General features: G+C 60.1%; 203 protein-coding genes, 13 tRNA genes, 3 other RNA genes, 2 pseudogenes, 1 riboswitch and 1 other annotated feature (2 of these 223 running past the window's edge). Of the genes and pseudogenes, 108 read left to right on the forward strand and 113 right to left on the reverse strand.

Annotation, left to right across the window (positions count from 1 at the left end; translation table 11 throughout):
• A protein-coding gene (locus tag J0F90_RS05055) for a lipoprotein (protein WP_004940363.1) crosses the window boundary here: on the reverse strand, positions 1–300 show its 5' portion. It extends 279 nt beyond the left edge of the window; 300 of the gene's 579 nt are visible here — the first part of the coding sequence; the start codon lies at positions 298–300; its stop codon lies off the left edge, out of view.
• 314 nt (positions 301–614) lie between these two features.
• Here J0F90_RS05055 and bolA point away from each other — a divergent pair, with 314 nt between their 5' ends.
• The 9 genes from bolA to J0F90_RS05100 all read left to right on the forward strand — a co-directional run bounded on the left by bolA (position 615) and on the right by J0F90_RS05100 (position 11,259).
• Positions 615–929 carry a transcriptional regulator BolA gene (gene bolA / locus J0F90_RS05060; RefSeq protein ID WP_004940361.1) on the forward strand — a complete coding sequence of 105 codons (315 nt, stop codon included), beginning with the start codon at positions 615–617 and terminating at the stop codon, positions 927–929.
• Positions 930–1,296: 367 nt separating this feature from the next.
• The gene (gene tig, locus J0F90_RS05065) at positions 1,297–2,601 is read left to right on the forward strand and encodes a trigger factor (RefSeq protein ID WP_033641145.1); all 1,305 of its coding nucleotides are present in this window, start codon (positions 1,297–1,299) and stop codon (positions 2,599–2,601) included.
• A 438-nt stretch (positions 2,602–3,039) separates the two neighbouring features.
• On the forward strand, positions 3,040–3,663 hold the full coding sequence (clpP, locus tag J0F90_RS05070) for an ATP-dependent Clp endopeptidase proteolytic subunit ClpP (protein ID WP_016928858.1): 624 nt from the start codon (positions 3,040–3,042) through the stop codon (positions 3,661–3,663).
• A 143-nt stretch (positions 3,664–3,806) separates the two neighbouring features.
• The gene (gene clpX, locus J0F90_RS05075; protein ID WP_004940354.1) at positions 3,807–5,078 is read left to right on the forward strand and encodes an ATP-dependent protease ATP-binding subunit ClpX; all 1,272 of its coding nucleotides are present in this window, start codon (positions 3,807–3,809) and stop codon (positions 5,076–5,078) included.
• A 194-nt stretch (positions 5,079–5,272) separates the two neighbouring features.
• Positions 5,273–7,627 carry an endopeptidase La gene (gene lon / locus J0F90_RS05080; protein ID WP_004940352.1) on the forward strand — a complete coding sequence of 785 codons (2,355 nt, stop codon included), beginning with the start codon at positions 5,273–5,275 and terminating at the stop codon, positions 7,625–7,627.
• A gap of 216 nt (positions 7,628–7,843) precedes the next feature.
• Positions 7,844–8,116, forward strand: coding sequence for a nucleoid-associated protein HU-beta (gene hupB, locus J0F90_RS05085; protein WP_004940351.1), 273 nt, complete (start codon positions 7,844–7,846; stop codon positions 8,114–8,116).
• A gap of 178 nt (positions 8,117–8,294) precedes the next feature.
• Positions 8,295–10,178, forward strand: coding sequence for a peptidylprolyl isomerase (gene ppiD, locus J0F90_RS05090; protein ID WP_033641143.1), 1,884 nt, complete (start codon positions 8,295–8,297; stop codon positions 10,176–10,178).
• Positions 10,179–10,316: 138 nt separating this feature from the next.
• A complete protein-coding gene (locus J0F90_RS05095; RefSeq protein ID WP_033641142.1) occupies positions 10,317–10,691 on the forward strand; it encodes a ComEA family DNA-binding protein in 375 nt (124 codons plus the stop codon).
• A 154-nt stretch (positions 10,692–10,845) separates the two neighbouring features.
• Positions 10,846–11,259, forward strand: a complete 414-nt coding sequence (locus J0F90_RS05100; protein ID WP_004940344.1) for an acyl-CoA thioesterase — start codon at positions 10,846–10,848, stop codon at positions 11,257–11,259.
• A 36-nt stretch (positions 11,260–11,295) separates the two neighbouring features.
• On the opposite strand, the gene queC is transcribed toward J0F90_RS05100, so the two are convergent.
• Together queC and J0F90_RS05110 are read right to left on the reverse strand one after the other, a co-directional pair.
• A complete protein-coding gene (gene queC / locus J0F90_RS05105; RefSeq protein WP_004940343.1) occupies positions 11,296–11,994 on the reverse strand; it encodes a 7-cyano-7-deazaguanine synthase QueC in 699 nt (232 codons plus the stop codon).
• Positions 11,995–12,109: 115 nt separating this feature from the next.
• Positions 12,110–13,825, reverse strand: a complete 1,716-nt coding sequence (locus J0F90_RS05110) for an SgrR family transcriptional regulator (RefSeq protein ID WP_033641141.1) — start codon at positions 13,823–13,825, stop codon at positions 12,110–12,112.
• 104 nt (positions 13,826–13,929) lie between these two features.
• On the opposite strand from J0F90_RS05110, the gene cof reads away from it, so the two are divergent.
• The gene (gene cof / locus J0F90_RS05115; protein WP_033641140.1) at positions 13,930–14,754 is read left to right on the forward strand and encodes an HMP-PP phosphatase; all 825 of its coding nucleotides are present in this window, start codon (positions 13,930–13,932) and stop codon (positions 14,752–14,754) included.
• 60 nt (positions 14,755–14,814) lie between these two features.
• Here cof and J0F90_RS05120 read toward each other — a convergent pair whose 3' ends face one another.
• Positions 14,815–15,855: a PLP-dependent cysteine synthase family protein gene (locus J0F90_RS05120; RefSeq protein ID WP_015376851.1), complete on the reverse strand. Its 1,041-nt coding sequence runs from the start codon at positions 15,853–15,855 to the stop codon at positions 14,815–14,817.
• 122 nt (positions 15,856–15,977) lie between these two features.
• On the opposite strand from J0F90_RS05120, the gene J0F90_RS05125 reads away from it, so the two are divergent.
• The 5 genes from J0F90_RS05125 to amtB all read left to right on the forward strand — a co-directional run bounded on the left by J0F90_RS05125 (position 15,978) and on the right by amtB (position 22,017).
• A complete protein-coding gene (locus J0F90_RS05125; RefSeq protein WP_004940330.1) occupies positions 15,978–16,439 on the forward strand; it encodes an Lrp/AsnC family transcriptional regulator in 462 nt (153 codons plus the stop codon).
• A 92-nt stretch (positions 16,440–16,531) separates the two neighbouring features.
• Positions 16,532–18,307 (forward strand): multidrug efflux ABC transporter permease/ATP-binding subunit SmdA, encoded by a 1,776-nt coding sequence (gene smdA, locus J0F90_RS05130; RefSeq protein ID WP_033641139.1) that lies wholly within the window; start codon positions 16,532–16,534, stop codon positions 18,305–18,307.
• Positions 18,300–20,078, forward strand: coding sequence for a multidrug efflux ABC transporter permease/ATP-binding subunit SmdB (gene smdB / locus J0F90_RS05135; protein WP_016928850.1), 1,779 nt, complete (start codon positions 18,300–18,302; stop codon positions 20,076–20,078). Before smdA ends, smdB begins: the two co-directional genes overlap by 8 nt.
• A 278-nt stretch (positions 20,079–20,356) precedes the next feature.
• Positions 20,357–20,695, forward strand: a complete 339-nt coding sequence (gene glnK, locus J0F90_RS05140; protein ID WP_004940327.1) for a P-II family nitrogen regulator — start codon at positions 20,357–20,359, stop codon at positions 20,693–20,695.
• A 35-nt stretch (positions 20,696–20,730) separates the two neighbouring features.
• The gene (gene amtB / locus J0F90_RS05145) at positions 20,731–22,017 is read left to right on the forward strand and encodes an ammonium transporter AmtB (protein WP_004940322.1); all 1,287 of its coding nucleotides are present in this window, start codon (positions 20,731–20,733) and stop codon (positions 22,015–22,017) included.
• A gap of 90 nt (positions 22,018–22,107) precedes the next feature.
• On the opposite strand, the gene tesB is transcribed toward amtB, so the two are convergent.
• On the reverse strand, positions 22,108–22,971 hold the full coding sequence (gene tesB, locus J0F90_RS05150) for an acyl-CoA thioesterase II (protein WP_016928847.1): 864 nt from the start codon (positions 22,969–22,971) through the stop codon (positions 22,108–22,110).
• A gap of 230 nt (positions 22,972–23,201) precedes the next feature.
• Here tesB and J0F90_RS05155 point away from each other — a divergent pair, with 230 nt between their 5' ends.
• On the forward strand, positions 23,202–23,693 hold the full coding sequence (locus tag J0F90_RS05155; protein ID WP_016928846.1) for a YbaY family lipoprotein: 492 nt from the start codon (positions 23,202–23,204) through the stop codon (positions 23,691–23,693).
• 64 nt (positions 23,694–23,757) lie between these two features.
• Here J0F90_RS05155 and J0F90_RS05160 read toward each other — a convergent pair whose 3' ends face one another.
• Positions 23,758–24,072: an MGMT family protein gene (locus tag J0F90_RS05160; RefSeq protein WP_004940317.1), complete on the reverse strand. Its 315-nt coding sequence runs from the start codon at positions 24,070–24,072 to the stop codon at positions 23,758–23,760.
• Between the two features lie 156 nt (positions 24,073–24,228).
• Between J0F90_RS05160 and ffs the strand changes: the two genes are divergently transcribed.
• Positions 24,229–24,325: signal recognition particle sRNA small type (ffs, locus tag J0F90_RS05165), an RNA gene on the forward strand.
• Between the two features lie 331 nt (positions 24,326–24,656).
• Here ffs and J0F90_RS05170 read toward each other — a convergent pair.
• The 3 genes from J0F90_RS05170 to J0F90_RS05180 form a co-directional block, all read right to left on the reverse strand.
• Positions 24,657–24,860: an HHA domain-containing protein gene (locus tag J0F90_RS05170; protein ID WP_004940313.1), complete on the reverse strand. Its 204-nt coding sequence runs from the start codon at positions 24,858–24,860 to the stop codon at positions 24,657–24,659.
• Between the two features lie 49 nt (positions 24,861–24,909).
• The gene (gene tomB, locus J0F90_RS05175; RefSeq protein WP_004940312.1) at positions 24,910–25,278 is read right to left on the reverse strand and encodes an Hha toxicity modulator TomB; all 369 of its coding nucleotides are present in this window, start codon (positions 25,276–25,278) and stop codon (positions 24,910–24,912) included.
• A gap of 158 nt (positions 25,279–25,436) precedes the next feature.
• Positions 25,437–25,790: a hypothetical protein gene (locus J0F90_RS05180; protein ID WP_016928845.1), complete on the reverse strand. Its 354-nt coding sequence runs from the start codon at positions 25,788–25,790 to the stop codon at positions 25,437–25,439.
• A gap of 404 nt (positions 25,791–26,194) precedes the next feature.
• Between J0F90_RS05180 and J0F90_RS05185 the strand changes: the two genes are divergently transcribed.
• From J0F90_RS05185 to J0F90_RS05195, 3 genes are read left to right on the forward strand one after another with little or no spacing between them, the layout of a single operon-like run.
• On the forward strand, positions 26,195–26,908 hold the full coding sequence (locus J0F90_RS05185) for a metal ABC transporter ATP-binding protein (protein WP_033641138.1): 714 nt from the start codon (positions 26,195–26,197) through the stop codon (positions 26,906–26,908).
• Positions 26,905–27,762, forward strand: a complete 858-nt coding sequence (locus J0F90_RS05190; protein WP_004940309.1) for a metal ABC transporter permease — start codon at positions 26,905–26,907, stop codon at positions 27,760–27,762. The genes J0F90_RS05185 and J0F90_RS05190 overlap by 4 nt, the downstream gene beginning before the upstream one ends.
• 25 nt (positions 27,763–27,787) lie before the next feature.
• Positions 27,788–28,666, forward strand: coding sequence for a metal ABC transporter substrate-binding protein (locus J0F90_RS05195; protein ID WP_016928843.1), 879 nt, complete (start codon positions 27,788–27,790; stop codon positions 28,664–28,666).
• A gap of 107 nt (positions 28,667–28,773) precedes the next feature.
• Here J0F90_RS05195 and ykgO read toward each other — a convergent pair whose 3' ends face one another.
• The 4 genes from ykgO to sdeX form a co-directional block, all read right to left on the reverse strand.
• Positions 28,774–28,914 (reverse strand): type B 50S ribosomal protein L36, encoded by a 141-nt coding sequence (gene ykgO / locus J0F90_RS05200; protein WP_004940304.1) that lies wholly within the window; start codon positions 28,912–28,914, stop codon positions 28,774–28,776.
• A 12-nt stretch (positions 28,915–28,926) separates the two neighbouring features.
• Positions 28,927–29,181, reverse strand: coding sequence for a type B 50S ribosomal protein L31 (locus J0F90_RS05205; protein ID WP_004940303.1), 255 nt, complete (start codon positions 29,179–29,181; stop codon positions 28,927–28,929).
• Positions 29,182–29,367: 186 nt separating this feature from the next.
• Positions 29,368–32,514, reverse strand: a complete 3,147-nt coding sequence (gene sdeY / locus J0F90_RS05210) for a multidrug efflux RND transporter permease subunit SdeY (protein ID WP_016928842.1) — start codon at positions 32,512–32,514, stop codon at positions 29,368–29,370.
• A gap of 17 nt (positions 32,515–32,531) precedes the next feature.
• Entirely contained in the window at positions 32,532–33,719 is a 1,188-nt protein-coding gene (gene sdeX, locus J0F90_RS05215; RefSeq protein ID WP_004940290.1) for a multidrug efflux RND transporter periplasmic adaptor subunit SdeX, read from the reverse strand.
• Between the two features lie 142 nt (positions 33,720–33,861).
• Here sdeX and acrR point away from each other — a divergent pair, with 142 nt between their 5' ends.
• The 3 genes from acrR (at position 33,862) to mscK (ending at position 38,403) form a co-directional block, all read left to right on the forward strand.
• Positions 33,862–34,545: a multidrug efflux transporter transcriptional repressor AcrR gene (gene acrR, locus J0F90_RS05220; RefSeq protein WP_042705619.1), complete on the forward strand. Its 684-nt coding sequence runs from the start codon at positions 33,862–33,864 to the stop codon at positions 34,543–34,545.
• An 11-nt stretch (positions 34,546–34,556) separates the two neighbouring features.
• Positions 34,557–34,910: a DsrE/DsrF/TusD sulfur relay family protein gene (locus J0F90_RS05225; protein ID WP_016928839.1), complete on the forward strand. Its 354-nt coding sequence runs from the start codon at positions 34,557–34,559 to the stop codon at positions 34,908–34,910.
• Positions 34,911–35,010: 100 nt separating this feature from the next.
• Positions 35,011–38,403, forward strand: coding sequence for a mechanosensitive channel MscK (mscK, locus tag J0F90_RS05230; protein ID WP_033641137.1), 3,393 nt, complete (start codon positions 35,011–35,013; stop codon positions 38,401–38,403).
• 31 nt (positions 38,404–38,434) lie between these two features.
• Here the strand turns inward: mscK and rsmS are convergent, their stop codons facing one another.
• Together rsmS and priC are read right to left on the reverse strand one after the other, a co-directional pair.
• Complete coding sequence (gene rsmS, locus J0F90_RS05235; protein WP_016928837.1) at positions 38,435–38,614, reverse strand: pleiotropic regulatory protein RsmS; 180 nt, start codon at positions 38,612–38,614, stop codon at positions 38,435–38,437.
• A 106-nt stretch (positions 38,615–38,720) separates the two neighbouring features.
• A complete protein-coding gene (priC, locus tag J0F90_RS05240) occupies positions 38,721–39,257 on the reverse strand; it encodes a primosomal replication protein PriC (RefSeq protein WP_033641136.1) in 537 nt (178 codons plus the stop codon).
• 134 nt (positions 39,258–39,391) lie between these two features.
• Between priC and J0F90_RS05245 the strand changes: the two genes are divergently transcribed.
• The 12 genes from J0F90_RS05245 to J0F90_RS05300 all read left to right on the forward strand — a co-directional run bounded on the left by J0F90_RS05245 (position 39,392) and on the right by J0F90_RS05300 (position 52,694).
• The gene (locus J0F90_RS05245; RefSeq protein ID WP_033641135.1) at positions 39,392–39,772 is read left to right on the forward strand and encodes a DUF454 family protein; all 381 of its coding nucleotides are present in this window, start codon (positions 39,392–39,394) and stop codon (positions 39,770–39,772) included.
• A gap of 152 nt (positions 39,773–39,924) precedes the next feature.
• Positions 39,925–40,476 (forward strand): adenine phosphoribosyltransferase, encoded by a 552-nt coding sequence (gene apt / locus J0F90_RS05250; protein ID WP_015376864.1) that lies wholly within the window; start codon positions 39,925–39,927, stop codon positions 40,474–40,476.
• Positions 40,477–40,568: 92 nt separating this feature from the next.
• The gene (gene dnaX, locus J0F90_RS05255; RefSeq protein WP_033641134.1) at positions 40,569–42,527 is read left to right on the forward strand and encodes a DNA polymerase III subunit gamma/tau; all 1,959 of its coding nucleotides are present in this window, start codon (positions 40,569–40,571) and stop codon (positions 42,525–42,527) included.
• Positions 41,860–41,924 (forward strand) — a sequence feature (DnaX frameshifting element). (Overlaps the previous gene by 65 nt.)
• A 41-nt stretch (positions 42,528–42,568) precedes the next feature.
• Positions 42,569–42,898 carry a YbaB/EbfC family nucleoid-associated protein gene (locus J0F90_RS05260; RefSeq protein WP_004940264.1) on the forward strand — a complete coding sequence of 110 codons (330 nt, stop codon included), beginning with the start codon at positions 42,569–42,571 and terminating at the stop codon, positions 42,896–42,898.
• Complete coding sequence (gene recR / locus J0F90_RS05265) at positions 42,898–43,503, forward strand: recombination mediator RecR (RefSeq protein WP_004940263.1); 606 nt, start codon at positions 42,898–42,900, stop codon at positions 43,501–43,503. The genes J0F90_RS05260 and recR overlap by 1 nt, the downstream gene beginning before the upstream one ends.
• Before the next feature lie 143 nt (positions 43,504–43,646).
• Complete coding sequence (gene htpG / locus J0F90_RS05270) at positions 43,647–45,512, forward strand: molecular chaperone HtpG (RefSeq protein ID WP_016928833.1); 1,866 nt, start codon at positions 43,647–43,649, stop codon at positions 45,510–45,512.
• Positions 45,513–45,714: 202 nt separating this feature from the next.
• A complete protein-coding gene (gene adk / locus J0F90_RS05275) occupies positions 45,715–46,359 on the forward strand; it encodes an adenylate kinase (protein ID WP_004940261.1) in 645 nt (214 codons plus the stop codon).
• A gap of 166 nt (positions 46,360–46,525) precedes the next feature.
• Positions 46,526–47,659 (forward strand): sugar diacid recognition domain-containing protein, encoded by a 1,134-nt coding sequence (locus J0F90_RS05280; protein ID WP_033641132.1) that lies wholly within the window; start codon positions 46,526–46,528, stop codon positions 47,657–47,659.
• A 119-nt stretch (positions 47,660–47,778) separates the two neighbouring features.
• The gene (locus tag J0F90_RS05285) at positions 47,779–49,044 is read left to right on the forward strand and encodes a GntP family permease (RefSeq protein ID WP_033641131.1); all 1,266 of its coding nucleotides are present in this window, start codon (positions 47,779–47,781) and stop codon (positions 49,042–49,044) included.
• Between the two features lie 9 nt (positions 49,045–49,053).
• Positions 49,054–50,217: a glycerate kinase gene (locus J0F90_RS05290; RefSeq protein ID WP_033641130.1), complete on the forward strand. Its 1,164-nt coding sequence runs from the start codon at positions 49,054–49,056 to the stop codon at positions 50,215–50,217.
• A gap of 119 nt (positions 50,218–50,336) precedes the next feature.
• Positions 50,337–51,299, forward strand: a complete 963-nt coding sequence (hemH, locus tag J0F90_RS05295; RefSeq protein WP_004940253.1) for a ferrochelatase — start codon at positions 50,337–50,339, stop codon at positions 51,297–51,299.
• A gap of 90 nt (positions 51,300–51,389) precedes the next feature.
• On the forward strand, positions 51,390–52,694 hold the full coding sequence (locus J0F90_RS05300; protein ID WP_004940249.1) for an inosine/guanosine kinase: 1,305 nt from the start codon (positions 51,390–51,392) through the stop codon (positions 52,692–52,694).
• Between the two features lie 59 nt (positions 52,695–52,753).
• Here J0F90_RS05300 and ybaL read toward each other — a convergent pair whose 3' ends face one another.
• A complete protein-coding gene (gene ybaL / locus J0F90_RS05305; RefSeq protein WP_004940247.1) occupies positions 52,754–54,445 on the reverse strand; it encodes a YbaL family putative K(+) efflux transporter in 1,692 nt (563 codons plus the stop codon).
• Positions 54,446–54,690: 245 nt separating this feature from the next.
• A complete protein-coding gene (locus J0F90_RS05310) occupies positions 54,691–55,911 on the reverse strand; it encodes an MFS transporter (protein ID WP_033641129.1) in 1,221 nt (406 codons plus the stop codon).
• Positions 55,912–56,089: 178 nt separating this feature from the next.
• Here J0F90_RS05310 and ushA point away from each other — a divergent pair, with 178 nt between their 5' ends.
• A complete protein-coding gene (gene ushA / locus J0F90_RS05315; protein ID WP_033641128.1) occupies positions 56,090–57,742 on the forward strand; it encodes a bifunctional UDP-sugar hydrolase/5'-nucleotidase UshA in 1,653 nt (550 codons plus the stop codon).
• A gap of 149 nt (positions 57,743–57,891) precedes the next feature.
• Positions 57,892–59,358 carry a D-alanyl-D-alanine carboxypeptidase/D-alanyl-D-alanine endopeptidase gene (gene dacB / locus J0F90_RS05320; RefSeq protein WP_033641126.1) on the forward strand — a complete coding sequence of 489 codons (1,467 nt, stop codon included), beginning with the start codon at positions 57,892–57,894 and terminating at the stop codon, positions 59,356–59,358.
• Positions 59,359–59,368: 10 nt separating this feature from the next.
• Here dacB and ybaK read toward each other — a convergent pair whose 3' ends face one another.
• From ybaK to pigA, 17 genes are all read right to left on the reverse strand, one after another.
• Positions 59,369–59,848 carry a Cys-tRNA(Pro)/Cys-tRNA(Cys) deacylase YbaK gene (gene ybaK, locus J0F90_RS05325; RefSeq protein WP_004940240.1) on the reverse strand — a complete coding sequence of 160 codons (480 nt, stop codon included), beginning with the start codon at positions 59,846–59,848 and terminating at the stop codon, positions 59,369–59,371.
• 228 nt (positions 59,849–60,076) lie between these two features.
• Complete coding sequence (locus J0F90_RS05330) at positions 60,077–60,883, reverse strand: TraB/GumN family protein (RefSeq protein WP_033641125.1); 807 nt, start codon at positions 60,881–60,883, stop codon at positions 60,077–60,079.
• Between the two features lie 133 nt (positions 60,884–61,016).
• A complete protein-coding gene (gene copA, locus J0F90_RS05335; protein WP_033641124.1) occupies positions 61,017–63,728 on the reverse strand; it encodes a copper-exporting P-type ATPase CopA in 2,712 nt (903 codons plus the stop codon).
• A 206-nt stretch (positions 63,729–63,934) separates the two neighbouring features.
• Positions 63,935–64,663 carry a DUF1295 domain-containing protein gene (locus J0F90_RS05340; protein ID WP_016928822.1) on the reverse strand — a complete coding sequence of 243 codons (729 nt, stop codon included), beginning with the start codon at positions 64,661–64,663 and terminating at the stop codon, positions 63,935–63,937.
• Positions 64,664–64,681: 18 nt separating this feature from the next.
• Positions 64,682–65,740 carry a nitroreductase family protein gene (locus J0F90_RS05345; RefSeq protein WP_033641123.1) on the reverse strand — a complete coding sequence of 353 codons (1,059 nt, stop codon included), beginning with the start codon at positions 65,738–65,740 and terminating at the stop codon, positions 64,682–64,684.
• Positions 65,737–66,384 (reverse strand): 4'-phosphopantetheinyl transferase family protein, encoded by a 648-nt coding sequence (locus tag J0F90_RS05350; RefSeq protein ID WP_033641122.1) that lies wholly within the window; start codon positions 66,382–66,384, stop codon positions 65,737–65,739. The genes J0F90_RS05345 and J0F90_RS05350 overlap by 4 nt, the downstream gene beginning before the upstream one ends.
• Entirely contained in the window at positions 66,368–66,682 is a 315-nt protein-coding gene (locus J0F90_RS05355; RefSeq protein ID WP_004940233.1) for a RedY-like protein, read from the reverse strand. The genes J0F90_RS05350 and J0F90_RS05355 overlap by 17 nt, the downstream gene beginning before the upstream one ends.
• A 13-nt stretch (positions 66,683–66,695) precedes the next feature.
• Complete coding sequence (gene pigJ, locus J0F90_RS05360) at positions 66,696–68,984, reverse strand: prodigiosin MBC biosynthesis protein PigJ (protein ID WP_033641121.1); 2,289 nt, start codon at positions 68,982–68,984, stop codon at positions 66,696–66,698.
• Entirely contained in the window at positions 68,981–70,456 is a 1,476-nt protein-coding gene (gene pigI, locus J0F90_RS05365) for an L-proline--[L-prolyl-carrier protein] ligase PigI (protein ID WP_227944628.1), read from the reverse strand. The genes pigJ and pigI overlap by 4 nt, the downstream gene beginning before the upstream one ends.
• Before the next feature lie 4 nt (positions 70,457–70,460).
• Positions 70,461–72,407, reverse strand: a complete 1,947-nt coding sequence (locus tag J0F90_RS05370; protein WP_033641119.1) for an aminotransferase class I/II-fold pyridoxal phosphate-dependent enzyme — start codon at positions 72,405–72,407, stop codon at positions 70,461–70,463.
• Positions 72,404–72,667 carry an acyl carrier protein gene (locus J0F90_RS05375; RefSeq protein ID WP_004940224.1) on the reverse strand — a complete coding sequence of 88 codons (264 nt, stop codon included), beginning with the start codon at positions 72,665–72,667 and terminating at the stop codon, positions 72,404–72,406. The genes J0F90_RS05370 and J0F90_RS05375 overlap by 4 nt, the downstream gene beginning before the upstream one ends.
• Positions 72,668–72,690: 23 nt before the next feature.
• Entirely contained in the window at positions 72,691–73,707 is a 1,017-nt protein-coding gene (locus J0F90_RS05380) for a methyltransferase (RefSeq protein ID WP_004940222.1), read from the reverse strand.
• Between the two features lie 10 nt (positions 73,708–73,717).
• Positions 73,718–76,279, reverse strand: a complete 2,562-nt coding sequence (gene pigE / locus J0F90_RS05385; protein ID WP_033641117.1) for a prodigiosin MAP biosynthesis aminotransferase PigE — start codon at positions 76,277–76,279, stop codon at positions 73,718–73,720.
• Complete coding sequence (gene pigD, locus J0F90_RS05390) at positions 76,276–78,879, reverse strand: prodigiosin MAP biosynthesis protein PigD (RefSeq protein WP_033641116.1); 2,604 nt, start codon at positions 78,877–78,879, stop codon at positions 76,276–76,278. Before pigD ends, pigE begins: the two co-directional genes overlap by 4 nt.
• A 170-nt stretch (positions 78,880–79,049) precedes the next feature.
• The gene (pigC, locus tag J0F90_RS05395) at positions 79,050–81,716 is read right to left on the reverse strand and encodes a prodigiosin ligase PigC (RefSeq protein ID WP_033641114.1); all 2,667 of its coding nucleotides are present in this window, start codon (positions 81,714–81,716) and stop codon (positions 79,050–79,052) included.
• Positions 81,713–83,728, reverse strand: coding sequence for a prodigiosin MAP biosynthesis oxidoreductase PigB (gene pigB / locus J0F90_RS05400; protein ID WP_227944627.1), 2,016 nt, complete (start codon positions 83,726–83,728; stop codon positions 81,713–81,715). Before pigB ends, pigC begins: the two co-directional genes overlap by 4 nt.
• Positions 83,725–84,897 carry a prodigiosin MBC biosynthesis dehydrogenase PigA gene (pigA, locus tag J0F90_RS05405; RefSeq protein WP_227944626.1) on the reverse strand — a complete coding sequence of 391 codons (1,173 nt, stop codon included), beginning with the start codon at positions 84,895–84,897 and terminating at the stop codon, positions 83,725–83,727. The genes pigB and pigA overlap by 4 nt, the downstream gene beginning before the upstream one ends.
• 391 nt (positions 84,898–85,288) lie before the next feature.
• Here pigA and cueR point away from each other — a divergent pair, with 391 nt between their 5' ends.
• Positions 85,289–85,690 (forward strand): Cu(I)-responsive transcriptional regulator, encoded by a 402-nt coding sequence (gene cueR / locus J0F90_RS05410; RefSeq protein WP_015376888.1) that lies wholly within the window; start codon positions 85,289–85,291, stop codon positions 85,688–85,690.
• Here cueR and J0F90_RS05415 read toward each other — a convergent pair.
• A complete protein-coding gene (locus tag J0F90_RS05415) occupies positions 85,687–86,148 on the reverse strand; it encodes an NfeD family protein (protein ID WP_016928811.1) in 462 nt (153 codons plus the stop codon). The genes cueR and J0F90_RS05415 overlap by 4 nt on opposite strands.
• 2 nt (positions 86,149–86,150) lie before the next feature.
• The gene (locus tag J0F90_RS05420; RefSeq protein WP_004940203.1) at positions 86,151–87,056 is read right to left on the reverse strand and encodes an SPFH domain-containing protein; all 906 of its coding nucleotides are present in this window, start codon (positions 87,054–87,056) and stop codon (positions 86,151–86,153) included.
• Between the two features lie 326 nt (positions 87,057–87,382).
• On the opposite strand from J0F90_RS05420, the gene cfa reads away from it, so the two are divergent.
• Positions 87,383–88,534: a cyclopropane fatty acyl phospholipid synthase gene (gene cfa / locus J0F90_RS05425; RefSeq protein ID WP_033641109.1), complete on the forward strand. Its 1,152-nt coding sequence runs from the start codon at positions 87,383–87,385 to the stop codon at positions 88,532–88,534.
• A gap of 114 nt (positions 88,535–88,648) precedes the next feature.
• On the opposite strand, the gene J0F90_RS05430 is transcribed toward cfa, so the two are convergent.
• From J0F90_RS05430 to tesA, 3 genes are all read right to left on the reverse strand, one after another.
• Positions 88,649–89,503 carry a co-chaperone YbbN gene (locus J0F90_RS05430; protein WP_033641108.1) on the reverse strand — a complete coding sequence of 285 codons (855 nt, stop codon included), beginning with the start codon at positions 89,501–89,503 and terminating at the stop codon, positions 88,649–88,651.
• A 77-nt stretch (positions 89,504–89,580) separates the two neighbouring features.
• Positions 89,581–90,357 carry an SDR family oxidoreductase gene (locus tag J0F90_RS05435; protein ID WP_016928808.1) on the reverse strand — a complete coding sequence of 259 codons (777 nt, stop codon included), beginning with the start codon at positions 90,355–90,357 and terminating at the stop codon, positions 89,581–89,583.
• 26 nt (positions 90,358–90,383) lie between these two features.
• A complete protein-coding gene (gene tesA / locus J0F90_RS05440; RefSeq protein WP_161545168.1) occupies positions 90,384–91,022 on the reverse strand; it encodes a multifunctional acyl-CoA thioesterase I/protease I/lysophospholipase L1 in 639 nt (212 codons plus the stop codon).
• Here tesA and ybbA point away from each other — a divergent pair.
• The 3 genes from ybbA (at position 90,993) to J0F90_RS05455 (ending at position 94,536) form a co-directional block, all read left to right on the forward strand.
• On the forward strand, positions 90,993–91,679 hold the full coding sequence (gene ybbA / locus J0F90_RS05445) for a putative ABC transporter ATP-binding protein YbbA (RefSeq protein ID WP_004940192.1): 687 nt from the start codon (positions 90,993–90,995) through the stop codon (positions 91,677–91,679). The two genes, tesA and ybbA, sit on opposite strands and share 30 nt — an antisense overlap.
• Positions 91,676–94,108, forward strand: a complete 2,433-nt coding sequence (gene ybbP, locus J0F90_RS05450; RefSeq protein ID WP_033641107.1) for a putative ABC transporter permease subunit YbbP — start codon at positions 91,676–91,678, stop codon at positions 94,106–94,108. The genes ybbA and ybbP overlap by 4 nt, the downstream gene beginning before the upstream one ends.
• Positions 94,109–94,236: 128 nt before the next feature.
• Entirely contained in the window at positions 94,237–94,536 is a 300-nt protein-coding gene (locus J0F90_RS05455; protein ID WP_016928804.1) for a hypothetical protein, read from the forward strand.
• Between the two features lie 77 nt (positions 94,537–94,613).
• Here the strand turns inward: J0F90_RS05455 and purK are convergent, their stop codons facing one another.
• The 4 genes from purK to ppiB form a co-directional block, all read right to left on the reverse strand.
• Positions 94,614–95,681, reverse strand: a complete 1,068-nt coding sequence (gene purK, locus J0F90_RS05460) for a 5-(carboxyamino)imidazole ribonucleotide synthase (RefSeq protein ID WP_033641106.1) — start codon at positions 95,679–95,681, stop codon at positions 94,614–94,616.
• Entirely contained in the window at positions 95,678–96,202 is a 525-nt protein-coding gene (gene purE, locus J0F90_RS05465; protein WP_033641105.1) for a 5-(carboxyamino)imidazole ribonucleotide mutase, read from the reverse strand. Before purE ends, purK begins: the two co-directional genes overlap by 4 nt.
• 149 nt (positions 96,203–96,351) lie before the next feature.
• Positions 96,352–97,074, reverse strand: coding sequence for a UDP-2,3-diacylglucosamine diphosphatase (locus tag J0F90_RS05470; RefSeq protein WP_016928801.1), 723 nt, complete (start codon positions 97,072–97,074; stop codon positions 96,352–96,354).
• A gap of 10 nt (positions 97,075–97,084) precedes the next feature.
• Positions 97,085–97,579, reverse strand: coding sequence for a peptidylprolyl isomerase B (ppiB, locus tag J0F90_RS05475; protein WP_016928800.1), 495 nt, complete (start codon positions 97,577–97,579; stop codon positions 97,085–97,087).
• Positions 97,580–97,888: 309 nt separating this feature from the next.
• Between ppiB and cysS the strand changes: the two genes are divergently transcribed.
• Positions 97,889–99,274: a cysteine--tRNA ligase gene (gene cysS / locus J0F90_RS05480; RefSeq protein ID WP_016928799.1), complete on the forward strand. Its 1,386-nt coding sequence runs from the start codon at positions 97,889–97,891 to the stop codon at positions 99,272–99,274.
• A gap of 60 nt (positions 99,275–99,334) precedes the next feature.
• Here cysS and ybcJ read toward each other — a convergent pair whose 3' ends face one another.
• Both ybcJ and folD read right to left on the reverse strand, forming a co-directional pair.
• Positions 99,335–99,547, reverse strand: coding sequence for a ribosome-associated protein YbcJ (gene ybcJ / locus J0F90_RS05485; protein ID WP_015376914.1), 213 nt, complete (start codon positions 99,545–99,547; stop codon positions 99,335–99,337).
• A gap of 10 nt (positions 99,548–99,557) precedes the next feature.
• Entirely contained in the window at positions 99,558–100,424 is an 867-nt protein-coding gene (folD, locus tag J0F90_RS05490) for a bifunctional methylenetetrahydrofolate dehydrogenase/methenyltetrahydrofolate cyclohydrolase FolD (RefSeq protein WP_016928798.1), read from the reverse strand.
• A 205-nt stretch (positions 100,425–100,629) separates the two neighbouring features.
• Between folD and J0F90_RS05495 the strand changes: the two genes are divergently transcribed.
• Both J0F90_RS05495 and J0F90_RS05500 read left to right on the forward strand, forming a co-directional pair.
• Positions 100,630–100,839 carry a hypothetical protein gene (locus J0F90_RS05495; protein WP_033641104.1) on the forward strand — a complete coding sequence of 70 codons (210 nt, stop codon included), beginning with the start codon at positions 100,630–100,632 and terminating at the stop codon, positions 100,837–100,839.
• A gap of 412 nt (positions 100,840–101,251) precedes the next feature.
• A tRNA-Arg gene (locus J0F90_RS05500) sits at positions 101,252–101,328 on the forward strand.
• A 15-nt stretch (positions 101,329–101,343) separates the two neighbouring features.
• Here the strand turns inward: J0F90_RS05500 and J0F90_RS05505 are convergent.
• Positions 101,344–101,585 (reverse strand): annotated as a pseudogene (locus tag J0F90_RS05505) (tyrosine-type recombinase/integrase); the annotation flags it as partial.
• Positions 101,586–101,773: 188 nt separating this feature from the next.
• Positions 101,774–102,085, reverse strand: coding sequence for a MoaF-related domain-containing protein (locus J0F90_RS05510; RefSeq protein WP_033641103.1), 312 nt, complete (start codon positions 102,083–102,085; stop codon positions 101,774–101,776).
• A gap of 357 nt (positions 102,086–102,442) precedes the next feature.
• Here J0F90_RS05510 and J0F90_RS05515 point away from each other — a divergent pair, with 357 nt between their 5' ends.
• The 4 genes from J0F90_RS05515 (at position 102,443) to J0F90_RS05530 (ending at position 107,199) form a co-directional block, all read left to right on the forward strand.
• Positions 102,443–102,586 (forward strand): hypothetical protein, encoded by a 144-nt coding sequence (locus tag J0F90_RS05515; protein ID WP_016928795.1) that lies wholly within the window; start codon positions 102,443–102,445, stop codon positions 102,584–102,586.
• A 125-nt stretch (positions 102,587–102,711) separates the two neighbouring features.
• The gene (locus J0F90_RS05520; protein WP_033641102.1) at positions 102,712–104,244 is read left to right on the forward strand and encodes a glycosyltransferase family 39 protein; all 1,533 of its coding nucleotides are present in this window, start codon (positions 102,712–102,714) and stop codon (positions 104,242–104,244) included.
• 324 nt (positions 104,245–104,568) lie between these two features.
• The gene (locus J0F90_RS05525; RefSeq protein ID WP_033641101.1) at positions 104,569–105,120 is read left to right on the forward strand and encodes a flavodoxin family protein; all 552 of its coding nucleotides are present in this window, start codon (positions 104,569–104,571) and stop codon (positions 105,118–105,120) included.
• A 630-nt stretch (positions 105,121–105,750) separates the two neighbouring features.
• The gene (locus J0F90_RS05530) at positions 105,751–107,199 is read left to right on the forward strand and encodes a sensor domain-containing diguanylate cyclase (protein ID WP_033641476.1); all 1,449 of its coding nucleotides are present in this window, start codon (positions 105,751–105,753) and stop codon (positions 107,197–107,199) included.
• Positions 107,200–107,223: 24 nt separating this feature from the next.
• On the opposite strand, the gene J0F90_RS05535 is transcribed toward J0F90_RS05530, so the two are convergent.
• Positions 107,224–107,703: a cold-shock protein gene (locus J0F90_RS05535; RefSeq protein WP_016928791.1), complete on the reverse strand. Its 480-nt coding sequence runs from the start codon at positions 107,701–107,703 to the stop codon at positions 107,224–107,226.
• A gap of 166 nt (positions 107,704–107,869) precedes the next feature.
• Here J0F90_RS05535 and J0F90_RS05540 point away from each other — a divergent pair, with 166 nt between their 5' ends.
• A complete protein-coding gene (locus J0F90_RS05540; protein ID WP_016928790.1) occupies positions 107,870–108,379 on the forward strand; it encodes a VOC family protein in 510 nt (169 codons plus the stop codon).
• A 36-nt stretch (positions 108,380–108,415) separates the two neighbouring features.
• Here the strand turns inward: J0F90_RS05540 and J0F90_RS05545 are convergent, their stop codons facing one another.
• The 6 genes and pseudogenes from J0F90_RS05545 to J0F90_RS05570 form a co-directional block, all read right to left on the reverse strand.
• Complete coding sequence (locus J0F90_RS05545) at positions 108,416–109,243, reverse strand: amino acid ABC transporter ATP-binding protein (RefSeq protein WP_015376924.1); 828 nt, start codon at positions 109,241–109,243, stop codon at positions 108,416–108,418.
• A 9-nt stretch (positions 109,244–109,252) separates the two neighbouring features.
• On the reverse strand, positions 109,253–110,140 hold the full coding sequence (locus J0F90_RS05550) for an amino acid ABC transporter permease (protein WP_004940038.1): 888 nt from the start codon (positions 110,138–110,140) through the stop codon (positions 109,253–109,255).
• 31 nt (positions 110,141–110,171) lie between these two features.
• Positions 110,172–110,699, reverse strand: coding sequence for a GNAT family N-acetyltransferase (locus J0F90_RS05555; protein ID WP_015376925.1), 528 nt, complete (start codon positions 110,697–110,699; stop codon positions 110,172–110,174).
• Between the two features lie 9 nt (positions 110,700–110,708).
• The gene (locus J0F90_RS05560; protein WP_033641100.1) at positions 110,709–111,629 is read right to left on the reverse strand and encodes an ABC transporter substrate-binding protein; all 921 of its coding nucleotides are present in this window, start codon (positions 111,627–111,629) and stop codon (positions 110,709–110,711) included.
• Positions 111,614–112,981 (reverse strand): annotated as a pseudogene (locus tag J0F90_RS05565) (LLM class flavin-dependent oxidoreductase); the annotation flags it as partial. The gene J0F90_RS05560 and the pseudogene J0F90_RS05565, both read right to left, overlap by 16 nt.
• A gap of 189 nt (positions 112,982–113,170) precedes the next feature.
• The gene (locus J0F90_RS05570) at positions 113,171–114,334 is read right to left on the reverse strand and encodes a M20 peptidase aminoacylase family protein (protein ID WP_033641098.1); all 1,164 of its coding nucleotides are present in this window, start codon (positions 114,332–114,334) and stop codon (positions 113,171–113,173) included.
• Between the two features lie 346 nt (positions 114,335–114,680).
• Here J0F90_RS05570 and cspE point away from each other — a divergent pair, with 346 nt between their 5' ends.
• On the forward strand, positions 114,681–114,890 hold the full coding sequence (gene cspE / locus J0F90_RS05575; protein ID WP_004940030.1) for a transcription antiterminator/RNA stability regulator CspE: 210 nt from the start codon (positions 114,681–114,683) through the stop codon (positions 114,888–114,890).
• Between the two features lie 57 nt (positions 114,891–114,947).
• Here cspE and J0F90_RS05580 read toward each other — a convergent pair whose 3' ends face one another.
• From J0F90_RS05580 to crcB, 3 genes are all read right to left on the reverse strand, one after another.
• On the reverse strand, positions 114,948–116,138 hold the full coding sequence (locus J0F90_RS05580) for a multidrug effflux MFS transporter (RefSeq protein WP_033641097.1): 1,191 nt from the start codon (positions 116,136–116,138) through the stop codon (positions 114,948–114,950).
• A 6-nt stretch (positions 116,139–116,144) separates the two neighbouring features.
• Entirely contained in the window at positions 116,145–116,741 is a 597-nt protein-coding gene (locus tag J0F90_RS05585) for a TetR/AcrR family transcriptional regulator (RefSeq protein ID WP_016928784.1), read from the reverse strand.
• 289 nt (positions 116,742–117,030) lie between these two features.
• Positions 117,031–117,414 carry a fluoride efflux transporter CrcB gene (crcB, locus tag J0F90_RS05590; protein WP_016928782.1) on the reverse strand — a complete coding sequence of 128 codons (384 nt, stop codon included), beginning with the start codon at positions 117,412–117,414 and terminating at the stop codon, positions 117,031–117,033.
• Positions 117,415–117,493: 79 nt separating this feature from the next.
• Positions 117,494–117,556, reverse strand: a riboswitch (Fluoride riboswitch).
• A gap of 83 nt (positions 117,557–117,639) precedes the next feature.
• Here crcB and J0F90_RS05595 point away from each other — a divergent pair.
• Positions 117,640–118,068, forward strand: a complete 429-nt coding sequence (locus J0F90_RS05595; RefSeq protein ID WP_033641096.1) for a GNAT family N-acetyltransferase — start codon at positions 117,640–117,642, stop codon at positions 118,066–118,068.
• Position 118,069: 1 nt separating this feature from the next.
• Here J0F90_RS05595 and J0F90_RS05600 read toward each other — a convergent pair whose 3' ends face one another.
• Entirely contained in the window at positions 118,070–119,137 is a 1,068-nt protein-coding gene (locus J0F90_RS05600; protein ID WP_033641095.1) for a diguanylate cyclase, read from the reverse strand.
• A gap of 218 nt (positions 119,138–119,355) precedes the next feature.
• Here J0F90_RS05600 and tatA point away from each other — a divergent pair, with 218 nt between their 5' ends.
• Entirely contained in the window at positions 119,356–119,571 is a 216-nt protein-coding gene (tatA, locus tag J0F90_RS05605) for a Sec-independent protein translocase subunit TatA (protein WP_004940019.1), read from the forward strand.
• A gap of 93 nt (positions 119,572–119,664) precedes the next feature.
• Here the strand turns inward: tatA and lipA are convergent, their stop codons facing one another.
• The 13 genes from lipA to leuS all read right to left on the reverse strand — a co-directional run bounded on the left by lipA (position 119,665) and on the right by leuS (position 133,166).
• On the reverse strand, positions 119,665–120,630 hold the full coding sequence (gene lipA / locus J0F90_RS05610; RefSeq protein ID WP_004940018.1) for a lipoyl synthase: 966 nt from the start codon (positions 120,628–120,630) through the stop codon (positions 119,665–119,667).
• Positions 120,623–121,291 (reverse strand): lipoyl(octanoyl) transferase LipB, encoded by a 669-nt coding sequence (gene lipB, locus J0F90_RS05615; RefSeq protein ID WP_015376934.1) that lies wholly within the window; start codon positions 121,289–121,291, stop codon positions 120,623–120,625. Before lipB ends, lipA begins: the two co-directional genes overlap by 8 nt.
• Positions 121,292–121,425: 134 nt before the next feature.
• The gene (gene ybeD, locus J0F90_RS05620) at positions 121,426–121,692 is read right to left on the reverse strand and encodes a DUF493 family protein YbeD (RefSeq protein ID WP_004940012.1); all 267 of its coding nucleotides are present in this window, start codon (positions 121,690–121,692) and stop codon (positions 121,426–121,428) included.
• A gap of 104 nt (positions 121,693–121,796) precedes the next feature.
• Complete coding sequence (gene dacA / locus J0F90_RS05625; RefSeq protein WP_004940010.1) at positions 121,797–123,008, reverse strand: D-alanyl-D-alanine carboxypeptidase DacA; 1,212 nt, start codon at positions 123,006–123,008, stop codon at positions 121,797–121,799.
• Positions 123,009–123,188: 180 nt separating this feature from the next.
• On the reverse strand, positions 123,189–124,274 hold the full coding sequence (gene rlpA, locus J0F90_RS05630; RefSeq protein ID WP_033641094.1) for an endolytic peptidoglycan transglycosylase RlpA: 1,086 nt from the start codon (positions 124,272–124,274) through the stop codon (positions 123,189–123,191).
• 10 nt (positions 124,275–124,284) lie between these two features.
• Complete coding sequence (gene mrdB / locus J0F90_RS05635; protein WP_004940006.1) at positions 124,285–125,397, reverse strand: peptidoglycan glycosyltransferase MrdB; 1,113 nt, start codon at positions 125,395–125,397, stop codon at positions 124,285–124,287.
• A gap of 8 nt (positions 125,398–125,405) precedes the next feature.
• Positions 125,406–127,301: a peptidoglycan DD-transpeptidase MrdA gene (gene mrdA / locus J0F90_RS05640; protein ID WP_016928775.1), complete on the reverse strand. Its 1,896-nt coding sequence runs from the start codon at positions 127,299–127,301 to the stop codon at positions 125,406–125,408.
• Between the two features lie 38 nt (positions 127,302–127,339).
• Positions 127,340–127,810, reverse strand: a complete 471-nt coding sequence (rlmH, locus tag J0F90_RS05645) for a 23S rRNA (pseudouridine(1915)-N(3))-methyltransferase RlmH (protein ID WP_004940002.1) — start codon at positions 127,808–127,810, stop codon at positions 127,340–127,342.
• Between the two features lie 3 nt (positions 127,811–127,813).
• Entirely contained in the window at positions 127,814–128,131 is a 318-nt protein-coding gene (rsfS, locus tag J0F90_RS05650) for a ribosome silencing factor (RefSeq protein ID WP_015376937.1), read from the reverse strand.
• A gap of 194 nt (positions 128,132–128,325) precedes the next feature.
• The gene (gene nadD / locus J0F90_RS05655) at positions 128,326–128,988 is read right to left on the reverse strand and encodes a nicotinate-nucleotide adenylyltransferase (RefSeq protein WP_015376938.1); all 663 of its coding nucleotides are present in this window, start codon (positions 128,986–128,988) and stop codon (positions 128,326–128,328) included.
• Positions 128,978–130,012, reverse strand: a complete 1,035-nt coding sequence (gene holA / locus J0F90_RS05660; protein WP_016928772.1) for a DNA polymerase III subunit delta — start codon at positions 130,010–130,012, stop codon at positions 128,978–128,980. The genes nadD and holA overlap by 11 nt, the downstream gene beginning before the upstream one ends.
• A complete protein-coding gene (gene lptE / locus J0F90_RS05665; protein WP_016928771.1) occupies positions 130,009–130,569 on the reverse strand; it encodes an LPS assembly lipoprotein LptE in 561 nt (186 codons plus the stop codon). The genes holA and lptE overlap by 4 nt, the downstream gene beginning before the upstream one ends.
• Before the next feature lie 14 nt (positions 130,570–130,583).
• Positions 130,584–133,166: a leucine--tRNA ligase gene (gene leuS / locus J0F90_RS05670; RefSeq protein WP_033641093.1), complete on the reverse strand. Its 2,583-nt coding sequence runs from the start codon at positions 133,164–133,166 to the stop codon at positions 130,584–130,586.
• Positions 133,167–133,452: 286 nt separating this feature from the next.
• Between leuS and J0F90_RS05675 the strand changes: the two genes are divergently transcribed.
• The gene (locus tag J0F90_RS05675) at positions 133,453–133,935 is read left to right on the forward strand and encodes a zinc ribbon-containing protein (RefSeq protein ID WP_004939988.1); all 483 of its coding nucleotides are present in this window, start codon (positions 133,453–133,455) and stop codon (positions 133,933–133,935) included.
• A gap of 40 nt (positions 133,936–133,975) precedes the next feature.
• Here J0F90_RS05675 and J0F90_RS05680 read toward each other — a convergent pair whose 3' ends face one another.
• The 12 genes from J0F90_RS05680 to miaB all read right to left on the reverse strand — a co-directional run bounded on the left by J0F90_RS05680 (position 133,976) and on the right by miaB (position 145,659).
• A complete protein-coding gene (locus J0F90_RS05680) occupies positions 133,976–134,680 on the reverse strand; it encodes an FMN-dependent NADH-azoreductase (RefSeq protein WP_033641092.1) in 705 nt (234 codons plus the stop codon).
• Positions 134,681–134,828: 148 nt separating this feature from the next.
• Entirely contained in the window at positions 134,829–135,761 is a 933-nt protein-coding gene (gene rihA / locus J0F90_RS05685) for a pyrimidine-specific ribonucleoside hydrolase RihA (RefSeq protein ID WP_016928768.1), read from the reverse strand.
• 113 nt (positions 135,762–135,874) lie between these two features.
• The gene (locus tag J0F90_RS05690; protein ID WP_004939983.1) at positions 135,875–136,600 is read right to left on the reverse strand and encodes an amino acid ABC transporter ATP-binding protein; all 726 of its coding nucleotides are present in this window, start codon (positions 136,598–136,600) and stop codon (positions 135,875–135,877) included.
• Complete coding sequence (gene gltK / locus J0F90_RS05695) at positions 136,600–137,274, reverse strand: glutamate/aspartate ABC transporter permease GltK (RefSeq protein ID WP_004939982.1); 675 nt, start codon at positions 137,272–137,274, stop codon at positions 136,600–136,602. The genes J0F90_RS05690 and gltK overlap by 1 nt, the downstream gene beginning before the upstream one ends.
• Positions 137,274–138,014, reverse strand: a complete 741-nt coding sequence (locus J0F90_RS05700) for an amino acid ABC transporter permease (RefSeq protein WP_004939979.1) — start codon at positions 138,012–138,014, stop codon at positions 137,274–137,276. The genes gltK and J0F90_RS05700 overlap by 1 nt, the downstream gene beginning before the upstream one ends.
• Positions 138,015–138,227: 213 nt before the next feature.
• On the reverse strand, positions 138,228–139,124 hold the full coding sequence (locus J0F90_RS05705; RefSeq protein WP_033641091.1) for an amino acid ABC transporter substrate-binding protein: 897 nt from the start codon (positions 139,122–139,124) through the stop codon (positions 138,228–138,230).
• A 394-nt stretch (positions 139,125–139,518) separates the two neighbouring features.
• The gene (gene lnt / locus J0F90_RS05710; RefSeq protein ID WP_033641090.1) at positions 139,519–141,048 is read right to left on the reverse strand and encodes an apolipoprotein N-acyltransferase; all 1,530 of its coding nucleotides are present in this window, start codon (positions 141,046–141,048) and stop codon (positions 139,519–139,521) included.
• Between the two features lie 7 nt (positions 141,049–141,055).
• Positions 141,056–141,934, reverse strand: a complete 879-nt coding sequence (gene corC, locus J0F90_RS05715; RefSeq protein WP_004939973.1) for a CNNM family magnesium/cobalt transport protein CorC — start codon at positions 141,932–141,934, stop codon at positions 141,056–141,058.
• An 85-nt stretch (positions 141,935–142,019) separates the two neighbouring features.
• Positions 142,020–142,493, reverse strand: a complete 474-nt coding sequence (gene ybeY / locus J0F90_RS05720) for an rRNA maturation RNase YbeY (RefSeq protein WP_016928766.1) — start codon at positions 142,491–142,493, stop codon at positions 142,020–142,022.
• A complete protein-coding gene (locus tag J0F90_RS05725; protein WP_025301852.1) occupies positions 142,490–143,545 on the reverse strand; it encodes a PhoH family protein in 1,056 nt (351 codons plus the stop codon). Before J0F90_RS05725 ends, ybeY begins: the two co-directional genes overlap by 4 nt.
• 234 nt (positions 143,546–143,779) lie before the next feature.
• Positions 143,780–144,115, reverse strand: coding sequence for a zinc ribbon domain-containing protein YjdM (locus tag J0F90_RS05730; protein WP_016928764.1), 336 nt, complete (start codon positions 144,113–144,115; stop codon positions 143,780–143,782).
• 119 nt (positions 144,116–144,234) lie between these two features.
• On the reverse strand, positions 144,235–145,659 hold the full coding sequence (miaB, locus tag J0F90_RS05735; RefSeq protein ID WP_033633929.1) for a tRNA (N6-isopentenyl adenosine(37)-C2)-methylthiotransferase MiaB: 1,425 nt from the start codon (positions 145,657–145,659) through the stop codon (positions 144,235–144,237).
• A 197-nt stretch (positions 145,660–145,856) separates the two neighbouring features.
• Here miaB and ubiF point away from each other — a divergent pair, with 197 nt between their 5' ends.
• On the forward strand, positions 145,857–147,038 hold the full coding sequence (ubiF, locus tag J0F90_RS05740) for a 3-demethoxyubiquinol 3-hydroxylase (RefSeq protein WP_033641089.1): 1,182 nt from the start codon (positions 145,857–145,859) through the stop codon (positions 147,036–147,038).
• Positions 147,039–147,125: 87 nt separating this feature from the next.
• On the opposite strand, the gene J0F90_RS05745 is transcribed toward ubiF, so the two are convergent.
• From J0F90_RS05745 to nagB, 12 genes are all read right to left on the reverse strand, one after another.
• Positions 147,126–147,200, reverse strand: a tRNA-Gln gene (locus J0F90_RS05745).
• Between the two features lie 4 nt (positions 147,201–147,204).
• A tRNA-Met gene (locus tag J0F90_RS05750) sits at positions 147,205–147,281 on the reverse strand.
• Positions 147,282–147,322: 41 nt separating this feature from the next.
• Positions 147,323–147,397, reverse strand: a tRNA-Gln gene (locus J0F90_RS05755).
• 44 nt (positions 147,398–147,441) lie between these two features.
• Positions 147,442–147,516: transfer RNA gene (locus J0F90_RS05760), tRNA-Gln, on the reverse strand.
• A gap of 30 nt (positions 147,517–147,546) precedes the next feature.
• A tRNA-Leu gene (locus J0F90_RS05765) sits at positions 147,547–147,631 on the reverse strand.
• Positions 147,632–147,647: 16 nt separating this feature from the next.
• Positions 147,648–147,724 (reverse strand) — tRNA-Met (locus J0F90_RS05770).
• A 219-nt stretch (positions 147,725–147,943) separates the two neighbouring features.
• Positions 147,944–149,608, reverse strand: coding sequence for an asparagine synthase B (asnB, locus tag J0F90_RS05775; protein WP_033641088.1), 1,665 nt, complete (start codon positions 149,606–149,608; stop codon positions 147,944–147,946).
• 284 nt (positions 149,609–149,892) lie between these two features.
• Positions 149,893–151,335 (reverse strand): chitinase ChiC, encoded by a 1,443-nt coding sequence (gene chiC, locus J0F90_RS05780; RefSeq protein WP_033641087.1) that lies wholly within the window; start codon positions 151,333–151,335, stop codon positions 149,893–149,895.
• 188 nt (positions 151,336–151,523) lie between these two features.
• Positions 151,524–152,276 (reverse strand): HAD-IIA family hydrolase, encoded by a 753-nt coding sequence (locus J0F90_RS05785; protein WP_004939957.1) that lies wholly within the window; start codon positions 152,274–152,276, stop codon positions 151,524–151,526.
• Positions 152,277–152,343: 67 nt separating this feature from the next.
• The gene (gene nagC, locus J0F90_RS05790) at positions 152,344–153,564 is read right to left on the reverse strand and encodes a DNA-binding transcriptional regulator NagC (RefSeq protein WP_004939956.1); all 1,221 of its coding nucleotides are present in this window, start codon (positions 153,562–153,564) and stop codon (positions 152,344–152,346) included.
• Between the two features lie 27 nt (positions 153,565–153,591).
• Positions 153,592–154,731 carry an N-acetylglucosamine-6-phosphate deacetylase gene (gene nagA / locus J0F90_RS05795; protein WP_033641086.1) on the reverse strand — a complete coding sequence of 380 codons (1,140 nt, stop codon included), beginning with the start codon at positions 154,729–154,731 and terminating at the stop codon, positions 153,592–153,594.
• An 18-nt stretch (positions 154,732–154,749) separates the two neighbouring features.
• Positions 154,750–155,550 (reverse strand): glucosamine-6-phosphate deaminase, encoded by an 801-nt coding sequence (nagB, locus tag J0F90_RS05800; protein ID WP_004939952.1) that lies wholly within the window; start codon positions 155,548–155,550, stop codon positions 154,750–154,752.
• A gap of 334 nt (positions 155,551–155,884) precedes the next feature.
• On the opposite strand from nagB, the gene nagE reads away from it, so the two are divergent.
• The 5 genes from nagE (at position 155,885) to J0F90_RS05825 (ending at position 164,847) form a co-directional block, all read left to right on the forward strand.
• Positions 155,885–157,915 carry an N-acetylglucosamine-specific PTS transporter subunit IIBC gene (gene nagE / locus J0F90_RS05805; protein ID WP_033641085.1) on the forward strand — a complete coding sequence of 677 codons (2,031 nt, stop codon included), beginning with the start codon at positions 155,885–155,887 and terminating at the stop codon, positions 157,913–157,915.
• Positions 157,916–158,155: 240 nt separating this feature from the next.
• On the forward strand, positions 158,156–159,820 hold the full coding sequence (gene glnS, locus J0F90_RS05810; RefSeq protein ID WP_033641083.1) for a glutamine--tRNA ligase: 1,665 nt from the start codon (positions 158,156–158,158) through the stop codon (positions 159,818–159,820).
• Positions 159,821–160,399: 579 nt separating this feature from the next.
• Positions 160,400–161,803 (forward strand): chitoporin ChiP, encoded by a 1,404-nt coding sequence (gene chiP / locus J0F90_RS05815; protein ID WP_033641082.1) that lies wholly within the window; start codon positions 160,400–160,402, stop codon positions 161,801–161,803.
• Between the two features lie 46 nt (positions 161,804–161,849).
• On the forward strand, positions 161,850–162,176 hold the full coding sequence (chiQ, locus tag J0F90_RS05820; RefSeq protein WP_016928754.1) for a ChiQ/YbfN family lipoprotein: 327 nt from the start codon (positions 161,850–161,852) through the stop codon (positions 162,174–162,176).
• A 13-nt stretch (positions 162,177–162,189) separates the two neighbouring features.
• Positions 162,190–164,847 (forward strand): beta-N-acetylhexosaminidase, encoded by a 2,658-nt coding sequence (locus tag J0F90_RS05825; RefSeq protein ID WP_033641081.1) that lies wholly within the window; start codon positions 162,190–162,192, stop codon positions 164,845–164,847.
• A gap of 251 nt (positions 164,848–165,098) precedes the next feature.
• On the opposite strand, the gene fur is transcribed toward J0F90_RS05825, so the two are convergent.
• From fur to ybfF, 4 genes are all read right to left on the reverse strand, one after another.
• Complete coding sequence (gene fur / locus J0F90_RS05830) at positions 165,099–165,545, reverse strand: ferric iron uptake transcriptional regulator (protein WP_004939939.1); 447 nt, start codon at positions 165,543–165,545, stop codon at positions 165,099–165,101.
• A gap of 329 nt (positions 165,546–165,874) precedes the next feature.
• A complete protein-coding gene (gene fldA / locus J0F90_RS05835) occupies positions 165,875–166,414 on the reverse strand; it encodes a flavodoxin FldA (RefSeq protein WP_004939938.1) in 540 nt (179 codons plus the stop codon).
• A gap of 255 nt (positions 166,415–166,669) precedes the next feature.
• The gene (gene ybfE / locus J0F90_RS05840; protein WP_004939936.1) at positions 166,670–166,957 is read right to left on the reverse strand and encodes a LexA regulated protein; all 288 of its coding nucleotides are present in this window, start codon (positions 166,955–166,957) and stop codon (positions 166,670–166,672) included.
• A 256-nt stretch (positions 166,958–167,213) separates the two neighbouring features.
• The gene (gene ybfF, locus J0F90_RS05845) at positions 167,214–167,987 is read right to left on the reverse strand and encodes an esterase (RefSeq protein WP_080286931.1); all 774 of its coding nucleotides are present in this window, start codon (positions 167,985–167,987) and stop codon (positions 167,214–167,216) included.
• A gap of 224 nt (positions 167,988–168,211) precedes the next feature.
• Between ybfF and seqA the strand changes: the two genes are divergently transcribed.
• The 4 genes from seqA (at position 168,212) to J0F90_RS05865 (ending at position 171,607) form a co-directional block, all read left to right on the forward strand.
• Entirely contained in the window at positions 168,212–168,754 is a 543-nt protein-coding gene (seqA, locus tag J0F90_RS05850) for a replication initiation negative regulator SeqA (RefSeq protein ID WP_033641080.1), read from the forward strand.
• A gap of 77 nt (positions 168,755–168,831) precedes the next feature.
• Entirely contained in the window at positions 168,832–170,475 is a 1,644-nt protein-coding gene (gene pgm / locus J0F90_RS05855; RefSeq protein ID WP_016928750.1) for a phosphoglucomutase (alpha-D-glucose-1,6-bisphosphate-dependent), read from the forward strand.
• 191 nt (positions 170,476–170,666) lie between these two features.
• Positions 170,667–171,308 (forward strand): PadR family transcriptional regulator, encoded by a 642-nt coding sequence (locus J0F90_RS05860; RefSeq protein WP_033641079.1) that lies wholly within the window; start codon positions 170,667–170,669, stop codon positions 171,306–171,308.
• Complete coding sequence (locus J0F90_RS05865) at positions 171,308–171,607, forward strand: DUF3861 domain-containing protein (protein WP_004939927.1); 300 nt, start codon at positions 171,308–171,310, stop codon at positions 171,605–171,607. The genes J0F90_RS05860 and J0F90_RS05865 overlap by 1 nt, the downstream gene beginning before the upstream one ends.
• A gap of 27 nt (positions 171,608–171,634) precedes the next feature.
• Here the strand turns inward: J0F90_RS05865 and kdpE are convergent, their stop codons facing one another.
• From kdpE to J0F90_RS05895, 6 genes are all read right to left on the reverse strand, one after another.
• Positions 171,635–172,324 carry a two-component system response regulator KdpE gene (gene kdpE, locus J0F90_RS05870; protein ID WP_016928747.1) on the reverse strand — a complete coding sequence of 230 codons (690 nt, stop codon included), beginning with the start codon at positions 172,322–172,324 and terminating at the stop codon, positions 171,635–171,637.
• A gap of 16 nt (positions 172,325–172,340) precedes the next feature.
• On the reverse strand, positions 172,341–175,037 hold the full coding sequence (kdpD, locus tag J0F90_RS05875; RefSeq protein ID WP_033641078.1) for a two-component system sensor histidine kinase KdpD: 2,697 nt from the start codon (positions 175,035–175,037) through the stop codon (positions 172,341–172,343).
• A gap of 73 nt (positions 175,038–175,110) precedes the next feature.
• On the reverse strand, positions 175,111–175,680 hold the full coding sequence (kdpC, locus tag J0F90_RS05880; RefSeq protein WP_033641474.1) for a potassium-transporting ATPase subunit KdpC: 570 nt from the start codon (positions 175,678–175,680) through the stop codon (positions 175,111–175,113).
• 18 nt (positions 175,681–175,698) lie between these two features.
• Positions 175,699–177,768: a potassium-transporting ATPase subunit KdpB gene (gene kdpB / locus J0F90_RS05885; protein ID WP_033641077.1), complete on the reverse strand. Its 2,070-nt coding sequence runs from the start codon at positions 177,766–177,768 to the stop codon at positions 175,699–175,701.
• 26 nt (positions 177,769–177,794) lie between these two features.
• Positions 177,795–179,483: a potassium-transporting ATPase subunit KdpA gene (gene kdpA / locus J0F90_RS05890; protein WP_033641076.1), complete on the reverse strand. Its 1,689-nt coding sequence runs from the start codon at positions 179,481–179,483 to the stop codon at positions 177,795–177,797.
• Positions 179,483–179,572: a K(+)-transporting ATPase subunit F gene (locus J0F90_RS05895; protein WP_016928742.1), complete on the reverse strand. Its 90-nt coding sequence runs from the start codon at positions 179,570–179,572 to the stop codon at positions 179,483–179,485. The genes kdpA and J0F90_RS05895 overlap by 1 nt, the downstream gene beginning before the upstream one ends.
• A gap of 441 nt (positions 179,573–180,013) precedes the next feature.
• Between J0F90_RS05895 and J0F90_RS05900 the strand changes: the two genes are divergently transcribed.
• The 12 genes from J0F90_RS05900 to nei all read left to right on the forward strand — a co-directional run bounded on the left by J0F90_RS05900 (position 180,014) and on the right by nei (position 190,306).
• Positions 180,014–180,223 carry a YbfA family protein gene (locus tag J0F90_RS05900; RefSeq protein WP_004939916.1) on the forward strand — a complete coding sequence of 70 codons (210 nt, stop codon included), beginning with the start codon at positions 180,014–180,016 and terminating at the stop codon, positions 180,221–180,223.
• Between the two features lie 142 nt (positions 180,224–180,365).
• Positions 180,366–181,322 (forward strand): YbgA family protein, encoded by a 957-nt coding sequence (locus J0F90_RS05905; RefSeq protein ID WP_016928741.1) that lies wholly within the window; start codon positions 180,366–180,368, stop codon positions 181,320–181,322.
• Positions 181,323–181,337: 15 nt separating this feature from the next.
• Positions 181,338–182,768, forward strand: a complete 1,431-nt coding sequence (gene phrB / locus J0F90_RS05910) for a deoxyribodipyrimidine photo-lyase (protein WP_033641075.1) — start codon at positions 181,338–181,340, stop codon at positions 182,766–182,768.
• A gap of 22 nt (positions 182,769–182,790) precedes the next feature.
• Entirely contained in the window at positions 182,791–183,771 is a 981-nt protein-coding gene (locus tag J0F90_RS05915; protein WP_033641074.1) for an MBL fold metallo-hydrolase, read from the forward strand.
• 18 nt (positions 183,772–183,789) lie between these two features.
• Positions 183,790–184,533: a type 2 GTP cyclohydrolase I gene (locus tag J0F90_RS05920; protein ID WP_033641073.1), complete on the forward strand. Its 744-nt coding sequence runs from the start codon at positions 183,790–183,792 to the stop codon at positions 184,531–184,533.
• Positions 184,534–184,692: 159 nt separating this feature from the next.
• Positions 184,693–185,349 carry a 5-oxoprolinase subunit PxpB gene (gene pxpB / locus J0F90_RS05925; RefSeq protein WP_016928737.1) on the forward strand — a complete coding sequence of 219 codons (657 nt, stop codon included), beginning with the start codon at positions 184,693–184,695 and terminating at the stop codon, positions 185,347–185,349.
• Positions 185,343–186,275 carry a 5-oxoprolinase subunit PxpC gene (gene pxpC / locus J0F90_RS05930; protein WP_033641072.1) on the forward strand — a complete coding sequence of 311 codons (933 nt, stop codon included), beginning with the start codon at positions 185,343–185,345 and terminating at the stop codon, positions 186,273–186,275. Before pxpB ends, pxpC begins: the two co-directional genes overlap by 7 nt.
• The gene (pxpA, locus tag J0F90_RS05935) at positions 186,265–187,005 is read left to right on the forward strand and encodes a 5-oxoprolinase subunit PxpA (RefSeq protein ID WP_025301876.1); all 741 of its coding nucleotides are present in this window, start codon (positions 186,265–186,267) and stop codon (positions 187,003–187,005) included. The genes pxpC and pxpA overlap by 11 nt, the downstream gene beginning before the upstream one ends.
• Positions 187,006–187,059: 54 nt before the next feature.
• The gene (locus tag J0F90_RS05940) at positions 187,060–187,791 is read left to right on the forward strand and encodes a DUF969 domain-containing protein (protein ID WP_016928734.1); all 732 of its coding nucleotides are present in this window, start codon (positions 187,060–187,062) and stop codon (positions 187,789–187,791) included.
• Positions 187,788–188,807 carry a DUF979 domain-containing protein gene (locus J0F90_RS05945; protein WP_033641071.1) on the forward strand — a complete coding sequence of 340 codons (1,020 nt, stop codon included), beginning with the start codon at positions 187,788–187,790 and terminating at the stop codon, positions 188,805–188,807. Before J0F90_RS05940 ends, J0F90_RS05945 begins: the two co-directional genes overlap by 4 nt.
• An 8-nt stretch (positions 188,808–188,815) precedes the next feature.
• On the forward strand, positions 188,816–189,460 hold the full coding sequence (gene pcp / locus J0F90_RS05950; RefSeq protein WP_016928732.1) for a pyroglutamyl-peptidase I: 645 nt from the start codon (positions 188,816–188,818) through the stop codon (positions 189,458–189,460).
• A 54-nt stretch (positions 189,461–189,514) separates the two neighbouring features.
• A complete protein-coding gene (nei, locus tag J0F90_RS05955) occupies positions 189,515–190,306 on the forward strand; it encodes an endonuclease VIII (RefSeq protein WP_033641070.1) in 792 nt (263 codons plus the stop codon).
• A 58-nt stretch (positions 190,307–190,364) separates the two neighbouring features.
• On the opposite strand, the gene J0F90_RS05960 is transcribed toward nei, so the two are convergent.
• Complete coding sequence (locus J0F90_RS05960; protein ID WP_016928730.1) at positions 190,365–191,657, reverse strand: citrate synthase; 1,293 nt, start codon at positions 191,655–191,657, stop codon at positions 190,365–190,367.
• 728 nt (positions 191,658–192,385) lie between these two features.
• Between J0F90_RS05960 and sdhC the strand changes: the two genes are divergently transcribed.
• The 8 genes from sdhC to sucD all read left to right on the forward strand — a co-directional run bounded on the left by sdhC (position 192,386) and on the right by sucD (position 202,142).
• Positions 192,386–192,775 carry a succinate dehydrogenase cytochrome b556 subunit gene (gene sdhC / locus J0F90_RS05965; RefSeq protein ID WP_004939893.1) on the forward strand — a complete coding sequence of 130 codons (390 nt, stop codon included), beginning with the start codon at positions 192,386–192,388 and terminating at the stop codon, positions 192,773–192,775.
• Entirely contained in the window at positions 192,769–193,116 is a 348-nt protein-coding gene (sdhD, locus tag J0F90_RS05970) for a succinate dehydrogenase membrane anchor subunit (protein ID WP_004939891.1), read from the forward strand. The genes sdhC and sdhD overlap by 7 nt, the downstream gene beginning before the upstream one ends.
• Entirely contained in the window at positions 193,117–194,883 is a 1,767-nt protein-coding gene (sdhA, locus tag J0F90_RS05975; protein WP_015376974.1) for a succinate dehydrogenase flavoprotein subunit, read from the forward strand. It abuts the gene before it with no gap.
• A 16-nt stretch (positions 194,884–194,899) separates the two neighbouring features.
• Positions 194,900–195,616 (forward strand): succinate dehydrogenase iron-sulfur subunit, encoded by a 717-nt coding sequence (locus J0F90_RS05980; protein WP_004939885.1) that lies wholly within the window; start codon positions 194,900–194,902, stop codon positions 195,614–195,616.
• A gap of 275 nt (positions 195,617–195,891) precedes the next feature.
• The gene (gene sucA / locus J0F90_RS05985) at positions 195,892–198,699 is read left to right on the forward strand and encodes a 2-oxoglutarate dehydrogenase E1 component (protein ID WP_025301881.1); all 2,808 of its coding nucleotides are present in this window, start codon (positions 195,892–195,894) and stop codon (positions 198,697–198,699) included.
• 64 nt (positions 198,700–198,763) lie between these two features.
• On the forward strand, positions 198,764–199,981 hold the full coding sequence (gene odhB / locus J0F90_RS05990) for a 2-oxoglutarate dehydrogenase complex dihydrolipoyllysine-residue succinyltransferase (RefSeq protein WP_015376977.1): 1,218 nt from the start codon (positions 198,764–198,766) through the stop codon (positions 199,979–199,981).
• A 122-nt stretch (positions 199,982–200,103) separates the two neighbouring features.
• Positions 200,104–201,270 carry an ADP-forming succinate--CoA ligase subunit beta gene (gene sucC, locus J0F90_RS05995; RefSeq protein WP_015376978.1) on the forward strand — a complete coding sequence of 389 codons (1,167 nt, stop codon included), beginning with the start codon at positions 200,104–200,106 and terminating at the stop codon, positions 201,268–201,270.
• Positions 201,270–202,142: a succinate--CoA ligase subunit alpha gene (gene sucD / locus J0F90_RS06000; RefSeq protein WP_004939878.1), complete on the forward strand. Its 873-nt coding sequence runs from the start codon at positions 201,270–201,272 to the stop codon at positions 202,140–202,142. The genes sucC and sucD overlap by 1 nt, the downstream gene beginning before the upstream one ends.
• A 72-nt stretch (positions 202,143–202,214) precedes the next feature.
• Here sucD and J0F90_RS06005 read toward each other — a convergent pair whose 3' ends face one another.
• The gene (locus J0F90_RS06005; protein WP_033641069.1) at positions 202,215–204,113 is read right to left on the reverse strand and encodes a bifunctional metallophosphatase/5'-nucleotidase; all 1,899 of its coding nucleotides are present in this window, start codon (positions 204,111–204,113) and stop codon (positions 202,215–202,217) included.
• A gap of 682 nt (positions 204,114–204,795) precedes the next feature.
• On the opposite strand from J0F90_RS06005, the gene cydA reads away from it, so the two are divergent.
• From cydA to pnuC, 21 genes are all read left to right on the forward strand, one after another.
• Complete coding sequence (gene cydA, locus J0F90_RS06010) at positions 204,796–206,364, forward strand: cytochrome ubiquinol oxidase subunit I (protein WP_033641068.1); 1,569 nt, start codon at positions 204,796–204,798, stop codon at positions 206,362–206,364.
• A 14-nt stretch (positions 206,365–206,378) separates the two neighbouring features.
• Entirely contained in the window at positions 206,379–207,518 is a 1,140-nt protein-coding gene (cydB, locus tag J0F90_RS06015; protein ID WP_016928727.1) for a cytochrome d ubiquinol oxidase subunit II, read from the forward strand.
• A 17-nt stretch (positions 207,519–207,535) separates the two neighbouring features.
• Positions 207,536–207,649, forward strand: a complete 114-nt coding sequence (gene cydX / locus J0F90_RS06020) for a cytochrome bd-I oxidase subunit CydX (protein ID WP_004939868.1) — start codon at positions 207,536–207,538, stop codon at positions 207,647–207,649.
• Positions 207,649–207,945 (forward strand): cyd operon protein YbgE, encoded by a 297-nt coding sequence (gene ybgE / locus J0F90_RS06025; protein ID WP_033641067.1) that lies wholly within the window; start codon positions 207,649–207,651, stop codon positions 207,943–207,945. Before cydX ends, ybgE begins: the two co-directional genes overlap by 1 nt.
• A 130-nt stretch (positions 207,946–208,075) precedes the next feature.
• Positions 208,076–208,480 (forward strand): tol-pal system-associated acyl-CoA thioesterase, encoded by a 405-nt coding sequence (gene ybgC, locus J0F90_RS06030; protein ID WP_004939863.1) that lies wholly within the window; start codon positions 208,076–208,078, stop codon positions 208,478–208,480.
• Complete coding sequence (gene tolQ, locus J0F90_RS06035) at positions 208,477–209,160, forward strand: Tol-Pal system protein TolQ (protein WP_004939862.1); 684 nt, start codon at positions 208,477–208,479, stop codon at positions 209,158–209,160. The genes ybgC and tolQ overlap by 4 nt, the downstream gene beginning before the upstream one ends.
• A 12-nt stretch (positions 209,161–209,172) precedes the next feature.
• Positions 209,173–209,601, forward strand: a complete 429-nt coding sequence (gene tolR, locus J0F90_RS06040) for a colicin uptake protein TolR (protein WP_004939859.1) — start codon at positions 209,173–209,175, stop codon at positions 209,599–209,601.
• A gap of 81 nt (positions 209,602–209,682) precedes the next feature.
• Positions 209,683–210,909, forward strand: a complete 1,227-nt coding sequence (gene tolA / locus J0F90_RS06045) for a cell envelope integrity protein TolA (RefSeq protein ID WP_033641066.1) — start codon at positions 209,683–209,685, stop codon at positions 210,907–210,909.
• A gap of 132 nt (positions 210,910–211,041) precedes the next feature.
• Positions 211,042–212,334 carry a Tol-Pal system beta propeller repeat protein TolB gene (gene tolB, locus J0F90_RS06050; RefSeq protein WP_004939856.1) on the forward strand — a complete coding sequence of 431 codons (1,293 nt, stop codon included), beginning with the start codon at positions 211,042–211,044 and terminating at the stop codon, positions 212,332–212,334.
• A gap of 44 nt (positions 212,335–212,378) precedes the next feature.
• Positions 212,379–212,894, forward strand: coding sequence for a peptidoglycan-associated lipoprotein Pal (gene pal, locus J0F90_RS06055; RefSeq protein WP_004939853.1), 516 nt, complete (start codon positions 212,379–212,381; stop codon positions 212,892–212,894).
• A gap of 9 nt (positions 212,895–212,903) precedes the next feature.
• Complete coding sequence (gene cpoB / locus J0F90_RS06060) at positions 212,904–213,698, forward strand: cell division protein CpoB (RefSeq protein ID WP_004939852.1); 795 nt, start codon at positions 212,904–212,906, stop codon at positions 213,696–213,698.
• 178 nt (positions 213,699–213,876) lie between these two features.
• A tRNA-Lys gene (locus J0F90_RS06065) sits at positions 213,877–213,952 on the forward strand.
• Between the two features lie 29 nt (positions 213,953–213,981).
• Positions 213,982–214,057: transfer RNA gene (locus tag J0F90_RS06070), tRNA-Val, on the forward strand.
• A 7-nt stretch (positions 214,058–214,064) separates the two neighbouring features.
• Positions 214,065–214,140, forward strand: a tRNA-Lys gene (locus J0F90_RS06075).
• Between the two features lie 152 nt (positions 214,141–214,292).
• Positions 214,293–214,368, forward strand: a tRNA-Lys gene (locus J0F90_RS06080).
• A 13-nt stretch (positions 214,369–214,381) separates the two neighbouring features.
• A non-coding RNA gene (locus tag J0F90_RS06085) (RtT sRNA) lies at positions 214,382–214,491 on the forward strand.
• Positions 214,492–214,536: 45 nt separating this feature from the next.
• Positions 214,537–214,612, forward strand: a tRNA-Val gene (locus tag J0F90_RS06090).
• A 6-nt stretch (positions 214,613–214,618) separates the two neighbouring features.
• A tRNA-Lys gene (locus J0F90_RS06095) sits at positions 214,619–214,694 on the forward strand.
• Positions 214,695–214,768: 74 nt separating this feature from the next.
• Positions 214,769–214,893: non-coding RNA, RtT sRNA (locus tag J0F90_RS06100), on the forward strand.
• 313 nt (positions 214,894–215,206) lie between these two features.
• Positions 215,207–216,268, forward strand: a complete 1,062-nt coding sequence (gene nadA, locus J0F90_RS06105; protein WP_015376982.1) for a quinolinate synthase NadA — start codon at positions 215,207–215,209, stop codon at positions 216,266–216,268.
• 20 nt (positions 216,269–216,288) lie between these two features.
• The gene (gene pnuC, locus J0F90_RS06110) at positions 216,289–217,014 is read left to right on the forward strand and encodes a nicotinamide riboside transporter PnuC (RefSeq protein ID WP_033641065.1); all 726 of its coding nucleotides are present in this window, start codon (positions 216,289–216,291) and stop codon (positions 217,012–217,014) included.
• Positions 217,015–217,049: 35 nt separating this feature from the next.
• Here the strand turns inward: pnuC and zitB are convergent, their stop codons facing one another.
• The 3 genes from zitB to J0F90_RS06125 are packed head-to-tail and all read right to left on the reverse strand — an operon-like array spanning position 217,050 to position 221,814.
• On the reverse strand, positions 217,050–218,012 hold the full coding sequence (zitB, locus tag J0F90_RS06115; RefSeq protein ID WP_028127667.1) for a CDF family zinc transporter ZitB: 963 nt from the start codon (positions 218,010–218,012) through the stop codon (positions 217,050–217,052).
• Positions 218,012–221,212, reverse strand: a complete 3,201-nt coding sequence (locus tag J0F90_RS06120; RefSeq protein ID WP_033641064.1) for an ATP-binding protein — start codon at positions 221,210–221,212, stop codon at positions 218,012–218,014. Before J0F90_RS06120 ends, zitB begins: the two co-directional genes overlap by 1 nt.
• Positions 221,209–221,814, reverse strand: a complete 606-nt coding sequence (locus tag J0F90_RS06125; protein WP_028127666.1) for a response regulator — start codon at positions 221,812–221,814, stop codon at positions 221,209–221,211. Before J0F90_RS06125 ends, J0F90_RS06120 begins: the two co-directional genes overlap by 4 nt.
• Positions 221,815–222,026: 212 nt before the next feature.
• Here J0F90_RS06125 and aroG point away from each other — a divergent pair, with 212 nt between their 5' ends.
• From aroG to J0F90_RS06140, 3 genes are all read left to right on the forward strand, one after another.
• Positions 222,027–223,079, forward strand: a complete 1,053-nt coding sequence (gene aroG, locus J0F90_RS06130; RefSeq protein WP_016928717.1) for a 3-deoxy-7-phosphoheptulonate synthase AroG — start codon at positions 222,027–222,029, stop codon at positions 223,077–223,079.
• Positions 223,080–223,346: 267 nt separating this feature from the next.
• On the forward strand, positions 223,347–224,537 hold the full coding sequence (locus J0F90_RS06135; RefSeq protein ID WP_033633900.1) for a YjgN family protein: 1,191 nt from the start codon (positions 223,347–223,349) through the stop codon (positions 224,535–224,537).
• Positions 224,538–224,544: 7 nt separating this feature from the next.
• Complete coding sequence (locus tag J0F90_RS06140; RefSeq protein WP_033641063.1) at positions 224,545–225,582, forward strand: M48 family metallopeptidase; 1,038 nt, start codon at positions 224,545–224,547, stop codon at positions 225,580–225,582.
• Positions 225,583–225,628: 46 nt separating this feature from the next.
• On the opposite strand, the gene gpmA is transcribed toward J0F90_RS06140, so the two are convergent.
• From gpmA to galM, 3 genes are all read right to left on the reverse strand, one after another.
• Positions 225,629–226,381: a 2,3-diphosphoglycerate-dependent phosphoglycerate mutase gene (gene gpmA, locus J0F90_RS06145; protein ID WP_016928714.1), complete on the reverse strand. Its 753-nt coding sequence runs from the start codon at positions 226,379–226,381 to the stop codon at positions 225,629–225,631.
• Positions 226,382–226,597: 216 nt separating this feature from the next.
• Positions 226,598–226,945: a PsiF family protein gene (locus J0F90_RS06150; protein ID WP_028127665.1), complete on the reverse strand. Its 348-nt coding sequence runs from the start codon at positions 226,943–226,945 to the stop codon at positions 226,598–226,600.
• 197 nt (positions 226,946–227,142) lie between these two features.
• On the reverse strand, positions 227,143–227,625 hold the end of the coding sequence (gene galM, locus J0F90_RS06155) for a galactose-1-epimerase (RefSeq protein WP_033641062.1). Its footprint extends 561 nt past the window's final position; 483 of the gene's 1,044 nt are visible here — the last part of the coding sequence; its start codon lies beyond the right edge, outside the window — the gene reads right to left on this strand; its stop codon occupies positions 227,143–227,145.

Here is a 227,625-nt window from a genome sequence, read left to right on the forward strand (position 1 = left end):
CGGGCCGTCGGCGCCGATCATGTAGCCACGTGCGCCCATCTGTTTCTCCAGCACTTCCTGCAGCAGGAAACGCAGATCGCGCGATGGCGTCAGCGTGACCAGCTGGCCGTCGCGGTTCACCTTGGCCAGCGCCTGGTCGGTGCGCTGATCCGCGCCGTTGATGCTGACAGTGATGCCCTGCAGGGTAGGATCCTGCTGCGGCAGAACGATTTTCGGCGTGACGTTCAGGGTGTTGCTGCTGGTCGCGCAGCCGGCCAGCAGCAGGGCGGCCAGCAAAGGAAGACAAAGTTTCTTTAACATGTTTTCTGTCTCATTCTCGATGGATTTAGCAATAATCAGAGCGGGATAGCCGACAACAAATTGCCGACATCATAGCATCGCCGCCGTGCGGTGGAAGCGCGGAAGGCGCCTGAGTGACAAATTTTTACCTGCCGTTGATAAAAACACGCTTTTTTGGCCCGCTCAATCGGATAATCCCCCAAGCGGCGGGGATGGCGCTCATCATTTGACCGCAGAAAAGAGAAATTTGTCCCGGCGATGGTCTAAACGGGGGAAAACCGGCTAATATTGAACTAGATGGGCACGGTCCTCTGCCGGTGTTGTAAGGAGATCCTATGATTCGCGAGCAAATAGAAGCAAAGTTAAGGGCGGCGTTTGAGCCCGCGTATCTGGAAGTCGTTGATGAAAGCTATCGTCATAACGTTCCGGCGGGTTCAGAAAGCCATTTCAAAGTGGTATTGGTCAGCGATCGCTTCGTCGGCGAACGTTTTTTGACGCGCCACCGCTCCATCTACGGCGTATTGTCGGAGGAGCTGGCGGACGGCGTACACGCGCTGGCGCTGCATACCTATACGCTCAAAGAGTGGGAAGGTCTGCAGGATACCGTGCCGGCCTCGCCGCCGTGCCGCGGCGCGGGCACGCTGGCCTGAGGGGGAAATTTTCAGGTATCAGTGGAACTTTGCCCTTGAATTAGGGTATTACTACTGACGAATTTTGAAACGGCCTGCGGGCCGTTTCTGTTTTTGACGACGACACGGCCGACGCGCAATGTGGCCAACGTTCGGTCTGTTTTGGCGGCCTTTTGGCGATCGAATCGGCAAAAGTGTGAGTTTTAGCGCGCCTGCGCCGCCTAGCTTTCCTCGACTCGCCACGCATGCGCCGCTATAATGTCGCGTCTTATTTTTCCGGAATGGTTTCGGGACGCTTCTGTCATCAGGGAACTCGGTTCTTATCTGTAGCCGTCCTGGTTCTTGGAACGGAGTTGACCGAGCACTGTGATTTTTTTGAGGTAACAAGATGCAAGTTTCAGTAGAAACCACTCAAGGCCTTGGGCGCCGTCTCTCTATTACTGTACCGGCTGATACTATCAAGCAGGCGGTGAAGAAAGAGCTGATCAACGCAGCGAAAAGCGTGCGTATCGACGGCTTCCGCAAAGGCAAAGTGCCGATGAACATCGTGGAACAGCGTTACGGCGCCTCTGTTCGTCAGGACGTGCTGGGCGAAGCGATGCAGCGCAGCTTCGTTGACGCGATCATCAAAGAAAAGATTAATCCGGCCGGCGCACCAAACTACGTGCCGGGCGAGTACAAAGAAGGTGAAGACTTCACTTTCGCCGTTGAGTTCGAAGTGTATCCAGAAGTTGAGCTGAAAGGCCTGGAAAACATCGAAGTTGAAAAACCCGTAGTTGAAGTGAACGACGAAGACGTCGACGCGATGCTGGATACCCTGCGCAAGCAGCAGGCAACCTGGAAAGAAACCGATCGCGCAGCGGAAGCTGAAGATCGCGTGACCGTTGACTTCACCGGTTCTATCGACGGTGAAGAGTTCGAAGGCGGCAAAGCGTCCGACTTCGTGCTGGCAATGGGCCAGGGCCGCATGATCCCAGGCTTCGAAGAAGGTCTGGTTGGTCACAAAGCGGGCGAAGAGTTCTCCATCGACGTGAACTTCCCGGAAGACTACCACGCGGAAAACCTGAAGGGCAAAGCGGCCAAATTCGCTATCGTGCTGAAGAAAGTTGAAGAGCGCGAGCTGCCGGAACTGACCGAAGAGTTCATCAAGCGTTTCGGCGTGGCGGACGGTTCCGTTGCCGGCCTGCGCACCGAAGTTCGCAAGAACATGGAGCGCGAGCTGAAAGGCGCGGTGCGTAACCGCATCAAGTCTCAGGCGATCGACGGCCTGGTGAGCGCGAACGAAATCGACGTGCCTGCTGCCCTGATCGACGGCGAAATCGACGTGCTGCGTCGTCAGGCTGCACAGCGTTTCGGCGGCAACGAGAAGCAAGCGCTGGAACTGCCACGCGAACTGTTCGAAGAGCAAGCGAAACGCCGCGTAGTGGTTGGCCTGCTGCTGGGCGAAGTGATCAGCACCAACGATCTGAAAGCTGACGAAGACCGCGTGAAGACGCTGATCGAAGAAATGGCTTCTGCCTACGAAGATCCAAGCGAAGTCATCGAGTTCTACAGCAAAAACAAAGAGCTGATGAACAACATGCGCAACGTGGCTCTGGAAGAGCAAGCGGTTGAAGCCCTGCTGGCAAAAGCGAAAGTGACTGAAAAATCCACTACCTTCAGCGAGCTGATGAACCAGACTCAACAGGCGTAATGCCGGCGTGCCGGGCGCGATGAACGGCGCCCCCGGTTTCGCCTGGCGAACCGGCGCACGATGAAAAAGCCCGCAACCTCAGGTTGCGGGCTTTTCTTTTTGCCACGTTGCTGATTAATCTCAGGTTAAGCGGGATAATATGCACTATATTTACCCTGTTGCCTGGGGAACTGGCTGGCATGATAACGGTCAGATTAACGGCATCGTTTTCGGCGCGCGGAGAAAATCGGCCCCTGGGCTTGAAATTGCGCCGGGATCCCCCAATCTGTAAAGAATGATTCTGGGGCTGTTTGCCAAAGTGCGCGGGATAAACTAACCGTCGGGTACGTGCGGCGCGGGTCGAATGCTTGAGCATAGTCATCATGGCCGTTCTCAAGTAGAATCGGCGTATTAGGGTGACACCCTGGCCGCCAAGGCAATTTCTATTAGGAGACGGTAATGTCATACAGTGGCGAACGAGATCAATTTGCACCGAACATGGCGCTGGTGCCGATGGTGGTAGAGCAGACTTCACGCGGGGAGCGTTCTTACGACATTTATTCCCGCCTGCTGAAAGAGCGCATCATTTTCCTGACCGGCCAGGTGGAAGATCACATGGCCAACCTGATCGTGGCGCAAATGCTGTTCCTCGAAGCGGAAAGCCCGGAAAAAGACATTTTCCTCTACATCAACTCGCCGGGCGGGGTGATCACCGCGGGCATGTCGATTTACGACACCATGAAGTTCATCAAGCCGGACGTCAGCACCATCTGTATGGGCCAGGCGTGCTCGATGGGCTCCTTCCTGCTGACCGCGGGCGCCAAAGGCAAACGTTTCTGCCTGCCGAACTCGCGCGTGATGATTCACCAGCCGCTGGGCGGCTACCAGGGCCAGGCGACGGACATCGAAATCCACGCGCGTGAAATCCTCAAGGTGAAAGCGCGCATGAACGAACTGATGGCCGAGCATACCGGCCAGCCGCTGGAGCAGATCGAGCGCGACACCGAGCGCGATCGCTTTATGACCGCGGAAGAAGCCGTGGAATACGGCCTGGTTGACGGCATTCTGACACACCGCAGCTAGAACCACGCGGCGCCGATGGACTATAGTAATCAGAGTGGGCAGGGGCTCGCTCTGTTGTAGCCCCTCGGCGTTCCCGATATGAGTTTGGGCGCACTGCCGCCGTGATTTTCCTGCGGGACAAGACTAAAGAAGAGGTTTGACTGATGACAGATAAGCGCAAAGACGGTTCAGGAAAGCTGCTGTACTGCTCTTTTTGCGGCAAAAGCCAGCATGAAGTGCGTAAGCTGATTGCCGGGCCGTCAGTGTATATCTGCGATGAATGTGTCGATCTGTGTAACGACATTATTCGCGAAGAGATTAAAGAAGTTGCCCCGCATCGTGAGCGCAGTGCGCTGCCGACGCCGCACGAGATCCGCCACCACCTGGATGACTACGTCATCGGCCAGGAGCAGGCGAAGAAAGTGCTGGCGGTTGCGGTGTACAACCACTACAAACGCCTGCGCAACGGCGATACCAGCAACGGTATCGAGTTGGGCAAGAGCAACATCTTGCTGATCGGCCCGACCGGCAGCGGCAAGACTCTGCTGGCGGAAACGCTGGCGCGCTTCCTGGACGTGCCGTTCACCATGGCCGACGCCACCACGCTGACCGAAGCCGGTTATGTGGGCGAGGACGTGGAAAATATTATCCAGAAGCTGTTGCAAAAATGCGACTATGACGTGCAGAAAGCGCAGCGCGGCATCGTTTATATCGATGAAATCGATAAGATTTCCCGTAAGTCCGACAACCCGTCGATCACGCGTGACGTTTCGGGTGAAGGCGTGCAGCAGGCGCTGCTGAAGCTGATTGAAGGCACCATCGCCGCGGTTCCGCCGCAGGGCGGGCGCAAGCATCCGCAACAGGAATTCCTGCAGGTCGATACTTCCAAGATCCTGTTTATCTGCGGCGGCGCATTCGCCGGCCTGGATAAGGTGATCGGTCAACGCGTCAACACCGGCTCCGGCATCGGCTTCGGCGCGACCGTCAAGGGCGAGTCCGAGAAGGCCACCGAAGGCGAACTGCTGCTGCAGGCCGAACCGGAAGATTTGATCAAGTTTGGTCTGATCCCTGAGTTCATCGGCCGTCTGCCGGTGGTGGCGACCCTGAGCGAGCTGAGCGAAGACGCGCTGATTCAGATCCTGAAAGAGCCGAAGAACGCCCTGACCAAGCAGTATCAGGCGCTGTTCAATCTGGAAGGCGTGGAGCTGGAGTTCCGCGACGAAGCGCTGAACGCCATCGCCAAGAAAGCCATGGCGCGCAAAACCGGCGCCCGCGGCCTGCGTTCCATCGTGGAAGGCGCGCTGCTCGACACCATGTACGATCTGCCGTCGATGGACAGCGTAGACAAAGTGGTGATCGACGAGTCGGTGATCGCCGGCCAATCCAAACCGCTGCTGATTTACGGCAAGCCTGAAGCCCAGGCGTCTGGCGAATAATTAGCCAGTTAAACCAGCGCGTTATCAGCAAAATGGGGGATTTCATCCCCCATTTCTTTTTCCTGCATTCTTGCCGTTGAATGTAAGAGATTCATCCCCATATACTCATTAACCAGATTTTATGAAACGTTAGATGCTTGCGTCTCATGAGATTCCCCCTCAACCTGGCGGAAATTAAACTAAGAGAGAGCTCTATGAACCCTGAGCGTTCCGAACGCATTGAAATCCCCGTTTTGCCATTGCGCGACGTGGTGGTTTATCCGCACATGGTGATCCCGTTATTTGTTGGCCGGGAAAAATCGATTCGGTGCCTCGAAGCCGCAATGGATCACGATAAGAAGATCATGCTGGTGGCACAGAAAGAGGCCTCAACGGATGAACCTGGCATTAACGACTTGTTCTCGGTCGGCACCGTAGCGTCGATCCTGCAGATGCTGAAGCTGCCGGACGGCACGGTAAAAGTGCTGGTCGAGGGGCTGCAGCGCGCACGCATCACTACGCTGTCCGACAGCGGTGAGCATTTCGCCGCGCAGGCGGAATACCTTGAGTCGCCGGCTATCGACGAGCGCGAGCAGGAAGTGCTGGTGCGCACCGCGATCAATCAGTTTGAAGGCTATATCAAACTGAACAAAAAAATCCCGCCGGAGGTGCTGACTTCACTCAACAGCATCGACGACGCCGCGCGCCTGGCGGACACCATCGCCGCCCATATGCCGCTGAAACTCAGCGATAAGCAGTCGGTGCTCGAGATGTCCGACATCACCGAGCGTCTGGAATACCTGATGGCGATGATGGAATCGGAGATCGACCTGCTGCAGGTTGAGAAACGCATCCGTAACCGCGTCAAGAAGCAGATGGAGAAGAGCCAGCGCGAGTACTATCTGAATGAGCAGATGAAGGCGATTCAGAAAGAACTGGGCGAGATGGACGACGCGCCGGACGAGCACGAAGCGCTGAAGCGCAAGATCGATGCGGCGAAAATGCCGAAAGAGGCGCGCGAAAAAACCGAAGCGGAACTGCAAAAGCTGAAGATGATGTCGCCGATGTCGGCGGAAGCGACCGTGGTGCGCGGCTACATCGACTGGATGCTGCAGGTGCCGTGGAATGCGCGCAGCAAGGTGAAAAAAGACCTGAACAAGGCGCAGGAAGTGCTCGATACCGATCACTACGGCCTGGAGCGCGTCAAGGATCGCATCCTCGAGTACCTCGCGGTGCAGAGTCGCGTCAGCAAAATCAAGGGGCCGATCCTGTGTCTGGTGGGGCCGCCGGGCGTGGGTAAAACCTCGCTGGGGCAGTCGATCGCCAAAGCGACCGGTCGCCAGTACGTGCGCATGGCGCTGGGCGGCGTGCGTGACGAAGCGGAAATCCGCGGTCACCGTCGTACCTACATCGGTTCGATGCCGGGCAAACTGATCCAGAAGATGGCCAAGGTTGGGGTGAAGAACCCGCTGTTCCTGCTGGATGAGATCGACAAGATGTCTTCCGACATGCGCGGCGATCCGGCTTCCGCTCTGCTGGAAGTGCTGGATCCGGAACAGAACGTGGCGTTCAACGACCACTATCTGGAAGTGGATTACGATCTGTCCGACGTGATGTTCGTCGCCACCTCGAACTCGATGAACATTCCTGCGCCGCTGCTGGACCGTATGGAAGTGATCCGCCTGTCGGGTTATACCGAGGACGAGAAGCTCAACATCGCCAAACAGCACCTGCTGCCGAAGCAGCTTGAGCGCAATGCGCTGAAAAAAGGCGAACTGACGGTCGACGACAGCGCCATCATCGGCATCATTCGCTTCTACACCCGCGAAGCCGGGGTGCGTAGCCTGGAGCGTGAAATCTCCAAGCTGTGCCGTAAAGCGGTGAAAACGTTGCTGATGGACAAGAAGCGCAAGCATATCGAGATCAACGGCGACAACCTGAAGGATTACCTGGGCGTGCAGCGCGTCGATTACGGCCGTGCGGATACCGAAAACCGCGTGGGCGAAGTCACCGGGCTGGCGTGGACGGAAGTGGGCGGCGATCTGCTGACCATCGAAACCGCCTGCGTGCCGGGCAAAGGCAAGCTGACCTACACCGGTTCTCTGGGTGAAGTGATGCAGGAATCGATTCAGGCGGCGCTGACCGTGGTGCGTGCGCGCGCGGAGAAATTGGGCATCAACGCCGATTTCTACGAGAAACGCGACATCCACGTGCACGTGCCGGAAGGGGCGACGCCGAAAGACGGCCCGAGCGCCGGTATCGCGATGTGCACCGCGCTGGTCTCCTGCCTGACCGGCAACCCGGTACGCGCCGATGTGGCGATGACCGGCGAGATCACGCTGCGCGGTCAGGTGTTGCCGATCGGCGGCCTGAAAGAGAAACTGTTGGCGGCGCACCGCGGCGGCATCAAAACCGTGCTGATCCCTTACGAGAACAAGCGCGATCTGGAAGAGATTCCGGACAATGTTATCGCCGATCTGGAGATTCATCCGGTGCAGCGAATCGATGAAGTTTTGAACATTGCGTTGCAAAACCCGGCCTTCGGCGCACTGCCGGTAGCGGCAAAATAGTGACGAATCGCAAAAACCATTGATAAAACTTATACTGGCAAGCCATTTCGGACTTGCCAGTATTTTTTTGTACCGCTAAGTTAGATCTCTGTCGGCCCGCGTTTTGTCACCCAGTCGGTGGCTTGCCAAGGTTCGATGGGATTGATATAACAGCTGCGCTGTCGCAACCGTAGGGATTTTTCGGTGCGACGATAGAATTCTAGAGGGGATGATAGAGTGAATAAGTCACAACTGATCGACAAGATTGCCGCAGGTGCTGATATTTCCAAAGCGGCAGCGGGACGTGCTTTAGACGCAGTAATCGCTTCCGTTACCGACTCCCTGAAAGCAGGGGATGACGTGGCTCTGGTAGGTTTCGGTTCCTTTACCGTGCGTGAACGTTCGGCCCGTACCGGCCGCAACCCGCAGACCGGTAAAGAGATCAAGATCGCGGCAGCCAAAGTACCTGCCTTCCGTGCAGGGAAAGCGCTGAAAGACGCTGTAAACTGATTTAGCGTCTAACCGTTTAGCGTAACAGGGTTTTGTAATAAACAATCACCTGACGCAGCGGTGCTGGTAAGGTAAGATACAAGGCGCATCGGACTGATGCGCTTTTTTTATTTTTGTCGCAGGGAACGCGCCTGCGCAAGGGTTGTTAATCCACATCACAGCGGAGTGTTGTCACACTATGATGGACAATTTACGCGCGGCTGCCAATCACGTCGTGCTCAAAATCATCCTGGCCCTGATCATCCTGTCATTCGTTCTGACCGGGGTGGGTAACTACCTGATCGGCGGCTCCGGCGATTATGCTGCGAAAGTAAATGGTCAGACGATCGAACGCGCTCAGCTGGAACAGGCTTTCCAAAGCGAGCGCAGCCGCATGCAGCAGCAGCTGGGTGACCAGTTCTCTGCGCTGGCCGGCAACGAAGGCTACATGCAGCAGATGCGCCGTCAGGTGTTGTCCCAGTTGATCGACAACATGCTGCTCGACCAGTACGCCAAAAAGCTGGGCCTGGCGGTCAGCGACGATCAGATCAAGGACGCCATCCGCAAGGCGCCTTACTTCCAGACCAACGGCCAGTTCGATAACGCCAAATATCTCGATCTGATCGGCCGCATGGGTTACACCGCCGACAACTTCGCGCAGTCGATGCGTCAGCAGTTGGTCAATCAGCAGGTGATCCAGGCCTTCGGCGAATCCGGTTTTGTGCTGCCGTCTGAATCGCAAGCGATGGCGGCGCTGGTGCTGCAGGATCGCGACGTGCGCCTGGCGACCATCGATTTGAAAGCGCTGCAGGCGAAACAACGCGCCGGCGACGACGAACTGAAGGCGTATTACGATCAGAACAAGAACAGCTTCATCGCCCCGGAGCAGGTGAAGGTGAGCTATATCCCGCTGGACGCCGCGTCCATGCAGGACAAGGTGAAAGTGAGCGAAGAGGACATCAGCGCTTACTACGACCAGCACAAGAGCAGCTACGGCCAGCCTGAGCGTAAAAACTACAGCGTGATCCAGTTGAAAACCGAGGCGGAAGCCAACGCGGCGCTGGACGAGCTGAAGAAGGGCGCCGATTTCGCCACCCTGGCGAAAGAGAAATCCACCGACATCATCTCGCGCCGCACCGGTGGCGAACTGGGGTGGCTGGAGCCGGAAACCACCGCCGATGAGCTGAAGCAGGCTAACCTGACCGAGAAAGGGCAGCTGTCCGGCGTGGTGAAATCCTCTGTCGGCTTCCTGATCGTGCGTTTGAACGACATCGAACCTGAGAAACTGAAACCGCTGAGCGAAGTACATGACGCTATCGCCAAGCAGGTGCAGCAGGAGAAAGCGGTAGACGCCTATTACGCGCTGCAGCAGAAGGTGAGCGAAGCGGCGACCAGCGACAACGAATCTCTGGCCTCGGCTGAAGAAGCGGCCGGCGTGAAAGCGGCGCAAAGCGACTGGTTCACCCGTGACAACATTCCTGCCGCGCTGAACTTCAAGCCGGTGGTGCAGGCGATCTTCGACGGCTCGCTGATCGGCGAGAACGGCGCGCCGGGCAGCAACTCTGACGTGATCACCGTAGACGGCGACCGCGCCTTCGTGGTGCGCGTGAGCGGCCACAAGCCGGAAGGCATCGAACCGTTCGACCAGGTAAAAGACCGCGTGGCGGAACTGGTGAAACGCAACAAGGCGCTGCAGGCAGCGAAGCTGCAGGGCGAGAAGCTGTTGGTTGAGCTGAAGCAGGGCAAGGGCGATGAAGCGATGAAAGCCGCCGGCCTGAGCTTTGGCGCCGTGCAGAAGATGGCGCGCGCGCCGGAAGACAGCCAACTGGTGGAGAGCGTGTTCGCGCTGCCGCACCCGCAGGACGGCAAACCGGTGTACGGCATGTCGCAGGATCGCCAGGACAACGTGGTGCTGATTGCGCTTGATGCGGTGAAGCCGGGCACGCTGCCGGAAGACGAAATGAAAACCTTCGTCGGCAAGATGGAAGAGGGCGCGACCGGCGTCTCCTTCGATTCGCTGCTGGCGAGCCTGCGTAAAGAAGCCAAGATCAAAATGGGCGCCGCTGAGCAACAGCCTCAGTAATCGCCGCATTTTTCTGCAACGCAGTGCAACAAACAAAGGCCGCTTTCGCGGCCTTTTCCATATCTGACATCCGTCGATTGCTGAATATCCGCCGCCGCGGCAAGGTAGCCGTGCTGTCACACACAAGGAGGATACAGCATGCAATATTCAGAGAAAAAAGCGTTTTTCGGTTACCGTCGTCACGTTAACGCCGCGCTGACCGCGCTGTTGTTATGCCTGGCCGGGCCGGCCGCCGCGGTGGAAAAAAACGAGGCGCCCATGCTCTCAACACCGGCGAGCAATGGCGGACAATCGGTGATGACCAAGGCAACCGAAGAGGCGGCGGTCAGCATCAATCAGGCCACCGCCGAACAGCTGGCTGCCGCCCTGAGCGGCGTCGGTCTGAAGAAGGCGGAAGGCATCGTGCGCTACCGCGAACAGAACGGGCCGTTCACCCAGGTTGAGCAGTTGCAGGAGGTGCCGGGCATCGGGCCGGCGCTGTTTGAGAAGAACCGCACCCGGCTGAAAATGTGATCCCGGTCGCGGCTGCGTGGCAAAATGCCGCTGAGGCCGTGACTCCTCTGCTACATTTTACAGGTCTTACCAGTTTGGCGAATTGACCAAACGGGCGAGGGAGCCAGCGTGGCTCCCTCTTTCTGTAATCACCAGGCAGGAGCGATCGTTCCCTATGCAAACCTTTATCAAAGTTCGCGGTTATCACCTTGATGTTTACCAGCACGTTAACAACGCCCGTTATCTGGAGTTTCTGGAAGAGGCGCGTTGGGAGTGGTTGGAGAACGAAGCCGGGTTCCGCTGGATGACGGAAAACAACATCGCTTTCATCGTGGTGAACATCAATATCAATTACCGCAGCCCGGCGGTATTGGGGGATAAACTGCGTATCGACAGCCAGATGGTGCAGCTCAACGGCAAGAGCGGGGTGCTGAGCCAAAAGGTGACGCAGGATCCGGCGGGGACGCCGGTGGCAGACGCGCTGCTGACTTTCGTGTGCGTCGATCTGAAAACGCAGCGGGCTCTGCCGATCGAAGGCGAATTGCGCGAGCACCTGGAGGCGCTCACGCTGAAGGATAATCCGCAGTAAGCTCACGGGCGGCAGAGGCTGCCGCCGTCACTGCCCTCAGGCCAGGCCGGCTTTCTGTTTCAACGCCGCCATCACTTCCGCCTGGTTGGCCCGGTATTGCGTCAGGCCATTGGCGCGCAGGTTGCAAGCGGCGCACTCGCCGCAGCCGTCACCCTTGATGCCGTTGTAGCAGGTCAGCGTATCCTGGCGTACGCGATCCAGCTGGTGGTAATAATCCGCCAGCGCCCAGGTCTCGGCCTTGTTCAGCCACATCAGCGGCGTTTCGAAGCGGATATCGCGGGCGATGCCCAGCGTCACCGCCTTGTTCAGCGCTTTAACGAACTCGTCGCGGCAATCCGGGTAGCCGGAGAAATCGGTTTCACACACGCCGGTGATCACCGCTTCCGCTTCGACCTGGTAGGCGTAGATCGCCGCCAGCGTCAGGAACAGGATGTTGCGGCCCGGCACGAAGGTGCTCGGCAGCGCGTTTTTCTGGTTGGGATCGTAGGCGGGAACCGGAATATTGTCGCGCGTCAGGCTGCTGACGGCCAGCTCATTGAGCAGCGTCACGTCCAGCACCTTGTGCGCTTTGGCGCCGAGGGCCACCGACAGCTCCTGAGCCACTTCAATCTCGGCGCGATGGCGCTGGCCGTAATCGAACGTGACGCAGTGAACTTCGTCATACTGTTGCAATGCCTGGATCAAGCAGGTCGTGGAGTCTTGTCCACCGCTGAAAACGACAACCGCGCGCTTCATAAAATCACCTTTTTGGGCTTTGGCCTCTCCCGATACACATTCGGGCGGCAGGATAAAAATTGCGTTGCGGCGACAATAGTAGCAGAAAGGGCCGCCAGGCGCAGGGCGGTTCGGCTCAGGCCGGTGCGTCATCCACCGGCGGCGGCAGCCACGCCTGACAAAAATCGAACCAGCCGTGGGCGGTCAGCGTCACGCCATGCATGTGCGGCGGCGCGCTGATCTGATACTGGTAGTGGAACAGCGGCGTGATAATGGCGGCGGCCATTAGCTGTTGATAATAGGCCTGCAGCCGTGCGAAGCGCGGTTGCTGCGCCTGCAGCTGCTGGATCTGCCGCAGCGTATCCTGTTGCTGCTGCCAGCGGCTTTCCGTGAGGATGCCGCGCCACAGCGTATCCTGCCGCAGCCAACTCTCCAGCGTCGCCTCCGGCGCTTCGCCGATCAGGTTGTCCGCCAGCAGCAGATCGGCCTGGGCGATCTGTTCCTCGCTTTGCCAGCGCTTGCCGGCGTAGTAGCGCACTTCCAGCTCGCAGCCGTGCTGCGCGAGCAACCGCTGTAGCGCGGCCGTCACCGTTTCCAGCTCGACCGGCGGCCGATACAGCAGCGTCAGCCGGGAGGGCAGGGCGACGTCCTCTTCGACCTGTTGGTGCGGGATGCGCCAGCCGGGCAGCATTTCATGGCTGGGGGTGATCACGCTGTTGGGGATCGGCAGATGGCTCAGCAGGCCGGACTGCTGGATCAGCATCAGCAGCTTTTGCCCTTGGGCTTCGCTCAGCACGCCGTGGCGCAGGTTCAGCGCCAAATAACACCAGCCCAGGCTCATGCTGCGCTGCACCGGCCGGGCCTGCGCTAAATCGTCTTGCTGACCGATGGTGATGCGCACCGGATGCTGGCAGCTGGCGTCGGCGCCGGCGGTGGGCAGATCGGGGGTGATCCAGTATTCGATGGTGTCCAGATACGGATGCTGCAGATGGTAACCGGCGTGCTGTTCCAGCCGCACCAGTTGCGGCTCATTCAGTGTCAGCTTGAACGGGCCGGCGCCGATGGCCGGCAGCTCCGGGTGCGTCATCAGGCAAGGCAGCTCCGCCAGCCGGTGGGCCAGCCAGTAGTCCGGCAGGTGCAGATCGAACTGAATGCACAGCGGATGCGGCAGGCTGATGCGCGCGACGTTAGCCAGGCTCGGTTGGCTGCGCGGATGGCGCTGCAGTTTTTCCAGCGTTTGCAGCAGCTGGTGGCCGGTCAACGGTTCGCCGTTGTGCCAGCGCAGCTGGCTGCGCAGAAAGAAGCGCCAGCGCAGGCCGCGATCGCTAATCTGCCAATGGTGCGCCAGATCGGGTTGCGGTTCCGGGTTACCGGTCATCAGGCGCGTCAGTCCGGCGTGCAGGGTCGACACCAGATGTTGTTCGGCGCGGCCGGTCAGCGTGAGCGGGTCGAGCGCTTCCAGCGTGCGGTAATAGGGAATGCGCAGCGTCGGGCTGCCGGCCTGCCATTGCCCGCCGAGGTGCGGGCTGAGCAGATCCTGCAGGTGCTGCGGATCGAGCTGCGCCATCTCCAGCGCCCCCTGATGATTGCCCTGTTGCAACAGCTGCTGCAACAGCTGCGCGCGCAGCTCATCCGGGGTTTTCAGGCAGTGCAGGCTGGCGCGTTTGCCGCGGCCGGGCTGCGAATGCCAGCTCAGCCAGCCCTGATCCTGCAACTGCTGCACCAGCGTGCGGGCATGGCGTTCGCTGCAGTAGAACATCGCCGCCAGCTCGCCGATGGTCACGGCGACCGGCGCGCTGCCGAGCTGATGGTACAGGCGTTGATATTGGCTGAGACGGTGAACCAGGCGCATGGGCAGAAATCCGGAACAGTTTTTTCAAATTGTTCACTATTACTTCCGCAAATGCCATCCCATACTGCAGTGATTGTAATCGCGTTCACATTCAAGAGGTCTTTATGTATCGCCTGGCGGCTTTCGATATGGACGGCACGCTGTTGATGCCGGATCACCGGGTTGGTCCGGAAACGCTGGCGGTGCTGAACCAGCTGGTGGAGCGGGAGATGGTGGTGACGTTCGCCACCGGGCGGCACTACCTCGATGCGCAACCGATCATGGCGCAACTGGGGCTGCAGGGTTACCTGATCACCGGCAACGGCACGCGGGTATATGACAACCGCGGCCAACAGCTGCACGCCACCGACCTGCCGGCGGAGATCGCCGAAGAGGTGCTGCATCATCATTGGCGCACCCGCGCCAGCATGCATGTATTCCGCGACGAAGGTTGGCTGACCGAGTTTCCCGTGCCGGAAGAGATGCTTCGGGCGCACCACCTGAGCGGCTTTCGTTTTCAACTGGCCGATGTGCGCCGTCTGCCGGCGTTCGGCAACAGCAAGGTGTGCTTTGTCGCGCCGCATGAAGAGTTGCTGGCGTTGCAGGTGCAGCTGCGGGCGCAGTTGGGCGACGAGGCAGACCTGTGCTTTTCCGCCTACGACTGTCTGGAGGTGCTGCCGCTCGGTTGCAACAAAGGCACGGCGCTGGAGCGGTTGAGCCGTCATCTGGGGCTGACGATGGCCGACTGCATGGCGTTCGGCGACGCGATGAACGACAAAGAGATGCTGGGAGCGGTGGGGCACGGCGTGGTGATGGGCAACGCCCTGCCGCAGCTGAAATCCCTGCTGCCGCAGCTACCGGTTATCGGCCATTGCCAACAACAGGCGGTGGCCCACTATTTACAACATTGGCTGCGTTCACCTTGCCTCACCTATTCCCCCGAAGAATGAGGTTCTCCTTACAGCCGGCCGGGTATGACTACCCGGCTTTTTTTTACCCGAAGCCTGGCGTTACAAATCCGCCAGCTGCGCGAGATACGGCTGCAGATCGCCGATGTTGTTGCTGACCCATTCCGGGTTGTAATAGGTATCCAGATAACGCTCGCCGCTGTCGCACAGCAGGGTGACGATCGATCCTTGCTCGCCGTTTTCCCGCATCTGCTTCGCCAACTGCAGCGCACCCCAAACGTTGGTGCCGGTAGAGGCGCCAACCTTGCGGCCCAGCACGCCTTCCAGCCAGTGAATGGTGGCGACGCTGGCGGCATCCGGCACACGCAGCATGTTGTCGACCACCGACGGGATGAACGACGGCTCGGCGCGCGGGCGGCCGATGCCTTCGATACGGCTGCCGCAGCTGCCGATCAGGGTGCGATCGCCATGGTGGAAGCAGTCATAGAACACCGAGTTTTCCGGATCGACCACCGTCAATTGGGTGTCGTGCCCCTGATAGCGGATATAGCGCCCCAGCGTGGCGGAGGTGCCGCCGGTGCCGGCGCTCATCACGATGTGTTTCGGCACCGGGAAGGGTTCGCGCGCCATCTGGCGGAAGATGCTGTCGGCGATGTTGTTGTTGCCGCGCCAGTCGGTGGCGCGCTCGGCGTAGGTGAACTGATCCATATAGTGGCCGTTCAGCTCTTTCGCCAGCTGTTCGGAGGCGGCGTAGATCTGGGCGGCGTGATCGACGAAGTGACAGCGGCCGCCATAGAAGGCGATCTGCTCCACCTTGCGGCGCGCGGTGCAGGACGGCATCACCGCGATGAACGGCAGGCCGATCAGACGGGCGAAGTAGGCTTCGGACACCGCGGTGCTACCCGAAGAGGCCTCGATGATGGTGGTGTTCTCGGTGATCCAGCCGTTGCAGAGGCCATAAAGGAACAGCGAGCGCGCCAGGCGGTGTTTCAGGCTGCCGGTCGGGTGGGTGCTCTCATCTTTCAGGTACAGGCAGATGCCGGGAAACGCCGGCAGGTTCAGGCGAATCAGATGCGTATCGGCGGAGCGCTGAAAATCCGCTTCTATTTCACCGATAGCATATTTTACCCAAGAGTTTGTCATGATTTGGCCTCAGAATAGGGGGCTGGTTTATGGCGTAGCATAGCCTGTCGGCGGGAAAAAAGGATTGCCATTTTCCCTGTTTAATCGCCTAATGAGAGAAAATTTTTCTCCTGGTGGCCGCTATGTTAGATAAAACAGACCGTAAGCTGCTGTGCATGCTGCAGCAAGATTGCACCCAGTCGCTGCAGGCGCTGGCCGATGCGGTCAATTTGACCTCGACGCCGTGCTGGAAGCGCCTGAAGCGCCTGGAGGACGAGGGCTATATTCGCGGCCGAGTGGCCTTGCTGGATAATGAAAAGCTCGGCCTGGGGTTGACGGCGTTCGTGCTGATCAAGACCCAGCAGCACAGCAGCGAGTGGTATCAGGCGTTTGTGCAGTTGACCAGCCAAATGCCCGAGGTGCTGGCGTTCTACCGGATGGCGGGGGAGTATGACTACCTGATGCAGGTCGAGGTGGCGGACATGAAAAGCTACGACGGCTTTTATAAGCGCCTGGTGAACGGCGTACCGGGCCTTATTGACGTCACCTCGAGCTTTGCCATGGAAAAAATCAAATACACCACCGCGCTGCCGGTGCCGGAGTGAAAAGTTCACCGGACGGGCGGCTCAACGATGGTATCCTGCTCTGCTGAAGCAGAAAAAGAGACAAATCCCATAAAATCCTGGAATCAAACTGCGTGAGATTATTTGCACAAATCGGCTGGTACTTCCGCCGGGAGTGGCGCCGCTACCTCGGTGCGGTGGTGCTGCTGATCGTCATCGCCATCCTGCAACTGTTGCCGCCTAAGCTGGTCGGCATCATCGTGGACGGCGTCACCGAAAAACAGATGTCCGCCGGCGTGCTGATGGCCTGGCTCGGGCTGATGATCGGCACCGCGATCGTCGTTTACCTGCTGCGCTATGTGTGGCGGGTATTGCTGTTCGGCGCCTCTTACCAGCTGGCGGTCGAACTGCGCGAAAACTTTTACCGCCAGCTCAGCCGACAAAACCCGGCGTTCTACCTGCGCCACCGCACCGGCGACCTGATGGCGCGCGCCACCAACGATGTGGATCGCGTGGTGTTCGCCGCCGGTGAAGGCGTGCTGACGTTGGTGGATTCGCTGGTGATGGGGGTGGTGGTGCTGGTGGTGATGAGCACCCAAATCAGCTGGCAGCTGACGGTGTTGGCGTTAATCCCGATGCCGCTGATGGCGATCGCCATCAAATATTACGGCGACCAGCTGCACCAGCGCTTTAAATCGGCGCAGGCGGCGTTTTCCAGCCTGAACGATCAGGCGCAGGAAAGCATGACCAGCATACGCATGATCAAGGCCTTTGGGCTGGAAGATCACCAATCAAACCGCTTCGCCGATGTCGCGGCGCAGACCGGGGCCAAGAACATGCACGTGGCGCGGGTGGATGCGCGCTTCGATCCGACCATTTATATCGCCATCGGCGCGTCTAACCTGTTGGCCATCGGTGGCGGCAGCTGGATGGTGGTGAACGGTTCACTGACGCTCGGGCAACTGACCAGCTTTGTGATGTACCTCGGCCTGATGATCTGGCCGATGCTGGCGCTGGCCTGGATGTTCAATATCGTCGAGCGCGGCAGCGCGGCCTACAGCCGCATCCGCAGCCTGCTCGATGAGGCGCCGGCGGTGCAGGATGGCCCGCAGGCGTTGCCGGCCGGGCGCGGCGTGCTGGACGTGGATATCCGCGCGTTCCACTACCCGGACAACCCACATCCGGCGCTGCATGACGTGGCGCTGACGTTGAAGCCGGGGCAGATGCTGGGGCTGTGCGGGCCGACCGGGGCCGGTAAGTCGACATTACTGTCGCTGATCCAGCGCCAGTTCGACGTCGACCAAGGGCAGATCCGCTATCACGGCCTGCCGTTGCCGCAGGTCAAACTCGACGACTGGCGTTCGCGGCTGTCGGTGGTGAGCCAAACGCCGTTCCTGTTCTCCGATACCGTGGCGAACAACATCGCACTGGGCCATCCGGGGGCGACGCAGGCGCAGATCGAACAGGCGGCGCGGTTGGCCAGCGTCCATGAGGACATTCGGCGGCTGCCGCAGGGCTATGACACCGAGGTGGGCGAACGCGGCGTGATGCTGTCGGGCGGGCAGAAACAGCGCATCTCCATTGCACGAGCGCTGCTGCTGGATGCGGAAATCCTGATCCTCGACGATGCGCTGTCGGCGGTGGATGGCCGTACCGAACACCAGATCCTGCACAACCTGCGCAGCTGGGGACAAGATCGCACGGTGATCATCAGCGCGCACCGGCTGTCGGCATTGACCGAAGCCAGCGAGATCCTGGTGATGCAGCACGGCGGCGTGGCGCAGCGCGGCGATCCGGCGGCGTTGGCGGCGCAGCCGGGCTGGTATCGCGATATGTACCGTTATCAGCAGCTGGAAGCGGCGCTGGACGAAGCGCCGGAAAACGGCGAGGAGGCGTTGGCCGATGAATAAAGTGCAAAAGCTGTGGCCGACGCTGAAGCGGCTGCTGGCCTACGGCTCGCCGTACCGCAAACCGCTGGGGCTGGCGGTGCTGATGCTGTGGATCGCGGCGGCGGCGGAAGTCGCCGGGCCGATCCTGGTGAGCTATTTTATCGATAATTACGTCGCCAAAGGGCAACTGCCGCTGATGATTGTCGGCGGGCTGGCGGCGGCTTACATTCTGCTGGAGCTGCTGGCGGCGGCGCTGCACTACTTCCAGGCGCTGCTGTTCAACCAGGCGGCGGTGGGGGTGGTGCAGCGGCTGCGCACCGACGTGATGGACGCCGCGCTGCGCCAGCCGCTCAGCGCCTTCGACACGCAACCGGTCGGGCAATTGATCTCGCGCGTTACCAACGACACCGAAGTGATCAAGGATCTGTACGTGATGGTGGTCTCCACGGTGCTGAAAAGCGCCGCGCTGATCGGCGCCATGCTGGTGGCGATGTTCAGCCTCGACTGGCGCATGGCGCTGGTGGCCATCTGCATCTTCCCGGCGGTGTTCGTGGTGATGGGCATTTATCAATATTACAGCACGCCGATCGTGCGCCGGGTGCGCAGTTATCTGGCGGACATCAACGACGGTTTCAACGAAGTGATCAACGGCATGGGCGTGATCCAGCAATTCCGCCAGCAGGTGCGCTTCGGCGAGCGCATGAGCGCCGCCAGCCAGTCGCACTATCTCGCGCGCATGCAGACCCTGCGGCTCGACGGTTTCCTGCTGCGGCCGCTGCTCAGCCTGTTTTCGGCGCTGGTGCTGTGCGGTTTGCTGATGTTGTTCGGCTTCAGCGGCGAAGGCGTGATTGGCGTCGGCGTGCTCTATGCCTTCATCAACTACCTGGGGCGTTTGAACGAACCGCTGATCGAGCTGACGTCACAACAGTCGATCCTGCAGCAGGCGGTGGTGGCCGGCGAACGTATTTTCGAACTGATGGATCGCAGCCAGCAGAGCTACGGCGCCGACGATAGTCCGTTGGCCGGCGGCCGTATCGATATCACCGATCTGAGCTTCGCTTACCGCGCGGACAAAAAGGTGCTGCAGCATATTTCGCTGTCGGTGCCGTCGCGCGGCTTCGTGGCGCTGGTCGGGCACACCGGCAGCGGCAAGAGCACCTTGGCTAACCTGCTGATGGGTTATTACCCGGTCAGCGAGGGGGAAGTGCGTCTCGATGGCCGCCCGATCTCCAGCTTGTCGCACCGCACGCTGCGCCAGGGCGTGGCGATGGTGCAGCAGGATCCGGTGGTGATCGCCGATTCGGTGCTGGCCAACGTCACGTTGGGGCGCAATATCGAGGAAGACGCCGTTTGGCGGGCGCTGGAAACGGTGCAGCTGGCGGATCTGGTGCGCGGCTTCCCGCAGGGTATCCACACCCGCCTGGGGGAGCAGGGCAATAACCTGTCGGTCGGGCAGAAACAGCTGCTGGCGATGGCGCGGGTCTTGGTGCAGGCGCCGCAGATCCTGATCCTCGACGAGGCGACCGCCAATATCGACTCGGGCACCGAACAGGCTATCCAGCGCGCGCTGCGTGCGATCCGCGAGCACACCACGCTGGTGGTGATCGCCCACCGGCTGTCGACCATCGTCGATGCCGATTCCATTTTGGTGCTGCATCGCGGCCAGGCGGTGGAGCAGGGCAACCATCAGCAGTTGCTGGCGCAGCAGGGGCGTTACTACCAGATGTACCAGCTGCAGTTGGCGGGCGAACAACTGGCGGAAGCGGTGCGCGAGGAGAGCCAACCCGCCTGAACATGGGCCGCGCTCGCGGCCCTTCTTTCTTTCCAACGCACCATAAGCAGGCAAACCATCTGGGCCACGCCCCCTTTCTGCACTTTTTCGACGCGATGCGCACCAAATCGGTGCGCATTATTTAACCTATCCAAGGTGTCGGTGCCGTGCCGCCTCGCGGCTGCGCCCGCGTGCCCGCTAATCCGCTGAATCGCCCTGCAAAATTAAATTTGGCACAGCCCTTGCTACATATGACGCGTACCAGGGGTGAGTTTGGGCTTAATTCGTGGAGGGGCAATATGAAGCTGGTGACCGTGGTAATCAAACCGTTCAAGCTGGAGGACGTGCGCGAGGCCTTGTCCTCCGTGGGCATTCAGGGGTTGACCGTAACCGAAGTGAAGGGCTTTGGCCGCCAGAAGGGGCACGCCGAGCTGTATCGCGGCGCCGAATATAACGTCAACTTCCTGCCCAAGGTCAAAATCGATATCGCCATCGCCGACGATCAGTTGGATGAAGTGGTTGATGTGATTAGCAAAGCCGCTTACACCGGCAAAATCGGCGACGGCAAAATTTTCGTTGCCGAATTGCAACGCGTGATCCGCATTCGCACCGGCGAAACCGACGAATCGGCACTGTAACCGCGAACTCAGTTAAGTGATGGGGATGATTGATAATGAAAAGACTGTTATCCATGTTGGGCCTGAGTTCGGTAACCCTGGTTCCTTCTTTGGCCCTGGCCGCCCCGGCGGTCGCCGATAAGGCCGACAACGCCTTTATGATGATCTGCACCGCGTTGGTGCTGTTCATGACGCTGCCGGGCATTGCGCTGTTTTACGGCGGTCTGCTGCGCGGCAAAAACGTGCTGTCGATGCTGACGCAGGTCACCGTCACCTTCGCGTTGGTCTGCGTGCTGTGGGTGCTGTATGGCTACAGCCTGGCGTTCAGCGAAGGCAATGCGGTGTTCGGCGGATTCGAGACGGCGATGCTGAAAGGCATCGGCATCGACAGCGTCACCGGCAGCATCAGCCAGATGATCCACGTCGCTTTCCAGGCCTCCTTCGCCTGTATCACCGTGGCGTTGGTGGTGGGCGGCTTCGCCGAACGCATTCGTTTCTCGGCGGTGCTGATCTTCGCGATCCTGTGGTTCACGCTGTCTTATCTGCCGATCGCGCACATGGTGTGGGGCGGCGGTTACCTGGCCGCCGACGGCGCATTGGACTTCGCCGGCGGCACCGTGGTGCACATCAACGCCGCCAGCGCCGGGTTGATCGGCGCCTACCTGATTGGCAAACGCGCCGGCTTCGGTAAAGAGGCCTTCAAACCGCACAACCTGCCGATGGTGTTTACCGGGGCGTCCATCCTGTATATCGGCTGGTTCGGCTTCAATGCCGGTTCCGCCAGTGCGGCCAACGGCATTGCGGCCTTGGCATTCCTCAATACCGTGGTTGCCACTGCGGGCGCCATTCTCTCCTGGACCTTTGCCGAGTGGGTGCTGCGCGGCAAGCCTTCATTGTTGGGCGCCTGCTCCGGCATGATCGCCGGGCTGGTTGCAGTGACGCCGGCGGCGGGCACCGTGGGGGTGGGCGGGGCGTTGATCATCGGCCTGGTGGGCGGCGTTGCCGGCCTGTGGGGCGTCGTGACGCTGAAAAAATGGCTGAAAGTGGACGACACCTGCGACGTGTTCGGTGTGCACGGGGTGTGCGGCATCGTCGGCTGCCTGTTGACCGGGGTGTTCACCGCCTCTTCACTGGGCGGCACCGGTTACGCCGAAGGGGTGACGATGGGCCATCAGGTCTGGATCCAGCTGGTGAGCGTGCTGATCACGCTGGTGTGGTCGAGCGTCGCCGCCTTTATCGCCTTCAAGATCGCGGGCGCGATGGTTGGATTGAGAGTGCCGGAGGAGCAGGAACGCGAGGGGCTGGACGTCAATAGCCACGGCGAGAGCGCCTACAACCAATAAGGCTCAAAGCAGGGCAGTGCGCTAAAGACTAAAATAATGATGAAGCCAAAAGGGGCGATGGAAACATCGCCCCTTTCTTTATGCTGCGGATCAGGCGTCGCGTTGGCGAATCACCCCTTCCTGCACGGTGGTGGCGACCAGTACGCCGTCGCGGGTATAAATCTGGCCGCGCACAAAGCCCCGTGCGCCGGAGGCGGAGGAGCTCTCCACCGCGTACAGCAGCCAGTCATCCATGCGGAACGGACGGTGGAACCACATTGAGTGGTCAATGGTGGCCACCTGCATGCCCGGCTCGAGGAAACCGACGCCGTGCGGCTGCAGCGCCGTCGGCAGGAAATTAAAGTCCGACGCGTAGCCCAGCAGATATTGGTGGATGCGCTGATCGTCCGGCATGCTGCCGTTGGCGCGGAACCACACATAGCGATGCGGTTCTTCCACGCTGCCTTTCAGCGGGTTATGGAATTTCACCGGGCGCATTTCGATCGGCTTCTGGCCGATAAATTTTTCGCGCACTTTTTCCGGCAGCATATGCGCCAGCTTCTGGGCGATCTCTGATTCAGACAGCAGCCCTTCCGGCGGCGGCACGTCCGGCATCAGGTTCTGATGCTCGAAGCCCGTTTCCGGACTTTGGAAGGAGGCGGTCATATAGAAGATAGGTTTGCCGTGCTGGATGGCGCTGACGCGGCGCGCGCTGAAGCTGTTGCCGTCGCGCAGGGTTTCCACGTCGTAAACGATAGGTTTGCTGCTGTCGCCCGGGCGCAGGAAGTAGCTGTGGAACGAATGCACGCTGCGCTCGTCCGGCACCGTCTGTTTGGCGGCGTACAACGCCTGGCCGACCACCTGCCCGCCGAATACCTGGCGCAGCCCCAGATCTTCACTCTGACCGCGGAACAATCCTTCTTCGATTTTCTCCAGATCCAGCAGATCGAGGAGGTTTTGCAATGCCTGGCTCATAAAGTTGTTACCTTTCTAATAATCATTTTGCGCAGTGTGCGGAATATCACGGCGCGGCGTCAACATTTTGCGTTAAGGGCCGATGAGAATGCTCTTAATCATGGACGCCGTGGGCTGCTTAAGTGATTAATAGGCGGGGTAAAGTGGATTTATCAGTGTTTTGTGCTAGGTTTAATAGGTGAGGTGGTGAAAGCCACCAACATGTTGATAATAAAAAAGGAGACCGATCCATGAAACTCTGGCAAATCGTAGGCGGTGCCGCGGCACTGACGATCACGCTGGCAGGATGCGCGCAAAAGAGTGCCGATGTGCCTACACAGGCGGCCGGTAACCCGGCGGCTGCGCAAACGCAGATTCAGGGCCCGGCGGTGACAGGTTCGGTTAATATACGTCAGCGCATTGCGCTGCCGCCGGACGCCGTACTGACGGTCACCCTCTCTGACGCTTCGCTGGCAGATGCGCCGTCCAAAGTGATTGCACAGCGCGCGGTACGTACTGAAGGGCAGCAGGCGCCATTCAGCTTTACGCTGCCGTACAACCCGTCCGACATCCAACCGAATGCGCGCATCATTCTGAGCGCGGCGGTGACGGTCAACGGGCGCCTGATGTTCATTACCGACACCATCCAGGAAGTGGTTAACCGCAACGGCACCCGCGCCGATCTGCTGCTGGTTCCGGTTCAGGGTGTGCCGATTCAGGCTGCGCCAACCGCCATGCAGTAAACTTACTGCGGTACAGCAAGATGAAATCAACAGCCTTTGCGCTTCGGCCAAAGGCTGTTTTGTTTTACCAGCGCCAGCCGTAGCGTTCGAAATCGACCGTGCTGTGCGGGCCGAAAATTATCCCCTCCGCCAGCAGTGCCTGCCGTTGCCGTTGAAAATCCTCCCCCTGCTGCGAGATCTGTCCGTGCCGGTTGATCACCCGGTGCCAGGGCAGCGTGCTGCCTTCGGGCAAACGCCGCAGCACGCCGCCAACCTGACGCGCGGCGCGCGGCGAACCGGCCAGCCGGGCGACTTCACCGTAAGTGGTGACTTTGCCGAACGGGATGGCGGCCACGATATGGAAAACCCGCTGGCTGAAAGAGGCGTCTTCTGGTTGCATATTGCTGTTCCTGCACGAGTCAAAACCCAGGCGAAGAGTGTGCCACAGCGCAGGTGGGTAAGAAAACAGCGGTTGGCCCCGGTTGGCTTGCTATTTGGTGGGGCATCGCCGATAATGCCCACCGCTTCAGAGTACAGAAGCCGTCAATGGGGGCCCTGTTGGTTCTCCCGCAACACTAACTTGTGAACTCGGTCAGGTCCGGAAGGAAGCAGCCGCAGCAGGTGACGTGTGTGCCGGGATGTAGCTGGCAGGGTCCCCACCCATTTGGGCTTCGCCAATCCGCGCTTTTGTCACCTCTCTTCCACGTATCTATTATCCATTTCTGTCATCAGGCAGAGCGACACGCATTTCTTTTCTTCTCGCCCTTAATTCTTTTGGATAATGAATTAGCGGTGCTGGGGTGAAGGCATAGTGAGGCGGCCGATGAGGTAACCTGTCTCGATTAAAAAAGAAAATTGTTTCCGGACAATATTATTATCGAAAGAGGGAACGTAAATGAAGTTTTACTGTCAATAGGAAAAGTACGTATTTAACTTGAACATTGAGGCCGATAAAAGCATCGGCTCAACGCGTTGGGGGGCTGATTATCTGACATATTTCCAAACGGAGGTGGGGATTTTGTCATACAGTTTGTTCATGGTGAGCTCTGCCAGACGGTGATCGGCCGCTGAGTAAAACAGCTCCAGTTCATCATCGGAAAGCTCGTACTTATTTTTCTCAATAACACGTTCGAGAGTATCAATCGTGGTGCATTTACGTAAACGCATCAGATAGTCGGTTTTAGTCATGGTGGCCTTTAGTTTAATAACCGTAAAATAGCTTGGGAATAATTATCCCCTAAGTTTTCATTGTCGTACAGATGTCCTCTCCTGAGAACATTCTGAATAATCTCGCCTTGGTTTTTTGCCAGCGGCGCAGGTCGGAATCATTGATACCATAGCTGCTGAACAGCGTATAGGTATCGTCGAGATATTCTTCGACTAACTCCGACAGGTCAGATTCGTCCATGTATTTAATTTTATAACTCATCACAAACGAAGCGATATGTTCGATCAACTCATTAAGCTGCAGGTTGACGGAGGACGTCGGATCGTTGACCCACCCATGATGACTGTCTCCCAGGGTAGCGATACCTTCATCATACAAATTTTCGCACAAGAATTTGAGCTGAGCAATGTCGTGCCGCTTAGGCGAATACTCATCCATATCATCCCCTCCGTAAGTCTTAATTGCGGTGTGATAACACTATGTGAGTAAGCTGATTTACATCATGAACGGAGGCAGCTTAACGGTGGTTAAATAAACTTCCCGTAAAATGAATATAAATCATTTTTTCGCGTTTGGCCTGTAGTTATTACGTAAACTTACAATTCATCCGCAGTTGATGGGCGTGAGTTATCAATGATGTCGAAGATTAAACCCCGAGACGTCACTTGAAACCGGACGCTGTCGTTGATGATATCTTCGCTGTTGATATCCAGGCAGGCATTAAAAATGCCCCACTTATAACGATAACTCATTGAATAATCGCCGCCACCTTGTTGCACTATATCAAGTATTTCTAATGAATCTTCGGCATAGCGTGCGCTTTCAGAATAAAAGCTGAGTCCGCTGGTCAGCGCCGGCACTAACTCCGCGCTATTGTCATTAATCACTTTCTTTAATTTTTTAACAGAAAGTGCGTTGACTTCCAGGTTACAGGCAAGGGTAACAAGCATTAATCTCGGCCAACAACAATGTTATCTGCTTATCTTACTCCTTTTCCGCCCTCGTCGGTAAATTTTTCGATTTACCGCTGTTCTTTACCTTACGCCAACATTCCAACCGAATGGAAATAGCCCTGAGTTTTGTAAGGGGGACGGGGGAAGATCCGCTGTGCGACGGATTGTTACGTTCCGTTGCATTATTGTCGCGCCATAGCTTGAGATACGGCAGTTGTTGTGATGTTATATTATAACCATTAACCCGTCATTTTGGTCACCACATTGATTCCCACTTCGCAACATGGCGCCGCGCCGTCACTGAATTCGTTGTTCACCACCTCCGCTGCCGCGCGTTGTGCGGGTGCCGTTGTGCTGCTGGCCCTGCTGTGGTTCGGCATCTTTTGGGCGGTATCGCTGCCATGATCACCCTGCGCCAGTTGGTGCTGGGCTATGGCGCCACGCCGCTTTTTCCGCCGCTGAGCGGGCAGTTTACCGCCGGCTCGCTGACCGCGGTGGTGGGCGTCAATGGGGCCGGAAAATCGACATTGCTGAAAACGCTCGCCGGTTTGCTGCCGCCGATGAGCGGCAGCCTGAATTTTAGCGGCGGAAAGCCGCCGCGCAGAGCTTATTTGCCGCAGCAGGCGGAACTGGATCGGCAATTCCCGATCGCGGTGAGCGATCTGGTGGCGATGGGCTGTTGGCCGCAAAGCGGCATGTTCGGAGGCATGAACAAGCGTGCGGCGAGCCAGGTCAATGAGGCGTTGGCGAGCGTTGGCATGAGCGCGCTGGTGCGCAACCCGGTGGGCGAGCTGTCCGGCGGTCAGCTGCAGCGGGTGTTGTTTGCGCGCCTGCTGGTCCAACAAGCGCCGCTGATTTTGCTGGATGAACCTTTCACCGGTATCGATAGCGCCACCACGCAGATCCTGCTGCAGGCGATCGCGCAACTGCACCGGCAGGGGAAAACGGTGATCGCCGTGCTGCACGATATGTCGATGGTCGCCGAGCATTTTCCGCAGGCGCTGTTGCTGACGCCGCAGGCTTGCCACTGGGGCGCGGCCGAGCAAGTGCTGGAGCAGGTGCCGAGGCATCACACCGCCGAACGGCAGCCGGATCTGCGGGCGGTGGCGCCATGATGCTGTTGCATGGGCTTATCGATCCTTTCCTCTCTTTCGGTTTTATGCGTCGCGCGCTGATGGCTTGCCTGGCGTTGTCGCTCAGCGCCGCCCCGCTGGGCGTGTTTCTGCTGCTGCGCCGCATGAGTCTGGTCGGGGATGCCTTGTCCCACGCGGTGTTGCCGGGCGCGGCGATCGGCTATCTGATCTCCGGCATGTCGCTGGTGGCGATGGGCGTAGGCGGCTTTATCGCCGGGCTGGCGGTGGCGATGTTGTCCGGCCTGGTGAGCCGCCGCACGCCGCTGAAAGAGGACGCCAGCTTCGCCGGATTCTATCTGGGCTCACTGGCGCTGGGGGTCACGCTGGTCTCGCTGCGCGGTTCCAGCGTGGATCTGCTGCACGTGTTGTTCGGTTCGATCCTGGCGGTGGATGCGCAGGCGATGCTGATGGTCGGTGCGATCGCCTCGGTTTCGCTGCTGGCGCTGGCGGCGCTGTACCGCGCGCTGGTGATCGAATCCTTCGACGTCACTTTCCTGCGCGTTAACGCGCCGCGCCGGTTGGCGCTGATCCACGGCCTGTTTTTGGCGCTGGTAGTGGTCAATCTGGTGGCGGGATTCCAGATCCTCGGCACCCTGATGTCGGTTGGGTTAATGATGTTGCCCGCCGCCAGCGCGCGCTTCTGGGCGCGCAATCTGCCGCAGACGCTGGCGACGGCGATGGGCATCGGCGCGCTTTCCAGTCTGATTGGGCTGGTGTGGTCCTATCACGCTTCGCTGCCCGCCGGCCCGGCGATCGTGCTCAGCGCCAGCATCCTCTTTTTTGTCTCAATCCTGTTTGGAACGCGCGGGGGCATTTACGCCTTTGCGCGCCGTTGAGAAGTGCCATTTGCAAGGAGAAAGTATGAAACGTTTACCTATATCGCTGGCGGTTGCTGCTCTGCTGGCCAGCCCATTGGCGATGGCGAAGACCGTCGACGCCGTCGCCAGCTTTTCCATTCTGGGAGATATCGTCAAGCAGGTGGGCGGCGATCACGTCAAGGTCAGCACGCTGGTGGGGCCGGATGGCGATCCGCACAGTTTCGAGCCTTCGCCGCAGGACGGCAAGAAGCTGGCTCAGGCTGATGTGGTCTTCGTCAGCGGCCTGGGGCTGGAAGGGTGGATCGATCGCCTGGTCAGCGCTTCGGGTTATAAAGGGCAGGTGATCACCGCTTCACAGGGCATCAACACCCGCCAGATGGAAGAGGATGGCAAACCGATTACCGATCCTCACGCGTGGAACAGCATGAAAAACGGCGTACAGTACGCCACCAACGTGATGAACGCCCTGATCGCCGCCGATCCTGAGGATGCCAACTATTTTCGCCAGCGCGGCGCCGACTACATTCAGCAGCTGCAAAAGTTGGATCTGTGGGCCAAAACCCAGTTCGCCGCAGTGCCGCCGCAGAAACGTAAGGTGCTGACCAGCCATGATGCTTTTGGCTACTTTGGGCAAGAGTATGGCGTCACCTTCCTTGCCCCGGTCGGATTTTCCACCGAAGCGGAAGCCAGCGCCAGCGACGTGGCGAACCTGATTAAGCAGATTAAACAGGAGAAGGTGAACGCTTACTTTATCGAAAACCAGACCGATCCGCGGCTGGTGAAACAGATTGCCGCCGCCACCGGCGCCAAGGCGGGCGGCGAGCTGTACCCTGAAGCGCTCTCCCGCGCCGGCGGCCCGGCGGCCACCTATGAGCAGGCGTTCAAACACAATGTCGACACGCTGCTGAGCAGCATGAAGTAATCTCTGCCCCCCGCCCGCGGGTGGGGGACAGCTTGCAGGCACTTTCTCGCCATAAAAAAAGCCCCGTTGAGCAGCAACGGGGCTTTGCGACAGATGACACTTGGGAGTTAACGCTTTTTCTTACGTCCCTGTACCGCTTTGAATCGCGGATTGCTTTTACAGATCACATAGATGCGGCCACGACGACGCACGACTTTGCAATCCGGGTGGCGGTTTTTCGCCGAACGCAATGAACTCAATACCTGCATGGGGTTTCCTTGTTACTTATTGCCGATAAAGCGGCCAAAGCGCTGCTGGAAGCGCGCCGTGCTGCCTTCTTTGGAATAGTCTTTCTGCTTGCCGGTGTAATACGGATGCGAAGCGGAAGAGACGTCGAGGGTGACATACGGCCAGCTTTCGCCGTCCAGTTCGATAGTGCGATCGGTTTTGATGGTCGATCCCACTTTGAAGTAGGCATTGGCGCTGACGTCGTGGAACACCACGGTGCGGTAATCGGGGTGGATGCCGGGTTTCATAATGGCCCTCTCGTGTAATGTTATACTATAACAATAATTATGCGCCGACCTGGCATCGCGATCAAGCGCAAATTGCACACAAAAGTGAATTAATGAGAACGGTTTGCATTAAGTAACTGAAGCAAAAGAAAAAGGCCGCATGCGCGGCCTTTTCGATTATCAGGTGGAGCTCACATCACTGAGCGATCAGTGGTGCTCTACCGGATGGCTGTGTTCCAGGTCTTCGTTCTTCTTGCTGAAGCGGCGGCGAACCACCACGAAGAACACCGGTACGAAGAAGATCGCCAAGACGGTAGCGGTGATCATCCCGCCCATTACGCCGGTACCAACCGCGTTCTGTGCGCCGGAGCCCGCACCGCTGCTGATAACCAGCGGCAGAACCCCGAGGATGAAGGCCAGGGACGTCATCAGGATTGGACGCAGACGCATACGCACCGCTTCCAATGTCGCTTCGATCAGGCCTTTGCCTTCTTTTTCCATCAGGTCTTTGGCGAATTCCACGATCAGGATGGCGTTCTTCGCCGATAGACCGATGGTGGTCAGCAGCCCCACCTGGAAGTACACGTCGTTGTTCATGCCGCGCATCGTCGCGGCCAACAACGCACCGATAACCCCCAGCGGCAATACCAGCATGACCGAGAACGGCACGGACCAGCTTTCATACAGCGCCGCCAGACACAGGAACACCACCAGAATCGAGATGGCGTACAGCGCCGGCGCCTGGTTGCCCGACAGACGTTCCTGATAGGACATGCCGGTCCAGTCGTAACCGATGCCGCTTGGCAGTTTGGACGCCAGTTGCTCCATCAGGTTCATCGCTTCACCGGTACTCTTGCCCGGTGCGGCCTGGCCCAGAATTTCCATCGACGGCAAGCCGTTATAGCGTTCCAGACGCGGTGAGCCGTATTCCCATTTCGCCGAAGAGAAGGCGGAGAATGGCACCATCTGGCCGCTGGTACCGCGCACGTACCACTTGTTGATGTCTTCCGGCAGCATGCGGAACGGGGCTTCGGCCTGTACGTACACCTTCTTCACACGACCGCGGTCGATGAAGTCGTTGACGTACGAGCCACCCAGCGCGGTGCTTAGCGTGCTGTTAATGGTGGTGATACTGACGCCCAACGCCTTGGCTTTCTCCTGATCGACGATCAGTTTGAACTGCGGCGTATCTTCCAGGCCGTTCGGGCGCACGCCCACCAGCACATCCGGATGCTGAGCAACCATGCCCAACAGCTGGTTACGCGCTTCGGTCAGTTTTTCGTGCCCCAGGCCGCCCTGGTCAATCAGCTCGAAGTCGAAGCCGGTTGCGGTACCGAGTTCGATAATCGCCGGCAGGTTGAATGGGAACACCAGGCCTTCTTTAATCTGCGAGAAGGCGCCCATGGCGCGACCGGCGATCGCTTCGACCTTGTTCCCAGCCCCTGGGCGCTCGCCCCAGTCTTTCAAGCTGACGAATGCCAGGCCGTTGTTCTGGCCGTTACCGTTGAAGCCGAAGCCCGCGACGGTAAACACCGAAACCACGTTGTCCTTTTCCTTGTTCAGGAAGTAGTCGGAGACTTCTTCCAGCACTTTGTTGGTGCGGGACTCGGTGGCACCGGCAGGCAACTGCACCATGGTCAACAGGATGCCCTGATCTTCGTCCGGCAGGAACGAGGAAGGCAGGCGCAGGAACAGCAGGCCCATGCCAACCACGATCAGCAGGTAGATGATCAGATAGCGGCCGGTGCTGCGCAGGATGTTGCCCACGCTGTCGGTGTAGTGATGCGTGCTCTTCTCGAACATGCGGTTAAACCAGCCGAAGAAGCCTGTTTTAACCCCGTGATCGCCTTTCGGGATCGGTTTGAGCATGGTGGCGCACAGCGCCGGCGTCAGGATCAAGGCCACCAGCACCGACAGCGCCATCGCGGACACGATGGTGATCGAGAACTGGCGATAGATGGCGCCGGTTGAGCCGCCAAAGAACGCCATCGGCACGAATACCGCCGACAGCACCATGGCGATGCCCACCAGCGCGCCCTGGATCTGGCCCATCGATTTACGGGTGGCTTCTTTCGGCGGCAGCCCCTCTTCGGACATGACGCGCTCGACGTTTTCTACCACCACGATGGCGTCATCCACCAGCAAGCCGATCGCCAACACCATGCCGAACATCGTCAGGGTGTTTATCGAGAAGCCGAACGCCGCGAGTATCGCAAAGGTCCCCAGCAGTACTACCGGCACCGCGATGGTTGGGATCAGCGTCGCGCGGAAGTTCTGCAGGAACAGATACATCACCAGGAACACCAGGATGATGGCTTCGATCAGCGTTTTCACCACTTCGTTGATGGAGATTTTAACGAACGGGGTGGTGTCGTACGGATAAACCACTTTCATCCCTTGCGGGAAGAATGGCGCCATCTTGGCCAGCTCGTCTTTCACACCTTTGGCGGTGTTCAAGGCGTTGGCGCCGGTTGCCAGTTTGATACCCAGGCCGGCGGCAGGCTTGCCGTTATAACGCGCGGTAACGGCATAGCTTTCCGCGCCGCGCTCGATGTGAGCGACGTCGCGCAGGCGCACCTGGGAACCGTCGGTATTCACCTTCAGCAGGATCTTGCCGAACTCTTCCGGCGAAGTCAGACGGGTCTGCGCGATGATCGAGGCGTTCAACTGCTGCCCCGGCACCGGCGGCAGGCCGCCCAGCTGGCCTGCGGCGATCTGGTTATTCTGCTCGGTGATGGCGGAGGTCACGTCCGTGGTCGTCAGCTGGTAGTTGTTCAGCTTGTTCGGATCCAGCCAGATACGCATCGCGTACTGGGCACCGAACAGCTGCACCTCGCCCACGCCGGACGAACGGCTGATCGGATCCTTGATGTTGGACGCCACGTAGTCCGCAATATCGTCCTGCGTCATGTTCGGATCGTCGGAAACGAAGCCGGCCACCATCAGGAAGCTGCTGCTGGATTTTTCTACTTTCAGGCCCTGTTGCTGAACTTCTTGCGGCAGCAATGGGGTGGCCAACGACAGTTTGTTCTGAACCTGAACCTGCGCGATGTCAGGATCGGTGCCGGAATCAAACGTCAGGGTAATGGTGACGCTACCAGAGGAATCACTGGTGGAGGACATGTACATCAGGTTATCGATACCGTTCATGTTCTGTTCGATAATCTGCGTGACGGTATCCTGCACCGTTTTGGCATCTGCGCCCGGGTAGGTGGCGGAAATACTCACCGCCGGCGGTGCAATAGTGGGATACTGCGCGATCGGCAGTTTCATTATTGCAAGCACCCCCGCCAACATGACGATGATGGCGATTACCCAGGCGAAAATTGGGCGGTCTATAAAGAACTTAGCCATGTATTACAGGCTCCTTTTTATGACTTCTGCGCTTCAGACTGCGGCTGTTTTTGCGCCTGAGTGTCAACTTCCTGCACCTTTACCTGCGCGCCTGGATGCACTTTCATCAGGCCGGAGACGATCACGCGATCGCCGGCTTTCAGGCCATCGGTAACCAGCCATTTGTCGCCAATCGCCTGATCCGCCTTCAGCGTGCGCAGCTCAACTTTATCGTCTGCACCGACCACTAACGCCGTCGCTTCACCACGCGGGTTGCGGGTGACGCCTTGCTGCGGCACCAGCAGCGCATCGCTGCGCACGCCTTCGTCCAGACGGGCGCGCACGAACATGCCAGGCAACAGCGTATCGTTCGGGTTAGGGAACAGGGCGCGAATGGTAATGGAGCCGGTGGTCTCATCGACGGTGACGTCAGAGAATTCCAGCGTGCCTTCCTGCGCATATTCGGTGCCGTTTTCCAGCATCAGTTTCACCTTGGCCTTGCCGTTTTCCTGCTTCAGCGCGCCGCTGGCCAGTTCTTGCTTCAGGCGCAGGAAGTCGGTGCTCGACTGGGTGACGTCGACATACATCGGATCCAACTGCTGCACGGTGGATAGGGCGGTCGCCTGGCCGTTGCTGACCAGCGCGCCTTCGGTCACGGCGGATTTGCCGATGCGGCCGGAGATCGGGGAGGTCACTTTGGTGTACGCCAGATTAATGCGCGCGGTTTCGACGGCGGCCTTGGCGGCCACGACGGCGGCATCCGCTTGCTGCAGCGTGGAGACGGCGTTGTCGTAGTCCTGCTTACTGATATAGCTGGTACCCAGCAATGGCTTGTAGCGGTTTACCGTCACGCGTGCGATGGAAGCGCTGGCCTGTGCTTTGGCCAAATCGCCTTTCGCGCTGTCGTAGCTGGCTTGATAGGTTGCGGGATCGATTTGGTACAGAGACGTCCCGGCCTTGATATCGCTGCCTTCGACGAAGTTGCGCTTCAGGATGATGCCGCTGACCTGAGGGCGAACTTCGGCGATACGATACGCAGCGGTGCGGCCAGGAAGATCGGTAGTGATGTTGAGAGGCTCGGCCTTCAAGGTGACTACGCCCACTTCAGGTGCCTGTTGTTGGGCACCTTGCTGTTGGGTTTCTTTATCGTTACATCCTGTTAGCACTAAGCTGCCTGAAAGCATCAGAACGGCCGCCAGAGGCGTTAACCCTCTGTTTTTGTTCATAGAAAAACCTCAAGTGTCCGATTTCAAAATGATCAATGGATCACAAGCTTTAAAACCCATTGCTGCGTTAATTATATGTGCGTGCTATGGTACATACATTCGCGAATGTATGTAAATCACACTCCCCCTAAATAACAATGCCATGGCACGAAAAACCAAACAGCAGGCGCAAGAAACCCGACAGCAAATCCTCGATGCTGCGGTGAGAGAGTTCTCTGAACGTGGCGTTGCTGCAACGTCACTGACAGATATTGCCACCGCTGCTGGGGTTACGCGTGGAGCCATTTACTGGCACTTCAAGAATAAGGTAGACCTGTTTAATGAAGTTTGGGAATCTACCGAGCCGAAAATTGACCAGCTCGAAACAGAGTATCAGGCAAAGTTTCCCGATAATCCACTGCGGGTTATCCGAGAAATTCTGATTTACATTCTGACGTCTACGGTTGAAGACGGCCGCAGGCGGGCGTTGATGGAAATTATATTCCACAAATGCGAGTTTGTCGGTGAAATGATGCCGTTGCTGGATTCGCGCAAGGTGCTGTACCTCGCCGGTTACGAACGCATCGAGGCGGTGCTGTGCAACTGCATTCACCACGGGCAATTGCCGGCCGATCTGCACACTCGTCGCGCGGCGATCATCCTGCGCGGTTATATCACCGGCCTGCTGGAAAACTGGCTGTTTATGCCGGAAAGTTTCGATTTGCGGGCTGAAGCCGAAGCGCTGGTGGATGCGTTTTTGGAGATGCTGCAGTTTTGCCCCACCTTGCGCCTCAAATCCGATATGCCGACGGCTGCACCGTCCAACGCCGGCTCCCTGCCTTTATAAGGAGAGATTTCATGTCATCAGTCGTTCTCATCGCCAATGGCGCCGCCTATGGCCACGAATCCTTGTTCAATGCGCTGCGGTTGGCCATCGCCATGAAAGAGCAGCAGAGCGATCTCGATCTGCGGCTGTTTCTGATGTCCGATGCGGTGGTGGCCGGGTTGGCCGGGCAGCAGCCGCACGAGGGGTACCACCTGCAGCAGATGCTGGAAATCCTCACCGCGCAGCAGGTGCCGGTCAAGCTGTGCAAGACCTGCGCCGACGCGCGCGGCGTCAGCCGCTTGCCGCTGGCGGACGGCGTGGCGATCGGCACCTTGGTCGAGCTGGCGCAGTGGACGCTGGCGGCGGAGAAAGTGCTGACTTTCTGATTTCGCGACAATGGGACATCACCGGCAACGCTTTTGTTGTTCGTTGCCTGCCGGCGATCGTGATAATCTTCAGGCTTCTTAACCGATCCGAAGCTAAATCATGCATCGCTGGTTGACTCTGCCTTCTCTGGCGCCGCTCATGTTTGTCGGCGCATGCCGGCGGCGCATCGCCGCCGCGACTCTCCTTTTCCTTATTTACGCGTTCAGCTCGCCGGCGCAGGCGGCGCTGAGCGGCGATCTGCCGCAGCGCAGCGAAGTGCAAAGCCAGCTGGAAATGCTGAACAAGCAAAAAGCCCTGACGCCGGTCGAAAAGCTCTCCCAGCAGGATTTGACCCGCACGCTGGAGCTGCTGGATGCCCTCGAGCGCAACCGGCAAGACGCCGCGCAGCTTAAACAGCAGGTGCAGCAGGCGCCGGCGAAACTCAGTCAGGTCACCGCCGAATTGGATGCGCTGAAGCAGCCGGTAGACAATGCGGCGGCGCGCGCTGCGCTGTTGCCGCTGTCGCTGCGTCAGTTGGAAAGCCGGCTGTATCAAACGCTCGACGAGCTGCAAAGCGCGCAGGAGAGCCTCTCTACCTACAACAGCCAACTGGTGTCGCTGCAAACCCAGCCCGAGCGGGTACAAAGCACCATGTACGCCGCCTCGCAGCGCCTGCAGGAGATCCGCAGCCAGCTCAGCGGCCAGACGCCGGGGCAAGATTCGCTGCGTAACAGTCAGCAGGTGATGCTGAGCACCGAGCAGGCGCTGCTCAATGCGCAGCTGGAGCTGCAGCGTAAAAGCCTGGAAGCCAATACCACGCTGCAGGATCTGCTGCAAAAGCAGCGCGATTACACCACCGCGCATATCGATGCGCTCGATCGGTCGGTGCAACTGCTGCAGGAGATCGTCAACAGCAAGCGGTTGACGCTGTCCGAAAAGACCGCCAAAGAGGCGCAGAACCCGGAAGACGCCACCGATATTCAGCACGATCAGCTGGTCAGCAAGCAGCTGGACGTTAACCGCCAACTGAGCCAGCGGCTGATCGCCGCCACCGAAGAGAGCAACACCCTGTTCCAGCAGAACATTCGGGTCAAGAACTGGCTCGACCGCGGGCTGCAGGCGGAGCGTAACCTGAAAGAGCAGATCCAGGTGCTGAAAGGCAGCCTGGTGCTGTCGCGCATTCTGTATCAGCAGCAGCAAAGCCTGCCGCAGGGCACGCTGCTGGCGGATATGGATACGCGCATCGCCGATCTGCGGCTGGAGCAGTTCGATATCAATCAGCAACGCGACGATCTGTTCAAGGGCGAAGATTACATCAACCAGCTGGTGACCGAGAGCAAGGAAAAGGCCGGCCCGGAAGTGATCGACGCGTTGAACGAGATCGTCGACATGCGCCGCGAACTGCTGGATCAGTTGAACAAGCAGCTCAGCAACCAGCTGTCGCTGTCGATCAACCTGCAGATTAACCAACAGCAGCTCACCAGCGTCTACGGCTCGCTGCAGGATACGCTGACCCAGCAGATTTTCTGGGTCAACAGCAACAAGCCGGTCGATCTGGCGTGGCTGAAGGCGATGCCGGAGGCGGTGCGCGATCAGATTGCCGGGCTCGATTTCAAATTCGACGGCGGCAAGCTATTGCAGGGCGGGGTGAATGCGCTGGTGTTCCTGATCCCGCTGCTGTTGGCGATCGGGGTATTGCGTTGGCGCTACCGGCTGATCGACGGCCATTTACAAAAGCTGGCCAACGATGTGGGGCAACTGAAGCGCGACGGCCAACTGCATACGCCGAAGGCCATCGCGCTGACCTTGCTGAAGGTGTTGCCTGGCGCCGCGTTGCTCCTTGGCGTCGGTTTCTGGATGTATCGCGCAGATTTTGGCATCAGCGACTTTATCTGGGCATTGTCGCAGCAGCTGGCGCTGTCATGGCTGGTATTCGCTTTCAGTTACCGCATGCTGAAACCGGGCGGCATCGCCGAGCGGCATTTCAACTTCGGCCCCAACCTGTGCGCGCATTACCGCCGCCAGACGCTGCGGCTGGGGCTGGCGCTGCAGCCGCTGATCTTCTGGTCGGTATTGGGCGAAAAAGCGCCGCTGCGCCTGGTGGAAGACGTTATCGGCCAGATCGTGGTGATGTTGACGCTGGCGCTGCTCACGGTGCTGGTGTTCCCGCTGTGTCGCGACAGCTGGCGTGAAAAGGGCTCGCACGCCGTGCGGCTGGTGATGGTCACTGCGCTGGCCGCCACGCCGCTGATCCTGCTGGGGCTGATGTTCGCCGGCTACTTTTATACCACGCTGCGGCTGGCCAGCCGCTGGATAGACAGCCTGTATCTGTTTTTCCTGTGGAATATTGTGTACCTGACTGCCCTGCGCGGCCTGAGCGTGGCGGCGCGGCGTCTGGCCTACCGGCGCGCGTTGGCGCGGCGGCAAAACGTGGCGAAAGAGGGGGCCGAAGGCGGTGAACCGGTGGTGGAAGAGCCGCCGCTGGCGCTCGATCAGATCAACCAACAGTCGCTGCGCCTGACCACCCTGGTGCTGTTCGCCATCTTCGCCAGCGCCTTCTACGCCATTTGGTCGGATCTGGTGACGGTCATCGCTTACCTGGACAGCATCACGCTGTGGCATTACACCAGCACCGTGGCGGGCAGCAGCGTGGCGCAGGCGGTGACGCTGGGCAACATGATGGTGGCGATCGCCGCGGTGATCGTCGCCTACGTGCTCACCCGCAACCTGCCCGGTTTGTTGGAGGTGGTGGTGCTGTCGCGGCTGCAGCTGCGGCAGGGGGCGTCCTATGCCATCACCACCGTGCTCACTTACCTGATTACCGCCGTGGGCGCCGTGGTTGCGCTGGGATCGCTCGGCGTATCCTGGGACAAACTGCAATGGCTGGCCGCCGGTCTGACGGTCGGGCTGGGCTTCGGCCTGCAGGAGATCTTCGCCAATTTCGTCTCCGGTCTGATCATTCTGTTTGAACGCCCGATCCGCATCGGCGATACCATCACCATCGGCACCTTCTCCGGTTCGGTCAGCAAGATCCGCATTCGCGCCACCACCATTACCGACTTCGACCGCAAAGAGGTGATCATTCCGAACAAGGCGTTCGTCACCGAGCGGCTGATCAACTGGTCGTTGTCCGATACCATCACCCGCGTGCTGATCAAGGTCGGCGTGGCCTACGGTTCCGATCTCGACAAGGTGAAAAAGGTGCTGCTGCAGGCGGCGCACGACAACCCGCGGGTGATGACCGATCCCGAACCGCAGGTGTTCTTCCTCAACTTCGGCGCCAGCACGCTGGATCACGAACTGCGGCTCTATGTGCGCGAACTGCGCGATCGCAGCTACACGGTGGATGAACTGAATCGCTCAATCGACCGCTTGTGCCGGGAAAACGACATCGACATCGCTTTCAACCAGCTGGAGGTGTATCTGCATAACCAGCAGGGCAACGAAGTGCAGGAAGTGAAAAGAACGCTGTCGCCGGACGACGGCGGCCAGACGGCGGCGGATAAGCAATGAGAGGCGAAAGGGACAGCGGCGCTGTCCCCGGTTACTGTCCGGCGGGCAGATAGGGCGAGGTGACGCCGGCGCGCTGCAGCTTTTCCTGATAATCCCGTTTGACGATATCCAGCGCCGCCAGCGCGGTAGCCGGATCGATCTCGTTGCATTCCAGCAGGTAAATCAAGTCTACCGCCAGCTGCAGTTCGGGTGAGGCGTTTTCCAGAGACATAGCACCTGCGCTTATTAATTAATGGGATGAAAAACTCGTGTCTCGGCAGAGTATAGTGAACCCGGCGCGCAACCGGGAATAATCATTAAAATATTGTGATAAATCTTCAAAAACCGTTTTCTTTGCGCTCGATATTGCGCTCGATGCGCGCCAGCGCCTGACGGCAGCGCATCAGTCTCCCCTCCAGCGCCGCCAGCTCGTGCTGCAGCTTTTGCTGCGCCGCCAGCGTGGTCTGGCGCCCCAGCAGGCTTTCCCGATCCTGAATCATGGCGATCAGCCGGCGTTCGTAGTCCTGATGTTCGGCCAGCTTGTGGTACAGATCGGCCTCGGGGGCTTCTTTCGGCTGGTTCTTGCGCCGCAGCGCCTGGGTTGCCAGCTCGCGCTGCAGGGCAGAGATTTGAGCCACCAGTTTTTCGGCCAGAAAGGCCACCTGGCTGGTGCGGTTGTCGTTGGCGGCGCTTTGCAATTGGGCGAAATTTTTCTCCACTTCGGCCAGGTAGTCGCGCAGCCGCGTGCCGCGATTGGCGAACAGGGCGGCGTCGAAGCGCGCCTGCGGGATCGGAACGTCGCCGCGCGGGGTCACTTCGGCCGCCAGCGCCGCGATCTGCTGCGCCAACACCTGTAATAGACGCTGAGTGCTCACATAAGCTCCCTCTTGATTTCAACAGGCGTAAGCTTGCCCGCGATCCTGCCGTGAAACAAGCGCCGTACGCATATTCCGCCGGCGCGGCGCCGATGCTACAGTAGGCGGCAACCGATTGAGGAGCGAAGAGCCGCATGACGCGTGGGTTATTGATCATTTTGGGCTGGCTGGCGGTGGTGCTGGCGACGTTGGGCGTGGTGCTGCCATTGATGCCGACCACGCCGTTCCTGCTGTTGGCCGCCTGGTGCTTCGCCCGCTCTTCGCCGCGCTTTCATCACTGGCTGCTGCACCGCTCCTGGTTCGGCCCTTATCTGCGCCACTGGCAGCAGCATCGCGCGCTGCCGCCGGGGGCGAAGTGGAAGGCGGTGCTAGTGATCGTGCTGACCTTCGCCTGTTCGCTGTGGCTGGTGAAAATCTGGTGGGTGCGCGGGCTGTTGCTGCTGATGCTGGCTATTTTGCTGACCTTTATGCTGCGCCTGCCGGTTATTGACCTGTCGCAACAAAAACAGCGCTGATTGTGCGCCGCTGGTTGCATTTGTCCGCCAGTTTGCATAGATTTGGGCGTTTTCGTGCGCGGATCGCCTGCCATTTCTTCTCCGGTGTGTTTCACCCGGGGCGGCGGGTGAGCGGCGCGCCGGTTTTCAGGCAGTTTTATCAGGCAACAATTATGACCGCTACTGCGCAGCAGCTTCAGTTTATTAAAGACAGTATCAAAACCATCCCGGATTATCCGAAGCCGGGCATCCTGTTCCGCGACGTGACCAGCCTGCTGGAAAACCCGTTGGCCTACGCCGCCAGCATCGAGCTGCTGGTTGAGCGCTATCGCGAAGCGGGCGTGACCAAGGTGGTGGGTACCGAAGCGCGCGGTTTCCTGTTCGGCGCGCCCGTCGCGCTGGCGCTGGGCGTCGGTTTCGTGCCGGTGCGCAAACCGGGCAAACTGCCGCGCGCCACGCTCAGCGAAAGCTATGAGCTGGAGTACGGCACCGACAAGCTGGAGATCCACACCGACGCCATCACTGCGGGTGACAAAGTGCTGGTGGTGGACGATCTGCTGGCGACCGGCGGCACCATCGAAGCGACCACCAAACTGATCCGCCGTCTGGGCGGTGAAGTGAACGACGCCGCGTTCATCATCAACCTGCCGGATCTGGGCGGGGAAGCGCGTCTGAACAAGCTGGGCATCGATTGCTACTGCCTGGTGGACTTCGCCGGCCATTGATGCGGCATTGCCCCTTGGGCACAACGGCCTCGCGGATCGCCGCGGGGCTGTGTTAGCATGACCCTCCAGATTCCTCGACTTCTCCGGTATTAATGAGCTATCAGGTTCTCGCCCGTAAGTGGCGCCCTCAAACGTTCGCAGACGTGGTCGGCCAGGAACATGTCCTGACCGCGCTGGCCAACGGCCTCTCACTGGGGCGGATCCATCACGCCTATCTGTTCTCGGGCACGCGCGGCGTGGGGAAAACCACCATCGCCCGCTTGCTGGCCAAAGGCCTGAACTGTGAAACCGGCATCACCGCCACGCCGTGCGGCCAATGCGACAACTGCCGCGAGATCGAGCAGGGGCGCTTCGTCGATCTGATCGAGATCGACGCCGCTTCCCGAACCAAGGTGGAAGATACCCGCGATCTGCTGGACAACGTCCAGTACGCGCCGGCGCGCGGCCGCTTCAAGGTCTACCTGATCGACGAAGTGCACATGCTCTCGCGCCACAGCTTCAACGCGTTGCTGAAGACGTTGGAAGAGCCGCCGCCGCACGTCAAATTCCTGTTGGCCACCACCGATCCGCAAAAGCTGCCGGTGACCATTCTCTCGCGCTGTCTGCAGTTCCACCTCAAAGCGCTGGACGTCGATCAGATCCGTCAGCAGCTGGAAACGGTGCTGACGGCGGAGCAGATCACCAGCGACGCGCGTGCGCTGCAGCTTCTGGCGCGCGCCGCCGACGGCAGCATGCGCGACGCGCTGAGCCTGACCGATCAGGCGATCGCCATGGGGCAGGGGCAGGTGACCGCCGCCACCGTCAGCCAGATGCTCGGCACGCTCGATGACGAGCAACCGCTGGCGATCCTCGAAGCGCTGGTCAGCGCCGACGGCGAAAAGGTGATGGCGCAGGTCGCGCAGGCCGCTTCGCGCGGTGTGGACTGGGAAAATCTGCTGGTGGAGACGTTGGCGCTGCTGCATCGCATTGCGATGGTGCAGCTGTTGCCTTCGATGCTCGACAACCAGTACGCCGCCGTGGAGCAACGGCTGCGCGAGCTGGCGCGAACCCTGCCGCCGGCCGATGTGCAACTTTACTACCAGACGCTGTTGGTGGGCCGCAAAGAGCTGGCCTATGCGCCGGATCGCCGCATGGGGGTTGAGATGACCCTGCTGCGTGCGCTGGCGTTTCACCCGAAAGCGGTGATCCCGGAGCCGGTGGCGTTGGTGCAGACCGCGCCGGCGCCGATGGCGCAGCCGCAGGCCGCCGCTTCACAACAGCCGCCGCAGTTTCAGGACGCGCCGCCGCCGCTAGGGCAGCCGGCCGCGCCACAGCGACAATCATCGGCCCCTTTACCGGATGCCACCGCCCAGCTGTTGAAAGCGCGGTCCCAGCTGCAACGGCAGCAGGGAGCATCCACACCAAAAAAGAATGAGCCGGCGGCGCCAGGAATAGCGCGGCCGGCAAACTCGGCGCTGGGGCGTTTGGCTTCCGTGACCGAGCGCAGCCAGCAGCGCCTGGCGGAGAAGAAGGTGCCGGAAAAACCGGCGAAACCGGAAGCCTATCGCTGGCGCGCGCAGACCGAGCCGGAAGCGGCGCCGGAACCGCTGGCGACGCCGAAAGCGCTGCGCACGGCGTTGGAGCACGAGAAAACGCCGGAGCTGGCCGCCAAGCTGGTGGTGGAGTCGCTGGCGCGCGACGCCTGGGCGGCGGAAATCGATAAGCTGAAGATCCCGAAATTGGTGCAGCAGCTGGCGTTGAACGCCTTCAAGCAGCAGCCGGAGCCGGGCAAAATTAACCTCCATCTGCGGTCTTCGCAGCGCCATCTGAATTCGCCTTCGGCGCAGAAGACGCTGGCCGACGCGCTCGGTGAGCTGTACGGCGGCCCGATTGAGCTGACCGTGGTGGAGGACGATAATCCGGCGGGGCGGACCCCGCTGGAATGGCGACAAGCCATCTATGAAGAAAAGCTGGCGCAGGCGCGCCAGTCCATCGAAGCGGATACCAACATTCAGACGCTGCGCCGATTCTTCGACGCGGATCTGGATGAAGAGAGTATTCGCCCCCTTTAAACGCCGCGCGAGGTGCGCGGCCCTAGCGACGAGAGACGACTATGTTTGGTAAAGGCGGTCTGGGCAACCTGATGAAGCAAGCCCAGCAAATGCAAGAAAAAATGCAGCAGATGCAGGAAGAAGTCGCCAAATTGGAAGTGACCGGCGAATCCGGCGCGGGCCTGGTGAAAGTCACCATCAACGGTGCGCACAACTGCCGCCGCGTGGAGATCGATCCTAGCCTGATGGAAGACGACAAAGAGATGCTGGAAGATCTGATCGCCGCTGCGTTTAACGACGCCGCGCGCCGCATCGAAGAGACTCAGAAAGAGAAAATGGCTTCCGTCTCCAGCGGCATGCAGTTGCCGCCTGGCTTCAAGATGCCGTTCTGATGCAAACCAGCCCGCTCCTTGAATCCCTGATGGAGGCGCTGCGCTGTCTGCCGGGCGTCGGCCCGAAATCGGCGCAGCGCATGGCGTTTCAACTGCTGCAGCGCGATCGCAGCGGCGGGATGCGCCTGGCGCAGGCGTTGACGCGCGCGATGTCGGAGATCGGCCACTGCGCCGACTGCCGCACCTTCACCGAACAGGACGTCTGCACTATTTGCGCCAATCCGCGCCGTCAGCAAAACGGCCAGATTTGCGTGGTGGAAAGCCCGGCGGATATCCACGCCATCGAGCAGACCGGCCAGTTCGCCGGGCGCTACTTTGTGCTGATGGGGCATTTGTCGCCGCTGGACGGCATCGGGCCGGGCGATATCGGTCTGGATCGCCTGGAGCAACGGCTGGAAAAGGAAAGCATCACCGAAGTGATCCTCGCCACCAACCCGACGGTGGAAGGGGAAGCGACCGCCAACTACATCGCCGAGATGTGCGGCCAGTATGGCGTGCTCGCCAGCCGCATCGCCCACGGCGTGCCGGTGGGCGGCGAGCTGGAGATGGTCGACGGCACCACGTTGTCGCATTCGCTGGCCGGGCGCCACGCCATCAAGTTCTGATGTTTTCCCGGATGGGGCCGCCCGGCCCCACCGTTTTTTGCCAAAAAATTCCCGCTGTCCGCTTGAAAAACAACACCCTGACCCTCATCTGATCCTCATTGTTCGATTTTGGTAGCCATTGTCTTTTGAGGTAATCAATGAGTATGAAAGGTCAAGAAACCCGCGGGTTCCAGTCTGAAGTAAAACAGCTGCTTCATTTGATGATCCATTCGCTGTACTCCAACAAAGAAATTTTCCTGCGCGAGCTGATTTCCAACGCCTCTGACGCCGCCGACAAGCTGCGCTTCCGCGCCCTGTCCGCGCCAGAGCTGTACGCCGGCGACGGCGAACTGCGCGTACGTTTGTCCTTCGATAAAGAGCAGCGCACCCTGACCATCGCCGACAACGGCATCGGCATGCGCCGCGAAGAAGTGATTGAAAACCTCGGCACCATCGCCAAGTCAGGCACCAAAGCGTTCCTGGAGTCCATCGGTTCCGATCAGGCGAAAGACAGCCAACTGATCGGCCAGTTCGGCGTCGGTTTCTATTCGGCGTTCATCGTGGCGGACAAAGTGACCGTGCGCACCCGCGCCGCCGGCGCCGCCGATGACGAAGGCGTGTTCTGGGAGTCCGCCGGCGAAGGCGACTACACCATCGCCGACATCACCAAAGAGACCCGCGGCACCGAAATCACCCTGCATCTGCGCGAAGGCGAAGATGAGTACCTCGACGCCTGGCGCCTGCGTTCGGTGATCGGCAAATATTCCGATCACATCGCCTTGCCGGTGGAGATCGAAAGCAAAAACGAAGAAGACGACACCGTCACCTGGGAGAAGATCAACAAGGCGCAGGCCCTGTGGACCCGCAGCAAGGCTGACGTGACCGACGAAGAGTACAAAGAGTTCTACAAACACATCGCCCACGACTTCACCGATCCGCTGAGCTGGAGCCACAACCGGGTGGAGGGCAAGCAGGAATACACCAGCCTGCTGTACATCCCGGCGCAGGCGCCGTGGGACATGTGGAACCGCGATCACAAGCACGGCCTGAAGCTGTATGTGCAGCGCGTGTTCATTATGGACGACGCCGAGCAGTTCATGCCGAACTACCTGCGCTTCGTGCGCGGCCTGATCGACTCCAACGATCTGCCGCTGAACGTGTCGCGCGAGATCCTGCAAGACAGCCGTGTGACGCAAAACCTGCGCGGCGCGCTGACCAAGCGCGTGCTGCAGATGCTGGACAAGCTGGCCAAAGACGACGCCGAAGGCTACCAGAAATTCTGGCAGCAGTTCGGTCTGGTGCTGAAAGAGGGCCCGGCGGAAGACAACGGCAACCAGGAAGCGATCGCCAAATTGCTGCGCTTCGCGACCACCCACGGCGACAGCTCGGCGCAGACCGTATCGCTGGAAGAGTACGTCGGCCGGATGGCGGAAGGCCAGGAGAAGATTTACTACATCACCGCCGACAGCTACGCCGCGGCCAAGAGCAGCCCGCACCTGGAGCTGTTCCGCAAGAAAGGCATCGAAGTGCTGCTGCTGTCCGATCGTATCGACGAGTGGATGATGAGCTACCTGACCGAGTTCGACGGCAAGCCGTTCCAGTCGGTCAGCAAGGCGGATGAAGCGCTGGATAAACTGGCGGATGAAACCGAAGAGCAGAAGGCCGCCGAGAAGCAGCTGGAACCATTCATCGAACGCGTGAAAACCCTGCTGGGCGATCGCGTGAAGGATGTGCGCCTGACGCACCGCCTGACCGATACGCCGGCGATCGTCGTGACCGACGCCGACGAAATGAGCACCCAGATGGCCAAGCTGTTCGCCGCCGCCGGCCAGCAGGCGCCGGAAGTGAAGTACATTTTCGAGCTTAATCCGGAACATGCTCTGGTCAAACGCGCATCCGACGTGGGCGATAACGAACATTTTGCTGAATGGATCGACCTGTTATTGGATCAGGCGCTGTTGGCTGAACGCGGCACGTTGGAGGATCCGAACCTGTTCATCCGCCGCATGAATAAGTTGCTGTCCGCCTAAAGTTGAAGATATGCGCCCTTAACGGCACCGTTAGGGGCGCATTTTCGGTTTTTCCCCACCTTTTCTCGCCTTTTGTTCGTCGGTTTTTTTGCACATTCCGCAATCGATTTCCTTCGCGCGCCTTGAGCCTGCCCCCCCTGAAATGGTATCGTTGAGCGTTTTCGCAATTTTATAAAAACTACATAGCAAGGGGATTTACGCAATGCGTATCATTCTGCTGGGCGCTCCGGGCGCTGGTAAAGGTACTCAGGCTCAATTCATCATGGAGAAATACGGCATTCCGCAAATCTCCACCGGTGATATGTTGCGCGCAGCCGTGAAGGCCGGCAGTGAACTGGGCAAGCAGGCGAAAGAGATCATGGACGCCGGCAAGCTGGTGACCGATGAGCTGGTGATCGCGCTGGTCAAAGAGCGCATCGCTCAGGAAGATTGCCGCAAGGGCTTCCTGCTGGACGGTTTCCCACGCACCATTCCGCAGGCTGACGCGATGAAAGAAGCCGGCATCAACGTGGACTTCGTGCTGGAGTTCGACGTGCCGGACGAGCTGATCGTTGACCGCATCGTTGGCCGCCGCGTGCACGCGCCGTCCGGCCGCGTCTACCACGTGAAGTTCAATCCGCCGCAGGTGGAAGGCAAAGACGACGTGACCGGCGAAGAGCTGACCACGCGCAAGGACGATCAGGAAGAGACCGTGCGCAAGCGTCTGGTGGAATACCATCAGATGACCGCGCCGCTGATCTCTTACTACAGCAAAGAAGCGGCAGCGGGCAACACCCAATACCGCAAAATCGACGGCACCCGCAAGGTGGCCGAAGTGAGCGCAGAGCTGGCGACCATCCTCGGTTGATCGCAAGCGCATTGTGCATGACGCCGGGCCCGTGGCCCGGCGTTTTTTTTTGCCGTTTTCCCGCCAAATTGTGATCGCGGCGGCTTGTTGCAACCGTGCCCGTTAATCGCCCACGCCAAATGGCGTATAACAAGCCTGCGTTTTCACCCTCAGCAGGGAGCCCGGCATGCTCAGACAAACCAATCTTCTGGCGGAAGCCACCGCGCGCCAGATCGTCCAGCGGGCGATGGGCATCATCAGCCATTCCGTCAACGTGATGGACAGCAACGGCGTGATCATCGCCTCCGGCAACCCGCAGCGCCTGTTCCAGCGCCATGAAGGCGCGGTGCTGGCGCTGGCGGAGAATCGGGTGGTGGAAATCGACCGCGCCACCGCCGAGCACCTGAAGGGCGTGCGGCCCGGCATCAACCTGCCGTTCAGCTTTCGTAACCAGCGGGTGGGGGTGATTGGCATTTCCGGCGAACCGGCCGAGGTGCGCGCCTACGCCGAGTTGGTGAAGATGGCGGCGGAGATGATGGTAGAGCAGGCGGCGCTGCTGGATCAGCACCAGTGGGAAAAGCGCTACCGGGAAGAGCTGGCGAACCAGCTGCTGCAGCCGCAGCCGAACACGGCGTCGCTGGAAGCGATGGCGGCGTATCTGGGATTGGATCTGCGCCAGGCGCGCATCGTGTGGATCGTCGAACTGCAAGAGGCGCAGCCGCACCTGTTGCGCGAGCTGTTGGCGGAGCTGGAGGCCACCCAGCGCGACGCGTTGATCGCCATTACCGGCTTCAATGAAATGACCCTGTTGCGCCCGGCCTGCATGGCTCAGGGCGAATGGAGTTTGAAGCTGGAGCGCCAGCAGGCGCAGCGTTTGCAAAATCAGCTTAAACACCGCTTTCGGGTGCGGCTGATCGTCGGCGGTTTTTATGACGATCCGCAAAGCGCCTACCGTTCCAGCCTGACGGCGCGCGCCACCCAGGCAATGGCGCAGCGCCTGAAACTGCGTCACGCCACGCTGTTCTACCACGACTATCCGTTGCCGTCGCTGCTGTGCGATCTGGGAGAGGACTGGCGCGCGCAAGAGCTGGGGCGCCCCTGGCGGACGCTGGGCGAACAGGATGAAAAAGGCGTGCTGCGCAGTACGCTGCGCCACTATTTTTCGCAGAATTGTGATCAGACGCAGACCGCCGCGCAGCTGCATATTCACGTCAATACCCTGCGTTATCGCCTGCAGCGCATTGAAGCGATAACCGGCGTGAAAATCAATCAATTAACTGACTCTCTGCGGTTGTTTATCGGCATGCTGATGCACGACTGAGTTGTGCCAACCCACAAATTCCGCGCCGTTCCCCCGGCGCTTTTTTGTTGTTTCCCCTCAGGTCAACGCCGGACGCGCGCGATATGTTGGCCTGCACATCAACCACGGAGAAAACAACAATGACAACCGTATCCACTCTGGGGGCGCTGGTGGCGTTAGCCGTCGCCATCGTCCTGATTCTACGCAAGGTGCCGCCGGCTTACGGCATGATCGCCGGCGCGCTGGCGGGCGGGCTGTGCGGCGGCGCCGACCTGGTGCAGACCGTGACGCTGATGATCGGCGGGGCGCAGGGCATCACCAACGCCGTGATGCGCATTTTGGCGGCGGGGGTATTGGCCGGGGTGCTGATCGAATCCGGCGCGGCGCACACCATCGCCGAAACCATCGTGCGCAAGGTGGGCGAAACCCGCGCGTTGCTGGCGCTGGCGGTGGCTACACTTATCCTGACGGCGGTGGGGGTGTTTATCGATGTGGCGGTGATCACTGTCGCGCCGATCGCGCTGTCGATCGCCCAGAAGGCCGGCATTTCACGCGCGGCGATCCTGCTGGCAATGATCGGCGGCGGCAAGGCCGGCAACGTGATGTCGCCTAACCCGAACACCATTGCGGCGGCGGACAACTTCCATGTGCCGCTCACTTCGGTGATGATGGCCGGCATCGTGCCGGGGCTGTGCGGCCTGGTGGTGGCCTATCTGCTGGCGCGTCGCCTGAGCGATAAAGGCAGCAGGGTGATGGCCGAAGAGCTGACTCAGCATGCCGAAGGAGCGCGGCCGGGTTTTGCTGCGGCGATCAGCGCGCCGCTGGTGGCGATCCTGCTGTTGTCGCTGCGGCCGATCGCCGGGATCGCCGTCGATCCGCTGATCGCGCTGCCGGTCGGCGGGTTGGCGGGTGCGCTGCTGATGGGGCGTATTCGTCAGTGCAATCAGTTTATGGTTTCCGGCCTGTCGCGCATGGCGCCGGTGGCGATCATGCTGCTCGGCACCGGCACATTGGCGGGCATCATCGCCAATTCGGCGCTGAAGGATGTCTTGATTAACGGCTTAACGCACACCGGGCTGCCGGCCTGGCTGCTGGCGCCGCTGTCCGGCGCGCTGATGTCGATGGCGACCGCCTCGACCACCGCCGGCACCGCCGTCGCCTCCGGGGTGTTCAGCTCCACGCTGCTGGAACTGGGGGTGAGCGGGTTGGCCGGCGCGGCGATGATCCACGCGGGCGCCACGGTGCTGGATCACCTGCCGCATGGCAGTTTCTTCCACGCCACCGGCGGCAGCGTCAATATGGCGGTGCACGAGCGGCTCAAGCTGCTGCCGTATGAAACGTTGGTGGGGTTCACCATCGCGGCAATCTCGGCGCTGATGTTTGGCGTATTTAACCTGGCGGGATAAGGAACAGTGATGAAAGCGCTGAAAAAAGTGGTTATTGCTCCGGATTCTTTCAAAGAGAGCCTGAGCGCGCTCGGCGTCGCCGACGCCATCGAACGGGGATTCCGTCAGATTTATCCGCAGGCGCACTACGTGAAGCTGCCGATGGCGGACGGCGGCGAAGGCACGGTGGAGTCGATGGTGGCGGCCACCGGCGGCGAGATCGTCCAGGTAACGGTCACCGGGCCGCTGGGGGAGCCGGTACAGGGATTCTATGGTCTGCTGGGCGACGGCGAAACCGCGGTGATTGAAATGGCCGCCGCCTCCGGGCTGCATTTGGCGCCGCCCAACCGGCGCGATCCGCGCATCACCACCAGTTACGGCACCGGCGAACTGATGCTGGCGGCGCTGGAACGCGGCGTGAAGGCGATCATTCTCGGCATCGGCGGCAGCGCCACCAACGACGGCGGCGCCGGGATGATGCAGGCGCTGGGCGTTAAATTGCTGGATAAGGATGGTCGCCCGCTGCCGGTGGGCGGCGCGGCGCTGGCGCAGCTGGCGCAGCTCGATCTCGCCGGGCTGGATGCGCGTTGGCAACGGGTGAGCGTGACCGCCGCCTGCGACGTCGATAACCCGCTGTGCGGCGAAAAGGGCGCGTCGGCGGTATTCGGGCCGCAGAAGGGGGCGACGCCGGAGATGGTGGCGCAGCTCGATGCGGCGCTGCATCACTACGGCGAGCTGCTGGAGCGGGAAACCGGCCGCGCCGTGCTGGCCCAGCCAGGGGCGGGCGCGGCGGGCGGCATGGGGGCGGCGCTGCTCGGCATGCTCGACGCGCGCTTGCGGCCGGGCATCGAGATCGTCACTGAAACCCTGCGCCTGGATGAGGTGGTGCGCGATGCCGATCTGGTGATCACCGGTGAAGGGCGGCTGGACAGCCAGTCGATTCACGGCAAAACGCCGATCGGCGTGGCGCGGGTGGCCAAGCGTTACGGCGTGCCGGTGATCGCCATCGCCGGCAGCCTGACGCCGGATTATTCGGTGGTGCATCAACACGGCATCGATGCGGCGTTTTCGGTGCTCGATCGTATTGTGACGCTGGAAGAAGCGCTGGCGGACGCCGATCGCAATCTGCAGGTGACGGCGCGCAACGTGGCGGCGGTATGGCAGCTGGCGCAAGGAAGAAGCCCACAGGCATAGCCTGTTGCTGTTATCGGTTTCGATGCAGGACTTTTCCGTTACAATAGCCGGCATTAATGGCTGCTGACATCCCGACCCAGAACGGAATGCCGGCCGGAAAGGAAATGAGGGGAACTGAGATGAAGCAAGAGAAACACGGCGTATTGCTGGTGAACCTGGGCACGCCAGATGCGCCGACCTCGTCGGCGGTCAAACGCTATCTGAAGGAATTCCTCAGTGACGATCGCGTGGTCGACACGGCGCCGCTGATCTGGTGGCCGATCCTCAACGGCGCGATCTTGCCGATCCGTTCGCCGCGCGTGGCGAAACTCTATCAGTCGGTGTGGATGGAAGAAGGCTCGCCGCTGCTGGTGTACAGCCGCCGCCAACAGCGGGCGCTGGCGGCGCGCATGCCGAATACGCCGGTGGAGCTGGGCATGAGCTACGGTTCGCCGAGCCTGGCGGAAGCCATCGACAAGCTGCTGGCGCAGGGCGTGACCAACCTGGTGGTGCTGCCGCTCTATCCGCAATATTCCTGTTCCACCAGCGCGGCGGTATGGGATGGCGTGGCGCGGGTGCTGAAAGGCTATCGCCGCTTGCCTTCTGTGGCCTTCATTCGCGATTACGCCGAACACCCGGCCTATATCGCCGCGCTGCAACAAAGCGTGGAGCGCTCGTTCGCCGAGCACGGCCAGCCGGACCGGCTGGTGCTGTCTTTCCACGGCATCCCCAAACGTTATGCGCGGCTGGGCGACGACTACCCGCAACGCTGCGAGGATACGCTGCGTGCGCTGAGCGCCACGCTGCCGCTGGCGCCGGAGCGAGTGATGATGACGTACCAATCGCGCTTCGGCCGCGAGCCTTGGCTGACGCCGTACACCGATGAAACCCTGAAGGGGTTGCCGGCGCAGGGCGTGAAGCACATTCAACTGATTTGCCCCGGCTTCTCGGCAGACTGCCTGGAAACGCTGGAAGAGATCAAAGAGCAGAACCGCGAGATCTTCCTCAAGGCGGGCGGCGAGAAGTTTGAATACATCTCTGCGTTGAACGACGAGCCGGCGCATATCGACATGATGCAGCAGCTGGTGGCGCAACGTCTGTAATCATCCATAATCTGTCTATTAGGTGCATCGTGATCGGGCGGGGATGTGTTAACATTCTCCGCTTGTTAAACCGTCACCACCGCCAATCACATGAAATTTCCTGGTAAACGCAAGTCCAAACACTATTTTCCGGTGAGCGCCCGCGATCCGCTTCTGCAGCAGGCCCAGCCCGAAAGTGAAATCAGCACCTCGTATATTGTCGGCATCGACCAGACGCTGGTGGATATCGAGGCAAAAGTGGACGATGCTTTTGTCCAGCGTTACGGCCTGAGCCTGGGCCACTCTCTGGTGATCGAAGACGACGTCGCCGAGGCGCTGTATCAGGAACTGAATGAAAACAACCTGGTCACCCATCAGTTCGCCGGCGGCACCATCGGCAATACCATGCACAACTATTCGGTGCTGGCGGACGATCGCTCGGTGCTGCTCGGCGTGATGTGCAGCAACGTGAAAATCGGCAGCTACGCCTACCGTTATCTGTGCAATACCTCCAGCCGCACCGATCTTAACTATTTGCAGGGTGTTGATGGCGCCATCGGCCGCTGTTTCACGCTGATCGGCGAAAGCGGCGAGCGCACCTTCGCCATCAACCCTGGCCAGATGAACCAGCTGCGCCCGGAAAGCATTCCTGAAGAGGTGATCGCCGGCGCGTCGGCGCTGGTGCTGAGCTCTTATCTGGTGCGCTGCAAGGAAGGGGAGCCGATAAAGGACGCCACTCTGCAGGCGATCGAGTACGCCAAAAAACACGATGTGCCGGTGGTGCTGACCCTGGGCACCAAGTACGTGATCGCCGACAACCCGCAGTGGTGGCGCGACTTCCTGAAGGAAAATGTGACGATTCTGGCGATGAACGAAGACGAAGCGCTGGAGCTGACCGGGCTGAGCGATCCGCTGACCGCGTCGGACATGGCGCTGGAGTGGGTGGATCTGGTGCTGTGCACCGCCGGGCCGAATGGCCTGTATATGGCGGGCTACACCGAAGAAGCCAATAAGCGCCAGACCCAGCACCCGCTGTTGCCGGGGCATATCGCCGAGTTCAACCGCTACGAGTTCAGCCGCGCCATGCGCCGCGAGCACTGTGAAAATCCGCTGCGCGTTTATTCGCACATCGCGCCGTATATGGGCGGGCCGGAGAAGATCATGAACACCAACGGCGCCGGCGACGGCGCGCTGTCGGCGTTGCTGCACGATATCGCCGCCAACGGTTATCACCGCCATAACGTGCCGAACTCCAGCAAGCATGTGCGCAGTTACCTGACCTACTCCTCCCTGGCGCAGGTGTGCAAATACGCCAACCGCGTCAGCTACCAGGTATTGAACCAGCATTCGCCGCGCCTCACGCGCGGCCTGCCGGAGCGGGAAGACAGCCTGGAAGAGTCCTACTGGGAGCGTTAACCCGCTGAAAAAGAAAAGGTCCGGCAATGCCGGACCTTTTTATATGCGCGCGCGGCGCTTCAGATCGGGCAGCCGCCCATTTTTTCTTCTTCGCTCAGGGTGTCCAACTGCAGGATGTTCAGCATGCTGTTGGCGATCTCCCGTTCGCCCATGACCACCTGATTGGCGCCGCGATCGGTGATGTAGGCCACTTCATCGTCGTAGTGGGCGCGGGCGATGATCTCGATATTCGGCCGCTTGGCGCGCGCCGAGGCGACGATCTCGCCGGCCTCGTAGCCATTCGGAATGGTCAACAGCAGCCAGCGCGCGCAGTCGAGCCGCGCCAGATCCATCACTTCCGGATTGGCGGCGTTGCCCAGCACCGTCTTGATACCCTGTTCGCGCAGCGCTTCCACCCGCGGGCGGGAATTCTCGATCACCACCAGCGGAATGCCCGCCTCGGCCAGTTTGCCGCCCAGCAGGCTGCCGACGCGGCCGTAGCCGACCACCAGCGCGTGATTGCACATATCCACCGGGATCTGTTTCTCTTCTTCCACCGCCTCTTCGAGGATTTGCTCTTCGATGGTTTCGGTTTTGGCCAGATAGCGTTCCAGTAGGGTGAACAACAGCGGGTTGAGCATGATGGACAGGATGGCGCCGGCCAGCACCAGATTGCGGCCATGCTCCGACATCATGCCGAGCGCGATGCCGAGGCCCGCCAGAATAAAGGCGAACTCGCCGATCTGCGCCAGGCTGGCGGAAATGGTCAGCGCGGTGCGCTTGGAGTGACCGAACATTTTCACCAGCAGGAACGCGGCGGCGGATTTGCCGAACACGATGATCGCCAGCGTCGCCAGCACCGCCAGCGGTTCGTTAATCACGATCATCGGATCGAACAGCATGCCGACCGAGACGAAGAACAGCACCGCGAACGCATCGCGCAGCGGCAGGGTGTCGTGCGCCGCGCGGTGGCTCAGTTCGGACTCGTTCAGCACCATGCCGGCAAAGAAGGCGCCCAGCGCGAAGGAGACGTCGAACAGCTTCACCGCGCCGTAGGCGATGCCGAGCGCCAGCGCCAATACCGCCAGGGTGAACAGCTCGCGCGAGCCGGTGCTGGCGGTTTTCGACAGGATCCATGGCACCAGGCGGCGGCCGACCACGATCATCAGCGCGATGAAGGCGATGACTTTACCGATGGTCAGCGCCAGCTCCATCAGCAGCTGGCTGCTGCTGGCGTTGTCGTTGCCCAGCATATTGCCGAAGGCCGGCAGCAATACCAGCGTCAGCACCATCGCCAAATCTTCGACGATCAGCCAGCCGATGGCGATTTGCCCGCGCTGGCTGTCGATCAGTTGCCGTTCCTCCAGGGCGCGCAGCAGCACCACGGTGCTGGCGGTGGAGAGGCAGAGGCCGAACACCAGACCGGAGATCAGATCCCAGCCGAGCAGCTTGGACAGCCCCATGCCGAGCAGGGTAGCGACGGCTATCTGCGCCACGGCGCCGGGAATGGCGATAGATTTTACTGCGAGGAGGTCTTTCAAAGAGAAGTGCAGGCCAACACCGAACATCAACAGGATAACGCCGATTTCCGCCAGTTCCGGCGCCAGTGAGGTGTCGGCGACGAAACCGGGGGTGAACGGGCCGGCGAGCACCCCTGCGGCCAGATACCCCACCAGAGGGGAGATGCGCAGGCGGTTCGCCAGCATGCCGAGGAGGAAGGCGAGTACTAACCCTCCGACGATGGTGGTGATGAGCGGTGTTGAATTATGCATCCATACTCCTTCTGGCTATGCATCGCGGCACGGGAGAATCGCAACAAAGTTACGAAAAGATACATTTAGTTTATTGCATTTGTTCGCGGCTTGCTTGGCTAATTTGGCCTTTTCTGTAAAAAAACAGAGGATCTCACTTAAGGCGCGGCAATGAGGGGGTTTTGGACCAGATAAACCAAATAACATTGATTTATCCGTAGGATAACCCGGATGAATAAATAATTTCATCCGGGCGCTTCGCGGGGTTATTGCGGTTTATGCTCCATATTGGGCAGTAATGCGGTGATAATGCCGATCAGCGGCAGGAAAGCACAGATTTGGTAGACCAGTTCGATACTGGTCAAATCGGCGACATAACCAAGAACTGCCGCACCTAACCCGCCCATACCGAAAGCAAAACCGAAGAATAAGCCGGAAACCATGCCCACTTTACCGGGGATCAGCTCCTGAGCGTAGACCAGAATGGCGGAGAACGCCGAGGCGAGAATAACCCCGATGATCACCGTTAAAATGCCGGTCCAATAGAGGGATGCATAGGGTAAAACAAGGGTAAACGGCGCAGCCCCGAGAATAGAGCCCCAAATCACGTATTTACGTCCTATCTTGTCGCCAATAGGCCCGCCGATAATGGTGCCAGCCGCTACCGCGAACAAGAAAGCGAACAGGTGAATTTGGGCATTTTGCACCGAAACGCCGAACTTATGTATCAGATAAAAGGTGTAATAGCTGCTGATGCTGGCCAGATAGAAGTATTTGGAGAAAATCAGCACCGGCAGGATGCCCAGCGAGTAGGCGACGGTACGTTTTGGCAGCGGTTTCAGCAGCGACGGGCTTTTCGGCTGCCCTTTAGTTGCCCGATGCTGATGTTGATACCACTTGCTGACCTGCAGCAACACCACGATCGCCAGCAGCGCCGCCAGCGAGAACCAGGCGACGTTGCCCTTGCCGTAAGGCGCGATGATCAGCGCCGCCAGCAGCGGGCCGAGCGAGCTGCCGAAGTTGCCGCCGACCTGGAACAGCGACTGCGCCAGGCCGTGCCGCCCGCCGGAGGCCATGCGCGCCACGCGCGAGGATTCCGGGTGGAAGACCGATGAGCCGGTGCCCACCAGCGCCGCCGCCAGCAGCACCAGCGGGAAGGTGCTCGCCACCGACAGCAGCAGCAGACCGGACAGGGTAAAGCCCATGCCGATCGGCAGCGAGTAAGGCTGCGGGTGTTTATCGGTGTAATACCCGATCAATGGTTGCAGCAGCGAGGCCGTTAGCTGATAGGTCAGGGTAATCATGCCGATCTGCACGAAGCTGAGGTGGAAATCGGCTTGCAGGATCGGGTAAATCGCCAGGATCAGCGACTGGATCATATCGTTGAGCAGGTGAGACACGCTGATGGCGCCAAGGATGGAGAAGGCGGTTCCCTTCACCGCACTGCCCTTGGCGGGCGGCATCGCGCTTTGGCTACTGTCGGTCATATTATTATTAGCCTGATAAGTTGTTGAGCACAGAGATGACATCTTAGGCAGGACGTTCAATTTTTACCATATCTGAAATAATCAGACTCACATCGCAAAAATTTGAAATCAGCTGTCATTAATTCGCGCTACAATTTCGGCCTCATCATAAAAGCCATTTAATACACGGAGATCCGCCATGCGTTTTTCGCTGAAAACCACCGCATGCGCGTTGGCCGTTTCCCTGACGTTGCTGTCGGGGGCCGCCAGTGCCTGGGAAAAGGATAAGACCTACGCCATTACCATTCTGCACACCAACGATCATCACGGTCACTTCTGGCAGAACGATCACGGTGAATATGGCCTGGGCGCGCAGAAAACGCTGGTGGACGGCATTCGTCAGGAAGTGGCGGCGCAGGGCGGCAGCCTGCTGTTGTTGTCCGGCGGCGATATCAATACCGGCGTGCCGGAATCGGATCTGCAGGACGCCGAGCCGGACTTCCGCGGCATGAACCTGGTGGGTTACGACGCGATGGCGATCGGCAACCACGAATTCGACAACCCGCTGAGCGTGCTGCGCCAGCAGGAGAAGTGGGCGACCTTCCCGCTGCTGTCCGCCAATATCTATCAGAAAAGCACCGGCCAGCGCCTGTTCAAGCCTTACGCCTTGTTCGACAAGCAGGGCATCAAGATTGCCGTGATCGGCCTGACGACCGACGACACCGCCAAGATCGGCAACCCGGAGTACTTCACCGACATGGAATTCCGCGTGCCGGCGCAGGAAGCGAAGCAGGTGGTGGAGCAACTGCGTAAGGACGAGAAGCCGGACGTGATTATCGCCGCTACCCACATGGGGCACTATGACAACGGCGAACACGGCTCGAACGCGCCGGGCGACGTGGAGATGGCGCGCAGCCTGCCGGCCGGATATCTCGACATGATCGTCGGCGGCCACTCGCAGGATCCGGTGTGCATGGCCGGCGACAACCGCAAACAGGCGGATTATGTGCCGGGCACGCCGTGCTCGCCGGATCGCCAGAACGGCACCTGGATCGTGCAGGCGCACGAGTGGGGCAAATACGTGGGGCGCGCCGATTTCGAATTCCGCAACGGCGAGCTGAAGCTGGTGCATTATCAGCTGATCCCGGTGAACCTGAAGAAGAAAGTGGAGAAAGCGGACGGCACCAGCGAGCGGGTGTACTACACCCAGCAGATTGCGGAAGATCCGACCATGATGAAGCTGCTGACGCCATTCCAGGATAAGGGCAAGGCGCAGTTGGAAGTGAAGATCGGCAGCGTCAACGGCAAGCTTGAAGGCGACCGCAGCAAGGTGCGCTTCGTGCAGACCAACCTGGCGCGGGTGATGCTGGCCGCGCAGAGGGAGCGCGCCGACGCCGATTTCGCCGTGATGAGCGGCGGCGGGGTGCGCGATTCGATTGAAAGCGGCGATATCACCTACAAAAATGTGCTCAAGGTGCAGCCGTTCGGCAACACCCTGGTGCATGTCGATATGAAAGGCCGCGAGGTTGAGCAGTACCTGGCGGTGGTGGCCAACATGAAGCCGGATTCCGGCGCCTACGCCCAGTTCGCCAACGTCAGCCTGGTGGCGGACGGCAAGGGCGTCAGCGAGGTGAAGATCAATGGCCAGCCGCTGCAGGCGGATAAAACTTACCGCATGGCGACGCTGAACTTCAACGCGCTGGGCGGCGACGGCTATCCGAAGCTGGACGGGCTGCCGAGCTACGTCAACACCGGCTTTATCGACGCCGAGGTGCTGAAGCAATACATCGAGAAACACTCGCCGCTGGATGCGGCGGCTTACGAACCGAAGGGCGAAATCGTTTATCGCTAATCGCCACCGCCGCGGCCTGCCCCCATGGGCGGGCCGCCTGTTTTCCCGCCGAAAACCCCGCCTCAAACGCACGCAAAAGTCGCCGCCGCCGTCTTCCAATGATAGCCTGAGCGACAATTTGGTTTTGATAACGCAAACAGGAAGATGACATGTTGAAAACCGCAGGCTGGCTGCTGCCCGCCATCGTGGCGCTGGCGGGGTGTTCGTCATCCGGCCCACGTCACGAACAAACCCTCAGCCAGGCGCTGGCGGCCATCGGCCAGGACAAGGCGTTGGCCGGGGCGTCGAGCGGCGTGATGGTGCGCGACGCCAACAGCGGCAAGGTGCTGTATCAGGCGCACGCGGATCAGCGTTTGGCGCCGGCTTCCAACATGAAGATGTTCACCTCTCTGGCGGCGTTCGGCGTGCTGGGGGCCGATTACCGCTTTGAAACCCGGCTGCTGACCGCCGGTAAACAGCGCGGCGACACCTTGCAAGGGGATCTCTATCTGCAGGGCAGCGGCGATCCGACGCTGCATCCGGACGATCTCGACACCTTCGCCGCGGCGCTGGCGCAGCGCGGCGTCCGTCATATACAGGGGCGGTTGTTGCTGGATGCCGGCGCCTTCGATCAGACGCCATTCGGCGCCGGCTGGAGCTGGGACGATGAACCTTTCGCCTTCGCTGCGCCGATCTCGGCGCTGAACTACGCCTTTACTCCCGGCGGCGATATCAACGTGGTGCAGGTGGCGGTGCGGCCGGGCGCCCGCGCCGGCGTGCCGGGACGGGCGAGCTTCTATCCCGCCAATGACGCGGTGACGCTCGTCAACCGCACCACCACCGGCAGTGACACCGCGCTGACGTATGAGCGCCGGCCGGGCAGCAACCGGATCGTGGTCAGCGGCACCATCGCCGCGCAGGCGGAGGCCAGCTCGCGATTGATTACCGTCGATCAACCGTCCCTCGTCGTCGGCGCCTTATTGCAACATGCCCTGCGCGCGCACGGCATCACCCTGCGCGGCAAGGTTGACGAGGGCGTGACGCCGGCCGGTGCACAGCTGCTGGCGGAAAAAACCTCGCCGCCGCTCTCCCGCCTGGTCGTCACCTTCCTGAAAGTCTCCAATAACGGCTACGGCGAGATATTGACCAAGGCGATGGGCCGCAAGACGCAGGGTAAAGGGGATTGGGCCGCCGGCCTTCAGGCGATAAACGGATTTGTGCAAAGCCAGGGCGTCGCGGCCGACGCCTATCGCCAGGTGGACGGTTCAGGGCTGTCGCGCATGAACCAGATCACGCCGCAACAGCTGACGACGCTGCTGCTGGCGGCCAGAAAACAGCCGTGGTTCGCCGACTGGTATCACGCCTTGCCCGTTGCGGGCGAGCCAGGATTGCTGGTGGGCGGCACGCTGCGTAACCGCATGGTGAACAGCGCGGCGGCAGGGCGCGCCCACGCCAAGAGCGGTTCCATGACCGGCGTATCGTCGCTCAGCGGCTATGTCGATTCGGCGACCGGTCGGCCGCTGGCATTCGCCATCATCAGCAATAACTATTTGGTGCCCGGCGCGCAGGTGAAGGCGCTAGAGGACCGCCTGGTGGAAACGCTGGCGGCCTGTGACGCCACGGTGGCGTGCCGCTGAGCGCGCGGCGTCAGTCGCGTTTGGCGATGTCGGCGAAGCTGCCGGCCAGCAGGCGGCACAGATCGGCGGCGGCCAACTCGATGTCCAGCCCGCGTTTGCCGCCGGAAACGTAAATGGTGGCGAACGCTTGCGCCGGGCTGTCGATCACCGTCGGCAGCCGTTTTTTCTGCCCCAGCGGGCTGATGCCGCCCACCAGATAGCCGGTGACGCGCTGCGCCAGCTGCGGATCGGCCATCTCGGCCTTTTTGGCGCCGAGGGCGCGGGCAACTTTTTTCAGATCCAACTGGGTTGCGACCGGCGTGACCGCCACCGCCAGGTGTTTGGCGTCGCCGTTCAGCGCCACCAGCAAGGTTTTGTAAACCCGATCGGCATCCAGTCCCAGCTTTCTCACCGCTTCGTCACCGAAGTTGGTTTCGTCACTGTCGTGGTGATAAGGATGAAGGGTGAAGGCGACCTTTTGTTTCTCAAGCAGAACGACTGCGGGCGTCATGATGTGTTGTCCAAAATGTCCCCAGCGGGGAAAGGGTGATAACCAGCCTTAAAAATACAAAAATCCAACCTGCCCGGCAACCTGAGCGGCTGTTACATAAAGCGGGTTGCCAAGATATTCACCGGGTTGCTACCCTGTTTACTGTAACCGTTAACACGGTTGCTATGCGTATAACTAGAATACAAGAAATTCCTCTTTGACTGGCCAATAGCGATATTGGCCACTTTTTTACCCCTGCGGCTGCAGCATCGCCGGCAGGTTATCCTCGCCATACAGGTGCAATGCGCCAACCGCCACCACATAGTCTCCGGCCGGCAGCGCCTCCAGCTGACGCCGCCAGTCGCGATTGCGCTGATGCATCAGCACGTCGTAAAGTCCGGCGCTGAAGGTGGCCGGCAGCGTGTCCAGCGTGCCGCGCGGTTTGGCGTCCAGCCACCAGCTCACCATGGTTTGCAGCAGCCGCGCGTTGGTATGCCAGTGCTCCAGCGTATCGCGCAGCAACGCGATGCCGCCTTCCGGCAGCTGTTCCAGCAGCGCCAACTGCTGCTGCGCCCCCTCGAGTTCGATCACCGGTTTGTCCTGCGCTCTGGCGGCCTGCAGCAGCTGATAATCTACGCCGTACTCTGCGCGCAGCCCCAGACGCTGAGCCTGCCGCGCCTGCATCATCAGCGCCACCTGCCAGCCGGGCAGGGTGGCGAAGGCGTGCGGATCGGCGCCCAGTTCGTGGCACAGCGCCAGCAGCTGTTGATATTCTTCGGCGGACAGGCGCTGTTCCAGCTCGGGCTGTTGCTCTGCGTGGTCGAAAGGGGAGGCGGCGCCGGTGATATCGGCTTCGACGATCAGCGCGTCGGCCTGTTGCAGCCGGGCGGCCAGCCGGGGCGGCAGCGGCGACATATCGACGGTGCCCATATGGATGCTGCCCACCAGATGGAGCCGACGCTCGCCCGGCAGAGTGATGTCCAGCGCCGGATAAGCGTAACTTTTGGGCGAGATCAGGCCGAGAAAGGCGGCGAGGCGGCGTAACAGTTGACCCATACGGCGTGGCTCCTGAATAACGGGTGCGCGTTTCAGCATGAAAGGCGAGGGGAAATCGTCATTCATGCTAAACGCTATCCGCCGCGCAGGAAAGCCCGGAAAACGGCGGGGCGCCATGACGGCGCCCCGGCGATCATTTCCTGGGTTTAAAACGCAGCAGCCGGTTGGCGTTGCTGACCACGGTAATGGACGACAGCGCCATCGCCGCGCCCGCCACCACCGGGCTGAGCAGCGTGCCGGTCAGAGGGTAGAGCACGCCGGCGGCGATCGGGATGCCCAGCGTATTGTAGATAAAGGCGCCGAACAGGTTCTGCTTCATGTTGCGCAGCGTGGCCTTCGACAGTTCCACCGCATCCGCCACGCCGTGCAGGCTGTGGCGCATCAGGGTGATGGCGGCGGTCTCGATGGCGATGTCGCTGCCGCCGCCCATCGCGATGCCCACGTCGGCCTGCGCCAGCGCCGGGGCGTCGTTGATGCCGTCGCCGACCATCGCCACGCGCTGGCCCTGCGCCTGCAGCTGCTTGATCGCCGCCGCTTTGCCGTCCGGCAGCACGCCGGCAATCACCCGATCGATACCGGCCTCTTTGGCGATGGCGTTGGCGGTTACCGGGTTGTCGCCGGTCAGCATCACCAACTGATACCCCTGTTGGTGCAGGCGCTGCAGCGCCGCGACGCTGTCCTCGCGCAGCGGATCGCGAATGGCGAACAGCGCGGCCGGTTTACCGTCCACGGCCAGCAGCACCGGCGTCACGCCGCGTTCGGCCTGGGCGCGCATCGGCGCTTCCAGTTCGGCGGTCACGACCTGATGCTGCTCCAGCAGCGCGGCGTTGCCCAGCAGCACCTGAACGCCGTCGATCTCCCCGCTGACGCCGGCGCCGCGCAGGGTGCGGAACTGCGCTACCTGCGGCAGCGTTTGCCCGGCGGCGCGTTCCATGATGGCGCGCGCCAGCGGGTGGTTGGAGCCTTGTTCCAGCGCGGCGGCCCAGCCGATCGCCTGCTGTTCGCTGACCTGATTGAAGGTGAGGATCTCCACCACCTGCGGTTTCCCTTCGGTCAGGGTGCCGGTTTTGTCGAACACCAGGGTGTCCAGCTGGCTGGCCTGCTGCAGGGCGTCGGCGTCGCGCACCAGCACGCCGAACTCCGCCGCGCGGCCGACGCCGGAGATGATCGACATCGGCGTTGCCAGGCCCAATGCGCACGGGCAGGCGATGATCAGCACCGTGGTGGCGATCACCAGCGTATAGACCAGCTGCGGCTGCGGGCCGAAGAAGTACCACATCGCCGCGCTGAACAGCGCGATCGCCACCACCGCCGGCACGAACACCGCCGAGACGCGGTCGGCCAGTTGGCCGATCGCCGGTTTACTGCTCTGCGCCTGACGCACCAGTTTGATGATGCGCGCCAGCGTGGTTTGGCTGCCGATGGCGGCGGCGCGGAACAGCACGCTGCCGTCGTCGACCACCGTCCCGGCATGCACCGTATCGCCGGGGCCTTTCTGCTGCGGCACCGCTTCGCCGGTCAGCATCGCTTCATCGAGCCAGACTTCGCCCTGCTCGATTTCACCGTCGACCGGCACGCGATCGCCGGTGGTCAGCCGCAGCGTCATGCCGAGCTGCACCTCCGCCAGCGGGATATCGCGCTCGCCGTCGTCGGTCACCTGGCGCGCGGTGGGCGGCGTCAGATCCAGCAGCCGCTCCAGCGCCTGTGAAGAGCGCTGACGGGCGCGCTGCTCCAGCGCATGGCCGAGGTTGATCAAACCGATGATCATCGCGCTGGCCTCGTAATAGAGGTGGCGCGCCGCCATCGGGAAGAAATCGGGCCAAATGTTGACGGCGATCGAATAAAGCCAGGCGGCGCCGGTGCCGAGCGCCACCAGGGTGTCCATGGTAGCGCTGCCGTTCATCAGCGCGCGCCAGGCGTTGCGGTAGAAGTGCCCGCCGGCGAACACCATCACCGCCAGGGTGATGACGCCGACCAGCAGCCAGGGGCGCTGAGTTTCCGGCGTCAGCGTCATGCTGCCGCCGAACAGCCCCCAGGCCATCAGCGGGATACCCAACGCCAGACCGAGCGCCGCCTGCCAGCTAAAGCGCTTCATGTTGGCGCGTGCGGTCTGCTGCTGGCGCTCGCGGCGTTCGGTCTCGTCCTGAATCATCTCGGCGCCGTAGCCGGCTTTTTCCACCGCCGCCACCAGCGCTTGCGCATCGGCGGCGCCGGTCACCAGCGCGCTGCGTTCCGCCAGGTTGACGCGCGCGTGCTCTACGCCGGGTACGCTTTGCAGCGCCAGCTGCACTTTATTGACGCAGCTGGCGCAGGTCATGCCGCTGAGCAGCAGCTGTACGCTGTCGTCCGCGCTGTCGGTTGCCGGAAGGGAAGGTTGCGCCGCTGGCTGAACGTCCGGCAACGAAGGTGTTGCGTCAGTCAACGGCTCAGTTTTTGGGGCGGCGGCGCCTGCTACGCTGGCGTGATAACCGGCATCTTCCACCGCGGCGATCAGCGTTTGCGGATCGGCATCGCCATACACTTTCGCGCTGTCGATAGCGACGTCGGCGGCGAATACGCCCGGCACCGCCTCCAGCGCCTTGCGGGTGGTGCCGACGCAGTGCATGCAGCTCAGACCGCTCAGCTGCAGTTCGGTATCGGCGTGCGGCGCGACTTCGGCCTGATAACCGGCGGCGATCACGCTGTCGATCAGCGCGCTGTCCGGTGCGTCGCCGGTCACTTTGGCGTAATGGACGTTAACCTCCGCCTGTTCGACATCGCTGCGGCTTTCCAGGGCTTTTTTCACCCGCTGCGCGCAGTTCATGCAGGACAGCCCCTGCAATGCCAGCATAGTGGTGTGTGACATGATTGGACTCCTTGCTTAGAAGGCGGTGTTTAAAGGTTGACCGCCTGACCTGTTTTCACTAAGAAGGGAGCTTAAACCTTCCAGCAAGGGTAAGGTCAAGGCGGTTTTTACTTGCGCGGGCGTGACGGTCGTTTTGTGTTGTATGACAAGGCGTTTTATCGGCGGCAGCGCGGTCGGCTTACCCGAACCGCGCTGCCGCGTTGGAGTTACAGCACGAAAGGAATGAAACACTTAACCTGACGTTTATAGTTGCGCCAGACCTCGCCGTAGCGCTTCTCGGCCATTTTCTCGCTTTTGGGAATGGCGTCGGCGAAATACTGCACCAGGTTAGTCAGCGGTGCGATCAGGCCAAACAGGTTGCCGGCAAGCAGCCCGAAGCTGACGAAAATAAGAAAGTCGCCGAAATAATTCGGATGGCGCGCCAATCCCCAAAAGCCACTGTTCAGCAACCGGCCTTTATTGTTCGGATCCTGTTTGAAGCGCCGTTTTTGATAATCGCTGCCGAAGTGGAACAGCGTGCCTATCAGGTAGACCCCAATGGCCAGCCATTGCAGCGCGCCCCACGTCCCCTGCAGTTGGCTGGCCCAGTAAAAGGGCAGGCAGTACAGGCCGCCGAAGATCATGACCATCATCACCGCCAGCCAGGGCACCTGCTGCGTGGGCATCACGTCCTTGAGTTTGGCCGCGGCGGTGTTGCCGTACCAACGTGTCAGCACGATGTTCATGCGCAGCAGGTACAGGCCGACCATAAGAAGGATCAGGGCTTTGTGGCTCAGATCGCCCTCGCCGAAATAGCAATAGACCAGGGTAACCGGCCCCATGGCGTTGAACCCCCACAGGAACATCGGGCGAGTGTCCTGGGCGCCGCGGCTGGTAATAAACGCCAGCAGGGCAAGGATCAACAAAACAACGGCCAAAGCAATCCATACATTCATTGTGTTCTCCTCAGCGGATTAGGGGGAATCGTTCCCCGAGTGCGCGTATTCGCCGGATGGCGGCGCGGTCAAAATGCTTTGCCAACTGCGTCTGGGCGCTGCGCTGCCCCATTGTTGCAGGTGGCCGAAGCGGGCAAAAAACACCGGGGGAGCGCTGAGCGCCAGGGTTGCTGCGAGCTCGCGACGCGCCTCGGCGTGTTGCACCAGAACGCTGATCGGATGCAATCCCCAACCCCAGTGTTGCAGCGTGAGCCACAGACGCCCAAGCCGCATGCCGGTGGCGAACAGGTGCTCGGCACTTTCGTCGTTCAGACACAGCGCCAGGTATTGCGGGCCTTCCGCGACGCGTTGCGCCAGCCCTTGCGCCATATAAGCCGGCAGGCGCAGCCCGGTCGCCAGCCGGCTTAAGCGAGGATGAAACGCCACTTGAAAGAAGCGCTTGAATGCTGGGGATACCGGGCCAAACAGGTGGTGCAGGTGAAAACCGTCGTCGGTAGGCTGCCGTTCGTTGAAGCGGATGTATTGATAGGTTTCCCGCCAGGCTTGGCGATCCGAGAAATCGAGCGCGGCGTGACGAGCGGTGAGCTGCGCGACCCGACGGCGAGCGCGTTCGTCACCTGCGATACTGAGTGAACTCGCCGTTCCGTCGAACAAGGTCTGCAGCTGCATCCGCTGCGCTTCATTGATTGGCGTAGGCTGATAGGCCGCCCGTGCGGTATGCCGCTCGCCGATCAGCTGCGCCAATTGGCGATGGGCGGCGCGATCGGGCGCGGCAGGCGCGGCGGGGGCAAAGCTCAGTAAATGCGTGGGGCCATTCTCCCAACGCCAGGCGAGAGGCGAGCCTGCACAGTTGAGCAGCGCGCTGAGGTACTCGAAGAAAATCCCGCAGCTCATCAGCATCTCGCGTTCCAGCGAAGGCAGGCTCTGCAAGGCGCGACGGCGGTCGATAGCCAACCGGCCACATCGGGCGTCGGCGTCATAGTGGAGAGACCAGGGTTGACAGTTGTGTGAAGAGGGCGCCTGCCGCGCGATGTCCACGGCCTGTTGCAGCGCCGCGGCGAAAAGGTCTTGGGTCATGATAAGGCTCCGAAAGCGGAAGGGGTGGGCAGGGAAAATACGGTAACGTTCGCTCTGAACGACATGCTCTCCTCCGCCGGAAAGCAGAGTGCGCATGTCCAGTCCAGGCTGCGCCACAGCCAGAAGCGTCTGCTCGGCAAACTGCCGTCGGCGCTTGAGACCAACCCGGTGCGCCAGTCGATGCCGATCGTCCGCAATTCGTAGGGCAGACCGCGGCCGTGGCTTTTTAAAAATGCTTCGCGAATGGCCCAGACGGCGCAGGCCTGTATGCGTCCCAATCGCTGTTCCGCCTCGCTAAAGGCCCAGCGCAGCGCCGCGCCGGAGAAGGGGCGATAATACTGCAGATCGATGCCGAGCGGGATATCGCCGGTGGCGCTGGCGTACCAGGCAAGCGAATGGCTGAGGGAAACGTGGCGGCGTCCCAGCAGGAGGTGTTCGCCGAACGGTTGTCCACTCGCCTCATGGCGCAGCGTAAAGCCGGTTGCGTGCCCCTGGCACCATGTCCAGTTCAGCAGCGCGACGGCCTGCGCCCGCGCGAGGTTTTTCACCGCCGACAGAGGCCGCAATCCCCGAACGGCGGCGCAGCGGTGGGCGCCGCCCAGGGCGATGACGATACGCGGCGCCACGCTAAGCTCGATAACCATCGGCGATGCGTTCTCCGCTGATTTCGTCAACGACTTCCGCCAACTGATTAAAGCGTTCAACCAGGCTTTGAAACAGCGGGGTTTGCATCTCGCGCTCGAACATTTTCAGCGAGTTCAGCTGAATGATTTCGATAAAGTGAAACGGCGCCTCCGCCGAAGGGCTGACTTCGATGACATCGAAGGCGCGTACCGCGTCGAGGTGGCGGCAAGCCTGGTAATCGGTCGTCTCCACCCAGTCGCGAAACGCGGCGCGGTGGGCGATGTCTTTTAGCCGAATCTTATGGACGATAATGTGCATCTGGGCGGCCTTTTTAAACGGGTTGATGGATAAGCAAATGGTAATTGATGCCACCGGTGCCAAAGCCGTTGATCGCCGCCCGACGTCCGTCTTCACCGTGTGGCCAGTCGAGCGCGATTTGCGGGATTTCGGCCGGGATCGCCGCCAGCGGCAGTTCGGCGTTCAATGTCGCCACCGGCGTGGGCGGGATTTGACCGTGTTCGAAAGCGCTCAGCACTTTGCACAGGCTGAGCGCGCCGGCGCCGGCGAAACAGTGGCCGAAGTTGTACTTCACCGAGCCGATGTACAAAGGGGCGCGCGCGGCGCGGCGATACCCCTGATGCAATGACGCGACTTCTGCCCGATCGCCCAGTTCGGTGCCGGTGCCGTGCGCTTCGAGATACTGTATCTGGCGCGCTTCGACGGCGCTCAGGCTCTGGGTTTTTTCGATTGCCAACGCCTGGCCCTCGGGATCGGGCGCGGTCATGGAATAGCTGTCGCAAGATCCCGATATCGCTTCGATGGTGGCGATGGCCCGCGATGTCGCCTGGCCGGTCAGAATGAAGAAGCCGCCACCGTCGCCGGGAGTAAAACCGTCGGCTTGTCGGGCGAAAGGTCGCATACGCGAAGCGGAAAGCATCATCTGCGCGCTGCACAGCACCATATCGCGTTCGAGCGTCGCCGTTTCTATGCCGCCGACGAGCACCGCATCGTAGCGGCCGGCCTGTAATGCCCTGACCGCATTGTGCAAGGCGGCCAGCGAACTGGCGCAGGCCGCCTCGACCGCGTAGCAGTCCGCCTCGACGCCGAGCTGTTGCGCCAACAGCTGCGCGGTGCCGAGGCCGCAGGCGCCATGCCAGCTCCAGCGGTTGATCGCGGGTTGGGGCGGTGGCGAAAGGGAGACGCCGGCGGGAGGCAACGCCGGCCACAGGGCGCGCATGGCCTGTTGTCGATCGGCGCTCAAAGACAGGTTGCTGGCGACGATAATGGCGATGCGTTCAAAGCGTCGCAGGCTGTCGGGCCACGCCGCGCAGCCGTTGAGGGCGTGCAGTTGTGTGACGTCGAGGCGCTGTTTTTTGGCCGGCATCATAGGCCGCGTCAGCTCAAGCCGCACCGGATCGTGCGTTGGGAAGCACATGGCGTGAGCGGTGTAGGCGCTGAGCTTTTGCGGCGTGGGGCGCACGAAGGCGCCGGGGTGCAGCTGCTCGGGGCTGTGATCGCGCAGGGCGTCCTCCCCGTTGCGCAAGGCCTGCCAGAAACGCGCTTTATCCAGCCCCTGCGCGGTGATGGGCTGATAGTCGATGATGCTGATGCGTGGCGAAGCCGTCGGTTTTAATGAGGGGGGAGACGCCGCGTCGATCCGCCAGCGGTAGCCGGTGAACGAGTGGCCGGCGCACGCCTGTTGCCGTTGCAACAGCATGTCGAGGAGATGGCAGAAAACCTGATTGGCGCCGGCAAAATAGCCGGCGCTCGGCGCGGCATCCTGCCGTTCGGCGATCAGGGTCGACAATTGCGCGATCGCTGGCCATCCCTGTTCCTGAGCGACGTCCAGCGGGCAAACGACCAGGCTGATCGCGCCCTCCAGCCAACAGGCCGAAGAGGAAACGCCCTGCGCCAACAGCATGTCCGCCTGAGGTTGATGGTGGAAGCATTGTACGGCGGTCAGCACCGCCATGCGGCTGTCGGCATGGCGAAAACAGTCTTGTGCCAGCTGCAGCAAGCGCAGGCCGCCCAGATCGGCGCCGTCGAGGGTTTGGCATTTACCGCGCGTGCGGGCGAAATGGGCGATGCGCGCGGGAATGCTGGAGGCCATTTCCCCCACGCGATCGTGGGATGAACTGCCGAACGCCTGGGCCAGCGGCTGTTTGTAATCGTCAATCCGGCGCATGACCGCCGCCGGTGAGAGCCCCTGAGCGTCAAGCCGTTCGGCCAGCCTGCGCAGCGCGCCGATTTTGGTGGCGTTGCGATAGGCGGCATCACTGCCCAAATGGGTGGCGCAAAATTGATCGCAGCGGTCGCGCAACGCGTCGGATAACGTCAGATGCTGCATGGCGGCGGAGGCGGCCTGCAGCGCCAGGCGGGTCTCGCGGCTGACCGCCAGTCGAAACAGCGGCGGGATGGCGAATTTTTTGAAATCAAACGCGGCGTCGTCGATCTGGCGGCCGCGGATCGGCGCGGCCGCATCGCTCCACGGCATCGGCGGCGGGGCGTCGAACAGCGCCGACCAGGCGGCGCCGTTGGACAGATCGATACGATCGATGCCGGGCAGTGCGCAGCCGATGCCGACCAGCGCCAGCGGCGCGGCATGAATTTCCTGGTTCATCGCGCATTCACCTCGGACAAACGTCCTCTGTCCACCTTGCCGTTCGCGTTGGTGGGCAGGCTGTCGGCGACCACCAGTTGGCTGGGGAGCATATAGGCGGGCAGCCTGGGCTGCAGGAACTGCTTGAGCTCCAGCAGGTTGGGGCGGAGCGCGCCGGGATGGAGGGTGATCACGGCGATCAGTTTTTGCTTCAGCTCGCCAAGCTCGACATACAGTGCGGCCTGGCAGACCGAGGGATGGTGATGAAGGATCGATTCTATCTCCCCCAATTCCACCCGGTAGCCGTTGATTTTCACCATGTCGTCCAGCCGGCCGCGGTAGACCAGCCCATTCGCCGTCGTCTCCACCCAGTCGCCGGTCGCGTGGCATTGGCGCGGATGCCATTGCGCTTGCCGCGATGAGGTGACGTTGCTGTAGCCGGGGGTAACGCACGGCCCGCCGATCAGCAATTCTCCGCGTCGGCCCGGCGTGCCGTCAATCGGCTGCAGACGCCCCTGCTCATCGACCAACTGCGCCGTCAAGCCGGGCAGCGGATGGCCGATGGGGATCTGCTCCAGCGTCGCCAACTGCATTCGATCCAGCGCGTAGGCGGTGCAGACATTGGTTTCCGTCGGGCCATACCAGTTGCTGACGCGGCAGCGGGCCGGCAGATGCGCAACCAGGCGCCTCAGCGCGGCGGCCGGATAAGGCTCTCCGGCGAACGTGACCTGGCGCAGCGTTTTCACCGTCGACGGCGCCAGCAACGCGCTCTTTTCCAGCATGGCTAAAATCGAAGGCACGCTATACCACAGGGTGACGCCGTGCGTTTGCAATCCGCGAACGAGAGCCTGGCAATCTTTCTGTTCATCTTCGCGCACGATCCAGGTCGCGGCGCCGGCACAAACGCCAGCGAACAGATCGAAGGTGCTCAGATCAAAGGCGAAACTGGCATGGTTGGCCAGCACGTCGCGCGCCGTCAGTTGTGTATCGCTGACGGCCCAGCCGATGAAAAACGTCAGCATGTCATGGGTGATTTGCACCCCTTTCGGGGTGCCTGTGGAGCCTGAAGTATAGAGAATGGCGGCGAGGGGAGAGCCGAGCGCGGCGATCGCTTCCGGCCAGGCGCCATCGAGATCGGTGCGGTCATCGAGCGCGTTCAACCAGCCCTCATCGACGATCAGCGCGGGTGAGGCGGCGGCGATAATGCGTTCGATGCGCGCCGTCGGTTGGCTGAAATCGATAGGGACATAGTGGTTGCCGCTCAGCCAACATGCGTACATGGCGGCGACGGCGTCGGGCCCTTTCTGCAGGTTGAGCAGCACGGCCTGCTGCTTCAACCCGGCATGTCGCAGCGCCGCCGCCATCATGCAGGCGCGATCGGCCAGGCGACGATAGCTCCAGCGCCGATCGCCGCACAGCAGTGCGGTGCTTTCCGGCGCTTGGCGGGCGTGCCGGAACAGGGCCTCCAGTATCGATGAAATGAAGGTTGCCATGATGTCAGACCTCGGCGGCGCGTGCGCGCGCTTCCCGTCGGACATCGCCGTTGACCGGCACGCCGGTCTCCAGCGCCGCCGCCACCAAAATGGCGTAGGCTTCATCCAGATCTTCACGCGTGTGTTCACTGGTCACGCTGATGCGTAAGCGGGCGTCACCCACGCTGACGCCCGGGAAGACCACGGTCTGGCAGAATAGCCCGCGCGCCCGGACGGCGCGGCCGAACAGCAGCGTTTTGGCGTCGTCGCCCACCACCACCGGAATGATGGCCGAGTCGGAATGCTCAAGGTCAAAACCGGCGTTAAGCAGCAGCGTGCGGAAGTAGTAGATGTTGTCCCACAGCTTGGTCAGTCGCTCGGGTTCACGCAGCATCACGTCGATGGAGGCGATCACGCCGGCGGCGACTGCGGCGGGGATGGTGGCGGCGAAAACATAGGAGTTGGAGTAGAAACGCAGGTATTCGACCACTTCGCCATCGGCGCAAACGAAGCCGCCTAACCCCGACAGCGCCTTGCTCATGGTGCCCAGTTCGAGATCCACCTGGCCTTTCATATTGAAGTGTTCCGCCGTGCCCGAGCCGGTTTTGCCCAAGACGCCGGTCGCGTGCGCGTCGTCGACCAATACGCGTGCGCCGTAGCGTTCGGCCAGCTTCATCAGGCGCGGCAGATCGACGATATCGCCGTGCATGCTGAAAACGCCATCGGTGACGATCAGCTTGCCGCCGGGGTGATCGGCGTATTTGGCCAGCGATTTCTCAAGGCTGGTCAAAGAGTGGTCATAAATTTTCCGCTGCGCGCCCGCCAACTTGCAGCCGTCCTGGATGCTCATGTGGTTGATGGCGTCGGTGAACACCAGGTCGTGTCGGCTGGTCAGAGCCGAGATGCATCCCAGGTTGGCCGAGTAGCCGGACGGATAGACGATGCAGTCTTCGCGCCCTTTGAGCTTGGCCAGTTTGCGCTCCAATTCCAGATGCAGCACGTTGCTGCCGGCGATGATGCGGCACCCGGTGTTGGTGGCGCCGTACAGGCCAGCGGCGTCCTGGATGGCGTGGATCACTTCCGGATGGTTCGACAATCCCAGATAGCTGTTGGAGCCGAACATCAGAAATTCGCGGCTTTTGCCGGTGACCTCGTCGAACATGACCGCGCGGTTTTTGCACGGCGTTTCAAGTGGCATGCCGTACCAGTAAAGCTGACGCTGTTTTTTATCGCGATAAAAAGCGCCGAATTCACGCGTTTTATGGAACAAATCCGGGTGCTCGATGCCGACGAAGTCCCGCATGGTGCGCGGATCGCCGAGCTCATCGCGCGCGTCCGGCGATGCGGGCGCCTTGGTGGGCTGCGGCGCGGCGGACGCGGCGGTGTGCTGGCCAAAGCGGCTGAACCACGCTTCGCCCTGTTCCTGAACCAGCCGCGCCGCCAGGTTGTGCTCCAGCTCAGCCAGCGTGCGGCACTCCGCCAGCGCTGCGTTATCGTCCAGGCCCAGCGTTTTGAGCAACTCGTTGCGCGCCATCACCACCGCTACGGAGTCGATGCCCAGGTCGCCTTCGATGGCGGCGTCGGGGGACAGATCACGCACTTCATATCCGCTGTGGGTGGCGAACACCTGGCGCACGAGAGCGCTCAACCAGGCCTGAGGCGTCTGGGGGGCAGGTTGCGCGGCGGCGTTCGGCGTCGGCAGCGTGAAACCGCGCTGCAAAATACCGTCGAGCGCATCCTGAATGGTTTTGATCTCCTGGATCGCCAGCGGCGTATTTAATTGGAACTGACGGTTCAGCACCATGGCAATTTCCGCCAGCGCGATGGAGTCGACGCCCAAATCGTTTTCCAGATGGCTGGTCAGGGCCAGTGCCGACGGTTCATACTCGGTCAGCCGGGCGAAGGTGTGCAGCACCGACTGCCGGACGGCTTCATGCGCGTTTGCGGCGCTATCGACGGCGTGAACGCTCATGCGACACCCCCTGCGGCGACTTGCGCTTGCAACCGTTGCACCAGCGCGACCATCGCCTGCACCGAGGCGAAGTTCGCCGGATGGATCTCATGCATGCCGATGGCGACATGAGACTCCTGACGCAGAAAATCCACCAGATCGAAAATGGAGGCGGAATCGACGACGTTCAGTTCAAACAGCGGGGTTTGAGCATTCAGGCCGTCGTGATCGCCATCCAGATACTGGGTGGCGATATGCTGGATCAATTTGCTTTCTAACATTGCGAGCTCCCGTTGCTAACTGGTTATTTTTCGCCGACGATCAGGGTGCGTGGGCCGGCTATTTTCATGATGCGCGCGTTGCTGAATCCCGCCAGACGGAATCTGTCCAGGTATTCCTGCGCGCTGCTCTCTATGCCGCCGTCGGTGGAGACCAGCATGTTCAGCGACAGCAGGGCGGTAAATTCCGGCCCTGATTTGTCTTCGTTCAGCGGCGTTTCGGAAGCGATGAAGCGGCCGCCGGCCGGCATCGCCCGATAGATGTTGCGCAGGATGGTCAGTTGGGTTTCCGGGGCGTAGTCGTGCAGCATCCATCCCAGGTGGATCAGGTCATAGCCGCCGATCGGCAGATCGCCGCTGATGACATCGCCCTCCACGACGTCAATGCGTTCGCCATAGCCTTGCAGCGTCAGCTTGTCGCGCAAGAACGCCGAGGCCTGCGGCAGTTCGCAGATCGCGAGTGCGATCCCCGGATAAGCGTCGGCGATCGCCATCGGCAGGCTGCCGATCCCGCTGCCGATGTCCAAAAACGCACGGTGTTGCGAGAAGTCGTAATCGCGAACAAAGCCGGCGATAAAGGGCGCGGCGAATTTACCGAGAAATTCCTGGAAGTCCGCCACGTCGTCCGGATTTTGGTACAGGATGTCGAACCAACTGCGGTCATCGCCGAATACCGTGCGGCGCTGGTGGGCATCGTTTCGCACCGCCGTTTTCAGCTCGCCCCATAGCGGATACAGGAAGGTATCGATGTGGCGGCCCAGCCATCCCAGCCACTGGGGTTCGTCGCTCAACAGAAAAGCCCGATGGGCGGCGGGCAAATGATAAAGGCCGTCTCGTTGGTCGAGATACCCCATGGCCCGCAGCGCGATGAGCAACTGCTCGGTGGAACGCGCCGGGCAGTCAAGCCGCGCGGCGATGTGCGCCGCGTCGGCGTCCCGATCGCGCAGCTGATCGAACAGCTTCAGCGCCAGCGCGGCGGTCAGCGCCTTGGCCTGGAAAAAGCCCATCATCTGATTGACGGCATCTTGCTTGGTTAAAGGCATTGCTGGCTCCCTAGTCTAAAAAGGTGGAGAGTTCCTCGCACACCGTGGCAAAGGCGCCGACGAAACGGTCGATCTCGGCTTTGCTGATGATGAGCGGGGGTTGAATACGGATCACCGTCGAGCTGTTGGCGGTAATGAAGGTCAGGATCTTGTGGTCCTGGCACAGCTTGGTGACGAATTTCATGCAGAACATTTCGCCGAGCGCCTGTTCCATGCGATCCATCGCCGCCCGCAGATGGGCTTGCACCGGATCGGGCAAGAATTTCCAGGTGGTGTGCCAATCGCCCGGCAGCCGGGTGGCGAATTCGCGGGCGGAGGCGTTGACCGCGCCGGTGAACGCCTGATCGAATTGGATCCCCAGCATCAGGCCGCGGCCGCGCACTTCGCTGACGAACGGATAGCGGGCGGCGATCTCGCTCAGTGCCTGCTTAAAGTAGGCGCCCATCCGTTCGGCATGGCCGACCAAATCCTGCGCCAGGATCTCGCGCAGCGCGCTGAGGGCGACGACCGAGGCGAGGTTGCCGCCGCCGTAGGTGGAGCTGTGCACCAGGAAGCGGTCCGCCGTGCCATAGGCTTTTTGCCAAAGATCGGTTCGGCACAGCGTGGCGCCGATGGGGATCAGGCCGCCGGACAGGGATTTCGACAGCATCAGCACGTCCGGCTCGATACCGTCCCATTCGCAGGCGAAAAGTTTGCCGGTGCGCCCAAGCCCGGTTTGCACTTCGTCCACCATCAGCAGCACGCCGGTCTCGCGGCAGAGCTGCTGCACCGCCTGCAGGTAACCGGCGGGCGGGATATGCACGCCGCCTTCACCCTGGATCGGTTCGATCATCAGCGCGCCGACGTCTTCACGGTTCAGCGCTTCCCGCAGCGCGGCGAGATCGCCGAACGGCACCTCCACCATCGCGTCCAGCAGCGGTGTGAAATAGCGGCGGTGTTTGTCTCGTCCGGTGATGGACAACGCGCCCAGCGTTTTACCGTGGTAACTGTTGCGCAGATAGGCGATGCCCGGCTTGCCCGTCGAGGCCTTGGCGATCTTCATCGCGGCCTCGACGGCTTCGGTGCCGGAGTTGCTGAAGAACACCCGGCCCATGTTGCCTGGCGCCAGACGACAGAGCACTTCGGCCAGCTTGGCGGTCTGTTCGGGAATGGAAATGTATTGAATGAAGTTGGGGCCTTGAGCGTCGAGGTAGTTTTTCAGCGCGTTGACCACTGGCTGCGGGTTGTGGCCCAGGTTTAGGCACCCGTAGCCCGCCACCATGTCCAGGAAAGCCTCGCCCGCATCGTCATACAACTGGGTGCCGGCGGCGCTGCGGAAAACGTTGTCGCAGCGCTGCAACTTGAGGAAGTCCACCATCATGGGGTTGATGTATTGATGATAGCGGTCAAGGGTGTCTTCCCTGGCCGGCGTTTGGGCGATGACCGCATCGATAAACGCCAGGCGCGATGCGGGCAGCGCCGCATCAGCCGGTTCCCCGGCATAGATGTCATGGTGGTAGTAGCGCTTGAGATTGGTCACGCTCTGCCGATCGATGCGCTCGCCGTACGAGGCCAGCGGATAGGCGAAGAACCCGTGGCGCTCGGCGATTTCACCGATCTCCAGCACTTTTTCCGGCGCCAGATAGCGGCCCAGCGAAAAGTTTTCCCGCCGGTTTTCCAGCGCCAGCACAATGGTTTCCGCCATGCAGCCGTTCAATTGTTGCTTGATGGTGACGTTGAGCGATTCTCCACCCAACTTGACCGCATCGGTGGCGGTGACGCAGCCGCCGTCGATGATCAGAATGTCATCCCGCGCCGGGCGCGTTTCCGAAGCGATATCGCGCGGCAGCGCCACGTCGATGAAGATCGAACCGGGTTGCAGTCTGGCGGGGTCGATCACGCCGCCGGCGGAGGTCGCGGCGGCAAACAGTTTGCAGCGCGGGTAGAGATCTTCGGGATCGCTGGTCAGGGTGACGCGCGAGTGATACTCCTCGGGCAAATGGCTGAGCAGTTCGCTGCGATCATGGTTGCCGGCGCGGTGCAGCAAATGGAGAGAGAAACCGTGCGCCAGCAGCAGACGGCTTAGCGCCAGGCAGATCGACCCCGGATAGCCGACGATGGCGACGGGTTCCTCCTCCGGGCTAATTTCCAGCCAGGACTGGATCTGCATCAAGGCCTTGTAGCCGGCGTAGGTGGTCAGCGAGTTGCCGGAGGTGACCGGCACCGGCGACTTTTCCGCGGTGGCTTCGCCGCGTCGCCCAACGATAGAGGTAAAACCGCCGAGACCGACCAGTTCGGCGCCATCGCCGGCCAGCTCTTCGATGCCTTGGACCACCCTGGCGGCGATACCGCGTGCGTCGGCCAGCATCTCATCCGCCACCAGCGGCATGTATTTGATCACCCCTTCGCAAGTGGCGCCGGTCGCCGAGGTGATCCTGGCGAAGTTCATAAAGGGAACCAGGTTTTGTCGTTCCCACAGTTCACGCGTATAGCCGCTGTGCTGCTCGGTCGAGTTGCGTTGCAGCAGATCGAGCATTTTGACGTAACGTTTCAACCCCAGCGAGGTGGGATGAGCGATGAATCCGAATTTCATGAGGTGGCTTCCTGTGTAGGATCTTGGTCGAAGGCGGTGCTGGTCGATTCGGGCTGTTGGGCTGCCCAGGCTTTGCGCTCCTGCAGGGCGTCGTGGTCGCTCGGATCGCGCTGCCAGCCTTTGGCGGTGGCCAGCGAGATACCGTCGCCTTCATTGTTGTGCCCCAGCACCACGGAGAACAGATTGAGTCGGTGCGGCGTGGTCAGCGCCTGGCGAATGACGTCTTCGTCGAAATGCGTAAGCGTTTTGCTCTGGATATGGAAGTTATTGACCGTTTGTTCGACGTCCGGCTGTTCGACGTTCACCAACCGCATTTGCCGCGAGGTGCGATTGAACAGAATGCGTTCCTGATAGGTATTGATGACGGACAGACCGCCGTTGCATAAATAGAAGACGGTGATGCTTTTATTCAGCAACTGCGGATGGGTGAGAATGTTGTCGATAAAAGCCGGCAGGATGTCCGGTACGATCCCTTTAGCGCCGTCGCCGATAAACGCCATCACGTGGCTTGGGCTGGTGTAAGCCAGGTAGCCGGTGGCCAGCAGAGCGTCGCCCATCAGGGCGCGGCCATACCAGCCGGAAAAGCCGCGGCGCGTTTTGGCGACGTTGCGCGCGGCGGAGATGCCGCACCGGCCGACGTCATATACGCCGGTAAAATCGAAGCCCTCCGTTTCGATCAACTCTTCAATCACTCGGTTCAACTGGCAGAAGAAGTAGTTGGCCGACATGGGCAGACTGGGAAGCTGGCTGACCACGTCGGAAGGCGAATCGAGATAGGCGGCGATCAACGCGCGGCGTCTTTCCCGCAATGCCGGATCGACGTCGAGATGCGCTTTCACCGTGCGCAGGAACGCCAGACAGTTCATGTGCAGGTGCAGATCGGCATAGGGCGACAGATGGCGGTCATCGTGCGTGAGCTGCACCAGATGAACCTTGCGCTCCAGCCTGCCGTCGGAGAAGGGGGTGGTGATCTGAGCGACGCGGCTTTTGATCATAAACAGGCTCTGCTCGCTCATGGCGTTGAGCTTGTCATTGGTGTGCAGGAAGTTGTAGACGCGCGGGCTATAGCCGTAAATCGCCAGGGTGCCCAGGTAGTGGGGATTGCGCCGGCCCTGATAATATTTCGGCGCCGAGCCGGGATGGGCCAACGAGTCCACCAGGGCGATGCCGGCGGCGTCGGCGATGTCATGGATCAGGGCGTATTCGTCGTCACTGACCGGGCCCAACTGCCACACCAGCCGTTCCGGCCCGCGGTTGATCAGCGCTATCGCCTGTGCCAGGCTTTCGCTCATCGGCAGCGGATCGTCCGCCGACAGAACCGGGATCGTCGAGGGATCGCAGACGGCGCCCTCCAGCGACAGGGTCGACTCCAGCACGTTTTGCGTCGCCAGAATCACCACTGGCCCCTGGCCTTGATGATAAAGGCGGAAGGCTTCCGTCAAACCGGCGCCGATCATTTCGACGTCATCGATATAAACGAACGGGATGCGGCGGGCGATAAGCACTTCGCGCATGTCCTCCGTCGGCGTCAGCGTTCCCTGGAAGCTGTACCATTGATTGCCGCGGTTTTCCGCCGCGACGATGATGCCCTGGGCGGCGGTTTCCTTGAGGTTGGCCAGCGTGCCCTTGAATTCATCCATCATCCCGGAGGTCACTACGCCGAGGAACGGCATGCGATACAGCTGCCAGTTGGCCATGGCGCCGCAGGCGATGGCGTGTTCGTTAGGGCCGCGCAGGATCAGCGCGCCGCGCGCCTCCGCATGCCGATCCAGATAGCCGATCAGATTGGAGATGATCGACCCGGTGTAATAGGACACCAGCCAGCGTTCGGCGGCGGTACGCTCGAAAAATTGAATCAGCTGCTCACCCAGCGTGTTGTGCAGCGCCAGCGCGCCGATCGGCTTGACCCGGCGGTTGGTGTAGTTCATCTCGAAGAAGTCCATCCACAGGCACAACAGCTCGGTTTGGAAGATCGCCGGATCTTCGCTGCGCACGATTTCGCGGTATTGCTGCGGCAGGTAGCGGAAGGGCGATCGCAGCTGGCGAATGAACGCAACGGTGGAGAAGGTGGTGTAAAACGCGGGAATGCCGCTGCGCTGCAAGGCGCTGTAAAAGGCGTCCAGATCGCGATCGATCTGTTCGATGCTGTCATCGACGCCGGCCGGCGTGGTCTGATCGTAGAACAGCATGCCCAAATGAAATTCGGGACGCTGTTCCAGCGCATGCGTATAGATGATCTTGCCGGTGGCCTCGGCCAGGCTGGCGCATTGGATGATGCGAACGTTGATAGCCTTGTTTTGGCCTTTGAGAAAGTGCAGCGCCTTTTCGCGCGCGGCCAGATAAAGCGAGTCCGCCGCCAGATCCAACAGTTTCAGCGGCATCTCGGACTGGATATGCACGCGGTTGAAAACATAATCGCGGATATCGTTCAGTACGCTAAGCCCGGTTTGGAAAAACGCCGGGTTGCGCGTCACCACCACCACGCCGACCGTCAGGGTGTCGGGATCCGCGTCGGTGCGGCAGGCCTGGCGCTCCGCTTGCCACACTTGCTCGTAGGCGGCGGAGTTGGTGAGTCTTGCTTGTCCTGTCAGGGTCGTCATGATGAGTTCCTTGTGCAGCCAAAATGGAGTGACGGCTTCAGCCAGGCGGGCAAATTCGGCACGACAAAGCCCGCGACGGTCTCTGCAGGCGGCGGTTGCCGCGCGCATCACCTTCGTTGAATTGTGCTGTGTTCAGGCGGATGGTTTACCTTCGCCGGATGTGGTGCTGACTAGCCATCGGCACGTTCTCCGCGTTGAATAATGACCGTCCCGCTGTCGCCGTCGAGAATCAAGGTGTCGCCGCTGTTGATCAACTGGGTGGCGTTCTTGAGATTGACCGCCGCGGGAATGCCGAATTCGCGTGCGACGATGCAGCTGTGGGACAGCGCAGAGCCGATATCGGTGACGATGCCCGCCGCCAGCGCGAAGAGCGGGGTCCAGCTGGCGTCGGTAAAGCGCGCCACCAGGATTTCGTTGGGCTGCAGCTCGCCGGCCTGCGCCAGCAGATCGGTGATGACGCGCGCTTTCGCCACCACTTTGCCGGGGCTGGCCGCCAGGCCGGACAGCATGCCGGCGGCGTTTTCCGCCGTGGGGGCTTTCATCCTGGGCTGATACCCCCCGACGATCGCCATCGGCGGCTCTTCCGCATGCAGGTTCAGCAGATGCTGGTGGCGATTGCGCTCGATCAGATCGGCGGCGAACGCTTCCTGCGCCGACTGTTCCCCCGCCATAAACGCGCGGAAGCGCTCGAAGTCCACATAGGGCAGATCGGCCGATTTGACCAGGCCTTGCGCCTCCAGGCGCCGCAGCACTTCCAGCATGATGCGGCGGTAGAACCAGGTTTCGGTGACGAAGGTTGGCCGGGTCGCTTCGCGGCGTTCGGCCATCACGCCATACAGTTTGGTGATGAACTTCAGCTTCATCCGGCCAAACCAGGGCATCGCTTTAAGCAGCGTCGCGCTGTCTTCATGGCGCAGCCGCTCTGTTTCCCGCAGTTTCGTGTGCAGATCCACCGGATGTTGCAGATACATTTTCATCACTTGCAGCAGGTAGCTGGGATCGTCGTTCCAGCGCGGAAGACTCAATTCGAACTCCTGGCGGCCACGGGCGCCGAACTCGAACAGGAAGGCGCTGAAGTCGCTTTGCCAGAAGGCGCGCGATTCGGGATCGGTGGGCAGGACGGTGACCAGTTCCTGTGCGCTGTGTCGCTCGAACAGGGCCTTCAACGCCGGTTGACGATTGACCGTCTCCACCAGGCTGAGAATGCCCAGCGTGACTTCGATGGTGCGCAGGTTGTTCATCGACGCCTTGATGCGATTTTGCAATCCGTTGCCGCGGCCTTTGAGATAACGTTCGCAGGTCAGCGCCAGCGCATCGTAGAGCGCGAACGACTGAAGGAAGAAGGGCATATAGGCGGCGCAGCTGTCGAGGAAGTAACCGTCGATGCGGCTGAGTTCTCGCTCCAGTTCCTGATGTGTCATGGTCGTCAGATCCAGCGCCAGAAAGCGGCGCGTCTCGCGCTGGCGCAGGGCGATCATGGCATCGACGGTCGCGCCGGCGCTGCGCAGGTTATGCCTCTGCTGTTTCAGCCAATGCCAGGCGCTCTTGAGATAAGCCCATCCCTGTACGCCGGGGCCATAGGGGTTTTTGTACCCGCTGAAATCGATATCGGCGGTGGCGTAGCGGGTCGTGAACTTCATTTCGTCGCGGGTGGGCGGGCATTGGCGGAGCATGTAGGCCGATCCGGAGATATTCAGATAGACGTAGCCTTGCAAATACCCCATATAAATCTGCCAATCGCCGATATCCGCCAGCCCCATGGTTTTGATCGCCGGGCCATGAATATGCTTTTGGTAGAACTGGCAAAACGACAGCCCCAGCGGCGTCATCAAGCCGGTGACGATCTCGCCGGTGTCCATTCGGGAGAAAAAGGCCCGTTCCTTGATCGTCGGATCGCTTTCCCACGGGTTGGCGTAAAGCATCTGAACCGGTTTGGCCTGCGTGGTGATCGGCCGCGCCTGCAGGAGCCACACGCGATCGTCTTTCACCGCCCATTCGATATCCAGTTCCGCGCCGTAAATCATCCGCGTTTGCCGGGCCAGCCTGGTAAGCTGTTGCAGCTGTTCCGGGGTTAAGCTGGGGGCGTCTCGCCTGGCTTCGGGCGTTTGCAGCAGCGTGACCCGTCCCTGCGGATCGCGTTGGCAATAGTGCGGTTTGTGACGAATTTGCCGCTCGCGGATCTCGCCGCTCGCCTTATCCAAAATGAAGCTGTCGGTGGTGACTTGTCCGGAGACCACGCCTTCCCCCAGCCCCCAGCAGCTGTCGATGACGATGTGGTTGGCATCGCCTGTCAGCGGATCTTGGGTAAACATGACGCCGGCGGCGTCTGCATCCACCATGATTTGCAAGACGACGGCGATATCGCTCTGCGCCGCCGATGTCCGGCTATACTGGGCGGCGCGTTCCGCCCAGAGCGACGCCCAGCAGGATTGCACCTTGCGCACCACCTCGTCATCCCCGCGCACGTGAAGGTAAGTGTCGTATTGCCCGGCGAAAGAGTGGGTCAGGCCGTCTTCTTCCAGCGCCGAAGAGCGCACGGCGAGCGAGGCGCCGTCGCCCAACTGTTTGCAGGCGTGACGGATCGCCAGATCGAGCGGGGCGGGGATGGCGGCGCTCAAAATCATATCGCGCACGTTGCCCGGTGCGCCCGTGTCGAGCAGCGCTCCCGGCACGGCGAATTCGATAAACTGCCGGTAAGCCTGCGCGGTGATGCAAAACGCCGGCGGCACCGGCAAGCCCGCGTGAATCAAATGATTCAACGAATGGGCTTTGCCGCCCAGGCGATGGGGTTCCAGCGTTTTATCGCCGGAAAGTTCAACCACCAGGGTAGGATTCATGACATCACCTCCGCAGACGTAACGGGCATTGCGAGGCGTTCTCTCACCGCTTTGGCGGCGTTCAGTCCGGCTAACACCGCGCTTTCGATATTACCGATGCCCACGCTGTCCTGATTGGCGAAGTGAATATTCTCAAACGGCCTGCTGGCCTGGTGAAACACGCCCTGGGCCTGTTGCCCGGCGACCGAGGTCACCAGACCCGCGGGCCAGAACCAGATTTGAATGTCTTCAATGATGTCGGCGTCAATGCCCATGTTGCCCAGCACTTTGGCGATTTCGACATAGGTCTGTTGCTGCAGCGCCGGGAACTCGTTTTGCGCGGTGCGACCTTGCCGCTCTGGACGAGTGGTTGGTTTGAGCAGGGTTAATACCCCGGCTTCCGCGCTGAGGTGATTGTCCATCCAATTGGCGACCAGGCAGGTGCCGGCTTTGCTCCAATAGTAAGGTGTGCGGGTGTTTTCCGGCTCGATCAGATAGCCGCCGAACGAGCGTTCGAGGATCGGTTTTTTCAACAGCACGTTCGCCAGGTAGTAATCTTCATGGCGGATCTGGCGGATCGCCGCCAATTGCTCTTTGGGCAGGGTGGGCAACCAGGTGGGCACATGCGTTTTGGGGGCGGCCCAGATCACTTGTTTGGCTCTGATTTCGCTGGCCGCGCCATTGACGCTGAACCGGATCACCGTTTCGTCGCCGCCGGGCGTGATGCTTTGAAGCTGTACGCGGCTTTGCAGCCTGACGTTGTTTTGCTCCTCAAGATAGTCGAGCAGCCCGGCGCTGATGCTGCCGTTACCGCCCGGCAGCGTGACCAGATTGCCGCGTAAATACCCCACCAGGAAGTGCAATCCGACATAGGCGGAGACTTCGCGAATATCGAGACATTCCACGCGCAGCGTGGTGCTGACGGCATTCTCTACCAGCTTGCCGAATTTTCTCGGTGGCCGCAGATCCGCCGGGATCTGATCCAGTTTGTGCGGTTCGAACAGATACGTGTACAGCGGGATAGTGTCGAGCAGCGCCATATTCGTTTTGCTCCAGGCGCTCTGCGGCGTCCAGGGCAGGCTGGGGTACCGCTCGCCGCGCGGCGAGAAGGTATCCAGGAAGGCGTACAGATCGGCAAAGATCGGATCGCCCAGCTGTTTTGCCGCGATAACATAAGGTTTACCGATCAAGGCATGCAGGAATAGTTGTCCCGTCAGGCGCCAGACGGCGGGTTTAAGCAGGTAGACCGGTTGTTTGATAAAACCGACGACGACTTCACCCAGGCAGCGGAGCAGCAAGAAGGTGTCGAAAAATACCAGCGTGTCCTTTTCATTGGATTTATATACGCCGCTCAGACCGATTTTCTTCAGCAGTTGCGCCATGAAAGAATTCGGCAGCGGTTCCTGGAAGCAGACGCCGGCGATAGGAAATTTCAGGCGGTTCACCGTACTGTAGCGGGCGTTGCCGCCGAAGGAGGCGCTTTTTTCCAGCACCAAAACCCGGCGATCGGTCAGTTCGCTGGCCGCGGCCAAACCGGAGACGCCGCCGCCGATGATCACCACGTCATACTCGCCGTCCAGCGCGGGGGTTACCGGGCCGCCTGCCGCCGGCGTGGGCGTGGAAAAGTCGCGCGTGGGGAACGTGCGCGGCTTGGGTTTGCGGTGGTGCTGCTGACGCAGCATGTACAGCGCCGCCAGCGCGAAAATCGCATCGAGCAACATGACCTGCGGCTGGGCGCGGTGCAGGATCGTGACAAATCCCGCCATCATCAGCAGCTGGCAGTAGATGATCAATGGCGTCCAACGCGGGTTGAACATCAAGACCGCACCGGAGGCAAACAGCGCCACGCCGATCAGCGCGTTAACCACTGTACCCTGCGCCGCCAACCAAGCCGTCGCCCCGGCGTACCAGGTGCCCTGGTTCGCCACGGCCGCCTGCTGCAGAATATCGGCGACGTTTTCCAACTGAGGGAAGACTTTCGCCAGGCCGGCCAACATATAGAGCACGGCAAAAACGCGTTGAACGATCATCATGCGCCTCCCCGCAGACCCAGCTTGCGGGCGACAATTTCTTTTTGTATCTCGTTGGTGCCGGAGAAGATCCGGCTGGGGATCACGTTCAGCAAGTGGCGCACCAGACCGAGTTCTTGATCCATGCCGGCTCCGCCGAAGATTTGAATCGCGTCCAGCGCGGACTGCACGGCATATTCGGAAATCAACAGTTTGCTCATGGCGATGTCGATCTCGGCATCCTGGCCCCGATCGTGTTTCCAACAGGCGCGGTAGAGCATTAGCCGACACTGTTCCAGACGCAGTTTCATATCGATGATGCGGTTGGAGACGGACTGAAATTGGCCGATCGCTTTGCCGAATTGTCGGCGTTGTTTGGCATAGTCCAGCGCGCTGTCGAACACGCGCTCCATTGCGCCGATAAACAGAGCCGACAGGCAGCCCTTTTCCCAGATCATTGAATCGTGGAAGATGGCGCCGCCGGCGCCCGGCATACCGATCCGTTGGGCCTCTGGAATGAAGACGTCGTTGAAGGTCAGTTCGCTCCACGGGCAGTTGGAGAGGCAATCTTTCGGGCTGACGGCGCCTACGTTTAAGCCTGGCATCCCTTTCTCGAGCACAAATGCGGACACGCCCATAAAGCCATGTTCGGGATGGGTTTTCGCATAGACGATGAAGATGTCGGCAATCGGCGCGTTGGTGATGAAAATTTTGTTTCCGTTGAGCCGGTAGCCGCCTTCACAGGGTTGAGCGGTTGATTTCATGGCATAAATATCGGAACCGGCGTCCGGCTCCGTCGCCGCATTCGCCGCGATCAGTTTTCCGGCCGCCAACGCTTCGAGATAGCGCGCTTTTAATGCCTCGGAACCGAAGCGGGAAAGCGGGATCACGCAGGCGCACAGATGGGCGCAGAGCGAGAAGGACATGCCGATGTCGCGGCTGCCTTTACCCAGCGCCTCAATCATCAGTGCAGTATCGAGCGCATTCATGCCCAATCCGCCGAACGCGGTCGTCACGGGGGCTCGGGTAAAACCATAGGCGGCGGCTTGTCGCCACAAATCCAGGCTTAATACCTGCCGTGAAAGCCGAGCATGCGCATCCTGATCCAGCACCTCGCGGGCAAAACGCTGAGCGGATTCGCTTAGAGCCTGCTGCTCACTTGATAAGTTAAAATCCATGACGAACTCCGCCATTGGGTTGAGAGATTAAATTAGCTAATATTTCTAGTTTGGAGGTGGCCAAAACTCAAACAGGCAAAGTAATGGTAAATGTAAATAAATGTTTATTTATGTGGTCTATTATTACAATTTTGTTAATTGATGTTTTTATTTTGTTGTTTTTATTGTGTTTTATTTTGTGTTATTTATACACAAAAATTTACATATAATAAAAATCTTAATTTGATCAAATTTTAATAGGTTAGATTGTCTATTGTTTTTTGATGAATACTTTGCAGGTGAAGTATCTATCTTTTGGATGTGGCTATCGGTTTCTCATCGATATCGACGGTAGGGCGTTGAGGCTTGGTGAGTGGCGGAAAGCGGCTTAAGATAGGAGATGAGCAGGAGCATTCCGGAGGAAAAAATGAATATTAGCGACGTCGCGAAAAAGACCGGGTTAACCAGCAAGACGATTCGTTTTTACGAGGAGAAAGCGCTGATTACCGCCCCGATCCGCAGCGATAACGGTTATCGCCATTATTCCGCCAGGCACGTTGAAGAGCTGACGCTGCTGCGCCAGGCGCGGCAGGTGGGCTTCAACCTGGACGAGTGCCGTGAGCTGGTGGCGTTATTCAACGATCCGGCCCGCCACAGCGCCGACGTGAAGGCGCGCACGCTGCAGAAGGTGGCGGAGATCGAAAGGCACATCAGCGAACTGGGAGAAATGCGCCAACGCCTGTTGACGCTGGCGGAACAATGTCCGGGCGACGAGGGGGCGGAGTGCCCCATCATCAATAATCTGGCGGGATGCTGTCGTTCGAATTAACGGCTGATGGCGCGGATCACCAGCGTGACCCCTTCCACCGCCACCACTTCCACTTCAGTGCCGGCAGGCAGATCTTCCGCCGCCTGCGCGCGCCAGCTGCTGTCGCCGATATTGATGCGGCCCATGCCGTTGTGCATCGGTTCCGTCAGCGTGGCGCGGGTGCCGATCAGCTGGCGGTTGCGCTGGTTGAGCACCGGCGACCCGCCGGATGCGGCCGCCGGGCGCCGGCGCAGCCAGTACCACCACAGGTAAGCGACGACGACGGTCAGGACGGCAAAGATCGCGCCTTGCCACGCCCAGGAAAGTTGCGGAAGCAGCCAGATCAGGACGCCGACCAACAGCGCCGCCACGCCGCTCCACAGCAGGTAGCCGCCGGCGCCGAGCATTTCCGCCGCCAGCAACACGCCCCCGAGGGAGAGCCAAAACCACAGCGGATTCGCCGCGATCAGTTCGAGCATGATTATTTGCCTTTGCTTTCTTTCAGCAGTTCGGTAATGCCGCCGATCGAGCCGAGCAGGCTGCTGGCGTCCAGCGGCATCATCACCACTTTGCTGTTGTTGGAAGAACCGATCTTCTGCAGCGCGTCGGTGTATTTCTGCGCCACGAAGTAGTTCACCGCCTGAATGTTGCCGCTGGCGATGGCGTCGGACACCAACTGGGTGGCGCGCGCCTCGGCCTCGGCGGCGCGTTCACGCGCTTCCGCCTGCAGGAATGCCGACTGGCGTTCGCCCTCAGCCTTCAGGATCTGCGATTGTTTCTCACCCTCGGCGCGCAGAATGGCCGCCTGACGCACCCCTTCCGCCTCCAGGATGTCGGCGCGCTTGGTGCGCTCAGCCTTCATCTGGGCGTTCATCGAGGCGATCAGCTCCGCCGGCGGCCGCACGTCGCGGATCTCGATACGGGTGATCTTCACCCCCCAAGGGTTGGTCGCTTCATCGACGATGTGCAACAGGCGGCTGTTGATGCTGTCGCGCTGCGACAGCATTTCGTCCAGCTCCATCGAGCCGAGCACGGTGCGGAAGTTGGTCATGGTCAGGTTGACGATCGCCTGTTCGAGGTTGCTGACCTCGTAGGCGGCGCGCGCCGGGTCGACCACCTGGATAAAGCACACCGCGTCGATGGCGACGTTGGCGTTATCGCGGGAAATCACTTCCTGCGAGGGGATATCCAGCACCTGCTCCATCATGTTGATTTTGCGGCCGATGCGGTCCATGAACGGCACCACCAGGTTCAGGCCCGGCATCAGCGTCTTGGTATAGCGGCCGAAGCGTTCTACCGTCCATTGGAACCCCTGCGGCACAATTTTGACGCCGGCGAACACCACAATCAGCGCGACGACGATCACGATGGGAATAAAAGTAAGCATGCAAACCTCCTGTCAGACATATGTAAACAGATATTACGTCAGCGCCGGAAAAATGCCTACCGATACCGCGACTTAATCCAGGACATTGGCGACTCCGCCATAAGCGGAACCGCTGTTCCGAACAGGGAGAAAAACGTTATTGAAATAAGTCTGGCACAGTTGGCGGATAAGTATGCCTAAATGGCATGATTTCAATAATTTTTATTCATTTCATGATGTTGCTCGCCTTGGCTAGAGTAAAAACACCCCCCGTGTTTACCGTCAAAAATTTGTCATTTTTATTTGCGACTATGCTTTTTGAAATGACATTTCGGCCAAGGATTGTTATGGATTCGCTCAGTGTTGATGAACTCGCCCAGAAGAAAGACCGCTGGTATCGCATTGTAGAGGAGATGCTGGCCGAAGCCGGTGTCGCCATCAACGGCCCGCGCGCCTGGGATATTCGGGTGCACAACCCGGCCCTGTTCAAACGCATTTTGCAGGAAGGCTCGCTCGGCTTCGGCGAGAGCTATATGGACGGCTGGTGGGAATGCGAACGGCTGGACATGCTGTTTACCCGCATTCTGCAGGCCGGCGTCGATGAGCGCCTGCCGAAAAGCCTGAGCGACATCGCGCGCATCGCCTATGCCCGGCTGTTCAACCGCCAATCGCGCAAGCGCGCCTGGCAGGTGGGCAAAGAGCATTACGACATCGGCAACGACCTGTTCCGGGCGATGCTCGATCCTTACATGCAATACTCCTGCGGCTACTGGAAAGAGGCGCAGACGCTGGAGCAGGCGCAGCAGGCCAAGCTGCGGATGATCTGCGAGAAGCTGCAGCTGAAACCGGGCATGACGCTGCTGGATATCGGCTGCGGCTGGGGCGGGCTGGCGCAGTTTGCGGCGCAAAACTACGGCGTCGCGGTGCACGGCGTGACCATTTCGGCCGAGCAGCAGAAGCTGGCGCAGGCACGCTGCGCCGGGCTGGACGTCGAGATCTTGCTGCAGGATTACCGCGATCTGGATCGTCAGTTCGATCGCATCGTGTCGGTCGGCATGTTTGAGCACGTCGGGCCGAAAAACTACGAGACCTATTTCAGCGTCGCGGCGCGCAACCTGAAGCCGGATGGCCTGTTTTTGCTGCACACCATCGGTTCCAATCAAACCGACCTTAACGTCGACGCCTGGATAGACAAATACATCTTCCCCAACGGCTGCCTGCCTTCGGTGCGGCATGTCGCCGAGGCCAGCGAAGGGCGTTTCGTGATGGAGGATTGGCACAACTTCGGCGCCGATTACGATCGCACGCTGATGGCCTGGCTGGAGAATTTCAAACGGGCGTGGCCGGAATTGGCGGGCGGTTATTCCGAGCGCTTCGAGCGCATGTTCACTTATTACCTGAACGCCTGCGCCGGCGCGTTCCGTTCACGCAACATTCAGCTGTGGCAGGTGTTGTTCAGCCCGGCGGGCGTGGAGGGCGGGGTGCGGGTCTATCGCTGATATCCCCGTCATATTTCAAGCTGACTGCACGTTCTAGCCCTGGTCGCTTAGTTATCTAAGCTCCCAGGGCTTCTCACCTTTGCCGCCTGGATGCAGCTTCAAGCATGACGAGTATCAGTACAGCAGTGAGTACAGCTGGCGGCGATATTTAGCGGCCAGCGCGTCGCCGGTGCCGAGCGCGGCCAGAATGTCCATCAGCGTCTTGCGCGCGTTGCCGTTGGCGGCGGCCAGATCCTTCTTCAGATGCCCCATCAGCAGTTCCAACGCTTCTTCGTTACGCCCGACCTGATGCAGCTGCAGCGCCAGCTGCACCGCCAGATCGACGTTGTCCGGCTGCTGCTGCACCTGCTGTTGCAGCTGTTGGATTTCCGGCGTGTCCGCCGCCTGCTTCAACAGTTCAATCTGCGCCACCAGGCCTTGATAGCGCGTATCGCGATCCTGCAACGGGATGGTCGCCAGCACCGCCTCGGCATCTTCGCTGCGGCTGAGGGCGATCTGCGTTTCGGCCAGCGTCAGGCCGATGTCGCTGCGCTGTTGGCTGCTCTGCCAGGCGTCTTTCAGCAGCGGCAGCGCTTCGGCGGCGTTGCCGGCGGCCAGCAATTCTTGCGCCTGCGCCAGTTTCAGATCTTCTTCCTTTGGCAGGAAACGCTGCAGCAAGTCGCGGATCGCTTCTTCCGGCTGCGGGCCCTGGAAGCCGTCGACCGGTTGGCCGTCTTTAAACAGGTAGACCGTCGGAATGGAGCGCAGCCCGAATTGGGAGGCGATCATCTGTTCGGCGTCGCAGTCCACCTTGGCCAGAATGAACTGACCGGCGTATTCCGCCGCCAGCTTGTCCAGCACCGGCGTGAGCTGCAGGCAGTGTTGGCTGCGCTCGGACCAGAAGTAGAACAGCACCGGAATGGACATCGACTGTTCCAGCGTCTGGTGCAGGTTAGTTTCGTTAATATCAACAACAGCTTGAGCTAGCATCTTTTTTCTCTCTGATCGTGCGGAGCCATGGGGTGTAAATGGGGGCGCGCCGCCATTCTTCAACCCCGTCGGGCGAATTAAGCGTTGCTGCGCAGCAGCCAATCCAGACAGCGGCCCGGCAAAATGCGGCGCAGCACGCTCATCGCGTGCGCCAGCAGGGTGACCGGATAGCGCAGTTTGGCGCGCGGGCTTTCCAGCGCGTGGCGCAGTTTGGGCAGGATGGCCTCCGGCGGCAGCGTCAGGCGCTTGGCGATGCCGGGATTGTGCACCGGCTTGTCGCTCTGCGCCTGGTTGACGTTCTGGCTAAAGTGGGTGGCGATCGGCCCCGGTTCGATCAGGCTGACCTGAATGCCGCTGCCGTGCAGCTCCATGCGCAGCGCGTCCGACCAGGCTTCCAGCGCGAACTTGCTGGCGGCGTAGGCGCCGCGCCCGGCGCTGGAGACCAGCCCCATCACCGAGCTGGTCTGAATGATGCGCCCTTCGCCGTGCGGCAACATCGCCGGCAACAGCAGCTGGGTCAGTTGGTGGGTGCCGAACAGGTTGGTGGCGAACTGCCGCTCCAGCTGGCTGCGCGAAATGCGGCTAAGCGGGCCGTAAACGCCGAACCCCCCGTTATTGAACAGGCCGTACAGGCGGCCGTCGGTCAGCGCGATCACCTCGGCGGCGGCGCGCTCGACGCTGGCGCTGTCGTCCAGATCCAGCTCAATGCCTTCCAGCCCCAGCTGGCGCATGTTTTCCACGTCCTGCGGCTTACGGCAGGCGGCCAGCACCCGGTAGCCGCGGTTGCGCAGATCCTGCGCCGCAATCAATCCAATCCCGCTGGAACAGCCGGTTATCAATACCGCTTTTTGCATAACTTTACCTAGTGTACGACCCTAATTTAGTGAGACTCATGCTTTACTAGCGGTTCCAGGCGCTCCGCCATCCAGGTGGCGATAAACGGCTGAGCGTCCCCATTGGGGTGCAATCCGTCATCCTGCATCCATTCCGGCTTCACCACCACCTGTTCCATATAGAACGGCAGCAGCGGAATGTTGAACTGCTTGGCCAGCGCCGGGTAGACGGCGCTGAACGCCTCGGTGTAGCGGCGGCCGTAGTTCGGCGGGATGCGGATCTGCATCAGCAGCGGCTGCGCGCCGGCCTGCTGCACCCGCGTGATGATTTGGCCGAGATCGCGCTGTACGTCCTGCGCCGGGAAGCCGCGCAGGCCGTCGTTGGCGCCCAGCTCGATCAGCACCCAGCGCGGCTGATGCTGTTTCAGCAGCGCGGGCAGACGCGCCAGCCCCTGCGCGGCGGTGTCGCCGCTGATGCTGGCGTTGACCAGCTGCGGCGCGCCCGGTTTTTTCTGCCACTGTTCGGCCAACAGCGTCGGCCAGGCCCGCTCGATCGGCAGGCGATAGCCGGCGCTTAAACTGTCGCCCAAAATCAATAAGGTATCGGCGGCGGCAGCGCGTAAACTGAATAATCCCAACAGCAAAAGGAAGGGAAGATGCCAGCGGAAAACGTTCTTGAAGTTCATCATCTTAGTAAACACGTTGGTCAGGGTGAGCATCAGCTCACCATCCTTACCGGAGTCGAGCTGCTTGTCAAACCCGCGCAGACGATCGCCCTGATCGGCGAATCCGGATCGGGGAAATCGACCTTGCTGGGCATTTTGGCCGGGCTGGACGACGGCAGCGAGGGCGAGGTGCGTTTGCTCGGCGAGTCGCTGACCGCGTTGGACGAAGAAGGCCGCGCCGCGCTGCGCGCCAGGAACGTCGGCTTCGTGTTTCAGTCGTTCATGTTGGTGCCGACGCTGAACGCGCTGGAGAACGTGCAACTGCCGGCGCTGCTGCGCGGCGAGAGCGACAGGCAGAGTCGCGAGCAGGCGGTGCAGTTACTGGAACAGCTGGGGCTGGGCAAACGTCTCGATCACCTGCCGGCGCAGCTGTCCGGCGGTGAGCAGCAGCGCGTGGCGCTGGCGCGCGCCTTCAGCGGCCGGCCGCGGGTGCTGTTCGCCGATGAACCGACCGGCAACCTCGATCGTCAGACCGGCGATCGCATCGCCGACCTGCTGTTCTCTCTCAACCGCGATTTTGACACCACCCTGATCCTGGTGACCCATGACGAAACCCTGGCGGCGCGCTGCCAGCGGCGGTTGCGGCTGCGTGAAGGCAAGCTGTGGGAGGAAGCATGATCTGGCGCTGGTTCTGGCGCGAATGGCGCTCGCCGTCGCTGCTGATCGTGTGGCTGGCGCTGACGCTCTCTGTCGCCTGCGTGCTGGCGCTGGGCAGCATCAGCGATCGCATGGACAAAGGGCTCAGCCAGCAGAGCCGCGATTTTATCGCCGGCGATCGGGTGCTGCGCAGCGCGCATCCGGTGCCGGAAGGCTGGCTATTGGACGCGCAGCAGCAGGGGCTGAAGGTGAGCCGCCAGCTGTCGTTCACCACCATGACCTATGCCGGCGAGCGGCCGCAGCTGGCGGACGTGAAAGCCACCGATCTGACCTATCCGCTGTACGGCAAGCTGGAAACGCGCCCGGCCAACATCAAGCCCGAACCGGGCAGCGTGCTGGTGGCGCCGCGTTTGCTGGCGCTGCTGAACGTGAAAGTGGGGGATTCGCTGGAGGTGGGCGACACTACGCTGCGTATCGCCGGTGAAATCATTCAGGAGCCGGACGCCGGCTTCAATCCATTCCAGACCGCGCCGCGCATCATGATCAACCTGGCGGACGTCGAGAAGACCGGAGCGGTGCAGCCGGGCAGCCGCCTGACCTACCGCTACATGTTCGCCGGCGCCGAGCCGGATATTCAGCGTTACGAGGAACGGCTGGCGCCGCAGTTGACGCCGGATCAGCGCTGGTTCGGGCTGCAGGAGTCCGGCAGCGCGCTCGGCAAGTCGCTGCAGCGATCCCAACAGTTCCTGCTGCTGTCGGCTCTGCTGACGCTGCTGTTGTCGATCGCCGCCGTGGCGGTGGCGATGAGCCACTATTGCCGCAGCCGTTACGATCTGATCGCGGTGCTGAAAACCCTCGGCGCCGGGCGTGGCGCGCTGCGTAAATTGATCGTCGGCCAGTGGCTGGCGGTGATGGCGCTGGCGGCGGCGTGCGGCGGGGCGATCGGGCTGGCGTTTGAAGCGTTGCTGATCCGCCTGCTGAAGTCGGTATTACCGGCTGCGTTGCCTGCCGCCGGCGCCTGGCCCTGGCTGTGGGCGCTCGGCGCGCTGGTGCTGATCTCGCTGCTGGTCGGGCTGCGGCCGTATCGCCAGCTGCTGGCCACCCAGCCGCTGCGGGTGCTGCGCCGCGATGTGACGGCCAACGTCTGGCCGCTGCGCTACTTCCTGCCGGTGACGGCGGCGATCGTGGTGGCGCTGTTGGTGGCGCTGATGGGGGCCAGCACGCTGCTGTGGGCGATCCTGGCTGGCATGGCGGTGCTGGCGCTGCTGCTGGGCGGCATCGGTTGGGGCAGCCTGCTGTTGCTGCGCCGCATCACGCTCAAGAGCCTGGCGCTGCGGCTGGCGGTTAACCGCCTGCTGCACCAGCCCTGGGTGACCATCAGCCAGCTGGCGGCGTTTTCGCTGTCGTTCATGCTGCTGGCGCTGCTGTTGGTGTTGCGCGGCGATCTGCTCGAACGCTGGCAGCAACAGCTGCCGCCGGACAGTCCGAACTATTTCCTGCTCAACATGACCGAGGCGCAGGTGCCGCAGGTGAAAGCTTTCCTGCAGCAGCACCAGATCAAGCCGGAAACCTATTATCCGATCGTCCGGGTGCGCCTGACCGAGATAAACCAGCAGGTGGCGACCGAGCGGGTGCATGAAGACGATCCGGGCGGCGAGGCGGTGAACCGCGAGCTGAACCTGACCTGGCTGGCCGATCTGCCGGATCACAATCCGCTGGTGGCGGGCAATTGGCCGCCGAAAACCGGTGAGGTTTCGATGGATGAAGGCATCGCCGGGCGGCTGAAGATCACGCTGGGTGATACGCTGACCTTCAGCGGCGATACCCAGGCGTTCAGCGCCAAAGTCACCAGCCTGCGCCAGGTGGATTGGGAAAGTCTGAAGCCGAACTTTTACTTTATCTTCCCGCCGGGCGCGCTGGACGACCAGCCGCAGACCTGGCTCACCAGCTTTCGCTACGATGGCGACGGCCAGATGCTGACTCAGCTCAATCGCCAGTTCCCGACGCTCAGCCTGCTGGACATCGGCGCGATCCTGAAACAGGTCGGCGGCGTGCTGCAACAGGTCAGCCGCGCGCTGGAGGTGATGGTGGTGCTGGTGGTGCTGTGCGGCGGCTTGCTGCTGCTGGCGCAGGTGCAGGTCGGCATGCGTCAGCGGCGGCAGGAGCTGGTGGTCTATCGCACGCTGGGCGCCGGCAAACGGCTGCTGCGCCGCACGCTGTGGTGCGAGTTTGCTTTGCTGGGGCTGGTGGCGGGCATCGCGGCGGCGGTGGGCGCCGAGGCGGCGCTGTGGCTGCTGCAGAGCCGGGTGTTTGACTTCCCGTGGACGCCGACGCCGGTGCTGTGGTGGGCGCTGCCGCTGGCCAGCGCGCTGCTGCTGTCGCTGTGCGGCGGCTGGCTGGGCGTGCGGCTGCTGCGCGGCAAGGCGCTGTTCCGCAGTTATGAGGGTTGATGCGGCTATTTATAACGCCGGATGTGATAAGCGCCCGGCTTGGCAGAAATAGAGGCGTCGTCTTTAAACTGTATTATTTTCGTGTTTTATAATGTGTTATCTGCGGGTTACCACCAGGAACGAAGGGAATGAAAATCTACTGGTCACTTAAAAGTATCCCGGAATTAAAAAATTTGCCTTTGCGCGAACGTCTCGGACGTTGGCAGCGTGGCCTTGCTTCAGCGGGATTTTTTAACGGAACGGGCATATTGCTGGTTGCATTGTTGCCGTGGTTTTCGATTCTTATCGCTAACGATCTGACCCTTAATTACCCTTTCTTGCGCAATCATATCGTCACAGCGCTTGGATATGGCATCAGCGGTTTTTTGGGTGTGAATCTGATGATAAGAAGTATGCTAAGGAAAAATAAGAATATTTTTTCTGATTAAGCGCGGCGGTTTAAAATTGTCGTCATAAAAAAGGGGTTAGCCTTAGGCTAACCCCTTTTACTTTCGGCGGCGGCACCTTAGGCCAGCTTCTGCTGCGCCCAGGCCAGCCCGCTTTGGTATTCGCCCGGCAGCAGCGGCGCCAGCGCCTGCAACGCCTGGCGCAGATCGGCGGCGCTCGGGTCGTTCAGATTGAGGTGGCCGACCTTGCGGCCCGGGCGCACCTCTTTCTCATACCAGTGCAGATGCACCAGCGGCAGCGACAGCCACTGTTCGTTGACAGCGGTGCCGATCAGGTTGACCATCACCGACGGCGTGCTCACCACCGGCTGCGGCAGCGGCAGGCCGAGGATGGCGCGCAGGTGCAGCTCGAACTGGCTGATGGAGGCGCCGTTTTGCGTCCAGTGGCCGCTGTTGTGCACGCGCGGCGCCAGTTCGTTGATCAGCAGCCGATCGCCGACGATAAAGCACTCCATAGCCATCACGCCGACATAGTTCAGCTCGTTCAGGATCGCCGCCAGCATCTGCTCGGCCTGTCGCTGCAGCGCTGGATTGGGCTGCGGCAACGCCACGCTGGCGCGCAGAATGCCGTCTTCATGCAGGTTATGGGTCAGCGGGTAGAATACCGAACGGCCGTCGTGGCCGCGCGCGCCCACCAGCGACACTTCGCCGGAGAAATTGATGCCTTGCTCGACGATGCACTCGCCATAGGCGTCGGCCGGCAGTTCGGCTTCCTGGCCCGGCCGCAAGCGCCACTGGCCGCGGCCGTCATAGCCGCCGACCCGGCGTTTGACGATCGCCAGCTCGCCCAGCGCAGCGAATACCTGCGGCCATTCGGCGGCGCTCGCCAGCAACTGCCACGGCGCAGTCGCCAGGCCGAGCTGGTCGAGCAGCTGTTTTTGCGTCAGGCGATCCGCCAGACGCGGGAAGATGTCGCGGTTGACGAAGGCGCTGTGGGTCGCCAGCTCGCGCGTCAGCGCGGTTTCCGGCCAGCGTTCTATCTCGGCGGTAATGACGCTGTTCTGATACGGCACCGCTTCAGGTTCGGCATCGATGCCGACAGGGTAGACGGCGATGCCCAGCGGTTCGCCGGCCTGGCGTAGCATGCGCCCCAGTTGGCCGTTGCCCAGTACGCAAACCGGCTTCATGCGTCCTCCCGCGGATCGGGGTGGTTCAAGACGTCTTCAGTCTGCGCCTGACGCCAGTCCGCCAAACGCTGCGCCAGCGCGGCGTCGTGCAGCGCCAGGATCTGCATCGCCAGCAGCCCGGCGTTGGCGGCGCCGGCTTTGCCGATCGCCAGCGTGCCCACCGGAATGCCGCGCGGCATCTGCACGATGGAGTACAGGCTGTCCACGCCGCTCAGCGCGGCGCTTTGCACCGGCACGCCCAACACCGGCACCAGGGTTTTCGCCGCCAGCATGCCCGGCAGATGCGCCGCACCGCCGGCGCCGGCGATGATCACGTCAAAGCCGTTGGCGGTAGCCTGCTCGGCGAAGCTGAACAGCTTGTCCGGCGTGCGGTGAGCGGAAACGACTTCGACATGGAAGGGGACATCGAGCTGGGTCAGGACTTCGGCGGCGAACTGCATGGTGGCCCAGTCACTTTTCGATCCCATTACAATTGCGATTTTCGCCCCGGTATTGGCGGCTGAAGCGGCGTTGGCTCCCATGGGTGTAAGGCTCCTGTGATTTGTCTGGCGTCGGCTGAGGGCCGAATGAGGGCGTAGAGCATACCATGAGCGCACGGCGAGGAAAACGGTTGCGTCGCCGGTTTTCACCGTCGAAAGCGCGAATTTTCACTCTCGCGCCAGTGCGGAATTCAGAATGGGAATGAGATCAGCTCGACGGCGTCGGCGCTGACTTTGATCATCGATCCTTCGACGTGCCAGGCACCCAGCACCGCGCGATGGGCTTCGCCATTGCTCAGCGCCAGCCGGTGCACCGCCGGGCGATGGGTATGGCCGTGGATCATCCAGTGCACGTCGTGGCGCAGCATGGTTTGTTCGACCGCTTGCGGGTTGACGTCCATGATGGCGTCCGACTTGTACTGGTTGGATTGCTGGCTACGGGCGCGCATCTTGGCGGCGATTTTCAGTCGCCAGCGCAGCGGCATCGCGAGGAACAGTTTTTGAATCAGCGGGTTGTGCACTTTACGGCGAAATTGCTGATAGGCTTGATCGTCGGTGCACAGGGTGTCGCCGTGCAGGATCAGGATCCTGCGGCCGTACAGCTCCAGCACTTTTTCTTCCGGCAGCAGCTGCATGCCGCTGGCGCGGGCGAAGCGCTTGCCGAGCAGAAAATCGCGGTTGCCGTGGATGAAATAGCAGGGCACGCCGGCCTGTTGCAGCGCTTTCAGCGCCGCGGCGATCTCCGCGTGCAGCGGCTCGGGATCGTCGTCGCCGATCCAGGCCTCAAACAGGTCGCCGAGGATGTACAGCGCGTCGGCGTGCATCGCTTCGCGCCGTAAAAAACGCAGAAAACCGGCAGTGATTGCCGGTTCCTGTGCGCACAAGTGCAGATCTGCGATGAACAGCGTACTCATGCAGCCGCGATTACTCGCTGACGGTCACGCTGTTGATGACGACGTCTTCTACCGGTACGTCCTGGTGCATGCCGCTGCGGCCGGTTTTCACGCCTTTGATCTTGTTGACCACGTCCATGCCTTCAACCACTTCAGCGAACACGCAGTAGCCCCAGCCCTGCACGTTTTCGCCGCGGAAGTTCAGGAAGTCGTTGTCAGCCACGTTGATGAAGAACTGTGCGGTGGCGGAGTGCGGATCGTTGGTACGCGCCATTGCCAGGGTGCCGATGGTGTTTTTCAGACCGTTGTTGGCTTCGTTCTTGATAGCCGCATTGGTCGCTTTCTGGTTCATGCCCGGCTCGAAACCGCCGCCCTGGATCATGAAGCCGTTGATCACACGGTGGAAGATGGTGTTGTCGTAGAAACCGGCGCGGCAGTAGTTCAGGAAGTTTTCAACGGTAACCGGCGCTTTGTCAGCAAAGGTCTTGATGACGATATCGCCGTGATTGGTGTGGAAAGTAACCATAGTTTTAATCCTAACAAGATGAAGTGAGACGCCACGTAAAGCGAGTGAACATTCAGACCGCCCTTATAACATATCCGCCCCGGCGAGTCAGCAGCGGGTCAACCGCGCACTGTCTGTGGTAATTGTTTTGTTGTTATATTATAACAATTATGCCGACAGCCGGATTTTACGCGTTTTCTTCGCGTGAAATCAGCAAAGCTTGGCCTTAACCTTGCAATAGATCAGGCTTCAGGTTTCAATACGCTACCGGGCGTAAAACCTGAAGCCCGGTTATCTTTTTTGTTATCACGCACACCACGGAATCTCCCGATGCTAAAGATTTTTAATACCCTGAGTCGTCAAAAAGAGGAATTCAAACCCATTCATGCCGGGAAAGTGGGCATGTACGTGTGCGGGGTAACCATCTATGACCTGTGTCACATCGGCCACGGTCGTACCTTTGTCGCTTTCGACGTGGTGGCGCGTTATCTGCGCTATCTCGGCTATTCGCTGAACTACGTGCGCAACGTCACCGACGTAGACGACAAAATCATTCGCCGCGCGGCGGAAAATCATGAGACTTGCGACCAGCTGACCGAACGCATGCTGGCGGAAATGCACGCCGACTTCGACGCGCTGCTGATCGATCGTCCGGATCAAGAGCCGCGCGCGACCCAGCACATCGCCGAGATCATCGAGATCACGCAGCGTCTTATCGATCGCGATCACGCTTACGTGGCCAGCAACGGCGACGTGATGTTCTCCATCGACAGCGATCCGCAATACGGCCTGCTGTCGCGTCAGGATCTGGATCAGCTGCAGGCCGGCGCGCGCGTGGAGATCGACGACGTGAAGCGCAACCCGATGGACTTCGTGCTGTGGAAAATGTCCAAGCCGGGCGAGCCGAGCTGGCAGTCGCCGTGGGGGCCGGGCCGTCCGGGCTGGCACATCGAATGCTCCGCCATGAACTGCAAACAGCTGGGCACCCACTTCGACATCCACGGCGGCGGTTCCGATCTGATGTTCCCGCACCACGAGAACGAGATCGCACAGTCGAGCTGCGCCCACGATGGCCCGTACGTCAATTACTGGATGCACTCCGGCATGGTGATGATCGACAAAGAGAAGATGTCCAAATCGCTCGATAACTTCTTCACCATCCGCGACGTGCTCGGCCATTACGATGCGGAGACGGTGCGTTACTTCCTGATGTCCGGCCACTATCGCAGCCAGCTGAACTACAGCGAAGAGAACCTCAAGCAGGCGCGCACCGCGCTGGAGCGCCTCTATACCGCGCTGCGTGGCACCGACGCCGATGCCGTGCCGGCCGGCGGCGAAGCGTTCGAAGCCCGCTTCCGCGAAGCGATGGACGACGACTTCAACACTCCGGAAGCCTACTCGGCGCTGTTCGATCTGGCCCGCGAGGTTAACCGCCTGAAGAGCGAAGACATGGCGGCGGCCAACGGCATGGCGGCGGAACTGCGCAAGCTGGCGAAAGTGCTCGGCCTGCTGCAGCAGGAGCCGGAGCAGTTCCTGCAAGGGGGCGCACAGGTTGACGACGGCGAAGTGGCGGAGATTGAAGCGCTGATCAAACAGCGTAACGAAGCGCGCGCCGCCAAGGACTGGGCGCTGGCGGACGCCGCTCGCGATCGGTTGAACGAGATGAACATCGTGCTGGAAGACGGCCCGCAGGGCACCACCTGGCGCCGTAAGTAAGCCGGCCGAAGTGAAAACAAAAAAGGCGCTGAATTCAGCGCCTTTTTCTATGGCTGCGGGTTAGGGTTTAACCATGACCTTGCCGCCGTTGAACTCCACCACCTGATCGGCGACGATCTTGCAGCGCTTGCGGGTTTCGACCTTGCCGTCGACTTTCACCAGTCCTTCGGCGATGACTTCTTTGGCGGCGCCGCCGCTTTCACACCAGCCCTGGAACTTCAGCAGATCGCACAGTTCGACGTGGGGATGATTGTCCAGATTGAAAATTTCCATACTGCCTTACTTATTTAGGTTGAACGTCGTGATATTCCTCGCAGGCCTGCAAGGTATTTTGGATCAGTGTAGCCACGGTCATCGGGCCAACGCCACCCGGCACCGGGGTGATGTAGGCGGCGCGCTCGCTGGCGGCGTCGAAGTCGACATCGCCCACCACTTTACCGCTTTCCAGACGGTTGATGCCGACGTCCACTACGATGGCGCCCGGTTTGATCCAGTCGCCCGGGATGAAGCCCGGTTTGCCGACCGCCACCACCAGCAGATCGGCGTTCTCGACGTGGTGACGCAGATTTTTGGTGAAACGGTGGGTGACGGTGGTGGTGCAACCGGCCAGCAGCAGCTCCATGCTCATCGGGCGGCCGACGATGTTGGAGGCGCCGACCACCACGGCGTTCAGGCCGTAGGTATCGATGTTATAACGCTCCAGCAGGGTGACGATGCCGCGCGGCGTGCACGGGCGCAGCTTGGGCGCGCGTTGGCACAGGCGGCCGACGTTGTAGGGGTGGAAGCCGTCGACGTCTTTGTCCGGATGGATGCGCTCCAGCACCTTGACGTTATCGATGCCGGCCGGCAGCGGCAGCTGCACCAGAATGCCGTCGATTTCCGCGTCGGCGTTCAGCTGGTCGATCAACGCCAGCAGCTCGGCTTCACTGGTGGCAGCGGGCAGGTCGTAGGAGCGGGAGAGGAAGCCGACTTCATCGCAGGCGCGGCGCTTGCTGGCGACGTAAATTTGCGAAGCCGGGTTCTCGCCAACCAGCACAACCGCCAGGCCTGGGGCGCGTTTGCCGGCCGCCAGACGTTGTTTCACTTGCTCAGCCACTTCGTTTCTAACCTGCTGCGCAATCGTTTTACCATCAATAATCTTTGCTGACATCAGTGTGGAAATCCATCAATTAAGAAAAGCGGGGATGCCGCTATTCTGTCAGAAGCTGAGCGCGCTGTCAGGCGCAGAATCACCCTCGCCGCCAATGCCGAGGCCGATTTACGCTTTTTTTATGCCGACTTCAGGATCCTCTACGCCATTTTTACCGGCATTTGCATACGCTGGGGCCATACACAGGGTGAAAGAGAACAGGATCATGAGAACGATAACCCGGCTTTATCCGTTGCATCACCAGCCTGGCGAGCAACCGGCGCAGCCCAAACATGTGGGGGAGACGGTGTTCGATTCTTCGCTGCACCCGGCGGACGGCGCGCAGCTGACGGAGTTGCATCAGCTCGGCCGGCGCGAAGCGGCGCCGTCGTGGCGGGTACGCCTGAGCGCGCTGTGGCGGAAGCTGTGCCCATGAACGGCTGCGTATGGGTAGGCTGCACGCTATGGCTGCTTTGGGCGCCGTGGAGCCAGGCTTCTTTAAACAGCGCGCGCCCTGACGTCGCATTGGGGGAAAGACTCACGGCGACTTGCAACACACGGGTGATTGAGCATGCCGATTGGGGGGACATTGCTGCAGTGGTGCAGTCTACGCGCCTTTGTCTGCGGCGGGGCGGTGGGCGGCAAGAGGCTGAGCGCACGCCGATTTACGTAGGCGTTGGCCTGGTTCAGCATAACGGCGCCGGTTGACGAGAACCCTCGCCGCGCGGGCGCTGGCGGAAAAAACGCCATAAAGCACGGCCGCCGTCGTAACGTCATGAAAAGGCATTGACTCGCTAACCTCTGACCGTATAATCCCAACCCGCAGCCGCAGGTTGCCGCATCTCAATGCGCCCTTAGCTCAGTTGGATAGAGCAACGGCCTTCTAAGCCGTAGGTCATAGGTTCGAATCCTATAGGGCGTGCCATTAAGTATCAATGAGTTAGGCCTTTCGTCCCGTCTTTCCAATTTCATCATGAGACATATTTGGGACTAAACCTCCGAAAATCGCATCAATTTGCCTCGCATGCTCAGTGAGATGGTTAGGAGCAAGGTGAGCGTATCGCTGAACCATTTCTATGCTCTCCCAGCCGCCCATTTCGTGCAGTGCCGAAAGCGGGGCGCTGCCTGAACCAACCAGCTTGCCCACGTATGCCGCAGATCGTGAAAGCGGAAATCAGTTATCTACATGTTGAAGAAATGCCCCAACTCTGGGGATTATCCTGACGGCTTGATTTAAAAAACGGCTGCGGCCGTTTTTTGCGTCATGTGGGAGCGATATGAGAAAGTCATAAAAATGGTCACGCTAAAGGATAGGCTATTTGATAGAGCGGCAATTATTATGCGTAAAGGATTAAAGGCGCTGAAGTAAATTAAAGAATTTTCCCTTCCATCACGTAAAAATCTCCACTCATCGTTGTGTAGTAAGCATAAGAAATGTTTTTTTCGAAATTATCGCAGTGAACAACGGTATTTTTATCGGACTCTTGCCAGGAAATCATGAAATAGCCGTCAGCCAATGAACGCCACTGGAAAGGCACATTCATAATGGTTCCGCGAAGTTCTCCGTTTAGAAACTCAACGGTAATGGTGTTTTCACTGGCATGGTAGGCGTTTTTAACTTCGAGACCATTGTCCATCTTGATGGTAAAAGATTGACCGGCATAAGGAAATTTTACAGCCATTGTCGCAACTCCTTTAATGTGTCGTATCTGAAAAGCGGCGGTGAAGCACGCTGCTATCCCGAATCACTCGTGCCTAAGACGGGAGTGAGGTCAGCCAGCTGAGCGTTAAGCGGCTGGATAGGGCCATAGTAGAGAGGGCGCATCGGTGGAAAAAGGGACCGGCGGGCAATTCACTTTTCTCTTTTTGTTCATAAAGAGGACGGGCGGCTGGTTACTGTTCACTGCGGGGACAGTGGGGGTTTAAGTGACGGGTCTTTGCCAGGCACCGAACGCGGTCACAGGAAACGGCAAGCGGCATTGAACCTTCGTTTAGTTTGTCGCGCTACAATAGGCGAAAATTTCCCCATGGAGCCTATCGTGCGCAAATCCAGATTCCTGCTCGTGACCTTGCTGTGCCTGTGCGCCGCTGCCGTGCTGTACGTTATGGCATATCGGGCACTGGGGCATTACCTCAGCGACGGCGAGAAGGCCTACCCGGATATCAGCGTTGAAATTCGCTGAGGGCCGTGCGGCCTGAAGGGGACTGCGCCGATTTTTTCGCACTGATTTACCCGCCATTTACCCGCCGTCGGCAATGATGACGCTGCGTCTCCACATTGTGTGGTTCTTTTGGGCGGAATGCGGTTATGTCACTGCAGCAGGTATCGAATGTTTCTTTGAGCAACAACGGCTTAAAGGGCATCGGTTACAAACATTATGCGTTGGCGATCGTGGCGTTTTCGGCGCTCGTACGGTCTATTTCCTTAACGGACAGGTATTTTTGGTGCGATGAAGCCTCCAGCGTGCTGACCAGCCGTTACGATGTGGGCGCTTTGCTCTATCACGCTTCCTTCGATGTTCACCCGCCGTTTTATTACCTGCTGCTGCATGGCTGGATGGCGCTGTTTGGCGACGGCATTCTGGCGGCTCGCTCGCTGAGTCTGGTGTTCGGCGTGATGACGGTGGCGCTGGCGATGCGCTTTACCCGTTGGCTGGCCAATGAGCGGGCGGCGCTGATCGCGGGATGGCTGATGGCGATCATGCCGATGGCGGTGCGCTACAGCCAGGAGGCGCGCATGTATGCGCTGATGGGGCTGCTGGCGATCGCCGCCGCCATGGCGTTGGCGAAGTGGCTGAAAACGCCGGATAACCGCCGTTATCTGGCGCTGTATGCGTTAGTGATGACGCTAAGCTTTTATACCCATTACTTCACGATTTTCACGCTGATCGCTCACTGGATGGTGCTGCTGGCGCTGTCGTGCCGCCGCGAAGGCGAACGTTACATCAAACGGCCGGCGTGGTGGTTGGCCAATGCGGCGATCGGGATGGCCTACATTCCCTGGCTGCTGGCGCTGTTCAATCTGCTGGCGCATATCGCCGAACTGCGGGTCGGCGGCGACGTCGGTTGGATCCCTCGGGTTGCCTGGGGCGATCTGCCGGCGATGTATTGGCGTTTTCTCACTGGGCATGATGGCAGCAACTATCCCATGGCCATTCTCTGGCTGTTGCCGGCGCTGTTTGTCGCGTTGTGTTCATTGCTGCTGTGGCGGCGGGAGACGCCGAGAACATTCTCTCTGTTGTTGCTTGGCGGGATTCTGATACCGGTGACGCTGGTATTCGCCATTTCCTGGCGCTCGCCGCTGTTTGTCGATCGCTACCTCTATTCGGCCGCGCTCGGCATCCCGTTGGTGTTGGGCGTGCTGATCGCAGGAACGAAAAGCCGAGTGCGCGGGATCTCTTTGCTGCTGTTCTTCAGTTTGTTGTTCGGTTGCGGTGTGCGTAACGATTACCCGGTCGAGAAAGATGAGTTCAAGGTGATGGTGCACTACATCAACAGCCACTATCAGCTCAACGATGCGGTGGTGGTCAGCAACATGTTCAACTACCTGAGTTATGTGTATTACAACAAGAAGGGCTATCGCGCCTTGCTGTATACCCCGGCCAGGCCCAACGGCATCTCGGGTAAGCCCAATGCCTATGGTTTCGGTACCTTTTTCCACGATCGGGCGGCGCAAACCTACGTCGATAAGCTCAGCGCCTTATCGAAAGGCCATCGCCGGATTTGGCTGGTCAGCGGCGGCGATTTCAACCAGGACTTCGGCCGTTCGCCGCCGGGTTGGGTCAACACCGCTACCTTCAAGAGCGGCGGTTTTGAGTCGCGCCTGTTCGTGGTGCGTTGAGCAAAATGTCATATTTCCCATTCGGCGTTACATCTGGCCGAGCAAACTTACGCGGGGATGACAGTTCTATACATTGAGATTGGTACTGTAGCTCTACCCGATGATGTTGTGTGTTATCCATTCCCTGTAGTGTATTACCCCATCCCTGTTAAGTTTATCCCGCCTTGTGCGGGATTTTTTTTATCTGCGCATGCCTGGCGGGGTAACGCGATTTTTTTGAATAACACCGTCAGTTTTATTCGGTATTCAGTCGCTGCGCGCTTGATTAGATTGAACGCGAGAGGGGCGCCGTCGGCGCCTTTGTGCAATGAGTGGAGAATTTCTATGGCGAAGACAGTAGTGGTGTTTCATTCCGGCTACGGCCATACCGAGCGTTTGGCGAACGTGGTGGCGGAAGGCGCCGGGGCGGAATTGATCGCCATCGATCAGAACGGCGATATCAGCGACGAAGCCTGGCAGACGCTGGATGAGGCGGACGCCATCATCTTTGGCTCGCCGACCTATATGGGCGGCCCATCCTGGCAGTTCAAGAAATTCGCCGACGCCAGCTCCAAAGCCTGGTTCGGCCGCAAGTGGCAAGACAAAGTGTTCGGCGGCTTTACCAACAGCGCCAGCCTGAACGGCGACAAGCAGGTGACGCTGATCGCGCTGCAGACGCTGGCTTCGCAACATGGCGGCCTGTGGGTCAGCCTGGGGCTGCTGCCGGCCAACACCAAATCGGCGCAGCGCACCGACGTCAATAACCTGGGCGGTTCGGTGGGGCTGCTGGTGCAGACTCCGGCGGATGCCGGCGTGGATGAGATGCTGTCGGGCGATCTGGCGACCGCCAAGCTCTATGGTCAGCGCGTAGCGGGCTTTGCCGCCAAACTGGCGTAAGACCTATCGCGTAGATGGGACGGTGACGCGGTTGAACGGATGCCGCGTTCATTTTCTCTGCACAATTGGCGTGTAATCTGCGAAATGTTATTAGCCTGCTTGGGCTAACACTGCATTTCGTACAAATATTCCCGGTTCCTAGGCCGGGTTTTTTGTTGCTAAGGTCTGCTTAAGCTTTCGCCGCTATACTGCGCGTCAGCATGGCCATGCAATGCATGGCCGTGTCGTAACTGTCGATTTGCTGTTGTTCAAGCAAGCCCGCTTCATGCGGGCTTTTTTTGGGTTGTTATTGCACAGGCGGCCCAGTTGCAGGAAAATAATCGCGCAGTGATTCAAACATCATTTAATGACCAATAACCATAAACTTATTAATGTAATTAACGCCGTCGGCGGCCTATTACGCCATGCGCTATGCTGACAGCAGAGTAGGTATTATTTGCTGACGCTATGCGGGGGGTTCCCGCCGCGGCCGCCTCAGGCTAAGAAAAGTCTGTTAATTAAATGTTAATGTTTTTTATTATTGATTTGTCTGGCTTTTTTGGTTGAAATTCGGATTGACTATCCCTCACTGGCCGGGCGAGCGAGTATGCACATTATTATTCTGGTTATTAGCAAAATATGGGCGAGGCGATGAACGCCAGAATAAACGCCAGGCATGGCCTGCCGCTAACGGTTCAGCTGATCAATCTTTTCATGCTGGCCTTTTTACTTTCCCTGGTGGGTATTCTTAGCCGGCCAATTGGCTCGCTTTCCTTATTTTGGCCGGTAAATGCGATTCTGCTCGGTCTGCTGCTGCGCAAACCCATTTACGCCACGCCGCTCGGCTGGCTTACCACCTATCTGGGCATGATAGTCGCCGATCTCATTACCGGCGAAGGCTGGTCCCTGGCGCTGTGGCTGAACGCCTGCAACATGTCGCTGATCGCCGTCGGTTACGGCATCATGCTGATGCTGCCCCAGTCGCAACGGCGCATGGGCAAACCCCAGGCGATACTCTATATGTTCAGCGCCAGTCTGGCCGGTGCGGCGGTGGCGTCGACGCTGTCGGTGCTGCGCAACGACAGCCTGTACAACAACACGGTGGTGGTCGCGTGGCTGGCCTGGTTCAGCGAGCAGTTCTCGACGACCTTGCTGCTGTTGCCGGTGCTGATGGCGGCACCGCGGCTGAAGCAGCTGTTGCGCATGCAGGTGCGTTGGCGTTTGAAAGGCTGTCTGCCGCTGCTGGCGCTGCTGCTGTCGCTGGTGTTCAGCGTCTATATCGGCGGGCCGGGTGCTATCGCCTTCCCGATCCCGGCGCTGCTGTGGTGCGCGGTGCGCTACCAGCTGTTCCCCGTGACGTTGCTGACGCTATTGACCGGCATGACCGAGATCAGCAGCATTTCCGCCAACCTGATGCTGTATGAAACGCCGAACAACCACAACGCCTTCCTCGATACGCTGATGTCCGCCCGACTGGGCATCGCCATGCTGGTGATGGGGCCGCTGATCCTCGCCAGCTCTATCGCCGCCAACCGCAAGCTGATGCGGCGTCTGGAGCACAGCGCCAACCACGATTTTTTGACCGGCGTGCTGGCGCGCAGCGCGATGACGCGTAAAGCGGGCGAGCTGCTGGAGCATAAACATCGCTCCAAAGAGGCGGTATCGCTGTTGCTGATCGACATTGATCATTTCAAGCAGATCAACGATACGCACGGCCACAGCGCCGGCGATCAGGTCTTGGCGTCGTTCGCGCACATCGTGCGGCGCGAGCTGCGGCACGATCAGCTGTTCGGCCGCCTGGGCGGGGAAGAGTTCGCCATCATGCTGCCGCGCGCGCTGGCGGCGCAGGGCGTGGCGTTGGGGGAACATTTGCGCCGGCTGGTGGAGCAGACGGCGCTGCAGGTGGAAGGCAAGCAGACGTTGAAAATCACCATCAGCGTCGGCGTCGCCAGCCTGGCGATGAACGAAGTGAAATCGCTGGAGCAACTGATGAACATGGCGGATATCGCGTTGTATCGCGCCAAATCGCAGGGGCGCAATCGGGTGGAGTCGTTCAACGTGGTGAACGGCAACAGCGTCGAGCATATCCTGTTCCGTTAGGGCTCGACGCCGGGCAATCGTTGCTTACAGGCTTTTCAGCGCCTTGATGGTTTCATCCATGTCGATCTCGTGCTCGGAGAAGGTATGGGTGGTGTTCTGGAAAGTGGTGATGGTCAGCATGCGCAGCGTTTGCATGGCCTGTGCCTGCTCTTCTGACTGCGGGCGAATGCGATTCATCAGCAGGCCGACCGACAGCACGGTGTTCTCTTTATCCACATCGGCTTTGACCGGCACTTCCTTGGTGAAGGTATTGAAAGACTTGATGCTGGTGATCTTGATTCTTTCATTGGCGATGATGATGTATTTGCTGGGCGCCAACACTTTGACCGCATAAGCCGACGGACCTTTGGTGTTATTGGTCGGCTCGAAGGTCACCGCCGCGTTTTTCTTAATCAGCTCCGGATTCTGCACTTTAATCACGTGAAAATAACGATTTTCTCCGTTCTCGTCGGTAATAAAGCCGAAGCCTTTGTCTTCAAAAAAAGTCGTTATCTTGCCGTTCATCGCTATTCTCACAAAAGGGATCAATACAGCGCTTATGATAGCGCGGAATGCCTTGCAGCGACAGATTGCGCGGGCGGCATTTAGTCATGCGATAACGGCATTTAGCGGCTTTCCCCCCACATGCTATGTTCATGCTGACTTCATTCAATGCGAAAAAGGAATATCGATGGGCATCAAACGTCTCAATCACGCCGTGCTGTATGTCAGCGACGTGCGGCAGAGCGCCGACTTTTATCATCAGGTCTTGGGCTTCAAGCTGAAGCCGTCCGACAGCCCCGACCGGGCGGTATTTACCCAGGCCGCCGATTCGGACAACGATCACGATTTGGCGCTGTTCAGCAAGAATCTGGGCCAGCAGCGCGCCGGGGTGTTTCGCGCCAACAACGAGCCGCCGGCAGAGCATGAGCCACCGGCCGGGCTGTACCATCTGGCCTGGGAAGTGGACAGTCTGGAAGAGCTGGAGCGCATTCGTCACCAGCTGGCCGAACGCGGCATTCTCGGGCTGGAAGAGGATCACGGCGTACACAAAAGCATTTATGGCCACGATCCGGACGGACTGCTGTTCGAGGTGACCTGGTTTATTCCGCCGGCGCTGCTGACCGAAGAGGATAAAAACCGGCAGGGAATTCGCCCGCTGGATTTCGCCGCCGAGAAGCGGCGTTTCGCCGGCCTGTAAGCGGATCAGGTGCGGGGCGCCGCGGCGCCCCGACGATCACAGCACTTTGTTGAGGAAGTTAACGGTGCGCGGGTGCTGCGGCTGAGCCAGCACCTGCCTGGCGTCGCCCTGCTCGACGATCTGCCCGTCGACCATAAACACCACCCGATCCGCCGCTTCGCGCGCAAAGCCGATTTCATGCGTCACCACCACCAGCGTGACGCCCAGATCCGCCAACCCTTTAATCACGTCCAGCACTTCGCCGACCAGCTCGGGATCGAGCGCGGAGGTCGGCTCATCGAACAGGATCACCTTCGGGTTCAGCGCCAGCGCCCGCGCGATGGCGATGCGCTGCTGCTGGCCACCGGAGAGGTGGCGCGGGTAGGCATCCGCCTTGTGGCGCAGCCCGACGGTATCCAGCAGTTCATAGGCCACCGCCTTCGCCCGTTCGCGGGAGTGAATTTTGTGCACCACCGGCGCTTCGATGATGTTTTCCAGCACCGTCAGGTGCGGGAACAGGTTGAAGTTTTGGAACACGTAGCCGACGTTGATGCGCTGCCGGAGAATGGCCTTTTCCTTCAGCTCGTACAGCCGGTTGCCCTTGCGGCGGTAACCGACGTAGTCGCCGTCGATGCGGATAAAGCCTTCGTCCACGCGCTCCAGATGGTTGATCGCCCGCAGCAGCGTCGATTTGCCGGAGCCGGAAGGCCCGAGGATCACGGTTACGGTGCCCGGCTGCAGCGTCAGGCTGACGTCGTCCAGCGCCTTGTGTTTGCCGAAAAACTTGCTGACGTTGCTGATTTCGATCAGGCCGCGCGCCGGCACCGGGGTGAGATTGCGCGCCGGCTGTTCGGGCAAGGCGTAATAATCAATGGCTTCAGACATGCGGGTCTCCTAACGTTTTAGCCAGCCGGCCAGTTTCTGCCAGGGCGTCGGCGGCAGTTCGCGCACCGCGCCCCGAGCAAAATAGCGCTCGATGTAGTATTGGATCACCGACAGCGCGGTGGTGATGAACAGATACCAGACGGTGGCGACCATCAGCAGCGGTATCACCTGCTGAGTGCGGTTATAGATCACCTGGATGGTGTAAAACAGCTCCGGCAGCGCCAGCACGTAAACGATCGAGGTGCCTTTCGCCAGGCTGATGATCTCGTTGAAGCCGGTCGGAATAATGGAGCGCAGCGCCTGCGGCAGAATAATGCGGAAGGTGCGGCGATAGCCCGGCAGGCCCAGCGCCGCCGCCGCCTCGTGCTGGCCGTAATCCACGCCCAGAATGCCGCCGCGGATGATCTCGGCGGTGTAGGCGGACTGCACCAGCGTCAGGCCCAGCACCGCCACGGCGAACTGGCCGAGGATGTCGATGGTCGGGTAACTGGCGAACACCACCGAGGTAAAGGGAATGCCCAGCGAGATGGCGTCGTACAGATAGGAAAAGTTATACAGGATGATCAGCACCAGGATCAGCGGCAGCGAGCGAAACAGCCAGATATACCCCCAGGCCAGCGACGCCAACAGGTAAGAGCGCGACAGCCGCGCCAGCGCCAGCAGGGTGCCGAACAGGATGCTGAACAACGTGCCGAGCAGCGTCAGCAGCAGGGTCTGTCCCAGCCCCGCCAGCACCGCCGGGGCGAAGAACCACTCGGCGAACACGCCCCATTCCCAGCGCGCGTTGCCCGCCACCGATTGCACGATGGCGGCCAGAATAAACAGCGAGAACAGGGCGCCGATCAGCCGCAGCGGATAGCGGGCGGGCACCACTTTCAAGACTTCTTGTTTGGACATGTCATGTCTCCTGACTACAGATAAAGGGGGTTTAGGCGATTTTCCTTTCCGACGCGCAACAACACGCGTCCTCTGCAATCAGGCTTTTGCGGAACGGCAGGCGGCCATCGTAGGGCGGACGGCTGTAAACCTCGCTGTCAACGGTGGGATCGAACTGCGGCTGGTAACCGTTGCTCAGGTACAGGCCCACCGCTTCTGGCTGGCGAAAGCCGGTGGTCAGGTAGAGCCGGCGATACCCCTGCGCCAGCGCCAGCGTTTCCAACTGCTGCAATACCCGTTGCGCCAGGCCCTGGCGGCGCAGATCGCCCCGGGTCCAGATGCGCTTCAGCTCGGCGGTTTGCGCGTCATAGCGTTTGAAGGCGCCCATGGCGATCGGCGCACCGGCGCGCAGCAGCACGATGAAGGCGCCCTGCGGCGGCGCGTACAGGTCCAGCGGTTCCGGTTCCTGGTCACCAAAATAGTCGCCGTAACGCTGGCGATATTCGCCGAACAGCCCCTCGATCACCGGGGCGATCAGCGGATCGGTCGGCAGCGTCTGAATGAAAGTGTCTTGCGTCATCGCGCGCTCCTAATCGCCCAGGCCGGGCGGGTTGATTTCCGACTGCGCAAGGCGTTCGACGCTCTCGCCCCAGCGGTTGAGCACCTGATCGTACTGTCCGCCGCGGATCGCGCCGTTCAGCGCTTCATTCACCGCCTGCACCAGCCCGTTGCCTTTACGGGTGGTGACGGCGATGTGCGCCGCCTTGGGCCAGCCGCCTTCCACCGTGCCCGCCAGCCGGGTACGGCCGTTCAACGCCGCCTTATAGGCGCCCAGCACGTTCGGCCCGAAGTAGGCATCGGCCCGGCCGGACTGGATCGCCAGCGTGGCGGCCGCATCGTCGGTCACGTAGATCGGCTGGAAGGGTTTGAGCCCCTGTTGCCGATTCTGTTTGTCCCACGCCAGCAAAATTGCTTCCTGATTGGTGCCGGAGCCGACGATGATCTTTAATCCGGCGATATCGGCAGGCTGTTTGATCGTTGCGATCTTGCCGCCGGTTTTGACGTAAAAGCCGAGCGAGTCGATGCGGTAGGTGGCGAAGTCGAAGCGGGTTTTGCGTTCTTTGGTCACGGTGACGTTGGTGATGGCCGCGTCATACTTGCCGGAAACTACCCCCAGCGGCCAGTCTTCCCACGAGGTTTGCACTACGTTTAGCTCCAGGCCCAGGCTGTCGGCCACCAGTTGCGCGATATCCACTTCACTGCCGATCAGTCGCCGGTTGTCGGCGGCGAACAGCGCCAGCGGCGGCGTGTTGAGCGCGGCGATTGCAACGGTGAATTGGCCCGGCTTCACGAAGTGGAAATCGGCCGGCAATTTGGCGATCGCCTGCGGGTTTTTCGGCGCGTGGATCGGGGTTTCATTGGCCTGTAAATCGATGCCGGTGTCCGCCTGCGCGGCGCCGGTCAGGCTCAGCAAGGCCGCCACGAGGGCGGCGGTAACGGTTTTTTGCATAGCGGGTATCCCTGACAGCGTTCTTATTATTGAGTGAATCTGTTCAACGGGCGCGTCAGGCCCAGGTGCTCGCGCAGCGTGTCGCCATGGTACGCCCGGCGGAACAGGCCACGTTGTTGCAGGATGGGCACCACCCGATCGACGAAGTGGCCGAAGGCGTTGGGCGTGCCGCCGCTGATGATGAAGCCGTCGGCGGCTGCGCCGTCGAACCAGCGTTGCAGGCCGTCCGCCACCGCTTCCGGCGTGCCGCTGAACACCGGGCGCGGCGAAGCGGCTTCCAGCGCCATCTGGCGCAGCGTGAGGTTCCGCTCGCGGGCATTGCGCTTGATGGCGTCGGTGGTGCTGCGGAAGCTGTTTTGCCCCAGATCGCCGATGTCCGGGAAGGGGGCGTCCAATGGGTGGCGGGAAAAGTCGTAATGTTCGAAGTAGCGGCCAAGATAGTTGAGGGCGTTCTCGATGCTGACCAGGCGGGCGGTCTCCTGGTATTGGCGCTCGACGTCCGCGTCGTCGTCGCCGACGATCACGCTGACGCCCTGGAAGATGCGCAGGTCGTCCGGCTCGCGCCCCTGTTCCACCAGTTGCCGCTTCACGTCCTGATAAAAATCCTGCGCCTGCTCCAGCGTGTCGTGATGGGTGAAGATCGCATCGGCGTGTTGGGCCGCCAGCCGTTTTCCGTCTTCAGAGGCGCCGGCCTGGAACAGGATCGGGCGGCCCTGCGGCGTGCGGCCGATGTTCAACGGCCCCTGCACCGAGAAGAACTCCCCCTGGTGATTGAGGGTGTGCAGCTTCCCGGCTCTGAAAAATTCGCCGCTGGCTTTATTGCGCACGAAGGCATCGTCTTCCCAGGAGTCCCACAGCCCTTTGGCGACGTCGAGAAACTCACCGGCAATGCGGTAACGCAGGCTGTGTTCTGGGTGTTCTTTGCGCGAGAAGTTTTTGGCCGAGCCTTCCAGCGGCGACGTCACCACGTTCCAGCCGGCTCGGCCGTTGCTCAGGTGGTCGAGGCTGGCGAACTGACGGGCGACGGTGAACGGATCGCTGTAAGAGGTGGAAAGGGTGCCCACCAGGCCGATTTTATCGGTGGCGGCGGACAGCGCGGCCAGCAGGGTGAGCGGTTCGAAACGATTAAGAAAATGGGGAATGGACTTTTCGTTGATATATAACCCATCGGCGACAAACACGAAATCGAATTTCCCCTGTTCGGCTTTTTTCGCCGAGGCGATATTAAATTCGAGGTTGATGCTGGCGTCAGCGGTGGCATCCGGGTGGCGCCAGGCGGACATATTTCCCGATGCGCCGTGCAGAATGGCGCCCAGCCGTAATTGCCGTTGATTATTCGCGTTGTCGCTCATCGTGATTATCCTGTCATGCGCCGCAAAGGCGCGCGGTGTCTGATGTGTCCACTATTGATGAGCGGCAACGGGATGTAAAACAACAAAACAGCATATTCAAATGTTGAAAACTGCAAATATCACGGCGAGCGAAAATAATAATCCCCGGCGCGGCATCTGCGGCGTCGGGGAAATACTATTTCACGTTATTCAGGCGTTGCTGAGGGCTTTTTCTGGCGCGGTAGTGAGCTGTTGCAGCGTGCGTTCCGCCAGCAGTGTGAAATATTGTGCGGCGGGGAACAGGGCGCGTTCATCGGGGTTGAAACGCGGATGATGCAGGCCGAATTCGCTGGCGGAGCCGATGCTGACGAAGACGCCCGGCACATGATGCAGATACAGCGCGAAATCTTCACCCCCCATTTGCAGCTCCGCCTCTTCGACCCGGTAGCCGGCCTCGGCGGCGACGGTTTTGCTGAACGCCGCCCAATGGGCGTCGTTGATCACCGCCGGCGGCCCCGGCTGCCAGTGGAGTTCGGCCTGCGCGCCCAGCGCGGCGGCAACGCCGTCGATCACCTGGCGAATTTTATCCGGCACCTGGCGGCGCACCGCGTCGCTGTGGGTGCGCACCGTGCCTTCAAGCTCGACGGTTTGCGGCAGCACGTTCCAGGTATTGCCGCCTTCGATGCGCGTCACGCTCACCACCAGCGATTCCAGCGAGCTGAAGCTGCGGCTGGGCAGCGTCTGCAGCGCGCCGACGATCTGGCTGGCGGTGACGATGGTATCGACGCCCTGTTCCGGTTTGGCGGCGTGGGCGCCTTTGCCGGTGATGCTGATCTGGAAGCGATCGACGTTGGCATAGAACGGCCCGGCGCGGGTGGCGAAGGTGCCGGTGGGCAGCTCCGGCGCGTTATGCAGGCCAAATACCGCCGCGACGTTATCCAGCGCGCCGGCGTCGATCAGGTGCCGGGCGCCGTTGAAGGTCTCTTCCGCCGGTTGGAAGAAGATGCGCACCGTGCCGGGCAGCTCGGCCTCACGCGCTTTGAGCAGGTGCGCGGCGCCGAGCATCACCGAGGTGTGAAAGTCGTGGCCGCAGGCGTGCATCACGCCGCTGTTTTGCGAGCTGAAGGGCACGTCGGCGATTTCGTCGATCGGCAGGGCGTCAATGTCGCCGCGCAGGGCGATGATCGGCCCCTTGCCGCTGCCGATCTCCGCCACGACGCCGGTTTTCAGCGCCAACGGCAGAATACGAATGCCCGCCTCTTGCAGCCAGCGGGTCAGCCGGGCGGTGGTGGCGAATTCGTGATTGGAAAGCTCCGGGTTTTGGTGCAGCTCACGCCGATAGGCGATGATCTTTTCTGCCAACTGGCTGGTCATAGGCTTGGCTCACAGTGGGAAATAAACCCTAACCCTAGTGCAGGGGGCGCAGAAGCAAAAAGACCATCTGGTTATATTTCATAGCGATTGCGTCTGCATGGGGGCGTCAACGCTGGGGTCAGCGGGCGGGTTTGGGCGTTCGCGCGTTGTTCGCCGGCGCAGGGAGAGGATTGGCCTGGAACGGTAACGTATCGCAACCGGTGCAATGCATTTACACCGGGCAACACGGATTTTTTCACTCTTTATCGGATTTCTGTGATCGCGGTGGTGGACAAAATCCTGCCTGCTTGCTGTACTGTAATCGACACAGGTTTTGTGTCTTTCATTCACGTTAAAGGTAAGTTTGATGTCTAAGATTAAAGGTAGCGTTAAGTGGTTTAATGAATCCAAAGGCTTCGGTTTCATTACTCCGGAAGATGGTAGCAAGGACGTTTTCGTTCACTTTTCTGCCATCGTTAGCAATGGTTTCAAAACGCTTGCTGAAGGCCAGCGTGTAGAGTTTGAAATCACGAACGGTGCCAAAGGCCCATCTGCCGCTAACGTTACTGCTATCTAAGCTGCGTAGCTGAATTTCTTAAAACCCGCTCATTGAGCGGGTTTTTTATTGGGCGCGTTATGCGTCGCTGCGGCGGGCCAACAGGCTGAACAGCAGGATGGCGATGGCGTAACAGCCGACGATGGTCAGCGCCATCGACAGGCCCGAAGTGCCGCCCAGCCCGGTGAGCGGCACGGCGCAGGCGCCAAGGGCGAACATGCACACGCCGATCAAGGCCGAGGCGCTGCCCGCTTTGTCCCCCTGGCTTTGCATCGCCAGTGAAGAGGCGGTCGGGCCGACGATGCCGATCACCGCCACCGAGAAGAACAGCGGCACCAGCAACACGGCCAGCGGCGCATGCAGCGCGGCGGCCAACAGCAACAACAACGACGCGACGGCCGCCAGCGTTAACCCGCCCCTCAATACCCGGCGTTCCCCCCAACGTGAACTGAGACGGCTGGCCAGCTGCGCCGCAATGATCAGCCCGACGCCGTTAATGGCGAAGCACAGGCTGAACATCTGCGGGCTGAGGCCGTAGATCTGCTGCAAGACGAAAGGTGAAGCGCCGATATAGGCGAACATGCCGGCCATCACGAAGCCCTGTGTCAGGCACAGGCCCATGAAATAGCGCTGGGTCAGCAACCCGCCGAGCGACATCAGCATCGCCAGGATACCGCCCTGGCTGCGGCGCTCGACCGGCAGGGATTCGCGCAGCTTCAACGCCGACAGGCTGAACAGCAGTACGGCGATGGCCGCCAGCACGCCGAAGATGCCGCGCCAGTTCATCACCTGCAGCATGACGCCGCCCAGCACCGGCGCGACGATCGGCGCCAGGCCGTTGACCAGCATCAGCAGGGCGAAGAAGCGGGTCAGTTCATGGCCGGCGTACAGATCGCGGGCAATGGCGCGGGAAATCACCGCGCCGCCGGCGCCGGCGATGCCCTGCAGCAGGCGGGCGATCAGCAGCTGGTCGATGGTGGGCGCCAGCGCGCACCACAGCGAAGCGCCGAGCAGCAGGATCAGCGACAGCAACAGCGGGCGCATACGGCCCAGCTTGTCGCTGTAAGGGCCAAAAATCAGCTGGCCGACGCCCAGGCCGAGCAGCCCGGCGGTCAGACTGAGCTGCGCGGCGGCGGTAGAGGTATTCAGCTCGCCCGCCATTTCCGGCAGGGCGGGCAGATAGAGATCGGTGCACAGCGGCCCCAGCGCGGCCAGCAGGCCAAGCACGACGGCGTACACCAGACGTTGTCTGGCTAAGTGTTTGGTCATGGGAGATTAAGATTTCCTGAACAGGTGAGAAATGGCCTGCTGATACAGATCGCGCAGCAGGGACGCATCGGCTTTTTGCGTGGTAAGGATACGGTAACCGGTGCCTTCGCTCATGACGGCGATAAACTCCACCCGCGCGGCGATCTCCTCCGCGCTGAAATGGGGATACAGCCGCTGCAGATTGTGGCACACGTGGCGAAACAGCCGCGCTTCCGCATCGCTGAGCATTTTGGCCACCACCGGGTTGCGCGTGGCCTCGGCGGTCACTTCCAGCATCAGCATGTGATCGGTTTCGCTCTCGCCCGGCTGCTGAAACAGCGTGCGCGCCGCCAACGTGCCGGCGATCAGGTTGATGTGATCGCCAAGGTTTTCCAGCCGCTGCATCTTGTTGGTGATGATGCGGTTGACGATCTCTTCGATAATCGCGTCTTTATTGGCGAAATAGCGATAGATTTGCCCGACGCTGAGCTGCGAGCCCTGGGCGATCTCCGCCATGCTGGCGGCGTGGAAGCCGTGGCGGCGAAAGCTGGTTTTCGCCGCTTCGACGATCTGATCGCGGCGAGCCTGCACTTTGGCCTGTTTACTGTCGTTGGGGGGGAGCATCTGCCCGATCCTTTGCTACGCGTGAGCCGGGTTCACATTTTTGAGTGTGAACGTTCATTCTCAATTGTAGTGTAAACGGCCGGAAAGACGCAAGATGAACGCGTGCTGCGGGGAAAAGGCGCTTATGTGAACAGGTAGGATTTGATAAAGGCGGCGACGATCAGGACGCACAGCGCAACGGCAATCGCTTCGGCGGCGGTTTTCGGCAGGCTAAACATAGCGGTTTCTCATCCAGTCAGGGGTACTGGATGAGATTATGCGCATGCAAGATTAAGGAAACATTAAGGGCTTAGCGCCCGTTGAGCCACATCACCAGCATAAAGGCCAGCAGCGTCATCGCCAGCGAGCCGGCCAGGTTGAGCAGCATGTTGGCCAGCGCCCAGCCGAAGCGGCCATCCTGCATCAGGTATACCACCTCCAGCGAAAAGGTGGAGAAGGTGGTCAGGCCGCCGCAGAACCCGGTGGTGATCAGTAATTTCCAGGTGGGATCCAGATGCGTCATGCGGGTGAAAATCGCCATCGCCAGGCCGATGATAAAACCGCCGATCAGATTGACCATCAGCGTACCGAGCGGAATGTGGGCGTTCAGCGGATTCATTTTCATGCTTACCGCCCAGCGCAAAACGCTGCCGACGCCGCCGCCGATAAATACGGCCAGTAAAGAGCTCAACATGGGGCAACTACCTTTCAATCAGAGAAATTCACGAGGCTCGGAAAGGGACAGGCGTAACGCTACGCGCCTCTCTCCGAGAGGTTACGTAGACATCATCAGCCTGTGAAGGCGGTTAGGGAGGAATGTCATCTCCAGCGTGCCGCACGGCCTTTTTCGCCGCACCCGGTGGATGTTACACCTAACGCCGCCTATTTTGTAGTATCGACACTCTGCGAGGTAAAACGGATGGAAATCAGAACGGCGCGTCTGAGCGACCGGCACGCTATCGCTGAATTAATGACGGCGCTGGATTATCCCGGCACCGAGGCGTTTCTGACGCAGCGGATGCAGCAACTGTTGGCGCATCCGGATGAGGCGCTGCTGGTGGCGGCGGACGGGGAGCAGGTGTTGGGCGTGTTGTCGTTGCATTTTCTGCCGCAGCTGGCGTTGGCCGGCGACATTGGCCGCATCAGCTATTTTTGCGTCGACGATCGGGCGCGCGGCGCGGGCGTTGGGCGGCGGCTGCTGACGGAAGGCGAGGCGCTGGCGCACCGTCGCGGCTGCGATCGGCTGGAAGTCCATTGCCACAGCCGCCGCGAGCGGGCGCATGCGTTTTACCGGCGCGAAGGCTTTGTCGAAGCGCCGAAGTATTTTGCCAAGTTATTAAGTCAGTAAGTTACTCCCCTGGCGGCGCCGCCGTTTCCAGCCGGTTGCGGCCATTCTGCTTCGCCCGATAGAGCGCGCCGTCGGCCGCTTTCAGCCAGTCAAGATAGCCGCCCAGCGCGGGGTGGTAGTCAGCGATACCGGCGCTGATCTGCAGCCGCAGCTGCGGCGCCTCCTTGAAGCTGACCGCGTCCAGCCGCTGCTGGATGCGGCGCAGAACGATTCCCGCCTGTTCAGCACTGGTGTTCGGCAGCACTGCGCCAAACTCGTCGCCGCCGTAGCGCCCGACGATATCCACGTTGCGCATGCCGATCAGCAACTCTTCCGCCAACGCCGCCAGGGCCTCATCCCCCAAAGCATGGCCGAAGGTGTCGTTGATGGTTTTGAAGCGATCGATATCCATCAGAATCAGCGTGGCGTTATCCTGGTAGCGGCGGCAACTGTCGAACTGGCGATGCAGCAGGTGCTCCCAGTGGCGGCGGTTATATAAGCCGGTCAGCCCATCGCGGGTGCTGATGCGTTGCAACTCCTGTTTCTTTTCCGCCAGTCGTTTGGCGGTGCGGTAGGTCACCAGCCCAAGCAGCGTCGGATACAGGTAGATCATCGGCAGGCACAGATAGATTTGCAGCGCCGTGCTGTGCGGGTGAAACGGGAAGCCGAGCAGCGCGGCGGTGAGCATCGCCGTGGTCAGTTGAATGGCCAATCCTTTCGCAAACAGCGCTTTGCCGGCCGAAGCGATGTTGTTCATGCTCATCATCGATAGGATGACGATGGCGGGCAGCGCGTTGAACGCCATCATCGCCGCCCAGAAGCCGCCGAAGGCGGAGTCGATCAAGAGGTTGCGGATCTCGGCTTTGAACGGTTCTTTGGCGCGGCAGGCCAGGCGATAGGCGAGATGCGGCCAGAGAAAGCCGTGAAAGGCCAGCAATAGCCAGACCGCCGTGGGCGGAGCCAAGGGGTAGAGCGCGGCGCAAACGCAGATAAAGCCGAGCCCCAGACCGGCGACGCGGGGCAGATAGGTGCGTTTGGCGAAGCTGAGGCCGGATTTTCGGGCATCGAAAATGGGTGGTGCAATATACATCCGGCATCTCCCTGATAGGCATCACGGCAGCGTAGCATGCGGGTGATAAACTAAGAATAGTCTTGGATTCACGCCGCGGGGGCGCGTGGCATTCCTGCGACGGATCTCACTCTGTTACATGTTGCGGTTGTGCGAGCCGAAGGAAAGTCGCTAAATATTCGCAGGCAAGGTCAGTTTTTCTCGCTGTTCACGCAGCGCTCTATGATAAGAAGGTGAGTATGGAAGGTATCAGCATTACCAAACTTCTGGTGATTGCGGTGTTGGTGATTTTACTGTTCGGCACCAGCAAACTGCGTACGCTCGGCGCCGATCTTGGCGCGGCGCTGAAAGGCTTTAAAAAAGCCGTGGGCGATGACAGCACGCCGCCGGCCGCCGGCAACAATGCCGCCGAAAGCCAGTCCGCTCAGCAGAGCGTCGAAAAGAAAGACGTTTAACCCCGTCTGACTGCGCGCAATAAAAAACGGATGCCTTGCGGACATCCGTTTTTTGGCGTTTCCGCCGTCTATAGCGTAACAAACTATTACGCGTTATTTCACTTCCATCCCTTTGGCCTGCAGATCGGCGTGGTAAGACGAACGCACGAACGGGCCGCAGGCGGCGTGGGTGAAGCCCATCGCCATCGCTTCTTCTTTCATCTCGTCAAACTCGGCCGGGCTGACGTAGCGCTGCACCGGCAGGTGGTGACGGCTCGGCTGCAGGTACTGACCCAGCGTCAGCATGGTCACGCCGTGGCGACGCAGATCGCGCATCACTTCAATGATTTCCGCGTTGGTTTCGCCCAAGCCAACCATCAGGCCGGATTTGGTCGGGATATCCGGGTGCGCTTCTTTAAAGCGCTCCAGCAGCTTCAACGACCACTCGTAGTTGGCGCCCGGACGCACCTGGCGGTAGACGCGCGGCACGTTTTCCAGGTTGTGGTTGAACACGTCCGGCGGCGTGGCGGTGAGGATCTCCAGCGCCCGATCCATACGGCCGCGGAAGTCCGGCACCAGCGTTTCAATTTTGATGTTCGGGCTCTTGGCGCGGATGGCCGAGATGCAGTCGGCAAAGTGTTGAGCACCGCCGTCGCGCAGGTCGTCACGGTCAACCGAGGTGATCACCACGTAACGCAGCGCCATGTCGGCGATGGTTTGCGCCAGCTTTTCCGGCTCGTTGGCGTCTGGCGCGATCGGGCGGCCGTGGGCCACGTCGCAGAACGGGCAACGACGGGTGCAGATGGCGCCGAGGATCATAAAGGTGGCGGTACCGTGGTTGAAACACTCGGACAGGTTAGGGCACGAAGCTTCCTCACAGACGGAGTGCAGACCGTTCTTGCGCATGGCGGCTTTGATGCCCTGAATGCGCGTTGAGTCGGCAGGCAGTTTGATCTTCATCCACTCGGGTTTACGCAACAGCTCCTGCCGTTCGGTGACCACCGTTTTGACCGGGATCAGCGCCATTTTGTCAGCATCGCGGTATTTGACGCCGCGTTCCATCTGAATTGGTTTACTCATAATCGTGCAGGTTCCAGTTACGAAGCTCGACCGTCTGGTAGCCGAGTAAATGAACAAATTCCTGTACCAGGATTGGGTGTATGTCTTCAATGCCAACGCCGGGCGCCAGCGCGCTGACCTGCGTCATCTGCATGCCGGCGTAACCGCAAGGGTTGATGCGTTGGAAGGGGCTGAGATCCATCGCCACATTCAGGGCCAGGCCGTGGAATGAGCTGCCTTTGCGGATCCGCAAACCCAACGAACAGATTTTCTGCTCCCCCACGTACACGCCGGGCGCATCCGGACGGGCGCGCGATGCGAGGCGGAAGTGGGCGAGGGTGTTGATAACCGTATCTTCTATCGCCGTGACCAATTGGCGTACGCCGACCTTGTTGCGCTTCAGATCGACCATCACGTACATCACCTGCTGGCCCGGCCCGTGGTAGGTCACCTGGCCGCCGCGATCGCTCTGGACAACCGGGATATCGCCGGGCATCAGCACGTGTTCGGCTTTGCCGGCCTGGCCCTGGGTGAATACCGGGTGATGCTGCACCAGCCACAGCTCGTCCGGCGTAGTCTCGGTACGACTGTCGGTGAAGTTATGCATGGCTTGGGATACAGGCGCGTAGGGCTGCAACCCCAGCTGACGCAAAATGATCTTGTCTGGTTGCAAAAGAGTCATCGTCAGGTTACAGAAGTGGTAAAGCCATTATACCGGGCGCTCCGGCTGGCGGCCAGCCTTTCGCTGACCAAAAATGCGCAACCCGGGAAGACGCTGCGCCATCCCGGGTTGATAAGCAGGGGTTTATGCTGGAATTACAGCACCATGCGAACAATTTCAATGTTGCCCAACTCTTCGTACAGGGTTTCGACCTGCTCGATGTGAGTGGCGTTGATGGTGATGGAAACCGAGTGGTAGTTGCCTTTGCTGCTCGGCTTAACCTGCGGGTTGTAATCGCCCGGCGCATGGCGCTGCACCACTTCAACTACCTGGTCAACCAGCTCAGGCTGCGCCAGGCCCATCACCTTGTAGGTAAACGAGCAAGGGAATTCGAGCAGTTCGTTCAGTTTAGTTTTTTGCATGTGCGTGCGCTCCAGAGTGCTAGCTAATCTATAAATTATAACTCCCGCCGGGGCGGGAGTTAATGTTATTCAGTATATGGGGGCAATTTCGCCCGTTTCAACCGTTAACCGAACCAGTGGTGGAACATCAGTTTGATGTAGTCCACGATGCGGCTGAAGAAACCGCCTTCTTTCACTTCGTTCATCACCACCAGCGGACGCTGGTCGATGGTTTTGCCGTCCAGCTGGAAGTTGATGCTGCCCACCACCTGGTTTTTCGCCAGCGGCGCGTGAATTTCCGGCGTGTTCAGCACATAGCTGGCCTTCAGATCTTTCATGCGGCCGCGCGGGATGGTCAGGTAGACGTCTTTATCCACGCCCAGCTCAACGCGGTCGGCATCGCCGAACCAGACCGGCTCGGAGGCGAACTCTTTACCGACTTTCAGCGGTGCCACGGTTTCGAAGAAGCGGAAGCCCCAGGTCAGCAGTTTCTTGCTCTCGGCTTCGCGGCCTTTGTAGGTGCGGCCGCCCATCACGGCGGAGATCAGACGCATCTGGCCTTCGGTCGCCGAAGCCACCAGGTTGTAACCCGCTGCGTCGGTATGACCGGTTTTGATGCCGTCGACGTTCAGGCTGTTATCCCACAGCAGACCATTGCGGTTCATCTGGCGGATATTGTTGAAGGTGAACTCTTTTTCTTTATAGATCGCATACTCTTCCGGCACGTCGCGGATCAGCGCCTGGCCGATCAGCGCCATGTCGCGCGCCGAACTGTACTGGCCCTGTGCATCCAGGCCGTGTACCGTCTGGAAGTGAGTGTTCTGCAGGCCCAGTTTGCTGACGTAGGTATTCATCAGGTTAACGAATGCGTCCTGGCTGCCGGCGACGTAGTCGGCCATCGCCACGCAGGCGTCGTTACCGGACTGCAGGTTGATGCCGCGGGTCAGTTTGGAGACCGGCACGCGATCGCCCGGCTTCAGGAACATCAGCGAGGAGCCTTTGAACACCGGGTTGCCGGTCGCCCAGGCGTCCTGGCCGACGGTCACCAGATCGTCCTGGCCGATTTTACCCGCTTTCAGCGCCTGGCCGATGACGTAGCTGGTCATCATTTTGGTCAGGCTGGCCGGATCGCGACGCGCATCGGCGTTCATCTCGGCCAGCACCTTGCCGGAGTTGTAATCAATCAGGATGTACGCTTCCGCATCGATCTGCGGGACACCTGGGATCATGGTTTTGATGTTAACGTCATCGGCGTGCGCAACGGAGGCTGCGCTCATTGCGATAACGGTGCCGAGGGCGATGCTTTTGATTAAGCGAAAAGAAGTTACTTGTTTCATGATCGGGACTACAACATCCGTGAAAGTAAAGTTAAAAAACGAGCCACACTATAGCAGATGCGATCCCGGCAGGCATTACCCATTCATCTGACTAATTGCGGTTAGTGCCCTTTTAGCTGCAAGAAAATGTTTCAGCTAAATAACCGCTTATCGGCCGTGAATGCCCGCCGGGCTTAACGCTCAGGGTGCAGCAGTAACGAAAGACTGTTGTTGCGCTTCGCTCGCCAGGCGTTGCTGCAGCTGGGCCGCCTGCTGACGGCTGCTGAACGGGCCGAGCTGAACGCGATAAACGTTGCCGTTGGCCGCTACTTTGCCCGGGACGCCAAACTGTTGGCTCAGGCTCTGTTGCCAGCTCTGGGCGCGTTCGGCGCTGCTCAGCGCGCCGACCTGCACCACGTAGCCGCCGGAAGAGGCGGCGGCAGCCGTACCGACAGCCGCTGCGCCGGCCGCGACCGGTGCGGCCACCGCTGCGACTTCAGGTTCGGAACCTTCCAGCACGCCGGCCGGTAATGCGCTTGGCGCGCCGAGGAAACCGCTGCGGCCGTTGGCGGCATTGCCGCCGGCAGCAGGGGCGCTGTTGTCGTCGGTGTGCAGGGTGCTGTTATCGATCGGGCGCACCGCCGCGCCGCTGGCGATCGGCGCCTCCTGTTGAATAGGGGTGCCCATGCCGCTGGAGCCGAGATCCGGGCGCGCCGGCAGGGCGTAGCTCTGTTTCGCCACGATGGTGCCGATGGTGCCGGGGCCGCTCAGCGTGCCATCCGGCGCCACGTTGATGAAATCGACTTTGACCTTGGTGTTGTTGGACAGGTTGAGGCGATCGGCGGCGGCTTTCGACAGATCGATGATGCGGCCCTTGGTGTATGGCCCGCGATCGTTGACGCGCACCACCAACTGACGGCCGTTGGCCAGGTTGGTGACGCGCACATAGCTTGGGATCGGCAGCGTTGGGTGCGCCGCCGTCAGGCCGTTGGGGTCAAACTGCTCGCCCAGCGCCGTGGTGTTGCCGTTGGCCTCTTCGCCATACCAGGCCGCCAGGCCGGTCTGCGAGAAGTTCTGCGGATCTTTTACGATGCGGTAAGTATCGCCATTAACCTTATAATCCTGCATGTTATTAGGGTTATAGGGTTCATATTGAGGCTCGACGCCGCCGATTTCCACCACCGGGCCGTTGTACGGCTGCGGAGGGGCTTGCTGTTCCGTGGTCGGGGCGGTACAGGCGGAGAGCAACACCGCCGCGACGCCGATCCAAAGCCATTCCTTACGCATTACTCACCTCTTATAAACTTTTAGACAGCATTTTCCGATGCGTGTGGATCGACATGATGATGCCGAAACCGGCCATCAACACTATCAGCGCCGAACCCCCGTAACTGACCAGAGGCAAAGGTACGCCAACTACCGGCAAAATGCCACTGACCATACCGATGTTAACAAACACATAAACGAACAAAATCAGCATCAAGCCGCCGACCATCACGCGGCCGAAGGTGGTTTGCGCCTTGGCGGCGATCATCAGCCCGCGAATGATCACCAGCAGGTAGAGCGCCAGCAGCACCAACACCCCGATCAGCCCCAGCTCTTCGGCCAATACGGCGAAGATAAAGTCGGTATGGCGCTCCGGCAGGAACTCCAGCTGCGACTGGGTGCCGTGCAGCCAGCCCTTGCCGGACAGGCCGCCGGAGCCGATGGCGATCTTGGATTGAATGATGTGATAACCGGCGCCGAGCGGATCGCTTTCCGGATCGAGCAGCATCATCACGCGGTCGCGTTGATAACCGTGCATCAGGAAGAACCACAGCACCGGGATAAAGGCCGCCAGCGCGACGGCGGCGACGGCGATCAGTTTCCAGCTCATGCCCGACAGGAACAGCACGAACAGGCCGGAGGCGGCGATCAGGATCGAGGTGCCGAGATCCGGCTGCGCGGCCACCAGCAGCGTCGGCAGGAAGATCAGCACCAGCGCGATGGCGGTGTTTTTCAGCGAAGGCGGGCAAACGTCACGGTTCATAAAGCGCGCCACCATCAGCGGCACGGCGATCTTGGCGATTTCCGACGGCTGGAAGCGCACCACGCCGAGATCCAGCCAGCGCTGCGCGCCTTTACTGATCTGGCCGAAGGCGTCCACCAGGATCAGCAAAATCACGCAGAAAATATACAGATAGGGCGCCCAGCTTTCGTAGACGCGCGGCGGGATTTGCGCCATGACGGCCATCACGATCAGCCCCATGACGATCTGCCCGATCTTGCGCTCCATCATGCCGATGTCCTGGCCGCTGGCGCTCCACATCACGAAGGCGCTGTAGACCAGCAGGGCCAGGATCAGCAGCAGGAACGTCGGATCGATGTGGATTTTGGTCCAGATCGAGCCTTTTTGTTGGCTTTCAGTCATGTTCTACCTTAGTCACCTTCTACGCCAGGCGGCAGCGGGGCCTCGCTTGGCAATTGCGTATTGTTGTCGCCCAGCAGAATATGGTCGAGGATCTGGCGGGTGATGGTGCCCACCGCCGGACCGGAGCCGCCGTTTTCCAGAATGATGGCGACCGACACCGTCGGGTTGTTGAACGGCGCGAAGGCGGTCATCAGCTTGTGATCGCGCAGGTGCTCCGCCAGTTTGTGGGCGTTGTAGGTTTCGTAGCCGAATACCTGTGCGGTACCCGATTTCGCCGCGGCTTTATAAGGTGCGTCCGCAAAGTACTTGCGCGCCGTCCCGTTCGGACGGTTGGCCACACCATACATGCCGTCTTTGGCGATTTCCCAGAAGCCGGAGTGAATATCGCCGATTTGCGTGCTCTCTTCCTGTTTGAACGGCACCAGCGCGCCGTTGACGCGGGTGCTCTGCAGCAGGTGCGGCGTTTTGACGGTGCCGTCGTTGATCAGGGTGTTCAGCGCTTTGGCCATCTGGATCGGCGTGGCGGTCCAGTAACCCTGGCCGATGCCCACCGGAATGGTGTCGCCCTGATACCACGGCTTTTTATAGCGTTTCAGCTTCCACTCGCGCGTCGGCATCAGGCCGGATCGTTCTTCAGACAGATCGATGCCGGTGTACTGGCCGTAACCGAATTTGGTCAGCCAGCTCGACAGCCGATCGATCCCCATGTCATAGGCGACCTGATAGAAGTAGGTATCCGCGGATTCTTCCAGCGCTTTGGTGACGTTCAGGCGGCCGTGGCCCCATTTTTTCCAGTCGCGGAAGCGTTTTTCCGAGCCGGGCAGTTGCCACCAGCCGGGATCGAACACCACGGTGTTTTTGGTGATCACCCCGGCGCTCAGCGCCGACACCGCGATGTAAGGCTTCACCGTTGACGCGGGCGGATAGACCCCCTGCGTAGCGCGGTTGATCAGTGGGCGATTCGGATCGTTCAGCAGGCCCTGATAGTCCTTGCTGGAAATGCCGTCCACGAACAGGTTCGGATCGTAACTCGGGTTGGACACCATCGCCAGGATGGCGCCGGTGCGCGGATCGCTCACCACCACCGCGGCGCGGCTGCCGACCAGCAGCTGCTCGATATAGCGCTGCAGATCAAGATCGAGCGTCAGGTAAACGTCCTGACCGGCGGAAGGCGGTTGCTCGTGCAATTGGCGGATCACCCGGCCGCGGTTGTTGACCTCGACCTCTTCATAGCCTGTTTTGCCGTGCAGCGTGTCTTCGTAATAGCGTTCGATGCCCAGCTTGCCGATATCGTGGGTGGCGGCGTAGTTGGCCAGCTTGCCGTCTTTGTCCAAACGTTCGACGTCGCGGTCGTTGATCTTCGACACATAGCCGGTGACGTGGGTGAGGGCGGAACCATAGGGGTAGTAGCGGCGTTGATAGCCTTTCACTTCCACGCCGGGGAAGCGGAACTGATTGACCGCAAAGCGGGCGACCTGCACCTCGGTTAGCGCGGTTTTCACCGGAATGGAGACGAAACGGCGTGAGCGCTTGCGCTCTTTTTCGAAATTGGCGATGTCGTCGTCGGTCAGATCGACCACCGTGCGCAGCGCCTGTAGCGTGGCTTTGAGATCGTCGACCTTCTCCGGCATCAGCTCCAGCTGATAAATGGTGCGGTTGAGCGCCAGCGGGGTGCCGTTGCGATCGTAGATAATGCCTCGGCTGGGCGCGATGGGCACCAGCTTGATGCGGTTTTCGTTGGAGCGGGTGCGGTAATCCTCGACGCGGACCACTTGCAGATTATACAGGTTGGCGATCAGGATGCCGGACAGCACCAGGATGACCAGGAACGCCACCAGGGCGCGGCGTACAAACAGGGCGGATTCAGCCGTATAGTCGCGAAAAGGGTTACGTTCTATTTTCATCCCGCTGCTTTATTTCACTCTGTCACGGTCACCACCGGCTATTCCCGGTGGTAAGGATGATTTGTTGTAATACTCCAGGCGCGGTAGAGGCTTTCGGCCACCAGGACGCGCACCAAAGGATGCGGCAGCGTCAACGGAGAAAGCGACCAGCTCTGCTCGGCAGCGGCTTTGCAGGCGGGCGCCAGCCCTTCCGGGCCGCCGATCAGCAAGCTGACGTTGCGGCCATCCTGCTTCCAGCGCTCAAGCTGCTGCGCCAGCTGCGGCGTTTCCCACGGCGTGCCTGGGATATCCAGCGTAACGATGCGGTTGCCTTTGCCCACCGCCGCCAGCATCTGTTCACCTTCCTTGTCCAGAATGCGCTTGATGTCGGCGTTTTTGCCGCGTTTGCCCGCCGGGATCTCGGTCAGCTCAAACGGCATATCTTTGGGAAAGCGGTGCAGATAATCCATAAAGCCGGTTTGCACCCAGTCTGGCATTTTGGTGCCGACCGCCACCAATTGCAGTTTCACCGCTTAGCTCCAGAGTTTTTCCAGCTCGTACAGGCGACGGCTTTCTTCCTGCATCACGTGCACGATCACTTCGCCCAGATCGACCACGATCCAGTCGGAGGCTTCCTGGCCTTTCATGCCGTACAGCTCCATGCCCGCGGCGCGGGATTCCTGCACCACGTGGCTGGCGATCGACATCACGTGGCGCGTCGAGGTGCCGGTGCAGATGATCATGCAATCGGTGATGCTGGATTTGCCCTGAACGTCCAGAGCGACAATGTCTTGGCCTTTCAGATCATCGATTTTATCGATGACGAAATCTTGGAGCGCTTTACCTTGCAAAGGTTCCCCCTCGGGTGTGTTCTGTTCAGTCGGCTGCGGCGGGCAAAATGCGCGCGCCGCGGCGTAACCGGATAATGGTTTCGGCAGGCTGCCGCTGAAAGCCAGCTAACTGGTGACTGCCCGGCCAGCTAAGGTTTCCGGGGTTTTCAGCGGATACCTGAAAAATAGCGGCGCAGTATATCACGCACCTTTCGCTAGCGATATAAACCCTGCAACTCGATATAGCGCTGCACCGGGCGCGGCAGCAGGTCGTCGCAGTTGAGGCCCTGATGGCGACGCTGGCGGATCTCGGTGGCGGAAATTTCCAGCTCCGGCGTATCGGCCAAATAGATGTGGCCGTGCGGGCGACGGCTGAGCAGCGCCGGGTCGGCGGTGCGATGGCGTTCCAGCCACTGCTGCAGTTCCGGCGTGTCCATGCGATCGTTATAGCCCGGGCGCGCCAGCACCAGCAGGTGGCAGACGTCCAACAGCGCCTGCCAGCGGTGCCACTTATGCAGCGTCAGCAGCGAGTCCTGGCCAATAATAAACGCCAGCGGCTGGGCGGCGCCACGCTCTTTACGAATCGTTTCCAACGTCTCGATGGTGTAGGAGGGGGTGGTGCGGTGCAGTTCGCGATCGTCGACCGCAAACAGCGGATTGCCGGCGATCGCCAGCTCGACCATCTTCAGGCGCTGCTGCGCATTGGCCTCCGGCTGCGGGCGGTGCGGCGGCACGTGGTTAGGCAGCAGCGTGACGCGATTCAGGCCCACTTCGGCGGCCAGCGCCTCCACCGGCCGCAGGTGGCCGTAGTGGATCGGGTCAAAGGTGCCGCCGAACAGCGCGTGCAATACGGTGGGGTGTTCCGGATTAGTGGGCATCGCTAAAACTCGTGGCCAGGGGTTTGCCGCACAGCAGCATCGACAGGGTTTCCAGTTCCGGCCAGACCGACTGACCATAGTCCTGCTTGAGCGTCAGCTCGATTTGCGTCAGCAGCTGCACCGCCTGCTGCAGCTGGGGGCCGGACAGGCGTTGCAACGCCTGGGTCACCAGCGGGCGGCGGTTCTGCCAGACCTTGTGCTGATCGAACAGCGTGCGCAGCGGCGCGGAAGCCATGCGGCGCTGCAGCGTCAGCAACAGCAGCAGTTCGCGCTGCAGGGTGCGCAGCAGGATCACCGGCTCGACATCCTCTTGCTGCAGCTGCTGCAAGATATGCCAGGCGCGCTTGCTCTTGCCGGCCAGCAAGGCGTCCAGCCAGTGGAACGGCGTGAAGTGGGCGGCGTCGTTCACCGCCTGCTCGACGCGCGGCAGGGTGAGCTTGCCGTCCGGGTGCAGCAGCGACAGCCGCTCCAATGCTTGCGACAGCGCCAGCAGGTTGCCTTCGTAGCAGTAGCACAGCAACTGGTTGGCGGCGTCGTCCAACTCCAGTTTCATCGCCTTGGCGCGTGCGGCGACCCAGCGCGGCAGCTGCGCCTGTTCCGGCGTCTGGCAGCTGACGAGAGCGCCGTGCGGGCTGAGCGCCTTGAACCAGGCGCTGTTTTCCTGCGCTTTGGTGAGGCGCGGGCCGCGCAGGATCAGCAGAATATCCTCGTGCAGCAGCGTGGCCAGCTTGGTCAGCTGTTCGCCGATCGGCGCCGTCGGGCCGTTTTCCGGGAAGATCAGCAGCAGCGTCTGGCGGCTGGCGAACAGGCTCATCGCCTGGCAGATGCCGAAGATGGCGTCCCAGTCGGTATGGGCGTCGAGGGAAATGCTGTAGTGCTCGCTGAACTGCTGCTGTTGCGCAGCCTGCCGGAGCAGATCCTGGCTTTCCTGCAGCAGCAGCGGTTCATTGCCGCTCAATAAATAACAAGCGCGCAGCCCCTCTCGGAGCTGCGCGGCAAGTTGTTCCGGATAAATACGGATCATTGTGCGGTTTGGCTTGCCGCTCGTTCGCCGGCGGCAGCGGCTTTTTGCCGGTTTTCTTCTTCCGCCGCATGCACGGTCAGCAGTTTGCGCACCAGTTGCTGCGCCGCCTGCTCACGCATTTCCTGGCGAATGATCTCCTGCTCGGAGTCTTTGGCCAGCGCGGTCAGCGGGTTGTCGAAGAACGAACGGAACACTTTCACCGACAGCGGATACAGGTCGTGGCCCGGGAGCAGCACCTGCGCCTGCACGGTCAGCACCAGCTGGTACTCGGCGGTTTTACCGTCCTGGAAGATCGAGGCGGTATCCTGGCTTTCCGTCGCGCCGATGATGCGCAGGGAAGGCACGTCTTTACGCTTCGGATCGCTGACGATGGTCACGTCGTTCAGACGCAACTGCTCACGCACCGCGCGCGTCAACGGACCATAAGGGTCGGCGCTGTCGAGGATCAGCGTTTTCATTTCATTAGGCACCTGCGTGGTGCCACGCAGGTGAAAACCGCAGCCGGCGGTGACCAGCACCGCCAACCCCAGCAACAGCGTCAGAATACGTTGTCGCACAACTCCTCCTTGTGTTAACCCACAACCAGGTTAAGCAGTTTGCCCGGAACGTAGATCACTTTACGAATCGTGACGCCGTCCAGATATTTAGCCACCAGATGCTCTTCGGCAGCGCGCGCGCGCACTTGCTCTTCGGTCGCATCGGCAGATACGGTGATTTTAGCGCGAACCTTGCCGTTCACCTGCACCACCACCAGCTTGGAGTCCTCGACCATCGCCTGCTCGTCGGCAACCGGCCATGGCGCGGTGTCCACGTCGCCTTCGCCACCCAACGCCTGCCACAGGGTGAAGCACACGTGCGGGGTGAACGGATACAGCATGCGAACCACGGCCAGCAGCGCTTCCTGCAGCAGCGCGCGATCCTGCTCGCTCTCCTGCGGCGCGCGGGCCAGCTTGTTCATCAGCTCCATCACGGCGGCGATCGCGGTGTTGAAGGTCTGACGGCGGCCGATATCGTCGGTCACCTTGGCGATGGTTTTGTGCAGATCGCGGCGCAGCGCTTTCTGATCTTCGTTCAGCGCCGCCACGTCCAGCGGCTGCACCGCGCCTTTTTCCACGTGATCGTAGGCCAGTTTCCACACGCGTTTCAGGAAGCGGTTAGCCCCTTCCACGCCGGATTCCTGCCACTCCAGCGTCATTTCTGCCGGTGAAGCGAACATCATGAACAGACGCACGGTGTCCGCGCCGTATTTTTCCACCATCTCCTGCGGGTCGATGCCGTTGTTCTTCGACTTCGACATTTTGCTCATGCCAGCATAGACCAGTTCACGGCCTTGCGGATCGGTGGCTTTAATGATGCGGCCTTTGTCGTCGCGCTCGACGGTGGCGTCAACCGGGGATACCCAGACGCGTTCGCCGCTGTTGCCGGTGTAGTAGAAGGCGTCGGCCAGCACCATGCCCTGGCACAGCAGGCGCTTGGCCGGCTCGTCGGAATCCACCAGGCCCGCATCGCGCATCAGCTTGTGGAAGAAGCGGAAGTACATCAGGTGCATGATGGCGTGTTCGATGCCGCCGATATATTGATCGACCGGCAGCCAGTAGTTGGCGGCGGCCGGATCCAGCATGCCCTGGTCATACTGCGGGCAGGTGTAGCGCGCGTAGTACCAGGAAGACTCCATAAAGGTGTCGAAAGTGTCGGTTTCGCGCAGCGCCGGCTGGCCGTCGACGGTGGTCTTCGCCCACTCAGGGTCGGCCTTGATCGGGCTGGTGATGCCGTCCATGACCACGTCTTCCGGCAGGATCACCGGCAGTTGGTCTTCCGGCGTCGGCATCACGGTGCCATCTTCCAGCGTCACCATCGGGATTGGCGCGCCCCAGTAACGCTGGCGGGAAACGCCCCAGTCGCGCAGACGGTAGTTGACCTTGCGTTGGCCGACGCCTTTGGCGACCAGTTTGTCGGCGATGGCGTTGAAGCCGGCTTCATTGTCCAGACCGTCGAACTCGCCGGAGTTGAACAGCGCGCCTTTGTCGGTCATCGCTTCGGCGCTTACGTCAGGCTGGCTGCCGTCGAGGTTCAGGATCACCGGTTTGATCGGCAAATCATATTTGGTGGCGAATTCCCAGTCGCGCTGGTCGTGCGCCGGTACCGCCATCACGGCGCCGGTGCCGTATTCCATCAGCACGAAGTTGGCGACCCACACCGGCAGCTTCTCGCCGCTCAACGGGTGGACAACGAACAGGCCGGTCGGCATGCCTTTCTTCTCCATCGTCGCCATTTCGGCTTCGGCAACTTTGGTGTTGCGGCATTCGTCGATGAACTCGGTCAGCGCCGGATTGTTGCGCGCGCCCTGTTGCGCCAGCGGGTGGCCCGCGGCGACCGCCACGTAGGTGGCGCCCATGAAGGTGTCCGGGCGGGTGGTGTAAACCGTCAACTTCTCTTCGCTGTCCGCCACGTCGAAGGTGATTTCCACGCCTTCGGAGCGGCCAATCCAGTTGCGCTGCATGGTTTTCACCTGCTCCGGCCAGCTTTCCAGCGTGTCCAGATCGTTCAGCAGCTGATCGGCGTAAGCGGTGATTTTGATGAACCACTGCGGGATCTCTTTACGCTCGACCTTGGTGTCGCAGCGCCAGCAGCAGCCGTCGATAACTTGTTCGTTGGCCAGCACGGTCAGATCGTGCGGACACCAGTTCACCGCCGAAGTCTTCTTGTAGACCAGGCCTTTTTCATACAGTTTGGTGAAGAACCACTGTTCCCAGCGATAGTATTCCGGCTGGCAGGTGGCGATTTCGCGATCCCAGTCGTAGCCGAAGCCCAGCAGTTTCAACTGGTTCTTCATGTATTCGATGTTGTCGTAGGTCCACGGGGCCGGCGCGGTGTTGTTTTTCACCGCCGCGCCTTCCGCCGGCAAGCCGAACGCATCCCAGCCGATCGGCTGCAGTACGTTTTTGCCCAGCATGCGCTGATAGCGCGAGATCACGTCGCCGATAGTGTAGTTACGAACGTGGCCCATGTGCAGTCGGCCGGACGGGTAAGGCAGCATGGATAGGCAGTAGTACTTTTCCTTGCTGTCGTCTTCGGTAACTTTGAAAGTCTGCTTCTCTTGCCAGTGAAGCTGTACGTTCGATTCTATGTCTTCTGGACGGTATTGCTCTTGCATGGCGGCCGGTGGTCCTGTAGGTGTAAACCGTTGCCCCGGTCAGAGGCAACGCAATGAACATTTAGTATTCGTAGATCCGCATAGCATAGCTGATAAGACCTCCCGGCAACAACTCCAAGCGCCTGACTCGGCGCATTTAAAAAAAACGCCGTCATGACGCGGCTCACAACCTGCGGATCCCGCGTCTTGCCAAGTGGCATCAGTCATTTACGGCTAAAATAAGAACAAGTAGCTTAGGGGGGATCCCTACAGCCAAGTCCGGCGCAGCGTTTATCGAGGAGAGTCTATGAACAAGGTTGCTCAGTATTACCGCGAATTGGTGGCATCGTTGAGCGAACGCCTGAAAAACGGCGAACGCGATATCGATGAACTGGTGGCCAGCGCGGAGCGGCGCTTGAACGAGGCCGAAGATTTGACCCGCGACGAAGTGCGGCAGGTGACGCAGGCGGTGCGGCGCGATCTGGAAGAGTTCGCGCGCAGCTATCAGGAGAGCCGGGACGAGTTTACCGACAGCGTGTTTATGCGCGTGATCAAAGAGAGCCTGTGGCAGGAACTGGCGGATATCACCGACAAAACCCAGCTGGAGTGGCGCGAGGTGTTCAAGGATGTCAGCCACCACGGCGTTTACCACAGCGGTGAAGTGGTGGGGCTGGGCAACCTGGTGTGCGAGCAGTGTCACTACCATCTGGCGTTTTACACGCCGGAGGTGCTGCCGCTCTGTCCGAAATGCGGTCACGACCAGTTCCAGCGCCGGCCGTTTGAACCGTGATGACGTTCCCCGGCAGGGCGGGGAACGCTAAGGCCGGCGTTTAACGGAACAGTTTCTTCAGCAGATTGCTCAGGAAACCGCCGCTGACGGTTGCCGGGGCAACTTCCGCCTGCGCCGGTGCGCTGGCCGGTACGGCAACGCCGGCCGGGATTTTCTGCGCGATCGCGATGCGGCTGTCCTGGGCGGCTTTCTCCGCCGCTTCCGGGCCGTAGGCGAAGCCTTCCGCCAGCACGAATTCAACGTCGGTGATGCCGATAAAGCCCAGGAACAACTTCACGTACGGCGTGATCAGATCCGTCGGCGTGTCGGCGTGGACGCCGCCGCGGCTGGAGATGACGATCGCTTTCTTGCCCGTCACCAGCCCTTCGGCGCCGGCGGAGGTATAGCGGAACGTCTGGCCGGCGCGGGCGATAAGATCGAAGTAGATCTTCAGCTGCGTCGGGATGTTGAAGTTGTACATCGGGGCGCTGATGATCAGCGTGTCGTGCGACTTCAGCTCGGCAATCAGCTTATCGGACAGCGCCAGGGTGCTTTGCTGATGCGGCGTCAGCGGTTTGTCGCCGGCGGTAAAGCCGGCCATCACTTCACCATCCAGCTCCGGCAGCGTTGGGTTGGCCAAATCGCGCACGGTGAACGTGTCTTCAGGGTGAGTTTCACGCCATTGTTCAACAAAAAAATCGACTAATTTTCCAGACTGGGAATATTCACCCAGAATGCTTGATTTCAGGACCAGTACGCGGCTCATTGGCTTATCTCCAGGCGAAGGCTAATCGGTAACGATGTCAGTCGGTGTAAACGCATGGTAGAGGCAAGCCATGAACAGTGATAGCGCAAAAATTCGCTGAGTTAAATCAAAAAAGTTGAATGAGGGGCGCGAGCGCGCCCCGATAGGATCAATAACGCGCTACGCGCTCGGCCAGCAGATCGATAAAGCCCTCGCGGTTGATGCCGGTCAGCACTTCCACGTTGGCCGCATTGCCGGTTTGCTGGAAATAGTCCACCACCGTCATGCCGACGGTGTAGTCCCCTTTGGTCTCCACGCCGACCCAGCGTTCTACGCCGGTGAACAGCTGCGGCGCCAGCAGCCAGGCGATGGTGCAGGGATCGTGCATCGCTGCGCCGGGCAAGCCGCGCGGATGGCTGAGGTACAGCGGCAGGTAAAAATCGAGCATCTCCGCGACCGCCTGCGCGACCGGATTGTCTATCTGGCGAATGCGCTCGATATCCTGCGGCAACACCAGCGCCTGATGGGTGACGTTCAGCCCGGCCATGGTCAGCGGCACCCCGGATTTCAGCACCATTTCGGCGGCTTCGGGATCGACGAAGATGTTGAACTCCGCCACCGGCGTGGTATTGCCGGCGTTCATGCCGCCGCCCATGAATACGATGCGCTCGATGCGGCTTTTCAGCTCGGCGTGCTGGGCCAACAGCAGGGCGATGTTGGTCATCGGGCCGGTCACCACCAGGGTGATCGGCTGCGGGCTGGCGCGCAGCAGGTCGGCGATCAGCTCAACGGCGCCCCGGGGATCGGGTTTGAGGGTCGGCGTCGGCAGGTGGGTGTTGCCCATGCCGGTTTTGCCGTGGACATAGTCGGCGATCACCAGCTCGCGCATCAGCGGGCCGCCGGCGCCGGCGGCGACCGGGATGTCCTCGCGCTGCATCAGGGTCAGCAGGCCCAGCGCGTTATGCAGGGTTTTCTCCGGCGTCTGGTTGCCGGCGGAGGTGGTAATGGCTTTGACGTCCAGCTCCGGCGAACGCAGCGCCATGGCCAGCGCGATGGCGTCGTCGAGGCCGGGATCGCAATCGATGATAATAGGGCGGGGCATGTTCTTTCTCCTCTGTTTGTTATCCAGCGAGCATCGGATCAAAACCGGGGAGAAACAAGCGCTTTTAGTGCCGGGAGAAAAGATGCGCCCCTGGCGGGGCGCATCGAGAGAGTTTAGTGCAGGATCTTGGCCAGGAAGTCCTTGGCGCGATCGGACTCGGGGTTGTTGAAGAAATCGTCTTTGTTGCGGTCTTCGACTATTTTGCCTTCGTCCATAAAGATCACCCGATTCGCCACCTTGCGGGCGAAGCCCATTTCGTGGGTTACCACCATCATGGTCATGCCTTCGTTCGCCAGTTCGACCATCACGTCCAGCACTTCGTTGATCATTTCCGGATCGAGCGCCGAGGTCGGTTCATCGAACAGCATGGCGATAGGATCCATGCACAGCGCGCGGGCGATGGCGACGCGCTGCTGCTGGCCGCCGGACAGCTGGCCGGGGAACTTGTTGGCATGGGCGGAGAGGCCGACGCGTTCAAGCAGCTTCAGGCCCTTCTCGCGTGAGGCGGTCTTATCGCGCTTGAGCACTTTCACCTGCGCCAGCGTCAGGTTGTCGATGATAGACAGGTGCGGGAACAGCTCAAAGTGTTGGAACACCATGCCGACTTTGGCACGCAGCTGCGCCAGGTTGGTTTTCTTGTCGTTGACCGGCGTGCCGTTCACCAGGATGCTTCCCTGCTGGATCGGCTCGAGGCCGTTGACGGTTTTGATCAGGGTGGACTTGCCGGAACCTGAAGGACCGCAGACGACGACCACTTCGCCTTTTTTCACTTCGGTGGTGCAATCGGTCAACACTTGGAAGTGACCGTACCACTTGGAAACATTTTTCAGGGATATCATCAAACAGTCCTTTTCTTCAAATAGCTTACCAGCGCCGAGGCGGCGAGGCTGATAACAAAATAGACAAAACCGGCGAACAGGATCATTTCAACCTGGGTGCCGTCGCGTTCGCCAATGGTCGACGCGGTGCGGAAGAAGTCGGCCAGGCTCAGTACGTAAACCAGCGAGGTATCCTGGAACAGTACGATGCCCTGAGTCAGCAGCAGCGGCACCATGGCGCGGAACGCCTGCGGCAGGATCACCAGCCGCATGGACTGCCAGTGGGTCATGCCCAGCGCCAGCGCGGCGGAGGATTGGCCGCGCGAGATGCTGATGATACCGGCGCGGATGATTTCCGAATAATAGGCCGCTTCAAACAGGGAAAAGGCTACCATAGCCGAGATCAGGCGAATATCGGTTTTCGGCGACAGCCCTAGAACCTGTTGTAATAAGCTTGGAACCACCAGATAGAACCACAGCAGCACCATCACCAACGGCACCGAGCGGAACAGGTTGACGTACAGGGTGGCGAACCAGCTTATCGGTTTGAACGGCGACAGACGCATGACCGCCAACACGGTGCCCCACAGGATGCCGACCACGATGGCGGTCACGGTGATCTTCAGCGTGATCACCATGCCTTGCAGCAGATAAGGGAAGCTTGGGACGATCGACGCCCAGTCAAATTCGTACATTATTTACTCCCCAGGTTGCCAGGCAACTGCACTTTCTTTTCGACCAGACGCATAAACAGCATGATAACGGCGTTGATGCCGATATAAGCCAGAGTGATGGCGGTAAAGGATTCATAGGCGTGTGCGGAGTAATCCAACAGCTTACCGGCCTGCGCGGCCATGTCCACCAGCCCGATGGTGGAGGCGATGGCGGAGTTTTTGACCAGGTTGAGCATTTCCGAGGTCATCGGCGGCACGATCACCCGGTAGGCGTTCGGCAGCAGCACGTAGCGGTAGGTTTGCGGCAGCGTCAGGCCCATCGCCAACCCGGCGGCTTTCTGGCCGCGCGGCAGGGACTGAATGGCGGCGCGCACCTGTTCGCAAACGCGGGCGGCGGTAAACAGCCCCAGGCAGAGCATGGAAGAGACGAAGAACTGCACGTTGGGATCCAGCTCGGTTTTGAACCAGGTACCGATATTGGCCGGCAGCAGCTCGGGGATCACCAGATACCAGGTAAAGAATTGCACGATCAGCGGCACGTTGCGGAACAGTTCGACGTAACAGGTGCCGAGGGTGGAAAGAAAGCGGTTGGGCACGGTACGCAAGATACCGAACAGTGAACCGACGAAGAAAGCGATAATCCAGGCACAGACGGAGAGGGCCACCGTGACCTGAAAGCCGGACCAGATCCAGCCGAGGTAAGTGGTGTTCCCAAACGGGGCCTGCTGCAGGAAGATACCCCAGTTCCAATCTATTGACATAACAAACTCCGATAAACGGGCGCAGGGCGCCGAAGATTGATGACTTGATGAGCGCCGATCGCCGCGCGGCCAGTCTGGCTGGCTTGTTGTGTACGGGTGTCGGTGATGCGCCTTGGGGAAAATGAGGGAGGGGAACGGCCCCCCTCATTCCTGTCTGTCCCAGTCATCAACTGGGCCGGTTTGGCCTGGCGGCCGCCCCGGCTTTTGTTCTATTTAGTTCAACGCTTTGTCGTTAGGCTCTTTGAACAGCTGCTTCATGTCATCCGACAGTTCGAAGTTCATGTTGAGGTTTTTCGGTGGAATAGGCTGCTTGAACCATTTCTCAAACCACTTGGCCGCTTCACCGGAAGTTTGCGCCTGGGCGATGGTGTCATCGACCAGCTTTTTAAACTCAGGATCGTCTTTGCGCAGCATGCAGCCGTAGGCTTCTTTCGACTGCGGCGTGCCGATGATTTCCCACTGATCCGGTTTCTTGGCCTTGGCGCGTTCGCCCGCCAGCAGGGCGTCGTCCATCATGAAGGCCACCGCGCGGCCGCTTTCCAGGGTACGGAAGGAGTCGCCGTGGTCTTTGGCGCTGATGATGCGCATGTTCATTTTGTCGCTGTCGTTCAGCTTGTTCAGCAGCACTTCGGAGGTGGTGCCGGAGGTGACTACCACCGGTTTGCCGGCCAGGTCCTTAAAGTCTTTGATATCGGAGCCTTTCTTCACCAGCAAGCGGGTGCCGACCACGAAAATGGTGTCGGAGAAGGCGGCCTGTTTCTGGCGCTCGAGGTTATTGGTGGTGGAGCCGCACTCGAAATCATAGGTGCCGTTTTGCAGCAGCGGGATGCGGTTCTGCGAGGTAATCGGCAGCATTTTCACCTGCAGATTCGGCGCATTCAGCTTTTTCTTAACGGCTTCAACGATTTGGTTGGAGTAGTCCTGAGAGTAGCCCACAACTTTTTGTTGGTTGTCGTAGTAGGAGAACGGCACTGACGATTCGCGGTGGCCGACAACGATCACGCCATTGTCTTTGATTTTCTTCAGCGTACCGGTCAGGTCTTCCGCGTGCGCCACGCTACCTGCCGCACCGAGCAGCAGTAACGATAACGTCAATTTACGCATTTGCATGGTCCAACTCCTTTGCTGTTGTTGTGGCTCTGACTAAAGAGCGTCAGGTTAAATCGACTGTTTATTGCTCAAGTTATAAAGATAGTCTTATGAACTGAACGCTGTTAAAAAATAACCGATTGTGAACACATTGAAACTAAAATGTTTCATTTTTTGAGACGCCGCGCGCACCAAATTAATGCAACAAAACGTCGGCGCCCCCGCGCGGTGCGCTTAATGCACCCAAAATGTGCGCAGGTGCGACAAAACGTCAGCAAAAGTAAACCGGCGCGCGTTGTCGCCATAGATAAAAGCAAGGAGTGTGCCAGCCGCGTTGATTTAACGACGTTTTCTGACTGAGGTGGGGATATTGACGGGAACGCGGGGCGCGGCGGGCGCGCCCCGGCGAAGAGGATTATTTGCGGCGCAAGCCCAACATCAGCGCCCAGCCGCCCAGCAGCAGGGTAATCACCCACAGCGGTGTGGCGCCGAAGCGCGCATAAGGCGTGACGCCGGTGGTCGGCGTGACCTTCACTTCGAGCACCTGGCGGGTAAACTGCGGGATCTCGGCGATCACCTCGCCGTTCGCATCCACTGCGGCGGTAACGCCGTTATTGGTGCTGCGCAGCAGCGGCCGGCCGAGCTCCAGCGCCCGCATGCGCGCCATCTGGAAGTGCTGCCACGGGCCGATGGAGTGGCCGAACCAGGCATCGTTGGAGATGGTCAGCAGGAAGTTGGTGTCCGGGCGGAAGTTATCGCGCACCTGCTGGCCCAGCACGATTTCGTAACAGATGGCCGCCGTCAGGTTGTAGCCGCGTACGCTGAGCTGCGGCTGCACGTAGTCGCCGCGGCTGAAACCGGACATCGGCAGATTGAAGAACGGCGCGATAGGGCGCAACAGTTCACCCAGCGGCACGAACTCGCCGAACGGCACCAGGTGATGCTTGTTGTAGCGATCTTTGGCCGGGTAGCTGTACGGCGTCGGTTCGCCCAGCACGATGGCGCTGTTGTATTCCTGCACGCCTTGCGGGGTGGCGCGCGCATCGACGATGCCGGTGATCAGGCTGCTGTTCTTCGCCCGCATCAGGTCATCCATCATGGTCAGGAAGCCGTTCTGACGCGGCTCGAAGTCAGGGATGGCGGACTCCGGCCAGATGATGATCGGCGCTTTGCCCATGTAGGGGCGGGTTTCGTCCAGATAGGTTTGCAGCGTGCTGAGCAGAATGCTCGGATCCCACTTCATCGACTGGGGAATGTTGCCTTGCACCATGGCGACGTTCACCGCTTTCTCCGGCTGCGGGGCAAACCACTGCAGCTGGCGCAGCGGCCACGGCAACAGCAGCAGCGCGGCGGCAATCACGGCAGCCGAGAGACGGCGCTGATTGACGGCGTACACCAGCAGGCCGGCGATGGCCATCAGCACAAAGGTGATGGCGTCGACGCCCAGCAGTGGCGCGATGCCCTTCAGCGGGCCATTGATCTGGCTGTAGCCGAACTGCAGCCACGGGAAGCCGGTCAGCACCCAGCCGCGCAGGAATTCGGTCACCTGCCACAGCGCCGGCGCGGCGATGGCTAGCCGCCACCAGCGGGTGGCCGGCCACAGGCGCGTCAACAGCCCGGCGAACAGCCCGGTATACAGCGACAGGTAAGCGGCGAGCAGTACCACCAGGAAGACGTTGACGGCGAAGGGCATGCCGCCGAAATCGGCGATGCTGACATACACCCAGTTGATGCCGCTGCCGAACAGCCCGAAGCCCCAGACAAAGCCGAGCAGGGCGGACTGTTTGGTGGTGCGATTGAGGGTAACGGCCAGCAGGCCGAACAGGGAAACGATGGCCGCGGGCCAGAAGTCGTAGGGCGAGAACGCCAGCGTCCCGCCGGCACCTGACAACAGCGCCAGCAGGGCGCGAACCCGCTGGCGTTCAAGTAATGAGGCTTTAGCCATGTTGGATTTAATCTTCCAGTTTCGGTGGTGGAGAATCGTCCGGAATTTTTACATGAACCTGGATGATACGTCGACTGTCGGCCATGGCAACTTTAAATAGGTAACCTTCGATTTCAATGGTTTCCCCGCGCGCCGGCAGGTGGCCGAAGGCCTGCATCACCAGACCGCCGATGGTATCGACCTCGTCGTCGCTGAAGTGGGTGCCGAAGGCTTCGTTGAAGTCTTCGATCGGCGCCAGCGCGCGCACGGTGTACATGTGGCGGCTGAGCTGGCGGATATCCAGATCGTCTTCGTCGTCGTATTCGTCTTCGATCTCTCCGACGATCAGTTCCAGGATATCTTCGATGGTGACCAGGCCGGACACGCCGCCGAATTCGTCAATGACAATCGCCATGTGATAGCGCTGGGAGCGGAACTCTTTCAGCATCCGGTCGACGCGCTTGCTTTCCGGCACCACCACCGCGGTGCGCAGCACCTTGTCGATGCTGAACGGCTCGGAGTCTGCGCGCATGAACGGCAGCAGATCCTTGGCCATCAGGATGCCTTCGATGTGATCTTTGTCTTCGCTGATCACCGGGAAGCGCGAGTGGGCGGAGTCGATAATCACGTCCAGGCACTCTTCCAGCGTCTGGTTGCGCTTGAGCGTCACCATCTGGGAGCGGGGGATCATGATGTCGCGCACGCGCTGCTCGGCGATATCCATCACGCCTTCCAGCATGTCGCGGGTATCGGGATCGATCAGGTCGTTTTGTTCGGAATCGCGGATCAGCTCGACCAGATCGCCACGGTTTTTGGGCTCGCCGTGGAACAGCTGGTTAAGGATAAGAGTAAAGAACCCCTTCTTGGGACTGGGGCTGTCATTGCTTTGTGAATGGTCGTCGCTCATGGCGTTTTCGTTACTGTCACTCATGTCAGAGTTAAGGGGCGTCAGCGACAGCCCCGCAGAGGGGCTGTAGGGTAAACGGCTGACGTCAGACGGGGTCTTTTTCCGCCAGGTACGGATCAGGATAGCCCAGTCCGTGCATGATTTCGGTTTCCAAAGACTCCATTTCTTCGGCTTCATCGTCTTCGATGTGGTCATACCCTAGCAGATGGAGGCTGCCGTGGACAACCATATGCGCCCAGTGGGCCTCCAGCGTTTTGCCTTGCTCAATCGCTTCCTGCTCAACCACCTGACGGCAGATGATCAGATCGCCGAGCAGCGGCAGCTCGATGCCCGGCGGGGCTTCGAACGGGAAAGAGAGCACGTTGGTCGGCTTGTCTTTGCCGCGGTAGGTCAGGTTCAGCTCGTGGCTTTCCGCTTCGTCCACCAGACGCACGGTCACCTCGGCCTCTTCCTGAAATTGCGGCAGCACGCCTTCCAGCCAGCGCTGGAAGGTGGCCTCGTCCGGCAGGCCGTCGCTGCTTTCACAGGCAATCTGCAAATCCAAAATCACCTGGCTCATGGTGTCTCCTGCTCGGAGGCGGCGAGCGCCTCGCGCTTACGTTGTTCGGCAATCGCGTCTTTGCGTTTCTGTTCGGCCGCTTCCCAGGCCTCATAGGCGATGACCACGCGAGCCACCACCGGGTGGCGCACCACGTCTTCGCTGTGGAAGAAGTTGAAGCTCAGCTCCTCCACGTCCGATAGCACTTCCACCGCGTGGCGCAGGCCGGATTTCTGGTTGCGCGGCAGGTCGATCTGGGTGACGTCGCCGGTGATGACCGCCTTCGAGTTGAAGCCGATGCGCGTCAGGAACATCTTCATCTGCTCGATGGTGGTGTTCTGGCTCTCATCCAGGATGATAAAGGCGTCGTTCAGCGTGCGGCCGCGCATATAGGCCAGCGGCGCGACTTCGATCACGTTGCGCTCAATGAGTTTCTCCACGCGCTCGAAGCCCAGCATTTCGAACAGGGCGTCGTACAACGGGCGCAGATAAGGGTCGACCTTCTGGCTCAGATCGCCCGGCAGGAAGCCCAGCTTTTCGCCGGCTTCGACCGCGGGGCGGGTCAGCAGTATGCGGCGAATTTCCTGGCGTTCCAGCGCATCCACCGCAGCGGCGACCGCCAGGTAGGTTTTGCCGGTGCCGGCCGGGCCGATGCCGAAGGTGATGTCGTGATCGAGAATGTTGGCGATGTACTGCGCCTGGTTAGGCGTGCGCGGTTTCACCATGCCGCGCTTGGTTTTAATGGTGACCGCCTTGCCGTAATCCGGCACGCTGTCGGCCACCTGTTCCAGCACCCGGCTCTCTTTGATCGCCAGATGGATTTGCTCCGGATCGATATCCGGGATCACGCCGCGAATCGGCGCGGTATCCACGTACAGATGGCGCAGGATATCGGCGGCGGCGACCACGCACAGGTTCTTGCCGACCAGCTTGAAACGGTTGTCGCGGCGATTGATTTCGATGCCCAATCGGCGCTCGAGTTGTTTGATGTTGTCATCAAACGGGCCGCACAGGCTGAGCAAACGCTTGTTGTCTGCGGGCTCTAACAAAATTTCTTGTGTTGCGACGTTCAAACTATTCCTCTAGGTCACATCGGGCCTGGTTGATGTCACATAGCGCGTCCGGGACGCGCGCGTTCAGGGCGAGCCTGAATACTCTCTTTCTTGAATTATTCATGGTGCGCCGCAACGGCGCAAGTTTACCGCTGATCTATCTGTGCGCCGTCGGCGGAATTCAAGGGAAGATCAGGAAAAAACGCGGCGGGGCGCAAAGCCCGCCGCGTCATCACAGGACAAGACCGCTGGGAATCAGTTCTTTTTCACGAATTCGGACTTCAGTTTCATCGGGCCGAAACCGTCGATTTTGCAGTCGATGTTGTGATCGCCTTCCACCAGACGAATGTTTTTCACCTTGGTGCCGATCTTCAGCATCGAGGAGCTGCCTTTGACCTTCAGGTCTTTGACCACGGTGACCGCATCGCCGTCCGCCAGCAGGTTGCCATTGGCGTCTTTGACGATCAGCGCATCCTGATCTTCCGCCGGGGCGCTGTCGCTCCACTCGTGGGCGCACTCAGGGCAAATGAACAGGGCATTGTCCTGGTAGGTGTATTCGGAGTTGCACTTCGGGCAGTGTGGGAGTTGCATGTTATGTCGCCTCTTCAACAATAAAAAATAGAAAAAAGAACATCACCGGGCGCGGACGCCCGGCGGAGAAACGGTAAGGAATAGCGTGAATGGGCGGCGATAAGGCGGCCGCCGCGGCGTCAGGGCTGGTAAATGCCGACGCCCAGCGCGTTTTCTTTGCGGGTACGGGCGATCACCGACTGCGGGGATTCATGTACGCGCAGATCCATCTGCTGTTCGGTGCGCACCACTGCGCCACGCAGGGTGTTGGTCAGCACCTCGGTAATTTCCACGTCGACAAACTGGCCGATCATGTCAGGCGTGCCTTCGAAGTTTACCACACGGTTGCATTCCGTGCGCCCGGCCAGTTCCATCACGCTTTTGCGCGAGGTGCCTTCCACCAGAATACGCTGGACGGTGCCGAGCATGCGGCGGCTGAACTGCAGCGCCTGCTGGTTGATGCGATCCTGCAGAATGTACAGCCGCTGCTTTTTCTCTTCTTCGCTGACGTCGTCAACCATGTCCGCCGCCGGCGTACCGGGGCGCGACGAATAGATGAAGCTGAAGCTGACGTCGAAGTTGACGTCGGCGATCAGGTTCATGGTCTGTTCGAAGTCGGCCTGGCTCTCGCCCGGGAAACCGACGATGAAATCGGAGCTGAGCTGAATGTTCGGGCGCGCCTTGCGCAGCTTGCGGATAATCGCCTTGTACTCCAGCGCGGTGTGCGCGCGTTTCATCATGGTCAGGATGCGATCCGAACCGCTCTGCACCGGCAGATGCAGGAAGCTGACCAGCTCCGGCGTGTCTTCGTACACCGCGATGATATCGTCGGTGAACTCGATAGGGTGGCTGGTGGTGAAGCGAATGCGATCGATGCCGTCGATGGCGGCCACCAGGCGCAGCAGTTCGGCGAACGAGCAGATATCGCCGTCATGCGTGGCGCCGCGGTAAGCGTTGACGTTTTGGCCGAGCAGGTTGACCTCGCGCACGCCCTGCGCCGCCAACTGGGCGATTTCGAACAGCACGTCGTCGCTCGGGCGGCTCACTTCCTCGCCGCGGGTGTAAGGCACCACGCAGAAAGTGCAGTATTTGTTGCAGCCTTCCATGATCGACACGAAGGCGGTCGGGCCTTCGGCGCGCGGTTCCGGCAAGCGGTCGAATTTTTCGATCTCCGGGAAGCTGATATCGACCACCGGGCTGCGGGTGCCCTGAACGTGATTGATCATTTCCGGCAGGCGGTGCAGGGTCTGCGGGCCGAATACCACGTCGACGCAAGGCGCGCGGCTGCGGATAAGCTCCCCTTCTTGCGAGGCCACGCAACCGCCGACCCCGATGATGACAGACGGGTTCTTCTCTTTCAGCAAGCGCCAGCGCCCCAGCATGGCGAAAACTTTCTCCTGCGCTTTTTCGCGGATCGAGCAGGTGTTCAGCAACAGCACGTCCGCTTCTTCGGCGTTTTCGGTCCACTCGAAGCCGTGCGTGCTGTTCAACAGGTCGGCCATTTTCGATGAATCATACTCATTCATCTGGCAGCCCCAGGTTTTGATATGTAGTTTTTTCGTCATTGACTTGCCATTACTCAGTGCGGAGCGAAAGTTGCGTTACGCGACATGCAGGGCGCGTATTGTAATCATTTGCCGCCGTTGTGACCAGCGCGGGGGAAAATGGCACGCAACCTGAAGCCGAAGCGAAAATCCGGTACACTGCGCAAAACGCCATGCCGGGTGGGATGGCGAGCATTCACACAGAAAACATAGCCAATATGAAGACATCTCAAAATCGGTATGACGCGGTGGTGGTGGGCGGCGGCATGGTCGGCGCGGCGGCGGCCCTCGGGCTGGCGCAGGCGGGCTGGTCGGTGGCGTTGCTGGAACATCAGGCGCCGCAGGCGTTCGAGGCGCAAAGCCCGCCGGACCTGCGCATTTCCGCGATCGGCTGCACCTCGGTGGGGCTGCTGAAACAGCTCGGCGCCTGGCCGGCCGTGACGGCGATGCGTACGGCGCCGTATCGCCGGCTGGAGACTTGGGAGTGGGCGTCGTCGCGGGTGGCGTTCGACGCGGTGTCCCTGGGGCTGCCCGAGCTGGGCTTTATGGTGGAAAACCGCATTCTGCAGCTGGCGCTGTGGCAGCAGTTCGCGCAGTGCGCCAATCTGACGTTGCTGTGCCCCGCCAGGCTGCAATCGCTGCAGCGGGCGGACAAGGCCTGGCAGCTGACGCTGGACAGCGGTGAAACGCTGCAGGCGCGGCTGGTTGTCGGTGCCGACGGGGCCAACTCGCAGGTGCGCAAGCTGGCGGCGATCGGCACCAACGGCTGGCAATATCGTCAGGCGTGCATGTTGATCACCGTCGATACCGGCGCGCCGCAGCAGGATGTGACCTGGCAGCGCTTCTTCCCGTCCGGGCCGCGTGCCTTCCTGCCGCTGTACGACAGCTGGGCATCGCTGGTGTGGTATGACAGCCCGCAGCGCATTCGCCAACTGCAGGCGATGCCGCCGGCGCAGCTGGAGCGCGAGATCGCCGCCGCTTTTCCGGCGCGACTGGGCCCGGTCAAGGTGCACGCTGCCGGATCGTTCCCGCTGACGCGGCGTCATGCGCAGCGTTACGTACTGCCGGGGCTGGCGCTGCTGGGGGATGCCGCGCATACCATCAACCCGCTGGCCGGGCAGGGCGTCAATCTGGGGTATCGCGATGTGGATGCCTTGTTGAATGTGTTGAGCGAGGCGCGGGATCAGGGAGAGGACTGGAGCAGCGAGGCGGTGCTGTTGCGTTATCAGCGTCGCCGTCGCACCGACAATCTGCTGATGCAGAGCGGCATGGATCTGTTTTATACCGCCTTCAGCAATAACCTGGCGCCGCTGAACGTGGCGCGCAATCTGGCGCTGATGGCCGCGCAGCGGGCGGGCAAGCTGAAAGAGCATGCGTTGAAGTACGCCTTGGGATTGTAACCGGTAGGGCTCAGCGGCGGCTGGGCCCGTTAGGATTGGCTGAACGCCAGACAGCAAAAAGCCCGCCGAAGCGGGCTTTTCTAAATATGGCTGGGGTGCCAGGATTCGAACCTGGGTATGCTGGTATCAGAAACCAGAGCCTTACCGCTTGGCGACACCCCAATTATGGTGGCTACGACGGGATTTGAACCTGTGACCCCATCATTATGAGTGATGTGCTCTAACCAGCTGAGCTACGTAGCCGATGTTACTTTTTACTTCTTTGATTTGCAAGCAGTTTGTTATGGCTGGGGTACCTGGATTCGAACCAGGGAATGCCGGTATCAAAAACCGGTGCCTTACCGCTTGGCGATACCCCACCTGCAAACAAATCTTATGTTGAAACCCCGTTCCCGAAAGAATATGGCTGGGGTACCTGGATTCGAACCAGGGAATGCCGGTATCAAAAACCGGTGCCTTACCGCTTGGCGATACCCCATCAACATACTGCGCCGACGATGAAGAGAAATGGTGCGGGAGGCGAGACTTGAACTCGCACACCTTGCGGCGCCAGAACCTAAATCTGGTGCGTCTACCAATTTCGCCACTCCCGCAAATGCAAAAAAGAGATGGTGGCTACGACGGGATTCGAACCTGTGACCCCATCATTATGAGTGATGTGCTCTAACCAGCTGAGCTACGTAGCCCTCTTTTTTTGCTTTGCCTTCATCGGCGTTGCGGGGCGCATTATGCGTATATGACCGATTTGCGTCAACAAGTTTTTTCCCGAAAAAGCGCCCGGAAGCGCCGTTTGTCTGGGTTGTGAACATTATGGCGATAAAATCGGCAATTCAGGCAGTTGGCGGAGGAAAAAGGCAACAAAAAGGCGGGCCAAAAGGCCCGCCCCAAGGGAAAACGCCGCGCGATTATTTATAGGCGGCCTGGTGCACGCCGACGGCGCGGCCGGAAGGATCGTCCATCTTCTTGAACGATTCGTCCCATTCGATGGCCTTGGCGGACGAGCAGGCGACGGACGGGCCGCCCGGCACGCATTCGGCGGCGCTCGGCAGCGGGAACAGCTCCTCGAAGATTTCGCGGTACAGGTAGCCTTCTTTAGAGGTCGGCGTGTTGTACGGGAAGCGGAAACGCGCGGTTTCGAGCTGTTGATCGCTGATTTGCTGCGCAGCGACCTCTTTTAGCGTGTCGATCCAACTGTAGCCAACGCCGTCGGAGAACTGCTCTTTCTGGCGCCAGGCCACGCTGGCCGGCAAATAGGGCTCGAAACATTCGCGAACGATGTGTTTTTCCATTTTGCCGTTGCCGCACATTTTATCTTTCGGATTGATGCGCATCGCCACGTCGAGGAATTTCTTGTCCAAGAACGGCACGCGGGCTTCGACGCCCCAGGCGGACATCGCCTTGTTGGCGCGCGCGCAGTCGAACATGTGCAGCGCCAGCAGTTTACGCACGGTCTCTTCGTGGAATTCGCGGGCGTCCGGCGCCTTATGGAAGTACAGGTAGCCGCCGAACACTTCGTCCGCGCCTTCGCCGGAGAGCACCATCTTGATGCCCATCGCCTTGATTTTGCGCGACATCAGGTACATCGGCGTCGAGGCGCGAATGGTGGTGACGTCGTAGGTTTCGATGTGATAAATCACGTCGCGGATGGCGTCCAGGCCTTCCTGCACGGTGAAGTGGATTTCATGGTGCACGGTGCCCAAATGGTTGGCCACCTCTTGCGCGGCGCGCAGATCCGGCGAGCCTTCCAGGCCGACGGCGAAGGAGTGCAGCTGCGGCCACCAGGCCTCGCTGCGTTCCTGATCTTCCACGCGGCGCGCGGCGTATTTCTTGGTGATCGCCGAGATGACCGAGGAATCCAGCCCGCCCGACAGCAGCACGCCGTAGGGCACGTCGGACATCAGGTGGCTTTTCACCGACTCTTCCAGCGCGGTGCGCAGGGCGGCGGCGTCGGTCACGTTGTCCTTGACGCTGTCGTAATCGAACCAGTCGCGGCGATAATATTCACGGATCTCACCGTCCTGGCTCCACAGATAGCTGCCGGCCGGGAATTCCTTGATGGTGCGGCACACCGGCACCAGCGCTTTCATTTCCGAGGCGACGTACAGGTTGCCGTGCTCGTCGTGGCCCATGTACAGCGGAATGATGCCCAGGTGATCGCGGCCGATCAGGTAGGCGTCTTTTTCGGTGTCATACAGGGCGAAGGCGAACATGCCTTGCAGATCGTCGAGGAAGTCCGGGCCTTTCTCCTGGTACAGCGCCAGGATCACTTCACAGTCGGAACCGGTCTGGAACGCATAGCGGTCGCTCAGCTGTTGGCGCAGCGCCTGGTGGTTGTAAATTTCGCCGTTGACCGCCAGAACGTGGGTGTGCGCAGCGTTGTACAGCGGTTGAGCGCCGTTGTTGACGTCGACGATCGACAGGCGTTCGTGAGCCAGAATGGCTTTGTCGCTGGCGTAAACGCCGGACCAATCCGGGCCGCGGTGGCGCATCAGACGTGACAGCTCCAGCGCTTTCTTACGCAGTTCAACGGGATCGGACTTCAGATCGAGCACACCGAAAATAGAACACATACAACTCTCCTAACGGGCTTTTATGACTGTGATGTTGTTTTTTACTGTTATGGGCAGCATTGCCGATTTATCAGCGATAACCCGGTTTTGCTGCGCTGTGGTTATGAAAATGCGCCAAAAGCTGCGGGAGATGCAAGCGTTTTAGCCATGCGTTGAGAAATAGTTGTTTGCTTAGGTGCGGTTTTTAACGGATGTTCAGTTATCGGCGTGAAAAATTATCGATTATGCAATTTTTAGCGTGATGGCGGGATTGCCGGCCAGTTTGACCGGCAATCGATTAGCGATTAGGCGATGAGCTGCCACAGGGTGAAGGCGGCGTCCGGCGTCCAGCCGGCGTTGGAGGTGTGCGCCTGGATACAGGTGTACTTCTTGCCTTTATAGCTCACCACGTCGCCAGCCTTGTAGCTGTGGTTGTTCTGCCACTCGGGCGCACCCGGATCGGGCGGCGTGCCGTCGTTGGCGGTTTTGACCGCCAGCGCGCTGCTCGGCAGCGAGGTATTGCCCTGGCTGTCGGTTGCGGTAACGAAGTAGCTGTACTGGGTGACCGGGGTCAGGCCGCTGTCGGTCAGCGACAGGTCGGCGGTCTGGCCGATCGGGTTGCCGTTGCGGTAGACGGTGTAGCTGGCGATCGGTAACGCGCCGGTGGCGGCGGCCCAGCTCAGTTTCAGCGAGGTGGCGCCCAGCTCGGAGACCGTCAGCGCCGTCGGCGCATTAGGCTTTCCCGGCGGCGGGGTGACGCCGCCCTGAATCAGCGGCGCATAGCGGGTTTTGAATTCCCAGTTGTAGGCCACGCCGGCTTTGCTCTTGCCGTTGTCCCAGTTGATCGACCAGGTCATCAGGCCCTTGATCGACAGGCTTTTGGCGTCGAGACGCGCGAAGGCGTTATACACCGCCTGTTTGTCGATCACGTAGCCGGTGGCGGCGGCATCGTTGTTGCTCGGCAGGCCGATAACGAATTTCGCCGCCGGGATTTTCGCATAGCCGCGGGTGCCGGTGACCAGGCTTTCCGTCAGATAGTAGAGGAAGTCCTCTTTCATGGCGTCGTTATTCTGCGTGATCCAGGCGTTGAGTTCATCCACCCAAATACCGTCGCCGCCCTGGTTGTAATATTGCGGCGCAATAAAGTCGTAATAGCCTTCAAGGGCGTTGATATAATCCAGATAGGTGCCGTTGGTGCGCAAATACGGGAATTCCGGCGCCATGCTGATAATAAAGTTTTTCCCCTGCGCGGCGTAATGGTCTTTTACTTTTTTCAATGCCGCAGGCAAGACGGTTTTATTATTGGCGGCGCCGATCGCCGCCTGTTCCAGATCGATATCCAGGCCGTCGAAGCCATAGACTTCCACCAGGCGAATAATCTCGTCTTTCAGCTTGTCTTCGTCGCCGGTCTTCAGCTCAATATGCGCGTCTGCGCCGCCGAGGGAGATCAGCACCGCGCGGCCCTGGCTGTTCAGCACGCCCACCTGGCGGCGAAACTCGGCATCGGACAGGTTGTAAGGTTTGAAAGTCGGGATGCCCTGGCCTTTCATAAAGGCGACGGCCACTACGTTGTACTCGGCGGGGATGTCGGTCAGATTCATATTGGCGAACTGGCCTTGTTGATAACCGTCACTGGCGCCGGCGGCCCAGTTGTGCCAGAAACCCATCAGGATCTTTTTATTGGCGATAGACGGCATAATGGCCGCGTCATCGGCGGCGACGGCATTAATAATGTTATTTGTGCTCATGGTGGCCTCATTCATTAGGGGGAGAGTTTTTCGCTCGCCGGCAATATCAGCTATTGGCGGGGCGTAAACTTATAATGAGGATTTTTAGCGCAGGCAGGCTGAAACCTTTTGCGGCCATGAACGAATTAAATTCAAACTGCGGCCAGGAAGAGGGAAATAATGGCGGCCGGGCAGCCGCCATCGATGGATCAGAAGATGGTGATATCGGCGACGGAAGGGTAGACGTAGCTCGGGCGGAACGGCATGGTTTCGATGTCGCTCAGCGTGGAGACGCCGGACAGCACCAGCACGGTTTCCAGGCCGGCCTGGAAGCCCGCCAGAATGTCGGTGCGCAGGTTATCGCCGACGATCACCGTCTCTTCCGAGTGCGCCTGCATTTTGTTCAGTGCGGCGCGAATGATCCACGGGCTGGGCTTGCCGACATAAAACGGCTTGCGGCCGGTGATCTTCTCGATGGGCGCGCACAGGGCGCCGCAGGCCGGCGAGAAGCCGTGGCCGTGGCTATCCGGATTGGTCGCGATAAAGCGCGCGCCGTTACTGACGAAGTAGGCGGCTTTGTGCATCATGTCCCAGTTGTAAGAGCGGGTTTCACCGACGATCACAAAATCCGGGTTGATGTCGGTGATGGTGAAACCGGCTTTGTACAGCTCATGGATCAGCGCGCCTTCGCCGACCACATAGGCTTTTTTGCCTTCCTGACGGCGCAGGAAGTCGGCGGTGGCCATCGCCGAGGTATAGAACGCGCTCTCCGGCACTTCCAGCCCGGCGGCGGCGAAGCGGTTCGCCAGATCCTGTGCGGTCTGTGACGGGTAGTTGGTCAGCACCACCAGCGGCATGCCTTGTTCCTGGATGCGCGCCAGGAACAGATCGGCGCCGGGCACCGGCGTATTGTCATGCAGCAGCACGCCGTCGATATCGCATATAACGTTTTTGATTTTCATTTGTCGCTGTTTCTCATGATTACGGCAGGCAAGAAGTGACGATAACACACCTGCCAGAAGCGGCGGATCAGCTTTCCAGCAATCGCTGCAAGAGCACGCCGTTGAGCATCGCGCGTTTGGCCAGGGCGAAAGCGCCGATCGCCGAGCGATGATTGAGTTCGGAGGTCACCACCGGCAGATTTTTGCGGAAGTCCTTCAGCACCTGGGTATTGATGCAGCTTTGGATCGCCGGCAGCAGCACCTTGTCCGCTTCGGTGATCTCACCGGCGATCACCACCTTCTGCGGATTGAACAGGTTGATGGCGATGGCCACCGCCTTGCCCAGATAGCGGCCGACGTGTTCGATCACTTCGCTGGCCAGCAGATCGCCGCGGTTGGCGGCCTTGCAGATGGCGTTGATGCCGCAGTCTTCCAGCGTCAGTTTGCTTGGATAGCCCTGGCTCAGCAGTTGGCGCACGCGCTGTTCGATCGCGGCGTTGGCGGCCACCGTTTCCAGGCAGCCGAAGTTGCCGCAGTGGCAGCGTTCGCCGAGCGGATCGATCTGGATATGGCCGATCTCGCCGACGTTGCCGTTGTTGCCGAGAAAAATCTGCCCGTTGACGATAATGCCGGCGCCGGTGCCGCGGTGCAGGCGCACCAATATCGAGTCTTCGCAGTCGCGGGTGGCGCCGAAGTAGTGCTCCGCCAGCGCCAGGCTGCGGATATCGTGGCCGACGAAGCTGGTGACGTTAAAGCGCTGCTGCAGGTTGTCCACCAGCGCCCAGTTGCTGACGCTGATGTGCGGCATGTAGCGCACCACGCCCAGCGCCGGATCCACCAGGCCGGGCAGGATCACCGCGATGGCGATCAGCTCGCGCAGGCGGCGCTGGTTCGCTTCGATGAATTGGGCGATGGCGGCGAACAGCGCATTCTCCAGCGTTTCCTGGGTGCGTTCCGGCAGCGGATAGTGTTCTTCACTGAGCGATTTACCGCTCATGTCATACAGCGTGATGGTGGCGTCGTGGCGGCCGAGGCGCACCGCGACGGTATGGAAATGACGGGTTTCCGACACGATGGAGATCGCGCGGCGGCCGCCGGTGGAGGCTTGCTGATCGACTTCTTTGATCAACCCGCGCTCCAGCAGCTGGCGAGTAATCTTAGTGACGCTGGCGGGGGCGAGCTGGCTGAGTTCGGCGATTTGAATGCGCGAGATCGGGCCCTGTTGGTCGATCAGGCGATAAACTGCCGCGCCGTTAAGTTGTTTGACTAAGTCAACGTTCCCTATTTGTGCTTGTCCGCCAGTGCTCATCAATAATGTTACTCGCTGTTCATTGAATTAAACCTCGTTACCGTTAACGAGCGTTTTGGTGATCTTGAAATCACGGGTGAAGGCGGTCAGGTTAGCCACCTTGCCGGCTTCGAGGGTACCCAGACGGTGATCGACGCCGATGGCGCGCGCCGGGTACAGCGTCGCCATGCGCAGCGCTTCGTCCAGCGCGATGCCGATATGCTCGACGCTGTTTTGCACCGCTTCGATCATGGTCAGCGCGGAACCGCTCAGGGTGCCGTTCTCATCCACGCACAGCCCATCCCGATAGTATATTGTTTTACCGGCGAAAATAAATTGGTCAATATCTGCACCCGCCGGTGCGGTCGCGTCGGTGACCAAGACCAATTTATCACCTTTCAGGCGTTTGGCGTTACGGATACTCGCCCAGGCTACGTGATGGCCGTCGGCGATGATGCCGGTATAGACCTCCGGCGTATCGAAGATAGCCCCCATCAGCCCCGGTTCGCGGCCGGTGATATACGGCATGGCGTTGTACAGGTGGGTGGCGAAGCTAATGCCGGCGGCGAAGCCGGTGCGCGCCTGATCGTAGGTGGCGTTCGAGTGGCCGGCGGAGACCACGATGCCGGCCTCGGTCAGCTGCTTGATAAAGTGCGGCTCAACCATTTCCGGCGCCAGCGTCACCTTGGTGATCACGTCGGCGTTGGCGCACAGGTAATCGATCATGTCCTGGGTCGGCTTGCGAATGAACGCCGGGTTGTGGGTGCCTTTTTTCACCGGGCTGAGGTACGGCCCTTCCAGGTGCAGGCCCAACGCCTGGTTTTGGTGCTTTTTCAGATAAGCGCGCATCACGTCGACGCTGTGCTTCATGAATTCGTCGCTGCTGGTGATCAGCGTCGGCAGATAGCTGGTGCAGCCGGATTTCTCGTTGGCGCGCTGCATGATCTCCAGCGTTTCTTCCGAGATGGCTTCCAGCGAATCGTTGAACTGGACGCCGCCGCAGCCGTTCAGCTGCACGTCGATAAGCCCGGGGGCCAGGATGGCGCCACCCAGGTCGCGCGTTTCGATGCCGGCGGGCAATTCAGCCACCGGGCAGACTTTCTCAATCAGCCCATCAGCGATAATGACTGCATGGTCATCAAGTACGTCGTGGCCGGTATAGATTCGGCCGTGGGTTAAAGCGAACATCGTAGCCCCCTGCAAAGATTAAAGACTTTTCACGCTTTCCGCTTCTAACTCGCGGAAATATTTGACGGTTTTGACTTTCAGTTCCATGGTGGCCGGTTCGTCGCACACCACCACCGCTTTGGCGTGCAGCTGCAGGCAGCTGATGGTCCACATGTGGTTGATGTTGCCTTCCACAGCGGCTTCCAGCGCCTGCGCCTTGGCGTGGCCGGTCACCAGGATCATCACCTCTTCCGCGTCCAGCAGCGTACCCACGCCGACGGTCAGCGCATATTTCGGCACCAGGCTGACGTCGCCGCCGAAGAAGCGCGAGTTGGCGATGCGGGTGTCTTCGGTCAGCGTTTTGATGCGGGTGCGCGAAGCCAGGGACGAAGCCGGCTCGTTGAACGCGATATGGCCGTCGATACCCACGCCGCCCATGAACAGGTTAATTTTGCCGTAAGACTTGATCTTCTCTTCGTACTGGCGGCACTCGGCGTCGACATCCGCGGCGTTGCCGTTCAGTAGGTTGATATTTTCACGAGGAATATCAACGTGGTCAAAGAAGTTGCGGTACATGAAGGTGTGGTAGCTTTCCGGGTGTTCCTGCGGCAGGCCAACGTACTCGTCCATGTTGAAAGTCACAACATGCTTAAAGCTTACTTCACCTGCTTTGTGCATCGCAATCAGATGTTTGTAGGCTTCCAGCGGCGTGCCGCCGGTAGGCAGGCCGAGTACAAACGGGCGCTCTGCGGTTGGCTTGAATGCGTTGATGCGTTGAACGATATGACGCGCGGCCCATTTGCCGACTTGTGCGGTATCTTTCAGTGGGATAAGTCTCATCTAACACCTCTTGGGATAAGTAAACTAAAGCTATACTGTACGGGCCTGCGGGAGTCCTAAGCGTAACCCAGCTTTATGATTCTCGCGTGAATCGTCCGTTCGGTTGATTTTTTGAATGATAAAATAAGTTTTGTGTGATGGCCAGCAATCTGGGAGGTGAAGACTACTTTTTGGTGATATTTATCACAAAAAGGGAGGTTTTAATTTGCGATACAAAATAATTTTTTTACACTCGGCATGAGTGATACGTGCCAAGCGCTGTTTCTAAAAAGGTAGTGAGAGCTCCAAATAAACTACTAATAGGGTCCGTCCGCGGACAACATAGGGGGAAAAGGTGAACATTCTTAGTTATTTGCAAAAGGTGGGACGGGCGCTGATGGTGCCGGTCGCCACGCTGCCCGCCGCCGCCATCTTGATGGGCGTCGGGTACTGGATTGACCCTGTTGGTTGGGGCGGCGACAACGCTTTCGCTGCCTTATTGATTAAGTCTGGCTCTGCGATTATCGATCATATGGCGGTGTTGTTCGCCGTTGGTGTCGCCTACGGCATGTCCAAAGATAAGGACGGATCTGCCGCACTGACCGGCTTCGTCGGTTTCCTGGTGCTGACTACCCTCTGTTCACCGGCCGCCGTGTCGATGATTCAAAAGATCCCGCTCGATCAGGTGCCTGCCGCGTTCGGCAAGATTGAGAACCAGTTCGTTGGTATTCTGGTGGGTATCATCTCAGCCGAAGTGTACAACCGCTTCAGCGGCGTCGAGCTGCCTAAGGCGCTGTCGTTCTTCAGCGGCCGCCGTTTAGTGCCGATCCTCATTTCCTTCCTGATGATCCTGGTCGCTTACATCCTGATGTTCGTCTGGCCGGTCGTGTTCGGCGCTCTGGTGAGCTTCGGCGAACACATCCAAAAATTGGGCTCCGTCGGCGCGGGCATCTACGCCTTCTTCAACCGCCTGCTGATCCCGGTCGGCTTGCACCACGCGCTGAACTCGGTGTTCTGGTTCGACGTGGCCGGCATCAACGATATCCCTAACTTCCTCGGCGGCCAGCAGTCGATTGACGCGGGTAAAGCGGTTGTTGGCATCACCGGCCGTTATCAGGCGGGCTTCTTCCCGATCATGATGTTCGGTCTGCCGGGCGCGGCGCTGGCCATCTATCACTGCGCGCGTCCTGAGAATAAGGCGAAGGTGCTGGGGATCATGATGGCAGGGGCATTCGCTGCCTTCTTTACCGGCATCACCGAACCGCTGGAGTTCTCCTTCATGTTCGTGGCGCCGGTGCTGTACGTGATCCACGCCGTACTGACCGGTATCTCGGTGTTCATCGCCGCTAACATGCATTGGATTTCAGGCTTCGGTTTCAGCGCCGGCCTGGTGGATATGATGCTGTGGGTGCGTAACCCGCTGGCGACCCACTGGTACATGCTGATCCCGCAGGGTCTGGTGTTCTTCGTTATCTACTATGTGGTGTTCCGCTTCACCATCAACAAGTTCAACCTGATGACCCCGGGCCGCGAGCTGGCGGTTGCCGGTGACGAAACCGACGGTTATGACGTCAACGTCAACAGCAGCGCCGGTAAAGACGAGAATGAAACCACCACGCTGGCCCGTCGCTACGTCGGCGCGATCGGCGGCTCCGACAACCTGACCGGCATCGACGCCTGCATCACCCGACTGCGTTTGAACGTGAAGGACTCTGCACTGGTGAACGACGCATTGGCGAAGCGCCTCGGCGCGTCGGGCGTTATCCGTCTGAACAAGCAGAGCGTGCAAGTGATCGTCGGCACCCGTGCCGAGCTGATTGCCAGCGCAATGCGCAACGTAATTGCGGCCGGCCCGGTGGCGGCTGCGGCGGCGGCGGCTCCTGCTGCGGAAGCCAAACCGCAGGCGGTGCCGAACGCACCGAAAGCCGCGTTTGAAACGCTGGTGGCGCCGGTAACCGGTGAAGTGGTGGCGCTCGATCAGGTGCCGGACGAAGCCTTCGCCAGCAAGGCGGTAGGCGACGGCCTGGCGATTCGCCCGACCGGCAACATCGTCGTGTCGCCGGCTGACGGCACCGTGGTGAAAATCTTCAATACCAACCACGCCTTCTGCCTGGAAACCGACAAGGGCGCTGAGATTGTGGTGCACATGGGGATCGACACCGTCGCGCTGGAAGGCCAGGGCTTCAAACGCCTGGTGGAAGAGGGCGCGGAAGTGAAAGCCGGTCAACCGATTCTGGAACTGGATTTGGATTACCTGAACGCCAATGCGCGTTCGATGATCAGCCCGGTGGTGGTCAGCAATTCTGACGACTATGCCGGCCTGGCGGCGCTGGCCAGCGGCTCAGTGGTCGCCGGTCAGACCAAGCTGTACGAGATCCAAAAGTAAGGCCGTTTTTACCTGAGTAGTACCCGGGGCCGGTCACGCATCATGGCGGAGTTTGCCCCGACTTGGCGGGAAGAGAGCGATCTCTTCCCGCTTTTTTTATCCCGTTTCGCGCCACGGCGGCGCGCTGCGCGCCGAGGGTGCAATATGCTGCATTTTTCGTGAAACAAACGGTTGTTTCCAGACGTGGCTTGTTGGATCATAGGCGGTTATGTGTAGCGCTTTGCATTGAGGAACAGTGAAATGAGTGAGGCTGAAGCCCGCCCAACCAATTTTATCCGTCAGATCGTCGATGAAGATCTGGCGTCGGGGAAACACACGTCGGTACATACCCGTTTCCCGCCGGAGCCTAACGGCTATCTGCATATCGGCCACGCCAAGTCCATCTGCCTGAACTTCGGCATCGCCAAGGACTATCAGGGCCAGTGCAACCTGCGTTTCGATGACACCAACCCGGTGAAAGAAGACATCGAGTTCGTGGAGTCAATCAAGCACGACGTGGAGTGGCTGGGCTTTGAGTGGAGCGGCAACGTTCATTACTCCTCAGACTATTTCGATCAGCTGCACCAGTATGCGGTTGAGCTGATCACCAAGGGGCTGGCCTACGTCGATGAGCTGTCGCCGGAGCAGATCCGTGAATATCGCGGCACCCTGACCGCGCCGGGCAAAGACAGCCCGTACCGCGACCGCAGCGTGGAAGAGAACCTGGCGCTGTTCGAGAAGATGCGCAACGGCGAGTTCGCCGAAGGCGCCGCCTGCCTGCGCGCCAAGATCGATATGGCTTCGCCGTTTATCGTGATGCGCGATCCGGTGCTGTACCGCATCAAGTTCGCCGAACACCACCAGACCGGCAACAAATGGTGCATCTACCCGATGTACGATTTCACCCACTGCATTTCCGATGCGCTGGAAGGGATCACCCATTCGCTGTGTACTCTGGAATTCCAGGATAACCGCCGTCTGTATGACTGGGTGCTGGATAACATCACCATTCCTTGCCACCCGCGGCAGTACGAGTTTTCGCGTCTCAACCTCGAATACGCCATCATGTCGAAGCGCAAGCTGCACCAACTGGTGGCCGAGAAGATCGTCGAAGGTTGGGATGACCCGCGCATGCCGACCGTCTCCGGCCTGCGCCGCCGCGGTTATACCGCCGCCTCGATTCGCGAATTTTGCCTGCGTATCGGCGTGACCAAGCAAGACAACAACGTCGAGATGGTGGCGCTGGAATCCTGCATTCGCGACGATCTTAACGAGAACGCCCCGCGCGCCATGGCGGTGCTGGATCCGGTGAAGGTCGTCATCGAGAACATGGGCGATGCGGTGGAAATGGTCACCATGCCTAACCACCCGAACAAGCCGGAAATGGGCAGCCGCGATGTGCCGTTCAGCCGCGAGATCTATATCGATCGCGCCGACTTCCGCGAAGAAGCCAACAAGCAGTACAAGCGTCTGGTGCTGGGCAAGGAAGTGCGTCTGCGCAATGCGTACGTGATCAAGGCCGAGCGCGTCGAGAAGGACGAAGCGGGCGAGATCACCACCATTTTCTGCAGCTACGATGCGGAAACGCTGAGCAAAGATCCTGCCGACGGCCGCAAGGTGAAGGGCGTGATCCACTGGGTGTCCGCGGCGCACGCGCTGCCGGCGGAAATTCGCCTGTACGATCGCCTGTTCAGCGTGCCTAACCCGGGCGCGGCGGAGGATTTCCTCTCCACCATCAACCCGGAATCGCTGGTCATCAAGCACGGCTTCGTCGAGCCGAGTCTGGCGGCCGCACAGCCGGAGAAGGCCTACCAGTTCGAGCGTGAAGGCTACTTCTGCGCCGACAACCGTTATTCGTCGGCCGAGCATCTGGTGTTTAACCGCACCGTCGGCCTGCGTGACACCTGGGCGAAAATCGAAGGCTAATCTTATTCGCCTTTAAAATTAATGAATCAGCGCGGCTTTAAGCCGCGCTTTTTTTATGCCTGCGCTCGGCTCGCGATCTATTCCTCTCTCATTTTTTCCGGGATACGTTTAATTAATGGCGACGCATTAACCCATTAGTTTTCTTATATTGGCTTTATTAGTCTTCATTTTTTCTTATATATTCGTGATGCGAATTAATTTCATTTAGAGAGCGCTCTCAATTTTTATCGTCTGACTGACGAATTTAATCAGGCTGAAACCATTAATCGTCTCTGGTTGACCTCTTATCTTAATTTATTCTGATTTAATTGAATTTTTTATTCGACACCCTCCATGAACACCGACGTAACAAAATCTCACTGATATGTGCTGCTTGTCATACTTTGACAAATCTCCCGCATTTTTCATTTGATAATTCGCGTCGCGAAAAATAGTCTGTCTGTAGCAATTAGTGCTGTGGGAATAACATCTCGTCGGCAATATTTTTTACCCGTTCGGGTTTTTTATTGGCAGTCGTGCAGGGCAGTGGTGAACACAGGCGGCTGCAACTTTTAAGTTAAGTCAAAGAGGAATTTCACTATGGGTACGCACGGTGCTCAGCGTAAAACGCTGGCGCTCGCAGTCGCGGGCGCGCTGTTGGGAACAGGGTTTGCCATGGCGCCTGAGGCGAAAGCCGCAGGGTTTATCGATGATTCCACGCTGACCGGCGGCATCTATTACTGGCAACGTGAGCGCGACCGTAAAGATCTCAATCCGGACAGCAAGGATTACAACCAATACACCACCAACCTGTCGCACTCCACCGCCAACCTGAGCCTGGATTTCGCGTCGGGCTACGCCTGGGACATGTTCGGTCTGGATGTCGGCGCCTTTACCGCCATCGAACTGGCTGAATCCAGCGCCAGCGGTCACCCGAACGAAATTGCGTTCTCCTCGAAGAACCGTACCTACGACGAAGACTACTCCGGTGACAAAGGCGGTATCAGCCTGTACAAAGCCGCCGCCAAATTCAAATACGGCCCGGTCTGGGCGCGCGCCGGCTACATTCAGCCGAGCGGCCAAACCCTGCTGGCGCCGCACTGGAGCTTTATGCCGGGCACCTATCAGGGCGCCGAGGCCGGCGCCAAGTTCGACTACGGCGATGCCGGCGCGTTGAGCTTCTCCTACATGTGGGCCGACAAATACAAGGCGCCGTGGCATATCGAGGTGGACGACTTCCGCCAGAATGATAAGAAAACCCGCGTCTCCTATCTGCACTCGCTGGGCGCCAAGTACGATTTCAAAAACGATCTGGTGCTGGAAGCCGCTTTCGGCCAAGCCCAGGGTTACGTGAATCAGTACTTCACCAAGGCGTCTTACAAATTCGATCTGCTGGGCAACCCGCTGACCACCAGTTACCAGTTCTACGGCGCGGAAGACCGCATCAGCGACAAGAACGATCCGAACAGCATCTACGACGGTCTGGCCTGGCTGCAGGCGCTGACCTTCGGTTACACCACCGGGCAGTTCAACTGGCGTCTGGAAGGCACCATGGTCAAGGCGGAAGGCAACCAGGGCTTCTTCCTGCAGCGCATGACCCCGACCTACGCCTCATCCAACGGCCGTCTGGACGTGTGGTGGGACAACCGCTCCGACTTTAACGCCAACGGCGAGAAAGCGGTGTACGCCGGCGTGATGTACGACCTCAGCAACTGGAACCTGCCGGGCATGGCGGTCGGCGGCTCCTACGTGTACGCCTGGGACGCCAAGCCGAGCACCAACCCGATCTACGATCAGAGCCAGCGCCTGAAAGAGAGCGCCTGGAGCCTGGACGCGATGTACACCATCCAGGAAGGGCGCGCCAAGGGCACCCTGATCAAGCTGCACTACACCCAGTATGACAACCACACCAACATCCCGAGCTGGGGCGGCGGTTACGGCAACATCTTCCAGGACGAGAAAGACGTCAAGTTCATGGTCATCGCGCCATTCACCATCTTCTGATGCGTTCCCCGGCCTCGCCGCCGGGGGCAGTTAAGGGAATTCAACGATGAAAAAAATCATGCTGATGCTGGCGGCCGCCGCGGCCTTGAGCGCCTGTGCGCAACCCGCCGCGCCGCCGGAAGACGCCAAATTGAAGCAGGCTTACAGCGCCTGCATCAACACCGCCGAAGGTTCGCCGGAGCGTCTGCAGCCCTGCAAGTCGGTGCTGAACGTGCTGAAACAAGAAAAACAGCACCAGCAGTTTGCTGAGCAGGAAACGGTGCGGGTGATGGATTATCAGAACTGCATTATGGCGGTTCACAGCGGTAACGGTCAGGCTTATGACGCCAAGTGCGGCAAGCTGTGGCAAGAAATTCGCGATAACAATAATTAAGAAGGATGAGAAGATGAACGCATTCAAACTGAGCGCGCTTGCCGCCTTGACGGCAACGATGGGATTCCTGGGCGGCATGGGAAACGCCATGGCCGATCAACAGCTGGTGGATCAGCTGAGCCAGCTGAAGCTGAACGTGAAAATGCTGGATAACCGCGCCGGCGAAAACGGCGTGGATTGCGCGGCGCTGGGCGCCGACTGGGCCTCTTGCAACCGGGTGTTGTTCACCCTCAGCAACGACGGCCAGGCGATCGACGGCAAAGACTGGGTCATCTATTTCCACAGCCCGCGCCAGACCCTGCGGGTAGACAACGACCAGTTCAAGATCGCGCATCTGACCGGCGATCTGTACAAGTTGGAGCCGACCGCCAAATTCAGCGGTTTCCCGGCCGGTAAGGCGGTGGAAATCCCGGTGGTCGCCGAATACTGGCAGCTGTTCAGAAACGACTTCCTGCCGCGTTGGTATGCCACCTCCGGCGACGCCAAGCCGAAAATGCTGGCGAATACCGACACCGAAAACCTGGATCAGTTTGTGGCGCCGTTCACCGGCGACCAGTGGAAGCGCACCAAGGACGACAAAAACATTCTGATGACGCCGGCTTCGCGCTTTGTCAGCAATGCCGATCTGCAGACGCTGCCCGCCGGCGCGCTGCGCGGCCAGATCGTGCCGACGCCGATGCAGGTGAAGGTCCACGCACAGGACGCCGACCTGCGCAAAGGGGTGGCGCTGGATCTGAGCACGCTGGTCAAGCCGGCGGCGGACGTCGTCAGCCAGCGTTTCGCGCTGCTGGGCGTGCCGGTTCAGACCAACGGTTACCCGATCAAGACCGATATCCAGCCGGGCAAGTTTAAAGGCGCGATGGCGGTATCGGGCGCCTATGAGCTGAAAATCGGCAAGAAAGAGGCGCGAGTGATCGGCTTCGATCAGGCCGGGGTGTTCTACGGGCTGCAGTCGATCCTGTCGTTAGTGCCGAGCGACGGCAGCGGCAAGATCGCCACGCTGGACGCCAGCGATGCGCCGCGCTTCCCGTATCGCGGCATTTTCCTCGACGTGGCGCGTAACTTCCATAAGAAGGACGCGGTGCTGCGCCTGCTGGATCAGATGGCGGCTTACAAGCTCAACAAATTCCACTTCCACCTGAGCGATGACGAAGGCTGGCGCATCGAGATCCCCGGTTTGCCGGAGTTGACGGAAGTCGGCGGCCAGCGCTGCCACGATCTGAGCGAAACCACCTGCCTGCTGCCGCAGTACGGCCAGGGGCCGGACGTCTACGGCGGCTTCTTCAGCCGTCAGGACTACATCGACATCATCAAATATGCCCAGGCGCGCCAGATTGAGGTGATCCCGGAGATCGACATGCCGGCGCACGCCCGCGCCGCGGTGGTTTCGATGGAAGCGCGCTACAAGAAACTGCATGCCGCCGGCAAAGAGCAGGAGGCCAACGAATTCCGTCTGGTGGATCCGACCGATACCTCCAACACCACCTCCGTGCAGTTCTTTAACCGCCAGAGCTACCTGAACCCGTGCCTGGATTCCTCCCAGCGCTTTGTCGACAAGGTGATTGGCGAGATTGCCCAGATGCATAAAGAAGCCGGCCAGCCGATCAAAACCTGGCACTTTGGCGGCGATGAGGCGAAAAACATCCGCCTGGGCGCAGGCTATACCGACAAGGCGAAACCGGAACCGGGTAAAGGCATCATTGACCAGAGTAATGAAGACAAGCCGTGGGCCAAGTCGCAGGTGTGCCAGACGATGATCAAAGAAGGCAAGGTGGCCGACATGGAGCACCTGCCGAGCTACTTCGGCCAGGAGGTCAGCAAGCTGGTGAAGGCGCACGGCATCGACAGAATGCAGGCCTGGCAGGACGGTCTGAAAGACGCCGAAAGTTCGAAGGCGTTCGCCACCTCGCGCGTGGGCGTCAACTTCTGGGACACCCTGTATTGGGGCGGTTTCGACAGCGTTAACGACTGGGCCAATAAAGGGTATGAAGTGGTGGTCTCCAACCCGGACTACGTCTACATGGACTTCCCTTACGAGGTGAATCCGGACGAGCGCGGTTACTACTGGGGCACCCGCTTCAGCGACGAACGCAAGGTGTTCAGCTTCGCGCCGGACAACATGCCGCAGAACGCGGAAACCTCGGTCGACCGCGACGGCAACCACTTCAACGCCAAAAGCGACAAGCCGTGGCCGGGTGCCTACGGTCTGTCCGCTCAGCTGTGGAGCGAAACCCAGCGCACCGATCCGCAGATGGAATACATGACCTTCCCGCGCGCGCTGTCGGTGGCGGAACGCGCCTGGCACCGCGCCGGTTGGGAGCAGGACTATCGCGCCGGCCGCGAATACAAAGGCGGGGAAACCCACTTTGTCGATACCCAGGCGCTGGAGAAAGACTGGCTGCGCTTCGCCAATATCCTGGGCCAACGTGAACTGGCCAAGCTGGACAAAGGCGGCGTCGCTTATCGTCTGCCGGTGCCGGGCGCCCGCGTGGCGGGCGGCAAGCTGGAAGCGAATATCGCGCTGCCGGGATTGGGCATCGAGTATTCCACCGACGGCGGCAAGCAGTGGCAGCGCTATGACGCCAAGGCCAAGCCGGCGGTCTCCGGTGACGTGCAGGTGCGTTCGGTCAGCCCGGACGGTAAACGCTACAGCCGCGCCGAGAAGGTCTAGGTCTGGCTCCGGGGCCCGTGGTTCTGGCGGCGGGCCGCATCATAATGAAGGGGGAATGCGTTCGCCCCCGCGCGTGCCGGCGTGGGGCGGATGTTGAAGTGAGAGCAGTACGTGGAGTCGCAGTGCCGCTGCAATTGTAGTATTTCATGACATGATCTTCCCCCGGCTTGTCCGGGGATTTTTTTGCCCGTTGTACGGCGGGCATAAAAAAACCGCCCCAATGTGAGGCGGTTTTTCATAGCCGGTCAGGCTTATTTCTTGTCGTGCAGCGATTCGTCTTCGCGGCAGTCACCGGTTTCACAGTGGCCGTACAGGTACAGACTGTGGTTGGTGAGCTTGATGCCGTGCTGCTTGGCGATATCACGCTGGCGCACTTCGATGGATTCATCACTGAATTCGATCACTTTGCCGCAGTCCAGGCAAATCAGGTGATCGTGGTGATGCTGTTGGGTCAGCTCGAACACGGACTTGCCGCCTTCGAAATTGTGACGTGTCACAATGCCCGCATCGTCAAACTGGTTCAGTACGCGATAAACCGTCGCCAGGCCGATCTCTTCGCCCATATCAATCAGTTTTTTGTACAAATCTTCCGCACTGACGTGATGGCATTCCGGATTTTGCAGTACTTCCAGGATTTTGAGTCGCGGAAGCGTGACTTTTAAGCCGGCCTTCTTCAATGCGATGTTGTTGTCGGTCATGCGAATTCAGTCCTGTTACTATGCTAATCAAGTTGAGGCGTACTCGCCTGTGGCATCGGTCGGCACAAAGAGTTAATGCGTCTCATTATAGAACCGGTTGTACTAAATGGAAACCGCCGGTTGTTAACAAAGATATAATTGCACTATTGCATGTTTTGCATGCAACGCCTTGATGGATGGGATAAACCGATATCTCAGTCTACCGTGACGGGGTGGGAAGTTACAAATCTGTAGCTTCTATCGCAGCAATCCCTGTTGCCGATGACGGCCCTGTCGGCACACTATGCACTTTACAGGGCCTTTGTTCAACCTTTCGCCAGTACCGGCGTTTAGCCGACGATATCGGCCAGGCTCAGCTCTTCGACGATCTGTTTGACCCAGGCGTCCACGCGCTCATTGGTCAGCTCCGGCTGACGGTCTTCGTCGATCGCCAGACCGATGAAGTGGTTGTCGTCCGCCAGGCCTTTGGAAGCTTCGAAGTGGTAGCCTTTGGTCGGCCAGTGGCCCACGATGGCCGCGCCGCGCGGTTCGATGATGTCGCGGATGGTGCCCATCGCGTCACAGAAATATTCCGCGTAGTCTTCCTGGTCGCCGCAGCCGAACAGCGCCACCAGTTTACCGTTGAAATCGACTTCTTCCAGCGTCGGGAAGAAATCATCCCAGTCACACTGCGCTTCACCGTAGTACCAGGTCGGGATACCCAGCAGCAGGATATCGAACCCTTCCAGGTCTTCTTTGCTGCTTTTGGCGATGTCATGCACTTCTGAGACATCGTCGCCAAACTGTTTCTGAAGAATTTTCTGGATCATTTTGGCAATGTTTTCGGTATTGCCAGTGTCGCTGCCAAAGAAAATGCCTACAGTAGCCATATCGCGTATAACCTTTAAATTCAATTAATTGCATTACTCGGCGCCGGCACTGCCGCCGATTAAAATGATGCCATGACAAGAGCCTTTCGCCACGGTGGCGGGCGCCGACAGGCGCAGTCTCTTACCGGTAAATGCGTATCATGCCAGAAAGTGGCGCCGGGGTTTTATCGCATTTATGCGATGCCGAAGGATGAAGAAAAGCGTGGTCGATCCGGCGTTGTCCTTAACGCCGCGCCGCGCGTGCGGCCGAAGAGATCAATGTTCCGGCTGTTCTTCCGCCAGTTGCGCCAACAGCATCTGCTCGATGAGTTCGCTGCGGCTGATGTTGCGCTGTTCCGCCAGTTTGTTCAGGGCGTCCACCGCATCCGCGTTGATTTTCAGCTCTACGCGCCGCAATCCGCGCACTTTATCGCGCCGTAACTGATTGCGCTTATTGATTCTAAGCTGTTCATCGCGGGAAAGCGGGTTGGTTTTCGGGCGCCCCGGACGGCGTTCATCTGCGAACAGATCCAGCGTCGTGCGATCCGTTTGTTCTTTTGCCATAGGTAGCGGTACTGCAAGGGAGTTTGCATCAAAAAGCGCTCGCACGCTTCCGGAGGCATCGATTAACACACTTCGGGCCAATAAACCCTAACCCAAATTTACCCCCGAACCGGCGTTCGCGAACGCGCTGGCGCGGCGGCAAAATTATAGCGCGCCATATTACCCCAGCAGATGGAGCGGCGACAATGCCTAACTGCGGGCTAAACGCGCTAAGCCGTTATCTTTAGCGCGTTTTTTCGCCAGATTAACGTATTTTTCAGGCTTCGCCGAGGAAACGGTGGATGGCGCGCAGCACCGCTTCCGGTTTTTCGGCGTGCACCCAATGGCCGGTGCCGGCGACGACGTGCGCGCGGGCCTGCGGGAACTGGCGGGCGATATCTGCACGGTAGCTGTCCTGCACGTACGGCGACAGGCCGCCGCGAATGAACAGGGTCGGGTGTGGCCAGGCCGGGACGTCCTGCCAGCCGGTGATGTCTTCGTAGCGTTCGATCAGCACCGGCAGGTTGAAGCGCCATTCACCGTTATGGAAGGACTTCAGCAGGAACTGGATCACGCCTTCTTCCTGCAGGTAGTCGCGCATCAACTGGGCAGCCGCCTGGCGCTGGGTGATGCCGGCGGCGCTGACGGCCTTCAGCGCGGCGAAGATCTCGTCATGACGTCGGGTCTGGTAATCCACCGGCGCGACGTCGATGACGATCAGCTTGGCGATGCGCTCGGGCGCGATGGCGGTCAGCGCCATCGCCGCTTTGCCGCCCATCGAGTGGCCGATGACGATCGCTTTCTCCAGCTGCAGTTCGTCGAGCAGCGCCAGCAGATCCTGCGCCATGGCGGGGTAGTTCATGTCGTCGGCGCGCGGGGAGAGGCCGTGGTTGCGCAGATCGACCTTGATCACACTGTGCTGTTTATGGAGATCGCGCGCCAGCACGCCCAGGTTGTCGAGATTGCCGAACAGGCCGTGGATCAGCAGCACCGGCAGCGCGTCTGACTCGGCGGCCAGCAGTTGATAATGTAATTTCATGGCGAAGTTCATACTGAGAGAGATTCAGATTAGGGTATCATGATTGAATCGCACGATGAATCATGCGGAATTTTCGCGGCGCGGGCTTGGCAGTGCCGGCTATAGGTATTAGTCTGCATTTGCCGTCCGGAGGCACATTGTTGTGTTCGCCCCAGCGCTTTTAACCTTATAATCCCATGGCTTGAATGCAGGATCTGGCTTCAGGTTCTAAGTAGAAAAAACAGTATTGGATAAAGATGAAAACTATTGAAGTCGACGAAGAGCTTTACCGTTATATTGCCAGCCACACGCAACACATCGGTGAAAGCGCGTCCGATATTTTACGCCGCATGTTGAAATTCACCGCCGGTCAGCCGGTGCGCGCGTTGCCTGCCGCCAGTGCGTCGCCGTCCGTCGAACTGGAAAAAGCGGCGCCGGTTCAGCGCCCGCGCGATCGCGTACGCGCCGTGCGTGAACTGCTGCTGTCGGATGAATACGCCGAGCAGAACAAAGCGGTCAACCGTTTCATGCTGGTGCTGTCCACGCTGTACACCCTCGATGCCGCCGGTTTCGCCGCCGCCACCGAGGCGTTGACCGGCCGCACCCGCACCTATTTCGCCGGCGATCAGCAGACCCTGCTGGCCAACGGCACGCACACCAAGCCGAAGCATGTACCGGGCACCCCTTACTGGGTGATCACCAATACCAATACCGGCCGCAAGCGCAGCATGATCGAACACATCATGCAGGCGATGCAGTTCCCGGCGGAACTGATCGAGAAAGTTTGCGGTACCGTCTAATTTAGCGAACAGCCCGTCATGATGGCCGTGCGCGACGTATTTGCCCGGTCACCGACAGGGATGAGGGAGATATGTCGATGGCGAATAATCCACGTGCCGGGCAGCCCGCCCGTCAAAGCGATCTGATCAACGTAGCCCAGCTGACGTCGCAGTACTATGTGCTGCAACCGGAAGCTGGCAATGCCGCACATGCGGTGAAGTTTGGCACTTCCGGCCACCGCGGCAGCGCGCAGCGCCACAGCTTCAACGAGGCGCACATCCTCGCCATCGCTCAGGCGATCGCCGAAGTTCGTCATCAGCAGGGCACCACCGGCCCGTGTTACGTGGGCAAAGACACCCATGCGCTGTCCGAGCCGGCCTTTATTTCCGTGCTGGAAGTGCTGACCGCCAACGGCGTCGATGTGATCGTGCAGGAAAACAACGGCTTCACGCCAACGCCGGCGGTATCGCACGCCATTCTGTGCCACAACCGCCGCGGCGGCGCGCAGGCTGACGGCATCGTCATTACGCCGTCCCACAACCCGCCGGAAGACGGCGGCATCAAATACAACCCGCCGAACGGCGGCCCGGCTGACACCAACCTGACGTCGGTGATCGAAAAGCGCGCCAACGAACTGCTGGCGCAGCAGCTGAAAGGCGTTCAGCGCCAGTCGCTGGACAAGGCCTGGAACAGCGGCCACCTGCACGCCAAAGATTTGGTGCAGCCTTATGTCGAAGGGCTGGTTGACGTGGTCGACATGCCGGCCATTCAACGCGCCGGCCTGAAGCTGGGCGTGGATCCGCTCGGCGGCTCCGGCATCGCCTATTGGCAGCGGGTGGCGGAACACTACAAGCTGGATCTGACGCTGGTGAACGACTCCATCGATCAGACCTTCCGCTTCATGCACCTGGACCACGACGGCATCATCCGCATGGATTGCTCGTCCGAGTCGGCGATGGCCGGCCTGCTGGCGCTGCGCGACAAATTCGATCTGGCGTTCGCCAACGATCCGGATTACGACCGCCACGGCATCGTCACGCCGAAAGGCCTGATGAACCCGAACCACTATCTGGCGGTAGCCATCAACTACCTGTTCCAACATCGCCCGCAGTGGGGCGCCGATGTGGCGGTAGGTAAAACGCTGGTGTCCAGCGCGATGATCGACCGCGTGGTGGCTGACCTGGGCCGCAAGCTGGTGGAAGTGCCGGTCGGTTTCAAATGGTTCGTGGACGGCCTGTTCGACGGCAGCCTGGGCTTCGGCGGTGAAGAGAGCGCCGGGGCCTCGTTCCTGCGCTTCAACGGCCAGCCTTGGTCGACCGACAAAGACGGCATCATCATGTGCCTGCTGGCGGCTGAAATCACCGCGGTAACCGGTGAGAACCCGCAGCATCATTATGACGATCTGGCCAAGCGCTTCGGCGCGCCGAGCTACAACCGTATCCAGGCGCCGGCAACCCATGCGCAGAAAGCGGCGCTGTCCAAGCTGTCGCCGGAGATGGTCAAGGCCAGTACGCTGGGCGGGGATCCGATCACCGCACGTCTGACCGCGGCGCCGGGCAACGGCGCGTCGATCGGCGGCCTGAAAGTCATGACCGACAACGGCTGGTTCGCGGCCCGTCCTTCCGGCACCGAAGAGGCTTACAAGATCTACTGCGAGAGCTTCCTCGGGGCGGAACACCGCGAGAAGATTGAGCACGAAGCGGTCGAGATCGTCAGCGAAGTGCTGGCTTCCGCCAAGTAATCGCTTTTCTTGATGGATAAAAAGCGCTGTTTTTACAGCGCTTTTTTTATGTCTGCAATTTAGATATATCTTTTTCACGGCACGCGCTTGCGCATTTAGATATATCGATCTAGATTAGCGTTATCGACGCTGTTTAGATATATCTAAACAACCTCGTATTGATGTTCACTGTTAAAGCGAGGTATCACCCTATGTTTCATCGATTAGGTTTACACCGGCATCACCACCACCCTCATGCGTGCGAAGAGGGGCGCCGTCATCGCGGCGGGCGTCATCACTTCGGCGGCGAAGGCGAAGAGCACGGCCGAGGTGGGCGCGGCGGCCGGGGCGGGCGTCATCGTCTGTTCGAACACGGCGATCTGCGCCTGGTGTTGCTGGCGCTGGTGGCGCGCAAGCCCAGCCACGGATACGAATTGATCAAGGCGATCGAGGAAGCCTCTTCCGGCCTGTATGTGCCGAGCCCGGGGGTGATTTACCCCACGCTGACGCTGCTGGAAGAACAGGATTTTCTCGAACCGCTCACCACCGGCAACGGCCGAAAAAGCTACCGCATCACCACGGCGGGCGAGGGCGAGCTGCAAAAGCATCAACAGGTGGTTGACGTCATTCTGGCGCGTCTGGCGGGCGCCGGCCGCGAGCATCATCGGCACGGCAACCTGGCGGAAGGCATCTACGACGCCATGAACCGTCTGCGCAGCCTGCTGCGCGGCAACGTGATGCGCGCCGATCTCACGCCGCAGCAGGTGGAGCGCATCAACGCCGCGTTGCTGACCGCCGTGGCGGCGATCGAAAGCGAAATGCACATTCAACCCACGCAGCAGGAGGAGAACTGATGCCCGGCCACCGTTTTAACATTACCGTTGAAGCCCTGAGCGACCGCCAGGGCAACCCCGTCGAGAAGGCACCGCTGAGTTTTGAGGTGACCAATCATGACGATATTCTCGAGATCGTCGAGCGCATTCGGGCGCGTGACGATCTGAACTTCGGCCCCGAGCAGAGCGCGGCCTTCGCCGTGGGGTTGAAACTGTTCTCCGAAGTGATGATCGAAAACCGCAAACACCCGGTGTTCGCTCCGCTGCGCGAGGCGTTTAAGGAATTTATGGTCGGATTGAAGAAGGGCCCGGCGGCGTAAAGGCGTGGCACACCGCGCTCGCCGGGGTTAAGGCATGAAACGGTAGCCGACGCCGGTTTCGGTCAGCAGATGTTTGGGCCGGGCCGGATCGGCTTCCAGCTTCTGGCGCAGATGGCCCATGTAGATGCGCAGGTAGTGGCTGTGTTCCACGTAGTTCGGCCCCCAGACGTGGCTCAACAGCTGGCGTTGGGTAATCACCTTGCCGGCGTTGGCCAGCAGCTCCGCCAACAGGCGAAACTCGATCGGCGTCAGGTGCAGATCTTCGTCGTTGCGCAGCACCCGGCGATTCACCAGATCGACGGTGATCGCCGAAAAGCTCACCAGCGGGCTTTCCTGTTGGTTGGCGGAGTGGCGGCGCAGCGCGACCCGCACCCGCGCCAACAGTTCACCGATGCCGAACGGTTTGCTGAGATAGTCGTCGGCGCCGGCGTCCAGCGCGGCGATTTTGTCCTCTTCGGCGTTGCGCGCCGACAGTACGATCACCGGAATGGCGCTCCACTGCCGCAGATCGCGGATGTAGCTCAGCCCGTCGCCATCCGGCAACCCCAAATCCAGGATGATCAGATCCGGTTTGCGCGTGCCGGCCTCAATCAGCCCGCGCTGCAGCGTTTCACTTTCAAACACCCGCAGGCCTTCGCTCTCCAGCGCGGTGCGCACGAAGCGGCGGATCTCTTTTTCATCTTCAACAATCAGAATGTTGGTTGGCGTTATGCTCACGTTTCCCCTGCGTTGATTACAGATCGAAGGCGTCGCCGTCGATCTCGGGCGGTTTTTCCAGCGGCAGCACGAAGCGGAAGCTGGCGCCGCCGTTGGCGCCGTTTTCCGCCCAGATGCGGCCATCATGCACTTCAATAATGGCACGACAAATCGCTAACCCCAAGCCGACGCCGGGGATCGCCGACTCTTTATTGCCGCGTGAAAACTTGTCGAAAATCAGCTGCAGCTGATCGGCGGGGATACCGGGGCCGTTATCCCAGACCTCGACTTCCAGCCACTCGGGCAGCGTGCGGGCGCGAATGCCGATGGTGGCCTCGGCGCCGGCGTATTTATTGGCGTTTTCCAACAGGTTGGTGAACACCCGTTCCAGCAGGCTGCCGTCGCAGTTGACCAGGATCTGTTCCGACGGCAGCTCGACCTTGATCGGATGCTGGCTGAGCAGCGGCTCCAGCATGTGCAGCGAGGCGCCGACGATCTCTTCCAGCGACTGCCACTCTTTACGCAGGCTGAAACCGCCGGACTGGATGCGCGCCATATCCAGCAGGTTGTTCACCAGCCGGGTGGTGCTCAGCACCTGCTGGCGGATCTGGCTGGCCTGGGTGGCGTGATTGGAACCTTCGGCCGCCAGGTCCAGCGTGAGAATTTCCGCCTGGCCGAACAGTACCGTCAGCGGGGTGCGCAGATCGTGCGACAGCGCCGCCAGCAGCGAGTTGCGCAGCTGTTCGCGTTCGGCGTCCAGCTTGGCTTCTTCGGCGCTGCGCGCCAGATGCAGCCGTTCCAGCGCGCTGGCGATCAGCACTGCGAAGGTTTGCAGCAGCCGCTGTTGTTCCGGCACCATCAGCTGGCGCAGGTTGTTGGGTTCGATCGCCAACAGGCCGAAGGTCTGTTTGGGGGTATTGAGCGGCAGCAGTTGGTAAGGCACGCCGGGCAGGGTGTCGGTGCCAGCGCCGGCCGGCAAGCCTTTGTCGAAACTCCAGCGCGCGATGGCTTCGTCTACCGACAGCAGTCCGCCTTCCTCGCCGATCATTTGCTGCAGCCGGCCGTCTTCCTGCGGCAGCAGCAGCACGGTTTTCGCCTGGAAGCTGCTGGAGAGGAAATGACGGCTGGTGTTGGCGATGTCGGCCACGATCAGCGCGCGGCTCAGCCCGCGCGACATTTCGTACAGATGGCGCGCCCGCTGCTCGCGATAGCGCGCCACCCGGGCCTGATAACGCACCCCGGCGGTCAGGTTGCCGATGATGATGCCGACGGCGAGCATCACGCCGAAGGTCAGCAGATACTGCATATCGCTGACGGCGAACGACCATTCGGGCTGGACGAAGAACAGATCGAAGCTGGCGACGTTGATCACCGCCGCCAGCACCGACGGCCAGCGGCCGAAGAACAGCGCGACGATCGCCACGCCGAGCAGGTAGACCATCACCAGGTTGGCCTGATCGAAGCCCGGCAGCAGCCACTGCGAGAGCAGGGTAATCAGCGCGCACAGCGCTATCGCCACCGCGCAGCCGCGCAGCTGCATGCGCCATTTCTCATTGAAGCTGCGGCCGTCGTGCTCCTTGCCCGGCGGGGGCTGCGCGGCGTCGCTGTCCAGCGCCACGATCACCAGATCGAGATCCGGGCCCAGCCGGCCGAGGCGATCGGCGAAGCTGCCGCGCAGTTTCCAGCGCTGCTCGCTGCGGCGGCCGATGATGATTTTGCCGAGGTTATGCTCGCGGGCGTAGCGCAGCACCGCGCGCTCTTCGGACGGATCGGCCAGGGTGGCGGTTTCGGCGCCCAGTTCCTGCGCCAGCCTCAGCGCGCGCAGAATGGCGCGGCGCTGGTTTTCCGGCAGCCGGTGCAGCTTGGGGGTTTCCACGTAGACTGCATGCCAATGGCAGCCGAGCCGCGCCGCCAGCCGGGCGGCGATGCGCACCAGCTTTTCGTTGCCGCTGTTGTGGCCGACGCACAGCAGAATGCTGTCGCGGGTGTGCCACACTTTCTCGCGTCCCTGGGTGTCTCGAAACTCGCGCATCTGGTCATCGACCCGATCGGCGGTGCGGCGCAGCGCCAGCTCGCGCAGGGCGATCAGGTTGCCTTTGCGGAAGAAGTGCTCGATGGCGCGCTCGGCCTGGCCGGGAATATACACTTTGCCTTCGTGCAGTCGCCGGCGCAGATCGTCCGGCGGCAGATCGACCAGCACCACTTCGCTGGCCTCGTCAAACACGTGGTCGGGCACCGTTTCGCGCACCCGCACGCCGGTCACGCCGCCCACCACGTCGTTCAGACTTTCCAGATGTTGCACGTTGACGGTCGTCAGCACGTCGATGCCGGCGTCCAGCAGCTCTTCCACATCCTGCCAGCGTTTGGGGTGGCGCGAACCGTGGGCGTTGCTGTGCGCCAGTTCGTCCATCAGGATCAGCGCCGGGTGGCGCGCCAGCGCGGCGTCGAGATCGAATTCATGCACCAGTCGCCCGCGATGCTGGATGCGTTTTTGCGGCAGCAGCGCCAGGCCGTCGAGCAGGGCGGCGGTCTCGCTGCGGCCGTGGGTTTCCACCACGCCGACCAGCACATCCAGTCCCTGAGCGCGCAAGCGCTGGGCCTCCTGCAGCATGGCGTAGGTTTTGCCCACGCCGGCGCAGGCGCCGAAGAATACCTTCAACCGGCCGCGCGGTTTTTCATTGGCCAGCGCCAGCAGGCTGTCGGGATCGGGACGCTGCTGTTCTTCTTCGACCATGGCAATTCCTTGTGTTACCAAGCAAAAAGGGGTTCGGCACGCCGAACCCTATCACTATGCTGAATACGGCGCGTTACTTCAACGCATCCAGCGCCAGGTTCAGCTTCAACACGTTCACCACCGATTCGCCCATGAAGTTGGGCGTGGCCCGATCGGTGTTGTCTTCGATCAGTTTGGCGATCTGTTCCGGCGGCAGATGACGCGCCGCCGCGACCCGCGCCAGCTGATACCGCGCCGCGGCGATCGAGATCTGCGGATCCAGCCCGCTGCCGGAGGCGGTCAGCAGATCCACCGGGATCGGGCCGCTCATCGCAGGATTGGCCTGGCGCAGCTGCGCTGCGCGCTCGGCGATAGCCTTATCCAGCGCCGGGTTGGTGGCCGCCAGGTTGCTGCCGGCGGAGGCCTGTGGATTATAGGCCGAATCGCCGGTGGCCGACGGGCGGCCCCAGAAATAGTCGGCGCGCGTGAAGTTTTGGCCGATCAGCGCGGAGCCGACCGCCTTGTCGCCTTGGTACAGCAGCGAACCGTTAGCCGAGCCCGAAAACAGCAGTTGCGCCAGCCCGGTGGTCAGCAGCGGATAGGCGATGCCGGTGATCAGCGTCAGCAGGATCACCATCACCAGCGCAGGTCGTAAATACGTCATGTTCATTTCCCTCAATGGTTAACCGGCGACGTGCAGCGCGACCAGGATCAGGTCGATCAGTTTGATGCCGACGAACGGCACCAGCAGGCCGCCGACTCCGTACAGCCACAGGTTGCGGCGCAGCAGGGCCGCGGCGCTCATCGGTTTGTAGCTCACCCCTTTCAGCGCCAGCGGGATCAGGAACACGATCACCAGGGCGTTGAAGATCACCGCCGACATGATGGCGGAGGCCGGGGAGTGCAGGTGCATCACGTTCAGCGCGTTCAGCTGCGGATAGGTGGCCGCGAACGCCGCCGGAATGATGGCGAAGTATTTGGCCACGTCGTTGGCGATGCTGAAGGTGGTCAGTGAGCCGCGCGTCATCAGCATCTGTTTGCCGATATGCACCACTTCGATCAGCTTGGTCGGGTTGGAGTCCAGATCGACCATGTTGCCCGCCTCTTTGGCGGCCTGGGTGCCGGAGTTCATCGCCACCGCCACATCGGCCTGCGCCAGCGCCGGGGCGTCGTTGGTGCCGTCGCCGGTCATCGCCACCAGACGGCCTTCCGCCTGATACTGGCGGATCAGCGCCAGCTTGGCTTCCGGCGTGGCTTCCGACAGGAAATCGTCCACCCCGGCTTCGGCGGCGATCGCCGCCGCGGTCAGTGGGTTATCGCCGGTGATCATCACCGTTTTGATGCCCATCTTGCGCAGCTCATTGAAGCGCTCTTTGATGCCGCCTTTGACGATATCCTTCAGCGCCACCACGCCCAGCACCCGGGCGCCTTCCGCCACCACCAGCGGCGTGCCGCCGGTGCGCGCCACGCTTTCCACCAGATCGTCCACCGCCCGCGGGAAGTGCCCCTGATTGGATTCGACGTGACGGCGAATGGCGTCCACCGCGCCTTTGCGGATCATGCGCTCCTGCACGTTGACGCCGCTCATGCGGGTCTGTGCGGAGAAGGGCACGAAGGTGGCGTTCAGCGCCTGCAGATCGCGCTCGCGCAGGTTAAAGCGCTGTTTGGCCAGCACCACGATGCTGCGGCCTTCCGGCGTTTCGTCCGCCAGCGAGGCCAGCTGCGCGGCGTCCGCCAGCTCTTGCTCTCTCACGCCCGGCGCCGGCAGGAACTCCGAAGCCTGGCGGTTGCCCAGCGTGATGGTGCCGGTTTTATCCAGCAGCAGCACGTCCACGTCGCCGGCGGCTTCCACCGCGCGGCCGCTGGTGGCGATCACGTTGGCGCCGAGCATGCGGCTCATCCCGGCCACGCCGATGGCGGACAGCAGGCCGCCGATGGTGGTGGGGATCAGGCAAACCAGCAATGCGACCAGCACGGTGATGGTGACCACGCTGCCGCTGCCGGCCGCTTCCACGCTGTATTGCGAGAACGGGAACAGGGTGGCGGTGGCCAACACGAACACGATGGTCAGCGCCACCAGCAGGATGGTCAGCGCGATCTCGTTCGGCGTTTTGCGGCGCTTGGCGCCTTCCACCATGGCGATCATGCGATCGAGGAAGGTTTCCCCCGGGTTGACGCTGCACTGCACCACCAGCCAGTCAGACAGCACGCGGGTGCCGCCGGTGACCGAGGAGAAGTCGCCGCCGGATTCGCGGATCACCGGGGCGGATTCGCCGGTGATGGCGCTTTCATCCACCGAAGCGCCGCCTTCCAGCACCTCGCCGTCGCACGGGATGGTGTCGCCGGCTTCCACCAGCACGATATCGCCTTTGCGCAGGCTTTCGGCGGCCACTTTCTCCGTGGCGCCGTCGCGGCGCGGGCCGGCCAGCTTTTTCGCCCAGCTGGTTTTCTTGGTGCCCCTCAGGCTTTCCGCCTGGGCCTTGCTGCGCCCTTCGGCCAGCGCTTCCGCGAAGTTGGCGAACAGCACGGTGAACCACAACCACAGGGTGACGCTGCCGGTAAAGGCGGCGGCGCCGTCGGTTTGGCCGGCGAGGATCGCCAGCCAGATGGCGGTGGTCAGCAGGCTGCCGATATACACCACGAACATCACCGGGTTGCGCCATTGAACGCGAGGGTCCAGTTTTTTCACCGCATCGATCAGCGCGGTGCGCACCAGGGCCGGTTCAAACAGCGCGCGTTGTTTGCGAGTCATCTCTTATTCTCTCTCTGTGACGTCGGTTAGTTTGCCAACCAAAGCTGCAAATGCTCGGCCACCGGGCCCAGCGCCAGCGCCGGCACGAAGGTCAGCGCACCCACCAGCAGCACGGTGCCGATCAGCAGGCCGATAAACAGCGGCCCATAGGTCGGCAGGGTGCCGTTGCCCGCCGGTTGGCGTTGTTTGGCGCTCAGCGAACCGGCGATCGCCAGCACCGGCAGGATCACCCCGAAGCGGCCGACGAACATGGCGAAGGCCAGCAGCAGGTTGTAGAACGGCGTATTGACGCTCAACCCGGCGAAGGCGCTGCCGTTGTTGTTGGCGGCGGAAGACAGGGCGTACAGCACTTCGCTGAAGCCGTGGGCGCCCGGGTTGAGGATGCCGGCGCGGCCCGCGTCGGTGCCGATGGCCAGCGCGCTGCCCAGCAACACCAGCGTCGGCGTGACCAGGATCGCCAGCGCGGTCATCTTCATGTCGTAAACGTCGATCTTCTTGCCCAGGTATTCCGGGGTGCGGCCGATCATCAGACCGGCGATAAACACCGTCAGCAGTACGAACAGCAGCATGCCGTACAGGCCGGAGCCGACGCCGCCGAACACCACTTCACCGATCTGCATCAGCCACATCGGCACCATGCCGCCCAGCGCGGTGAAAGAGTCGTGCATGGCGTTGACCGCCCCGCAGGACGCGGCGGTGGTCACCACCGAGAACAGGCTGGTGGCGAGAATGCCGAAGCGCGACTCTTTGCCTTCCATATTGATGTTGCTGTCGGCGCCCAACGCGCTCAGGTGCGGGTTGCCCGCCAGTTCGGCGACCATCACCACTACCACCGCCACCACGAAGATCAGCGCCATCGCCCAGATCAGCGCATGGCCCTGACGGTTTTCACCGGCCAACTGGCCGAAGGAGAAGCACAGCGCGCAGGGGATCAGGAAGATGGCCAGCATTTGTACGAAGTTGGTCAGCACGGTTGGGTTCTCGAACGGGTGCGCCGAGTTGGCGCCGAAGAAGCCGCCGCCGTTGGTGCCGAGCATTTTGATCGCTTCCTGCGAGGCCACCGGCCCCATCGGCAGCGTCTGCTGCGCGCCTTCGAGCGTGTTGACGTGCAGGTAAGGCAGGAAGTTTTGCAGCGTGCCCTGGCTGACGAAGAACAGGGCGATCGGCAGCGCGATCGGCAGCAGCACATACAGCGTGATGCGGAACAGATCGGCCCAGGCGTTGCCGACGGTCTTGCCGGCGCGGCGGGTGAAGGCGCGGATCAGCGCAAAGGCCACGGCGATGCCGGTGGAGGCGGAGACGAAGTTCTGCACCGCCAGTCCGGCCATCTGGCTGAAATAGCTGAGGGCGCTTTCGCCGCTGTAGGCCTGCCAGTTGGTGTTGGTGACGAAGCTGACGGCGGTGTTGAGCGCCAGATCCCAGGAGAGACCCGGGAAGCCTTGCGGGTTGAGCGGCAGCGAGCCTTGCGCCATCAGCAGGGCGAACAGCAGCGCCAGGCCGAGCAGGTTAAACGCCAGGATCGCCAGCGCGTACTGCCACCAATTCATCTCGGTGGGGCGGATGCCGCAGGCGCGCCAGACGCCGGCTTCCACTGCGCGCAGCGCAGGCAGCGGCTCACCTTCGATCAGGCGCGCCATAAAGCCGCCCAGCGGCCGGGCCAGCAGCAGAAGCACCAGCAGGAAACTGGCGATCAGTAAAAAGGCTGAAGCCGCCATCAGAAATCCTCCGCGTTAAACAGGGCGTAGACCAGATAGGCCAACAGCAGCAGAACCAACAGCGCACCACCAATAACGCTGAAACTCACGGGACACCTCCAGAGGTGTTGTTTTTGATAGAGGCAGTGTAGGGAGAGGGGTAGAAAGAAGATGAAAAAATCGCGCGGGCGGGTGTAAAAAAAGTATAAAAATGACTGAAATTTCAGCGGAAATTGGCCATTTCAGGCAGCCTGCTTGCGGCGAGATTGCGCCTGATGTGTGAATAAGCAGGGGCTGAGGCGTGGGATGAAGAACCGAATAATAACCACAATGTAACCCATGTTTAGTTAAAAATTAACTTGATTGTAACAAAATTACGAATCAGCATGGTGATTAGCGATTTTTTGTGCGATTTAGTGGTCGGATGAGTAGTAAACTTTCATCAAGTGCGCTAAAATTTTGTCCAGTTACCAAATTACCGATTGTTCATTTGATACGCCCACGCCGTTTTCCCTGACAAATCAACGGCAGGCGTTTTTAAGGAGGTTCGCATGTCTACGACCTATCACGCTTATTCATTGCATCGGATTCTCCTGCGCCGCAGCGCAGTGGTGATCGCGGGCATTTTGGCCCTGCCGGTGATGCTGTTCCGCAGCGATCGCGGGCGTTTTTACAGCTACCTGCACCGCGTCTGGTCAAAAACCAGCGATAAGCCGGTCTGGCTGCAGCAGGCGGAACTGGCGTCCTGCGATTTCTACTGAGCCACTACTGATTCACGAAAAACCCTCGCCCTGCGGCGGGGGTTTTTTTATGCCTATAGCCGCCCCTATCAAGCGCAAGGTCGTATTCGGCAAGCCATTCTTCTACACTTTCCTCAATCGGCTAACAACGCGGGAGAGCGGTATGAGTGACAAGATCCCTATCGGCATCAGCGCCTGTTTACTGGGCGATGCGGTGCGTTTCGACGGTGGCCACAAGCGGCTGGCCTTTGCGGTGGAACAGTTGGCGCCCTATGTGCGCTTTGAGCCCGTTTGCCCGGAAATGGCGATTGGTCTGCCCACGCCGCGCCCGGCGCTGCGCCTGGTGAAACAGGCGCAGCCGTGGCCGGCGATGCGTTACAGCAACGACGCCGGCGTGGATCTGACTGAGGAGATGCGCAGTTTCTCCTCGCAGCGCGTGGCCGCGTTGCAGCACCTGTGCGGTTATATCGTCTGCGCCAAGTCGCCGAGCTGCGGACTGGAGCGGGTGCGGGTCTACAGCGAGAACGGCAAAGACTCGCGTAAAAACGGCGTCGGGCTGTTTACCGCTGAACTGCTGCGTCAGATGCCGTGGCTGCCGGTGGAAGAAGACGGACGATTGCAGGATGCGGCATTGCGGGAAAACTTCATTGAACGGGTGTACGCGCTGTATGAGCTGAATATGCTGTGGCGCCAGGGGCTGACCCGCGGCGGGCTGATCGCGTTTCACAGCCGCTACAAGCTTTCACTGTTGGCGCATTCGCAGCCGGCTTATCGCGAGCTGGGGCGCTTCGTCGCCGATATTCACCGCTGGGACTCGCTGGAGGCCTTCGCCGTGGAATACCGCAGCCGCCTGATGGCGCTGTTGGCGCACAAAGCAACGCGGCGCAACCACACCAACGTGCTGATGCACGTGCAGGGCTATTTCCGCCGTCAGCTCAGCGCGGCGCAGCGTCAGGAACTGGCGCACCTGATCGACCGTTATCGGCAGGGCATGCAGCCGCTGCTGGCGCCGATCGCGCTGCTTAAGCATTACATGGCGGAATACCCCGACCGCTATCTGGCGGAACAACGTTATTTCGAACCTTACCCGGAGGCGCTGCGTTTGCGTTACGGCCATTGATTGACAAGGAGTTTTATGACCACGCATCTGGTCTGGTTGCGTAACGATCTGCGTATCACCGACAACAAAGCGCTGCACGCCGCCTGCAGCGATCCCGAAGCCCGGGTGCTGGCGGTGTTTATCGCCACCCCGCAGCAGTGGCGGCAACATGAGATGGCGCCGCGGCAGGCGGCGCTGATCCACGCCAGCCTGCGGGCGGTGCAGCAGGCGTTGGCGCAAAAAGGCATTGCGCTGCATTGCCATGCTGGCACGGACTTTGCCGCGTCGATCGACTGGCTGGCGGACTATTGCGAGCGAGAGCAGGTAGATGCGCTGTTTTACAATCGCCAGTACGAACTGAATGAACGGCGCCGCGATGCGCGGTTGGAACAGCGATTGAGCGACCGGGTGGCATGCCGCGGTTTCGATGACAGCCTGCTGTTGCCGCCGGGCAGCGTGCAAACCGGCGGCGGCGAGATGTACAAGGTCTATACGCCGTTTCGCAACGCTTTCATTCAGCGCCTGACCGAGTCCAATCTCAGCTGCCTGCCGGCGCCTAAAACCCGTGCCGGTGGCGCGTTGCTTGCGCCTGAGGCGCCGGCGGCGTTCGATTACCCCGCGGCGGAGGTTGGGGATGGCTATCCCGCCGGCGAGGAGGCCGCGCTGCAACGTCTGCGCGCCTTTTGCCGTGAGCAAGTGCAGGATTACCTTCGCCAGCGCGATCTGCCCGCCATCGCCGGCACCAGCAGCCTGTCGCCCTATCTGGCGATTGGCGCGCTGTCGCCGCGCCAGTGCTTCAATCGCCTGCGCGCCGAATGCCCACGGTTGCTGGAAGATCGCGAGAGCGGCGCTTTCGCCTGGCTGAACGAGCTGATTTGGCGCGAGTTCTACCGCCATCTGCTGGTGGCCTATCCCGAGCTGTGCCGCCATCGGCCGTTTATCGCCTGGACGGACAAAGTGCGCTGGCGCGATGACGCGGCGAAGCTGCAGGCCTGGCAGCGGGGCGAGACCGGCTACCCGATCGTCGATGCCGCCATGCGCCAACTGAACGCCACCGGCTGGATGCATAACCGGCTGCGCATGATCAGCGCCAGTTTCCTGGTGAAGGATCTGCTGATCGACTGGCGGGCCGGGGAGCGCTACTTCATGTCGCAACTGCTGGACGGCGATCTGGCGGCCAACAACGGCGGCTGGCAGTGGGCGGCGTCCACCGGCACCGACGCCGCGCCGTATTTCCGCATCTTCAACCCGACGACGCAGGGTGAACGTTTTGATCCACAAGGCACTTTTATCCGTAAATGGTTGCCGGAACTGGCGGATGTGCCCGACAATGACATCCATCATCCTCACCGTTGGGCGGAAAAGCAGCCATGCGTGCTGAATTACCCGCTGCCGATCGTCGATCATAAGCAAGCCCGCCTGGAGACGCTGGCGGCGTTCGAGGCGGCGAAACGGGGAGAGTCTTGAGGCAACTGCAAGGAGCGACGCAATGATGAAAAAGGTGTTGGCCCTGTGCCTGAGCGGCTATTCCGCGCTGGCGATCGCCGGCTTTGACGTGGTGGCGCTGGGCGTCGACGGCGGCGTCAGCGACGGCAACCTGACTTCCTACCTGATCCGCAGCGACAATCAGCCGCAGTATGTGGCGCTGGACGCCGGTTCGCTGCTGCCGGGCATCGCCAAAGGGCTGGAGAAGGGCAGCTTCCCGCAGGTGACCGCCGAGTTGGCCGCGCCTTACACGCCGCAGGGCCATGTGTTCCGGCAGTTGATCGGCAGTTACTTTATCAGCCACGGCCATCTGGACCACGTGGCGGGGCTGATCGTCGGCTCGCCCGAGGACAATAAAAAAACCGTTTACGCCCAGGCGGACACCGTGCTGACCCTGCGTAATCACTACTTTAACTGGAAGGCCTGGCCGAACTTTACCGACGCCGGCAACGGTGCGCGGCTGGGCACCTACCGGCTGCAAACGGTGCGGCCGCAGCAGCGGTTTACCCTCGGGCTGACCGGGTTGACCGGCGTGATGTACCCGCTCAGCCACGATCGCTACCCGTCGTCGATGCTGCTGATTTCCAACGGCAACGAGTTCTTCGCCTACTTCGGCGATACCGGGCCGGATAAGGTGGAGCAGTCGCGCGATCTCGATACCGTCTGGCGCGCGCTGGGGCCGCTTGTCGAGCAGAAAAAGCTCAAAGGCATGATTATCGAAACCTCTTACCCCAACGGGGTGGAGGACAAACATCTGTACGGTCATTTGACGCCGGCCTGGCTGCTGAAGGAGCTGAAGAACCTGACGCAGTACAGCGGCGGCGAAGGCTCGCTGAAGGGTCTGCCGGTGGTCATCAGCCACATCAAGCCCAGCCTGAAGCAGGGCGAAGACGCGCGCGCCGCCATTGCGCAGCAGCTGACGCAGGGCAACGATCTGGGGGTGAAATTCATCCTGATGGCGCAGGGCGACCGGCAGACATTTTGACTATGAAGAGAGAAGAGAATGCGTAACCTCGATCTGGAACAACTGATCAACACGGAACTGAACGCCGCGGCGTTTCAGGACTACGCCCCCAACGGTTTGCAGGTAGAAGGCCGCCCGCACGTGCAGCGCATCGTGACCGGCGTCACCGCCTGTCAGGCGCTGCTGGACGCCGCGGTGGCGCATCAGGCCGACGCGATTATCGTGCACCACGGCTATTTCTGGAAAAACGAGGCGCCGGCGGTGCGCGGCATGAAACGCAATCGCCTGAAAACGCTGCTGACCCACGATATCAATCTGTACGGCTACCACCTGCCGCTGGACGCGCATCCGGTGCTGGGCAACAACGCGCAGCTGGCGCAGGCGCTGGGCATCCGGGTGATTGGCGACGTCGAGCCGCTGGTGCCGCACGGCGAATTTGAGCAGCCGCTGACCGGTGAAGCGCTGCAGCAGCGTATCGAAAGCCGACTGGGGCGCGCGGTGCTGCACTGCGGCGATAACGCGCCTGAACATATTCGCCGCGTGGCCTGGTGCACCGGCGGCGGCCAGGGCTATATCGACAGCGCGGCGCGTTTCGGCGTCGATGCGTTCATCAGCGGTGAAGTGTCTGAGCAGACCATTCACAGCGCGCGCGAAATGGGCGTACATTTCTTCGCCGCCGGTCACCACGCCACCGAGCGCGGCGGCGTGAAAGCGTTGGGTGAGTGGCTGGCCCAACACCACGGCTTTGATGTGACCTTTATCGATATCCCGAATCCCGCCTGATTTTTCTCTTCCCCGGATCCAGCCCGGCCTGTGCGCCGGCTGAATCCTTTTATCGCGCTATTTCCTTATTTTCCTTATGGTTGCGCTCTATTGACAGCCGGGGCCGCGTCACGCATAACTGGTGTGTTTTTCAGCGCGATAATAATAAGGAGAATAAGGGTGCAACAAGCGCGTTATTACCTGTTGGGTGAAAGAGCGGTAGTGCTTGAACTGTCGCCGCCGGTGACGTTGCCGAGCCAGCAGCGCATTTGGGCGCTGGCGGAAAAGCTGAATCACCATCCCGACGTGCGGGAAGTGGTGCCGGGGATGAACAACCTGACGCTGTTGCTGCATACGCCGCAGGCCGACGCCGAAGCGATGCTGGCGTTGCTGCAGCAGGGCTGGGAAAGCAAAGAGCGCCTGACGCCGGAGTCGCGCCAGGTGGATATTCCGGTGGTCTACGGCGGGGAACAGGGCCCCGACCTGGATGAAGTGGCGCGCCATACCGGCATGACGCCGCAACAGGTGGTGGAATGCCACGCGGCGGCGGCCTATGTGGTCTATTTTCTCGGCTTTCAGCCGGGCTTCTCCTATTTGGGCGGCATGCCGGAACAACTGGCGACGCCGCGCCGCGCTGAACCGCGTCTGGCGGTGGCGGCCGGCTCCGTCGGCATCGGCGGTGGCCAGACCGGCATCTATCCGCTGGTGACGCCCGGCGGCTGGCAGCTGATCGGCCGCACGCCGTTGGCGTTGTTCAATCCGCATGAAATGCCGCCGACGCTGCTGCGTCCGGGCGATAACGTACGCTTTGTGCCGCAGAAGGAGGGCGTATGCTGATTATTCTGCGCGCCGGCATCTATACCACGGTGCAGGATTTGGGCCGCGAGGGATTCCGCCGTCTGGGCATCAGCACCGGCGGAGCGCTGGATCAACCGGCGCTGAAGATCGCCAACCTGCTGGTGGGCAATGCGCCGGAGGCCGCCGGGCTGGAGATCACCCTCGGCCAGTTCAGCGCCGAGTTTACCCGCGCAGGCTGGATCGCCCTGACCGGCGCCGGCTGCGACGCGCAGCTGGACGGCAAGCCGCTGTGGACCGGCTGGCGCTATCCGGTGAAAAAGGGGCAGCGGCTGGCGCTGGGCACGCCGAAACGCGGCATGCGCAGCTACCTGGCGATCTCGGGCGGTATCGCCGTGCCGGAAATGCTGGGCTCGTGCAGCACCGACATGAAAGCCGCCTTTGGCGGCCACGAAGGCCGTAATCTGAAGGACGGCGATCGGCTGCCGCTGGGCAACTCTGCCGCTCAACCGCAACATTCCTGCGGCGTGAAACAGCTGCTGTTCACCAACCGCATCCGCGCGCTGCCGGGGCCGGAGTACGCCGAGTTCAGCGAAGAGGCGCAGGACACGTTCTGGCGCACCGCCTGGCAGCTCAGCCCGCAGAGCAACCGCATGGGCTACCGCCTGCACGGCGGCACGCCGCTGGAGCGCACCACCGACCGCGAGATGCTGTCGCACGGCCTGCTGCCCGGCGTGGTGCAGGTGCCGCACAACGGCCAGCCGATCGTGCTGATGGCCGATGCGCAAACCACCGGCGGTTACCCGCGCATCGCCTGCGTGATCGAAGCCGATCTCTACCATCTGGCGCAGGTCCGTCTCGGCGAACCGATCCACTTCGTTCTCTGCTCACTGGCCGAGGCGCAGCGCGCCAAGGCCGAGCAGGATCTCTTCCTTCGACAGATTGCCTGGGGGTTACATGATCGTTGATTTGAACGCCGATCTCGGCGAAGGCTGCGCCAACGATCAGGCGCTGTTGCAATTGGTGAGCTCGGCCAACATCGCCTGTGGCTTCCACGCCGGCGATGCGCAGACCATGCGTCAATCGGTGCGCTGGGCATTGCAGTACGGCGTGGCGATCGGCGCCCACCCGAGTTTTCCCGATCGGGAGAATTTCGGCCGCACCCGCATGCAGCTGCCGCCGGAAACGGTGTACGCGCAGGTGGTGTATCAGCTCGGGGCGCTGGCGGCCATCGCCCGCGCTGAGGGGGGGGTGATGGTGCACGTCAAGCCGCACGGCATGCTGTATAACCAGGCGGCGGTTGAACCGGCGCTGGCGGAAGCGATCGCCCGGGCGGTGCAGGCGGTCGATCCGGCGTTGCGGCTGGTGGGGCTGGCCGGGAGCGAGCTGATCCGCGCCGGGGAAAAACTCGGTCTGACCACCCGGCAAGAGGTGTTCGCCGATCGCGGCTATCAGGCCGACGGCACGCTGGTGCCACGCGGTTTGCCGGGGGCGCTGATCGAGGACGACGAACAGGCGCTGGCGCAAACCCTGGAGATGGTGCGCCACCACCGGGTGCGCAGCGTGGATGGCGTCTGGGCCGCCGTTCAGGCGGAAACCGTCTGCCTGCACGGGGACGGCGAGCATGCGCTGGCGTATGCGCGCAAGCTGCGGGACAGTTTTGTTCAGCAGGGGATCCGCGTAAGCGCGGAGCAGTAAAGCAAGACACAACATCACAAGCAAAAAACTATTAGAAAATATCGAGGGAAGACTATGGAACAGGCCGTGAATCTCTGGCCACTGATCGGCATCGCCGCCATCGTGGTCGGATTTGTATTGCGTTTCAACCCGGTGCTGGTGGTGATCGCCGCCGGTATCATCACCGGTCTGGCGGCGCTGATGCCGCTGGACGTCATTCTGGAAAAGCTCGGCGAGGGCTTTCTCAACACCCGTAACCTGCCGCTGATCCTGCTGTTGCCGCTGGCGGTGATCGGCCTGCTGGAGCGCCACGGGCTGAAAGAGCGGGCGCAGGCGTGGATCGCCAAGATCAAAAGCGCCACCGCCGGCCGTCTGCTGATCGTGTACCTGTTCGTGCGCGAGATCACCGCGGCGATGGGGCTGACCAGCCTGGGCGGGCACCCGCAGATGGTGCGGCCGCTGCTGGCGCCGATGGCGGAAGGGGCGACGGAAAACCGCTACGGCGAGCTGCCGGAGCGCACCCGCCACCGCCTGCGCGCTATGTCGGCCGCGACCGACAATGTCGGGCTGTTCTTCGGTGAGGATATCTTCGTGGCGTTCGGCGCGATCATCTTCATGCATAACTTTATGCTGGAGTCCGGCGGCATTCAGACCGAGCCGCTGCATATCGCGCTGTGGGGCATTCCGACCGCCATTTTCGCTTTCCTGATCCACGCGTTCCGGCTGTATCGGATGGATAAACAGCTGAGCGCCGAGCTGGCGCAGCTGAATCAGGCGGCGCTGCAGGCGAAGGGGGAGGCACGATGAACTTCCAGCAACAATATCTCTACTGGCTGGCCGGCGCGGTGCTGCTGATTGTGGCGGTGATGTCCTTCCGCGATCGCGCCAATCCGCGCCGCATCACCACCGGGCTGTTTTGGGGGTTGTACGGCCTGGTATTCCTGGTCGGCGACTGGACTTACCGCCTGCTGGGCGACGTACTGGGCGAAGGCAGTAACGAGAAACGCATGCTGCACATCATCGTTGGCGGGGTGGTGGTGGTGATGGCTCTGATCGCCGGCTTCGGCGGCGTGCGCCTCGGCAGCTATCATCAGCGAACGCCGCAGGAGCGCGAGACCAGCGCCAAGCGTTTGGGCAACAAGCTGTTTATCCCCGCGTTGGCGATCCCGGTCGTGACGGTGATCGGCGTGCTGCTGTTCAACAACATTCCGGCGTTGCAAAGCGCGGTGTTCGGCAGCGGTAACCACGCGACGCTGATCACCCTGTTCTCGATGACCGTCGGCTGCCTGATTGGCCTGGCGATCGCGGTGAAAATGACCCATGAGAAGGCGTTGCAGCCGGTGCAGGAAGCGCGGCGCCTGCTGGATTCGATCGGCTGGGCGTTCATTCTGCCGCAGATCCTCGCCACGCTGGGTCTGCTGTTTACCGTCGCCGGCGTTGGCACTGCGATCTCGCATTTGACCCAGGAGTATCTGGCGGTCGATAACCGCTTTATCGCCGTGGCGGTCTACGCTATCGGTATGGCGGTGCTGACCATGGTGATGGGCAACGCCTTCGCCGCGTTCCCGATCGTTACCGCCGGCATCGGCATTCCGATCCTGGTGTTGCAGCACGGCGGCAACCCGGCGGTGATGGCGGCGATCGGCATGTTCTCCGGCTATTGCGGCACCCTGATGACGCCGATGGCGGCGAACTTCAACATTGTGCCGGCGGCGCTGCTGGAGTTGCCGGACAAGAATGCGGTGATCAAGGCGCAGGTGCCGACCGGTGTGCTGCTGCTGTTGGTTAACGTGTTCCTGCTGTATTTCCTGATGTTCCTGTAGGAGTAAGGATGCAAAAAGTATTGATCACCGGCTTCGAGCCGTTTGGTGGTGAGCGCCTCAATCCCTCCTGGGAAGTGGTGAAGCAGCTCAACGATATGGAACTGGTCGGCACGCGCATTGTGGCGCGCCAGCTGCCGTGCGTGTTCGGCGCGGCGCTGGAGGCGCTCAACGCGGCGATCGACGAGGTGCAGCCGGTGATGGTGTTGGCTATCGGCCAGGCCGGCGGCCGCACCGATATCACGATTGAACGGGTGGCGATCAACGTCGACGACGCGCGTATCCCCGACAATCAGGGGCAGCAGCCGGTGGACGAGCCGATCGTCGCCGGCGGTCCGGCGGCCTATTTCAGCACTTTGCCGATCAAAGCGATGGTGAGTTCGATGCGCGAGGCCGGCATTCCGGCCGCCGTTTCGCAGACTGCCGGCACCTACGTGTGCAACCATGTCATGTATGGGCTGCTGCACCGTTTGAGCGGCCAACGCGAGGTGAAGGGCGGTTTTATCCATATCCCGTATTTGCCTGAGCAGGCGGCGGCGCACCCCGGCGCGCCGAGCATGGCGGCTTCGACGGTGCTGTTTGCGCTGGAGCTGGCCGTTTCCATCGCTTTGCAGGTGGAACACGATCTGAAAGTGGTGGGCGGCGCGACGCATTAATCAAGAGAATCCCCGGCGCACCGGGCTGCGCCGGGTCTACGCAAGGAGTGGTCTATGCCGGAAGGACCGGAGATTCGCCGGGCGGCGGACAAACTGGCGGCGGCGGTGATCGATCAGCCGCTGACCGCCGTCGATTTCGCTTTTCCTCAGCTGAAACACTATCGCCAGCGTCTGCTCGGCGAGCGCATCGTCGCCATCGAGCCGCGCGGCAAGGCGCTGCTGACCCATTTCTCCAATGGGCTGACGATGTACAGCCACAACCAGCTGTATGGCGTGTGGAAAGTGGCGGCGGCGGGGGAGACGCCGGAGACCAAACGCGATCTGCGGGTGCGGCTGGAAACCGCCCGCAGCGCGATATTGCTCTACAGCGCTTCCGACATTACCCTCGGGCCGCGCGAGGAAATAGAACAACACCCGTTTTTGCAACGCATCGGCCCTGACGTGTTGGACATGTCGCTGACAGTGGATGAGGTGCAGGAGCGGTTGCTGACGCCGCGTTTTCGCCGCAGGCAGCTGGGCGGCATGCTGCTCGACCAGGCGTTTCTCGCCGGATTGGGCAATTATCTGCGCGCCGAAATCCTGTGGCAGGCCGAACTGGCGCCGCAGCACAAACCGCAGGATCTGGCGCCAGAGGCGCTGTGGCGCCTGGCGGAGGCATTGCTGGCGGTGCCGCGCCTCTCCTACCAGACGCGCGGGCAGGCGGATGACAACCGTCATCACGGCGCTCTGTTTCGCTTCAAGGTATTTCATCGCAGCGGCGAGCCCTGCGAACGCTGCGGTGGGATGATCGTGCGCACCGATCTGTCGTCGCGGCCGTTTTATTGGTGCCCGGGTTGCCAGAAATAACCAAAAAAAAACGCCGCCCGAAGGGGCGGCGCTGTGCGGTTTCAGCCGGGTAAGCGGCTTACTTGTTTTTCAACTGGGATTTGAAATCACGCTCGGCATAGCCGGTGTACAGCTGACGCGGACGGGCAATTTTGATGCCTTCGTCGTGCATTTCGTTCCAGTGGGCGATCCAGCCGATGGTGCGCGCGATGGCGAAGATCACGGTGAACATGGAAGAAGGAATGCCCATCGCCTTCAGGATGATGCCGGAGTAGAAGTCGACGTTCGGGTACAGTTTCTTCTCGATGAAGTACGGGTCGTTCAGCGCGATGTGTTCCAGCTCCATCGCCACTTGCAGCAGGTTGTCGTCCTTCTTGTTCAGCTCTTTCAGCACTTCGTGACAGGTTTCGCGCATCACGGTGGCGCGCGGATCGTAGTTCTTGTACACGCGGTGGCCGAAGCCCATCAGGCGGAAGGAATCATTTTTGTCCTTGGCGCGCTTGATGAATTCCGGAATGTGCTCGACGGTCTTGATCTCTTCCAGCATTTTCAGCGCCGCTTCGTTGGCGCCGCCGTGCGCCGGCCCCCACAGGGAGGCGATGCCGGCCGCGATGCAGGCGAACGGGTTGGCGCCGGAAGAGCCGGCGGTGCGCACGGTTGAGGTAGAGGCGTTCTGCTCATGGTCGGCGTGCAGGATCAGGATGCGGTCCATGGCGCGTTCCAGCACCGGGTTCACCACGTATTCTTCGCACGGAGTGGCGAACATCATGTGCAGGAAGTTGCCGGCGTAGGACAGATCGTTGCGCGGATAAACGAACGGCTGGCCCAGGGAGTATTTGTAGCACATCGCGGCCACGGTCGGCATTTTGGACAGCAGGCGGAACGCGGTGATTTCACGGTGACGCTCGTTGTTGACGTCCAGCGCATCGTGGTAGAACGCCGCCAGCGCGCCGGTTACGCCGCACAGCACCGCCATCGGGTGCGAGTCGCGGCGGAAGCCACGGAACAGATGGGTGATCTGGTCGTGGATCATGGTGTGACGGGTTACGGTGGTCTTGAAGGTTTCGAATTCTTCCGGCGTTGGGGTCTCGCCGTACAGCAGGATGTAGCACACTTCCAGGTAGGAAGACTCTTTCGCCAGCTGCTCGATAGGGAAGCCGCGGTGCAGCAGCACGCCTTTGTCGCCGTCGATGAAGGTAATCTTGGATTCGCAAGAAGCGGTGGAGGTAAAGCCGGGATCAAATGTGAAATAACCTTTGGAACCCAGGGCGCGGACATCGAGGACATCAGGGCCCAGTGTCGGTGTCAATACGCCCAGTTCGATCGGAGCTTCGCTGTCGTTAATGGTTAGCGTCGCTTTCTTATCAGTCATTTACTGTCTCCTTAGCGCCTTATTTTAAAAACCACTAACAACTGAAATACCTTAAATCTCTGCAGGTTGCCCGCAAAAAATGGTGCGGACGCTAACTCTGTGAGCGACTGCGCAACTGTGCGCGGGTAGGGTACAGAGTGCTGACCAGGCGAACGAGACGGGTGACCAGTTGTTAACGATTCATAGTAATTCGTTATAGTCTGTTAATCTTACCTATGAGCTGTTCGAAGAGATGTGAACCTATCCCAATAATCTGTTTTTATGTGCTTTATTTGCTTTTGACGCCGGCAAACTCGAGCGGGAAACAACGGCTATTGGGATAGGTTCGCCAAATACACTGTTGCATAACTCGAACCCGGGAGGAAGTGTATCTGCTGACCCATAGCGCATCATAGGACCGTTTGTGCCCCTATATGTAATGGAAATGTTGATCTCTTGTCAAATCAGATAATTAATTTTGCACTAATTGTGAAATCCGTGATCTGAATCACTGTTCGGGGGAAATGTTATCAAAGCGGTTGTATGAGAATTGTAATCAGAATGTGATCCTCCTATACTGCCGCCAGGTCTCCGGATTACCCTGAAGTAGGAGCACCCAGCGTTATAAATGCGCGCCGTTTGAGCACAGAGGATGTTGATGTTTGAGCGCGTGACGTGTAAGGGTTTTAGGCTCTTAACGCTGTCTGATCCCCGCCCAGGCCCGGAGGAAGGAAAATAATAAGAGCTGTGTGGGCAAATACGTGAAAAAACAACGACCTGTCAACTTGGATCTGCAAACGATCCGGTTCCCCGTAACTGCGATAGCGTCTATCTTACACCGAGTCTCTGGCGTAATTACCTTCGTTGCCGTGGGTATCCTCCTCTGGCTGCTGGGCCTGTCACTCTCTTCCCAAGAGGGGTTCCTACAGGCGGCCGCCATCATGAATAGCTTCATCGTCAAATTCATATTCTGGGGCATCCTCACGGCGCTGGCCTATCACATTTGCGGTGGCATCCGTCACTTGTTAATGGATTTTGGCTACATCGAAGAGAGTTTGGCCGCCGGCACCCGTTCCGCCCAGGTGGCGATCGGTCTGACCGTCGTGCTGTCAGTTCTGGCTGGAGTCCTCGTATGGTAAACAACGTTTCTGCATTAGGGCGCAACGGCGTGCACGATTGGCTGCTGCTGCGTGCTTCCGCGATCATCATCACCCTGTACGTCCTGTATATCCTGGGCTTTTTCGTCACGGCTCCGGAACTCACTTATGACATCTGGCGCGGTTTCTTCGCCACTTCCATTACGAAAGTGTTCACTCTGCTGACCTTGCTGTCGATTCTGGTGCACGCCTGGATCGGGCTGTGGCAGGTGCTGACGGACTACGTCAAGCCGCTGGCGGTTCGCCTGGTGTTGCAGCTGGCTGTCGTGGTCGCGTTGCTGGTCTATTTACTGTACGGAACAATCGTAGTGTGGGGTGCTTAAATGAAACTGCCAGTCAGAGAGTTTGATGCCGTCGTAATCGGCGCCGGCGGTGCGGGCATGCGTGCCGCGCTGCAAATTTCCCAAGCGGGCTCGACCTGTGCCCTGCTGTCCAAAGTTTTCCCGACCCGTTCCCATACCGTGTCCGCACAGGGCGGCATTACCGTCGCGCTTGGCAACAGCCACGAGGACAACTGGGAATGGCATATGTACGACACGGTGAAAGGTTCCGACTATATCGGTGACCAGGACGCCATCGAATATATGTGTAAAACCGGCCCGGAAGCGATTCTGGAACTGGAACACATGGGCCTGCCGTTCTCTCGTCTGGACGACGGCCGCATTTATCAGCGCCCGTTCGGCGGCCAGTCGCTGAACTTCGGCGGCGAGCAGGCGGCGCGTACCGCAGCCGCAGCCGACCGTACCGGCCATGCGCTGCTGCACACCCTGTACCAGCAGAACCTGAAAAACCACACCACCATCTTCTCCGAGTGGTATGCGCTTGATCTGGTGAAAAACCAGGACGGCGCGGTGGTCGGCACCACGGCTATCTGCATCGAAACCGGTGAAGTGGTTTACTTCAAAGCCAAGGCCACCGTGCTGGCGACCGGCGGCGCAGGCCGCATTTACCAGTCCACCACCAACGCCCACATTAACACCGGCGACGGTGTCGGCATGGCGCTGCGCGCCGGCGTGCCGGTGCAGGACATGGAAATGTGGCAGTTCCACCCGACCGGCATCGCCGGCGCGGGCGTGCTGGTAACCGAAGGCTGCCGCGGCGAAGGCGGTTACCTGCTGAACAAGCACGGCGAGCGCTTCATGGAGCGTTATGCGCCGAACGCCAAAGATCTGGCGGGCCGCGACGTGGTTGCCCGTTCGATCATGATCGAAATCCGCGAAGGCCGCGGCTGCGACGGTCCTTGGGGCCCGCACGCCAAGCTGAAGCTGGATCACCTGGGCAAAGAGGTGCTGGAATCCCGTCTACCGGGCATTCTGGAACTGTCCCGCACCTTCGCGCACGTCGATCCGGTGAAAGAGCCGATCCCGGTTATCCCAACCTGTCACTATATGATGGGCGGCATTCCGACCAAGGTGACCGGCCAGGCGCTGACCGTGAACGAGAAGGGCGAAGACGTGGTGATCCCGGGGCTGTTCGCCGTGGGCGAAATCGCCTGCGTATCGGTGCATGGCGCCAACCGCCTGGGCGGCAACTCGCTGCTCGACCTGGTGGTGTTCGGCCGTTCCGCCGGCATGCACCTGCAGGAATCGCTGGAAGAGCAGGGCGTGAGCCGTGACGCCAGCGACTCCGACGTGGAAGCCTCGCTGGACCGTCTGAATCGTTGGAACAACACCCGTTCCGGCGAAGACCCGGTCGAAATTCGCAAAGCGCTGCAGTCTTGCATGCAGCACAACTTCTCGGTATTCCGCGAAGGCGATGCGATGGCCAAGGGCCTGGAAGAACTGAAAGTGATCCGTGAACGTCTGAAGAACGCACGCCTGGACGATACCTCCAGCGAGTTCAACACCCAGCGCATCGAATGTCTGGAGTTGGATAACCTGATGGAGACCGCGTATTCCACCGCCGTGTCGGCCAACTTCCGTACCGAGAGCCGTGGCGCGCACAGCCGCTTCGACTATCCGGAACGCGATGACGCCAACTGGCTGTGCCATTCGCTGTATCTGCCGCAATCGGAAAGCATGACGCGTCGTGAAGTGAACATGCAACCGAAGCTGCGCCCGGCATTCCCGCCGAAAGTGCGTTCTTACTAATTGCGGAGATCGACAGATGAAACTCGAATTTTCCATTTATCGCTACAATCCGGATGTCGACGACGCGCCGCACATGCAGGATTACACCCTGGAAGCGGAAGAAGGTCGCGACATGATGCTGCTGGATGCGTTGATCCAGCTGAAAGAAAAAGACCCGACCCTGTCGTTCCGTCGCTCATGCCGCGAAGGCGTGTGCGGTTCCGACGGCCTGAACATGAACGGTAAAAACGGCCTCGCGTGCATCACTCCGATTTCGTCGCTGCGCAAAGGCAACGGCAAGATCGTGATCCGTCCGCTGCCGGGCCTGCCGGTAGTGCGCGATCTGGTGGTGGATATGGGCCAGTTCTATACCCAATATGAAAAGATCAAGCCATACCTGCTGAACGACGGCAAGAACCCGCCGGCGCGCGAGCACCTGCAATCGCCGGAGCAGCGCGCCAAGCTGGACGGTCTGTACGAGTGCATCCTGTGCGCCTGCTGTTCAACCTCTTGCCCATCGTTCTGGTGGAACCCGGACAAGTTCATCGGCCCAGCCGGTCTGTTGGCGGCGTATCGCTTCCTGATCGACAGCCGTGACACGGAAACGCAAGAACGTTTAGATGATCTGGACGACGCTTTTAGTGTTTTCCGCTGCCATAGCATTATGAATTGTGTCAGTGTATGTCCTAAAGGCTTGAACCCGACGCGTGCGATCGGGCATATCAAGTCCATGCTGCTGCAACGCGGCGCATAAACGGAATGAGATGCTGCGCCGGGCTCTTTTCCGGCGCACATCCCATAGGGGAGGGAACCTCTAAAAACTGACCCGCGGCTGCGGCGCTATGCAGCCTGGTTCTTCCGCCGGTTTTTAGAGGTTCCTTGTAAGGGACCGCAAGGTCCATAACAGAACGTATCGGGCCGTCATGGCCGCAAGTACGTCGAGTGAACCGTTTTACGGCAAACCGTATTCATCACGGTAATTATGTTAACCACGGCGAAAACTAAAGCTTCAAAGCTTAAGGGATCATGATGCAGAACGGCGCAATGAAGGCCTGGCTGGATTCCTCCTATCTGGCGGGCGCGAACCAGTCTTACATAGAGCAGCTCTATGAAGACTTCTTAACCGATCCGGGTTCCGTTGAAGATAGCTGGCGTTCCATTTTTCAACAGCTACCAACCGCGGGTGTCAAACCCGATCAGCTTCACTCTCAAACGCGCGATTACTTCCGCCGCCTGGCGAAAGACTCCGCGCGCTACAACACCACCATCACCGATCCGGAAACCGACGCCAAACAGGTCAAGGTACTGCAGCTGATCAACGCCTTCCGCTTCCGCGGGCATCAGCATGCCAACCTCGATCCGCTTGGCCTGTGGCAGCGCGAGCAAGTTCCTGACCTTGATCCCGCTTACCACAACCTGACCGAAGCCGATTTCCAGGAAACCTTCAACGTGGGCTCTTTCGCCATCGGCAAAGAAACCATGAAGCTGGGCGATCTGTACGCCGCGCTGAAGCAGACCTATTGCGGGTCGATCGGCGCTGAGTACATGCACATCACCAACACCGAAGAGAAACGCTGGATCCAGCAGCGCATCGAGTCGGTGGTGGGGCGCGCCAGCTTTACCGCCGACGAAAAACGCCGTTTCCTGAACGAGCTGACCGCGGCGGAAGGCCTGGAACGTTACCTGGGCGCCAAATTCCCGGGTGCCAAACGCTTCTCGCTGGAAGGCGGCGACGCGCTGGTGCCGATGCTGAAAGAGATGGTGCGCCACGCTGGCAAGAACGGCACGCGCGAAGTGGTGTTGGGCATGGCCCACCGCGGCCGTCTGAACGTGCTGATCAACGTGCTGGGCAAAAAGCCGGCCGATCTGTTCGACGAATTCGCCGGCAAGCATAAAGAACACCTCGGCACCGGTGACGTGAAATATCACCAGGGCTTCTCTTCCGACGTGGAAACCGAAGGTGGCATGGTTCACCTGGCGCTGGCGTTCAACCCGTCGCACCTGGAGATCGTCAGCCCGGTGGTCATGGGGTCGGTTCGCGCCCGTCGCGATCGTCTGGACGAAGCGCGCAGCAACATGGTGCTGCCGATCACCATCCACGGCGACGCCGCCATCACCGGCCAGGGCGTGGTTCAGGAAACCCTGAACATGTCTCAGGCCCGCGGCTACGAAGTGGGCGGCACCGTGCGTATCGTCATCAACAACCAGGTTGGCTTCACCACCTCCAACCCGCTGGATGCGCGCTCTACCGAATACTGCACCGACATCGCCAAAATGGTTCAGTCGCCGATCTTCCACGTTAATGCGGACGATCCGGAGGCCGTGGCCTTCGTCACCCGCCTGGCGTTGGATTTCCGTAACACCTTTAAGCGTGACGTGATGATCGATCTGGTCTGCTACCGTCGCCATGGGCACAACGAGGCCGACGAGCCGAGCGCCACCCAGCCGGTGATGTATCAGAAGATCAAGAAACACCCTACGCCGCGCAAAATCTACGCTGACGTGCTGACCGAGCAGAAAGTGGCCAGCCTGGAAGATGCCACGGAAATGGTCAACCTGTACCGCGACGCGCTCGACCGCGGCGATTGCGTGGTTGAAGAGTGGCGTCCGATGAACCTGCACTCCTTCACCTGGTCACCGTACCTGAACCACGAGTGGGACGAAGAGTACCCGAGCAAGGTTGAGATGAAGCGCCTGCAGGAGCTGGCACGCCGCATCAGCACCGTGCCGGAAGCGATCGAAATGCAGTCGCGCGTGGCGAAAATCTACGCTGACCGCGCCGAGATGGCCGCAGGCAACAAGCCGTTCGACTGGGGCGCCGCCGAAACGCTGGCCTACGCCACCATGGCGGATGAAGGCATTCCAATCCGCATCTCCGGCGAAGACGCCGGCCGCGGCACCTTCTTCCACCGTCACGCGGTGGTGCACAACCAGAAAAACGGTTCGGTCTACGTTCCGCTGGCGAATATCCACAGCGGCCAGGGCGAATTCAAGGTCTGGGACTCCGTGCTGTCTGAAGAAGCGGTGCTGGCGTTCGAATACGGCTACGCCACGGCGGAACCGCGTACGCTGACCATCTGGGAAGCGCAGTTCGGCGACTTCGCCAACGGCGCGCAGGTCGTTATCGACCAGTTCATCAGCTCCGGCGAGCAAAAATGGGGCCGTATGTGCGGCCTGGTGATGCTGCTGCCGCACGGCTATGAAGGCCAGGGCCCTGAGCACTCTTCCGCGCGTCTGGAACGCTATCTGCAGCTGTGCGCAGAGCAGAACATGCAGGTGTGCGTCCCGTCCACGCCGGCGCAGGTTTACCATATGCTGCGTCGTCAGGCGCTGCGCGGTATGCGCCGTCCGTTGGTGGTGATGTCGCCGAAGTCGCTGCTGCGTCATCCGCTGGCGATTTCTTCGCTGGACGAGCTGGCCAACGGCACCTTCCTGCCGGCGATCGGCGAGATCGACGACTTGGATCCGAAAGCGGTCAAGCGCGTCGTGCTGTGCTCCGGCAAGGTCTACTACGACCTGCTGGAACAGCGTCGCAAGAACGAGCAGAAAGACGTGGCCATCGTGCGCATCGAGCAGCTGTATCCGTTCCCGCATCAGGCCGTGCAGGCCGTGCTGGAGCAATACTCGCACGTGCATGATTTCGTCTGGTGTCAGGAAGAGCCGCTGAACCAGGGCGCCTGGTACTGCAGCCAGCACAACTTCCGTGAAGTGGTGCCGTTCGGGGCTTCTTTACGTTACGCAGGACGTCCGGCCTCCGCTTCTCCGGCGGTGGGCTATATGTCCGTACACCAGAAGCAGCAGCAGGCTCTGGTGAACGACGCGCTGAATATTGACTAATGTTCGCTCGCTTGCCGGCCGTGGGGCCGGCAAGCAGATGATAAAAAACTTAAGGGAAAGCTAAATGAGTAGCGTAGATATTCTGGTTCCTGACCTTCCTGAATCGGTTGCCGATGCGACCGTAGCCACCTGGCACAAAAAGCCGGGCGACAGCGTGCAGCGTGATGAAGTCCTGGTTGAAATCGAAACCGACAAAGTGGTGTTGGAAGTGCCGGCCAGTGAAGCGGGCATTCTCGATGCTATCGTGGAAGAAGAGGGCGCGACCGTACTGTCTCGCCAGCTGCTCGGCCGCATCCGCCCAGGCGACAGCTCCGGCAAACCGACCGCCGAGAAGAGCCAGGAGAAAGAGTCCACGCCTGCACAGCGCGCGACCGCGAGCCTGGAAGAAGAAAGCAATGACGCGCTCAGCCCGGCGATTCGCCGCCTGATCGCCGAACACGACCTCGATGCCGGCGCCATCAAAGGCACCGGCGTGGGTGGCCGCATCACGCGTGAAGACGTGGAAGCGCACCTGGCCAAAGGCGGCGCCGCCGCCAAACCGGCCGCCGCCGCTGAAGCCGCACCGCAGCCTGCTCTGGCCGGCCGTAGCGAAAAACGCGTGCCGATGACTCGCCTGCGCAAACGCGTCGCTGAGCGTCTGCTGGAAGCGAAGAACAGCACCGCGATGCTGACCACCTTCAACGAAATCAACATGCAGCCGATCATGGATCTGCGCAAGCAGTACGGCGAAGCCTTCGAGAAGCGCCACGGCGTGCGTCTGGGCTTCATGTCCTTCTACATCAAGGCGGTGGTTGAAGCGCTGAAGCGCTTCCCGGAAGTGAACGCGTCGATCGACGGTTCCGACGTGGTTTACCACAACTACTTCGACATCAGCATCGCGGTTTCTACCCCGCGCGGCCTGGTGACGCCGGTACTGCGCGATGTGGACGCCATGAGCATGGCTGACATCGAGAAGAAAATCAAAGAGCTGGCCGTTAAGGGCCGCGACGGCAAACTGACCGTGGAAGAGCTGACCGGCGGTAACTTCACCATTACCAACGGCGGCGTATTCGGCTCCCTGATGTCTACCCCGATCATCAACCCGCCGCAGAGCGCCATCCTGGGCATGCACGCCATCAAAGATCGCCCAATGGCGGTCAATGGTCAGGTGGTGATCCAGCCGATGATGTATCTGGCGCTGTCTTATGACCACCGCCTGATCGACGGTAAAGAATCCGTCGGTTATCTGGTGACGGTCAAAGAGATGCTGGAAGATCCGGCTCGTCTGCTGCTGGACGTCTAGTAACCCTTGCCGGGCGCGGCGTGCCGCGCCCGCACTCTGTGCTATGTGGCCGGAAAACCATGCGGTTTACCGCGTAATAATGGTCCGGCTAAAAACCTTCAGAACTGAATGGATAGAACATCATGAATTTACACGAATATCAGGCAAAACAGCTGTTTGCTCGGTATGGCATGCCGGCACCAACCGGTTACGCCTGTACCACTCCGCGTGAAGCAGAAGAAGCCGCATCCAAAATCGGCTCCGGCCCGTGGGTGGTGAAATGTCAGGTTCATGCTGGCGGCCGCGGTAAAGCGGGCGGCGTTAAAGTCGTCAACAGCAAAGAAGATATCCGTGCTTTCGCGGAAGCCTGGTTGGGCAAACGTCTGGTGACTTACCAGACTGACGCGCTGGGCCAGCCGGTTAACCAGATCCTGGTTGAAGCGGCGACCGACATCGATAAAGAACTGTACCTGGGCGCCGTCGTAGACCGCGCGACCCGTCGCATCGTATTCATGGCGTCTACCGAAGGCGGCGTGGAAATCGAGAAAGTGGCGGAAGAAACCCCTGAACTGATCCACAAAATGACCATCGATCCGCTGGCGGGTCCACAGCCTTATCAGGGCCGTGAGCTGGCCTTCAAACTGGGCCTGACCGGCAAGCAAGTCAGCCAGTTCGCCAAGATCTTCATGGGCCTGGCGACGCTGTTCCTGGAGCGCGACCTGGCGATGGTTGAGATCAACCCGCTGGTGATCACCAAGCAGGGCGATCTGGTGTGCCTGGACGGCAAACTGGGCGCCGACGGCAACGCCCTGTTCCGTCAGCCTGAACTGCGTGAAATGCGTGACCCTTCTCAGGAAGATGAGCGTGAATCCCGTGCGGCCCAGTGGGAGCTGAACTACGTTGCCCTCGACGGCAACATCGGCTGCATGGTGAACGGCGCAGGTCTGGCGATGGGCACCATGGACATCGTTAAACTGCACGGCGGCGAGCCGGCCAACTTCCTGGACGTAGGCGGCGGCGCGACCAAAGAGCGCGTGACCGAAGCGTTCAAAATCATCCTGTCCGACGACAAGGTGAAAGCGGTTCTGGTTAACATCTTCGGTGGTATCGTTCGTTGCGATCTGATCGCCGACGGCATCATCGGCGCAGTGGCTGAAGTGGGCGTTAACGTCCCGGTCGTGGTGCGCCTGGAAGGGAACAACGCCGAACTGGGCGCCAAGAAACTGGCGGACAGCGGCCTGAATATCATTGCTGCGACCAGCCTGACTGATGCGGCTCAGCAAGTTGTTGCAGCAGTGGAGGGTAAATAATGTCCATCTTAATCGATAAAAACACCAAAGTAATTTGCCAGGGCTTCACCGGTAGCCAGGGGACTTTCCACTCCGAACAAGCTATCGCTTACGGCACCAAAATGGTTGGCGGCGTCACCCCAGGCAAAGGCGGCACTCAGCACCTGGGTCTGCCGGTGTTCAACACCGTGCGCGAAGCGGTTGAAGCGACCGGCGCGACGGCCTCCGTCATTTACGTTCCAGCGCCGTTCTGCAAAGACTCCATTCTGGAAGCGATCGATGCCGGCATCAAATTGATCATCACCATCACCGAAGGCATCCCGACCCTGGACATGCTGACCGTGAAAGTGAAGCTGGACGAAGCCGGCGTGCGCATGATTGGGCCGAACTGCCCTGGCGTGATCACCCCGGGCGAGTGCAAAATCGGCATCATGCCTGGCCACATCCACCTGCCGGGCAAAGTGGGCATCGTTTCCCGCTCCGGCACCCTGACCTATGAAGCGGTGAAACAAACCACCGATGCCGGTCTGGGCCAGTCCACCTGTGTGGGCATCGGCGGCGACCCGATCCCGGGCTCCAACTTCATCGATATCCTGAAGATGTTCCAACAGGATCCGCAGACCGAAGCGATCGTGATGATCGGTGAGATCGGCGGCAGCGCTGAAGAAGAAGCGGCGGCTTACATCAAAGAACACGTCACCAAACCGGTCGTGGGTTACATCGCCGGCGTGACCGCGCCGAAAGGCAAACGCATGGGCCACGCGGGCGCCATCATCGCCGGCGGCAAAGGCACGGCGGACGAGAAGTTTGCTGCGCTGGAAGCGGCGGGCGTGAAAACCGTTCGCAGCCTGGCGGACATCGGCGACGCGGTAAAAGCGGTGCTGAAGCGCTAAGAACCTAGTACGAAATAACAATATCTCGACATGTTTGGCCACCCATTGGGTGGCCTTTTTTATGGGTAAAGATCAGAAATCGTTGAGCGCCTTGATCAGCGCGATCCGATCCTGCAGGCGGCGCTGCTGCACCGGATCCGCGGCGGCTTGCCGCTGCTGCTCCAGCGAGGTGAGGGCGGCGCGGCAATCGTCGGCGTTGCTGAACAGCGCGTCTTTGACGTTGATCGAGGCGACGTTGGTGTAGCGCCCGTCGTCGGTGGTCGGTACCTGGATAACGCCTTCATTAAGCAGCCGTTTGACGATCGCCCGCTGCGGTTCGTATCCTTCCATGCCAACCAGTTTCCAGCGCTGCGGCGGCACGCCCTGGTATTGGCCGTGTTTCACTTCCGTCAGGTAGCGCAGGGCCAGGTGGCGAATGGTGCCTTCTTCTTCACCGTATTGCGCTTTGCTGTCGAACAGCACCGGGAAGGATTGCCCTTCCAGCGCGCCGCCCTTTTGCGTCAGGTGGCCCATGCGGTAACTGTTCATGCCCAGACGGATCGGCATGTCGTCGGTGACCGGCGTGCCGTCCGCCAGGCGCAGATCGACGATGCGCGAACCGGCGGGTTGGCGCAGATCAATGGTATAGGTGACGCCATCGAAGAAATCGTTGGTGGAATATTTGGACGAACGCCGCGCCGGGTTAAAGCTGTAGGTGACGTCGCCCGGCTGCAGCTGATTGAAGTAGCCGGCGGACCACTCCATATAGCGTTTAAGCGCTTTACCGTTAAGTTGATAAACGGTGATCTCGCCGCCGGCGTATTGGTAGTTAAAGGCGATATCCTTGGCCTTGATGTCGCCGACGTCCAGTTTGGCGCGATCGTTGTCGATCTGCAGAGCGATCACCTGCGCCTGCGGTGCGTAGTGACGGGCGGCCTGCTGGAACAGCGCGCTGATGCCGGTATCCTGCACGTGCACCTGAGGAATGCCGCGGAACTCGTCGGCAGGCACCAGATCGCTGCCGCTCAGCTTCGCCACCACCCGGTTGGCGTTGGCGCGCAAAATGTCATGATACGGCTGGTAGAGAGCCTGCATGGCGCTGTCCGGCGTCAGCCCTTTGATCGGGTAGGTGTAGCTGTTTTTGTCGATCAGCGTGAATTTGCCGTCGCGGCGTTCAAATTGCAGATCGATGCGTGACAGCGCGCGGCCGTATTTGTCCGGTTCGGTGATGATGACGCCGTTGACCACCGCCTTGTCGATCTTCACATGCATGTGGCCGGCGACGATCGCCGCCAGTTCCGGGTTGGCGTTGGCAATGTCGGCCACGCCGGTGCCCGGGCGCTGGTTCTCGTTGTCGATGCCCATATGCGCCACCAGTACGATGGCATCAACCTGGCCGTCGATTTGTTTGATGACCTGTTTCACCGCCTGCACCGGATCGGTGAAGTTCAGTCCTTTGATACGATCGGTGCCCTTGGCGAATTCAGCGGTCATCGGCGTGTCCATGCCGATAATGCCGATCTTCACGCCCTGGCGTTCGAGGATGGTGTAGGCCGGCAGATAAGGCTTGCCGTTGTCCCAGACGATGTTGCCCGCCAGCGCCGCGCCCTTGAACTGCTTGAGCGGGGTGGCCAGCGCCGGCAGGCCGAAGTCGAACTCGTGATTGCCCATCACCCAGACGTCGTAGTTGAGCGTGTTGAGGCCCAGCATCATCGGGCTGACGGCCTCATGCTTGAAGGTTTCAACGAAGTTGCCCTGAATAGTGTCGCCGGCGTCCACCAGGATCAGGTTAGGCTGCTCGGCGCGTACCTTTTTGACCTGAGTGGCTATCTGGCTCAGGCTGCCCGCCAGGTTTTCCGTGTCGCTGGCGTAGTCCCAAGGCACGAAGGTACCGTGCAGATCGGAGGTGCCCAGCAGGGTGATGTTTACCGTTTCGGCGGCCATGGCGTTTCCCGAGAGTCCCAAGACAGAGGCAAAGATGATTTTTTTCATAACTTATTGTCACTCAATGCAATTTTAACATAAGCGGTCATTTTGCTACAAAATCGCAACCTTTACGATCCCATCGCGAGAAATAGACTAATATTGGAGAGAGATTTGTTGTTTTGTGACTGCAATCACTGTCACGGCTTAATGGAAATAAAAGGTTAATTATGTCGCAGAATAAGCGCGTAATAATACAATGGCAGCTCTTTTAAATTACATTTATTTAACACAAAAATATCATTAAAAAACAATTAAACCATTGCGCAACATGCCCTCAAGAAAAATAGGCGAAATGTGCTGATGAATATGGAAATAATATGCGGATAGGCTTAAATTGTCTCAGATCAAATTAGCCCGAAGTACCTCTTTCGGCTAAGATTTGACCTGTAACCAAAAGTCCAACCCACGTCACGTAAAAACCTATTTATTGTGTGGAATTGGGCGAGTATCATCCATGTTGTGATTATGGATGGTTGATCTTGTTGCATTTGTTACCCGTTGTCGGTTTTCAGTGGCGTGCTTGTCGACGGCCCGAGAGGCTATTGGCGAGTGTGCGGTTGAAAGCGGAGAAGCTGGATCAAATTTGTTGTGTTTAAGGGCATTCACTGCGGGGCGTTACTGGCGGCTTTGAAAGAAGCATGCCGATAACCGCGTGTCGGAGTCTTCCTGCGAGGAGCAAGGAGTCAAGATGTTTGATATTGTCGAACTGTCGCGCTTACAGTTTGCTTTAACGGCGATGTACCATTTCTTATTTGTCCCATTAACGCTCGGTATGGCGTTCTTGCTGGCAATTATGGAAACGGTATATGTCCTGTCTGGCAAACAAATCTATAAAGACATGACCAAATTCTGGGGAAAGTTATTTGCGATTAACTTTGCTCTGGGTGTGGCCACCGGTTTGACCATGGAGTTCCAGTTCGGGACCAACTGGTCGTATTTCTCTCATTACGTCGGCGATATCTTCGGGGCCCCACTGGCTATCGAAGGTCTGATGGCGTTCTTCCTTGAATCGACGCTAGTCGGCCTGTTCTTCTTCGGCTGGGATCGTCTGAGCAAGGTGCAGCACATGGCGGTAACCTGGTTCGTGGCCCTCGGCTCCAACCTGTCCGCGCTGTGGATCCTGGTCGCCAATGGCTGGATGCAGAACCCGATCGCGTCGGATTTCAACTTCGAAACCATGCGCATGGAGATGGTCAGCTTCTCCGAGCTGGTGCTTAACCCGGTTGCGCAGGTGAAATTCGTTCACACCGTGGCTGCAGGTTACACCACCGGCGCCATGTTCGTGCTGGGCATCAGCTCCTACTATCTGCTGAAGGGCCGCGACATCGCTTTCGCCAAGCGCTCCTTCGCCATCGCCGCCAGCTTCGGCATGGCTGCGGTGCTGTCGGTGATCGTGCTGGGTGACGAATCCGGTTACGAAATGGGCGACGTACAGAAAACCAAACTGGCCGCCATCGAAGCGGAGTGGGATACCCAGCCGGCGCCGGCGTCCTTCACTCTGTTCGGCATTCCCGATCAGGACAAGATGGAAAACTCCTTCTCTATTCAGATCCCGTATGCGCTTGGCCTGATCGCCACGCGTTCCACCGACACGCAGGTCACCGGCCTGAAAGATCTGCTGGCGCAACATGAAGTGCGCATCCGCAACGGCATGAAAGCCTACCAGCTGCTGGAAGAGCTGCGCGGCGGCAATACCGATCCTGCGGTGCGTGCGGAATTCAACAAAACCAAGCAAGACCTGGGCTACGGCATGCTGCTGAAGCGTTATACCCCGAACGTCAGTGACGCGACGGAAGCGCAGATCCAGCTGGCGACCAAGGACTCCATTCCACGCGTGGCGCCGCTGTACTTCGCCTTCCGCATCATGGTGGCCTGTGGCGTGCTGATGCTGCTGATTATCGGCCTGTCCTTCCTGAGCGTGGTGCGCGGCCGCATCGGCCAGAAAAAATGGCTGTTGCGTGCGGCGCTGTATGGCCTGCCGCTGCCGTGGATCGCGGTGGAAGCCGGCTGGTTCGTGGCGGAATACGGCCGTCAACCGTGGGCGATTGGTGAGGTGCTGCCGACCGCAGTCGCCAACTCTTCGCTGACCGCGGGCGACATTCTGTTCTCGATGGGGCTGATTTGCGGCTTGTACACCCTGTTCCTGGTGGCTGAAATGTACCTGATGTTCAAGTTTGCGCGTCTGGGTCCAAGCAGCCTGAAAACCGGCCGCTACCACTTTGAACAACCGACTGCCGCCGTGCAGGAAGCGCGCTAAACAGGAGTCCACGTATGTTTGACTATGAAGTACTGCGATTTATCTGGTGGGTGCTGGTTGGCGTACTGCTGATCGGCTTCGCCGTCACCGACGGTTTCGACATGGGCGTCGGCATCCTGGTGCGCATCATCGGTAAAACCGATACCGAGCGCCGGGTGATGATCAACTCCATCGCCCCGCACTGGGACGGTAACCAGGTGTGGCTGATCACCGCCGGCGGCGCGCTGTTCGCCGCCTGGCCGATGGTCTACGCAGCGGCCTTCTCGGGCTTCTACGTCGCCATGATCCTGGTGCTGGCGGCCTTGTTCTTCCGCCCGGTCGGTTTTGACTACCGTTCCAAGCTGGAGAGCACCCGCTGGCGCAACATGTGGGACTGGGGCATCTTCATCGGTTCCTTCGTGCCTGCATTGGTGTTCGGCGTGGCGTTCGGCAACCTGCTGCAGGGCGTGCCGTTCCATGTGGACGAGTACCTGCGTCTGTTCTACACCGGCAACTTCTTCCAACTGCTGAATCCGTTCGGTCTGTTGGCAGGCGTGGTCAGTCTGACCATGCTGGTCACTCAGGGCGCGACTTACCTGCAGATGCGCACCACCGGCGAGATCCACCTGCGGTCACGCGCCGCAGCGCAGATCGCGACGCTGATCATGGCGGTATGCTTCCTGCTGGCGGGCGTGTGGCTGGTGAAAGGCATCGACGGCTACGTGATCACTTCGGCGCTGGACACCATGGCGGAATCCAACCCGCTGCGTAAAGAAGTGGCGCATCAGGCCGGCGCATGGCTGATCAACTTCAACAAGTATCCGCTGCTGTGGGCGTTGCCTGCGCTGGGCGTGGTGCTGCCGTTGTTCACCATCCTGTTCTCGCGTCTGGAGAAAGGCGCGCTGGCGTTCGTCACCTCGTCGCTGACCATCGCCTGCGTCATCCTCACCGCCGGGGTCACCATGTTCCCGTTCGTGATGCCGTCCAGCACCGTGCCTAACGTCAGCCTGACCATGTGGGATGCGACCTCGAGCCTGTTGACGCTGAAAGTGATGACCGTCGTGGCGGCGATCTTCGTGCCTATCGTTTTGGCGTACACCAGCTGGTCGTACTACAAAATGTTCGGTCGCCTCGACAAGAATTACATCGAAAACAACAAGCATTCGCTGTACTAAGGATAAGGAGCTAAACCATGTGGTATTTTGCCTGGATTCTCGGAACGCTTCTTGCCTGCGCCTTCGGCATCATCACGGCGCTGGCGCTTGAGCAGAGCGAAGCGACCAAAGCTCAGCAAGACGGTAAGTGATGAGCTCGTCCGTGATTGACAAGCTGTACGCTGTCACCGACAAGGGCCCGGTTCGGGCCCTTTCCCTGGCGCTGGCGTTGATTTTGGCGGGGTGCGTGTTCTGGGATCCGACGCGTTTCGCCGCCAAAACCAGCTCGCTGGAGATTTGGGAAGGGCTGTTGCTGATTTGGGCCGTATGCGCCGGGGTGATCCACGGTTTCGGATTCCGCCCGCAGCGCAGCGTCTGGCGCGCTTTTTTCGCGCCGCTTCCCGCAATTGTGATCTTGTGCGCAGGATTACTTTACGTTTCTTTATAATCTCCCCGATGTCCCCACGTTATGGGCCCTCACGGCCCATAATTATTTTCATTCCCATCTTGTAACCCATTCCCAACCCGATCCGTCTTGCGTATAGTAGCAGCGTTAAATTGCATTGCTGGGAAGTAGAGTGAGTAATACGTTGTTTCGATGGCCGGTTCGCGTTTACTACGAGGATACCGATGCCAGTGGTGTGGTCTATCACGCCCGCTACGTCGCCTTTTTTGAAAGAGCGCGCACAGAGATGCTGCGTCAGCACAACTTTCATCAACAGCAGCTGCTCAGTGAACAAGTCGCTTTTGTCGTCCGGCGCATGACGGTGGATTATCTGGCTCCGGCTCGTCTCGACGAGCAACTGGAGGTCCAGAGTGAAATCACCTCTCTGCGCGGGGCTTCTCTCACGTTTGCTCAACGCATTGTCAATTCTGACGGGGCCCTACTGAGCCAGGCAGATGTCCTGATTGCCTGTATTGATCCACACCAAATGAAGCCAAGAGCGCTTCCTAAGTCTATTGTCGCGGAGTTTAAGCAGTGACTGACATGAACATCCTAGATTTATTCTTGAAGGCGAGCCTGCTGGTTAAGCTTATCATGTTGATTTTGATATGCTTCTCGGTAGCCTCCTGGGCGATCATCATTCAGCGCACCCGCATCCTCAATGCGGCGACGCGCGACGCCGAAGCCTTTGAAGACAAATTCTGGTCCGGTATCGAGCTTTCCCGTCTGTACCAGGAAAGTCAGGCGCGTCGCGATAGCCTGACCGGTTCCGAGCAGATCTTCCATTCCGGTTTCAAAGAGTTCGCCCGCCTGCACCGCGCCAACAACCATGCGCCGGAGTCGGTGATCGAAGGCGCGTCGCGCGCGATGCGCATTTCGATGAACCGCGAGCTGGAAACGCTGGAAACCCATATTCCGTTCCTCGGCACCGTCGGTTCGATCAGCCCGTATATCGGCCTGTTCGGCACCGTGTGGGGGATCATGCACGCCTTTATCGCGCTGGGCGCGGTGAAGCAAGCCACGCTGCAGATGGTGGCGCCGGGTATCGCCGAAGCGCTGATCGCCACCGCGATCGGTCTGTTCGCCGCCATCCCGGCGGTAATGGCCTACAACCGTCTCAACCAGCGCGTCAACAAGCTTGAGCAGAATTACGACAACTTTATGGAAGAGTTCACCGCTATTCTGCATCGTCAGGCCTTCTCCAGCGACAGCAAATAAGTAGGAGGTAGCATGGCGAGAGTACGTGGACGTAGTCGGCGCGAGCTGAAGTCCGAAATTAACATCGTTCCGCTGCTCGACGTGTTGCTGGTGCTGCTGCTGATCTTTATGGCAACCGCGCCAATCATCACGCAGAGCGTGGAGGTTGACCTGCCGGACGCCACCGATTCCAAGACGGTGTCCAGCGATGACAATCCGCCGGTGATCCTCGAGGTTTCCGGCGTAGGTCAATACACCCTGGTGGTGGATCACAACCGTATGGAGCTGCTGCCGCCTGAGCAAGTCGCGGCCGAAGCCAAGTCGCGTTTGGCGGCTAACCCGAAAACGGTCTTTTTGATCGGCGGTGCGAAGGAAGTCCCTTACGATGAGATTATCAAGGCATTGAATATTCTCCATCAGGCGGGCGTGGCTTCCGTGGGGCTGATGACCCAGCCGATCTGACCGTAAGGCCAACGGCAACCCGGTTCCTGCGCTGCGGCTCAGGAACCCCGTATAAGCAACACCAGTTTTTGGGAATCTATTTTGGTAAAGGCAACTGAGCAAAACGATAAGCTGAACCGCGCCGTTATTGTTTCGGTCGTTCTGCACTTCATACTGATTGCCCTGCTGATTTGGGGATCGCTGCAGGAAAAGGTCGACATGGGCGCCGGCGGCGGCGGCGATGGCACCGTGGTGGGCGCGGTGATGGTCGATCCCGGTGCCGTGGTGGAACAGTACAACCGCCAGCAGCAGCAGAGCAACGATGCGCAGCGTGCCGAGAAGCAGCGCCAGAAAAAAGCGGAGCAACAGGCCGAAGAGCTTCAGCAGAAGCAGGCGGAGCAACAGCAGCGCCTGAAAGAGCTGGAGAAAGAGCGTTTGGCGGCGCAGGAGAAAGCCGCGCAGGACGCCAAAGCGCAGGCTGAGCAACAGCAGAAGGCGGCGGAGCAGCAGAAACAGGCCGCCGAGCAGCAAAAAGCGGCGGAAGCCGCCGCAGCCAAGGCCAAAGAGCAACAGAAGGTCGCCGAAGCCGCCGCCGCCAAGGCGAAGGCCGAAGCGGACAAGGTCGCCAAGGCGCAGGCGGAAGCCCAGAAAAAAGCCGAAGCGGAAGCCAAGAAAGAAGCGGCAGCTGCCGCCGCCGCCAAGAAACAGGCGGAAGAGGCGAAGAAAGCCGCCGCCGCTGCGGCAGAAAAGAAAGCCGCAGAGGCCGCGGAGAAGAAAGCGGCCGCTGAAGCCGAGAAAAAAGCTGCAGCGGAAGCCGAGAAGAAGGCTGCCGCCGAGGCAGAGAAGAAAGCGGCGGCCGAGAAAGCCGCTGCCGCCAAAAAAGCCGCTGCGGACGCCAAGAAGAAGGCCGCCGCCGAGGCTGCGAAACAATCGGAGGAAGTTAGCGATCTGTTTGGCGGCCTGGCGGATGGCAAGAACGCGCCGAAAGGCGGCGGTGCCAAATCGAAGGGCGACGGTAAACCGGCCGGGCAGGGCAATGCCAAAACGGCGGGCGCCAGCGGGGCGGATATCAGCGGTTATATGGGGCAGATCCAAGGGGCGATTCAGAGCAAGTTCTATGACGCCAGCTCGTTCGCCGGCAAAACCTGCGACCTGCGTATCAAGCTGGCGCCGGACGGCCTGCTGATAAGCGTACAAGCGGCGGGCGGCGATCCTGCTTTGTGTCAGGCCGCGGTCTCTGCCGCCAAGTTGGCGCACATACCTAAGCCGCCGAGCGATGCCGTTTATCAGCACTTTAAGAATTCTATCCTTGAATTCAAACCGCAATAACGGTTGATTGACTGAGTAAGATCACAGGGATGTACTAAGGTAACCAACAGGGATTATGTAGTTTTACGTAAGTTGGTTTGTTAAAATTCTGCTAATTTATCGCAGGCATCCCGCCTGGATAAGGGAGATGAGATGAAGCAGGCATTTCGAGTAGCGCTAGGTTTTTTAATTCTGTGGGCGTCCGTGTTGCACGCGGAAGTTCGCATTGAAATCACCCAAGGGGTCGACTCCGCTCGTCCGATTGGCGTGGTGCCGTTTAAATGGGCGGGCCCAGGCACGCCGCCGGAAGATATCGGCAAGATTGTCGGCGCGGATCTGCGCAACAGCGGCAAATTCAACCCGATCGACGTGGCTCGCATGCCGCAGCAACCGACCTCCGCGTCTGAAGTGACGCCGGCGGCCTGGACTGCATTGGGCATCGACGCCGTGGTTGTCGGCCAGGTTCAGCCTGGCGCCGACGGCAGCTACCTGATCTCCTACCAGTTGGTGGACACCTCGGGTTCGCCGGGCACCGTATTGGCGCAGAACCAGTATAAAGTGACCAAACAGTGGTTGCGTTATTCTGCCCATACCGCCAGCGACGAAGTGTTCGAGAAGCTGACCGGCATCAAGGGCGCGTTCCGCACCCGTATTGCCTACGTGGTGCAGACCAACGGCGGGAAATTCCCGTACGAGCTGCGCGTAGCGGATTACGACGGTTACAACCAGTTCACGGTGCACCGTTCGCCTGAGCCGCTGATGTCGCCGGCCTGGTCGCCGGACGGCAGCAAACTGGCTTATGTGACCTTCGAGAGCGGCCGCTCTGCGCTGGTGGTGCAGACCCTGGCTAACGGCGCTATCCGCCAGATCGCCTCTTTCCCGCGCCACAACGGTGCGCCGGCGTTCTCGCCGGACGGCAGCAAGCTGGCCTTCGCGCTGTCCAAGAGCGGCAGCCTGAACCTGTACGTGATGAACCTCGGCTCCGGCCAGATCACGCAGCTGACCGATGGCCGCAACAACAACACCGAACCGACCTGGTTCCCGGATGGCCAGTCTCTGGCGTTTACCTCCGACCAGGGCGGGCGTCCGCAGATTTATAAAATCAGCGCCAGCGGCGGTGCCGCACAGCGTCTGACATGGGAAGGCTCTCAGAACCAGGATTCTGAAGTCAGCTCCGACGGTAAATTCCTGGTGATGGTGAGCACCAACAGTGGTGCACAACACATCGCCAAACAAGATCTTGGATCGGGCGCCGTTCAGGTTTTGACCGGCACCTTCCTGGATGAAACGCCTAGTATTGCGCCAAACGGCACCATGGTGATCTATAGCTCCACGCAAGGTATGGGCTCCGTGCTGCAGTTGGTGTCAACTGATGGGCGTTTCAAAGCGCGTCTTCCGGCAACTGATGGACAGGTCAAATTCCCTGCCTGGTCGCCGTATCTGTGATGCATGTGTAAATATGTATGGCAAACTATAAAAGGATCAAAGAAATGCAACTGAACAAAGTGCTGAAAGGGCTTCTGCTGGCACTGCCAGTTCTGGCTGTAGCAGCTTGTAGTTCTAACAAAAGCGCGAACAACGACCAATCTGGTATGGGCGCTGGCGCCGGCACTGGTATGGAAAACGGCAGCAGCAACCTGTCTTCCGAAGAACAAGCTCGTCTGCAGATGCAAGAACTGCAGAAGAACAACATCGTTTACTTCGGCCTGGACAAGTATGACGTAAGCTCCGAATTCGCTCAGATGCTGGACGCGCACGCTGCATTCCTGCGTAACAACCCGTCTTACAAAGTGACCGTTGAAGGCCACGCTGACGAACGCGGCACGCCGGAATACAACATCGCTCTGGGTGAGCGTCGTGCTAACGCCGTTAAAATGTACCTGCAGGGTAAAGGCGTTTCCGCTGACCAGATCTCTATCGTTTCTTACGGTAAAGAAAAACCAGCAGTACTGGGCCACGACGAAGCGGCTTATGCTAAAAACCGTCGTGCCGTTCTGGTTTACTAAGAGAATCGCATGAACAGTAACTTCAGACGTCACCTGTTGAGTCTGTCGTTACTGGTTGGCGTAGCGGCCCCTTGGGCCGCTACTGCCCAAGCGCCAATCAGTAATGTCGGCTCCGGCTCGGTCGAAGACCGTGTCACCTCGCTTGAGCGCATCAGCAATGCTCAAGGCCAGCTTTTAAACCAACTCCAGCAGCAACTCTCTGACAATCAACGCGACATTGATTCTCTCCGTGGACAAATCCAGGAAAGCCAGTATCAGTTGAATCAGGTCGTTGAACGCCAGAAGCAAATCTATCAACAGATGGATAGCCTCAGCCAGGGCGGCGCTCAGAGCGCCTCTGCGGCAGCGGGCGCTGCCGGCGGGGCAGCCGCAGGCGCATCTTCCGATGCGGGCAGCAGCGCGCCTGCAGCCGCTTCTGCAACGCCGAGCGGCGGTGATGAGAACAGTGACTACAACGCCGCTGTTTCTCTGGCGCTGGAAAAAAAACAGTATGACCAGGCGATTTCCGCCTTTCAGTCCTTCGTAAAACAGTACCCGAAGTCCACTTACCAGCCCAATGCCAACTATTGGCTGGGCCAGTTGTTCTACAACAAGGGTAAAAAAGACGATGCGGCCTACTATTTTGCGGTGGTGGTGAAGAATTACGCTAAATCACCGAAGGCGCCGGACGCCATGTACAAGGTGGGTATCATCATGCAGGAAAAAGGGCAGGCTGATAAAGCCAAGGCCGTGTTCCAGCAGGTGATTAAACAATACCCAACCAGTGCGGCGGCCAAGCAGGCGAAAAGTCGCGTAGGCGGTTAACGGCTAGAAAAATGAGCCCAGAAGTTAGTCGATTTGACCGATTTCTGGGCTCATTCGCGTGAAGAACAAGCAGTTGAACGCATCGGTAAAAAATTTAGGTTGCGCTGCCAAGATAAATTAGTAATATATGCCGCCGTTGCCAAGACATCTTGCAAGATGTTAAAGCGGCAGGGAAATTGGGTCGTTAGCTCAGTTGGTAGAGCAGTTGACTTTTAATCAATTGGTCGCAGGTTCGAATCCTGCACGACCCACCAATTTCTGAAGTAGCAGTAACCACAACAGTGGGTGATTAGCTCAGTTGGTAGAGCATCTCCTTTACACGGAGGGGGTCGGCGGTTCGAGCCCGTCATCACCCACCACTGTTATGGGTCGTTAGCTCAGTTGGTAGAGCAGTTGACTTTTAATCAATTGGTCGCAGGTTCGAATCCTGCACGACCCACCATTCTTTAAGAATGGCAGCTTCAGAATCGGTTTGATGTGGCAAAGTAAAGGTCCGAGTCGAGTACCCGTCGAGTTGTCCTGAACATCCCCATCCTTGTTTTCCGCGAGTCGGTTCCAATAACCTATTCGCCATCAGCAGTAAACCACATCAGTGGGTCGTTAGCTCAGTTGGTAGAGCAGTTGACTTTTAATCAATTGGTCGCAGGTTCGAATCCTGCACGACCCACCACTCTTTAATAGAGCAAGGTGTTAAATCGTCAGGATGAGAACCGTAAAGGTTCGAGTCTCGCGAAGCGAGACAACATCACTCCGGTGGTGGCCCGAAGGGCGAGTTATCCTACACGATCCACCATTCTTTGAGTGGACAAGATGTGAAAAATAGCAGTACCACAGCAGTGGGTGATTAGCTCAGTTGGTAGAGCATCTCCTTTACACGGAGGGGGTCGGCGGTTCGAGCCCGTCATCACCCACCACACTGCGGGTCGTTAGCTCAGTTGGTAGAGCAGTTGACTTTTAATCAATTGGTCGCAGGTTCGAATCCTGCACGACCCACCAATTCAGAAAAAGCGCCTTTGGGCGCTTTTTTCGTTTCTGTAACATCCAAACCTGACCTCATCTTCTCGCTTAACATGGTCACCGAGTCGTGCGGGTGAGATCCTGCGTTCAGGTTCTAGCATCGCGCAGCGATACGACAACGCGCAGCGTTGCCCGCAGGGTGAGGCCACGGGCCGAATCAATCCTGCACGACCCACCCATTCAGAAAAAGCGCCTTTTATCGCATCCGCATCACCGCAATCTGAATCCGCTGCTTTCTCGTTTCAACAACACACCGATCGTCATCCCGCTCTTTTCTGAACGGCTATACGTTCTCGCCAAGCGGTTATCCGCTATGAACTGCGCGGGCAATGCCTGTGTTTTTAATCTATTAAACAATAGGTGCGCAAAATTGAAAATATCAGCGGACTTTTCGCGCTGATTTAGGTATTTTGTTTAGTATATAAAACTAAGGGCGTTGCGGCAGGCAATATTCAAGCGGCAGGCGCCCAGCCTAGCATGAGATTGCAGCGATGAGTGAAATGTTTGATGTCAATGCGGCGGTGTATCCCTTCCCGCCTAAACCGGTACCGCTGGACGTAGCCGAAAAAGCCTTTTATCGCGAAAAGATCAAAACCCTGCTCAAGCAGCGCAACGCGGTGATGGTCGCCCACTATTATACCGATCCGGAAATCCAGGCGCTGGCGGAAGAAACCGGCGGCTGCGTGGCGGATTCGCTGGAAATGGCGCGCTTCGGCAGCGCGCATCCGGCTTCCACGCTGTTGGTGGCCGGCGTGCGTTTCATGGGGGAAACCGCCAAGATCCTCAGCCCGGAAAAGCAGGTGCTGATGCCGACGCTGTTTGCCGAATGTTCGCTGGATCTGGGCTGCCCGGAAGAGGAATTTCATGCGTTTTGCGACAGCCATCCCGATCGCACCGTGGTGGTCTATGCGAATACCTCGGCGGCGGTCAAAGCGCGCGCTGACTGGGTGGTGACCTCCAGCATCGCCGTCGAACTGATCGAGCATCTGGATAGCCTGGGCGAGAAAATTATCTGGGCGCCGGATCGTCATCTCGGCAGCTACGTGCAGAAGCAGACCGGCGCTGACGTGTTGTGTTGGCAAGGCGCCTGCATTGTCCATGACGAGTTTAAGACCCAGGCGCTGCGGCGCATGAAGGCGCTCTATCCGCAGGCGGCCATCCTGGTGCATCCCGAATCGCCTCAGGCGGTGGTCGAGCTGGCGGATGCGGTGGGATCGACCAGCCAACTGATTCAGGCGGCGAAAACATTGCCGCATCAACAGCTGATCGTCGCCACCGATCGCGGTATCTTTTACAAGATGCAGCAGGCTTGTCCGGACAAGGAGCTGTTCGAAGCGCCGACTGCCGGGGAAGGCGCGACCTGCCGCAGCTGCGCGCATTGCCCGTGGATGGCGATGAATGGCCTGAAGGCGATTGCCGAAGGGCTGGAGCAGGGGGGCGCGCAGCATGAGATCCACGTGGACGCCGCGCTGCGTGAAAAGGCGCTGGTGCCGCTGAACCGCATGCTGGATTTCGCCGCTCAGCTTAAGATGCAGGTTAAAGGCAACGCTTAACCGTTTAAAAGGATGACCTCATGAGCTTCTTCAGTACCAGCAATATTCTGGTGCATATTCCGCTTGGCGCGGGCGGTTACGATCTGTCGTGGATCGAAGCCATCGGCACACTGTTCGGGTTGCTGTGCATCTGGTACGCCAGCCAGGAAAAAATCATCAACTACCTGTTCGGCCTGATCAACGTCACGCTGTTCGCGGTGATTTTCTTCCAGATCCAGCTGTACGCCAGCCTGCTGCTGCAGCTGTTTTTCTTCGGCGCCAATATTTACGGTTGGTATGCCTGGAGCCGCCAAACCCAGGATAACCAGGCCGAGCTGCAGATCCGCTGGCTGCCGCTGCCGAAAGCGTTGGCCTGGGCGGCGGTTTGCGTCATCGGCATCGGCCTGATGACCTTCAACATCGACCGCGTGTTCGCCTGGCTGACGCAGATTGCGGTGGCGGTGATGCAAGGGCTGGGGCTGAACGTGCAGATGCCGACGCTGCAGCCGGACGCGTTCCCGTTCTGGGATTCGGCGATGATGGTGCTCTCCATCGTGGCGATGATCCTGATGACGCGCAAGTACGTGGAAAACTGGCTGCTGTGGGTGGTTATCGATGTCATCAGCGTGGCGATCTTCGCCTACCAGGGCGTGTACGCGATGGCGCTGGAGTATGTCATTCTGACGCTGATCGCCCTGAACGGCTCCTGGCTGTGGATCAAGAGCGCCGGGCGCAACCGTTCCAATCCGCTCTCTTCCGCACCGTAACAACGCAGAGGGCGCCGTGATGGCGCCCTCGTGGCTTAGTGGTGATGTCCCAGATGGGAATGCGCTTCGGCATGTGAGTGTTCACTCGGCTCCGGCGCCCGGTTGATACCGCAGTCCGGCGTCTCGCAGTGCCGGTACTCCATCTGGATGGTCACGTGGCCGATCTTGTAGTGTTCCAACAGATAAGCCTGGATGCGTTGCAACAGCCCATCGTGGTCATGCGGCGGGATCACCTGCGCATGCAGCGTCATCAGCTTCTGTTCGCCGATCTGCCAGACGTGTACGTGGTGGATATTGCGCACTTCCGGGATGTTCAGGCACAGGTCTTTTTGCAGCTTGGCGATGTCGACCTCCTGCGGCGTGCCTTCCAGCAGCTCGTGGAAGCTCTCCTTCAGCAGCCGCCAGGCGCTACGCAGCACCAGACAGGAGACCAGCACCGACAGGATCGGGTCAATCGGCGTCCAGCCGGTGGCGAGAATGACGATGGCGGCGACGATGGCGCCCACCGAGCCGAGCAGGTCGCCCAGCACATGCAGCGCGGCCGCCCTCACGTTGATATTTTTCTCTTCGCTGCCGCGATGCAGCAGCCAGAAGGCGAACAGGTTCGCCAGCAGCCCCGCTATGGCGATGATCAGCATCGGAGTACCCATCACCGGCTGTGGTTCGAAGAAACGCCGTATCGCCTCCCACAGGATGAATACCACGATCACCAGTAGCGCCGCGGCGTTGAGGAAGGCCGCCAGGGTGGTCAGGCGCAGATAGCCGAAGGTGTGGCGCGCGTTGGGCTTGCGCTGGGAAAAGTGCACCGCCATCAGCGCCACCAACAGCGCGGCGGCATCGGTCAGCATGTGCCCGGCGTCGGCCAACAGCGCCAGCGAGCCGGACAACAGGCCGCCGGCCACTTCGGCCACCATAAAGACGGCGGTGACTAAAAAAGCGGTCAGTAGGCGTTTACTATTACTGTCTTTCGGCAGGTGTACGTGTGGAGTGTCCGACATTATTCATCCTTATGCATAGCGAAAGTGGGGGCGGCGGCGAGCAGAGCGTCCAGCTCCGGTTCTATCTGCGCCACTGACGCCTTTAATTTAGTATAAGCGGCGGCGGCAAGTTCGCCCCGACGTGCGGTTTCCACCAGTTGCTGGCACAGCCGCGCGGCTTCCGGCAACTGCAGCATCAGCAGGCTGCCCTTGATGCGGTGCGCCGCCTGTTCCAGGCGTGGCCAGTCGCTCGCGGCGACGGCATCCGCGAGCCGCTGCCGGTCTTGCCGCAGCGTGTCGTTGAGCGTCTGCGCCAGCCGCTGCATCATGGCGCGATCGCCGCCCGCCATCTCAGCCAGCGTTTGCCGTAGGTCAGTAAGGACTGACTTTTCTTCCTGAGCCTGCGGTTGCTGAGCCAATACCTGGCCGATTGCCGCCAGTGAAATCGGCTTGGTCAGGAAGTGGTCGATCGCCACCAGGCCCGGCGGGATGCGGGTAAACTCCTGCACGTCTGCCGAGCAGAGCACGATGCGGCAAGGCGGGCGCTGCAACCGCTGTTCGTCGCGCCGGATCAGCCTGGCCAGCGTCAGTCCGTCCGGGCGCGGCATGTTATAGTCGATAAACAGCAGATCGAACGGCTGTCGGCGCTGGGTCTTCAGCAGCGCATAGCCTTGTTCGAAGCGGGCCGGCTGTAATCCGAAGTGGCGCAGCTGGCGTTCCATCAGCAACAGATTGGTGGGATGATCGTCGATCAGCGCGGTACGCATGGCGGAAGACGGCAGATCAAAGCTACGTTCTGCCGGGGCGACAGCCGGCGGCGAGCCGCTCAGCTCGACCGGTATCGCGACCTCGACGCGTGTACCGACGCCCGGCTGCGAGTGCAACGCGATGCGGCCGCCCATCTGTTCGACGATTTCTTTGCAGATCGACAGGCCCAAACCGGTTCCTTGCACCGAGATGCGTTGCGCGCCGCGCGCGCGGTAAAACGGTTGAAACAGCTTGCCCACCTCATCGGCGGCGATGCCGCAGCCGCTGTCGTTCACCGTCAGATGCAATTCCCCCTGCCGCTCATCCTGCGCGCGCCAGCCGACTTCGACCTGAATGGCGCCGCGCGGCGTGAACTTTATCGCGTTGTTTATCAGGTTGTTAGCCACCTGAAGTAAACGCTCACCATCAATAATCACCGCCTCCGGCAGCGCCGGATCCGCCACCACGCTCAGCGTCAACGGCCGATCGCCGATCAGCGGTCGGTAAAGGGCGTCGATGCGCGCGACCCAGGGGCGCAGCGCCACCGGTTTTGGCGCTAACGTCAACGACCCGGTTTCCAGCCGCGCGTGATCCTGCAGGTCGTTGAGCAGGTTGAGCAGCGATGAGGCCGAACTGTAAATCACCGGCAGGCCTTCCGGCGCAGGTTGGCGTTTGAGCTCCAGTTCCAGCAGGCCGAGGATGGCATGCATCGGCGTGCGCAGTTCATGGCTGACGGTGGCGAGGAATTTGCTCTTCATGCGATTTTCCGCTTCGGCGCGGCGGCGCGCCTGCTCGAGCTCTTCGCGTTCGCGTTTTTCACGGCGCTGCAGCATGAAACGGCGCAGCGTCAGCGCCAACAGCAGCACGGTAGCGGCGGCCAACAGCGCCAGCAGCCAGGTGGTCTGCGGCGGCATGCGGTTGTCGTTCACCGCGTCGATCAGGTTGCTGCGATCGACGATCCACTCGTCGCGCAGCGATTGCAGGGTATCCGCCGGGATCTGCATCAGGTTCTTATCGAGGATCGCCAGCAGCAGCGGCTGATCGCGGCGCACGCCGAAAGCCACCGGATAGGGGATGTTGTTGGCGGCGAAGGCCAGCTTGATGGCGCCGGAATAGCGCGACAGCGCCAAAAAGTTGGCGGAGATGACGTTATCCACCAGCGCATCCAGCTGGCCGTTGGCCAGCGCGTCGTACATCGACTTGCTGTCGGCGAAGCTGACGGTCTGTTCCTGTTCCGGCACCAGCCCCTGCGCCAAATCGCCCTGCAGCACGCCGATGCGCTTGCCGGCCAGATCGCCCCAGGTCGAGACGCCGTTGGCATACTGGCCGACGTAAACGCCCCACAGCGAACGGTGGATCGGCATGCTGGCGCTGTAGCGCGCCTTGACGCCGCGCGCCAGCGGCAGGGCGGCGCGGAAGCTGGCCTGGCCGGATTGCACCAGCTGATCGGCCTGCTCGGCGTTGCGCGCCCACAGCGGCGCGAAACGCAGCCCGGTGTTTTGCGCGATGATGTTGAGAATATCGATGGCGTAGCCGCGCGGCTGGCCGTCGGAGCCGCGGTAGGCGAACGGGAAATTGTTCTCGATGGCGGCGTAGTAAACCACGCGGTGGCTCGCCACCCAATTCTTCTCCATCGTCGTCAGATCGGCATTGCCGGTATCGAGGTAGCTGGGGATCTTTTTGCTCCAGCGGCTCTGCAGGGCATTCATCAGCTCCATCGGTGCGTCGGCGATGGCGGTGTCCAGCGTATCTATCAGCCGCGGGTCGGCGGCGGCGAACACGAAGGACAGGTTGCCCAGGTTCTCGTTGCTTTCAATCTGATAGAGCTGGCCGAGCTGCAACTGGTCGATGATAAAGCTGGCGCTGGCCTCGTCGGCGATAAAGTAGTCGCTGCTGCCGTTGAGCAGCGAATAGACCGCCTGCAGGTTGTTGTCGTAGCGCTGGATCTGCGACGCCACCGCCTGCAGGGCGCCGCCGGACTGCATGTCGGTCAGCGCGCCGATCGCGACGCGGGCATTGGCGGAGTTGAGCATCACCGGCCGATCGTTGCTGCGGTCGCGCAATACGCGCAGGTTGCTGACGTAATAGGGCTGAGAGATCGCCAATCCGTGCAGCGCTTCACTTTGCGGGATGCCATACAGCAGATCGATTTTGCCGTCGTGCAGCGCCTGCTCCAACTGCGTCAGATCGGCGAAGCCGTAAATGGCGAAGCGAATGCCGGTTACCTGCTGGATATAGCCGAGGTAGTCGGCGTTCAGCCCATACAGATCGTCATCCACAATGATGTTGTACGGACTGGTGTTCTCACTGATGATGCCGACGCGCAGCGTGTGGTCGCGCCAGGGGTTTTTCTCGCCGACGATCAGCATGTTCTCGGGGGTATTCAGATTGCTGACCAGCTGATAGCGCACCGGCTCCCCCGCCTGCGCCAGGCCGCACCACAGGATCAGCAGCAGCAGGGCGCGGCGCATCATGGCGCCAGCTCTTTAAATACCGCCACCAGCTCCAGCAGATTACCGGCGCCGGTTTTGCGCTGAATGTTTTTCTTGTGCGTGCTGACGGTCTTGTTGCTGATGTGCAGCCGGTCGGCGATCTGCAGGTTGGACAACCCCTGGCTCAGCAAACCCAGCACCTCGAGCTCCTTGGGCGTGAGCAGCCCGCCGTCCGCCGTCGGCGCTTCTTCGGCCAGCGCGGCGGCGGGGAAACTGGCTTCACCGTCCAGCACCTGCTCGATCGCCAGCACCAACTCCGCCAGCGAGCTGCCTTTATTGACGAAACCGTCGGCGCCGGCGGCATGCGCCATGCGCGCATAGACATCGGCCTCTTGCGCGGTATAGATCAGGATCTTTTGTTGCGGGTAGCGGCGGCGGATTTTTTTCAACAGCTGCAGCCCATCGACCTGCGGCAGGCCGATATCCAGGATCACCAGGCCGAAAGCGGCCTCGGCCAGCAGAGCCAACGCCTGGACGTCGTCCTGCGCCGCCTGCAGGCGGTAGGGGCGGGATGATTTCATTAGCGCCGCTTCCAGTGCGACATGAACCACCGGGTGGTCATCAACTAATAACAGAGAAGGCATGTTCAACTCGGGTCGCTTTATATTCCGATCGCTAGCATAGCGAAAAAGGAGGCTCTGCGCTCCCCTGATGAAACAGCACAATCTGCTGTTAATTTGGCGGTTCCAGCGGAGGGGGGCAAAGGTGATTTACAGCGCCATTCCCACAGGCTAGATTGTTGGGATCTACACCGTTACGCACTGCGAAATACCCCTCGATACCGAATGGAAAAGCTATGAATTACCAAAACGACGATTTACGCATTAATGATATTAAGGAACTCCTGCCGCCGGTGGCTCTGCTGGAGAAATTCCCGGCTACCGAACGCGCGGCAAAGACGGTGTCCCAGGCCCGCAGCGCGATTCACAATATCCTCCGCGGCAGCGACGATCGCCTGCTGGTGGTGATTGGCCCTTGCTCCATCCACGATACCCAAGCCGCCAAAGAGTACGCGGGGCGCCTGCTGGCGCTGCGTGAAGAACTGAGCGGCGAGCTGGAAGTGGTGATGCGCGTATACTTCGAAAAACCGCGCACCACCGTGGGCTGGAAAGGCCTGATCAACGATCCGCAGATGGACAACAGCTTCAACATCAACGACGGCCTGCGCCTGGCGCGCAAACTGCTGGTGGAGATCAACGACAGCGGTCTGCCGGCCGCCGGCGAATTCCTCGACATGATCACGCCGCAGTACCTGGCGGATCTGATGAGCTGGGGCGCCATCGGCGCGCGCACCACGGAATCGCAGGTGCACCGCGAGCTGGCCTCCGGCCTCTCGTGCCCGGTCGGTTTCAAGAATGGCACCGACGGCACCATCAAGGTGGCGATCGACGCCATCAACGCCGCCGGCGCGCCGCACTGCTTCCTGTCGGTGACCAAGTGGGGCCACTCGGCGATCGTTAACACCAGCGGCAACGGCGACTGCCACATTATTCTGCGCGGCGGCAAAGAGCCGAACTACAGCGCGGCGCACGTGAAGGACGTCAAAGCCGGCCTGAGCAAAGCCGGGCTGCCTGCGCAGGTGATGATCGACTTCAGCCACGCCAACAGCAGCAAACAGTTCAAAAAGCAGATGGACGTGAGCGCTGACGTTTGCGGGCAGATTAGCGGCGGTGAAAAAGCGATCATCGGCGTGATGATCGAAAGTCACCTGGTGGAAGGTAACCAGAACCTCGAAAGCGGCGAACCGCTGGTTTACGGCAAGAGCGTGACCGACGGCTGCATCGGCTGGCAGGACACCGAAACCGTGCTGCGCGATCTGGCGGCGGCGGTGAAAGCGCGCCGCGGATAACCGCAAACAATGACAAGGGCCCGATAACGGGCCCTTGTTTTATCCTTGCCATTGCACTTCTCTATATTCCACGACTTTAAGGCTTACAGTTAATAGGCCAATTAAGTCCTTAAGCGGCCCTCTTCGCATTATTCCTATTTAAGAAAAGAATAATTGTCACTGCTCGCGGCATTGTGCTTATATAAGACGCTTTTTTTATTCCATAAACCCCGCAGGCCTAATAAGTGGGGAGTGGTATGACCTTATTCCTTTCAGGATGAAAGAATTATGACAAACAATACCTCGCAGCCGCTGGGGCTGCACCGGATTAAATTCCATGGGAAAGGTGGTGAGTACTTCGCTATTTGGTTAGTCAATGCATTATTGACCGCCCTGACCCTGGGCATCTATTCCGCCTGGGCGACGGTGCGCCGTCGCCGCTATTTTTACGGCAACACGGAATTGGACGGCGATCGTTTTGACTACCATGCACAACCGCTGCAAATTCTGAAAGGGCGGCTGTTGGTGATCGGCGGCATCATCGTGTTTTATATCTTGCTGGCGATAACGCCCCTGTTGGGGCTGCTGGCTTTGCTGGTGTTGCTTGCCCTGCTGCCGTGGATCGTTATTCGCAGCTGGCGCTACAATGCGATTATGTCGAGCTATCGCGGCGTGCGTTTTAATTATGTCTGCCGCACCGGGCGTGCCTATTGGGCTTTACTGTTCTGCCCGTTATTGCTGATTATCGGGCTGTATGTCGGTCTGATCATCTTGCTCGGCATTGGCAGCGGTCTTGGCAGCATCAACGCCATCGCTTTTATGCTGGTGCTGACGCTGATTTTGGCCGTGCCGGCATTTGCGGCGGTAAACGGCATTATTAGCGCACTGCAGCATGATTTGTACGTTAATAACCTGTTCTTCGGGCGCACACCGTTTATTGCCGAACTGAAGAAATCGGCCTTTATCAAATTTGCCTTGATCGGCCTGCTCATATTCCTGCCATTCATGTTGGTCGCGTTGGTGTGCATCGGTTCGTTCTTCTTTACTCTCTATCAGATGGTGTTGATGGGCATGTTGACCAATGAAGCCATTGATGTGCTGGTGCTGGACAATATCAGCAGCCTTCTGCTGATGATGGTGGTGCTGTTGATCGGCGCGCTGGTGGCCAGCAGCTACCAGGTCGTTGCCCAGCGCAACTATCTGTTTAACCAGGCAAGGCTGAACGGCGACATCAAGCTGCATTCCTCAATGAAAACGCTGCCGTATATGGGATTGTTGATCACCAATACCCTGATTACCCTGTTCTCGCTCGGTTTGGCGGCGCCGGTGGCGGAAGTGCGTCATGCCCGTTATCTGGCGGCCTGCACGGCGGTTGAAGGCGATCTGGCGCTGCTGGACATTACGGCGCATCAGGAAAGCGCCAACAGCGCGGTGGCCGAAGAAGCGCTGCAGGCGCTGGATCTGGGCGGCAACTTCTGAGGCGCCGATGATCCTTGAAGGCGCTTATCAGTTGCCGGGACGGGCCGCACGTGAGGCGGCTCGTCTGCTGGTGAACGAAAGCGGCGAAGGCGTGACGTTGCAGCGGCAGGATGAACAGCGTTACATCCCGCTGACGGACATCACCGTTTCTGCCGCGCTGGGCAATATTCCGCTGACGCTCACCTTCAAGGGCGGCGGGCGCTTTGTGCCTGACGACGACGCGGCCTTTCGCCGCTGGTTCTATCAACGCCGTTCGCCGGGGTGGGTGCATCGCCTGGAGCGCCATAAACGCGGCGTCGCCCTGGCGCTGCTGATGACGCTGTTGGCGGTAGTGGCTTACGTTTACGTGGTGCTGCCGTGGGCGAGCAGCGAGATCGCCATGCGCATCCCCACCTCGGTGGAACAGACGCTGGGCGAACATACGCAGACGTTCTTGGACCAGAGCGGCTTCGCGCCCTCCGCACTGCCGGCCGAGCGGCAACGGGCGCTGCAGCAGCTGTTCCGGCAGGTGATGCCGGCCGACATGCGCCAGGAGCGCACGCCGCTCTCGCTGAAGCTGATGGCGGCGCCCGGTGCGCCGAACGCCTTTATGCTGCCGGACGGCACGCTGGTGCTCAGCGATAGCCTGGTCACCTTGTCAAAAAACGACGATGGCTTGGCGGCGGTGATGCTGCATGAGATGGGGCATCACGCCCATCGTCACCCGATGCGCATGTTGGTGCGTTCGTCATTGGTGGCGTTGACGCTGATGTGGATGACGGGTGACGTCAGCGGCATCGGCGACACGCTGCTGCAGTCCGCATCCTTCGTGAATGAGATGCAGTTTTCTCGCGGGATGGAGCGTGAGGCGGATGCGTTTGCGATAGCGGAAATGCAGCGCCAGGGGCGTTCGCTGGCGGAAATGGCGGCGATCTACCGCGCGTTGGCACAGGCGCCTGAACGAGAAAAGACCGATGACTGGGCGCTGCCTGCCTGGCTCAGCACCCATCCGGCGATGCAGGAACGGCTGGACGCGGTGAACGAGGCGATGGCGCAGCAGCAATAAAAAAGCCCCCGGTGAAAACCGGGGGCTTTTTCGTGAACGGGCGAAATTACTTCGCTTTACCCTGGTTCGCTACGGCCGCCGCTTTTGCTGCGATCTCGTCGGCGTTACCCAGGTAGTAACGTTTGGTTGGTTTGAAGTTCTCGTCGAACTCATACACCAACGGCACGCCGGTTGGGATGTTCAGCTCGAGGATTTCATCTTCGCTCAGGTTATCCAGGTATTTCACCAGCGCGCGCAGGGAGTTGCCGTGCGCCGCAACGATCACGCGCTCGCCGCTCTTGATGCGTGGCAGGATCTCTTCGTCCCAGTAAGGGATAACGCGATCGATGGTCAGCGCCAGGCTTTCGGTCAGCGGCAGCTCTTGCTCGCTAAGCGAGGCGTAGCGCGGATCGTGGCCAGGGTAACGTTCGTCTTCTTTGGTCAGCTCAGGTGGGGTCACCGCGAAGCCGCGACGCCATTGTTTCACCTGCTCGTCGCCGTATTTTTCCGCGGTTTCCGCTTTGTTCAGACCCTGCAGCGCGCCGTAGTGACGTTCGTTCAGCTTCCAGGATTTTTCGGTTGGCAACCAGGCCTGATCCAGCTCGTCGAGGATGTTCCACAGGGTGTGGATCGCGCGCTTCAGTACGGAGGTGTAAGCGAAGTCAAAAGTGAAACCTTCCTCTTTCAACAGCTTGCCTGCTGCTTTCGCTTCGGTGCGGCCCTTGTCGGACAGATCAACATCATACCAACCGGTGAAGCGGTTTTCTTGGTTCCACTGGCTTTCGCCGTGACGCACCAGAACCAGCTTAGTTACAGCCATAGCTTAACTCCTTAATAATCTGACATTTCAATGATAACGAAAATCATTATATTGCCGCGGGCCGGGGCTCGGCAATCGATAGTGTCTAACCATAGCCAATTTCTTGCCGCAAAGTAAGGGCTGGCGAAAGGAAAAAGCTGAATCGTTCAGGCTGATGCGGAAGGGGGAGAAACGGCACGTCGGAATCGCTCCGGACGCGCCGTGGCAGAGGGGAAATCAGGCCGATTTTTTCAGGCAGTTGCTCATGAAGGTTTTACGCGCGTCGCCCTTCAGATCCTTGGTCTTGGCGTCGGCATTGCAGCTTTTCATTTTCTGCTGCTGCGGCGTCAGGGTTTTGCCGGACGCAGCGGCACCTTCGGACTTCAGACAGGTGCTCATAAAGGTGGAGCGATCGGCGCCTTTCAGCGACTTGGTGGATGCCTGCTGGTTGCAATCGGTCATGCGTTTCTGTTGGGCCGCCTGCGCCGGCGAAGGCGTTTTCGTCGCCGTCGTCGCGTCGGCCGCCATCAGATTGGTGCTCAGCATTAAGCCCGCCAGCAATGGAAGTGCAGTAATCAGACGCATAGGTGTTCCTTCAGCTATTGATTGGCCGCCATCGGCCGAAAATGGTGACGTTGCACAAGGCGTTGTGCTTATCACGGTAGCCTGAGTGTAGTGCGCGCTTTGGAATAAGGGAAGGTGGGCGCCGGTGGGGGGATGGCGCTAAAAGGTAAGCATTTATAACAAATTGCCCCCGGCCGCACGGCGAGGGGCGTAGCGGGTCAGATAGGATAAAACTGATAATGCGTGGCGCTGCGGTAGCGGCTCCCCGGTTGCAGCCAACAGTCCGGCTGCGGCCACTCGGGATGGTGCGGGCTGTCCGGCAAAAACTCGCTCTCTAGCGCCACGCCGGCATGGTTGGCGTAGCTGCCGCCATCGCGCGCCGGCGTGCCGGCCAGATAATTGCCGCTGTAGAGCTGCAGCGCAGGCGCGTCGGTGAACACGCTCATTTGCACTTGCCCGTCGGCTGACCACAAATGCGCCGCCGGGCTCTCCAGCGCCCCACAGGTACGCTGCAGCAGAAAGGCGTGATCGTAGCCTTTCACCCGCTGCTGGTCGCGATCGCGCAGGAAATCCTGTAACAACGTTTTCGGCTGACGAAAATCCATGCCGCTGCCGTCCACCGCCGTCAGATCGGCACAGGGAATGCCCTCGGCGTCGACGGGCAGGTAGCGATCGGCGAACAGCTGCAGCCGTTGGGCGCG

The organism is Serratia marcescens subsp. marcescens ATCC 13880 (genome assembly GCF_017299535.1).
GTDB lineage: Bacteria > Pseudomonadota > Gammaproteobacteria > Enterobacterales > Enterobacteriaceae > Serratia > Serratia marcescens.

Excerpts from the sequence above, each read along its gene's own strand:
- bolA (WP_004940361.1), top strand. The coding sequence starts at position 615 with ATGATTCGCGAGCAAATAGAAGCAAAGTTAAGGGCGGCGTTTGAGCCC.
- tig (WP_033641145.1), top strand. The coding sequence starts at position 1,297 with ATGCAAGTTTCAGTAGAAACCACTCAAGGCCTTGGGCGCCGTCTCTCT.
- clpP (WP_016928858.1), top strand. The coding sequence starts at position 3,040 with ATGTCATACAGTGGCGAACGAGATCAATTTGCACCGAACATGGCGCTG.
- clpX (WP_004940354.1), top strand. The coding sequence starts at position 3,807 with ATGACAGATAAGCGCAAAGACGGTTCAGGAAAGCTGCTGTACTGCTCT.
- lon (WP_004940352.1), top strand. The coding sequence starts at position 5,273 with ATGAACCCTGAGCGTTCCGAACGCATTGAAATCCCCGTTTTGCCATTG.
- ppiD (WP_033641143.1), top strand. The coding sequence starts at position 8,295 with ATGATGGACAATTTACGCGCGGCTGCCAATCACGTCGTGCTCAAAATC.
- J0F90_RS05095 (WP_033641142.1), top strand. The coding sequence starts at position 10,317 with ATGCAATATTCAGAGAAAAAAGCGTTTTTCGGTTACCGTCGTCACGTT.
- J0F90_RS05100 (WP_004940344.1), top strand. The coding sequence starts at position 10,846 with ATGCAAACCTTTATCAAAGTTCGCGGTTATCACCTTGATGTTTACCAG.
- queC (WP_004940343.1), bottom strand. The coding sequence starts at position 11,994 with ATGAAGCGCGCGGTTGTCGTTTTCAGCGGTGGACAAGACTCCACGACC.
- J0F90_RS05110 (WP_033641141.1), bottom strand. The coding sequence starts at position 13,825 with ATGCGCCTGGTTCACCGTCTCAGCCAATATCAACGCCTGTACCATCAG.
- cof (WP_033641140.1), top strand. The coding sequence starts at position 13,930 with ATGTATCGCCTGGCGGCTTTCGATATGGACGGCACGCTGTTGATGCCG.
- J0F90_RS05120 (WP_015376851.1), bottom strand. The coding sequence starts at position 15,855 with ATGACAAACTCTTGGGTAAAATATGCTATCGGTGAAATAGAAGCGGAT.
- J0F90_RS05125 (WP_004940330.1), top strand. The coding sequence starts at position 15,978 with ATGTTAGATAAAACAGACCGTAAGCTGCTGTGCATGCTGCAGCAAGAT.
- smdB (WP_016928850.1), top strand. The coding sequence starts at position 18,300 with ATGAATAAAGTGCAAAAGCTGTGGCCGACGCTGAAGCGGCTGCTGGCC.
- glnK (WP_004940327.1), top strand. The coding sequence starts at position 20,357 with ATGAAGCTGGTGACCGTGGTAATCAAACCGTTCAAGCTGGAGGACGTG.
- amtB (WP_004940322.1), top strand. The coding sequence starts at position 20,731 with ATGAAAAGACTGTTATCCATGTTGGGCCTGAGTTCGGTAACCCTGGTT.
- tesB (WP_016928847.1), bottom strand. The coding sequence starts at position 22,971 with ATGAGCCAGGCATTGCAAAACCTCCTCGATCTGCTGGATCTGGAGAAA.
- J0F90_RS05155 (WP_016928846.1), top strand. The coding sequence starts at position 23,202 with ATGAAACTCTGGCAAATCGTAGGCGGTGCCGCGGCACTGACGATCACG.
- J0F90_RS05160 (WP_004940317.1), bottom strand. The coding sequence starts at position 24,072 with ATGCAACCAGAAGACGCCTCTTTCAGCCAGCGGGTTTTCCATATCGTG.
- J0F90_RS05170 (WP_004940313.1), bottom strand. The coding sequence starts at position 24,860 with ATGACTAAAACCGACTATCTGATGCGTTTACGTAAATGCACCACGATT.
- tomB (WP_004940312.1), bottom strand. The coding sequence starts at position 25,278 with ATGGATGAGTATTCGCCTAAGCGGCACGACATTGCTCAGCTCAAATTC.
- J0F90_RS05180 (WP_016928845.1), bottom strand. The coding sequence starts at position 25,790 with ATGCTTGTTACCCTTGCCTGTAACCTGGAAGTCAACGCACTTTCTGTT.
- J0F90_RS05185 (WP_033641138.1), top strand. The coding sequence starts at position 26,195 with ATGATCACCCTGCGCCAGTTGGTGCTGGGCTATGGCGCCACGCCGCTT.
- J0F90_RS05190 (WP_004940309.1), top strand. The coding sequence starts at position 26,905 with ATGATGCTGTTGCATGGGCTTATCGATCCTTTCCTCTCTTTCGGTTTT.
- J0F90_RS05195 (WP_016928843.1), top strand. The coding sequence starts at position 27,788 with ATGAAACGTTTACCTATATCGCTGGCGGTTGCTGCTCTGCTGGCCAGC.
- ykgO (WP_004940304.1), bottom strand. The coding sequence starts at position 28,914 with ATGCAGGTATTGAGTTCATTGCGTTCGGCGAAAAACCGCCACCCGGAT.
- J0F90_RS05205 (WP_004940303.1), bottom strand. The coding sequence starts at position 29,181 with ATGAAACCCGGCATCCACCCCGATTACCGCACCGTGGTGTTCCACGAC.
- sdeY (WP_016928842.1), bottom strand. The coding sequence starts at position 32,514 with ATGGCTAAGTTCTTTATAGACCGCCCAATTTTCGCCTGGGTAATCGCC.
- sdeX (WP_004940290.1), bottom strand. The coding sequence starts at position 33,719 with ATGAACAAAAACAGAGGGTTAACGCCTCTGGCGGCCGTTCTGATGCTT.
- acrR (WP_042705619.1), top strand. The coding sequence starts at position 33,862 with ATGGCACGAAAAACCAAACAGCAGGCGCAAGAAACCCGACAGCAAATC.
- J0F90_RS05225 (WP_016928839.1), top strand. The coding sequence starts at position 34,557 with ATGTCATCAGTCGTTCTCATCGCCAATGGCGCCGCCTATGGCCACGAA.
- mscK (WP_033641137.1), top strand. The coding sequence starts at position 35,011 with ATGCATCGCTGGTTGACTCTGCCTTCTCTGGCGCCGCTCATGTTTGTC.
- rsmS (WP_016928837.1), bottom strand. The coding sequence starts at position 38,614 with ATGTCTCTGGAAAACGCCTCACCCGAACTGCAGCTGGCGGTAGACTTG.
- J0F90_RS05245 (WP_033641135.1), top strand. The coding sequence starts at position 39,392 with ATGACGCGTGGGTTATTGATCATTTTGGGCTGGCTGGCGGTGGTGCTG.
- apt (WP_015376864.1), top strand. The coding sequence starts at position 39,925 with ATGACCGCTACTGCGCAGCAGCTTCAGTTTATTAAAGACAGTATCAAA.
- dnaX (WP_033641134.1), top strand. The coding sequence starts at position 40,569 with ATGAGCTATCAGGTTCTCGCCCGTAAGTGGCGCCCTCAAACGTTCGCA.
- J0F90_RS05260 (WP_004940264.1), top strand. The coding sequence starts at position 42,569 with ATGTTTGGTAAAGGCGGTCTGGGCAACCTGATGAAGCAAGCCCAGCAA.
- recR (WP_004940263.1), top strand. The coding sequence starts at position 42,898 with ATGCAAACCAGCCCGCTCCTTGAATCCCTGATGGAGGCGCTGCGCTGT.
- htpG (WP_016928833.1), top strand. The coding sequence starts at position 43,647 with ATGAAAGGTCAAGAAACCCGCGGGTTCCAGTCTGAAGTAAAACAGCTG.
- adk (WP_004940261.1), top strand. The coding sequence starts at position 45,715 with ATGCGTATCATTCTGCTGGGCGCTCCGGGCGCTGGTAAAGGTACTCAG.
- J0F90_RS05280 (WP_033641132.1), top strand. The coding sequence starts at position 46,526 with ATGCTCAGACAAACCAATCTTCTGGCGGAAGCCACCGCGCGCCAGATC.
- J0F90_RS05285 (WP_033641131.1), top strand. The coding sequence starts at position 47,779 with ATGACAACCGTATCCACTCTGGGGGCGCTGGTGGCGTTAGCCGTCGCC.
- J0F90_RS05290 (WP_033641130.1), top strand. The coding sequence starts at position 49,054 with ATGAAAGCGCTGAAAAAAGTGGTTATTGCTCCGGATTCTTTCAAAGAG.
- hemH (WP_004940253.1), top strand. The coding sequence starts at position 50,337 with ATGAAGCAAGAGAAACACGGCGTATTGCTGGTGAACCTGGGCACGCCA.
- J0F90_RS05300 (WP_004940249.1), top strand. The coding sequence starts at position 51,390 with ATGAAATTTCCTGGTAAACGCAAGTCCAAACACTATTTTCCGGTGAGC.
- ybaL (WP_004940247.1), bottom strand. The coding sequence starts at position 54,445 with ATGCATAATTCAACACCGCTCATCACCACCATCGTCGGAGGGTTAGTA.
- J0F90_RS05310 (WP_033641129.1), bottom strand. The coding sequence starts at position 55,911 with ATGACCGACAGTAGCCAAAGCGCGATGCCGCCCGCCAAGGGCAGTGCG.
- ushA (WP_033641128.1), top strand. The coding sequence starts at position 56,090 with ATGCGTTTTTCGCTGAAAACCACCGCATGCGCGTTGGCCGTTTCCCTG.
- dacB (WP_033641126.1), top strand. The coding sequence starts at position 57,892 with ATGTTGAAAACCGCAGGCTGGCTGCTGCCCGCCATCGTGGCGCTGGCG.
- ybaK (WP_004940240.1), bottom strand. The coding sequence starts at position 59,848 with ATGACGCCCGCAGTCGTTCTGCTTGAGAAACAAAAGGTCGCCTTCACC.
- J0F90_RS05330 (WP_033641125.1), bottom strand. The coding sequence starts at position 60,883 with ATGGGTCAACTGTTACGCCGCCTCGCCGCCTTTCTCGGCCTGATCTCG.
- copA (WP_033641124.1), bottom strand. The coding sequence starts at position 63,728 with ATGTCACACACCACTATGCTGGCATTGCAGGGGCTGTCCTGCATGAAC.
- J0F90_RS05340 (WP_016928822.1), bottom strand. The coding sequence starts at position 64,663 with ATGAATGTATGGATTGCTTTGGCCGTTGTTTTGTTGATCCTTGCCCTG.
- J0F90_RS05345 (WP_033641123.1), bottom strand. The coding sequence starts at position 65,740 with ATGACCCAAGACCTTTTCGCCGCGGCGCTGCAACAGGCCGTGGACATC.
- J0F90_RS05350 (WP_033641122.1), bottom strand. The coding sequence starts at position 66,384 with ATGGTTATCGAGCTTAGCGTGGCGCCGCGTATCGTCATCGCCCTGGGC.
- J0F90_RS05355 (WP_004940233.1), bottom strand. The coding sequence starts at position 66,682 with ATGCACATTATCGTCCATAAGATTCGGCTAAAAGACATCGCCCACCGC.
- pigJ (WP_033641121.1), bottom strand. The coding sequence starts at position 68,984 with ATGAACCAGGAAATTCATGCCGCGCCGCTGGCGCTGGTCGGCATCGGC.
- pigI (WP_227944628.1), bottom strand. The coding sequence starts at position 70,456 with ATGGCAACCTTCATTTCATCGATACTGGAGGCCCTGTTCCGGCACGCC.
- J0F90_RS05370 (WP_033641119.1), bottom strand. The coding sequence starts at position 72,407 with ATGAGCGTTCACGCCGTCGATAGCGCCGCAAACGCGCATGAAGCCGTC.
- J0F90_RS05375 (WP_004940224.1), bottom strand. The coding sequence starts at position 72,667 with ATGTTAGAAAGCAAATTGATCCAGCATATCGCCACCCAGTATCTGGAT.
- J0F90_RS05380 (WP_004940222.1), bottom strand. The coding sequence starts at position 73,707 with ATGCCTTTAACCAAGCAAGATGCCGTCAATCAGATGATGGGCTTTTTC.
- pigE (WP_033641117.1), bottom strand. The coding sequence starts at position 76,279 with ATGAAATTCGGATTCATCGCTCATCCCACCTCGCTGGGGTTGAAACGT.
- pigD (WP_033641116.1), bottom strand. The coding sequence starts at position 78,879 with ATGACGACCCTGACAGGACAAGCAAGACTCACCAACTCCGCCGCCTAC.
- pigC (WP_033641114.1), bottom strand. The coding sequence starts at position 81,716 with ATGAATCCTACCCTGGTGGTTGAACTTTCCGGCGATAAAACGCTGGAA.
- pigB (WP_227944627.1), bottom strand. The coding sequence starts at position 83,728 with ATGATGATCGTTCAACGCGTTTTTGCCGTGCTCTATATGTTGGCCGGC.
- pigA (WP_227944626.1), bottom strand. The coding sequence starts at position 84,897 with ATGGCGGAGTTCGTCATGGATTTTAACTTATCAAGTGAGCAGCAGGCT.
- cueR (WP_015376888.1), top strand. The coding sequence starts at position 85,289 with ATGAATATTAGCGACGTCGCGAAAAAGACCGGGTTAACCAGCAAGACG.
- J0F90_RS05415 (WP_016928811.1), bottom strand. The coding sequence starts at position 86,148 with ATGCTCGAACTGATCGCGGCGAATCCGCTGTGGTTTTGGCTCTCCCTC.
- J0F90_RS05420 (WP_004940203.1), bottom strand. The coding sequence starts at position 87,056 with ATGCTTACTTTTATTCCCATCGTGATCGTCGTCGCGCTGATTGTGGTG.
- cfa (WP_033641109.1), top strand. The coding sequence starts at position 87,383 with ATGGATTCGCTCAGTGTTGATGAACTCGCCCAGAAGAAAGACCGCTGG.
- J0F90_RS05430 (WP_033641108.1), bottom strand. The coding sequence starts at position 89,503 with ATGCTAGCTCAAGCTGTTGTTGATATTAACGAAACTAACCTGCACCAG.
- J0F90_RS05435 (WP_016928808.1), bottom strand. The coding sequence starts at position 90,357 with ATGCAAAAAGCGGTATTGATAACCGGCTGTTCCAGCGGGATTGGATTG.
- ybbA (WP_004940192.1), top strand. The coding sequence starts at position 90,993 with ATGCCAGCGGAAAACGTTCTTGAAGTTCATCATCTTAGTAAACACGTT.
- tesA (WP_161545168.1), bottom strand. The coding sequence starts at position 91,022 with ATGAACTTCAAGAACGTTTTCCGCTGGCATCTTCCCTTCCTTTTGCTG.
- ybbP (WP_033641107.1), top strand. The coding sequence starts at position 91,676 with ATGATCTGGCGCTGGTTCTGGCGCGAATGGCGCTCGCCGTCGCTGCTG.
- J0F90_RS05455 (WP_016928804.1), top strand. The coding sequence starts at position 94,237 with ATGAAAATCTACTGGTCACTTAAAAGTATCCCGGAATTAAAAAATTTG.
- purK (WP_033641106.1), bottom strand. The coding sequence starts at position 95,681 with ATGAAGCCGGTTTGCGTACTGGGCAACGGCCAACTGGGGCGCATGCTA.
- purE (WP_033641105.1), bottom strand. The coding sequence starts at position 96,202 with ATGGGAGCCAACGCCGCTTCAGCCGCCAATACCGGGGCGAAAATCGCA.
- J0F90_RS05470 (WP_016928801.1), bottom strand. The coding sequence starts at position 97,074 with ATGAGTACGCTGTTCATCGCAGATCTGCACTTGTGCGCACAGGAACCG.
- ppiB (WP_016928800.1), bottom strand. The coding sequence starts at position 97,579 with ATGGTTACTTTCCACACCAATCACGGCGATATCGTCATCAAGACCTTT.
- cysS (WP_016928799.1), top strand. The coding sequence starts at position 97,889 with ATGCTAAAGATTTTTAATACCCTGAGTCGTCAAAAAGAGGAATTCAAA.
- ybcJ (WP_015376914.1), bottom strand. The coding sequence starts at position 99,547 with ATGGAAATTTTCAATCTGGACAATCATCCCCACGTCGAACTGTGCGAT.
- folD (WP_016928798.1), bottom strand. The coding sequence starts at position 100,424 with ATGTCAGCAAAGATTATTGATGGTAAAACGATTGCGCAGCAGGTTAGA.
- J0F90_RS05495 (WP_033641104.1), top strand. The coding sequence starts at position 100,630 with ATGAGAACGATAACCCGGCTTTATCCGTTGCATCACCAGCCTGGCGAG.
- J0F90_RS05510 (WP_033641103.1), bottom strand. The coding sequence starts at position 102,085 with ATGGCTGTAAAATTTCCTTATGCCGGTCAATCTTTTACCATCAAGATG.
- J0F90_RS05520 (WP_033641102.1), top strand. The coding sequence starts at position 102,712 with ATGTCACTGCAGCAGGTATCGAATGTTTCTTTGAGCAACAACGGCTTA.
- J0F90_RS05525 (WP_033641101.1), top strand. The coding sequence starts at position 104,569 with ATGGCGAAGACAGTAGTGGTGTTTCATTCCGGCTACGGCCATACCGAG.
- J0F90_RS05530 (WP_033641476.1), top strand. The coding sequence starts at position 105,751 with ATGAACGCCAGAATAAACGCCAGGCATGGCCTGCCGCTAACGGTTCAG.
- J0F90_RS05535 (WP_016928791.1), bottom strand. The coding sequence starts at position 107,703 with ATGAACGGCAAGATAACGACTTTTTTTGAAGACAAAGGCTTCGGCTTT.
- J0F90_RS05540 (WP_016928790.1), top strand. The coding sequence starts at position 107,870 with ATGGGCATCAAACGTCTCAATCACGCCGTGCTGTATGTCAGCGACGTG.
- J0F90_RS05545 (WP_015376924.1), bottom strand. The coding sequence starts at position 109,243 with ATGTCTGAAGCCATTGATTATTACGCCTTGCCCGAACAGCCGGCGCGC.
- J0F90_RS05550 (WP_004940038.1), bottom strand. The coding sequence starts at position 110,140 with ATGTCCAAACAAGAAGTCTTGAAAGTGGTGCCCGCCCGCTATCCGCTG.
- J0F90_RS05555 (WP_015376925.1), bottom strand. The coding sequence starts at position 110,699 with ATGACGCAAGACACTTTCATTCAGACGCTGCCGACCGATCCGCTGATC.
- J0F90_RS05560 (WP_033641100.1), bottom strand. The coding sequence starts at position 111,629 with ATGCAAAAAACCGTTACCGCCGCCCTCGTGGCGGCCTTGCTGAGCCTG.
- J0F90_RS05570 (WP_033641098.1), bottom strand. The coding sequence starts at position 114,334 with ATGACCAGCCAGTTGGCAGAAAAGATCATCGCCTATCGGCGTGAGCTG.
- cspE (WP_004940030.1), top strand. The coding sequence starts at position 114,681 with ATGTCTAAGATTAAAGGTAGCGTTAAGTGGTTTAATGAATCCAAAGGC.
- J0F90_RS05580 (WP_033641097.1), bottom strand. The coding sequence starts at position 116,138 with ATGACCAAACACTTAGCCAGACAACGTCTGGTGTACGCCGTCGTGCTT.
- J0F90_RS05585 (WP_016928784.1), bottom strand. The coding sequence starts at position 116,741 with ATGCTCCCCCCCAACGACAGTAAACAGGCCAAAGTGCAGGCTCGCCGC.
- crcB (WP_016928782.1), bottom strand. The coding sequence starts at position 117,414 with ATGTTGAGCTCTTTACTGGCCGTATTTATCGGCGGCGGCGTCGGCAGC.
- J0F90_RS05595 (WP_033641096.1), top strand. The coding sequence starts at position 117,640 with ATGGAAATCAGAACGGCGCGTCTGAGCGACCGGCACGCTATCGCTGAA.
- J0F90_RS05600 (WP_033641095.1), bottom strand. The coding sequence starts at position 119,137 with ATGTATATTGCACCACCCATTTTCGATGCCCGAAAATCCGGCCTCAGC.
- tatA (WP_004940019.1), top strand. The coding sequence starts at position 119,356 with ATGGAAGGTATCAGCATTACCAAACTTCTGGTGATTGCGGTGTTGGTG.
- lipA (WP_004940018.1), bottom strand. The coding sequence starts at position 120,630 with ATGAGTAAACCAATTCAGATGGAACGCGGCGTCAAATACCGCGATGCT.
- lipB (WP_015376934.1), bottom strand. The coding sequence starts at position 121,291 with ATGACTCTTTTGCAACCAGACAAGATCATTTTGCGTCAGCTGGGGTTG.
- ybeD (WP_004940012.1), bottom strand. The coding sequence starts at position 121,692 with ATGCAAAAAACTAAACTGAACGAACTGCTCGAATTCCCTTGCTCGTTT.
- dacA (WP_004940010.1), bottom strand. The coding sequence starts at position 123,008 with ATGAAACAAGTAACTTCTTTTCGCTTAATCAAAAGCATCGCCCTCGGC.
- rlpA (WP_033641094.1), bottom strand. The coding sequence starts at position 124,274 with ATGCGTAAGGAATGGCTTTGGATCGGCGTCGCGGCGGTGTTGCTCTCC.
- mrdB (WP_004940006.1), bottom strand. The coding sequence starts at position 125,397 with ATGACTGAAAGCCAACAAAAAGGCTCGATCTGGACCAAAATCCACATC.
- mrdA (WP_016928775.1), bottom strand. The coding sequence starts at position 127,301 with ATGAAAATAGAACGTAACCCTTTTCGCGACTATACGGCTGAATCCGCC.
- nadD (WP_015376938.1), bottom strand. The coding sequence starts at position 128,988 with ATGCCCACTAATCCGGAACACCCCACCGTATTGCACGCGCTGTTCGGC.
- holA (WP_016928772.1), bottom strand. The coding sequence starts at position 130,012 with ATGATCCGTATTTATCCGGAACAACTTGCCGCGCAGCTCCGAGAGGGG.
- leuS (WP_033641093.1), bottom strand. The coding sequence starts at position 133,166 with ATGCAAGAGCAATACCGTCCAGAAGACATAGAATCGAACGTACAGCTT.
- J0F90_RS05675 (WP_004939988.1), top strand. The coding sequence starts at position 133,453 with ATGAACAAGGTTGCTCAGTATTACCGCGAATTGGTGGCATCGTTGAGC.
- J0F90_RS05680 (WP_033641092.1), bottom strand. The coding sequence starts at position 134,680 with ATGAGCCGCGTACTGGTCCTGAAATCAAGCATTCTGGGTGAATATTCC.
- rihA (WP_016928768.1), bottom strand. The coding sequence starts at position 135,761 with ATGCCCCGCCCTATTATCATCGATTGCGATCCCGGCCTCGACGACGCC.
- J0F90_RS05690 (WP_004939983.1), bottom strand. The coding sequence starts at position 136,600 with ATGATATCCCTGAAAAATGTTTCCAAGTGGTACGGTCACTTCCAAGTG.
- gltK (WP_004939982.1), bottom strand. The coding sequence starts at position 137,274 with ATGTACGAATTTGACTGGGCGTCGATCGTCCCAAGCTTCCCTTATCTG.
- J0F90_RS05700 (WP_004939979.1), bottom strand. The coding sequence starts at position 138,014 with ATGTCAATAGATTGGAACTGGGGTATCTTCCTGCAGCAGGCCCCGTTT.
- J0F90_RS05705 (WP_033641091.1), bottom strand. The coding sequence starts at position 139,124 with ATGCAAATGCGTAAATTGACGTTATCGTTACTGCTGCTCGGTGCGGCA.
- lnt (WP_033641090.1), bottom strand. The coding sequence starts at position 141,048 with ATGGCTAAAGCCTCATTACTTGAACGCCAGCGGGTTCGCGCCCTGCTG.
- corC (WP_004939973.1), bottom strand. The coding sequence starts at position 141,934 with ATGAGCGACGACCATTCACAAAGCAATGACAGCCCCAGTCCCAAGAAG.
- ybeY (WP_016928766.1), bottom strand. The coding sequence starts at position 142,493 with ATGAGCCAGGTGATTTTGGATTTGCAGATTGCCTGTGAAAGCAGCGAC.
- J0F90_RS05730 (WP_016928764.1), bottom strand. The coding sequence starts at position 144,115 with ATGCAACTCCCACACTGCCCGAAGTGCAACTCCGAATACACCTACCAG.
- miaB (WP_033633929.1), bottom strand. The coding sequence starts at position 145,659 with ATGACGAAAAAACTACATATCAAAACCTGGGGCTGCCAGATGAATGAG.
- ubiF (WP_033641089.1), top strand. The coding sequence starts at position 145,857 with ATGAAGACATCTCAAAATCGGTATGACGCGGTGGTGGTGGGCGGCGGC.
- asnB (WP_033641088.1), bottom strand. The coding sequence starts at position 149,608 with ATGTGTTCTATTTTCGGTGTGCTCGATCTGAAGTCCGATCCCGTTGAA.
- chiC (WP_033641087.1), bottom strand. The coding sequence starts at position 151,335 with ATGAGCACAAATAACATTATTAATGCCGTCGCCGCCGATGACGCGGCC.
- J0F90_RS05785 (WP_004939957.1), bottom strand. The coding sequence starts at position 152,276 with ATGAAAATCAAAAACGTTATATGCGATATCGACGGCGTGCTGCTGCAT.
- nagC (WP_004939956.1), bottom strand. The coding sequence starts at position 153,564 with ATGAGCACTGGCGGACAAGCACAAATAGGGAACGTTGACTTAGTCAAA.
- nagA (WP_033641086.1), bottom strand. The coding sequence starts at position 154,731 with ATGTTCGCTTTAACCCACGGCCGAATCTATACCGGCCACGACGTACTT.
- nagB (WP_004939952.1), bottom strand. The coding sequence starts at position 155,550 with ATGAGACTTATCCCACTGAAAGATACCGCACAAGTCGGCAAATGGGCC.
- glnS (WP_033641083.1), top strand. The coding sequence starts at position 158,156 with ATGAGTGAGGCTGAAGCCCGCCCAACCAATTTTATCCGTCAGATCGTC.
- chiP (WP_033641082.1), top strand. The coding sequence starts at position 160,400 with ATGGGTACGCACGGTGCTCAGCGTAAAACGCTGGCGCTCGCAGTCGCG.
- chiQ (WP_016928754.1), top strand. The coding sequence starts at position 161,850 with ATGAAAAAAATCATGCTGATGCTGGCGGCCGCCGCGGCCTTGAGCGCC.
- J0F90_RS05825 (WP_033641081.1), top strand. The coding sequence starts at position 162,190 with ATGAACGCATTCAAACTGAGCGCGCTTGCCGCCTTGACGGCAACGATG.
- fur (WP_004939939.1), bottom strand. The coding sequence starts at position 165,545 with ATGACCGACAACAACATCGCATTGAAGAAGGCCGGCTTAAAAGTCACG.
- fldA (WP_004939938.1), bottom strand. The coding sequence starts at position 166,414 with ATGGCTACTGTAGGCATTTTCTTTGGCAGCGACACTGGCAATACCGAA.
- ybfE (WP_004939936.1), bottom strand. The coding sequence starts at position 166,957 with ATGGCAAAAGAACAAACGGATCGCACGACGCTGGATCTGTTCGCAGAT.
- ybfF (WP_080286931.1), bottom strand. The coding sequence starts at position 167,987 with ATGAACTTCGCCATGAAATTACATTATCAACTGCTGGCCGCCGAGTCA.
- seqA (WP_033641080.1), top strand. The coding sequence starts at position 168,212 with ATGAAAACTATTGAAGTCGACGAAGAGCTTTACCGTTATATTGCCAGC.
- pgm (WP_016928750.1), top strand. The coding sequence starts at position 168,832 with ATGGCGAATAATCCACGTGCCGGGCAGCCCGCCCGTCAAAGCGATCTG.
- J0F90_RS05860 (WP_033641079.1), top strand. The coding sequence starts at position 170,667 with ATGTTTCATCGATTAGGTTTACACCGGCATCACCACCACCCTCATGCG.
- J0F90_RS05865 (WP_004939927.1), top strand. The coding sequence starts at position 171,308 with ATGCCCGGCCACCGTTTTAACATTACCGTTGAAGCCCTGAGCGACCGC.
- kdpD (WP_033641078.1), bottom strand. The coding sequence starts at position 175,037 with ATGGTCGAAGAAGAACAGCAGCGTCCCGATCCCGACAGCCTGCTGGCG.
- kdpC (WP_033641474.1), bottom strand. The coding sequence starts at position 175,680 with ATGACGTATTTACGACCTGCGCTGGTGATGGTGATCCTGCTGACGCTG.
- kdpB (WP_033641077.1), bottom strand. The coding sequence starts at position 177,768 with ATGACTCGCAAACAACGCGCGCTGTTTGAACCGGCCCTGGTGCGCACC.
- kdpA (WP_033641076.1), bottom strand. The coding sequence starts at position 179,483 with ATGGCGGCTTCAGCCTTTTTACTGATCGCCAGTTTCCTGCTGGTGCTT.
- J0F90_RS05900 (WP_004939916.1), top strand. The coding sequence starts at position 180,014 with ATGTCTACGACCTATCACGCTTATTCATTGCATCGGATTCTCCTGCGC.
- J0F90_RS05905 (WP_016928741.1), top strand. The coding sequence starts at position 180,366 with ATGAGTGACAAGATCCCTATCGGCATCAGCGCCTGTTTACTGGGCGAT.
- phrB (WP_033641075.1), top strand. The coding sequence starts at position 181,338 with ATGACCACGCATCTGGTCTGGTTGCGTAACGATCTGCGTATCACCGAC.
- J0F90_RS05915 (WP_033641074.1), top strand. The coding sequence starts at position 182,791 with ATGATGAAAAAGGTGTTGGCCCTGTGCCTGAGCGGCTATTCCGCGCTG.
- J0F90_RS05920 (WP_033641073.1), top strand. The coding sequence starts at position 183,790 with ATGCGTAACCTCGATCTGGAACAACTGATCAACACGGAACTGAACGCC.
- pxpC (WP_033641072.1), top strand. The coding sequence starts at position 185,343 with ATGCTGATTATTCTGCGCGCCGGCATCTATACCACGGTGCAGGATTTG.
- pxpA (WP_025301876.1), top strand. The coding sequence starts at position 186,265 with ATGATCGTTGATTTGAACGCCGATCTCGGCGAAGGCTGCGCCAACGAT.
- J0F90_RS05940 (WP_016928734.1), top strand. The coding sequence starts at position 187,060 with ATGGAACAGGCCGTGAATCTCTGGCCACTGATCGGCATCGCCGCCATC.
- J0F90_RS05945 (WP_033641071.1), top strand. The coding sequence starts at position 187,788 with ATGAACTTCCAGCAACAATATCTCTACTGGCTGGCCGGCGCGGTGCTG.
- pcp (WP_016928732.1), top strand. The coding sequence starts at position 188,816 with ATGCAAAAAGTATTGATCACCGGCTTCGAGCCGTTTGGTGGTGAGCGC.
- nei (WP_033641070.1), top strand. The coding sequence starts at position 189,515 with ATGCCGGAAGGACCGGAGATTCGCCGGGCGGCGGACAAACTGGCGGCG.
- J0F90_RS05960 (WP_016928730.1), bottom strand. The coding sequence starts at position 191,657 with ATGACTGATAAGAAAGCGACGCTAACCATTAACGACAGCGAAGCTCCG.
- sdhD (WP_004939891.1), top strand. The coding sequence starts at position 192,769 with ATGGTAAACAACGTTTCTGCATTAGGGCGCAACGGCGTGCACGATTGG.
- sdhA (WP_015376974.1), top strand. The coding sequence starts at position 193,117 with ATGAAACTGCCAGTCAGAGAGTTTGATGCCGTCGTAATCGGCGCCGGC.
- J0F90_RS05980 (WP_004939885.1), top strand. The coding sequence starts at position 194,900 with ATGAAACTCGAATTTTCCATTTATCGCTACAATCCGGATGTCGACGAC.
- sucA (WP_025301881.1), top strand. The coding sequence starts at position 195,892 with ATGCAGAACGGCGCAATGAAGGCCTGGCTGGATTCCTCCTATCTGGCG.
- odhB (WP_015376977.1), top strand. The coding sequence starts at position 198,764 with ATGAGTAGCGTAGATATTCTGGTTCCTGACCTTCCTGAATCGGTTGCC.
- sucC (WP_015376978.1), top strand. The coding sequence starts at position 200,104 with ATGAATTTACACGAATATCAGGCAAAACAGCTGTTTGCTCGGTATGGC.
- sucD (WP_004939878.1), top strand. The coding sequence starts at position 201,270 with ATGTCCATCTTAATCGATAAAAACACCAAAGTAATTTGCCAGGGCTTC.
- J0F90_RS06005 (WP_033641069.1), bottom strand. The coding sequence starts at position 204,113 with ATGAAAAAAATCATCTTTGCCTCTGTCTTGGGACTCTCGGGAAACGCC.
- cydA (WP_033641068.1), top strand. The coding sequence starts at position 204,796 with ATGTTTGATATTGTCGAACTGTCGCGCTTACAGTTTGCTTTAACGGCG.
- cydB (WP_016928727.1), top strand. The coding sequence starts at position 206,379 with ATGTTTGACTATGAAGTACTGCGATTTATCTGGTGGGTGCTGGTTGGC.
- cydX (WP_004939868.1), top strand. The coding sequence starts at position 207,536 with ATGTGGTATTTTGCCTGGATTCTCGGAACGCTTCTTGCCTGCGCCTTC.
- ybgE (WP_033641067.1), top strand. The coding sequence starts at position 207,649 with ATGAGCTCGTCCGTGATTGACAAGCTGTACGCTGTCACCGACAAGGGC.
- tolR (WP_004939859.1), top strand. The coding sequence starts at position 209,173 with ATGGCGAGAGTACGTGGACGTAGTCGGCGCGAGCTGAAGTCCGAAATT.
- tolB (WP_004939856.1), top strand. The coding sequence starts at position 211,042 with ATGAAGCAGGCATTTCGAGTAGCGCTAGGTTTTTTAATTCTGTGGGCG.
- pal (WP_004939853.1), top strand. The coding sequence starts at position 212,379 with ATGCAACTGAACAAAGTGCTGAAAGGGCTTCTGCTGGCACTGCCAGTT.
- cpoB (WP_004939852.1), top strand. The coding sequence starts at position 212,904 with ATGAACAGTAACTTCAGACGTCACCTGTTGAGTCTGTCGTTACTGGTT.
- nadA (WP_015376982.1), top strand. The coding sequence starts at position 215,207 with ATGAGTGAAATGTTTGATGTCAATGCGGCGGTGTATCCCTTCCCGCCT.
- pnuC (WP_033641065.1), top strand. The coding sequence starts at position 216,289 with ATGAGCTTCTTCAGTACCAGCAATATTCTGGTGCATATTCCGCTTGGC.
- zitB (WP_028127667.1), bottom strand. The coding sequence starts at position 218,012 with ATGTCGGACACTCCACACGTACACCTGCCGAAAGACAGTAATAGTAAA.
- J0F90_RS06120 (WP_033641064.1), bottom strand. The coding sequence starts at position 221,212 with ATGATGCGCCGCGCCCTGCTGCTGCTGATCCTGTGGTGCGGCCTGGCG.
- J0F90_RS06125 (WP_028127666.1), bottom strand. The coding sequence starts at position 221,814 with ATGCCTTCTCTGTTATTAGTTGATGACCACCCGGTGGTTCATGTCGCA.
- aroG (WP_016928717.1), top strand. The coding sequence starts at position 222,027 with ATGAATTACCAAAACGACGATTTACGCATTAATGATATTAAGGAACTC.
- J0F90_RS06135 (WP_033633900.1), top strand. The coding sequence starts at position 223,347 with ATGACAAACAATACCTCGCAGCCGCTGGGGCTGCACCGGATTAAATTC.
- J0F90_RS06140 (WP_033641063.1), top strand. The coding sequence starts at position 224,545 with ATGATCCTTGAAGGCGCTTATCAGTTGCCGGGACGGGCCGCACGTGAG.
- gpmA (WP_016928714.1), bottom strand. The coding sequence starts at position 226,381 with ATGGCTGTAACTAAGCTGGTTCTGGTGCGTCACGGCGAAAGCCAGTGG.
- J0F90_RS06150 (WP_028127665.1), bottom strand. The coding sequence starts at position 226,945 with ATGCGTCTGATTACTGCACTTCCATTGCTGGCGGGCTTAATGCTGAGC.